Here is a 230,686-nt window from a genome sequence, read left to right as displayed (position 1 = left end):
GTAGTTCATCGTGATCAGCACGCCGGCCAGGGCCGCCATCGCTGCACCGATGATGAACACATAGGAAATCACCCGGTCGGTGTTGATCCCCAGGATCGAGGCCATCTTGCGGTCTTGCTGGGTGGCGCGGCACATGCGGCCGAGCTTGGTGTACTTGATCACGTAGGTCAGCAGGCCCATCCCGACGAACGCCGCGACGAGAATGAAGATCTTGGTGTAGGTCAGCTGGACGAAGCCCGAGCCGACGTCGATGCGCCAGGCGCCGGTGAGCAGCGTCGGAACACCCTGTTGACGGGCGCCCTGGCTGATCTGCGCATAGTTTTGCAGGATCAGGGAGATACCGATGGCGCTGATCAGCGGTGCCAGTCGGGTGGAGTTGCGCAGTGGTTTGTAGGCGATGCGTTCGATGACCCAGCCATACACCCCCGTGACGACGATGGTGAAGACCAGTGTGCCGAGCATCAGCAGCGGGAAGGATTCGATACCGAAGTAAGCCAGCAGAGCCAGACTGATTGCCGCGAGGTAAGCGGAAATCATGTAAACCTCGCCGTGGGCGAAGTTGATCATGCCGATGATGCCGTAGACCATTGTGTAGCCGATGGCGATCAGGCCATAGACCGACCCGAGGGTCAGGCCGTTGACCAGTTGCTGAAGGAAAATACCATCCATAACGCAATCTCACGCAGTGAGAACCTGCACACCCGGAGGCGCGCGGTTCTTCTAGGAAAAATACAGATTTACGTCGGAGCAATGTCAGCCACGACCGGGCTGCCCCCACAGAAGTTCTGTGGAGGTCAGCCGATCGCGTCAGCCCTTACTTCTGTTTTTCCAGCTGGTGATATTTGCCGGTCGCGTCCCACTGGTAGACCACGTAGTCGGAGACTTTCAGGTCGCCCTTGGCGTCCCAGGTCTTCTCGCCCATCACGGTTTTCACAGGGTTGGCTTTCAGCCATTTGGCAGCGTCTTCGCCCTTGTTGGACTTGGCGCCATTGAAGCCGGCGGCCAGGGCCTGGATCGAGGCGTAGGCGTACAGGGTGTAGCCTTCAGGCTCGGTGCCGGCCTTGCGGAAGGCATCCACGACAGTCTTGCTTTCCGGCAGCAGGCGCGGGTCGGCGCCGAAGGTCATCAGCACGCCGTCGACGTATTGCGGGCCGCCGGCGGTGGTCACCAGTTCGTCGGTCACGATGCCGTCGTCAGACATGAACTTCACGTCTTTCAGGCCTTCGGTACGCAGTTGCTTGACCAGTGGACCGGCTTCCGGGTGCAGGCCGCCGAAATAGACCACGTCGGCACCGGCCGCGCGGATCTTGGTGACCACGGCGCTGAAGTCTTTCTCGCCACGGGTCAGGCCTTCGTACAGCACCGGCTTCACGCCGCGTTTTTCCAGCTGAGCCTTGGTCGCATCGGCCAGGCCCTGACCGTAGGTGTCCTTGTCGTGCAGCACGGCCACTTTCTTGCCCTTGAGCACGTCGACAATGTAGTCGCCGGCGACGATGCCTTGCTGGTCGTCACGCCCGCACATACGGAACATGGCGCTCAGGCCGCGCTCGGTCACCTGCGGGTTGGTGGAACCCGGCGTGATCGCGATGATGCCGGCTTCGTCGTAGATCTCCGACGCAGGAATGGTGGAGGACGAGCAGAAGTGGCCAACCACACCGGCGACTTTCTGGTTGGTGAGATCCTTGGCGACCGTGACTGCCTGTTTCGGTTCGCAGGCGTCATCGCCTTTGACCAGGACGATTTTCTCCCCGTTGACGCCGCCCGCCGCGTTGACCGCATCGGCCGCCGCTTGTGCCCCCTTCATGTACTGCTCGCCAAATGCCGCGTTGGCGCCAGTCATAGGGCCCGCTACACCGATTTTCACATCAGCTTGTGCAAACGCAGAAACACCCAGCGCAGTAGCCACTGCGAGGGCCAGAAAGCCTTTCTTGTAAAACGTCTGGGACATGAGGTGGTGCTCCAAGGTTTTTTTTAGTTGGCACTGCGACTTCACTGGATTGCTCAGAGCAAGGGCCGTGCCATCGGTTTTTTATTCTTCAAAAAGTCGCTGCTTTCTTGTTATTTCGACTGTTTCGTTCCCATTTTCATTGGGCGTGCAACCGTCTAAACCGCGGAAGGTGAAACCATTTGTTTTTTCAGGCGCAACCCGCACGCGCCATCATTGCAACCGCGGCGACAAACGACGTGCAACCAGCCTGTAACAGCCCGCGTCACCGAACTGCACACTGCTGGTGCGGGACTGCTACAACCCGCACCATTACAGGCTAGTCGCTACGTCGAAAAGCGCCGCTTCACGCAACATATTTCAACACTCAAATGACAATGCGCAGGCACTGGCCCGCGTGATACAGCGAGAACCCGGCCTCGTACAGGCAACTGCGCAAGCCCACGCCTGCCAGGGGCTGCATCGGTGCAAAGGGAATCGGCAATGCTTGAGGATTTCCGTTACACAGGTAATCGGCGAAGGCCTTTCCGACCACGGTTCCGGTGGTCACGCCACGACCGTTGTAACCGGTGACGGCCACCAGTCCGGGCGCAGGTTCGAACAGGCGCATCAAGTGATCGGGAGTAAAAGCGATGCGCCCGGTCCAGGTGCATTCCCACTCCACGGGTTTGAGTTTGGGGAAGTAATGCTGCTGCACCCGGTCGGCCCAGGCCTTGAGAAACCAGGTGGGTTTCTGATTGCCGTTACCGAGGCTGCCCAGCAAAAGACGCCCGTCCTTGTCGCGGCGGATACTGCTCAGCACCTGGCGGGTATCCCACGAGCCCTGTCCGCCCGGCAGAATTTCCTGTGCAGCATCTTCGGTAAGCGGTACCGAAGCGACCTGATAGTAGTAACCAGGGAAGAAATTGCGTTTGAGTTCGGTCCAGTCGCCTTCGGTGTAGGCGTTGGAGGCGATCACCACCTGCTCGGCAAGCACCGAGCCCTGCTCGGTCTGCACCGACCATTGCTGGCCCTGGCGTTCAAGGCGCGAGACCGGGGAGTGATCGAACATCTGTCCGCCAAGACTGATGACCGCGTTGGCCAGCCCCGTGACATAAGCCATCGGATTGAGTGTACCGGCGCGCCGGTCGAGCAGCGCAGCGGCGATCTTTTGCGTACCGGTCGCCTGCTCACAGGCCTTGCCGGTCAGCAGTTCGACCGGCGCCCCCCGGCGCTTCCACTGTTCTTCGCGACTGCGCAGGTCTGCCTCACCCTTGGCGTTGTGCGCCATGTGCAGGGTGCCTTCGCGGCGCAACTGGCAATCGATGTTGTATTTATCCACAAGGCTGAACACCAGCGCCGGCGCCGCACCCAGCATGCGGTTGAGCTGACTGCCGACCGTCTCGCCGAAGCCGGCCTCAATCTCGTCCGGCGGGATCCACATCCCGGCATTGACCAGTCCGACGTTGCGCCCGGAGCCGCCATGCCCGGCGCGATGGGCTTCGAGCACGCAGACGCTTTTGCCCTTTTCCAACAGATGCAGCGCCGCCGACAGCCCGGTAAACCCGGCGCCGATCACGCAGACATCAACCTTGACCTCGCCCCTGAGCGCCGTGTTATCCGGTCGTTGCGGCGTGAGTTTTTCCCACAGACATTCTTCGCGTAACGGCATTGCCAGACTCCAACAGAAACCTGCCAAACACACTTAAAAGATCATTCCCACGAGTGCGTGGGAATGATCGATAGCTTTGAGAAAACTGTCAGTCGAACGTGATGCCCTGCGCCAGCGGCAACTCCAGCGAGTAGTTCACGGTGTTGGTCTGCCGGCGCATGTAGGCGCGCCACGCATCCGAACCGGACTCACGACCGCCACCCGTTTCCTTCTCGCCACCGAACGCACCGCCGATTTCCGCGCCGCTCGGGCCGATGTTGACGTTGGCGATGCCGCAGTCACTGCCGACCGCCGACATGAATTTCTCGGCCTCGCGCACATCGGTAGTGAAGATGCACGACGACAGGCCTTGCGGCACGGCGTTGTTCAGGCGCAGCGCCTCATCGAAATCGCTGTAGCCGACCACGTACAGGATCGGTGCGAAGGTTTCGCTGCACACCACGTCGCTCTGCTCCGGCATTTCAACGATGGCCGGCGACACGTAGTAGGCGTTGGGGAATTGGTCTTCCAGCTGGCGCTTGCCACCGAACACCCGGCCGCCCTCGCTCAGCGCTTGTTCCAGCGCGTCCTGCATGTTTTCGAAGCTGTGCTTGTCGATCAGCGGGCCGATCAGGTTGCCTTCCAGCGGATGGCCGATACGGACTTTGGAGTACGCGGCTTTCAGGCGGGTGACGATTTCTTCTTTCACCGATTCATGGGCGATCAGGCGACGCAACGTGGTGCAACGCTGACCGGCGGTGCCGACGGCGCTGAACAGGATGGCGCGCACAGCCATGTCCAGATCGGCGCTCGGGCCGAGGATCATTGCGTTGTTGCCGCCCAGTTCAAGGATGCTGCGGGCGAAGCGCGCGGCGACTTTCGGCGCCACTTCGCGGCCCATGCGGGTGCTGCCGGTGGCGCTGATCAGCGCCACACGCGGGTCATCCACCAGTGCTTCGCCGGCATCGCGACCACCGATGATCACCTGGCTCAGGTGCGCCGGGGCATCGCCGAAGTTCTTCAGTACCCGTTCAAACAACGCCTGACAGGCCAGGGCGGTCAGTGGGGTTTTCTCCGACGGCTTCCACACCACCGGGTTGCCACAGACCAGCGCCAGCGTGGTGTTCCACGCCCACACCGCGACCGGGAAGTTGAACGCACTGATCACGCCGACCACGCCCAACGGGTGCCAGGTTTCACGCATGTGGTGGCCAGGGCGCTCGGAAGCGATGGTCAAGCCGTACAATTGGCGGGACAGACCAACGGCGAAGTCGCAGATGTCGATCATCTCCTGCACTTCACCGAGGCCTTCCTGGGTGATCTTGCCTGCTTCCCACGACACCAGCTCGCCGAGGTCGGCCTTGTATTCACGCAGCACTTCACCGAACTGACGCACCAGTTCGCCGCGACGCGGGGCCGGCACCTTGCGCCATTGTTCGAACGCATGATCTGCGCGACTGATGTGCTGCTCGACTTCGGCCGGGCCTTCCCAGTTCACGGCGCCGATGCGGCTGCCGTCGATGGGCGAATGCACCGGCACTTTGCCGTTCTGGTACAGGGCCGGGTTCACACCAAGACGATCAAGCAATGCGGCAACCATGGGTCACTCCTCAAGCAAAAAACTGAATGTGTGCGGTCGCGTTTTCACGACCGGGAAGGCCTTTAGTTGTAGCTTCAGGAAGGCCGTGCAACAAACGACCTTTACGCGAGATATCATTCCGTTTATTCATGCTGCGCAGAAAGACAAGAAAAGGATTGCCCATGCTGAACAAACGCCACTTGCCGTCGATCACCGCGCTGCAGTGCTTCGAGGCCGTGACCCGGCACCTGAGTTTCACCCGGGCCGCCGAGGAACTGAACCTGACCCAGAGCGCCGTCAGCAAGCAGGTGGCGCAACTTGAAGAACTGTTACAGCACTTGCTGTTCCGTCGGGTCCGCCGCCGTTTGCAGATGACCCCGGCCGGCGATCTGTATCTGGTGGAAGTCAGAAAAATCCTGACCCAGGTCGAGATGTCGACCCATTACCTGCGCTCCTACGGCGGCGAGACCGAAGTCCTGCGAGTCTCCACGCCCTCGACCTTCGGCGCCCGCTGGCTGGTGCCGCGCCTCAAGGGCTGGCGCCTGCGTCATCCGTCGATTCATCTGGACCTGTGCAACGAACAGGAAGCCGATGACTTGCTGCAAGGTCGCAGCGACCTGGCGTTCTATTTCGGCCAGGGTTCACGCCCCGGCACCGAGTGCCTGAAGTTGTTCGGCGAAGAGCTGGTTCCCGTGTGCGCACCGGGCAGCCTGCCGGACACGCCGTTGACTGATCCAACGCAACTCACCGATCTGGTGCTGCTGCAGAATGCTTCGCGCCCGCAAGCGTGGCACGACTGGTTCGACAGCCAGGGCTACCAGACCGAACACAGCTACCACGGCCCGCGTTTCGAAACCTTTTATATGTGCATTCGCGCCGCCCAGGTCGGCTGCGGTGTTGCCCTATTGCCGAGGTTCCTGGTGGAAGAGGAATTGGCCGACGGCAAACTGGTCATTCCCTGGCAGCATGCAATGCCCAGCACTGACGCGTATTACCTGGCCTACCCGGAACACGCGGCGGAAGTGCCCAAGGTGCGGGATTTCGTGAGGTGGATGCTGGAGCAGATCGGCAGTCCTGACGCGGTCTGAGGGCCGCTGCCGAGATAAAAATCGCTGGCAATCCACACCCCGGATATGCGCCACTAGCGCCATTGATTGATACCGCGCCAACGCGCGGCCCGCCTGGAGACCCCGTTATGAGCGAGAGTGTGTTTGCCGATCGCATCGTGCAGAACCTGCTCGACACCGACTTCTACAAACTGACGATGATGCAGGCGGTGCTGCACAACTACCCCAACGTCGAAGTCGAATGGGAGTTTCGTTGCCGTAACAGTGAGGATCTGCGTCCGTATCTGGCGGAGATCCGCTTCCAGGTCGAGCGTCTGGCCGAGCTGAGCCTGAGCGCCGATCAGTTGAGCTTTCTCGAGCGCATCTCGTTCCTCAAGCCGGATTTCCTGCGTTTCCTCGGTCTGTTCCGTTTCAACCTGCGCTACCTGCACACCGGCATCGAGAACGGCGAGCTGTTCATCCGCCTGCGCGGGCCGTGGTTGCATGTGATTCTGTTTGAAGTGCCGTTGTTGGCGATCGTCAGTGAAGTGCGCAACCGCTATCGCTACCGCGAAACGCTGCTGGAACAGGCCCGCGAACAGCTTTACCGCAAGTTCGACTGGCTGACGGCCAATGCTTCGGCCGAAGAACTGTCGCAGTTGCAGGTCGCGGATTTCGGCACACGTCGCAGGTTTTCCTACCGCGTGCAGGAAGAAGTGGTGAATGTGCTCAAGCACGACTTCCCAGGACGCTTCGTTGGCACCAGCAACGTGCACCTGTCCCGTGAGCTGGACATGAAACCACTGGGCACCATGGCCCACGAGTGGATCATGGCGCACCAGCAACTCGGCCCGCGACTGATCGACAGCCAGATTGCCGCCCTCGATTGCTGGGTTCGCGAATATCGCGGCTTGCTGGGGATCGCGCTGACCGACTGCATCACCACCGATGCCTTCCTCGGCGATTTCGATCTGTTCTTCGCCAAGCTTTTCGACGGCCTGCGCCACGACTCCGGGGACCCGGTATTGTGGGGCGAAAAGTGCATCGCGCATTACCATAAGCTCGGCATTGACCCGATGAGCAAGACCCTGGTGTTCTCCGACAGCCTGACGCTGCCCAAGTCGCTGGAGATCTTCCGGGCACTGCGGGGGCGGATCAATGTCAGCTTCGGCATCGGCACCAACCTCACCTGTGACATTCCGGGTGTCGAGCCGATGAGCATCGTGCTTAAAATGACCGCCTGCAACGGCCAACCGGTGGCGAAGATCTCCGATGAGCCGGGCAAGACCCACTGCAAAGACCCGAATTTCGTCGCCTATTTGCGACACGTTTTCCAGGTTCCTGCCGTTTCCAGCCTTTCTAGCAAGGAGTGAATTCATGCAAGCCGTACAGCGTGAGATTGCTGAACAGCTCAACGTTCAGCCGCCGTTCGCCGATTACCAGGCCCTCGAAGCGGAAGTCGCCCGACGCATCACCTTCATCCAGGATTGCCTGACCAGTTCCGGGCTCAAGACCCTGGTGCTGGGCATCAGCGGCGGCGTGGACTCGCTGACCGCGGGCCTTTTGGCCCAGCGCGCCATGCGTGAACTGCGCGAGCGCACCGGTGACGAGGCCTACAAGTTCATCGCCGTGCGCCTGCCGTACGACGTGCAGTTCGATGAACACGACGCCCAGGCCTCGGTGGACTTCATCGCCCCGGACGAGCGCCACACCGTCAACATCGGCCCGGCAGTGAAATCCCTCGCCAACGAAGTCGCAGCCTTCGAAGGCAAGCACGCGGTGTCGGTGGATTTCGTGCTCGGCAACACCAAGGCGCGGATGCGTATGGTCGCCCAGTACACCATTGCCGGCGCGGCCCATGGCCTGGTGATCGGCACCGATCACGCGGCGGAAGCGGTGATGGGTTTCTTCACCAAGTTCGGTGACGGCGCCTGCGACCTGGCCCCGCTCAGCGGTCTGGTGAAGAACCAGGTCCGGGCCATCGCCCGCAGCTTCGGCGCACCGGAATCACTGGTGGAAAAAGTGCCGACCGCGGATCTGGAAGACCTGTCGCCGGGCAAGCCGGACGAGGCCTCCCACGGCGTGACCTACGCCGAGATCGACGCGTTCCTGCACGGCGAGCCGGTGCGTCAGGAAGCGTTTGACATCATCGTTAGCACTTACAAGAAGACGCATCACAAGCGCGTAATGCCGTTTGCGCCGTGATCCCTGAGTGAATGAAAAAGCCCGCTGAACGTTACTCAGTGGGCTGTACCCCCTCCGTCATCTCCTGCCATTTTGGAGTTTATTCATGATCCTAGGTCAAGGTAATGCTATAGATTACTGATTCAGCACCACCGGGGAGATTTAAAGCGAAGAAATCATAAGTTTCAGGCGGGCGTCCAGGCACTAAGGCGCTGAAAGCCCCCGTTGGATCGACCTTAGCCCTAGCGAAGCCATCAAAGTTTCGAGCATTGTAGATAAATACGCTTTGACCTATCGGCGTCATGCCTAAAACAGTCAAATCGCCGGCTTCGGTAACACCTCCGCTTTCGATTAGCTCACCCTTGCTGTTGAGAATTTTGTCAATGCGAAGTTCATTATTCGTTGAAATCGCACCCCCAGGCCTCGCCCAAGTCCCCCAACCTGATGTCTCTTTAGTGTTCATGAAAAGCTCCAATGTGAGATATACGCCAAGCCCTCTTGACGCATTAGCATTTGGCTTGCGCTCAAAATCTTCGTCTACTGTCAGAACTTACAGGTGAGTGTGCGTTTCCGACCAATGGGCTAAACAAGCGAAGCCAAATGGTGAACGCCGCATTTGGGCAAAATGAATATCACAGACGCAAAAACGCCGCAGCAATCGCTCGCTGCGGCGTTCTTCAATGACTAAGCCGCTTTACTACTTCAGAGTCACGGTGCCTTTCATCATCGAGATGTGGCCCGGGAACGAGCAGAAGAAGCCGTACTTCTCGTCAGCCTTGAGCTTGGACACGTCGATGGTCAGCGAGTCGGTTTCCTTGGCGCCGATGATCTTGGTGTGAGCGATGACGCGCTCGTCACCGTCCTTCAGGTAGTTCTTGTCGATGCCGGCGGCCAGGCCGTCGGTGGCGATCGGCTGCATGTCGGCTTCTTTGCTGATCACCAGGTTATGGCCCATGACGTTCTTCGGCAGGCTGCCGGAGTGGGTCAGCTCGACGGTGAAGGTCTTGCAGCTCTTGTCGATTTCGATGGCCTTGGTGTTGAAGGACATCTGGTCGGTGGAATCAACGGTGGTTTTGCACTCGGCAGCCATCAATTGGCTGCTGGCCAGCGCCAGCAGGGATACCGCAACAACTTTGGAAAACATGGTGAATCTCCAAGGCAGGGTTAACAAAAACACGAATGGTTGGAAGACTGCCTGAAATCTTCGCAAGTTCCTATGACTTGAGTCAAAAATTGTATACAACTTTCAGGCTATGACACTCATCGAAACAATCTAACAGCCAGACGATTGGCCGGGCCGTATCTTCAGGGCTCAACACTCATCTGGAGTATCCGTCATGTCCTTCAACAGCCTGTTGTGCAGTCTGCTCGCCGCCTACGCCTGTGGTGCCAGCGGCACCTATGAAACCCCGAAACGCGAAGTCTAGCCCTTGGATCAAGGCGTGCCAGCCATTACCCTGTGACCGATTGACCCAGGAGGAAGGCATGTCTCTCACATCCGTTTGTGTATTTTGCGGTGCCAACGCCGGCACCACCCCGGCGTACACCGAAGCCGCCATCGCCCTCGGCACAGCTCTCGCCAAGCGTAAGCTGACGCTGGTCTACGGCGGTGGCGCCGTCGGCCTGATGGGGATTGTCGCCGACGCGGCGCTGGCGGCCGGTGGCGAAGTGATCGGTATCATTCCGCAGAGCCTGATGGACAAGGAAATCGGTCACAAAAGCCTGACCCGCCTGGAAGTGGTCGATGGCATGCACGCCCGCAAGGCGCGGATGGCCGAACTCAGCGATGCGTTCATCGCCCTGCCCGGCGGCCTCGGCACCCTTGAAGAGCTGTTCGAAGTCTGGACCTGGGGCCAGCTCGGCTACCACGGCAAGCCGCTGGGCCTGCTGGAAGTGAACGGTTTCTACAGCAAACTCACTGCATTTCTCGATCACATCGTCGGCGAAGGCTTCGTTCGCGCACCGCACCGTGACATGCTGCAAGTGAGTGAATCGCCGCAATCGTTGCTCGATGCCCTCGACCGGTGGCAGCCGACCGTCACGCCAAAGTGGGTCGACCAGAAACCCGGTTAACCCCCGAGCACCGATACAGGGCAGAATACGCGCCGCTCAACCTCACCTTCGACCCAAGAGGATCGCCCATGGCCAAACCCAATTACTCCTTCGCCAAGCGTCAACGTGACCTGGCCAAGGAACAGAAGAAAGAGGAAAAGCTTCAGCGCAAGAAACAGATGGCTGAAGAAGCGGCACTGAACCCTGACGGTGAAGTGGCGACCGATGATGATGTTGATGCACCGAAAGACCCGGCGCCCGACGCCTGAGTAACACCGCAGGACCAATGAACGCAAAACCGGCAGGAACGGGTTACTCCGCTCCTGCCGTGTTCTTCATTACTCATTCAGTGGCATCACCGTGACCCGGACCTCGGGATCATGGCTCCCCCCTCCCAGAATCACCCCGCGCAACGGCGACACATCGGAGAAATCCCGGCCCCAGGCCAGGGTGATGTGCTCCAGAGCCGGTTGCACATTGTTGGTCGGATCGAAATCCACCCAGCCGAGCACCGGGCAAAACACCGAAACCCACGCATGGGATGCATCAGCACCGATCAATCGCGGTTGTCCCGGTGGCGGCCGTGTCAGCAGATAACCGCTGATGTAGCGCGCCGCCAATCCTCGGGAACGCACGCAGGCCAGCATCAGGTGGGCGAAGTCCTGACAGACCCCGCGCCGCCGCTCCAGCACCTCGACCAGCGGCGTCGCGACCTGCGTGGCCTCGGCATCGAAGGTGAATTCGTCGAAGATCTTTTCCATCAACGCCTGCACGCCCAGAAGCAACGGTCGCCCGGGTGGAAAACAGCTTTCGGAGAACTCGACGAAGCTGCGCTTCAAGTGAACGTAGGGTGACTGAAACCGGTAACGACAGGCCTCCAGCAATTCGGCGGGCAACGGCTGACTGCTGTAGGTCAGCGCATTACGGGTCAGCTCCCAGGCCGGCGACAGATTGAAATCCAGCGCCGGTCGCGCCAGCACCTCGACCGTCAGCCGTGCGTTGACCTGCAATTCATCGTGAGGCCGTTCGAACGCCAGGCGCGTCAGCGGATTGCCGAACACATCCTGCTCGTCACGACGCGTGGTCGGATCCGGGCTGATCAGCAATTGCTGTTCGGTGCAGCGCTGCCAGGTGCATTCGCGAGGCCACAGGTGCGCGAGCTGCTGCGCCAGCGAGACCGGGCTGTCGTAGTGATAGCAGGTGTCGTGAAGGATCTGGTAGTGGGCATTCATCAGACGGATACCGTGCGCTGGCTGACATCATCGACATGGGCGAAATGGCGCAGGGCCAGACGATCGGAGACCTGGCCGCTGGCGTCGGCAACGTCTTGAAGCAGATCCGCCAGACCGTCGAGGGCGGCACGCACGCTGGATTCGCCGAACAATGGATTTTCCAGACACCCCAGATCGAAGCGCGCCAGACGCCCGACCAGTTCTGGCAACCCGGCCTCCCTCGGCACACCAAAATCATCGTTCAGCCGCTTGAGGGTGCGCGTCACCAGTTTCAACTGGAACAACACTGCATGGGGGTTCTGCTCGTCCAGCAGCAACAGGTCGAGCACCGGAATCAACTGCGCCACCGCCAGATAACGCGAGCGATAGGTGATGCTGCTGTTGCCCAGTTCCAGCAACCACTCAAGCCCCGCTTGATCGAATGCGCCGACGCCACGCAGGAAACCGGCGAGACTGCTGCTGAGGAATTGCAGGCGTTCGATCCGCCGGCCGATCATCAGGAAGCGCCAGCCTTCATCGCGGGTCATGTCGTCGAGGGCAAACCCGGACAGCGCCGCCAGCGACATCACCAGCCGGTTGAGAAAATCCAGCAGCTCGCCGAAATCCGGCTCGTCGGTGTCCAGTTCCGTCGCTTCGCGCTGCAATTCCACCAGCGCCTGCCAGTTCTCCCGCGAGAGCTTGCCGCGCACCTGCGACGCCGCCCACTGCAAGCGTTGCAGGTTGGAGCGCAGGCTGAACGACCAGTCCTCGCCAAGCAAAGCCGCGAGCAAGCGCTCCGGTAGCTCGCCTTCGTCCGGCAGCAGCATCAGCCGCTCGCCGAGCGCCACGGCAGCCTGCAGGGCCTGCGGGTCATCACCATCGACGTAGCGCGCCAGCATGATCCGCAACAGCCGCGCGCTGTCGTCGCAGCGTTCGCAGTAACGGCCGAACCAGAACAGGTTTTCCACCACCCGCGACGGCAGGTACGGATCACGGCGTACCAGATCGTGCACGCCGATATTGCGCTGGGTCTTCCATTGCTCACCGCTTGGCGGCCGGTTGCCCAGCACCCAGGTGTCCTTGCTCGCGCCACCGCGCTGCATCGACACCACTTCGGCATCGGCCTCGGCCGCCACCCGGGTCAGGCCGCCTGGCAACACCCGATAACCGTCATGACTGGCCACCGCATACATGCGCATGCCGATGGCTCGCGGTTGCAACTGGCCGCCCTCGGGCTGCCAGATCGGCGCATGGGACAGTTGCGCAAGTTCTTGCGCGACATAGGCATAAGGCCGGGCCTGCATGCGCTCGGCGAGACTCTGGCGCTGTTTTTCGCTCAGATCACGCCCGAAAACGGGCGCAAAACTCTGGGACGGAAAGGCCGGTTTGATCAGCAGCTCTGGCAATTTCTCCAACGCCTGGGCCAGCACCGGCGCCTCTCCACACCACCAGGTAGCGATGGAAGGCAGGATCAGTTCCTCACCGAACAGGTATTGATTGATCTTCGGCAAAAAGCCCAGCAGCCCCGGCGACTCCAGCACGCCGCTGCCCAGCGCATTGGCCACCAGCACCCGGCCCTGACGCACGGCCTCAAGCAACCCGGGAACGCCCAGCGCCGAATCCGTACGCAGTTCCAGCGGATCGCAGAAGTCATCGTCGAGCCGGCGCATGATCGCGTGCACCCGGCGCAGACCGCTGAGGGTTTTCAGGTAGACCGTGGCATCACGCACCGTCAGATCACCGCCCTCCACCAGCGGATAGCCGAGCTGGCGCGCCAGATAAAGATGTTCGAAATAGCTCTCGTTGAAACGCCCCGGGGTCAGCAATACCACCAGCGGCGCGTCATCGTCGCAGGGTGCCTGACGGGCCAGGGTTTCCTGCAAGGTGCGGAAGAAACCAGCCAGGTGCTGCACCTTCAGATCCCGATACAACTCGGGGAAGGCGCGGGACACGATGGTGCGGTTTTCCAGCGCATAACCGGCCCCCGATGGCGCCTGGGTACGATCCGCAGTCACCCACCAGCGGCCGTCCGGCGTTCGCGCCAGATCCACGGCATACAGATGCAGAAAGGCCCCGTCCGGGGGCGCAATGCCCTGACAGGGCCAGAGGAAGTTGTTGTGGCCGAACACCAGCTCCGCCGGTAGCAAGCCTTCGCGAATCAACTGTTGCGGGCCATACAGGTCCGCCAGCACCGCATTGAGCAGCCGCGCGCGCTGGGCGATCCCGGCCGACAGATGTTGCCACTCATCGTCAGCGATCACATGGGGCAGCAGATCCAGCTCCCACGGACGATCCGCGCCTTTGGGGTCGGCGTAGACGTTGTAGGTGACACCGTTTTCCTGAATCTGCCGTGTCAGCAATGCCTGACGCTGCACCAGTTGCGCCGGGGTGCTGCGCTGCAATTGGTCGAACAGCCGCTGCCAGTGCGGACGCACCGCGCCGCTGTCGTCAAGCAGTTCGTGATAGGTGCCCGCCGTAAGCGGGTAGCGGTCAAGCAGGTCAGGCATGGAAAGCTCGGCAGCCGGCAAGGTTCGGTCAGACTAACGCAGGCACATGACGCCCGGATATACGAAAAATCCGGGGGTCGTGTACGAATCAAAAGCGTCGTAAATCGAGTGTCATCGGGAACTCGTCTGAGATAGTCAGATTCGGTATAGGAAGTTTCCCCGGCGTGTGTCCGATGCGGAAGAAACGCGCCATGCGTCGGCTCTCCGCTTCGTTGGCATTGACCGGCAACGTCTCGTAATTGCGCCCGCCCGGATGGGCGACGTGGTACTGGCAGCCGCCCAGCGAGCGCTGCATCCAGGTGTCGAGCAGGTCGAACACCAGCGGCGCGTGCACCGGGATCGTCGGTTGCAGGCAGTTGGCCGGTTGCCAGGCACGGAAACGCACACCGGCGACAAACTCGCCGACCCGCCCGGTCGGTTGCAGCGGTACCGGAATGCCATTGCAGGTCAGCAGATAACGCTGCGGCGGCAGCCCCGTGAGCTTGACCTGCAGACGCTCCAGCGATGAATCGACGTAACGCACCGTGCCACCCGCCGCGCCCTCCTCGCCCAGCACATGCCAGGGTTCAAGGGCCTGGCGCAATTCCAGCTCGATGCCGTTGACCGCATAATCGCCCACTTTGGGAAAGCGAAACTCCAGATGCGCCGCAAACCATTCGGCGCGTAGTGGATAACCGGCATTGTTGAGTTCGACAATGACGTCGGCAAAGTCCTGTTCGATGAAATGAGGCAACAGGAAACGGTCATGCAACTCGGTGCCCCAGCGCGCCAGTTTCGGCGGTACATAGGGCTCGCGCCAGAACCGCGCCACCAGTGCCCGCAGCAACAGCTGCTGAGCCAGGCTCATGCGTGCATGGGGCGGCATTTCGAATGCACGCAACTCCAGCAGACCGAGACGCCCGGTAGCGCCATCCGGTGAATACAGCTTGTCGATGCAGAACTCGGCGCGGTGGGTGTTGCCGGTGACGTCGATCAGCAGATTGCGCAGCAAGCGGTCCACCAGCCATGGCGGGCATTCTTCTCCCGGTGCCGGCATCTGCGCGAAAGCGATTTCCAGCTCATACAGCGTATCGTTGCGCGCTTCATCGACTCGCGGCGCCTGAGAAGTTGGGCCGATAAACAGACCGGAAAACAGGTAGGACAGCGAAGGATGGTTATGCCAGTAGCTGATCAGGCTGCGCAGCAGATCCGGGCGGCGCAGGAACGGGGAGTCCGTCGGCGTCGCCCCGCCGAGCACGAAATGGTTGCCGCCACCGGTGCCGGTGTGCCGGCCGTCGATCATGAATTTCTCGGTGGACAGCCGGGTCTGGCGCGCCTCCTCGTACAGGAACTCCGTGCGCTCGACCAACTCATCCCAGGTCGCGGACGGCTGGACGTTGACCTCGATCACACCGGGATCCGGCGTAATGCGGAAGTTGCTCAGACGCGGATCGCTCGGCGGCTCGTAGCCTTCCAGCAGCACCGGACAGTGCAATTCCTCGGAAGTGGCTTCGATGGCGGCCACCAGTTCCAGATAGTCCTCGACTCGCTCCAGCGGCGGCATGAACAGATACAACCGTCCTTCGCGGGCCTCGGCGCAGAATGCAGTGCGGGTGAGCCAGTCGGCGGACTCGTCGATCTTCGGCACCCGTTCGTCCGCCGCAGCCGGCGCGTCGTGTCGATTGAGTTGATTGGTGCCGGGCAGTTCGGGGAAGTCCTGATTTGGGTCGCTCGGATGAATGAACGGATACTCCGCCGCTTTCACCCAGGGCTGCGAGCCCAGCGGCAGGCGATAGCCGAGCGGTGAATCCCCCGGCACCAATCGGCAATGCTCGTCACGCAAATACCAGCGCCCGCTCTGCCATTGATCGCCCTTGGCGGTGCGCGCCAGTGGCAGCACCTGACCGATGACCTTGTCCAGCCCCTGACTGAACACCTTGCGCAGGCGCGCACGTTCCAGCGGCTCCTCCAGACGCGAGTCTGCGGCGCTGACGTTGCTCGGCAACGCCCCCTCGCGCCAGAGGTAGTAGAAATTGTCTTCGTAGGCCGGGAACACAAAGCGTGTCGGCAGTTTCAGCCGTTCGGCGACACTCGCCAGAAAACGCCCGGCCAGTTCGGCCGTGGCGCCGTAATCCTGCTGCTCGTCGGCAATCAGCGCACTGTTGTGCCAGATTGGCACACCGTCGCGACGCCAGTAGCAATTCAGCGACCAGCGCGGCAGTTGCTCGCCCGGATACCACTTGCCCTGGCCGAAATGCACCAGTCCCTTGGGCGCGTAGTGCTTGCGCATGCGCTGGAACAGTTCGGCGGAGAGTCGGCGCTTGTCCGGGCCCAGCGCGGCGGTGTTCCATTCGGCGCCGTCGGGGTCATCGATGGACACGAAAGTCGGTTCGCCGCCCATGGTCAGGCGCACATCGCCTTCCAGCAGGTCGGCATCGATCTGCCGGCCCAGCGTCTGGATCGCCAGCCATTGCTCATCGGTGTAAGGCTTGGTGACCCGAGGCGCTTCCCAGATCCGCTCAACCGACATTTCGTGGCTGAACTCACATTCGCAAGGCTCCACCAGACCACTGATCGGCGCCGCCGAGGACGGATCGGGACTGCAGGCCAACGGGATATGCCCTTCCCCGGCGAACAGCCCCGATGTCGCATCGAGACCGATCCAGCCGGCACCGGGCAGATAAACCTCGCACCACGCGTGCAGATCGGTGAAGTCCACTTCGGTGCCGGACGGGCCATCGAGGCTTTTCACGTCCGCCGTGAGTTGAATCAGGTAACCGGAGACGAAACGCGCCGCCAGTCCAAGGTTGCGCAGCAGTTGCACCAGCAGCCACGCCGAATCGCGGCAGGAGCCGGAGGCGTGGTCGAGGGTGTGCTCCGGGGTCTGCACGCCCGGCTCCATGCGAATCAGGTAATTGATGTCCTCACTCAGGCGTTGGTTAAGCGCCACGAGGAAGTCCACTGTCGGCAGCGGCGCGCGGTCGATGGCGTCCAGATAGGCTTTGAATTTCGGCGTCAGCGGCAGGGTTTCGAGGTACGGCGCCAGCTCCTTGCGTTCATCGGCGGCGTAGGCGAAGGGGATTTTCTCGGCGTAGGGCTCGAGGAAAAAGTCGAACGGGTTGAACACCGCCATCTCGGCCAGCAGATCGACCTCGATCCGCAGCTCCGCGGTTTTCTCGGGGAACACCAGTCGTGCAAGGTAGTTACCCTGAGGATCCTGCTGCCAGTTGATGAAGTGCTGCTCGGGCGAGACTTTCAGTGAATAAGACAGGATCCGCGTGCGGCTGTGGGCAGCCGGACGCAGACGGACGATCTGCGGGCCGAGTTCGACAGCGCGGTCGTAGCGGTAATGCGTGACGTGATGCAATGCGACATGAATCGACACGGCGTGCCTCCTGCGAGCCCAAGCGTATTCAAAAGCGCGCAAGACTTATGCCATGAAGAGGCTTGGGCGCTTTCCCGGAATGCTCAGGGCAGTACAGCACCAAAATCGGGCGACGCGGTGAAATGCTTTGGCACAGTTGCACGCAAATGTTGCGAGGCACAACGCAAAACGCCAACCCGAAGGTTGGCGTTCTGTTCACTCAAGTGCGTTTCAGCGCGGTACGACCGGCTTGCGTGCCGGTTTCGGCCCTTTGCCTTTCGCGGCTTCCTTGCGCTCCTTGGCGGCCTGCTGATTGCGGGCGAATGCCGCGGCCTTGGCCTGTTCACGCTTGTCCCAAGGATTGCCGCCGTCGCTGGCGCGGGGTGGCAGACCGTTGTGCTGGGTGAGAATCTTGGTGGTCTTCTCTTTCACGTCCTTCGCCACTTTATGGCTGCCGGCCGGCGTCGAGTTCTTGCGACGGGCACTCTGGTAGCTGTCGGTGGCCGGCTGGTGCAGCGGAATCAACTGGTGCTTGCCAGGCCCGATCAGGTCGGCGCGGCCCATGCGGATCAGCGCTTCACGCAGCATCGGCCAGCCTTTCGGGTCGTGATAACGCAGGAACGCCTTGTGCAGACGACGCTGCTCTTCGCTCTTGACGATGGTCACGCCGTCGCTCTTGTAGGTGACCTTGCGCAGCGGGTTCTTGCCCGAGTGGTACATCGCGGTGGCGGTGGCCATCGGCGACGGATAGAACGCCTGCACCTGGTCGGCCCGGAAGCCGTTGCCCTTGAGCCACAGGGCCAGGTTCATCATGTCTTCGTCGGTGGTGCCCGGGTGCGCGGCGATGAAGTACGGAATCAGGTACTGCTCTTTCCCGGCTTCCTTGGTGTACTTCTCGAACATGCGCTTGAAGCGATCGTAGGTACCGATCCCCGGCTTCATCATCTGGTTGAGCGGACCTTCCTCGGTATGCTCAGGGGCGATCTTCAGGTAACCGCCGACATGGTGGGTCACCAGCTCCTTGACGTACTCCGGCGACTCGACCGCGAGGTCGTAACGCAGGCCGGAGGCGATCAGGATCTTCTTCACACCCGGCAACGCACGGGCGCTGCGATACAGCTGAATCAGCGACGAGTGGTCAGTGTTCAGGTTCGGGCAGATGCCCGGGAACACGCAGGACGGCTTGCGGCACGCGGATTCGATTTCCGGGCTCTTGCAGGCAATGCGGTACATGTTCGCGGTCGGGCCGCCGAGGTCGGAAATAACGCCGGTGAAACCCGGCACCTTGTCGCGGATCTCTTCGATTTCGCGAATGATCGACTCTTCGGAACGGTTCTGGATGATCCGGCCTTCGTGCTCGGTGATCGAGCAGAAGGTGCAGCCGCCGAAGCAGCCACGCATGATGTTCACCGAGAAGCGGATCATGTCGTAGGCCGGGATCTTTTCCTTGCCGTACGCAGGATGCGGAACACGTGCGTAAGGCATGCCGAACACGTAGTCCATTTCTTCAGTGGTCATCGGAATCGGCGGCGGGTTGAACCAGACGTCGATCTCGCCATGCTTCTGCACCAGCGCACGGGCATTGCCCGGGTTGGTTTCCAGGTGCAGCACGCGGTTGGCGTGGGCGTACAGGACCGGGTCGTTACGCACCTTTTCCATCGACGGCAGGCGGATCACGGTCTTGTCGCGGGTCATTTTCGGGCTGGCCAGAATCTGTACGACCTTGGCTTCCTGCGGATCTTCAACCGGACCTTTCTCTTGCTCGATTGCGCAAGCCTGAGTGTCCTGGGTGTTGACGTACGGGTTGATGATCTTGTCGATCTTGCCCGGACGGTCGATGCGCGTGGAATCGACTTCGTACCAGCCCGCCGGCGTGTCGCGACGGATGAACGCAGTGCCGCGCACATCGGTGATGTCTTCGATCTTGTGACCGTAGGACAGACGCTGGGCGACTTCGACAATCGCCCGCTCGGCGTTGCCATACAGCAGGATGTCGGCGCTGGCATCGATCAGGATCGAGTTGCGCACGCGATCCTGCCAGTAGTCGTAGTGGGCGATGCGGCGCAGGGAAGCCTCAATGCCACCGAGCACGATCGGCACGTGCTTGTAGGCTTCCTTGCAGCGCTGGCTGTAGACCAGGCTCGCGCGATCCGGACGCTTGCCGGCCATGCCACCCGGGGTGTAGGCGTCGTCGGAACGGATTTTCTTGTCCGCCGTGTAGCGGTTGATCATCGAGTCCATGTTGCCGGCCGCGACGCCGAAGAACAGGTTCGGCTCGCCGAGCTTCATGAAGTCGTCTTTGGACTGCCAGTTCGGCTGCGCAATGATTCCGACGCGGAAGCCCTGGGACTCCAGCAGCCGGCCGATGATCGCCATGCCGAACGACGGGTGATCGACGTAGGCATCACCCGTAACGATGATGATGTCGCAGGAATCCCAGCCGAGCTGATCCATCTCCTCCCTGCTCATGGGCAGGAACGGCGCTGGCCCGAAACATTCGGCCCAGTATTTTGGATAGTCAAATAACGGCTTGGCTGCTTGCATGTCGATGACCGGTGTTGAGGTGCAAAATCGCGGGCGCGGAATATAGCACAAAAAATGACCAATTCCGACGGCTGTGGTCGGAAATATCAGGGGCTGTCGGACGAGGACGGACTTACTCGTCGTCGTCGAAGTTATAGCTGCCCGGCGCGAGGTTTTCGAAGCGCGTGTACTTGCCGATGAAGGCCAGGCGGATAAAGCCGATCGGGCCGTTCCGCTGTTTGCCGATGATGATTTCGGCGATGCCTTTGTGCTCGGTTTCCGGGTGATACACCTCGTCCCGGTACACGAACATGATGACGTCGGCGTCCTGCTCGATCGCTCCGGATTCCCGCAAGTCGGAGTTCACCGGACGCTTGTTGGGACGTTGTTCCAGGGAACGGTTGAGCTGCGACAGGGCAACCACCGGGCAGTTGAATTCCTTGGCCAGGGCTTTCAGGGATCGGGAGATCTCGGAAATCTCGTTGGTCCGGTTATCACCGCTGGAGCCGGGGATCTGCATCAGCTGCAGGTAGTCGATCATGATCAGGGCGATGTCGCCGTGCTCGCGCACCAGACGCCGGGTCCGGGCACGCATCTCCGACGGGCTGATGCCGGCGGTGTCGTCGATGAACAGCTTGCGATCGTTGAGCAGATTGACCGCCGAGGTCAGGCGCGGCCAGTCGTCGTCTTCCAGTTGGCCGGAACGCACCTTGGTCTGGTCGATGCGGCCGAGGGACGACAGCATACGCATGATCAGCGATTCGCCTGGCATCTCGAGGGAGTACACCAGCACTACCTTGTCGCTGCGCAACACGGCGTTTTCCACCAGGTTCATCGCGAAAGTCGTCTTACCCATCGACGGACGGCCGGCGACGATGATCAAGTCGGCCGGTTGCAGGCCGCTGGTCTTCTCGTCGAGGTCGGTGTAGCCGGTGGACAGGCCGGTGATCGAGTCGGCGGTGTTGAACAATGTGTCGATGCGGTCGATGGCTTTGGTCAACAGGTCATTCACACCCACCGGGCCGCCGGTTTTTGGCCGAGCCTCGGCAATCGCGAAAATCTGCCGTTCGGCTTCGTCGAGGATTTCCTCGGCGGTGCGACCCTCAGGGTTGAAAGCGCTATCGGCAATTTCGGTGCTGATGCCGATCAACTGACGCAACGTCGCACGCTGGCGAACGATCTGCGCATAGGCCTTGATGTTGGCGACGGACGGCGTGTTTTTCGCCAGTTCGCCGAGGTAACCCAGGCCGCCGACTTGCGAGGTCTGACCTTCCTTGTCCAGTTGCTCGGCAAGGGTCACGACGTCGATCGGCGAGTTCTGATCGGCCAGTTTGGCGATCGCACGGAAAATCAGACGGTGGTCATGCCGGTAGAAATCGCCGTCGGAGACTTGATCGAGCACGCGTTCCCAGGCGTTGTTGTCCAGCATCAGACCACCGAGCACGGCCTGTTCGGCCTCGATGGAGTGCGGCGGCACCTTCAGGGCAGCGGTTTGCAGATCGTATTGCTCGGGAGCGGAGATTTCGTTCATGGCCACTGTTTATTCAGGAAAAGCAGGATTGCAGAAAGACAAAGGGCACGACCTGTAAACAGGATCGTGCCCGATGTTAACCGTCTGACGGGCAAGCCGCCAGCCGATCAGGTGTTGCTTAAGCTGCTACCACGACAACGCGTACGGTGGCTTCAACTTCGGCGTGCAGGTGCACAGCCACGTCGAATTCACCCACGTTGCGGATGGTGCCGTTCGGCAGACGAACTTCGCTTTTCGCCACTTCAACGCCGGAGGCGGTCAGTGCGTCAGCGATGTCGTGAGTACCGATCGAACCGAACAGCTTGCCTTCGTCGCCAGCGGTGGCAGTGATGGTCACTTCCAGCTCGGCCAGTTGGGCAGCACGGCTTTCAGCCGATGCTTTACGGTCGGCAGCGGCTTTTTCCAGCTCAGCACGACGCTCTTCGAACGCAGCCAGGTTGGCAGCGGTCGCAGCGGTGGCTTTGCCGAAAGGCAGCAGGTAGTTACGGCCGTAACCGGCCTTAACGTTTACTTTGTCGCCCAGGTTGCCCAGGTTGGCGATTTTTTCCAGAAGGATCAGTTGCATGTGGAAATCCTCTTAACTTTTAACCTTCACCGTTCGCGTTATCGGTGTCTTTCGACACGTGACGACCGCGAAAATCAATCAGGCTGTCGACAATGGCCAAGACCACAAGCAACGGACCGAGCAAGTGCATGAAAGGCACGAGCGTCACGTATATCCCCACCAGCCAGAAACCGGCCAACCGCTTCTGCGCCACCAGCCCGTGAACCAAGGCCAGACCTGCGAAGAACAACGGCACGCTGCACAACGGCAACAGGACCAAGGCATGCAGACCGAAGAACGGTGCCACACACATGACGGCCAGAAGCGACAGCGCAACGCTTTTCGGCAGTCGGATGGCGCGAAACTCGCGACCGAAACCGCCGGGGTTATACAACAACGCCTGCCAGTAGCGCCCAAGAATCAGGCACAGCACGCTAAAAACCTGCAACGACACCGCTGTCGAAATGATCGACAGTGGGACCGCCAATGCAGTGAGAATTGCCTTCTGGTCTGCCGAGAACTTCTCGTAGACCTCACCCATCGCCAGCGGCAAGACTTGTTCAAACGTCTGCGCCAGAGTCTCGGTGAAGGAACTGAATACAGTCCCCAGGCTCACGGCAATCAACAATCCCACGGCCACGCTGACCAGCAGCGCGCGATTCCAGGTGTGGCCGGCGCGTAAAACCAGCGCCAGACCGCAGGTCCCAAGCAGCACAATCAGTGCCGTCGGGTCTTTCAGGTAGTGCCAGCTCACTAACGCTGACAACACTCCCACACCCAGGACGCTCAAGGCGTCCGAACCGCGCCGCAGGAGCACAAGGCAACCTGCGGCGGCACTCAACCAGAACAACAGCGGCAGTGCCGCAGATCCGGCCACGACCAGCGTGGCCTGCATACGCCCCCGCATGATGAATTCAGCTAAGGCACGCATGCATTCGATCCCTTACTTACTTGTCGACTACCCGGTCTCAGCGGCCGTGGCTGTCGGTGTAGGCCAGCAGGGCCAGGAAGCGGGCGCGCTTGATAGCGGTGGCCAGCTGACGCTGATAACGAGCTTTGGTACCGGTGATGCGGCTTGGAACGATTTTGCCGGTCTCGGATACGTAGGCTTTCAGAGTGTTGAGATCTTTGTAGTCGATCTCCTTCACGTCTTCAGCGGTGAAGCGGCAGAATTTACGACGACGGAAGAAACGTGCCATTTGATAGGCTCCTTAAAAGGTCCGTGGATTACTCGTCAGCGTTATCGCTGTTGTCGCTGTCGCTATCGCTGTCATCGCCATCGGCGCTGCCATCGTGCTCAGGACGCTCGCGACGCTCACGGCGCTCACTGCGGTTTTCTTCAGCCTTGAGCATCTCGGACTGGCCGGTAACGGCTTCGTCGCGACGGATGACCAGGTTACGGATCACTGCATCGTTGTAGCGGAAGTTGTCTTCCAGCTCGGCCAGAGCCTTGCCAGTGCACTCAACGTTCAGCATCACGTAGTGAGCCTTGTGAACATTGTTGATTGCGTAGGCCAGTTGACGACGGCCCCAGTCTTCCAGACGGTGGATTTTGCCGCCGTCTTCTTCGATCAGCTTGGTGTAACGCTCAACCATGCCGCCGACTTGCTCGCTCTGGTCAGGGTGGACCAGAAAGATGATTTCGTAATGACGCATGAATGCTCCTTACGGGTTGTAGCCTGCCGCTCAAAAACGGTCAGACAAGGAGTGAATGACACTTATGGACTTGCCGGCGTGGGGCACATGCGTGCCTGCCGTCACAGCAAGGGGCGCAATTGTAGAGAAGGGATAGAAGAGGTGCAAGGCAATTGGTGATTATTTGAACAGTCACACTTTCTGCCACACCAGAAAACACTGTGGGAGCGAGCCTGCTCGCGATGGCGGCTTAACATCCAACAATGATGCTGATGTAACTCCGCTTCGCGAGCAGGCTCGCCCCCACATTTATGACAGCGTGAAGCTTAAGCCTTTTTGGCTGCAGCCTTGGCCTTGGCACCGCGCTGGCGCTGGGCCTCGAACAGGCACACACCCGTCGCAACCGACACGTTGAGACTGCTGACGCTACCGGCCATCGGCAAATGCACCAGGTAATCGCAATGCTCGCGGGTCAGGCGACGCATGCCTTTGCCTTCGGCGCCCATGATCAGAATGGTCGGGCCGGTCAGGTCCTGGTCGTAGATGCTGACCTCGGCCTCTCCCGCCGTGCCGACAATCCACAGACCGCGTTGCTGAAGCTTTTCCAGGGTGCGCGCAAGGTTGGTCACGGCCACCAGCGGAATCACTTCCGCCGCGCCGCAGGCCACTTTACGTACGACAGGCGTCAGGGTGGCCGATTTGTCTTTCGGCACGATGACCGCCAACGCACCGGCAGCGTCCGCCGAACGCAGGCAAGCGCCGAGGTTATGCGGATCGGTCACGCCGTCGAGCACCAACAGCAGCGGCGCGCCTTCGGTGCGGTCGAGCAGCTCGTCGAGCATCGCCTCGCCCCAGACCTGGCTCGGACTGACGTCCGCCACCACGCCCTGGTGCACACCTTCGACCCAGGCGTCCATTTCGCGGCGCTCGGCCTGACCGATCTGAACGCGGTTTTCGTTGGCCAGCTCGATCAGCGTCTGCACCCGTGGATCGTTGCGGCTTTCAGCCAGCCAGATCTGTTTGACGCGTTTAGGGTGGTGACGCAGCAACGCTTCTACCGCGTGAACGCCGTAGATTTTTTCCAACTGACTCATGACTTCGCCTTCGGTTTACGTGCCCCGCCGCTTTTGGCTGGAGCGGAACCCGCTTTTGGCGGGCCCTTGCGGTGTTTGCTCGGTTTGCCTGGCTTGCTGCCGGAGGCCTTTTCAGGCGCCGACCGTCCGGCCTTTCCCCCGGACGCCGCTTTACCACCGTTTTTGGCGTCGGCCAGCAAGGCCTTCTTCATTTCACGGCTTTTGCGCAGCTCGGCGTTTTTCGCCACGGCATCGCTCGGGCGATAAGCCTCGGCCACCTTTTCCTTCGCCGGACGACGGCTGGAGGTTTTTGCCGGAGCCTTTTCTTCCACAGCCTTGGCCGCTGGAGCAGCGGTTTCGGTGCCACTCTTCTTGCGGCCGATTGGCGCGCTGATGGTTTTTTCGGCCATCTCGAAGTCGATCTTGCGCTCGTCGAGATCGACGCGCATGACCCGTACTTCAACGGTATCGCCAAGACGGAAGCTGCGACCGGTGCGCTCACCCGCGAGGCGGTGATGCACAGGGTCGAAGTGATAGTAATCGCCCGGCAGCGCCGTCACGTGCACCAGACCTTCGACGTAGATATCGGTCAGTTCGACGAACAGGCCGAAACCGGTCACGGCAGTGATCACGCCCGGGAACGATTCGCCCACGCGGTCTTTCATGAACTCGCACTTGAGCCAGTTCACCACGTCGCGGGTCGCTTCGTCGGCACGGCGCTCGCTCATCGAGCACTGCTCGCCGAGTTGCTCCAGCGCCGCCTCGTCGTACGGATAGATGCGCGCCTTCGGAATAGTCATCGCGCCGGCACGGCGAACGTGCGGGGTGTCCTGTTTCGAATGAATCACGCTGCGGATCGCACGATGCGTGAGCAGGTCCGGGTAACGACGGATCGGCGAAGTGAAGTGGGTATACGCTTCGTAATTCAGGCCGAAGTGGCCTTCGTTCTGGGCGCTGTACACCGCCTGGCTCAGGGAGCGCAGCATCACGGTCTGGATCAGGTGGAAATCCGGACGGTCCTTGATGCTGGCCAGCAGGGCCTGATAGTCCTTCGGCGTCGGGCCGTCCTTGCCTTTGTGCAGGGACAGGCCGAGTTCGCCGAGGAACGCGCGCAGTTTTTCCAGACGCTCCGGCGGCGGGCCGTCGTGGACGCGGTACAGTGCAGGGATTTCGTGCTTTTTCAGGAACTCGGCAGTGGCCACGTTGGCCGCCAGCATGCATTCCTCGATCAGCTTGTGGGCGTCGTTACGGGTGGTCGGACGGATTTCGGCAATCTTGCGCTCGGAACCGAAGATGATCCGGGTTTCCTGCGTTTCGAAATCGATCGCGCCACGGACGTGACGGGCGGCCAGCAATACCTTGTACAGCGCATAGAGCTGCTTCAGGTGCGGCAGGACGTCGGTGTATTCACCGCGCAGCTTGCGCGCTTCGGTGGCTTTCGGCGTTTCCAGCATCGCGCTGACCTTGTTGTAGGTCAGACGGGCGTGGGAGTGGATCACCGCTTCATAGAAGCAGTAGTCGGTCATTTCGCCGGATTTGGAGATGGTCATCTCGCAAACCATGGCCAGACGATCGACGTGCGGGTTCAGCGAGCACAGGCCGTTGGAGAGCTGCTCCGGCAGCATCGGCACCACGCGCTCAGGGAAGTACACCGAGTTGCCGCGCACCTGGGCTTCGTTGTCCAGGGCCGAACCGATCTTCACGTAGCTGGAAACGTCGGCAATCGCCACGTACAACTTCCAGCCGCCGGAGAACAGGCGCAGCTTGCCTGGCTTGGATTCGCAGTAGACCGCGTCGTCGAAGTCGCGGGCATCTTCACCGTCGATGGTGACGAACGGCAGATGGCGCAAGTCGACGCGTTTCTCTTTGTCTTTTTCTTCGACTTCCGGCTTGAGCTTGCCGGCTTCCTTCAGAACGGCTTCAGGCCAGACGTGCGGAATGTCGTAGGTGCGCAGGGCGACATCGATTTCCATGCCCGGCGCCATGTAATTACCGACGACTTCGACCACGTCACCTTGCGGCTGGAAGCGCGGAGTCGGCCAGTGAGTGATTTTCACCTCGACGAACTGACCGATCTGGGCATTGGCGTTGCGCCCCGGGGTCACCAGCACTTCCTGCTGGATCTTCGGGTTGTCCGCGACGACGAAGCCGATGCCGCCTTCTTCGAAATAACGGCCGACGATGCTTTCGTGGGCACGGGACACCACTTCGACGATCACGCCTTCGCGGCGACCGCGACGATCCAGGCCGGAAACGCGGGCCAGGGCACGGTCGCCGTCGAACACCAGACGCATTTGCGCCGGGCTCATGAACAGGTCGTCGGAGCCGTCATCCGGCACCAGGAAGCCGAAGCCGTCGCGGTGACCGCTGATGCGGCCGAGGATCAGATCGAGCTTGTCCACCGGCGCATATGTGCCACGGCGGGTGTAGATCAGTTGAGCGTCGCGCTCCATGGCGCGCAGGCGGCGGCGCAGGGCTTCGATCTGGTCTTCTGTGGTCAGACCAAACTCTTCGACCAGTTGCTCGCGGGCAGCAGGCGAACCCCGATCAGCAAGGTGCTGAAGGATCAGTTCGCGGCTGGGAATAGGGTTTTCATATTTTTCCGCTTCACGAGCGGCCTCGGGATCGAGGGACTGCCAATCGGCCATTAGAGAGTTTTCACCTTGTCTATATGCGGGTTAGTTTGGCATAGGCGCCATCAAACGGGAAATTTCCGACTCTATAAGGCGCGTCTGGAGCCTTGTATCGACGTCTGAAAGGCGTTTTGAACACCACTGGTAAAAAAAACCATTTTTTTTGCTGGCAGGGGTTTACAGTTAAAAAGGCGCTCCGTATAGTGCGCGCCATCGACGACGTACAGACGCTGTCGAGATGCCCAGGTGGTGAAATTGGTAGACACGCCAGCTTCAGGTGCTGGTGACCTTACGGTCGTGGAAGTTCGAGTCTTCTCCTGGGCACCAATTTCGAGTTTGAGACTAAATCAGTTTCAAGACTCACACAAAAACCCGCGAAAGCGGGTTTTTTGCATTCTACGTCCCGCCTTTTTTTCTGAAATTGATTTATTAAAATCAAATCAGGGGTTTACAGATCAAAAGGCGCTCCGTATAGTGCGCCACATCAACAGCGGCAACGCTGAAGATGAAGCCCAGATGGTGAAATTGGTAGACACGCCAGCTTCAGGTGCTGGTGACCTTACGGTCGTGGAAGTTCGAGTCTTCTTCTGGGCACCAATTCGAATTCAAGGTCACGATCTTGAATCTCACAAAAACCCGCGAAAGCGGGTTTTTGCGTTTCTGGCTTCCTGAAAACTCAAGCCGCCCTACCAAACCCTTATCCTGCTCGCAAGGAGCATTTGAGAAACGATATCGTTTATCATTGTTGCAAGTTTTTGCAATGCGACAGTGAGGAACCCTGCGAATGATGTTTCGAAATACCCTGCGCCGCGGCTTGACCTTCACCCTGCTCGGCCTGGCACTCGCCACTCCCCTCACCCAGGCTGCCGATACGGTTTCCCTGACTCTCTACAACGGTCAACACAAGGAAGTCGGCGACGCGATCGCCAAGGCTTTCGAAGCCAAGACCGGTATTCACGTCAATGTGCGCAAGGGCAGCAGTAACCAGCTCGCCAGCCAGATCATCGAAGAAGGCGACCGCTCCCCCGCCGACGTCATCTACACCGAAGAATCCCCGCCATTGAACAACCTCGGCGAACTCGGCCTGCTGGCCAAGACCGACGATGCCACTCTGGCCGTCCTGCCGAAAAAATACGTCGCCGGCAATGGCACCTGGATCGGCGTCACCGCACGGGTTCGTGTAGTCGCCTTCAACCCGAAGCTGGTTGATGAGAAAGACCTGCCCAAATCGGTACTGGATTTCGCCGATCCGCAGTGGCAAGGCAAGGTCGGCTTCGTCCCGACCAGCGGCGCGTTCCAGGAACAGGCTGTGGCCATTATCAAGAAGCACGGTCGCGACGCCGCCGAAGAATGGCTGAGCGGCCTGCGCGCCTTCGGCAAGACCTACAGCAACAACATGGTTGCCCTCAAGGCGGTGGAAAACGGCGAAGTCGCCACCGTACTGGTGAACAACTACTACTGGTTCGCCCTGCAACGGGAGAAAGGCAAGCTTGACTCCAAACTGCATTACTTCACCGGCGGCGACGTTGGCGGCCTGATCACCGTATCCAGCGCAGCCGTGCTGAAATCCAGCAAACATCCAAAAGAAGCCCAGCAATTTCTCGCCTACATGGCCAGCGAAGAAGGCCAGCGCGTGATCACACAGACCACCGCCGAATACCCGCTGCACAAAGGCATGGAATCGGATCGCGGCCTCAAGCCGTTCAGCGAGCTGGAAGCACCGGACGTTACTCCCGCCGACCTCGGAAATGCCGAAGAAGCGCTGGATCTGGAACGCGAAGTTGGCCTGAACTGATGACCGCCTCGTTATCCGCCCCCGCTGCACGCGGGGGTTACGTGCCACGGCGCAAGCGGCCGTCGATCTGGCTGGTGCTGCCGGTGTTGCTGCTGGTGGTCATGAGCCTGTTGCCGCTGGCCTATGTCGGGCTCAAAGCCTGGCAGGCCGGCTGGAGCGAAGCGCTGCACTTGCTGTGGCGCCCGTATGTGTTCGGCTTGCTGCGCAATACGCTGGCGCTGATGGTCGGCGTAACCGTGACTTGCGGCGTGATCGGCCTGTCGCTGGCGTGGTTGCTGGAGCGCAGCAACCTGCCGGGGCGGCGTCTGTGGGGCGTGATTTTGTGTTTGCCGTTTGCGGTACCGGCATTCGTCAGCAGCTTTACCTGGGTTTCGCTCAGCGCGCAGTTCGAAGGACTCGGCGGGGCGATCCTGGTGATGAGCCTGTCGAAGTACCCACTGATCTTTCTGCCCGTGGCCGCCACGCTGCGCAATCTTGATCCTTCTCTTGAGGAGTCGGCTCGCACCCTGGGACAGAATCGCCGGGGCGTGTTTTTCCGCGTGACCTTGCCACTGCTCTGGCCTTCGCTGCTGGCCGGTTCGTTGCTGATCGCTTTGCACATGCTCGTGGAGTTCGGTGCACTGTCGATCATTGGCCTGCAAACCTTTACCACCGCGATCTATCAGCAATTCGAACTGGAATTCAGCAATGCCAACGCGGCGATGCTGTCGGCAGTGTTGCTGGCGCTGTGCTTGATGCTGTTGTGGCTGGAGCTGCGCGTGCGCGGCAAGGGTCGTCATGTGCGTACAGGCCAGGGCGCGGCGCGTCGGGCTGAACAAGTGCGACTCGGGCCTTGGGCAATCGCCGGTCAGTTGTACTGCCTGATGCTGGCGATTGTCGGCAGCGGGATTCCACTGGGCATGCTGGCTTACTGGCTCGCCGTGGGATCGTCAGCGGCCTTCCCGGTTGCGGCAATCACCGAAGCATTGCTGTCGTCGCTTGCGCTGTCGCTGGGTGGCGCGGGATTGTGTCTGGTGCTGGCGGTGCCGGTCGGATTGCTGGTGGTGCGCTACAAGGGCCAACTGGCGATCTGGGCCGAGCGCCTGCCCTATCTGTTGCACGCCCTGCCGGGATTGGTGATTGCGTTGACGCTGGTTTACTTCGCCCTGCATTACGTGCCGGCGCTGTACCAGACTTCGGCATTGTTGCTGATCGCTTATGCGCTGCTGTTTCTGCCACTGGCCCAGGCGCCGATCCGCACAGCATTGAACAAGGCAGCGCCGCAGCTGGAAGAGGCCGCACGCACGCTGGGCGCCTCGTCGTTCACGGCGTTCTGCCGAGTGACCCTGCCGATCATCTTCCCGGCCCTGGGCGCAGCCTTTGCGCTGGTATTTCTGGATGCCATGAAGGAACTGACGGCGACACTGCTGTTGAGTCCGACCGGGCTCAACACATTGGCCACCGAGGTGTGGGCACACACCGCGAACGTCGAGTTTGCCGCGGCAGCGCCTTATGCGGCGTTGTTGATTGTGGTGTCGGGCTTGCCCGTCTACCTGCTGACGACCCGGATGTATTTGAGCCGATAAAAAAATCGCAGCCGAAGCTGCGATTTTTTGCCCGCGATATCAGGCCCGGAACTGCCCCAGGCTGGCCTTGAGCTGCGCCGCCAGCCCATCCAGCACCTTGCCGCTGGCCGTGGTCTCGACCACCGCCTGAGCGGCTTTCTCCGCCTGGGCATGAATCGTCTCGACCCGACCGCGCACGGCCTGTGCGCCCTGAGCCTGATGCGCCGCCGCCTGAGTCGCCAGACCAATCGCCGCATGCACCTGCTCGACCGAGGCCTGCACCGACTGCTGCAACCGTGCACTGTCACGCAACACCAGCAAACCTTCGCTGGCCTGACGCCCGGCCTGACCGATCGCCTCAACCGCCTCACGAGCGCCCTGCTGCAAGGCCACGATGTGCGCCTGAATGTCGCCGGTGGAGCTTTGGGTCTTGCTCGCCAGCGCCCGGACTTCGTCCGCCACCACTGCAAAACCGCGACCGGTCTCCCCGGCCCGGGCCGCCTCAATAGCCGCGTTGAGCGCCAGCAGGTTGGTCTGCTCGGCGATGCCGTGAATAACGGTCAGCACCACTTCGATCTGCTCACTCTGCTGCGCCAGCCGTTCGATGACTTTCGACCCGGTATCGACCTGCCCCGCCAGCGCCTCGATCAGGCTGCCAACCTTCGCCGAGGTGCGAGTGTTCTCATCAGTGGCCTGACGAATATCTACAACCTGCTTCAGCGCTGCCTGCATCGCATCGCTTTCCGATTGCGCTTCGTCGGCCATTTGCGACAGGGCCCGCAGACTCTCGGCCACTTCATCGCGCTGCATTCCGGCCGCCGCATCGGCACCGGCGTTGCGCAGGGTCATGGCGCCGATTTCCACGCCGGTGCGCTGGGCCACATCCCCGGCCTCGCGCACGATCGGCTGCAACTTATCCACAAAGCGGTTGACTGCCGAAGCCATGTCCCCGATTTCGTCCTTGCTGTTGATCTGCACCCGCTTGGTCAGGTCGCCCTCGCCTGCTGCCAGATCGTCCATGGCGGCATTGAGCATCTTCAAGCGGTTGACAACACGATGGCCGAGCACCACCGCCAATAGCAACAGCACGCCGGCACCGACCAGCGCCAGGCTCATGCCGATGCGCCAGCGCAGCGTCGCGGCGGCTTCCTGTACGGTGCTGGTGGTGTTGGCCTTCATCTCGGTGGCGGTGGACTGCGCCGATTGCAGGCGCGCGCGCATGGCGGTGGCACTGTCGGCAGCCGCGCCCTTGAGGCTGTCGCCGACCAGTTGATCGCTGCTGGCAATCAACGCCGTGAAGCGCTGATCGAGCGCCGCCAGATCGGTTTCAACCGAGGCGGTGGAAACGCCCATCAGCACCTTGCCGATTTCCACGCCATTGGGGTTGATCGAGGCTTCGAGGTAGTAGACCGACGGATCGTTCTTCGCCGCATCCAGCACTTTATCCAGCGCCCGCTCACCCTGGCCTTTTTCCAAAAGGGCCTTGTTGATCGGGTTTTCGCGGTTGAGGTAGCGGGTCAGATGCTGGCCGGTAGCGTCGTCATACACCACGAACAGCACGTTGGGATTGCGCTGGGCCCGTCGGGCGAACTCGGACAGGGTCGGCACGTCGCTGTCCCACATGGCGCGAGGCGCCACCGAGGCCAGCAGCTGTGCCATGTCATTGGCCGAATCCTTCAAGTCTTTTTCCAAAGTCGCACGCAGCTGCGCCTGCTCTTCCTTCAGACGCGAGGAAAGACCGGCAGTAAGACGCTGACGGGTACTTGAGGAGAGGTTGTCGAGGCTCGACGTGACTTCACGCCCGGCCTGCTCCAGTTCACCCGACAACTTCTGGCTGTCGGCGCCCAGGCGAGTGCCGAGATCGGCTTCCAGCGCAGTGACGGTGCTCCGCGTCAGGGCGACGGCCACCAATACTTGCACCAAAAGGGCGATACCAAGGGTAACGAACACGGGCCGCAACAAACGGCTTTGTAACAGTGAGAGAACGGCCGACACTGTGAATCCCTCTACTTCTGACACCATTAAATTGATGGCACTCTTGTAGACAGATTCACAGCAAAGGTCATGCCGTCCAACAGGCATAAACGACAAAGGCCCCGATGAAGGGGCCTTTGTGTTTTTACATCAACGAGTTATCAAGCGAACGGATGACGCAGAACGATGGTTTCGTTGCGGTCCGGCCCCGTCGAAATAATGTCGATCGGCGCGCCGATCAACTCTTCAACGCGTTTGATGTAGGCACGAGCGTTGGTCGGCAGCTCTTCCAGGGTTTTGGCACCCACGGTCGATTCGGTCCAGCCCGGCACTTCTTCGTACACAGGCTGCAGGCCCACATAGCTGTCAGCGTCAGTCGGCGCAACAGCGTTGCCCTGCGCGTCTTTGTAGCCGGTGCAGATGTTGATGGTTTCCAGACCGTCGAGTACGTCCAGCTTGGTCAGGCAGATGCCCGAAATGCTGTTCACATCGATAGCGCGACGCAGGATAACGGCGTCAAACCAGCCGCAACGGCGGGCACGGCCGGTGGTCGCACCGAACTCGTGACCTTGTTTGGCCAGGTGTGCGCCCACTTCGTCGAACAGCTCAGTCGGGAATGGACCCGAACCTACGCGAGTGGTGTAAGCCTTGGTGATGCCCAGAATGTAGTCCAGGAACATCGGGCCAACGCCCGAACCGGTCGCCACGCCACCGGCGGTGGTGTTGGAGCTGGTCACGTACGGATAGGTGCCATGGTCGATGTCGAGCAACGAACCCTGGGCGCCTTCGAACATGATGTCTTTGCCGGCGCGACGCAGGTCGTGCAGCTCGGCAGTGACGTCCAGCATCAGCGGCTTGAGCAGCTCGGCGTATTCCTTGCACTCGGCCAGAGTTTTTTCGAACTCGATGGCAGGCTCTTTGTAGTAACCGACCAGCATGAAGTTGTGGTAGTCCACCAGTTCACGCAGCTTGTCTTCGAAGCGCGGCATGTTGAGCAGGTCGCCAACGCGCAGGCCACGACGTGCAACCTTGTCTTCGTACGCCGGGCCGATGCCGCGACCGGTGGTGCCGATCTTCAGCTCGCCACGGGCCTTTTCACGGGCCTGGTCCAGCGCCACGTGGAAGGACAGGATCAGCGGGCAGGACGGGCTGATACGCAGGCGCTCGCGCACCGGTACGCCTTTCTCTTCCAGCTTGGTGATCTCGCGCAGCAGGGCGTCGGGGGCAACCACCACGCCGTTGCCGATCAGGCACTGCACGCCTTCGCGCAGCACGCCCGACGGGATCAGGTGCAGGACGGTCTTTTCACCGTCGATCACCAGTGTGTGGCCAGCGTTGTGACCACCTTGGTAGCGCACTACGGCGGCAGCATGTTCGGTCAGCAGATCAACGATCTTGCCTTTGCCCTCATCACCCCATTGGGTGCCCAGGACTACGACATTCTTACCCATAACACTTGTCCTCATTCGCGCAAACTTGGTGCCGGCGGTGGCCGGCAGGAAAACTCAAGAAGCCAGTGGCGATACTTGCCAAAGCCCGTTCTGCTGGATCAATTGCCGGTCGCAGTCCGCATCACGGGCGGCGGCCAAAGGTTGTCCAGGCAATGCCTGAACGACACGCTGACCCTCACTGCGCAACTGGCAAACCTGCTGCCAGAGTGCCGCATCCGTACTGTCAGGCATCCAGATACCGCCAGACGGTAGCTCGATCTCAGCACGCCCCAGGGTCACCAGGGTTTTCAAATCGGTGGAAAAACCGGTTGCCGGACGGGCACGACCGAAGTCAGCGCCGATGTCGTCATAGCGACCGCCCTGAGCGATGGACTGGCCAACACCCGGTACGAACACCGCGAACACCACACCGGTGTGGTAGTGGTAACCACGCAACTCGCCCAGATCGAAGTACAGCGGCAGCTCCGGGAAGCGCACCGACAGACGCTCGGCAATCGCCAGCAAATCTTCCAGCGCCGCCAGTACCGGCGCCGGCGCATTGGCCAGACGCTCACGGGCAGCGCTCAATACTTCACGGCCGCCGCACAGGTCGACCAGCGCTCGCAGCATGCCGGACAGATCGGCCGGCAGACCTTCGGTCAGGGTAATGACCTCATCGATGGCCTTGCGTTGCAACGCATCGAACAGCTGCTGCTCGACTTCACCCGAGAGACCGGCCGCCTGGGCCAGACCCCGGTAGATGCCGACATGCCCCAGATCCATGTGCACGTCCGGCACATCGGCCAGTTGCAGCATGGCCAGCATCAGGCTGATGACTTCAACGTCGCTGCTCGGGCTGGCATCGCCGTACAACTCGGCGCCCAACTGGATCGGGCTGCGCGAAGACGACAAGGCACGCGGCTGGGCATGCAGCACGCTGCCGGCATAGCACAGACGGCTCGGGCCTTCGCGACGCAGGGTGTGCGCATCGATGCGCGCCACTTGCGGCGTGATGTCGGCACGGAAACCCATCTGCCGGCCCGATTGCGGGTCGATGACCTTGAAGGTACGCAGATCCAGGTCCTGGCCCGCGCCGGTCAGCAGGGATTCCAGGTACTCGATATGGGGAGTCACGACAAACTCGTAACCCCAGCTCTGGAACAGATCCAACACCTGACGACGCGCGACTTCAATGCGCGCCGCTTCCGGTGGCAGTACTTCTTCGATGCCATCTGGCAGCAGCCAGCGGTCTACCGTTGCCATTACGCCATTCCCCTTAGATCCGGGCGGCCAGCCCGAGGGCGAGCCTTGAGTGAAGCAGAAAATGACCGGCCCGTTCAAAACGCGCGCGCATGAACGACGCGGCGAAAGGCCTGTTACCGGCTTCGCCCATCACTTTCCTCGAAAAACTGTCGGGCCATTCAACCCGATCTTCTGCAACAAAAACAGCAATCAAACGTGCAGACGCAAAAAAGCCGGGAATTTCCCGGCTGCCGCATCATACACACGTTTTCCGAAAGGATCACCCCGCCCGAGGTTTTAGCCGCCGGGCGGAATGATTCAGGTCAACGTCGTATCAAGGCTTGGACTTTTCCAGGTAACGGAAGAAGTCGCTGCTTGGGTCGAGGACCATGACGTCGGATTTGTTCGCGAAGCTTTCACGGTAGGCACGCAGGCTACGGTAGAAACCGTAGAACTCCTGATCCTGACCGTAAGCCTTGGAGTAGATCGCAGCGGCCTGGGCATCACCGTCACCGCGAATCTCTTCGGATTCACGATAGGCTTCAGCCAGCAGCACGCGGCGTTGACGATCAGCGTCGGCACGGATGCCCTCAGCCAGCTCGTTACCCTTGGCGCGGTGCTCGCGAGCTTCACGCTCACGCTCGGTGCTCATACGTTCGAACACGCTGCGGTTCACTTCCTTCGGCAGGTCGATGGCCTTGACCCGGACATCGACCACTTCGATACCCAGCTCTTTTTCCGCCATCTTGTTCAGCGACGCCGTGATGTCGGCCATCAGCGCATCGCGCTCACCGGACACCACTTCGTGCAGGGTGCGTTTACCGAACTGGTCACGCAGGCCCGATTCCAGACGACGGGACAGACGCTCGTCGGCGATCTGCTTGAGGCCGGAAGTCGCGGTGTAGAAGCGCTCGGCATCTTTCACGCGCCACTTGGCGTAGGCATCGACCATCACGGCTTTCTTTTCCAGCGTCAGGAAGCGTTGTGTCGGTGCATCCAGCGTCATCAGACGTGCGTCGAATTTACGCACCTGGTTAACGTAAGGCACTTTCACATGCAGACCCGGCTGAACATCGGCCTGAACCACGCGACCGAACTGCAGCAGCACCGCACGCTCGGTCTGAGCCACGATGTAGAAGCAGTTCCAGCCAACCAGTACCACGACAACGCCAACGATCAGGGCGATCAGCGATTTATTGCTCATCAGCGGGTCTCCCTTGTACGTGTCTGCGGCAGGTCAGTGACATGCGGCACGACATCCGTGTTGTTGCTGGCGGCGGCTGAACCGGTGACCGGTGCACTGCTGCCCGAGCTGTTCTGAATCATCTTGTCCAGCGGCAGGTAAAGCAGGTTGCTCTGGCCGTTCTTGTTGCCGGTCACAAGCACCTTGCTGGTGCTGCTGAAGACTTCCTGCATGGTGTCCAGGTACAGACGCTGACGAGTGACCTCGGGCGCCTTGCGATACTCGGCAACCAGCTTGGTGAAGCGATCGGCCTCACCCTTGGCGCGGGAGACCGTTTCGTCGCGGTAGCCGTTGGCATCTTCGAGGATGCGCTGGGCCTGACCACGGGCTTCCGGCACCACACCATTGGCGTAGGTTTCAGCCTGATTGCGCGAACGCTGCTCGTCTTCACGGGCGCGGATCACGTCATCGAAGGCTTCCTGCACTTCACGCGGTGCCGCTGCGCTCTGTACGTTGACCTGGGTGACAGTGATACCGGTGCGATAGGTATCGAGGAAACGTTGCAGACGTTCCTTGATCTCGCTGGCCATCAACTCACGACCTTCGGTCAGCACCTGATCCATCGCGGTGGAACCCACCACATGGCGCAGCGCACTGTCGGTCGCGTGTTGCAGGCTGATTTCCGGCTGGTCGACGTTCAGCACGAAGTCCTGCAGGTTGCTGATCTTGTACTGCACGGTCAGCGGCACTTCGACGATGTTCTCGTCTTCGGTCAGCATCTGGCCCTGCTTGGTGTAGGCACGCTCACGCGTGACGTTTTCCATGTACTTCTTGTCGATCGGCGGGAAGTAGATGTTCAGGCCCGGGCCGACGGTCTCGTAGTACTTGCCGAAGCGCAGCACCACAGCCTGCTCTTGCTCGTCCACCACGTACACCGCGCTGTACAGCCACACGGCCGCCAGCACGACGAGGCCGATGCCGAGCAGGCCGCCGAAGCCGCCACTCTTGCCCGAACCACCGCCATCATCACCGCGTTTCTTACCACCACCGAACAACCCGTTCAGGCTTTCCTGCAGCTTTCGGAAGGCCTCGTCGAGATCTGGTGGTCCCTTGCGGTCGCCGTTATTGCGGCGCTTGCCACCCCAAGGATCCTGATTGTTCGAGTTGCCACCCGGCTCATTCCAAGCCATAGCGCTCTCCATCTGATAAAGCAAAGACGCACCCACGGCGCGCCGACCAATGCTACAGAATGCCTGCCGTTGCGGCACAACCGCTTTTTCAGGCTTTTATTGCAAAGTGTGTTGCTCGATGAACTCCGTCGGCACAACGCCTTCACGACTGACCAGTCGATTGAGCTCCGAGCGCGGCAATCGAATGGCCAGCAAGCTGACACCTTCTTCGTCGTATTCTTCTTTCTGTACCGCGCCCAGCTCGAAGAACTGTGCACGCAGACGCGCAAACCGCTGGGGCAGACGCAAGGTTCCGACAAACAAATCACTGCCCAGCAATTCGGCAATGGCTTGCTCAAGCAATTCCAGACCAGTGCCATCACGCGCCGACAACCAGACCCGTTGAGGCTTGCCGTTTTCGTCGCGCTGGATTTGTGGCTCAACGCCTTCAAGCAAATCGAGTTTGTTATAGACCTCGAGGATCGGCAAGTCCTGGGCACCAATCTCGCCCAGCACCACCATCACCTGCTCGATCTGCAACATGCGATCCGGTTCGGCCGCATCGATCACGTGCAACAGCAGATCGGAATTGCTCGACTCTTCGAGCGTAGACCGAAATGCCTCGACCAGCTTGTGCGGCAGATGGCGAATGAAACCCACGGTGTCAGCCAGGACGATCGGCCCCAGGTCGTCCAGTTCCAGACGGCGCAGGGTAGGATCCAGCGTGGCGAACAGCTGGTCCGCCGCGTAGACCTCGGATTTCGTCACGTTATTGAACAACGTGGATTTGCCGGCGTTGGTATAGCCCACCAGAGATACGGTAGGGATATCCGCACGTGAACGGCCGCGACGCGACTGCTCGCGCTGACTGCGCACTTTTTCCAGCCGGCCCTTGATCTGGCGCAGGCGAACCCGCAGCAGGCGTCGGTCGGTTTCGAGCTGGGTTTCACCCGGGCCGCGCATGCCGATACCGCCACCCTGACGCTCAAGGTGAGTCCAGCCGCGAACAAGCCGGGTGCTCATGTGGTCAAGCTGGGCCAGTTCGACCTGGAGCTTGCCTTCATGGGTACGGGCGCGCTGGGCGAAAATATCGAGAATCAGACCGGTACGGTCGATCACGCGACACTCGAAGACACGTTCGAGGTTACGTTCCTGACTGGGCGTAAGGGTGTGATTGAAGATCACCAGATCGGCTTCTTCGGCGTGTACCAGGTCGCGAAGTTCCTCGACCTTGCCGCTGCCGATCAGGTATTTGGCGGTTGGCCGATGACGCGGTACGTTAAAAAACGCAACGGTCTCGGCGCCTGCCGAATTTGCCAGTTCCTGAAACTCCTGCGGATCTTCGCGCGCCTCAGGGTCCTGTCCATCCAAGTGAACGAGGATGACTCGCTCACCACCACCGTGGCGCTCAAAGAACAAAGGAGACTCCTATCAGGCGTTACCTGGCTCAGCGTCACCTGCTTCGGATTCGGTTGCGCTTGGCAGACGAATTGGACGAACCGGCACGACTGTAGAGATAGCGTGTTTGTAAACCATCTGGCTGACGGTGTTTTTCAGCAGGATAACGAACTGGTCGAACGACTCGATCGTGCCTTGCAGTTTGATACCGTTGACCAGGTAGATGGAAACCCCAACTTTCTCTTTACGTAAAGTATTCAAGTAAGGGTCTTGTAGCGAATGCCCTTTTGACATGTGCCGCACTCCTTTAAGGATTCAATATAAAAAATAGGTAATCAGATGGCTTTTGCCGCCACACCCCCAAGGATAGACGGCAATTGCAAGGACTCAGCTCAATATGGAGATGGTCCCAAGGTATTTCAAGGCGCGTGGCAGATTGTCGCAATCCAGACTGTCGAGCCAGTGTAAATCGTCCCAGCTGCGCAGCCAGGTAAACTGGCGTTTGGCCAATTGGCGCGTAGCAATGATGCCCCGCTCCTGCATTTCGGCCGACGTCAGTTTGCCATCCAGGTAATCCCAGACTTGGCGGTAGCCTACCGCACGTATAGACGGCAACCCGGCATGCAGGTCACTTCTATTACGCAGGGCTACGACCTCGTCGATGAATCCCTGTTCCAGCATATTTGTGAATCTTTGTTTAATGCGGTCGTGCAGTACCTGACGATTTGCCGGAGCAATGGCCAAGTTCGCGACAGTATAGGGCAATTGTTGCAGTCCCGATGCCGCAGCTTGGGTACTTTGTTCAGATTGTTTCAGCCGCAGTTCAGTCATGCTCTGACCGCTGACCCGATAGACTTCCAGCGCACGACTCAGCCGTTGTGGATCGTTCGGGTGAATGCGTGCCGCCGACTCCGGATCAATTACCGCCAGTTGATCATGCAGGGCTTGCCAGCCAAGGCGTGCAGCCTCTTCTTCAATCTGCGCGCGTACTTCGGGATCCGCCGCCGGCATATCCGCCAGACCTTCGACCAACGCCTTGTAATAGAGCATCGTGCCGCCCACCAGCAGCGGGATTTTTCCGCGTGCGGTGATTTCGGCCATAGCCTGCAAGGCATCACGGCGGAAATCGGCCGCCGAATAGCTCTCGGCCGGGTCGAGAATGTCGATCAGCCGGTGAGGATGTTCAGCCAGCAGTTCTTTCGAAGGTTTGGCCGTGCCAATGTCCATGCCGCGATAGACCAGCGCCGAATCGACACTGATCAGCTCGCACGGCAGCACCTTGGTCAGCTCGATGGCCAGATCGGTCTTGCCCGCAGCGGTCGGGCCCATCAGGAAAATCGCTGGAGGAAGCTGACTCATCAACGACCGCGCAGGAACAGTTTGTCCAGATCGTCCAGGCCCAGTTGGGTCCAGGTCGGTCGGCCATGGTTGCATTGACCGCTGCGCTCGGTGTTTTCCATGTCGCGCAGCAGACCGTTCATTTCCGGCAAGGCCAGGCGGCGGTTGGCGCGGATCGCGCCGTGGCAGGCCATGGTACCGAGCAGTTCATTCAGGTGCGCCTGGATCCGGTCGCTGGTGCCGTACTCCATCAGGTCCGACAGCACGTCGCCCACCAGGCGGTTGGCTTCGGCCTGTTTGAGCAGGGCCGGAATCTGACGGATCGCCAGGGTTTCCGGGCCCAGACGCTGCAATTCGAAACCGAGACGCTGGAACCACGCCGCATGCTCTTCAGCGCAATCCGCCTCGCGCTGACTGACCGCCAGCGACTCCGGCACCAGCAACGGTTGGCCGCTCAAACCTTCGCTGGCCATGGCGATCTTCAGGCGCTCATACATGATCCGTTCGTGAGCGGCGTGCATGTCCACCAAAACCAGGCCATGGGCATTCTCGGACAGAATGTAGATGCCCTTGAGCTGCGCCAGTGCGTAACCCAGTGGAGGAATATCTTCCTGACCGGCCGGCAACGCGTTGGCATTTGCCTCGGGCAGCGGCGCGAAAAACTCGCGATACGCTGCCTGAGCCTCGGCAGCCGGGACGGCAGGTTGCGGACGTGGCGTGTATTGATACTGATAGGCGCCGCCAGTGCTCGCGCCCGACGAGGTATTGAACGCCGGTTGTGCCTGCGGCTGCTCCAGCAGCGCATTGGCGGCCAGGCGCATCTCGCCCTGCGGCCCGAACTCGCCGGCCTCGAGACCGGTTGGCCGCACGACCGCGGTGGTGACCGAGCCGGCAAGCTGATCTTCCGGTCGTACATCGCCCAGCGCACGGTGCAGCGTGCCATAAAGGAAGTCATGCACCATGCGCCCATCACGGAAGCGCACTTCGTGTTTGGTGGGGTGCACGTTGACGTCGACCGCTGCCGGATCGACCTCGAAAAACAGCGCGAATGTCGGATGCCGGCCGTTGAACAGCACATCGCGATAGGCCTGACGCACCGCGTGAGCCACCAGTTTGTCGCGCACCGCACGGCCGTTGACGAAGAAATACTGCAAATCCGCCTGGCTGCGGTTGAACGTCGGCAGACCGACCCAGCCCCACAGGTGCAAGCCATTGCGCTCGATCTCGATCGGCAGCGCCTGCTCCAGGAAGCCCGAACCGCAGATCGCCGCCACACGCCGGGCGCGGGCTGCGTCATCGTGGGCTTCGTGCAGGCTGAGGATGGTCTTGCCGTTGTGGCGCAAATGGAACGCCACATCGAAACGCGCCAGCGCCAGACGCTTGATCACTTCTTGCAGGTGATCGAATTCGGTTTTTTCAGTCTTGAGGAATTTGCGCCGTGCCGGGGTGTTGAAAAACAGATCACGAACTTCCACCGAGGTGCCGACCGGATGGGCAGCCGGCTGCACGCGGGGTGCCATGTCGCGACCTTCGGTCTCGACCTGCCAGGCCTGATCGGCGTCGCGGGTGCGGGAGGTCAGGGTCAGGCGTGCCACAGAGCTGATCGAGGCCAGTGCCTCGCCCCGGAAACCCAGGCTCATCACCTGTTCGAGGTCTTCAAGGTTGCGGATCTTGCTGGTGGCGTGACGGGCCAGCGCCAGCGGCAGGTCATCGGCGGAAATGCCGCTGCCATCATCGCGCACTCGCAGCAGTTTGACACCGCCCTGCTCGACATCGACGTCGATGCGCCTGGCACCGGAGTCGAGGCTGTTTTCCAGCAACTCCTTGATCACCGAAGCCGGACGCTCGACCACCTCGCCGGCGGCGATCTGGTTCGCCAGCCGTGGGCTGAGCAGTTCGATGCGCGCTGCGTTCAGAACCTGATTCATTCTTTGGACGCCAGTTCGGTGCCCGGAATGGTCAAGTGCTGACCGACCTTCAGCTCATCGCTGCTGAGGTTATTGGCACTGCGCAGGGTCGCTGCCGATACCTGATAACGCACGGCAATCATCGCCAGGGTCTCACCTGGGCTGACCCGATGATCACGCGGCCCCTGAGCGATCTTGCCCGAATCACGCAGCCAGGCAATGTAAGTGCCCGGTGGCGGGTTCTGCTGGAAGAACTGGCGCACGCCGCTGCTGATCGAACGCGCCAGCGCCTGCTGGTGGCTCGAGGCCGAGAGCTTGTTCGCTTCGTTGGCGTTGGAGATAAAGCCGGTTTCCACCAGGATCGAAGGAATGTCCGGCGACTTCAGCACCATGAACCCGGCCTGTTCCACGCGCTGCTTGTGCAACGGCGTGACGCGACCGATGTTGGTCAGGACTTTCTGGCCGACGTTGAGGCTGGAGGTCAGCGAGGCGGTCATCGACAGGTCGAGCAGAACGCCGGCGAGCATGCGGTCCTTGTCGTCGAGGCTGACGTTGCCGGCACCACCGATCAGGTCGGAACGGTTTTCACTGTCGGCCAGCCAACGAGCGGTCTCCGAAGTGGCACCACGATCAGACAGGGCGAACACCGAAGCCCCGAAAGCCGCCGCAGACGGCGCAGCGTCGGCGTGGATCGAGACGAACAGGTCGGCGCCTTTCTTGCGGGCGATTTCGGTACGGCCACGCAACGGGATGAAGTAGTCGCCGGTACGGGTCAGTTCGGCGCGGAAGCCTTTCATGCCGTTGACTTGACGCTGCAACTCACGGGCGATCTGCAGCACCACGTCTTTCTCGCGCTGACCGCGTGAGCCGGATGCACCCGGGTCTTCGCCGCCGTGACCGGCGTCGATCACCACAATGATGTCGCGCTTGCCGGCCGGGGCCGGAGGCAGCTTGATCGCAGGTTCTGCCGGGGTTACCGGGACTGCCGGAACAGTGGCGACCGTCGGTGCCGGCGCAGGTGTTGGCGGCGGCGCGGCATCGGCCGGGTTATCGAACAGGTCGACCACCAGACGGTTGCCATACTGCGCATTCGGCGCCAGCGAGAAGCTTTTCGGGGTGACGGCTTTCTTCAGGTCGATGACCACCCGCAGGTCGGTCGGCGTGCGCTGGGCCGAGCGCATGGCGGTGATCGGCGTGTTGGCGGTGGAGACTTTCAATGGCGCGCCAAGGGTGGCGCCATTGATGTCGATGACCAGCCGGTCCGGCGCTGTAAGGGTGAAGACGCTGTGCTGCACCGGACCGGTCAGATCGAACACCAGACGCGTGTTGTCCGGCGCCCGCCACAGACGCACGCTGTTGACCTTCGTCTCGGCCACAGCGTTGACGGTTACTGCCATCAACATCAGTCCAGCGGCAGCCACCAACGCGCGAAAGCGCATACCTAACCCCATCATTTAATTGGATTCCAATGCCAAAGCGGCACACCAGGCCTCGCCACGCGAGCCCTGGGACAAAATAGTCAGCGAACGCCCGCTGTCTTGCGGGCTAATGGTAATGGTCAGGTCAGGCTTTGGCAAAAAGCCTGCACCTTTATCGGGCCACTCGATCAGGCACAGGGCGTCGTCTTCGAAATAGTCGCGGATGCCGAGGAACTCCAGCTCCTCCGGATCGACCAGGCGATACAGATCGAAGTGGAAGGCGCGGATGTCACCGATCTCGTAGGGCTCAACCAGCGTGAAGGTCGGACTTTTCACTGCACCGACGTGGCCAAGCCCGCGAATGATACCTCGCGACAGCGTGGTTTTACCCATGCCGAGGTTGCCTTGAAGGAAGATCAGGCCATGCCCCCCGGTCACGCGGGCGATCCGTGCGCCAAAGTCGCTCATCGCCTGTTCATCGGCCAGGTACAGGGTTACTTCAGACACGGTGCATGCTCCTCCAACAACTGACGAATGGCTGGAATCAGATCACTGGCCGCCAGCCCACGGCCGAATTTACCTTGTTGTGCCCCGGCGTTGGCGTGCAGCCAGACGGCCAGGCAAGCCGCGTCGAACGCATTCATGCCCTGAGCCAGCAACGCGCCGAGCAGACCGGCCAGCACATCACCGAGACCCGCAGTGGCCATCGCCGGATGGCCTTGATGACACAACGCCAGACGCCCGTCAGGATGAGCGATCAGACTGCCAGCGCCCTTGAGCACCACCACCGCTGTATATTTTTTGCTCAACGCCAGTACAGCCGCAGGACGATCGGCCTGTACCTCGGCGGTGCTGATCCCCAGCAAACGCGCCGCTTCACCCGGATGCGGCGTGATCACGCAATCCCTGGGCAAACTGGCGAAGCCGGAGGCCAGCAGATTCAATGCATCGGCATCCCACACCTGCGGCAGCGATACATTGGCGGCGACCGACAGCAGCGCCCTGCCCCAACTCGCCTGTCCAAGCCCCGGACCGACCACCAATACGGACACCTTTTCCAGCAGCGTCATCAGTTGATTGGCCGACGAGGTGCCCAACGCCATGGCTTCCGGCACCCGGTTCAACGCTGCCGGAACGTGTTCCGGGCGGGTCGCCAGCGACACCATCCCCGCCCCGCTACGCAAGGCGCTTTCGGTACTAAGCAGAATCGCCCCGCCAAAACCGTGATCGCCACCGATCAACAGGACATGGCCGAAACGCCCCTTGTGCGCAGCCGGTGCACGGGCAGGCAGGCGCGGCAGATTACCGGCATCGAGTCGGCGAGCGGCGACGGCAATGTCACTGTAAGTTTCGGCCGTCGCTTGCAGATCGTTGAACAGCAGGTTGCCGACATGGTCCGCCGCGTCCCCGGTAAACAGGCCAAGCTTGAGTCCGATGAAGGTCACCGTGAGATCGGCACACACCGCCTGCCCCAGCACATGGCCGGTATCGGCACACAAACCGGAAGGGATATCGACCGCCACCACCGGCAGACCGCTGGCATTGATGGCTGCGATGGCAGACGCATACGGCTCGCGCACATCACCGCTCAGACCAGTGCCAAGCAACGCGTCGACAAGAATTCCGCGCAATTCACTGGAAACATTCCAAGCAGCAATCGCAACGCCTTCAGCCACTGCTTCGGCATGCGCCAGGGCCGCATCACCCTGCAAACGTTGCGGATCGCCGACAGCCAGCACCTGCACCGCCCACCCCGCACGCCGGGCCAGAGCAGCCACCAGATAACCATCGCCAGCGTTGTTGCCGTGCCCGGCCAGCACGGTCAATTCGCTCGCCGAAGGCCATTGGCGCACCAGTGCACGCCAGGTGGCATGGGCGGCACGCTGCATCAATTCGAAGCCCGGCGTGCCGGCGGCAATCAGCCGTGCGTCGAGGGCCCGCACCTGCGCGGCGCGGTACAGCGCGTCGGGTAATTGATCTTTAGTGTGCGGCATGCGTCTTCGGGCTCCGATGTCTGGCAGAATTATACGCACCTCAGCTCCGGTTTCTCTCGCCTCATGTCCGCCATCACCACAGATCTTCCCGCCCTCGCCCAATCCATCAAGGACTGGGGCCGCGAGCTGGGCTTCCAGCAAGTCGGCATCAGCGGTCTGGACCTGGCCGAGCACGAGCAGCACCTGCAACGCTGGCTCGAGGCCGGCTACCACGGTGAAATGGATTACATGGGCGCCCACGGCAGCAAACGCTCGCACCCCGAGGAGCTGGTGCCGGGCACCTTGCGCGTGGTGTCCCTGCGCATGGACTATCTGCCGGGCGACACGCAAATGGCGCAATTGCTGGCGAAACCGGAAAAAGCCTACATCTCGCGTTATGCCTTGGGCCGCGATTATCACAAGTTGATCCGTAAACGCGTTCAACAACTGGCAGACAAGATTCAGTCCGAAATCGGCCCGTTCGGCTTCCGCGCCTTCGTCGACAGCGCCCCGGTGCTGGAAAAAGCCATCGCCGAACAGGCCGGGCTGGGCTGGATCGGCAAAAACACCCTGGTGCTGAACCGCAAGGCTGGCAGTTACTTCTTTCTCAGCGAACTGTTCGTCGACCTGCCGCTGCCAGTGGATGAACCCCACAGCACCGAACATTGCGGACGCTGCACCGCGTGTCTCGACATCTGCCCGACCAACGCCTTCGTCGGCCCATATGTGCTGGACGCGCGGCGCTGCATTTCCTACCTGACCATCGAACTGAAGAACGCGATCCCCGAAGACCTGCGACCGCTGATCGGCAACCGGGTGTTCGGTTGCGACGACTGTCAGATCTGCTGCCCGTGGAACCGCTTCGCCCGCCCGTCCGGCGAAAGCGACTTCAAGCCACGGCACAATCTGGACAACGCCGAGCTGGCGGAGCTGTTCTTGTGGGATGAAGACAAATTCCTCAGCAGCACCGAAGGTTCGCCGCTGCGCCGCGCGGGATACGAGCGCTGGCTACGCAATCTGGCGGTGGGGTTGGGAAATGCGCCATCGAGCATTCCAGTGCTGGAAGCACTCAAGGCACGACGCGATTACCCGTCAGAGCTGGTGCGCGAACATGTGGAATGGGCGCTGAAACAACACGCCGACCGTCAATGCTCGTCGTTATAAACGAACTTCGGCATTTCCCAATGGAAGCGAATCGCCAACAGGCGCAATAGAAAACCACCGAACAGAGTAATCAAAATCGCCTGCTCGCTCGGCACGTTAAGGAACAGGCACAGCATGTAGCACCAAGCGGCGGCGAACGAGACGCTGGCGTAGAGTTCGCGGCGGAAGATCAGCGGGATGTCGTTGCAGAAGATGTCGCGCAGGATGCCGCCGAACACCCCGGTGATCACGCCGCTGACCGAGGCCACCAGCATGCCGTGGCCCATTTCCAGAGCGGTCATGCAGCCGATCAGGGTGAACGCCACCAGACCGACCGCATCGAGCACCAGAAACAGCGAGCGCAGATGGCGCATCCAGCGTGCCGTGAACACCGTGATCATCGCTGCGACCGTGGTCAGCACCAGGTATTCCGGGTGTTTGACCCAGGTCAGCGGATAATGCCCGAGCAGCACGTCGCGCACCGAACCGCCACCCAATGCCGTGACGCAGGCAATCAACACCACGCCGAACCAGTCCATGCCGCGACGGCCCGCAGAGAGGGCGCCGGTCATGGCTTCGGCAGTAATGGCGACGAGGTAGAGCATCAGCAACATGGTGGCGATCCTGGCAGGAAGGCGCGCAGTCTACTCACTTCGTCGGGGCACCAAAAGAGGGCGCCTCGGCGTGGGTCGCCGATCTCAGAACTTGATGAAATGCTTGCGGTAGTGCTGCAGCTCGGCGATGGACTCGCGGATGTCATCCAGTGCCAGGTGAGTGCTGCCCTTCTTGAAGCTGTCGCGCACGTCCGGCGCCCAGCGCGCGGCCAGTTCCTTGAGGGTGGAGACGTCAAGGTTGCGGTAGTGGAAGTAGCTTTCCAGCGACTTCATGTGGGTATAAAGGAAGCGGCGATCCTGGCAGATGCTGTTGCCGCAGATCGGCGACTTGCCCTTCGGTACCCACTTCTCGAGGAAAGCGATGGTTTCGGCTTCTGCCTCGGCCATGCTCACGCGGCTTTCACGTACGCGCTGGGTCAGGCCGGAGTTGCCGTGGGTGCGGGTGTTCCACTCGTCCATGCGGGCGAGGACTTCGTCGCTGTGATGGATGGCGATCACCGGGCCTTCGGCCAGAGTGTTCAGGTCACTGTCGGTGACGATGGTGGCCATTTCGATGATGACGTCGTTTTCCGGATCCAGACCGGTCATTTCCAGGTCGATCCAGATCAGGTTCTGCGGGTTTTGCATATTTCGGCTCCTAGGCAATGCTGCGCAGTTTAGCCTAGGGCGGTGCCCGGGCGTGCTAAACTCGCGGCCGTTTTACCTAATCGCTGTATTCTTCAGACGGAACACCCATGGCCAAACGCCAACTCAATCGTCGTCAAAACTGGCGCATCGAAAAGATTCAGGGCGAGCGCGCCGCCCGCGCCGCCAAACGCGAGTCCTCGGCTGTCGAGGCGCTCGAAGGCGGCGACCTGGGCCCGGAACAGCACGGCCTGGTGATCGCTCACTTCGGTGTGCAGGTCGAGGTCGAGGCCGTTGACGGCGAACTGGCCGGCCAGGTCTTCCGTTGCCACTTGCGGGCCAACCTGCCAGCGCTGGTGACCGGTGACCGTGTGGTCTGGCGCGCCGGCAACCAGGGCATCGGCGTGATCGTCGCGCAACTGCCGCGCACCACCGAGCTGTGCCGCCCGGACAGCCGAGGCCAGCTCAAACCGGTGGCCGCCAACGTCGACATGATCGTCATCGTCTTCGCCCCGCTGCCCGAGCCCCATGCGAACCTGATCGACCGTTACCTGGTCGCGGCCGAACACGCCGGCATCCGCCCCTTGCTGCTGCTGAACAAATTCGACCTGATCGACGAACAGAACGCCCCGGCGCTGAACGCACTTCTGGCGGTGTATCGCACCCTGGGTTATCCGGTACTGGAAGTGTCGGCGCACCACGGCAACGGCATGGAGCAATTGCAGAAACAGCTCGACGGACGCATCAGCGTGTTCGTTGGTCAGTCCGGTGTCGGCAAGTCCTCGCTGGTCAACAGCCTGCTGCCGGACGTCGAAACCCGAGTCGGCCCGCTGTCCGAATGGTCCGGCCAGGGTACTCACACCACGACCACTGCACGGCTGTTCCACTTCCCCGGTGGCGGTGAACTGATCGACTCCCCGGGCATCCGCGAATTCGGCCTGGGCCACGTCAGCCGTGCCGATGTCGAGGCGGGGTTCATCGAATTCGACGACCTGCTCGGCACCTGCCGCTTTCGCGACTGCAAGCATGATCGCGAACCAGGCTGCGCCCTGCTCAAGGCCCTTGAAGACGGACGCATCCAGCAGCAGCGGATGAACAGCTACCGCTCGATCATCGCCAGCCTGCCGGAAAACGGTTACTAAGTAGCCAGACACAAAAAAGCCGCGATCATCTCGCGGCTTTTTTGTGGGTCACTGCTTCGGCGCGGGCGCCGGTGCAGTGGCCGGTGCAGCAGGCGCCGGGGCTGGCGCCGGGGCTGGCGCCGCGCTGCCCGGCTCGGCCGGTTTCGGCAGCGGATCGTCGAACAGGTTCAGTCGTTCGCGCAACTCATGGGCCGGTACCGGCTGCTGATCCGCCGGCAAGGCGTTCGGGTCGACCGGGGCGGCCGGCGCCGCGCCGTTCTGACCTTGATCTGCCGGTTTCGACGGGTCGGCGCCTTGCGCACCTTCGATGGCGGCCTGCGCCTTCTTGGTCAGCACCACGATGTCGATACGGCGGTTGACCGGGTTGAACGGGTTCTCCTTGTCGAACAGCGCCGACGAGGCGTAACCCACCACACGTGCCACTTGCGAGTCCGGGTAACTGCCCGCCACCAGAGCACGCCGGGCGGCGTTGGCGCGGTTGGCCGAAAGCTCCCAGTTACCGAAATCACCAGTGCCGGTGTACGGCTTGGCATCGGTATGACCGCTGATGCTGATCTTGTTCGGCACCGCTTTGATGGTGTCGGCCATGGCCAGCAGGATGTCTTCGAAGTACGGTTTCAGGCGTGCAGAACCAGAGTCGAACATCGGCCGGTTCTCGGCATCCATGATCTGGATGCGCAAGCCGTTCGGCGTGATCTCGAACAGAATCTGATCCTTGAACTTCTGCAGTTGCGGGTTCTCGTCGACCTTGTTCTGCAGTTCCTGCAGCAACAGTTCCAGACGTTCCTTCTCGACCTGCTCGGCCATGCCTTCAACCTGATCGGTGTCGACCGTGACCTTGTCCGGTTGCGGCTGAGACTTCACTTCAGGGTTGAGGGTGTTTTCCGGCGCCAGGGTCGGCGTGCCGCCCAGGTCGATGATGTACGGCGTACCGCTCTCGGAGAAGCCGACCGGATCCTTGAAGTAGCCGGCGATGGCGATCTTCTGTTCCGGCGTTGCGGTGGACAGCAGCCACAACACCAGGAAGAACGCCATCATCGCCGTCGCGAAGTCGGCAAAGGCGATCTTCCACGCCCCGCCGTGATGCCCGCCACCGTAGCGCTTGACGCGCTTGATGATTATCGGCTGGTTATTTTCCATGACTTAGCGACCGCGAACCGCTTGTTCCAGCTCGGCGAAGCTAGGACGGTGAGCCGGGTACAGAACCTTGCGCCCGAATTCCACGGCCAGCGACGGCGGCATCCCGGAAGCCGAAGCCACCAGCGAAGCCTTGATGGCTTCATAGACGTTGAGCTCTTCCTTGGCATCGTGGGCCAGGGAATGCGCCAGCGGGCCGAAGAAGCCGTAGGCCGCCAAGATACCGAAGAAGGTACCGACCAGTGCTGCACCCACGTGCAGACCGATGGATTTCTGATCGCCCTCGCCCAGGGACGCCATCGTCACCACGATACCCAGTACCGCCGCGACGATACCGAAACCTGGCATGCCGTCGGCAATGCCGTTGACCGCGTGGGAAGGATGCTCCAGTTCTTCCTTGAGGCTGTACAACTCCATGTCGAACAGGCCTTCGAGTTCGTGCGGCGCCATGTTGCCGGACGACATGATGCGCAGGTAATCGCAGATGAACGCGGTCATGCGTTCGTCTTTCAGCACCGCCGGGTACTTGGCGAAGATCGGACTCGCAGCGGCATCTTCGATGTCGCCTTCGATGGCCATCATGCCTTCACGGCGGCTCTTGTTGAGGATCTCGTAGATCAGGCCCAGCACTTCCAGATAGAACGTGTGGCTGAAACGCGAGCTGAACATGCTCAGGGATTTCTTGAGCACATGCATCGTCATGTAACCGGGGTTGGCCTGGAGGAATGCTCCGAGTGCCGCACCACCGATGATCATCACCTCGAAAGGCTGGATCAGGGCGGCAATCTTGCCGTGGGAAAGCACGTATCCGCCGAGCACGCTCGCGAATACGACGATGATGCCGATAATTTTAGCCATAGGTAGAAAGTACTTACTTAAGTCGGGTTCAAGGTCATATTCGGAAGTTAAAAAATCTCTTCTTCTACTTATCGGCAAAACTGCGCCAGACTATAGCCAGTTCAGGCGAAAAGCCAATTTAGCCCATGCCGGGCGCGTCTACAGTCAGTGAAGATCTCGTCCAGACATGGCTAATGAAACGAACGTCCCACACGCAAGACCGACCACACTCGATGGCTGGGTGAAGCTGCTCGACGGCGTGCGCCTGCCGGTGCCGCAAGAGGCCCATGACAAGGTCTGCCGGGCGATCCGCGACAATCGCAGCTCGTTGCGCGACATTGCCGACCTGATGCAGGACAGCCCGGCGCTGGCCCTGAGCATCATCCGCGAAGCCAACCGCCATACCCTAGGCAGCCTGACCGCACCGGTAGAAAACCTTGAGGTGGCGATCAATCGCCTGGGCCTGGCCCGCACCGAAGAACTGCTGGCACGCCTGCCCGCCGAACCGCAGGCGCAAATTCCCCAGTCCCTGCGCCAGATACAGATGATCAGCCAGCACGCCACGCAGCAGGCCAACGGTTTTTTTGCCAGCCGCCTGGCGCGGCTGTGGCAGGACATTCACTGGGGCAGCCTGTTGTTTCTTTCGCCGCTGTGGCCGTTGGCGATGAGCTTTCCCAAACTGCTCGAAGAGTGGGAAGTTCGGGTCATTCACAAGGGCGAATCGGCCCGCGACGTGGAAAAACAATTGTTCGGCGTGCGCCTGCTGAAGATCGGTGCGGCACTGGTGGAAGCCTGGCACCTGCCGATCTGGGTGCAGCAGGGTTACCGCCTGCTGCTTACTGAACAGCGTGAACTGGTCAAGGTCCTGCGCATCGCTCGCGATGTCGATCATCCGCTGCGTCAGCAGAATCGTCTGGATGACGACCCGACCCTGCGCAACTGGCTCAATCAGCCGGCCAACACCGTGCTGCTGGCCAACGGCCTGGCGCTGTCGGCGCAACAGGCCTGGGACAGTCCGCACAGCAAGCGCTGGCAGTACCTGACCAGCCTCTATCTGCAAATCCCGATGGACGAAGTGCAGCAGCAGTTGCACCAGCAGGCCGCCAACAGTGCGCGTCGGCATTCGATGCCGGATCTGTGGCACCCGGCGGTTTCCCTGCTGTGGCCGTGGGGCACCCATCGCCTGCCGGCCGGCCTGTTGCCTGCCGCTGCACCCAATGCCGAAGACCTGGCCAAGTGGCGCCGGCAATGCACCGAACTGCTGGCCGAGCCAAGCCGTTTCACCAACGCCATGCACTTGACCATTGCCGCCCGCGACGCGCTGGTGGCCAGCGGCATGCGCCGGGTGATGATCCTGATGGCCGACCGCACCCAGTCCAATCTGCGGGTGCATCAGATTTCCGGTTTGCCGAAGGAAGCCGCTGCGCTCAATTTCGTCGTCAGCCAAAGCACCGTGCTGCAACGCCTGCTCGCGCAGCAGGCACAGGTGCGGATCACTCCGGAGAACAACGCCCAGTTTTCCGCCCTGCTGCCGCCGTCCCTGCGTACGCTGTTCCGTGGCGAAAACCTGCTTCTGCGCTCGCTGGTCCATAACGGCCGGGTGATCATGATCGTGGTCACCGACCAAGGTGGCGGACCGTTCGCCGACATCACCGTGCAAGCCTTTGGCAAAACCGCGCAGTGCATCGAGAAAGCCCTGCACAGCTTTAGCCAGCGCGGCCAATGACAGCTACAATCCTTCCCCTTTGTGCTCTGGAGACCTCACATGTCTGACTTCTCTGGCCTGGCGCTGGTGATCGAGCCGAGCGACCTGCTCCCGCGCCTCGATGCCCGCAATCTGATTCTGGTGGATCTGACCAGTGCCGCCCGCTATGCCGAGGGTCACATTCCCGGCGCACGCTTCGTCGATCCGAAGCGCACCCAGCTGGGCCAGGCACCGGCCCCGGGCCTGCTGCCGACAAAGGAAAAACTCGAAGAGCTGTTCGGTGAACTGGGCCACAACAAGGACGCGGTCTACGTGGTCTATGACGACGAAGGCGGCGGCTGGGCCGGACGCTTCATCTGGCTGCTCGACGTAATCGGTCACGACAAGTACCACTACCTCGACGGCGGCCTGCCGGCGTGGCTGGCGGAAGGTTCGCCGATGTCGATCCAGGTCCCTCCTGCGGTCGGCGGCCCGGTGTCCCTGACCCTGCACGATGAACCGACCGCCACCCGCGAATACCTGCAAAGCCGCCTCGGTGCTGCTGATCTGGCGATCTGGGATGCTCGCGGACCGCTGGAATACTCCGGCGAGAAAGTGCTGGCGGCCAAGGGTGGACACATCCCCGGCGCAGTCAACTTCGAATGGACGGCAGGCATGGATCAGGCGCGCCAGCTGCGCATCCGTACCGACATGCCGCAGATCCTCGAAAACCTCGGGATCACCAAGGACAAAGAAATCATCACTCACTGCCAGACCCATCACCGGTCCGGTTTCACTTATCTGGTGGCCAAGGCTCTCGGTTATCCGCGGGTCAAGGGCTACGCCGGTTCCTGGGGCGAATGGGGCAACCACCCCGACACCCCCGTCGAGCTTTAAGGATTTTTAAGGACAGTCATGAAAGAGCGTTTGTTTATCATCAGCCAATACCTGCTGCCGCATCACTTGCTGTCGCGCCTGGCCGGCTGCATTGCCGAGTGCCGTGTGCGCTGGTTCAAGAATGCCTTCACCACCTGGTTCGCCAAGCGTTATCAGGTCGACATGTCCCAGGCGCTGGTTGAAGACGTCACCGCTTACGAGCACTTCAACGCCTTCTTCACCCGTGCGCTGAAAGACGGCGCACGCCCTCTGGATCAGACCCCGGGCGCGATCCTCAGCCCAGCCGACGGTGCGATCAGCCAGCTCGGCCCGATCGAGCACGGCCGCATCTTCCAGGCCAAGGGCCACAGCTTCAGCGTGCTGGAACTGCTGGGCGGCGATGCAGCCAATGCCGCGCCGTTCATGGGCGGCGAGTTCGCCACCGTTTACCTGTCGCCGAAGGACTACCACCGCGTGCACATGCCGCTGGCCGGCACTCTGCGCGAGATGGTCTACATCCCGGGCCGGATTTTCTCGGTCAACCAGACCACCGCTGAAAACGTCCCTGAGCTGTTCGCCCGCAACGAGCGTGTGGCGTGCATCTTCGACACCGAGCGCGGGCCGATGGCCGTGGTGCTGGTGGGCGCGATGATCGTGGCTTCGATTGAAACCGTGTGGGCCGGGCTGGTGACGCCGCCGAAGCGTGAGCTGAAAACCTTCCGCTACGACGAAGCCGCCCGTGCACCGATTCATCTGGAAAAAGGTGCGGAACTGGGCCGCTTCAAGCTGGGTTCGACCGCGATCGTGCTGTTCGGGCCGGATCAGGTGAAATGGGTTGAAGAACTGAAGGCCGGCTCGCCGGTACAGATGGGTCAGGCCCTGGCACTGTCGAACGCCTGAACCTGCTGATCCGCCCCTGCGCACGTCTGCGAAGGGGCGGACACGACCTGAACGGCGCCGTTACTCTATCTGTCCACGGAAGCCGATCGGCCCTTCGTTGGCGTAGGTGTTGGTGCCGCTGAGGTTTTTCCCGCCGTCACTCGAGGTGACATTCAACGCGATAACGTTCTGGTTATCCCGACCGCCGATCACCCATTTGCCACCCGGATGCCATGGGGCATCGTTGCCACCCCACTGGTTCTCGACGTTGTACTGGTTCTGGCCAGTGCGCTGAGCCTTGAAGCCAATAGGACCTTCGCCGGCGTAGGTCATGGTGCCGGTGAAGCTTTTGCCGCCATCGCCGGACTTGATGTCGATGGCGACGACTTTCTGGTTGTCCCGCGCGCCCAGAACCCAGGTTCCACCCGGATGCCAAGGTGCCGAACTACCGCCCCATTGGTTTGCCACTGCGTATTTAGACATGAACCTCATCTCCTTGAAGTTTTTCAGAGACCTGCCCGACGTTGGCGGCAAGCCATGCAACCGTGCGTTTCCGATCGCACGCCAGAGAGCCTAGTAGCGCCTGCCGAAATGGCACCAGGCCAGCAGACCAACGGTAAAAAAGCCCGACAAGCGCCTGCGAAACGGACCACAACTGCTAGAGTTTTGGCATTGCCCTATTCGCCGCCGGAGCTGGTCACGGCATGAGTGAGCCTCGATTCCAACCCCGACTGAGCGCGCCAACGCCAACGCAGTTGCGCCTGTCTTTCTGTGAAGCGACCCCGCGCGATCTCAAGCGCTGGATTGCCGGCCTGCCGAAAGCCAACATCGGAGAAACCGCACGCCAGCTCTATCAGAGCCTCGGCGAACTCAACCAATTGCTGACGCCCAGCGACAACCGTCTACACCTGCTGGAGTTGCTGCGGCCCGAGGTGTACTTCGTCTGCCAGCACCTTGAGCGACACTTTCTGCATCAGGCGATCATGCTCGACGAGCGCTCACGCAAGATCAGCAACCTGTGCCAAGCGCTGCAAAGCCAACTGGCCATCGGTTACAAACAGATCGTTCTGCGGATCGCCCCCAAATACTCAAAAGACCGGGCCGCCCTGCTGAGCGAGGCGCTGCAACGCGCCACCCACGTACTGAAAGGCCAACTGGTGCGCGCCACGCAGCTTTACAGCCCGGCGCCGGAACAGTTGTGGTTTGAGTTGCACCAGTTATTTCGCTGTGCCTGCGACTTGCAGTTGCAACACCGTCGGGTCCGTGACGATCTGGCCAGCCTCGCCGGCGAACTCAGCGTCGAACAGACCTATATCGCCGCCCTGTTGCTGGGCAGCGCCCGCTGCAATCAGCTGCGGCAGAATCCGATCGCCCAACTCGCGCAGGTGCTTGAACCCTGGAGCGCCTGGCTGAAACTGCATCCCGGTGCCTCGGGTGAAGGGCTGTTCGCGATTTCTGCGGAGATCGACGCCGGTCCGCGCTATCGCAGCAAATTTCGCAGCGAACAACAGCCCGGCCTGCTCGGCTTCGATCCGCAACCGCTGGTGAATGCCATCGAGGCTCACCTGCTGCACAAGGACACTTCGACGCCGCTGCCGGTGCCGGCCGGCCTGACACTCGACACCCTGCAACACCTGCACGCCACCTGGGGCGAGGCCGCCGAGCGTAGCTTCCAGCGCACCGTCGGCCAGGGCAACCTGACCGTATGTGTGGGCATGAGCGCCCTGCACTTCTATCTGGGTGGCGAACGCACCTTCAGCGAACTGCTCAAGCATCCCGGTACACGCGCCGCAAACTTCAGCCAAGCGGTGGTTCAAGGTGAAAAGGACAGCTGGAGCCAGGCCTTCGATGCCGCTCCGCAGAGCAAAACCGACGAATTCCTGCCCTATGAGGAAATCCGCTACGAACCGTTGGCCGACGACGAAGGCGACGCTGACAGCCCGCCGCATTACCCGACCTATGCCTTGCCGGTCATCAACCACAGTCCGGGCGGTTACTGCCTGGCATGGCCAAAAGAGGTGCCTGCCGAATTGCAGACCGGGGAAATGGTCGGCATCCAGGACACCACGAATCAGGGCTGGAGCATTGCCGTGGTGCGCTGGATCCGTCAGGTGCGCGGTGCCGGGACACAAATGGGTATCAAGCTGGTAGCGCCACACGCCCAGCCCTGCGGCCTGCAACTGGTGCGCACCCGGGACGATCACAGCCATTACCTGCGAGGTTTGCTGTTGCCGGAAATCAGCGCCATTGACTTGCCCGCAACGCTATTGGCGCCACGGCTGCCGTTTCAGGAAGGCAGCAAAGTCATGATCAACACCCTGGGCGAAGAACACCGCGCCGGGCTGGATCGGCGGGTGGCGAGCACACACAGTTTCAATCAGTTCGCTTACCGCTCATTGGAGACCGCGCAGAATGGCGGGAGCGAGGAGGATTTCGACTCATTGTGGAAATCCCTTTGAACAAGGATCGCAGCCCAAGGCTGCGATCCTGTGCAAGGGTTCAGAGCTGCCCGTCGCGGTCCCGGAAACCCAGCAGATAAAGCACACCATCCAGACCGAGAGTCGAGATCGCCTGCTTCGCCGACTGCTTGACCAGCGGCTTGGCGCGGAACGCCACGCCCAGACCGGCAATCGCCAGCATCGGCAGGTCGTTGGCGCCGTCGCCCACGGCAATGGTCTGTTCCAGGCGCAAACCTTCTTTTTCAGCCAGTTGTTTCAGCAGATCGGCCTTGCGCTGGGCATCGACGATCGGCTCGATCGCAACGCCAGTGCACTTGCCGTCGACCACTTCCAGTTCGTTGGCGAACACGTAGTCGATACCGAGCTTGGCCTGAAGTTGCTTGGCGAAGTAAGTGAAGCCGCCGGACAGGATCGCGGTCTTGTAGCCCAGACGCTTGAGCTCGGCGAACAGGGTTTCGGCGCCTTCGGTCAGGCGCAGGGAGGCACCGATCGAATCCAGCACGCTGACATCCAGGCCCTTGAGCAGCGCCAGACGTTCCTTGAAGCTCGCGCGGAAATCCAGCTCGCCGGCCATCGCCCGCTCGGTGATTTCCGACACCTGGTCGCCCACACCGGCGACCTTGGCCAACTCGTCGATGACTTCGGCTTCGATCAGGGTCGAGTCCATGTCGAACACCGCCAGGCGACGGTTGCGACGGAACAGCGAATCTTCCTGGAACGCGATGTCGACGTTCAGCTCCTGGGCAACGCTGAGAAACTCGGCGCGCAAGGCCTGCGGGTCGGCAGCTTCGCCGCGCACGGAGAACTCGATGCAACCCTTGCCCTTGTCCGCCGGCGTGTCCAGCGGCATGCGACCCGACAAGCGGTCGATATGGTCGATGTTCAAGCCATATTTGGCGGTGATCGAACTCACGGCCTGCAACTGGCCGGCGGTGACTTTGCGGGTCAGCAGGGTAACGATGTGGCGTTTTTTGCCCTGATTGCCCACCCATTGCTGGTAATCGTCTTCGGATACCGGAGTGAAGCGCACCTGCTGGTCGAGCTCATAGCCCTTGAACAGGATGTCCTTCAGCACCGACTTGCCTTGCTCGGAGTCGGGGATTTCCACGAGGATGCCGAACGACAGCATGTCGTGGATCACGGCCTGACCGATATCGAGGATGTTTACACCACCCTGTGCCAGAACACCGGTAATGGCCGCCGTCAGACCGGGACGGTCGACTCCCGTGATGTTAATCAGGACGATTTCGCGCAACGCGCACCCCCGCAACTGGAAAAAAACCGCATTCTACCCACTTTCAGTGACCATCGGGCACCGCCAGCGCTTTGCCGGTCTAGGGCCTGTCGCTATACTGCGCGTCAACTTCACGGACAAAAGAGCCGAGCTCAGTGAACCGGCCCACGCCAGTTAAAACCGATAACTTCTTCCTGCTGATCTTCCGTGCACTGCGCCACCGCCGTGTACCGATTGCATTGCGCATCGCCAGCCATAACGTGATCCTGGTCGCCCTGGCCCTGGTGATCTATGCCTGCGTGATGGGCTTGCAGTTCAAGCAGGCCATGCACGAGCAGGCCGATGCGCTGGGCGAAAGCCTGACCACGCAGACCGCCACCTCCGCGACCGAGCTGCTGGTGTCCAACGACATCCTCAGCCTCAACGTGCTGCTCAACAACCTGACCAAGAACAAGCTGGTGGCCCACGCCGCCATCTACAGCGTGGACAACCGCATCCTCGCCGAGTCCGGTCAGCGGCCCAAGCACAGCCTGCTGGGCGAAGCCGAGGGCATGTACGAGAGCAAGATCACCTTCCAGGACGTGACTGCCGGGCAACTGCGCATCAGCCTGGACATGGACCAGTTCCAGCAGCCGATGACCATCAGCCTGCAGAGCATGGGCATTCTGAGTGCGATCCTGCTGGCGCTGTCTCTGGCCCTGAGCCTGCGTCTGGGCCGGCACATCTCCACGCCGTTGCTGCAATTGCGCGTGTGGCTGCGCCGGATCGACGAATACACGCCGGGGATCGAGCGTCAGGACGAGATCGGCGACCTGGCCCGTCAACTGCACGCCAGTTACGCTCCCGAGCCGACCATTCCCGAGCCTGAGCCGGAACCCGAGTTCGAGGATGACGACATCGAGCCGGAATTCGAAGTGCGCAACCTGCGTGACCCGAGCTTTGACGAGAGCCGCCCCATGGCCGCGCAGAAGCCTGCACCGCGCCATGTGGTCAGCACCGTTGAAGACGACGATGACGAAGACCCGTTTGCCGATCTGCGTGACGAATCGCTGAACGGAGCCGCGCAACCTGCCGTTCGCAAGCCAACCCCGAGCGTGCCGCAACACTCGGCGGTGCTGGCAGTGCAGCTGGGTTCGCAAGAACAACTGCGCCGCTTGCCACGGGCACGTCTGGAAGAGTTGCAGGAGCGCTATCGCGACTGCCTGGAGCAGGCGGCTTCGCTGTATCAGGGTGAAATCGAAACCCTGAACGACGGCAGCACGCTGATGCTGTTCCACACCGAAGATAGCGGTGACGACTACCTGACCAACGCCATCTGCTGTGGCGAGCTGCTGCGAGCGCTCGGGCACCAGTTGCAGATAGAAGTCGCCGACAGCGGCATCACCCTGCAACTGCAGCTGGGCCTGACCCTCGGCGACGAGCTGTTCGGCCTGAGCCAGATCGACCTGCTGCTGACCGACTCCGCCCAGGACGCCCTGGCTCTGTCGCAACACAGCCGCAACCTGCTGCTGGTGGAACGCAAGATCGGTGATGACGCGCTGATTCGCCAGCGTGCGCGGATCCGGCCGATTGCCAGTCCTGAAGGCGCCTGCTGCGTGGAGCGGTTGATGGAGCCTTATCCGTCGATGCTTGAGCGGCAGCTGGCGCGGATGCATGAGCGCCGGGCCTGAGGCCTTGCCCTCGATGTAAAGAAGCCCGCAGATGAGTGATTGTCTGCGGGCTTTTTTGTGCGTGGTGCTATTGAGATATCACCCGTCTTCAAACAGCCCCTCACCCTGCGGGCAGTCCGACGTTTCGGAAGGGCTGGGGTGAGGGGCTTTTCGAATCCGGCACCAATGCATGTTTTACCAACGCCCAGAAACGACAAAGCCCGCACCAGGCGGGCTCTGTCCTGACTCGTTCCAGCCTCAGAAGCGGAACACTTCCATATCGGTACGAATCGGCGAAGCCATCGGGATCTTCGGCTGCTTCTCGGCTTCCGCCGCCGGCGCGGCCGGTTTCGGTGCCGGTTTGCGCGGTGCTTCGGCAACCGGTGGCTGGTTGGCCAATGGTTTGAGCGCGACCGACAGTTGCTCGGCCAGGCGCTGCAACAGGATACCCTGGGCCTGAACCTGCGAAGCCGTGCCGCCACTGTGCAGTTCTTGCAGATGAACGATGCGGTTGTCCCGCACCTGACCACGACGGTCGATCAGGCGCCACTGCGCGTCGAGAATCGCCGGTTGCTTGGCACCGGAGTCCAGACGCGTGATGGTCAACAGCACCTGCACATCCGGGGTGAACCCGGCGGTGGCCGGTGCCAGCACTACGCGTTGACTGTCCAGATGACCGGCAACCTGACGCAGCAGCAATTGATCGATATCCGACGAAAGGCTGCCAGCCCAGCGGCCATCGACCGCTGCCTGCAGGCTGCCGTCCGGCTGACGCTGCAACAGGGTTTCACGTTGCAGGTAATCAGCAACGATCACAGGGCCAAGTAAAACTGCCATGCCCGCGCTTTGCGCAGGCTGAGCCGGACTTCCGCTGTCCAGCTGATACAGCGACACCGGCTGGTGAACGCTGCAACCCGCCAGGCCAAGAACGCCGGCGAGCAGGAAAATAAGGGGGCGCAGAGAAGTCATCATCCCGTCCAGGTGGCCGCCACAAGGCTGACCACAGTGAAAATACTCAAAAATATGAAGAACGCTCGGCCACGCCGGCGCTTGGAAAGGCCATATCATCCGTGAATATGCGTTCCGACTCCAGCGCCAAAGCGCCGATCTACGGGTTAAATCGTAGATCGGGCGCTCTAGAGAGCCGTTCTCAGTCATTTTCCCCGAAGGAGAAAAGAGTGCGAACGTTTCCTGGCCGCTTAATTGAGGTTTTCAACGAGCAGCGCATCCACTCGCTGGAAGCCCCGTGGCAGTTTATTGCCACGGCGACCACGTTCACCCTTGTAGTGTTCGAGGTCGTCGGCTTTCAGCGACAAGGTACGTTTTCCGGCCTGCAGCACCAGCGTGGCGCCTTCCGGAAGAACGGCGATGTCCGTGACATATTCTTCGCGACTGGCCACTCGTTCACCGGAAATGCCGATGATCTTGTTGCCTTTGCCCTTCCCTAATTGTGGCAGATCGCTGATTTTGAAGATCAGCAGGCGACCCTCGGTCGTCACCGAAGCCAGCCAGTTCTGCTCACGGTCGGCCACTGGGCGCGGCGCGATCACCTTGGCGTTGTTCGGGAGGCTCAACAGGGCCTTGCCGGCCTTGTTCTTGGCTTGCAGGTCTTCACCCTTGACCACAAAACCGTAGCCGGCGTCAGAGGCGATAACGTACAGCGCATCGTCTTCCGGCATCAGCACGCATTCGAACGTGGCGCCAGGCGGCGGCGTCAGACGACCGGTCAACGGCTCGCCCTGGCCCCGTGCCGACGGCAACGTGTGCGCGGCGACCGAGTAACTGCGACCGGTGGAGTCGATGACCACGGCTGACTGGTTGGAACGCCCCGCCGCCGAAGTCTTGAAGCCGTCGCCGGCCTTGTACGACAGGCCGGTGGCGTCGATCTCGTGGCCTTTGGCCGAACGAATCCAGCCTTTTTCCGACAGCACTACAGTCACTTTTTCGTTCGGCAGCAGATCGTGTTCGGTCAGAGCCTTGGCTTCAGCGCGTTCGACGATTGGCGACCGACGGTCATCGCCGTAGGTTTCGGCGTCTTTCAACAGCTCGCTGCGAACCAGCTTCTTCAACTTGGCTTCACTGCTCAGCAGCGCTTGCAGCTTGGCTTGTTCCTTGAGCAGTTCGTCCTGTTCGTCGCGCAGTTTCATCTCTTCCAGTCGCGCCAACTGACGCAGACGGGTGTCGAGGATGTAATCGGCCTGGATCTCGCTGAGGGCGAAGCGCTCGATCAGTTTGGCTTTCGGCTGATCCTCGGTACGGATGATGTGGATCACTTCATCCAGGTTGAGGTAAGCGATCAGCAAACCATCCAACAGGTGCAGACGACGCTCGACCTTGTCGAGGCGGAATTGCAGGCGGCGACGCACGGTCAGCACGCGGAATTCCAGCCACTCCACCAGCAGCGCCCGGAGGTTTTTCAGCTGCGGCTTGCCGTCCAGACCGATGATGTTGACGTTGACCCGGTAGGTCGACTCCAGCTCGGTGCTGGCGAACAGGTGCTGCATCAGCGCTTCATGATCGACGCGGCTGTTGACCGGGATGATCACGATGCGGCACGGGTTTTCGTGGTCAGATTCGTCACGCAGGTCGGCGATCTGCGGCGCTTTCGACGGTTTGGCCTGCATCAGCGCGGCGATCTGCTCCAGCACCTTGGCCCCGGAGACCTGGTGCGGCAGCGCGGTGACGATGATGTCGCCGTCCTCGACGTGGTACACGGCGCGCATGCGCACCGAGCCCTTGCCGGTTTCGTACATTTTCAGCAGGTCGGCGCGCGGGGTGATGATTTCCGCTTCGGTCGGGTAATCCGGGCCCTGAATGTGTTCGCAGAGCTGTTCGACCGTGGCTTTCGGCTCATCGAGCAGGCGCACGCAGGCGGTGGCGACTTCGCGCAGGTTGTGCGGAGGCACGTCGGTGGCCATGCCCACGGCGATACCGGTGGTGCCGTTGAGCAGGATGTTCGGAAGGCGCGCAGGGAGAACCAACGGTTCCTGCAGAGTGCCGTCGAAGTTCGGGCCCCAGTCTGCGGTGCCCTGGCCCAGTTCGCTGAGCAGCACTTCGGAGTAACGCGACAGCCGCGCTTCGGTGTATCGCATGGCGGCGAAGGATTTCGGATCATCCGGCGCACCCCAGTTACCCTGGCCGTCCACCAGCGTGTAGCGATAGCTGAACGGCTGGGCCATCAGCACCATCGCTTCGTAGCACGCCGAGTCGCCGTGGGGGTGGAACTTGCCGAGCACGTCGCCGACGGTACGCGCCGACTTCTTGTGCTTGGAATCGGCGTCCAGCCCCAATTCGCTCATGGCGTAGACGATACGCCGCTGTACCGGTTTCAGACCGTCGCCGATATGCGGCAGGGCACGGTCCATGATCACGTACATGGAGTAGTTGAGGTAGGCATTTTCGGTGAAGTCAGCCAGCGACCGGCGTTCTACACCGTCCAGGCTGAGATCAAGGGAGTCGCTCATGCGGGCCTCATCGGTTCGTTGTCTGGCGCAGCAGCATGGTGCCACCGCGCTGGGTAAATTCAAGTTTGTTCAGGGCGCTCATGCCGAGCAGCACCTGATCGCCATGCAGACCGGGCGCCACCAGTGCGCGGACGTCCCGCAACACGATGTCGCCCAATTGCAGGCGGTCGATACGGGTGCGATAGCCCTGGCTCAGGCCATTGGCCGTGCTCAGGGTCACACCGAAACCCTCTTCCAGCCTCAGGTCTTTCGCGACCTCGGCCGGGATTGCCACATCGGTCGCACCGGTGTCGAGCATGAACTCCACCGGCCGGCCGTTGATCCGTCCGCTGGCGACGAAATGCCCCTGGGCGTTACCCGCCAGTTTCACTTCGATCACGCCGCCCACCTGCTCCGAACTGACCACCACGTTGGGATTGCGCTGGCGGTCTTCCCACTGGCCGAAAAACCGCGTGGCCAGAAACAGCGCCGCGCACCAGGCCAGAATCATCAACACCCGCCCGGCGCGTTTGCCCGGTGGCTGCTGGCTCAAGGCTTGGCACTCCAGCCACCCTCGGGGGCGGCGAAACGCCAGACGATCGGGCGGACTTCACCATCGGCACGAGGGCCGAAGTTGTTGTCGACGCCGATCCAGGCACCGTCGGCGTCAATCACCAACGCCTCTTCGAGCCCGAAGTTCTGGGCGTAGCGACGGTTGCCCTGCAACAGTTCATCGGCATACGACCAGCAGCGCTCGACCTTGGCCGTCTGCGGATCGCGGCGGCAGATCTGGTAGGCGTTGCGCTCAAGGGTGAACAGCTTGCCGTTGAACAATGACAGGTCGGAAAAATCCCGATTGACCGGCCTGGCCTTGGGAAACTGCGGCGGCTGCATTTCCATCCCGCCTTCACTCAGCAGCACGCAACGACCGTCACAATCCCACACCGTCTGTTGGCGCTTGATCAGCAACAAGCCACGGTTTTGCCGTTCGGCGGCCAACCACATCTGATCGCCTGCCGGATTGATCGCCAGGCCTTCGAAGATCGCATTGAATTGCAGCAGCATGCCGCTGGCCCGCGCCTCGCGGACCATCATCGGCGAAATCTTCAGCCACGATGACGGCCCCTGCGGTGGAACTTGCAATACGGCTGCATGGCCTTCGCTGACAATGTAGCGATTGCCGGTGCTGTCGCAGGTGATCCCTTCGAAATCCAGATCACCGCCACGAACGAACGACGCCGCCCAGGTCCGCGACTTGATGCCCCACGGCAAACCACTGTCGGGGACTGGCGGCGGATCGATGCGCACCGCAGTTGCCTGCCAGACGGGATCGCGGGTATCGAGACGATAGATCTGATCATCGTCACGATCCGAAACGGTCCACAGGTCGTTGCCGCACATTGCCAGCCCCGAGAGATTGCCGCCGCGCATGCCTTCGACCGGATGCTCGGAGAGCACGCGCAGTTCCTGCACGGGCTCGGCCGACACCGTCATCGAGCCCAGCAGCAACGCACCCGCCAAGGCCCAGCCAAACCGCATCAGGCCAGCACCTCGGCAAGGTTGCCTTTGGATTCGAGCCAGGACTTGCGGTCGCCGGCGCGTTTCTTCGCCAGCAGCATGTCCATCATTTCCGAGGTCTGGGCGAAGTCTTCGCCGAGGGTCAGTTGCACCAGGCGTCGGGTGTTCGGGTCCATGGTGGTTTCACGCAGCTGTGGCGGGTTCATTTCACCCAGGCCTTTGAATCGGGTGACCTGCGGTTTGCCACGTTTCTTCTCGGCCACCAGACGGTCGAGGATCCCGTCGCGCTCGGCTTCATCGAGGGCGTAGTAGATCTCTTTGCCCAGGTCGATGCGGTACAGCGGCGGCATCGCCACGTAGACGTGACCGGCATCCACCAGCGGGCGGAAATGCTGGACGAACAAGGCGCAAAGTAAGGTGGCAATGTGCAGTCCGTCGGAGTCGGCGTCGGCGAGGATGCAGATCTTGCCGTAGCGCAGCTGGCTCATGTCCTCGGCGCCGGGATCGACACCGATGGCTACCGCGATGTTGTGCACTTCCTGGCTGGCCAGCACTTCGCTGCCGTCGACTTCCCAGGTGTTGAGGATCTTGCCGCGCAACGGCAGGATCGCTTGGAATTCCTTGTCCCGCGCCTGCTTGGCCGAACCGCCGGCGGAATCACCTTCCACCAGGAACAGCTCGGAACGCATCGGGTCCTGCCCGGCGCAATCCGCCAGTTTGCCAGGCAACGCCGGCCCCTGGGTGATGCGCTTGCGCTCGACTTTCTTGCTGGCCTTCAGGCGACGGCCAGCGTTGCTGATTGCCAGCTCCGCCAACGCCAGACCGGTTTCCGGGTTGGCATTGAGCCACAGGCTGAACGCATCCTTGACCACGCCGGAAACAAACGCCGCCGCTTCACGGGACGACAGACGCTCCTTGGTCTGGCCGGAGAATTGCGGTTCCTGCATCTTCATCGACAGCACGAAGGCGATGCGTTCCCAGACGTCTTCCGGCGCCAGCTTCACGCCGCGCGGTAACAGGCTGCGGAACTCGCAGAATTCACGCATCGCGTCGAGCAAGCCCTGACGCAGACCGTTGACGTGGGTGCCGCCCTGCTCCGTCGGGATCAGGTTGACGTAGCTTTCGGTGACCGAGGTGCCGCCTTCCGGCAGCCAAAGCAGGGCCCATTCGACCGCTTCCTTGGTCCCGGCCAGGTTGCCGCAGAACGGCGCGTCCGGCAGACGCTCGAATTCACTGACCGCGTCTACCAGGTAGGAGCGCAGGCCATCTTCGTAATGCCACTCGACCTTTTCGCCGGTGCCTTTGTCTTCGAAACTGATCAGCAGCCCCGGGCACAGCACGGCCTTGGCCTTGAGCACGTGTTTAAGGCGGCTGATGGAGAATTTTGGCGAATCGAAGTATTTCGGGTCCGGCGCAAAGTACACGCTGGTCCCGGTATTGCGCTTGCCGACGGTGCCGATCACTTGCAGATCGGTGGCTTTGAAGCCGTCGGCGAAGGTCATCTCGTATTCGTTGCCGTCACGCTTGACCCGCACCCGCACCTGGGTCGACAAGGCGTTGACCACGGAAATACCCACCCCGTGCAGACCGCCGGAAAACTGGTAGTTCTTGTTGGAAAACTTGCCGCCCGCATGGAGCTTGGTGAGGATGAGCTCAACGCCCGACACACCCTCTTCCGGGTGGATGTCGACCGGCATGCCACGACCGTCGTCGCAGACTTCCAGCGAGTGGTCGGCGTGGAGGATGACCTGGATTGACTTGGCGTGGCCGGCCAGGGCTTCGTCGACGCTGTTGTCGATGACTTCCTGGGCGAGGTGGTTCGGCCGACTGGTGTCGGTGTACATGCCGGGGCGTTTGCGCACCGGGTCGAGGCCCGAGAGGACTTCGATGGCGTCGGCGTTATAGGAGCTAGCGCTGGGAGTGGCCATAAGGTCTCGTCGTCAGTGTTCGGTGAATAAGGAATTAATGGGGCAACCGCTCACAGCGCGGTGAAATCGATTGCCTGAAACAAATCGGCGCCAATGCCGGCAAAACTCAGCAACGCCGGCAATTGCCCGGCAAACCCCTGGAAACCATGGTCGCCGCCGGCCTGAATGCGCAAGGCACAGGCCCGGTAATACTGCTGGGCATGGCGATAGTCCAGCGTTTCGTCCCCGGTCTGCAACCACACCTGATACCGCTGCGAATCCTGCGGCGCCGGCACTTCCAGTTCGGCCAGGGCCGTTACGTGGTCGTGGGTCAATTCCCAGGTTTCGTCGGTGTACAGGTTCTTCTGCGTCCCCAGGTATCCGTCGAACATCCGGTGCGGACTGACGGCCGGGTTGACCAGCAGGGCTTTCAGGCCATGGCGCTCGGCCAGGTGAGTCGCATAGTAGCCGCCGAGCGAGCTTCCCACCAGCAAGGGCCGGCCGAGTTCGGCGATTGCCTGCTCCAGCTGACCGATGGCTTCACGCGGGTGGTGATGCAGCGCCGGAACACGCAGTTGATCGCTCAAACCCAGCAGCTCCATCACCTCGACCAGCTGACAGGCCTTCTTCGAGGCCGGCGCGCTGTTGAAACCGTGGATATAGAGGATCGAACCGGACATTTGAGCTCCCTGGGTGTCGGCTAAAGAAAGCGGAGTTTACAGGGAGTCGAGGGTCGTTGGGCCAGCACCCGAGGAAATCAGCGCCGCGCCCCTGAATCAGTAGCCGTTGGAGCCGTAATCGACCGTGAACTGGAAATCGGTGACACGCTCCACGCCCGTCTCGATCCGCCCGTCCGGCAGCAACCGCAACCAGCGATAGCCCGGCGCCTGCTCTCCGACCTTGAAATCCTCGCTGCCCGGCTCGAACTGAATGCAGGTCGACGGCGAAGCGATCAGCCGCACGCCATTGCGCTCGCGGTCGATCTCCTGATGCACATGCCCCCACAACACGGCCCGGGCCTGCGGGAAGCGATCAAGCACGTCAAAGAACGCTTCGGGATTGCGCAAGCCGATCGGCTCCATCCATGCACAACCGATCGACACCGGGTGATGGTGGAAACACACCAGGTGATGCCGATCCGGCGCCTCGCTCAACGAGCGGGCCAGCAATTGCAGTTGGTCATCCTGCAAATACCCCGGCACCGAACCCGGCACCGCCGAGTCGAGCAGGGTCACGCGCCAGTTGCCGACATCCACCACCGATTCCAGCAGCGCGCTCTGCACCGCCGCCATTTGCATGATCTGCGGTTCGTCGTGATTGCCAGGGATCCAGCGCGCGGGGGCATCGATCTGCGCCGTCATCTGACGAAATTGCTGGTAGGACTCCAGCGTGCCGTCCTGGGACAGATCACCGCTGGCGACGATCAGGTCGATCTGCGGCTGCTGTTCGAGCACCAGTTCGATGACTTTTTGCAGGCTCTCGCGAGTTTTCATGCCTAACAGCGCACCGTCCGCCTCGGCGAACAGATGACTGTCGGACAGTTGCACCAGCAACGCCGCATCGGCAATGGTCAGAGTCGATACGCTCGGCAAGGCGTTCTCCCAGGGCTGGACGCCGGGTCGGAAAGGTTCGCAATTATGCTGGGGGAAGTCCCCGGGAAGAAACCGCCGAACCGGACGCAGTTCACAACTTGCCGCTGTAATAGAAACTATCGAACGGCGGCGTACTCGTGACCGCAGGCCAGGCAATGACTCAGCCACTCCCCGAGGAACAGATTGAGCTGGGCCTTTTCGTCCGGCTGGTGCATGGCCGCATTGGGGTAAGGATAGACGCCGCGAAAGCGTCGCGCATGTTCGGCGCTGATGACTTCGGCCATGCGCGCGTCGTGATAGACCTGCACTTCCAGTTGCGGCACCGGCAGCCATGGCAGGCTGTGTTCCTGACGCACTTGCAGGGTCGTGGTGTACGGGCAGGTCTGCAACACTTCGATGGCCAGCACTCCGAGCATCTGGTCGCCCTGGGTCACGGCGATACGCCGTGCTTCGGGGTCGCGGCGCATGTCCGGCAACAGTCGCATCAGGCGCGCGTAGTTGGCCTCGCAGGCGGCTTGCAGGCCCACAAGGTCGACACGATAACGATCGCGCAGTTTGTTTACGACCATAGCCCCCTCACTTCGGCGCGATTGAGCGCCAGCCACTGCAAGGCAATGATGCCCGGTGCATTGGCAATCCGACCGTCGCGTACGGCCTGCAGCGCATCCTCGAATGCCCAGACCGTGACGCGGATATCTTCTGCCTCTTCCTCCAGCCCATGCAGGCCGCCAACGCCTTCGGTGCTGCAACGCCCCAGATACAAATGCACGAACTCGTTGCTGCCCCCCGGCGACGGGAAATATTGCATCATCGGCCACAAAGCCTTGATGTCGAGTCCAGCTTCCTCCTGCGCTTCGCGGCGAGCAACTTCTTCCGGCACCTCTTCCTTGTCGATCAGACCGGCGACCAGCTCGACCAGCCAGGGATTGGCGGTCTTGCCCATGGCGCCGACGCGAAACTGCTCGATCAGCACCACTTCATCGCGCTGCGGATCGTAAGGCAGCAGGCACACGGCGTCGTGTCGCACGAACACTTCACGGTCGATTTCGCGGCTCATGCCACCCGCGAACAATTCATGGCGCAAATGCACACGGTCGAGCTTGTAGAAGCCCTTGTAGCATTGTTCGCGGCGCACGATATCGATGGCGGCGGGAGTGGCTTTGGCAAGATCGGTCATGGGCATCCTCGTTTACTGCAATTCCAATACGAGGCTGCGTTTTTTGTGACGGGCAACCTCGACTTCGCGCCATCCTAACGCGCCCGCGATGTTTGATGCAGCCCCTTTACCGTCAGCGGGATGGACGGTGGAGGCGAAACCCACTCTAATTAGCTTAGTGGCGAACTGACCGCTTCGTAGAGAGTCGAAGCGGTAACTTTTTGCCTTCCCCTGTTTCAGAAAGGACGCCCATGTCGCTTTTCAAAATCGCCTCCGTGGCGGCCATCGCCCTGACCCTGGGCGCCTGTGCCAGCCTGTTCCAGCCCAACTACCGCACGCCGCTGGAAGCCACCCGCGACGCCTCGGAAACCCTGAAACCCGGTTGCTCCAACCCGGACTGCCCGCTGGTGAACATCGACACCCTGCACTTCCCGGCCGAGCCTGCGCTGGACGGCATCATCGAAAAACGCCTGCTGCAATTCACCCGCACCGAGCCGAACGCACCGGTGGCGCCAACCCTGGCGGCCTATCGCGAGCAGTTCCTGCGCACGGCCGGCCCGCGCAACAGCAGCTATTTGCAGGCGAAAGTACGCGAGCAGCATGACGGTCTGGTGATTGTCGAAGTGTCGAGCTACCTGGACACCGGCGGCGCCCATGGTACGCCGGGCCGTGGTTTCATCAACTATTCGCGCCAGCAGCACAAAGTGCTGAGCCTGTCGGACATGTTGGTGCCGGGGCAGGAGGAAGCGTTCTGGAAGGCTGCGCAAGTGGCGCATAACAGCTGGCTGATCAGCACCAAGCTCGATCAGGAACCGGAATATGTGAAGAACTGGCCGTTCGTCAAAACCCCGCACGTGGCGCTGACTTACGGCGGCGTGATCCTCAAGTACGACGTGACCACCATCGCGCCTTATGCGCTGGGCCACGTCGAACTGAAGATCCCTTACCCGCGCCTGAACGGTATCATCAAGCCCGAGCTGTTTCCCGGCCGTAACTGAAGGCCCGGCCCAGCACGAGTTGCAGCAGCCCTGCCAGGACCAGCGCCGGCAGGGTTGCGCCGACATCCGGATACAGATTGGCCAGCAGGTGATAGGTGCTGATGCCACCCAGCCAGGCCAACAGCGCCGGCCAGCGCAATGCGGCCGAAGCGACCTGGCCACTGCGCTTGCGCAGGATGAAGTGATCCACCAGCACCACGCCGAACAGCGGCGCGAATACCGAGCCGATCAGCAGCAGGAAATTCTGGTACTGCGCCAAAGGCGCGAGCAGCGCGATCAGGGTGCAGATCACACCGATGGCCAAGGCCAGATGCTCGACTTTCAGACGTAGCAGAATCCCGCTGGACACCGCCGCCGAGTGAATGTCGGCAAAGGCGTTTTCCGACTCGTCCAGCAGAATCAGCAACAGCGGAATCCCGAGGCCTGCACCGGCCAGTGCCAGCAGCAGCGCGTTGACTTCACCGCTCGGCGCGAAGGCCAGGGTATAGGCGCCCCCCAGGCTCATCAGCCAGAAGTTGCCGATGAAAAAACCGGTCGCCGTACCGCCGAACACATTCTTCGCCTTCTTGCCGAAACGCGAGTAGTCGGCAATAAGCGGCAGCCACGACAGCGGCATCGCGATGGCAATGTCGAAGCCCACGGCGAACGGCATCGAACCATCCCCGGCCTGTGCCCACAAGGCGCTCAGATCAGCCTTGGCGAACAGGTTCCAGGTCAGCCAGATGCACGCGGCCAAAATCAACCAGATGCCCCATTTGCGCAGGATCTTGCGCACGAATGTCAGCGGACCGCTGACGGCGAGCAGCGTCGCCAGTGCACCGAAGCACAACGTCCACAACATCGGGCTGGCCCACAGCGAACCTTCGCTGAACGCGCGGGTGCCGAGCAGGCTGGCGGCGTCGCGCATGACGATGATTTCGAACGCCCCCCAACCGATCAGTTGCAGCAGGTTGAGCAGCGCCGGCAAGCTCGCGCCCTGGCGGCCGAGGCTGAGTTTCAGCGCGGCCATCGACGACAGGCCGGTGTCACTGCCGATCACGCCAACAGCGGCCAACAGCAGGACGCCGACCAGGGTGCCGAGGAAGATCGCCAGCAGTGATCCCGACAGGCCCAGCCCCGGCGCCAGCAATGCACCGGTCTGCAAAACCATCAGGCCGATGCCGAGGGAAAACCACAGGGAAAACAGATCACGACCGCCGAATACACGCTTGTCGGCGGGCACGGCGAGGTCGGGAGAATAAGTACCGGGTTGAATGCTCAAGGGTGTTATCTCAGAGGGACATTTGTTGTTTTTCGATCGTCATCGCGGCGGCGCGAACGCCGCCGGAATCAGGTCAGATCAAACCTTCTTGTACAGCTGACTGCCTTCCTTCCTGAACCGCTCGGCCTGTTCCGCCAGACCCTGGGCGACGTCCACGTCGACCGCGTCGATCCGCTGGTTGGCCGCGTATTCGCGGACTTCCTGAGTGATCTTCATCGAGCAGAATTTCGGCCCGCACATCGAACAGAAATGCGCGACCTTCGCCGAGTCCTTCGGCAGGGTTTCATCGTGATACGAACGGGCGGTGTCCGGGTCCAGACCGAGGTTGAACTGGTCTTCCCAACGGAATTCGAACCGCGCCTTGCTCAAGGCGTTGTCGCGGATCTGTGCGCCGGGATGCCCCTTGGCCAGGTCCGCTGCGTGGGCGGCGATCTTGTAGGTGATGATCCCGGTCTTCACGTCATCCTTGTTGGGCAGGCCCAGGTGTTCCTTCGGCGTCACGTAGCAGAGCATCGCGCAACCGAACCAGCCGATCATCGCCGCACCGATACCCGAGGTGATGTGGTCATAACCCGGTGCGATGTCGGTGGTCAGCGGGCCGAGGGTGTAGAACGGCGCCTCGTCGCAGCACTCCAGCTGCTTGTCCATGTTCTCTTTGATCAACTGCATCGGCACGTGGCCCGGGCCTTCGATCATGCACTGCACGTCGTGCTTCCAGGCGATCTTGGTCAGCTCGCCGAGGGTTTCCAGTTCGCCGAACTGCGCTTCGTCGTTGGCGTCGGCAATCGAGCCCGGACGCAGGCCGTCGCCCAGCGAAAAGCTGACGTCGTAGGCCTTCATGATTTCGCAGATTTCGTCGAAGTGGGTATAGAGGAAGTTCTCTTTGTGGTGCGCCAGGCACCACTTGGCCATGATCGAACCACCACGGGAAACGATGCCGGTCACGCGCTTGGCGGTCAGCGGCACGTAGCGAAGCAGCACGCCGGCGTGGATGGTGAAGTAGTCGACGCCCTGCTCCGCCTGTTCGATCAGCGTGTCGCGGAACAGCTCCCAGGTCAGGTCTTCAGCGACGCCGTTAACTTTTTCCAGTGCCTGATAAATCGGCACGGTGCCGATCGGCACTGGCGAGTTACGGATGATCCACTCGCGGGTTTCGTGAATGTGCTTGCCGGTGGACAAGTCCATGACAGTGTCCGAACCCCAGCGAATGCCCCAGGTCAGTTTCGCCACTTCTTCTTCGATGGACGAACCCAGCGCACTGTTGCCGATGTTGCCGTTGATCTTCACCAGGAAATTGCGGCCGATGATCATCGGTTCCAGTTCGACGTGGTTGATGTTGGCCGGGATGATCGCGCGGCCACGGGCGATTTCTTCACGCACGAATTCAGGAGTGATTTCTTTCGGGATGCTCGCGCCAAAACTGTGGCCGGCGTGTTGCTGGTTCAGCAGGCCGGCAGCCCGGGCCTCTTGCAGCTTCATGTTTTCGCGGATGGCGACGTATTCCATCTCGGCGGTGATGATGCCTTGGCGGGCGTAGTGCATCTGGCTGACATTGGCCCCGGCCTTGGCGCGGCGCGGGTTGTTGACGTGGGCGAAGCGCAGCTTGGTCAGCTCCGGATCGGCCAAGCGTTCCTGACCGAAATTCGAACTCAGGCCTGGCAGACGCTCGGTGTCGCCACGGTCTTCGATCCACGCCGAACGCACATCGCCCAGACCTTTGCGTACGTCGATCACCACGTTCGGATCGGTGTACGGGCCTGAGGTGTCGTAGACGGTAACGGGCGCGTTGATTTCGCCGCCGAAGTCGGTCGGGGTCACATCGAGGGTGATTTCGCGCATCGGCACGCGGATGTCCGGGCGGGAGCCCTGAACGTAGACTTTTTGCGAACGGGTGAACGGTTGAACCGACTGCTCGTCGACCTTGGCCGAGTCACTCAGGTTGATCGCGTTTTTAGATTTTGTAGTCATCACGGGCTCTCCAGACAGCATCCAGGCAGTGGATTGTCGGAGCAGAACCTGAAAGGCACGGACGCACCAGGACTGGTGCTGTGCATCGTCGTCGAGCGTTCGATTGTCGAACAATTTCCCGGACGAAGCACAAGAGGACTCGCCGGGTGACGAGAAATCTTGTTCCCTACGCAGGCGCTAACCTGATCAGGTTCAACGGGATCCGAAATTATTCGATCTCAGCCTCATAGCAAGGCACCCCGACAAGAACCCGGCCAGTCTAGACACAACCGGCAAAGAACGCCAACACCGTGGCAAACACCATGATGAATGGCGCAATTGCGGGTGTTTGCAGGATTGTGACCGGCTCAATGCGCAACTACACTCGCCTTGCCCCGCTGCGCCTTGACGCTACGGGGCTTGCGCCTTACCTTTGGCGCCCGGATTATTTCCATAATATTTTGCTAGGGATCGCCTCATGCTGCGCAAACTCTCACTGGCTGTTGCCGTGTCTTGTGCGTCCAACGCAATGGTCTGGGCAGCAGAAGCGCCCTTGTCGACCAAGACCGATCTGGTCAGCGTCTATCAGGAAGCGGTCGACAACAACGCCGATCTGGCCGCCGCCCGCGCCCAGTACGGTGCCCAGAAAGAAGTCGTGCCACAGGCCCGCGCCGGGCTGCTACCGAACCTCTCCGGCGGTGCCGAAACCGCCGCCGTGCGCACCTCGATCGACCAGCCCTCGGCCATCGCCAACCGCAGCGCGCATTCCTATCAGGCGACGCTGGCGCAGCCGCTGTTCCGCGCCGATCGCTGGTTCCAGTACCAGGCTGCCAAGGACGTCAACGAGCAGGCCGCGCTACAACTCTCGGCCACCGAGCAGAACCTGATCCTGCAATCGGCCGAAAGCTATTTCAACGTGCTGCGCAGCCAGGACAACCTGGCCTCGACCAAGGCTGAAGAAGCGGCGTTCAAGCGCCAGCTCGACCAGTCCAACGAGCGCTTCGACGTGGGCCTGTCGGACAAGACAGACGTGCTGCAATCGCAAGCCAGTTACGACACCGCCCGGGCCAACCGGATCGTCGCCCAGCGTCAGGTCGATGATGCGTTCGAAGCGCTGATCACCCTGACCAACCGCCAGTACAACTCGATTCAGGGCATTGTCCACACCCTGCCGATCCTGCCGCCAGCGCCGAACGACGCCAAGGCCTGGGTCGACACTGCCGCGAAACAGAACCTCAATCTGCTGGCCAGCAACTTTGCGGTGAGTTCCGCCGAACAGACCTTGAAACAGCGCAAGGCCGGCCACCTGCCGACCCTCGACGCCGTGGCCAAATACGAAAAAGGCGACAACGACGCTCTCGGCTTCTCCAACCCGAGCGCCTTCGGCACGCCGTATCACGGCAACGTCGAACAGAGCACCGTGGGCCTGCAACTGAACATCCCGATCTACAGCGGCGGGCTGACCAGCTCCCAGGTGCGCCAGTCTTACGCGCAACTGGATCAGAGCGAGCAGCAGCGCGAAAGCCTGCGCCGGCAGATCGTGGAAAACACCCGCAACCTGCACCGCGCGGTGAACACCGACGTCGAACAGGTGCAGGCGCGCCGGCAGTCGATCATCTCCAACCAGAGCGCGGTGGAAGCCACGGAAATCGGTTATCAGGTAGGTACGCGCAACATCGTCGACGTGCTCGACGCCCAGCGTCAGCTCTACACCTCGGTGCGCAACTACAACAACACCCGCTACGACTACATCCTCGACAACCTGCGCCTGAAGCAGGCGGCGGGGACGTTGAACCCGGGTGACCTGCAGGACCTGACCCGTTATCTGAAAGCCGACTACAACCCGGACAAGGACTTCCTGCCGCCGGATCTGGCCAAGGCCGCCGAAGCCCAGCTCAAGGCCCGGCCTTAAACAAAAACGCAGCCCTGAGGCTGCGTTTTTTATGGGCGGTCGATCAGCCTTCCCAGTCCATCAAGCAAGCGCTGCAACGCGCCCTGATTGCGACGCATCACGCTCAGCCCGGCTTCCGCCATGCGCTGCGCATCCCGTGGCAATTCGAACAACCGCTGCACTTCTGTCGCCAGACCTTCGGCGTCATCCACTTCGGCCAAGGCTCCGGCGCTGCGCAGTTGGGCGGCGATATCGAGGAAGTTGAACAGGTGCGGGCCGCTGATCACCGGTTTTGCCAGCGCTGCCGGTTCAAGAAGGTTGTGGCCGCCGTTGGGCACCAGGCTGCCGCCGACGAATGCGCTGTCGGCCAGAGCATAGAGAAACAGCAACTCGCCCATGGTGTCGCCGAGCAGCACCGAGGTTGTGGCATCGACGTTGGCGCCGGTCGAACGACGCACCGTGGCGAAACCTTCTCGCTGGCACAGTTCGAACACCGAGTTGAAACGTTCAGGATGGCGAGGCACCAGAATCAGCAACGCATCGGGATGGTTGGCCAGCAAGCGGCGATGGGCATTGAGCACCACCTCGTCTTCGCCTTCATGGGTGCTGGCGGCGATCCACACCGGACGCTCCTGCGCCTGCCATTGGCCGCGCAGTTCAGCGGCGCGTTGCAACAGCTGCGGGTCGATGGTCAGGTCGAACTTGATCGAGCCGGTGACTTCGACCGTCTCCGGGCGCGCACCGAGATCGCGGAAGCGCCGGGCTTCGGCTTCGGTCTGCACGGCGAACAGGCTCATCTCGGCGAGCATCGGCGCAGTCAGCTTGCTGAACCGACCGTAACCTTTGGCCGAACGCTCGGACAGGCGTCCGTTGGCCAGCGCCACCGGAATCCCGCGCTTGGCGCATTGGTGAATGTGGTTGGGCCAGAGTTCGGTTTCCATGATCACCGCCAGTTTCGGCTGCACGCGGTCGAGAAAACGCGCCGCGGCGCAGGGCAAATCGTAAGGCAGGTAGCAATGCTGGATGCGCGACTCGTTGGCGAACAGCGCATGGATACGTTCCGAACCGGTTGGCGTCATGCAGGTCACGGTGATCGGAAGCGTCGGATAACGTTGCAGCAGTGCGCGGATCATCGGCGCGGCGGCGATGCTTTCGCCCACCGACACGGCGTGAACCCAGATACCACCGGGTTGCAAGGTCGGCATGCCGTAGGAGAAACGTTCGCCAATCCGCTTGGCATACGCCGGCGCCTTGCGCGAGCGCAGCCACAGCCGAATCGCCACCAATGGCAGCCCCAGGTAAAACAGCGCGGTGTAGAGAGTTCTATTCATGGCGGCGGAGTTTATCGGCTTTTACCGCCGATCGCCCGCAGGTGTATGGCAAATCGCTCCGCCAGCCAACGCGCCGCCGGCCCCAGCGGTTCGTCGCGGCGCCAGACCAGCTCCACCACCAGCGCCGGCGGTGTCCATTCGCTGTCGAGTTCCACCATCAGGCCTTGATATGCCGAGTACTGCACCACGTGGCGCGGCAGCCAGGCCCAGCCGAGATCGCGAACCAGCCATTCAGCCATCACGTAGAAACTGTCGGCGCGCCACACCTGAGGGCTGGCCGGTTCACTGCCGGGGTAGACGCTGGTCTGGGTCGACATCAGCAGTTGCCGATGTTGCGCAAGCTGCTGGCAGTTGACCCGGGACTGCGCCGCCAGCGGATGATTGACGCCGCAGACCGTGACCATTTCCACGCTGCCCAGCACCCGGCGTTCCAGCGCTTCGGGGATTTCATCGTGATAGAACAGCAGCCCGAGATCGGCCCGGCGCTCCACCAGTTTGCGCGAAACCTCGCCCTGGGCCGCGCTGGTCAGTTGCACCTCCAGACTTGGAAACTGCTCGGCCAACGCACCGAAGCTTTCCACCAGTGCCTGATAAGGCATCGCCTCATCCTGGGCCACCCGTAATTGCGCCTCCTGACCGCGCAACATTGCCATGGCCCGGCCGTTCAGGCGCTCGCACTGACGCAGCACTTCTCGCGCCTCTTCGAGCAAGGCTGCACCCGCTTCGGTAAGACTCGGCTGACGACCGCTGCTACGCTCGAACAGACTGACACCGAGATCGTCCTCCAACATGGCAATCGCGCTGCTGATCGCCGACTGCGCCTTGCGTTGCTCGCGCGCCACGGCGGAGAACGAGCGCTGTTCGGCGACCGCGACGAAGACGCGTAACTGATCCAGATTCCATTGCATGCTCATCGGCCAACCCATCTCATATACAGATAGGTAATGACTTTACCCCATCCGGGTAGTCACTAGAATGCCGCCTCAGAAAGCAACGCTTCACACGAGGATTTGAACATGAACGCCTACGTCTATCTGGCCATCGCCATTTGCGCCGAAGTGATCGCCACCGTTTCGATGAAAGCCGTCAAGGGCATCAGCACGCCTCTGCCCTTGGTGCTGGTCATCGTCGGCTACGCCATCGCGTTCTGGATGCTGACGCTGGTGGTGCGCAGCGTGCCGGTGGGCGTGGCCTACGCGGTGTGGGCCGGTATGGGCATCGTGATGGTCAGCGTCGCCGCGCTGTTCATCTATGGGCAAAAGCTGGACGTGCCGGCGATGCTCGGTATGGCGCTGATCGTGCTCGGCGTGGTGGTGATCCAGCTGTTCTCGAAAACGGCCGGGCACTGATAAGCCGATCCAGATTTCTGTGGGAGCCAGTGTGCTCCCACAGTGGCGGGTACCTTCCCTCTGTTGATCATCGACAAATCCCCTTTTCCCCGAGTCTGTATACTGCGCCCTCGTCTTGAACACTGAGGTCGTTGCATGCCATCTCCCATTTCCACCGACGTGCTGATTGTCGGCGCTGGCGTCGCCGGTCTCTGGCTGAACGCGCGCCTGCGTCGCCAGGGTTTCTCGACCGTGCTGGTGGAAAGCGCCAGCCTCGGCGGCGGGCAGAGTGTGAAGTCCCAGGGCATCATCCACGGCGGCGCCAAGTACGCGCTGCACGGTGCGCTGACTGGTGCCTCGGAAGCCATCGCCGACATGCCGCGCCGCTGGCGTGAAGCCCTGGCCGGCAACGGCGAACTGAACCTGAGCGGCGTGCGCCTGCTGTCCGAAGCCCATTACCTGTGGTCACCGGGCACCCTGGCCGGCAACCTCACCAGTTTTTTCGCCAGCAAAGCGGTGCGCGGCCGGGTCGATCAGGTCAAGGGCGATCAATTGCCACCAGCCTTGCAAGACAAACGCTTCAAGGGCAAGGTCTACCGCCTCGCCGAACTGGTGGTCGACGTACCGAGCGTGATCCAGCGTCTTGCCGACCTCGCCGGTGACGGCTTGCTGGCCGGCCAGAACATCGAGCCGCTGCTGGAAAGCGGCGTGCTGGTCGGCCTGAAGGTCGACGGTCGTGAGATCCGCGCCCAGCGCATCGTGCTCAGCGCCGGTGCCGGTACCGCAGCGTTGCTGGAAGCTCTCGGCCTGACCCATCCGGCCATGCAACGCCGGCCGCTGCACATGATCATCGCCAAGGGCCCAGGACTGAAGCCGCTGTACGCTCACTGCCTCGGTGGCGGCACCAAGCCGCGCATCACCGTAACCACTCACCCGGCCGCTGACGGCCAGTGGGTCTGGTATCTGGGCGGCGACATTGCCGAATCCGAAGGCGTGGCCCGTGAGCCGGCCGAGCAGATCGCCACTGCACAAAAGGAAATCGCACAGTTGTTGCCGTGGATCGACCTGAGCAACGTGCAATGGGCGACCCTGCGCGTCGACCGCGCCGAACCGCTGCAAACCGGCCTGACTCGCCCGGACAACGCGTTCCTCGCCGAGGAAGGTCGCCTGCTGGTCGGCTGGCCAACCAAACTCGCCCTGGCGCCGGACTTCGCTGACAGGGTGATTGCGTCCCTGGCACGCGATGGCATCCAGCCGGGCCACCCGGCTCCGCTGCCCGAGCTGCCGAAACCACCGATGGGCGTTCCGGCCTGGGAGCAACTGCTGCCATGAGCCTGCCGACCCTGCACGATCTGCATCGCCCGTTGGGAAGTCTCGGCCTGCTGGTTTCCCCACTGGGCCTGGGCACCGTCAAGCTTGGCCGCGACCAGGGCGTGAAATACCCCAACGGTTTTCAGATCCCCGACGACGACGCCGCGCGGATGCTGCTCAAGCAGGCGCGGGAGCTGGGGATCAACCTGATCGACACCGCGCCGGCCTATGGCCGCAGCGAAGAACGCCTCGGCCCGTTGTTGCGTGGCGAGCGTCAGGACTGGGTGATCGTCAGCAAGGTCGGCGAAGAGTTTGTCGATGGCCAGTCGACTCACAACTTCAGCGCCGCCCACACGCGGATGTCGGTGGAGCGCAGCCTGCAACGTCTTGAAACCGATTTTATCGACCTGGTGCTGGTGCACTCCGACGGCAACGACCTGGCGATCCTCAACGACAGCGAAGTCTACGCAACCCTCGCGGCGCTCAAGGCCGAGGGCAAGATTCGTGGCTTCGGTTTCTCCGGCAAAACCGTCGACGGTGGACTCAAAGCGCTGGAGCAAGGCGACTGCGCGATGGTCACCTACAATCTGAACGAACAAAAAGAGAAGGCGGTCATTGACTATGCTGCTGCCCACGGCAAAGCCATTCTGGTGAAAAAAGCTCTGGCCAGCGGTCACGTGTGCCTGAGTCCCGGCGTGGATCCGGTGCGCGCCAGCTTCGAGTTGTTGTTCGCCCAGCCCGGCGTGGCCAGTGCCATCGTCGGGACAATCAATCCGCTGCACCTCGCCCATAACGTTGCGACCGTTGCCCAGGTCCTTCGTGGTCACTGACGCCGCCCCGCGGCCTTAAGCAGGAGCCGACATGCCGCGTACGCTCATCAGAAAGAACCCGAGCAACTTCAAGACGCTGCCGCTGTTCGTCGAAGCGACGCCCGAAGGCCTGACCTATCAGAGCGTCGGCATGCCGCTGAATTTCGCCCAGACTTTGCAACGGCGCAAACCGGTCAGCGTGGCTGACGCCGAGCGCTTTGCGCTGGAGCTGGCCAACCTTGGTGTTTCGGTACGTCTGACCCTGCACTGGCAGAATCGCGATTATTGGGTGCTGGTGCGCCAGCGTCGGCAGGATCGCGGCGACGTCGTGCTCAAGCTGATTTCCGGCTACGTGCCGGCCCATGAACTGAACATTCCGCTGCACACGGCGATCCAGGAGATTGCCGAAGAATGCCTGCTGGAAACCCCGGAAGGCTGGCTCGGCGGGCGCTTCAACGACACCTGGCTGCCGGCGCCGTACGCCTCGGCGCTGCATTATCGCGAGGCCCTGCCCTTTCGCCTGACACCGTTGTCCGGCTCGGCACGGCCAGTGCGCTGCGCCAATCTGCAATTGCTCGAACGGCCACGGGCCTACGTGCACTTGCCGACCGCGTCCCTGCAATTGATTTACGACCTGCGCCTCGACGTGCCCAAGGAAGCCAAGAGCCTGAGTCTGTTCCATGTCGATGAACGGCTGGAAGGCGATCAACTGGTTGCCCGGCTCGACCGCAAACGCCCCGATCTGTACTTGATGCCATTGCAGGATGGCGAACCGCTCCCTGAGCTGTATACGCTGAAGAAAGGTCAGTTATACCCGGCGGGCACTCGCGGCCTGTATCTGGCCGAGAGTTTCGCCCGACAGGACGGCTGGCTTGTACGAGATGAACGGATTCGCTGGAAGGACTGGCTGCGCCAACAGGGTTTGACGCCGCCACCCAAGGACACGGGGCTGACGCGATTGCGCGGCAAGGCGAAACAACTTCTGAAGAAGATCGTACCGCGCAAGAAAGTGAACTCCTGAACGGCAAAAGACCGCGTCTGCGAGTGACCCCAGAAAGTCAATCGCAGACGCGGTCTTTATGTTTGCATCACTCGGACTTGCGGATTTTTTCCACAATCGCGGTGGTCGAGCTGTTTTCCACCAGCCCCAACACCTTCACGGTGCCGCCATAGGCTTTGACGATGTCGGCGCCGACAACCTGGTCGATGCCATAGTCACCGCCCTTCACCAATACGTCCGGCTTGACCTCGCGCAGCAGGTTTTCCGGGGTGCCTTCGGCGAAGCTGATAACCCAGTCCACCGCACCGAGACCGGCGAGAACCGCCATGCGCCGATCGACGCTGTTGATCGGCCGGCCCGGGCCTTTCAGGCGGCTGACCGAAGCATCGTCGTTGATCGCGACGATCAGACGATCGCCTTGCGCCCGCGCCTGCTCGAGGTAGGTCACGTGCCCGGCGTGGAGGATGTCGAAGCAGCCGTTGGTGAACACGATCCGCTCGTTGTGTGCACGGGCATCGGCCACCGCCAGCAGCAGTTGCTCAAGACCCAGCACGCCACGTTCGGAACCTTCCTCGCGCTGAATGGCGCGACGCAGTTCCGGGGCGCTGATCGCCGCCGTACCCAGTTTGCCGACCACGATGCCCGCCGCCAGGTTGGCCAGCGCCACCGCGTGCGGCAGTTCTTCACCAGCGGCAATCGCGGCCGCCAGGGTGGAAATCACCGTGTCGCCGGCACCGGTCACGTCGAACACTTCACGGGCCCGGGCCGGCAGGTGCAGCGCCGGATGATCCGGACGCAGCAAGGTCATGCCGTGCTCGCCGCGAGTCACCAGCAGTGCGCCGAGCTCAAGGTCGTGCATCAGTTTCGCGCCCTTGCCCACCAGTTCGTGCTCGTCGACGCAACCGCCGACGATGGCTTCGAACTCGCTGAGATTCGGGGTGATCAGGCTCGCGCCACGGTAGATCGAAAAATCCTTGCCCTTCGGATCGGCCAGCACCGGAATGCCTTTGGCACGGGCGGCCTGGATCAGCGCCTGATGGTTTTTCAGGGCACCTTTGCCGTAGTCGGACAGCACCAGCACCTTGATGCCTTCCAGCAGGTCGTCGACCTGGGAGGCGAGCGCGAGGGCGTCGGTGGCGAACGGTTCTTCGAAGTCGATACGCAGCAATTGCTGGTGCCGGCTCATGACCCGCAGCTTGACGATGGTCGGCTGGTGCGCGATGCGCTGGAACAAGGCACGCACGCCCGCCCCCTTGAGACTGTTGCTCAGGCTGTCGGCGGCCTCGTCGTCACCGGTCACACCGACCAGCGACGCCGGCGCACCCAGCGCGGCAATGTTCAAGGCAACGTTGGCGGCACCGCCCGGGCGATCTTCAATTTGCTCGACCTTTACAACCGGAACCGGCGCCTCAGGGGAAATCCGTGAGGTACCACCATGCCAGTAACGGTCGAGCATGACATCGCCGACCACCAAGACAGGGGCTTGATCGAATCGCGGCATGGACAACTTCATGGAGCAACCCACATACAAAATGAACAGGGGCGCGATATTAACACAGGGTTGGCAAAGGCTTGTGCGGTGGCTGCAACAGGATGAAACGACAGGGTTTTTTGCTCATTTTTTGCACAGAAACGACGCCAGTCGATGGCAGGCATCGGCCAGTTCGACCTCATCGGTATCGATCCGGCACTCGGCCGTCAGCGGCGCCTCGTACGGACTGTCGATCCCGGTGAAGTCCTTGATCCGCCCTTCCCGCGCCGCCCGATACAAACCCTTCGGGTCGCGTCGCGCGCAGACCTCCAGCGAGGTGCTGACATGCACTTCAATAAAATCCCCTTCGGCAAACAACCGGCGCGCCGTATCCCGCTCGGCACGAAACGGTGAAATGGCGGCCACGATCACGATCAACCCGGCGTCCACCATCAACCGCGCCACTTCGGCGGTGCGCCGGATATTCTCGCGCCGGCAAGCCTCGGTCATCCCCAGATCGCGGCAAAGACCGCTGCGCAAGTTGTCGCCATCGAGCAGGAACGTATGCAGCCCGAACTGATGCAAATGCAACTCCAGGGCGTTGGCCAGCGTCGATTTGCCGGCCCCGGACAACCCGGTCAGCCACAGGCAGCGCGGTTGCTGCGACTTCTGCTCGGCCCGGGCCTGGGCGGGAAGAGCCAAGGCATAGGGGCGGATGGCCGGAGGTGGCAGGGAAACCGAAAGTGCTTCATTCATAGCCGAGCATCTCGTAGTCACGTTCATAGACTCGCCGTACCAGGCGCCGCGTGCGCTGCGTGCAAAAATCACGTGCCGGCAACGGACGCCGTTGCCGGGAAACGTTGACGTGCTGCAATTGACTCGTCAGTCCCAGGTGCTCGCACACCAGGCGAAAATCTCGCTCCAGATGCTCCTGATAGCCGACGAAGTCCAGCGCCAGGCGACCCAGCGAATCGGTAAGAAAGTCGGTTTGCGCGGCAAAGTGCAATTGTCGCGAAATGGTGTCGGCATGCAGCCAGCGCGCAACAAAATCGTTGAAGTCGCGGTAATGCCTGACCATTTGCTGCGCTGCGTGATCACGCTCGCTCAGTTCGTTGCCGCGCAGAAAGGCAAATGCCGAATAGGCACGTTCCAGCGGATCACGCACGAAAGCAAACTTGTATGCAGCGGCAAACTGCGCGGGAAACTGCTCTTCATACCAGTACAACGGCAGATGGCCGGGGCGCCAGCCGTCGAACATCGCGGCACACACACTGCTGCCAGCGCATTTGGGTACATGAATGAACAGACAGGAACGCTGCGCAAAAGCCTTGGGAAAGCTCAGGTTGGCTGACATCGACTTGTTCACCACTTGCCGGTCGACCACCGACAGGCGCCCAAGCAGAAAAGCCCGCTGCGGCTTGGGCAGCAGTTTCCACAGATAGCGTTGCAGCATGAGAGTACCCGCGCGACGGGGATAACCCCTTCGTTGGAAGTCAAAATTCGTTCAGGAACCTTAACAAGCGCGATGCCGGGTTTTATGCAGGTTTGGTCAAGAAGGGTAAAGATCCGGATACAAATGGCCGGGCGCATTGCGCGCCCGGCGTTCACAACGCGGGATCAGGCGATGTCTTCGGCCGGTGCGTCGAGGCCCATGGCGTTCAGGCGCGCGTAGTAGCCGTTCTGCGCCAGCAGTTCGTCATGAGTACCGCGCTCGACGATCCGGCCCTGATCCATGACCAGAATCAAGTCAGCCTTCTCGATAGTCGACAGCCGGTGAGCGATAACCAGCGTGGTGCGCCCCTTCATCACCTGGTCCAGCGCCGCCTGAATATGCCGCTCGGATTCGGTGTCGAGTGCCGAGGTAGCCTCGTCGAGAATCAGCAACGGCGCGTTCTTGAGCAAGGCTCGGGCGATCGCCAGACGCTGACGCTGACCGCCGGAAAGCAGCACGCCGTTCTCGCCGACCTGGGTGTCCAGGCCTTCAGGCAACTGCGCAATGAAATCCATCGCGTACGCATCACGCGCAGCTTTCTCGATGTCTTCACGCGGAGCCCCAGCGAGGTCGCCGTAGGCAATGTTGTTGGCCACGGTGTCGCTGAACAGGGTGACGTGCTGGGTGACCTGGGCGATGTGGCGGCGCAGGTTGAGCAACTTGTACTGCTCGACTTCTACACCGTCGATCAGGATTTCGCCCTTGTCGTGGTGATAGAAACGCGGAATCAGGTTGGCCAGCGTCGACTTGCCGCTGCCGGAACGCCCCACCAGCGCCACCATCTGCCCCGGTTCGGCCGAGAAGCTGATGTTGTCGAGTACCTGACGTTCGGTGCCCGGGTAGGTGAAGCTCAGGTTGCGCACCTCGAGACGACCGGTAACCGAATCGCGCTCGACCGTGCCGGTATCGACTTCCGGCTCGACATCCAGTTGCTCGAAAATGCTTTCGGCACCGGCAACGCCTTTCTGGATGGTCGAACTGACTTCGGACAACTGGCGAATCGGTTTGGGCAGCAGGCCAGCCAGGGTGATGTAGGCCACCATGTCACCCGCCGAGGCATCACCGCGCAGGAACAGCACCAGGAACATCAGCACTGCCATGGCGGTGTAGATCACCAGTTGCAGCATCGGCGTGTAAATGGCGCCGGTGCGGGTCATTCGCAGTTGTTTGTCGGTATTGCTCTGGCTGGCATTGAGGAAGCGTTTCTCTTCGTAGGCTTCGCCGCCGAAGCTGCGCACTACGCGATAGCCCTGGATGGTTTCCGACGCAACGTGGGTCACGTCGCCCATGGCCAGCTGGATCTTCTTGCTTTGCTTGCGGAATTTCTTGCTCGCGGTACGCACCATCACGGCGATCAGCGGCAGGATCGCGACCATCACCAGCGTCAGCTTCCAGTTCATGAACAGCAAGGAGGCGAACAGGAAGATCACCGTCATGCCTTCACGGATTACGACCTTGATCGCATCTGTTGCCGCCCCCGTGACCATGGTCACGTTGAAGGTGATACGCGAAATCAGATGACCGGAGTTATGCTTGTCGAAATATCGGTTCGGCAGCACCAGCAAGTTGTTGAACAGCTGCACCCGTAGATCGTGGACCAGGCCCAGAGAAACCTTGGCCAGGAAATAGTTGCCCAGATAGGACCCCAGGCCCTGCCACGCAGCGATCAGGATGATCAGCAGCGGTACGGCCTGCAAAAGCTGCAGATCGCGCAGGTAAGGCACAGTGGGAAACAGCACGGCCTCGGGATTGGACAGACCGTCGACGAAATACTTGAGAATGTAACCGAGCATCGGCTGGGTCGATGCGAAAATCAGAAAACCAACAATGCTGATCAGAAACAGACTGACATACGGCCGGACGTAGCCGAGCAGGCGGAAGTAGATTTTCAAGCTCGAAGGGCTTGCGGCGGGACTGGAGTCGGTCATATCACGCGAAAGTAGATAAAAAGGACGCTGACTTTAGCACAGCTTCTTCAGGGTTCTGGCAATCGGGCAAAGGCTGTTATTGTTAGACGTCTTTTTCAGCATCAAATTGCCATCAACGAAATGGCCGATCAACTTCAGGATTGAATCTCAGAGCATGCAACTTCGCGGTTTCAGCAGTACGTCCAGTCGAATCTTCGACTTCATCAGCCTGTGGATACTTCCCGTCGGCTACTTCCTGCTCCTGTGCGCGCTGTTCTTCCTGCCGGGTCGCAGCCTGCACCACAAACTGTTTTATGGTTTGTTCAGCATTCCGGCGTTGATTGCACTGTGCCTGCGTCCACGCGAGTTCAAGGAAATGCTGCGCGAACCGTTGATTCTCGCGTTACTTGTGTTCGTCGCCTGGGCGCTGCTCAGCCTATGCTGGGGGCCGCACGACGAGTCGGTCAGCGGAATGCTCAAGCCTCCCCTGCATACCCTGCTGCTGTTCGTCGGTTGTTATCTGCTGGTGCGCTACCGCGCGGACATTCTTTCGCCATTGCTCTTCGTTGCCGCCGTGGTTGCGCTGATTGCTACGACCTGTTTCCTCATACCCTTCGTCCATCATTACGATCCCAACGCGCGCCTGATCGGCGGCGGAGCATTCGACAACCCGCTGCTCAGCTCCCATCTATTCGGATTTTTCTGTGCCTATTGGCTCAGTATCAGCATGTCGTGCAGGCATGCCCGTCTGCTCTGGCTCAGTATGCCGGCGATGCTGATCATGTTCGCGGCGGTAATCGCGACCGGTTCCAGAACGCCGCTGGTCGCCTTGACCATGGCGGCTTGCTGGCTGGCCTTCATCTGCTGGAATCGCCGTTCGCTGGTAATGCTGGGGGCGTTAGCCACGGTCGGCATCACCGTGGCCACCCTGTTTTCGAAGATGATCACCGAGCGCGGCGACTCCTACCGTTTCGAAATCTGGCAGATCGCCCTGCAAAGAATTTCCGAGCATCCCTGGATCGGCCATGGCTATGGTGCCGATCTGGCGATTGACCCGGGAGTCGGCTACAACTTTCAGGAGCCGCACAGTTTTGTTCTGGGCGTGCTTTATTACGTCGGCATACTGGGCTTGCTGCCGTGGCTTTTCTTCCTGCTCTGGGGCTTGCTGAGCAGCTGGCGCCAGCGCGTTCAGCCGTTGTTGATCATCGCGTCCACCTGGCTGATATTCGGTATCGGCGCGGGACTGACAGAAGGCGGCGGCATCATTTCTCGGCCCAAGGAACACTGGTTCCTGCTATGGATTCCACTGGCACTGATTGCCGCCCTTATCATCAATCAGCGCGCTCGACGCTTACTGACAGTCCCGGTGCGGAAGCTGTCGACCTCCGACCTGCAGCAGCTCGGCGCCGATGCGCAGGTGATTGAAGAAGATGGCCTGGGACCGAAGGTGCTGCGTCTGAGCGATGGCAGCTTCCTCAAGCTGTTCCGTCCTCGTCGCTGGTACACCTCTGGCAACTTCAATCCTTATTCCGAACGTTTCGCCATCAACAGCGAACAATTGCGCCGCATGGGCATCCCGACCCCACAAGTGCTGAATCTGTATCGCCTCGACGACGGCAGCAGCGCGGTGCATTACGCCCCGTTGCCGGGCCATACCTTGCGCCAGGTGCTCCAGGGCATCACGGCACCGGCTGTGCGGCAGGCGCTGGTCGAGCGTTTCGGCAAATTCATGGCCCGACTGCATGAACAGGGCGTTTACTTCCGCTCGCTGCATCTTGGCAACGTGCTGGTATTGGAAGATGGAGAGTTCGGACTGATTGATCTGGCGGACCTGCGCGTCTACCCTTCGCCCCTGAGCCTCTCGCTGCGCCAACGTAATCTGCGACACATGCAACGCTACACCGTCGACAAACGCTGGCTGTTCGAAGATCACCTCGACGCGTTGCTCCAGGGATACGCCATGACGGCGTCCAAATCCGCAGTAGACAATCTGCACAAGCAAGTGCTGGCCGGCAACATTGCGGCCCGGGTTCATTGATGATCGAAACCAATCCTCTTATTGCGCCGGCCGCCTATCTGCTGGCCATCGTGACCGCTGCACTGCTGTTGCGCGCAGTCCCGAAGATAGCTCGCCACCTCCAGCACTCCGGTGAAAGCCGCTACGCGAGCATTGACGGCTTACGGGGTTATCTGGCCTTCGGCGTGTTCGTGCATCACTCGGTCATTACCTGGATATTTCTGCGTACGGGGGTGATCGACTTCCCGCCGAATCCCTTCTACTCGATGCTGGGTCAAGGCAGCGTAGCGCTGTTTTTCATGATCACCGGGTTTCTGTTCTGGGGCCGTCTGTTGGCTCAGGGTCGGTCGTTCGACTGGATGGCCTTCGGCGTCTCACGAGTGTTTCGCCTGTACCCGCTGTATTTGCCGTTGATGCTGATAGTGTTCGTCACGGTGTTCCATCTGCAGGACTGGGAGCTGAAGGTGTCCGCTTTGGAGCTGTTCAAGCAGAGCGCAGCCTGGCTGACGTTTGACCGGCCCGACGTCAATCTGTACCCGCACACCGGCATGCTGATATCCAACGTCACCTGGACACTGGCCTACGAAGTGTTTTTCTATCTGGCGCTGCCGCTGGCCGCCATGGTGTTCATCTTCCCGGGCAACTGGCGCCAGGTAGTGCTGTGCCTGATCGGGATTTATGCGCTGTATCAACTGGTTGGCTGGGAGCACTCGCTCAAGAAACACTTCCTGGTCAGTTTCCTCGGCGGGATCGCCGCCGCGTATTGGGTGCGTCGTCCGCAGTTGGTGGCCTGGAGCAAAACGCCCGTGGCCGGGGTGATCGCCCTGCTGGCATTGACCATTGCCTTCACCGCATTCAGCCGGGCATTCAAGACGCCACCGTTGTTCCTGCTATCACTGTTCTTCGTGATCGTGGCTTCGGGCAACACCCTGTTCGGCGCCCTCAAACCGCGCAGCATTCGTTGGCTGGGAGAAATCAGCTACAGCACCTACCTGCTGCATGGTTTCGTGCTCTGGCTGATGGTTCAGCGCCTGCCGCTGGCCCTGAACCTCGATGCTCGCGAGGCTTGGGTCTTCCTGCCACTGATGGCGGTGTGCACCTGTCTGCTGATTGTGATCAGCAGCGCGACGTTTCTGTACATCGAGCAGCCTGGCATGAACGCCGGCAAGAAGGTTGTGCATTGGATTCGCCAGCGTCAGCAAGGTAACAAGCGCCTGGCGGAAAAAGCCGCTCGCTGACCGCGAGCGGCCAGGGACTCAGTCCTTTTCCAGCGGCGAAAACAGCAACCGGCCCAGACCGCGCCAGGTTTTCTTGTTCCAGGCCTTGAACGGAATCTGTGCCAGCAGCTCCCGCGCCAGTTTACGATCGCGGTTGGCGGTTTTCAGGAACATCGAATTGAGTGACTTGTAGCGCACCTCATCGTACAGCGGATGATCGCTGAACAACGCATAGGTGCGCAGGATGTTTTCGATCATGAAGCGGTGGTTCTTGTACGAGTTCGTGGCGTGTTTGCGATAGCGCGCCATCACTACGTTCAGGCCGTCGATGAAGTACCCGGCGCGGGTGACTTTCAGCTCGATGTACAGATCCTCAAGACGAATCGTCGGATCGAACCCACCGACCTTGTCCAGTGCTTCACGGCGAATCATAAGCGTCGGTGCCGGCGGATACGGCTTGCGCTCCAGGAACATGTCATCGAAATCCAGACGACGGAATGGCACGTCCCGGCGCTGACGCTTTTCCGGGTAGAGGTTGCCGTCGGCGTCCATCAACTCGATGTTGCCGGCACAAATGCCGACTTCCGGTTTGCCGTCCATGTACGCGACCTGGGTGGCGATACGGTCCGGGTACATGATGTCGTCGGAGCCGAACGGTACGATCAGGCTGCCTTTGGCCCGCGCAATCGCGCCGTTGAGCGTGTTGGTCAGGCCCTGGTTCTGCTGCACCCGGAAATCGAAGCCGTGCTGTTCCTGCAAGGCCTTGATGCGCGCGACGCTGTCGTCCTTCGAGCCGTCGTCGACCACCAGCAGCTCAATGTTCTTGTAGCTCTGGTTGATAACGCTGAGGATGCTTTCCTCGATGTACGGTCCGTGGTTGTAGGACGCGATGATGACGGTGACGATGGGTTGCGCATCGCTCAGGGCGGCGACCTCACTCATGGCTGTTCCTTGCGGGCCTGCGCCAGGCCGGAGTCAATCAGGTTCAGGTATTCCTGGCGGAAGACCTCGATGTCGTGTTGTTCCTGCAAATAGCGGTAAGCCTGCTCACCCTTGGCCTTGAGCTCGTCATCCGACAGCCCGAGGTAGGTGTCCAGCGCCGCGACCAGGCTCGTCACGTCCTTGGGAGTAATCGACAGGCCGCCGGCACCTTCGATCAGCGGCAACATGGCCGGCACGTTCGAAGCGATCACCGGCAAGTGTCCGCTCATGCCTTCCAGCAGGGCCAGGCCCAGGCCTTCGGCCAGCGACGGCATGGTCCAGATATCGAACGCACGCACGTACTGCAGGGCGTTTTCCTTGAAGCCCAGTAGGTGGGCACGACCGCTCAGGCCCAATTGCTCGATCTCGGCGGCCAGCGGCGCCTGCAGGCGTCCGGCACCGATGATTGCCAGTTGGGTGTTCGGGTATTTGTCTTTCAGTTGGGCGAAAGCCTGCAACAGATAAGTGTGGCCCTTGACCGACACCAGCCGCCCCAGCGCACCGATCAGACGCACATTCGGGTCGATGCCCAGCAGCTCGCGGGCACGCTCGCGGCTGTGCTGCAAGCCTTCGGCCTGTTCGATGTCGATGGCGTTGGTGATCGCGCAGGTATTCTGGTCGGTAAAACCGCAATCGCAGTCCAGCAGGTACTGTTTGACCGCCGGCGACACGCCGACGAAACGCCAGTGCCGGTCAATCAGGCGCTGAGTCTGACGACGACGGTAGAAGCGGTCGTACTCGCCGAAACCGTGGGAAATGCCGATGCACAACGGCACTTTCAACCAGCGGTTGAGGGTCAGCATCATGTTCACCGGTTTGAAGCGGTTGCAGATCACCACGTCGAACTTTTCCCGGCGGCAGAACTTGTACAGCTGCCACATCGCCCGCAGGCGCATGCCTTTGAGGGACTTGTCGGAGAACTCGAAATACACCGAACGGTCGGCCCGGCTGACGGCTTCACCCGGCCCGGGCTTGCCGCGCAGGAATGCCGCCGTCACCTCATAACGATCCGTCGGCAGGGCCTTGACGATCTGTTCGGCGAGGTCGGCGAAATCATGGGATTTGACGTTGTAGTCGGGTTGCAGCTGCAGAACCTTTGCGCGTTGACTCATGACTCTCCCCGTTGCGAACCCGTCGCGCCTGTTTCGCTTTGCTTCAGCACCCAGAACAACTCCTGGCGCCTGACCGCTTTGCGGAAAAATTCGTTCTCGCCGTAGACCGACGGCGCCCGACCGGCCAGCAGTCGCTGAAACAGTCGGCGCAGGCGCCGCTTGAACGGCGCCGGTGGCTGCAGGTCATGCATCATGCCCAGCGCCATGGCCTTGTCCCGTTGCAGTTCGATCGGCAGCGGCAGGCACAGCGGCTGCATCGCCACGTTTGCATCGAAAGTCGGCGGCAAGGCGATGCCCTGCCCGCTGTCGCCCATCGGCCAGCGATCGTTGTCGTGCAAGTGGTTGGCGTAACCGAGCAGGGTCGGTTGGTAATCGAGACCGCGCAAGGCTTCCAGCACCGCCTCTTGGGCGCAGATATGGTCGGGATGCGGATCCAGCGTCGGATGCGGCAACACGATCACATCCGGGCGCGCACGGGACAGCACGTCACGCAGGTCGGCCAGCAGATTGTTCCAGGTCGGCGCGCCGTCGGCATCGCCAGGCAGGGCAAACGGATTCAGCTGACGAAAAATTCGCGTGTCGTTCAAATCGGCTTCCCGCGAGCCCACCGGTTGATTCGGCGTCGCTTTCATCGCAGACAATTGCAGGCAAAAATACCCGAGCTGCACGCAATGTTCCTGCGGCACACCGGCCCAGCGCGGCACGGCGAGGCTGTCCCAGGCACGCAAGCGCCCCTTGAGTCGCGATGCCTCGACCTTGTTCAGGCCCATCTGTTGATAGTGTTCGGCTTCGATCTCGCCAGCGGTCAGGGTGACGATCCAGGCCTCATCGGCCTGACTGTACAAACCGTAAGCGGCCAGTTCGGCATCATCGGCGTGCGGCGCGATCACCATCACCCGCTGACGGCGGTAGTCCGGCTGTTCCATGGCCCATAGCACCGGCTCGCCGGTCACCCGGCAGAAACGTCCGCGCAGACGCAACAGACCTTGAGACAAGGTCTGCGCCTGACCGCTGAGGTTCAGATAACGCAGGCCGTTGACGCCGCGTTCGAAGGTCTGTGCATCCGGATTCGCACTGCCCGCAAGCTCCACGCGTGGATCGAAGAAACGTCCCAGCCAGGTGCTTTTGACCCTCACGGCGAGGATCAGCGTGGCGTCGTCCACCAGCATCACACCCTCGTCGAGGCGCAATTGCTCACCGCTCAAATGCGTTTTCGGCTGCGGTGTGAACGGCGGAAAGCTGTATTGGTAATCGTCTTTCGGCGAATAGAACAAGTGGTCGGCAAACCACGCTTCGTGAGCGATCCAGCCAATCACCGCCAGCACCAGCGGCAGCCACCAGGCCACCAGCACGCCGAGGGCGATCAACACGATCAGTGCGATCAACAGGCTGACACGTTTATTGCGCCGGTGACGCTTGAGCAGTTGCTGTTTGCGGCTCATGGGCTGACTCATACGGTGAAGACCGGCACAGGATTGCACCAGCGATCCTTGTATTCACGGTCGGCACGACCGAAGGAAAAGCGCAGTGGCTTGTCGAGTGCCCGAGCGTGCTCCCAAGCACTTTGCGTATTGAGAAAACTCAGAACGCTGCCGGGGCTGAATTCACGGGTTTCGGGGTCGACACCGCCGTTGATGTACTCGACGCTGATCCACTCCGGCGCTTCGACGCGATACACCAGTTGAATGGCGATCGGCGCATCGTTGAGGAAAATTACCGAGCCGATCAACAGCTCGCGCAACAACTCAATGACTTCGGCCATGCGTGCCGCGCCAGTGGCCGGGAAACCCCAGCGACGCTGGAACAGATCGCAATAAATCGCCGCCAGTTCGGCGCTCGAGAAGTCGCTGACCGGCCGCACCACCCCGCCCGCCTCTTCCAGCAGGCGCAGTTCGCGGCGCTGGTTGTAGCGAAACTTCTTCGACAGTTCTTCCGGGGTACGGGCCATGGCCAGTTGTTCGGTCTGCAACTTGAGGCCGCTGAAGCGGTTCTCGTTGAGCGCCGACAGGTAGCGCCCGCGATGACGCAGCGGGGCCTGGGCATCGGCGGCGGCCGGCAGGATCAGTTCGGCGTTGCCGAGATCGAACAAGCCTTTCTTGCCATTTCGCTTGAGCACGTCCTTGGACAAGGCCAGGTCCCGGCCCCAGGTCGGGATCGCCGCTTTGACTTCGCCCTGCTGCTCCCAGGCCAGATAACGCACCGGAATGCCCGCCAGATTCGCCAGACGTTCGACAACGATTGGATGAGTCGCGACGCTGCCGCCAAAACGCTGCCAGGCCTGTGCATAAGTTGAGGCGTCAACGGGCGACCAGCCACGTTCGCGCCAGCCTTGAAATCGGTTGAGCATCAGCCCCTCGGTGCCAGATCGGTAACTTGCGGCAAATGCCAGAAGGTGTCGCGTACGGCGCGGTCGGAGAAGCGCTCGCGCAGGCGATCGAACATCATCTCGGCGCATTGACGGCGTTGCTGCTCGTCCATGCCGGCCAGATGCTTCAGGCCCTGGGCCAGATGCTCGGCGTCACCCAGCGGGAACAGAATGCCCACGCCTTCGACCACTTCCTTCGCCCCGCCGCACGCCGTGGCCAGCAACGGCACACCAGCGGCCATGGCCTCCAGCAGCACCATGCCGAACGGTTCGTGGTCGGAACTCAGGGCAAACACATCGAATGCACGGAAATAATTGCGCGCGTCCGGCACCTGACCGAGAAACAGCACGCGATCACCGACACCCAGTTCGCGGGCCAGCGCCTTCAGATCATCCTCAAGTCGACCCTTGCCGAGAATCACCAGCTGGCTGTTGGCCGGCAGACCGGGCAGCGCCGCGGCAAAACCGTGCAGCAGCGTGGCCTGATCCTTGTCCGGGTGCAGGCGACCGACGTTGCCGACGATGAATGCATCCGCTGCGAGACCAAGGATCTCACGGGCTTCACGAGCGGACACCTGGCTCATCTGCAACGCCGAAACATCGATGCGGTTGTAGAGGGTCTGGATACGCGTCGCCGGCCATTTCGGCAGGCAGCGGCGCATGTCGTCGCGCACCGCGTCAGACACACCGAGCAGGCTCAGACGTTTGCGGAAAATATGCGCAAACAGTTTGCGCGAGCCGCGTTTGTAATCGCCAAACGCGTGGTGCACGCCAATCACCGGCAGCGAAGTGCCGAGCAAGGCGATGTAGATCGGCTTGAAGCGATGGGCGATGCAGAAACTGAAATTGCGTGAAGCGGCGATCTTGCGCAGATCGCCGATGGCGCCCAGCTTCAGGCCACGAATGGCCTTGGAGCTGTATTCCATGAACAACACTTCGTCGGAGGCGCAGGCCGCGGCCACCTGGCTATCGGCCGCCCCGGTCAGAAAGACCGTGGTGACCCGATAACCGGTGCCCGCAAACAGGCTGGCGTACTGCCGCGCGCAGTCGAGGAACGGCCCGTCATAGCCGTGACAGAACTGCAGCACATGGCGTTCAGCCGAGCGTGTCATAAGCGTTTGCGCCTTCTTTGACCACCAGGATGTCTTCCATGATCAGGTACTGCAGATCGGAGCCGAAGAACATGTTCAGGGCGTCGGTCGGCGAGCAGATCATCGGTTCACCACGGCGGTTGAGCGAGGTGTTCAGGGACACGCCGTTGCCGGTCAGTACTTCCAGCGCCTTCATCATGTCGTAGTAGCGCGGATTGTATTCGCGCTTGAGCACCTGGGCTCGGGACGTGCCGTCTTCGTGGACGACTTCCGGCACGCGGGTCTTCCACTCTTCCGCCACTTCGAAGGTGAAGGTCATGAACGGCGCCGGGTGATCGATCTTGATCATCTGTGGTGCAACGGTGTCGAGCATCGACGGGCAGAAAGGCCTCCAGCGCTCGCGGAACTTGATCTGGTGGTTGATGCGGTCAGCCACGCCAGCCACGCTCGGGCAGCCGATGATCGAACGACCACCCAGCGCACGCGGACCGAACTCCATGCGGCCCTGGAACCAGGCCACCGGGTTGCCATCGACCATGATTTTGGCGATCTGCTCCGGCATGTTGTCGAGCTTGCGCCAGGTCGGCTTGTTCTCGTGACGGGCGCACGCAGCGATCACGTCTTCGTTGCTGTACGACGGGCCGAGGTAGACGTGTTCCATCTTCTCGACCGGCACGCCACGGGCGTTGGACACATAGGCCGCTGCACCGACTGCGGTACCGGCATCGCCGGATGCAGGCTGCACGAACAGCTCTTTGACGTCGTCGCGGGCGATGATTTTCTGGTTGAGCTTGACGTTCAACGCACAGCCACCGGCGTAGGCCAGTTTGCCGGTTTCCTTGAGCACGTCGCCCAGGTAGTAGTCGATCATCTGCAGCGCAATTTTTTCAAACAGCGCTTGAATGCTGGCCGCGTAGTGGATGTACGGCTCGTCGGCGATATCGCCTTCGCGCTTAGGACCCAGCCACTCGATCAGCTTCGGCGAGAAGTAGTAACCCTTGCCCTTCTCTTTATAACGACGCAGGCCGATCACGTTGGCGTAGTCGGTGTTGATCACCAGTTCGCCGTTTTCGAAGGAAGCCAGGCGCGAGAAATCGTATTTGCTGGCGTCGCCGTACGGCGCCATGCCCATGACCTTGAACTCGCCGTCCAGCATGTCGAAACCGAGGAACTCGGTGATCGCGCCGTACAGGCCGCCGAGGGAGTCCGGATCGAAGAACTCCTTGATCTTGTGGATCTTGCCGTTTTCGCCGTAGCCGAAGAAGGTCGTGGCGTACTCACCCTTGCCGTCGATGCCGAGGATCGCGGTTTTCTCTTTGAAACCCGAGCAGTGGTAAGCACTGGAAGCGTGGGCCAGGTGGTGCTCGACCGGCTCGATCTTGATTTTCTTCGGATCGAAGCCCAGTTGCTCCAGGCACCAGACGATCTTGTTGCGATAGCGCTTGTAGCGACGGTTGCCCATCAGGATCGCGTCGAGTGCGCGGTCCGGGGCGTACCAGTAGCGCTTGGCGTACTGCCAGCGGGCCTTGCCGAAAATGCTGATCGGGGCGAACGGAATCGCCACCACGTCAACGTCGGACGGCTTGATGCCAGCCTGCTCCAGGCAGAACTTCGCCGATTCGTAGGGCATGCGGTTCTTTGCATGTTTATCGCGTACGAAGCGCTCTTCCTCAGCCGCCGCGACCAGCTTGCCGTCGATGTACAAGGCTGCTGAAGGATCATGGCTAAGGGCGCCGGACAGGCCAAGAATCGTCAATGCCACAGGGGTCTAGCCTCTTTAGTCTGCATTCAGGCGCGATGCGCCTTGAAAAATGATGTGCCCTCGCACCGGGCGAGAGACAGCTAAAGGGCGGGATTATAGCTTAAAAGCGCCGACAAACCTCTAGCGGAACTGGCCGGCCAACGCGTTGACGCATCAGAAGCTTCAACTTAGACTCCCCTGCAAATGGACTGGGAGATCCCGGTCGGCGTTGATGCCTCGGTGAGATCACCGGGGCTTTTCGTTTTCTGGAAGCCGCAAAAGTTTTAAAAGCCTCACCCACGACTGGGCCGCCAATAAACACTGATATTCCCGTCCACCGCCTGACGATAGATCGTATAAGGCAGGCAAGCGGTGTCGAATACTCCGGAAAGAGTCATGTCGAGCAGGACGACTGGCACCAGAATGCCGGTGGGGTCGGGCGGCGCGTGCAGCAGGCAGAAGTCGTGGGCCAGGCCACTGTAGATACGCGGAATGGATTGGCAGTAGGTCTTCTGTTTGCGCAGGCCGCGCGTGGCGTCTTCGTCGTCCTGCAACACCGTGACCGCGGTGCCGCAGCCAGATAGAGCCAGTGAAAATGCGCCGATGGTAATAGCCGTTTTGATGGTCATGGTTTGCCCTCCGGGAACGTCGGGGCAAACTAGCATCGGGGCTTTATGCGGGGCAGTTCACGGGTTCCGGGAAAGCCGTAGGACAAATCACAAGGATTTGTCGCCACCTGCCTTACCCGAATTTTATTGCGGAAACTTCTTACCGACTTGCGAAAGAAATCACGCAGCGCCCAATGCATCCTTCGGCAAACGCTGATCAATCACCCGATACAACGCACTGTTCTCAGGCCAGTTGCGCATGAACCGCGCGCGATCCCGAGCATAGGCCGGAGCAAAGCTGCCCGCCGAGCCGTGCTGGCACATCGAATCCAGATCGATCAGCGCCCAGCGATCCTCATGCCAGAACAGGTTGTGGCCCTTGAAGTCGCCATGACTGATGCGTTCGGCAATCAACCGCGCAAACAACTGATCCAGCGCCTGCAACTCGGCTTCCGGCGCCTCGCCGCTTTCAACATACGGCGAAAAACGCTCGATGATGTCCGGCCCGGCCAGATACTCGGTGATCAGGTACGCTTTGCTGCGCAGCCAGAAAAACCGCGTTTCCAGCACCGCCAGCGGTTTGGGCGTGGCGATACCAAGGAATGCCAGACGATTGCCTTCACGCCACGAATGCCAGGCACGGCTCGGGCGCCAGAAGCGCTTGAGCCAATGGGCAAAATTCTTGATGTTGTAACGTTTGATCACCAGCGGACGCCCAGCGACTTCGACCTTGCCGACGCTGGCCGCGCCGCCGGTCTTGTACAGGTGGCCCTGATCAAGCAAAGCATCGGCCTGCTCCAGCACCGGCAGCATCGCGGGCTCTTCTTCGCGACGGATCGACCGCAGACCGAAAGCCCCACGCCGCACGCTGAACAACGTGCATTCACGACCGACCTTGATCAGGAAGTCCTTCAAGCGCCAGGCGCGCACCTTGTCGATCTGCTTCTGCAATGCCTCCAGCGGCAGCGCATGCTCGCTGTTGCTCAGCAGGTAATACACCAGCAACTCTTCGGTGAAGGGCTCGAGCGACTTGGGCAACTGGGCGAAAAACACCCCGAGGTTTTCCAGCACTTTCTGCCGGGACAATGGCTGACCGACGTTTTCCGCGCAGATGCCGGCGCCATCGATCAGATACAACTGACCGCCGTGACGCAGCAGGTTGTCCAGGTGCAGGTCTTCCTGCCACAGGCCTTTGCCGTGCAATTGGCCAATGGCGCCGAGGGCCTCGGCCAGTACCGACGATTGCTCGTCGGCCAACACCGGCAAGGATTCGACCTTGCTCCAGGCATCGCCCAGGCTTTCAGCGCCTTCAAGGAACTCGAACAACAACCAGCCGCCCTCGCCGTCCTTCAGGCCATCGGCCAGCAGTAACGGAGTGGTCATGCCCTGGGCGGCGAGCAGTTTCACGCCTTCCAGTTCACGCTGAAAATGCCGTGCAGCCTTGCTGCCGACCAGCAACTTGGCCAGCACCGGGCGACCGCGCCACACACCGGCACCGACGTAGCGCTGCCCTGGCAACACCCGCAACAGGCTGAGCAATTGCAGATCGGCCGGCCCCGCCGCATCGGCCAGCGAAACCGTCAGCGGCAGATTCGGCGTACGTCCGGCGTTTTTCAGGTCGGACAGTTGCATCAGCGCGTCTCCTTGCGACTGCGCCGCGCGGTCAGCCGGGTGACCCAGCTGTCGACCAGCGAGCTGTCGACCGACTGATCGAGATACGCCGCCAGCAACTCGCGCAACTGGGCATCAGTCCACTCCGGAGCACGACGCAGCAGCGGCTCCAGGTCCTTGACCCGATCCCGCTGACCGAACAGCAGAGGGCGAGTCTTTTCCAGATCGATCAGTTGCGCCTGATAACCGGCGCCTTCGGCCCGCAGGAAAATATGCTTCGGATAGAAGCAGCCATGCACCTGACGCACGCCGTGCAGGAGCCGCGCCAGTTGACCGCAGGCCTTGAGAATCGCCGATTGCTGCGTAACTTCGAGGCTCGACCAGCGCTGCAGCAGCGAATCCAGATCATCCCAACCATCGAGGGCGCGGGTCAGCAGGATCGCGCGCACTTCGCCGTTGACCTTGCGCTGACCGAAAAACGCCGCCTGCAATGCCGGAATACCGAGCTGGTTGTAACGGCTGATATTGCGAAATTCCCGGGCAAACGTCGGCTCGCCGAACGGCGCATGCAAGGTACGGGTCAGGTAATTGCTCTGGCGCTTGAGGTAATAGCCGTGGCCTTCGAGTTCGAGGCGGAACACACTGCTCCAGCCGCCACCGTCGGTGTTCGGCTCATCCACCGCTTCGAGCTGCTTGGCCCACAGCGCGTTGAACGTGCCGAGACCGTGGTGCTCCAGCAGCGCACGGTCTTCAGCGGCGAGAAAATCAGTCATTCGCGTCCCTCGAAAAATCTCACCACGTGACGAATCCGTTTCTTGTCGGCGGCATTGAGCCGGTCACGCTGGCGGTATTGCAGGTAGAAGCGCAATCGCTGGGTGTTCGACAGGTGATATTTGGCAACCTTGTCAAGACAGGCCAGATCCTTGGTAATCCGGTACTTGAGCCAGAAACCGCGCCAGAAATCGCCGTTCGGGCAGTCGATGAGAAACAGCTGCGCCTGATCGTCGATCAGCAGGTTGCGCCATTTCAGATCGTTATGGGTAAAGCGATGATCGTGCATCGTCCGGGTATAGACGGCCAGTTGCCGGCTGATGCCGTCGACCCAGCTGTGATTGCGCAGCTTGGGATCGTTGCGTTCGGCCAGTGCCGAGAGGTCCTCGGTACGTGGCAGCTCGCGGGTAATCATCGCCCCGCGATCGTAGGCCATGCCGTTGCGCTCCAGGCCCCAGGCCACCACTTCGGCGGTCGGGATGCCCCACTTGGCGAAACGCTTGAGGTTCTGCCACTCCATCTTCACCCGCGGCTTGCCGATGTAGCGGCGCAAGCCCTTGCCGGCGCCGGAGTAGCGTTTGACGTAATAGTTGACGCCGTTGCGCTGCACACGGATGACTTCGGACAGCGGATCGCGGGTCAGGCGCTCGCCTTCCAGCGCGAATACCGCTTCAAGACTGCCAAAATCCGCTGCGAGGTCGCTGTAGCCGGGTTCAAGATTCCAACCCGCCATCAGAGCGCATCCCCGTATCGCTGCTTGCGCTCATAAAGCTTGTTGGCCTTGCCTTCGAGCCAGCTCAGCAACGACGCCTCCTCAGCCAGGATCTGGCGCAGCGGTTGCTGGAAGTAACCTTTGAGAAAGCGCAGTTTGTCGCGACGGGTCAGGCCGATGTCCAGCGCGGAAAAATACAGCGCCGCCAGATCCTTGTTGCGCCAGCGCTGAGAAATCGCCGGGCGGGTCTGGGCACGGTGCAGGTCGATCACCGAGAGTTTGAAATCTTCCGGGGTCACCGGTTTGTCGGTGTGCAGCAGGAAGTGGCAGATGTAGCAGTCGCGGTGGTTGACCCCCGCGCGGTGCATCATGCCCGTCATACGTGCGACTTCGGCGATCAGCGCGCGTTTGAGTTTCGGCTGCGGCGGTTGCTTGACCCAGTCGATGCTGAAGTCTTCGAGACTGATGGTCGGTGCCAGCTCTTCGGTGACGATGAACGAATGCTGATCCGCCGGGTTGCTGCCCTTCTCGCCGTACGCGACGGCGGTCATGGTCGGCACACCGACTTCCTGCAAGCGCTGGATAGCCTTCCATTCCTGACCCGCACCGAGCACCGGAAGCTTGGCGGTCAGCAGGTTCTTGAAAATCTCACCCCAGCCGATGCCACGGTGGATCTTGACGAAAAATCCGTTGCCGTCGACTTCCGTGCGCAAAGTCCTGCGGGCTTCCAGCTCGCGGTACACCTCGCCCTGCAAGCCCTCGACCTCCGCGAACGCATCGCGGCCAGCCCAGAGGCTCTTGAACGGTTCAGCCAGCATCAACTTCATTTAAGCGTGCTCCGCCAGAATCACATCGGCCGCGTGCTGCGGCATGCTGTAGAGGTCGGCCGTCTCGGCGAAAGCCAGACCGTTGCGGCTCCAGGCCGCCCGTGCAGCGTCGTCGTTCAACATGTCGGTCAGGTACTGCGTCAATTGCGCCTGATCGAACGGTTCGTCCAGCACGCGCCCGGCATCGGCCTCGGCAATGTAATGGGCGTAGCCGCAGACCGCGCTGACCAGCACCGGCAATCCTGCGACCAGTGCTTCAAGCAGCACCGTACCGGTGTTTTCGTTGTACGCCGGGTGGATCAACAGATCGGCGCCGAGCAAAAAGCGCGGGATATCACTGCGCCCCTTGAGGAACGTTACGTTGTCGCCCAGGCCCAGCGTCGCACTCTGCATCTGGAACAATTTGGGGTCATCCTGGCCGATTACAAACAGCCGGGTGCGTTTCTTCAGCTCGGCGGGTAACGCGGCCAGCGCTTTCAGGCTGCGATCGACGCCCTTGGTCTTGAACCCGGAACCGATCTGCACCAGCAGCAGCTCGTCGTCCTTCAGGTTGAATTCGGCGCGGAAGCCGGCGCGAATCTCGTCGGCATCCGCCGGACGGCGACGGTCCTGGGCGATGCCCGGCGGCAGCAGGTGGAAGCGTTCCAGCGGCGTGTCGTAATGCTTGATGAACAGCGGCTGCTGCACTTCGGAAATCATCAGCACTTCGGTCTTCGCGTCTTTGGCGAACACCGCGCGCTCGTACTCGGCGAAGTGGCGGTAGCGGCCCCAGCGGCGATACAGGGAATTGCGCAGGTTCTGCGCCTTGTCTTCGAAGCAGCCGTCGGCGGCGTAGTAGACGTCCAGCCCCGGCATCTTGTTGAAACCGATCAGGCGGTCCACAGGGCGCTTGGCCAGGTCCGCTTCCATCCACGCGCTGAGCTTTTCATTGCGCCGGTGATTGAAGAACGCCTTGACCGGCGCCACCAGCACTTCGAAACCGGGCGGCACGTCGCCTTCCCAGATCAGGGTGTAGACGCGGATCTGGTGTCCGCGCTTCTGGCATTCGAGGGCGATGCGCATGAAATCGCGCTGCAAGCCGCCGAACGGGAAATATTTGTACAGGACAAAAGCCAATTGCATCAGCGCAGCTCCTCAGCCATCAACAACGTGCTCAGTCGGCTGGCAACACGCTCGGGATTCAGACGCGTGAAGCACAGGGGCCACTCGCGTTTCAGGTCAAACTGACGGGCATCCTGCGCGGTCGGTTGATACGTACATTTCTTTTGCAGGCACGGCGCGCACGGGAAATCGCTGCCGAGGTGAATCTGCAGCTTGCCGTAGGCGCCGGTCAGGCCCGGATTGGTCGGGCCGAACAGGGAAATCGTCGGCACATCCAGTGCCGCAGCGAGATGGCCGAGACCGGTGTCCACCGCAACGCACGCCTGGGCGCCGGCCAGCACCTTACCGACTCCGGCCAGGTTCAGTTTCGGCAGCACTTCGGCATGCTTGAAGCCGGCAGCGATGCGCTCGGCCCGGGCCTTCTCCAGCGGGTTGCCCCACGGCAGCCTGATCCCGACACCGAGGTAGCCGACCCGCTCGGTCAGCTCACGCCAATAGCTTTCCGGCCAGTGTTTGGTGTCCCAAGTGGTGCCGTGGAGGAAGACTACGTAAGCATTCTTGCGCGGCAGTTCGACCAGACGCTCGACGTTGAGGCCGTAATCACCGAGGCCTTTGGGCAAGTCGTAACCCAAGGCGATAGCGAACAATTGGCGTACGCGCTCAACGGCGTGCTGACCACGGGCCACCGCCAGTTTGCGATCATAAAAACGCGCGGCGATCGGCTCACGGGCCGAGCCCTTGTCGAGACCGGCCACCGGGGCTTTGACGTAACGAGTCAGCCAGGCGCTTTTCAGCAGGCCTTGCGCGTCGATTACCAGGTCATACTTGTTCGCCCGAACGGATTGTTTGAAGCGTTTCCACTCGCCGCTGGTGATGGTTTTCCAGAGATTCTTGCGCCAGCGACGGATCGCCACCGGAATCACCTTGCCCACGGCCGGGTGCCAGGTCGGGATTTCGGCAAAGCCTTCTTCCACCACCCAGTCGAATTTGATCCCGGGAATCGCCCGGGCCGCGTCGGTCAGCGCCGGCAACGCATGAATCACGTCGCCCAGCGATGAGGTCTTGATCAGCAATACCCGCAAGTTAATGAACCTCGACCACGGAGCCCTGCAAACGCTGCAAGGCATCGTTGACCGCGTCCGGCATCAGCTGGCGCAGGCAGTTGTAATGGCCGAAACGGCAGGTGCGGTCGAAGCACGGGCTGCAATCGAGGCCCAGACGGACGATTTCCACATGTTCGGCCAACGGCGGGGTGAAACCCGGCGAAGTCGAACCGTAGACCGCCACCAACGGACGGTTCAGCGCCGCCGCGACGTGCATCAGACCGGAATCGTTGGAGACTACAGAATCTGCGCAGGACATCAGGTCGATGGCTTCGGCCAGCGAAGTACCGCCACTGAGGTTCACGGACTCTTCGCGCAGGCCCGGTATCAACCGCGCACGGATATCTTCGCCGACCGCGTGATCGTTCTTCGAGCCGAACAGCCAGACCTGCCAGCCTTCGCGAATCCGCGCTTCGGCGACCTTGGCGTAATGCTCGGACGGCCAGCGTTTGGCTTCACCGAACTCGGCACCGGGGCACAACACCAGTACCGGGCGATCGAGGGTCAGGCCGAACTTGGCCAATGCGGCCTCGCGGGTGACCGGGTCGATCTGCAGGCTCGGGCGCGGATAGGGTTTCGGCAGCTCGGCGTTCGGCTCATAGGCCAAAGCCATGAAGCGCTCGATCATCAGCGGATAACGCTCTTTGTCCAGCGTGCGCACGTCATTGAGCAGGCCATAACGGAATTCGCCACGCCAGCCGGTGCGTTTCGGGATGCCGGCGAAGAACGGCACCAGCGCCGACTTCAGCGAGTTCGGCAGCAGGATCGCCTGGTCATACTGGCCGGCCAGGGATTTGCCGATCCGCCGGCGGGTCGCCAGCTCCAGCGCGCCGTGGCCGAGCGGGAAGCTCAAAGCCTTGCGCACTTCGGGCATGCGCTCAAGGATCGGCCGGCTCCACTCGGGGGCCAGCACGTCGATTTCGCACTGCGGGTGGCGTTGCTTGAGACACTGAAAGAGTGTCTGCGCCATCACCATGTCACCGACCCAACTGGGCCCAACAATCAGAATATTCATGTGGTTTCCATAAACGAACCGGGGAGGCCTTACGCCTCCCCGTCTCGAGAATCAGCTTAGCCCCAGCTCTCGCCAGATCCGCATCACCTGCCGCCGTTCGTCCGCGAACTGGTCGCCCGGTATCACTCCGGCGTCCTTCTGCAAGGCCTGCCGGTGGGCGGCGGAACGATAGGCCTTGTAGGCCTCGCGCAACAGGCTGGCGTCTTCAACGGGCATCAGCCCTTCGTGTTCCAGCTCTTCCAGAATGCGGATATTGTCCGTCCAGCGCAGCAGCGGCGGGTGGCTTTGCGACCACGCCAGGGCTGCGTATTGCACCATAAATTCAATATCGACGATACCTCCGGCGTCCTGCTTGAGGTCGAACGGCGCCGTGGCGTCGAAGGCATTCGCCCCGGTACCGGCAGCGGTGCTCTTGCTGCCGAGGTTATCGCGCATCTTGGCGCGCATCTCGCTCACTTCCTGTTGCAGCTTCGCCAAATCCCGCGCCTTGCCCAGCACCTGAGCCCGTACTTTCTCGAACGCCTGGCCGACATCCTGACTGCCCACCAGCACACGCGCCCGCACCAGAGCCTGATGCTCCCACGTCCAGGCTTCATTTTCTTGATAGCGGGCAAATGCCCCCAACGAACTGACCAACAGCCCCGACGCACCGGACGGTCGCAGGCGCATGTCCACTTCGTACAACTGACCGGAGTTGGTCTGCGCCGTCAGCAAGTGGATGATCCGCTGGCCGAGTCGGGTGAAGAACTGTGTGCCATCGATGGGCTTCGGCCCATCGGTTTCGGCCTGCTGGTCGCCATCGTGGATGAACACCAGATCCAGATCCGAACCATGCCCCAACTCGATCCCGCCGACTTTCCCATAACCGACAATGATGAAGCCGGGATCGCACAGCGTGCCATCGGTACGCAGCGGCGTGCCGTACTTGGCCACGGTCTGGCGCCAGGCCAGGGCCAGCACTTGCTCCAGAATCGCCTCGGCCAGCCAGGTCAGGTAATCGCTGACTTTCATCAACGGCAGACTGCCGGCGATTTCCGAGGCGGCGACGCGCAAGCGGTGCGCCAGTTTGAAATGACGCAGGGCTTCCATCTGTTGTTCGAGGTCGTCTTCCGGAATCCGGGTCAGGCGCTCGCGCAATTCGGCGGCCAACTCCGGCGCCAGCGGCGGCTTGAACAGGCGACCTTCGTTGAGCAATTCATCAAGCAGCAATGGGAAACGGGTGATCTGCTCGGCGACCCATGGGCTGGCGGCGCACAGGGTCAGCAAGCGACGCAGCGCGCCGGGGTTTTCCGTCAGCAACACTAAATAAGCCGAACGCCGGGCCACCGCCTCGACCAGTGGCAGGACCCGCTCAAGCACCAGATCCGGGTTGTCATGCTCCACCGCCTGGGCGAGCAGGCGCGGAATAAAGGCGTCGAGGCGTTCGCGCCCCAGACGCTGCATCGCCCGCAGCTGCGGACTGCTGCGCAGACCGGCCAGCGCCTTCAAGGCTTTGGCGGCATCGGCGAAACCGCCCTCTTCCAACTGACGGCAAGCAGCTTCTTCGTCCTGCGCCTCTTCCCACAGTGGCAGCCATTCGCCGCCGACCACCACTTCGCAATCGGCGCCCTCTTCTTCATCAGGGTCAGCGATCACTTGCGCAAAGTGCCAGGCCACCCGGCCACGCCAGAACATCAGTTTTTCATGGAAGGCATCCCAGTCGGCGAAACCGAGCATGAAGGCGATGCGCGCCTGATCCTGTGCAGTGTCCGGCAGCATCTGGGTCTGGCGGTCAGCAATCGCCTGGATCGCGTGTTCGGTGTAGCGCAGGAATTCGTAACCTTCACGCAACTCGCTGATCACTGCCGGCGGCAGGTAACCCTGCCCTTCCAGCGTGCCCAGCACCTTTAATAGAGGGCGCTGTTGCAGGCTCAGATCGCGACCGCCGTGGATCAGCTGAAAGGCCTGGGCGATGAACTCGACTTCACGAATGCCACCGGAGCCCAGCTTGATGTTGTCGGCCATGCCTTTGCGCCGGACTTCCTGCTGGATCAGCTGTTTCATGGTGCGCAGCGCTTCAATCGCCGAGAAGTCCAGATAGCGCCGGTAAACGAACGGCCGCAGCATGTCGAGCAACTGCGCGCCCGCCACCTGATCACCGGCGACGACCCGCGCCTTGATCATCGCGTAGCGTTCCCAGTCGCGGCCCTGATCCTGGTAATACTGCTCCAGCGCATTGAAGCTCAGCACCAGCGCGCCGGACGATCCGTACGGGCGCAGGCGCATGTCGACGCGGAACACGAAGCCGTCGACGGTCATCGGGTCGAGAGCCTTGATCAGGCGCTGACCGAGGCGGATGAAGAATTCCTGGTTATCCAGCGCGCGTTTCACGCCGACGGTTTCGCCACCCTCGGGGTAGGCGAAGATCAGGTCGATGTCCGAAGACAGGTTCAGCTCGACCGCGCCGAGCTTGCCCATGCCGAGGATGACCATTTGCTGCGGTTCGCCGCTGCGCCGGCCGGTGGGCGTGCCGAATTGCTGGCAATGGCGGCTGTACAGCCATTGATAGGCCTGGTCGATGCTGGCGTCGGCCATATCGGAAAGGTCGCGGCAGGTCTGCACCAGATCGGCCTGGCGGGTCAGGTCGCGCCAGATGATCCGCACCTGATGCCGGGCGCGTTGACGACGCAGGACACGGCCCAGCTCGTCTTCTGTTTGTGCAACGCTCACCGCAGCGGCGATCTGCCCGCACAATTCGCCGGGGGCAAACGGCCGGTCGAGTTCGCCGGACTGCACCAGCGACAGCAACATCAAAGGGTCACGAACACTCTGTTCAATCACAAAATCGCTGGCGCCAGTGACGCGGGCGAACTGCGCCCAGCGCTCCGGGGTCCAGGTGGAGAAGCCGTGATCGTCTTCAAGCTGAGCGACGGCCGTACGGAACGACTGCTCTGATCGGCTGACCAACGGCAGGAGAACGGCGGGCAGTTCGGCAAGCGCGGGCAGGGTCATGGTCTATCCTTGATCGGCGTGTAAATGGCCGCATGTAGTGATGATTGAAAAACCGCTACGCGAAGGACTGTCGAACAAAAGTGAGAAATAGCTGAAATTTCTTTTTCTTTGGCAGCCGGCATCAAACTTTCACCTTTTTTGGATGGCTAAAGACCAACCTTAACGATTATTCTCACAACGCAGTCGGAGGCCACAAGCCTTTCATCTGTAGTTTTACTACTCGTCTATACATTCGAAAGGCTGAAATGCCGGATGATTTGTAGTAAAACTACACGCCGCCGGAACAACCTGTCGGCAATCCAAGAATTTTAAATCGTCTGCCCACAAGGCCAGTCGCAAACTCAGGCAACCGATTCTGGAAGCCTTTCCGCCCTGGAGCAAGCCATGCAAGACCTCGATCCCGTCGAAACCCAGGAATGGCTGGACGCCCTGGAATCGGTTCTCGACAAAGAAGGCGAAGACCGTGCTCACTATCTGATGACCCGTATGGGCGAACTCGCGACCCGCAGCGGCTCGCAACTGCCTTACGCCATCACCACGCCTTACCGCAACACCATCCCAGTTACCCACGAAGCACGCATGCCTGGCGACCTGTTCATGGAACGCCGCATTCGCTCGTTGGTACGCTGGAACGCGATGGCCATGGTAATGCGTACGAACCTGAAAGATTCTGACCTGGGCGGTCACATCTCCAGCTTCGCCTCCAGCGCGACCCTGTACGACATCGGTTTCAACTACTTCTTCCAGGCCCCGACCGACGAACACGGCGGCGACCTGATCTACTTCCAGGGTCACACCTCGCCAGGCGTCTACGCCCGTGCGTTCATGGAAGGCCGCATTTCCGAAGACCAGATGAACAACTTCCGCCAGGAAGTCGACGGTCAGGGCCTGTCGTCCTATCCGCACCCTTGGCTGATGCCTGACTTCTGGCAGTTCCCGACCGTTTCGATGGGTCTGGGCCCGATCCAGGCGATCTACCAGGCACGCTTCATGAAGTACCTGGAACACCGCGGTTTCATCCAGCCGGGCAAACAGAAAGTCTGGTGCTTCCTGGGCGACGGCGAGTGCGACGAGCCGGAATCCCTGGGCGCAATCTCCCTGGCCGGCCGCGAGAAGCTGGACAACCTGATCTTCGTCATCAACTGCAACCTGCAGCGCCTCGACGGCCCGGTTCGCGGCAACGGCAAGATCATCCAGGAACTCGAAGGCGTGTTCCGCGGTGCTCAGTGGAACGTGACCAAAGTCATCTGGGGCCGTTTCTGGGACCCACTGCTGGCCAAGGACGTCGACGGCATCCTGCAACGTCGCATGGACGAAGTCATCGACGGCGAGTACCAGAACTACAAAGCCAAAGACGGCGCGTTCGTGCGTGAACACTTCTTCAACACGCCTGAACTCAAGGCGATGGTTGCCGACCTGTCCGACGACGAGATCTGGAAACTCAACCGTGGCGGCCACGACCCGTACAAGGTCTACGCGGCGTACCACGAAGCGGTCAACCACAAAGAACAACCGACCGTCATCCTGGCCAAGACCATCAAGGGTTACGGTACCGGTGCGGGCGAAGCGAAGAACACCGCGCACAACACCAAGAAAGTCGACGTCGACAGCCTGAAGCTGTTCCGCGACCGCTTCGACATCCCGGTGAAAGACGAAGAGCTGGAAAACCTGCCGTTCTTCAAGCCGGAGCCAAACAGCGCCGAAGCCCGTTACCTGGCCGAGCGCCGCGCCGCACTGGGCGGTTTCGTGCCTCAGCGTCGTGCACAGAGCTTCAGCGTACCGACTCCGGATCTGGATACCCTCAAGGCAATCCTCGACGGTTCGGGCGACCGTGAAATTTCCACCACCATGGCGTTCGTGCGGATCCTCGCGCAACTGGTCAAGGACAAGGAAATCGGCCCGCGCATCGTTCCGATCATCCCGGACGAAGCCCGTACCTTCGGTATGGAAGGCATGTTCCGTCAGCTGGGCATCTACTCGTCCGTCGGCCAGCTCTACGAGCCAGTCGATAAAGACCAGGTGATGTTCTACAAGGAAGACCAGAAAGGTCAGATCCTTGAAGAAGGCATCAACGAAGCAGGCGCCATGAGCTCCTTCATCGCGGCCGGTACTTCGTACTCCAGCCACAACCAGCCAATGCTGCCGTTCTACATCTTCTACTCGATGTTCGGCTTCCAGCGTATCGGCGACCTGGCCTGGGCTGCCGGCGACAGCCGTACCCGTGGCTTCCTGATCGGCGGCACCGCCGGCCGTACCACCCTGAACGGTGAAGGCCTGCAGCACGAAGACGGTCACAGCCACCTGCTGGCTGCCACCATCCCGAACTGCCGCACCTACGATCCGACCTACGGCTACGAGCTGGCGGTGATCATTCAGGACGGCATGAAGAAGATGACCGAAGAGCAACAGGACATCTTCTATTACATCACCGTGATGAACGAGTCCTACCAGCAGCCAGCCATGCCGGCCGGTGCCGAAGAAGGCATCAAGAAAGGCATGTACCTGCTGGAAGAAGACACCCGCGAAGCGGCGCACCACGTACAGCTGATGGGCTCCGGCACCATCCTGCGTGAAGTCCGTGAAGCGGCGAAGATCCTGCGTGAAGAGTTCAACATCGGCGCCGATGTGTGGAGCGTCACCAGCTTCAACGAACTGCGTCGCGACGGCCTGGCCGTAGAGCGCAGCAACCGTCTGAAACCAGGCCAGAAGCCTAAGCGCAGCTACGTCGAAGAGTGCCTGAGCGGCCGTAAGGGTCCGGTCATCGCCTCCACCGACTACATGAAACTGTTCGCCGAGCAGATCCGTCAGTGGGTACCGTCCAAGGAATTCAAAGTCCTGGGCACCGACGGTTTCGGCCGCAGCGACAGCCGCAAGAAACTGCGTCATTTCTTCGAAGTCGACCGTCATTTCGTGGTGTTGGCAGCCCTGGAAGCACTGGCTGACCGTGGCGATATCGAACCTAAAGTCGTGGCCGAGGCCATCACCAAGTTCGGCATCGACCCGGAAAAACGCAACCCACTGGACTGCTGAGGAGAAACTCTGTGAGCGAACTCATTCGCGTACCTGACATCGGCAGCGGTGAAGGTGAAGTAATCGAACTGTTTGTGAAGGTCGGCGACCGTATCGAAGCCGACCAAAGCATCCTGACCCTGGAATCGGACAAGGCCAGCATGGAAGTGCCGGCCCCGAAAGCCGGCGTCATCAAGAGCCTGAAAGTGAAGCTGGGCGATCGCCTGAAAGAAGGCGACGAACTGCTGGAGCTGGAAGTCGAGGGCGCCGCGCAAGCGGCCCCAGCGCCTGCCGCTGCGCCGGCTGCAAAAGCTGAAGCCAAACCGGCTGCCGCTCCTGCTGCTGCCGCGCCAGTCGCTGCCCCAGCTGCCGCTTCGGTTCAGCAAGTGCACGTGCCGGACATCGGTTCGTCGGGCAAGGCCCAGATCATCGAGATTCAGGTCAAGGTTGGCGACACCGTCGAGGCTGATCAGTCGCTGATCACTCTGGAATCCGACAAGGCGAGCATGGAAATCCCGTCGCCTGCCGCTGGCGTGGTCAAGGCCATCAGCGTCAAGTTGAACGACGAAGTCGGCACTGGTGACCTGATCCTGGATCTGGAAGTGGCGGGTGCTGCTGCCCCTGCTGCTGCCGCTCCGGCCCAGGCGTCTCCAGCCGCTGCCGCTGCGCCGGCTCCGGCCGCTGCACCTGCCGCACCGGTTGCCGACAGCGTTCAGGACATCCACGTGCCGGACATCGGCTCGGCCGGCAAGGCCAAGATCATCGAGGTGCTGGTCAAGGCTGGCGACAGCGTTGAAGCCGACCAGTCGCTGATCACCCTGGAATCCGACAAGGCGAGCATGGAAATCCCATCGCCTGCCGCTGGCGTGGTGGAAAGCATTTCCATCAAGCTGGATGACGAAGTCGGCACCGGCGACCTGATCCTCAAGCTGAAAGTCAAAGGCGCCGCTCCGGCTGCTGCCCCGGCTCCAGCTGCCGCTGTTGCTCCGAGCGCTCCGGCGCCAGCCGCTGCTGCTCCGGCTGCCGCCCCGGTTGCTGCTCCAGCCAAGCCTGGTGCGAAAGTTCACGCCGGCCCTGCCGTGCGTCAACTGGCTCGCGAGTTCGGCGTCGAGCTGAGCGCTGTCGGTGCCAGCGGTCCGCACGGTCGCATCCTGAAAGAAGACGTGCAGACTTACGTCAAAGCCATGATGCAAAAGGCCAAGGAAGCGCCGGCCGCTGCTGCTGGCGCAACCGGTGGCGCGGGCATCCCGCCGATTCCGGTCGTCGACTTCAGCCGCTTCGGCGAAATCGAAGAAGTGCCGATGACCCGCCTGATGCAGGTCGGCGCCGCCAACCTGCACCGCAGCTGGCTGAACGTGCCGCACGTGACGCAATTCGACTCAGCGGATATCACCGAGCTGGAAGCGTTCCGCAACGCACAAAAAGCTGTCGCAGAGAAGGCCGGCGTCAAGCTGACCATTCTGCCGCTGCTGCTCAAGTCCTGCGCACACCTGCTCAAGGAACTGCCGGACTTCAACAGCTCGCTGGCTCCAAGCGGCAAAGCGATCATCCGCAAGAAATACGTGAACATCGGCTTCGCCGTCGACACCCCGGATGGCCTGCTGGTACCGGTCATCAAGAACGTCGACCAGAAGAGCCTGCTGCAACTGGCCGCCGAGGCAGCTTCCCTGGCTGAAAAAGCCCGGACCAAGAAGCTCTCGTCGGACGAGATGCAAGGCGCCTGCTTCACCATTTCCAGCCTCGGCCACATTGGCGGCACCGGCTTCACGCCGATCGTCAACGCGCCGGAAGTGGCGATCCTCGGTGTTTCCAAGGCAACCATCCAGCCAGTCTGGGACGGCAAAGCCTTCCAGCCGAAACTGATGCTGCCGCTGTCGCTGTCCTACGATCACCGTGTGATCAACGGCGCCGCTGCTGCACGCTTCACCAAGCGTCTGAGCGATCTGCTGGCGGACATCCGCACCATCCTGCTGTAAAGCGCTCGGCCCTCCGGCAACGGAGGGCCGACTGCGTTCCACGTTTTCGAGCGCCACACGCTCGTACCTCAACCCCGTCAGTTTGGCGGGGCTTTTTTTTGCCTGAAATAGCAGAGGCCTGCACTTTTCCCACAACTTGCGCTGATATAAGCCACGACTTAAGTCCACTTCCTGTCGACATTTTTTAGCAGCAGACAACTAATCTTGGCGCACCAAAGTCAACCAATCCAAGTTGGAAACTTTATTCCTGATTAACTTTTATTCGAATGGATTCGAACATGCTTAAGCCTACTGTCGGCCCGATTATTGGTCACACTACAACTAGTCAGGCAAGAATCTTTGTGCGCGGCGACTTTCAAAGTAACGCTGCGGCATTTACCGGCATTCGTTACCGGACAACCGATTCAAAAAAATGGTCAAAAGGACTATTTATCAAACTTGATGCCAGTCGTGACCAGTCCGGCGTTCTCATGCTCGACAACTTGAGCGCCGACACCGACTACGAATACCAGACCGGCTGGTTCAGTCCCATGAGCCCGACTCATACGATTGAAAGCGTGGCGGAACTGCCATTGCAATGGCCACGGGAAATCTATCGCTTTCGCACCCGTAGCAGCCAGCCTCTGCAACCGCGGGCCTACATCCTAGGCTCCTGCCGTTACTTGCGACTGACCGCCGGTATCCCCGTGCTGCCACAACTGGGTGACCGGATCTTCGCCTCGATCAGCCAACTGATCGAGGGGACACAACCACCAGTCAGTGCAATCATGATGAGCGGTGACCAGATCTACGCCGATGATTTGAACCTGATTGCACCGGACCGCGAATATAACGAGATCATTGCAAAGTATCGCGCAGCCTTTTCCCAACCCAATATCCAACGACTGATGTCAGGCACTTCTACCTACATGATTCTCGACGACCATGAAATAGAAGATAACTGGCCGGTGAATGTCGACACATCCGGCGAAGTACTGTTTAGCAATGCAATGGCGGCTTACGAAATCTATCAGGCCAGTCACAGCCCGGCCTGCTCGCTCACAACTAACGATCAAGCAGATCATTCTTCGTTGAAGCACTACTGGTATCAATTCAGCGATGGAGATATCGAATGGTTTGTGACCGATAGCCGAACCCGTCGCAACTTATCCAGCGAAAACCGCTGCATCCTGGATGAAGAACAGGAACAGGCCTTGTGCAAGTGGCTGATCGAAAGCCTTGCACGGGTCAAGTTCGTGGTCACCAGCGTCATGTTTTACCCGGATCGCAGAATGAACGGCGTGGATGCCTGGATGGGCTTCCCGGAACAGCGATTGCGCCTGCTGGAAACCATCCGCCTGCATCGGATCAGGAACGTCGTATTCATCTCCGGGGACGTGCATGGCTCGCTGACATCCCGCCTGACCCAGAGCGACGATCCTGACTTCGAAGTGAACACCATCGTGTCCTCGCCTTTGAGCAACAGCAAACTGTTGCCCTATGCCACGGCATCGACGTTCATTCTCGATCAGCCGCTGGCTCGCACAGACACGGGAGAATATCGGCATACGCTGACCAGCCAGGTCGTCAGTCAGGACAATTTTGCCCACATGGTGGTCGAGGCCGAACACATCCGGGTCAACTACCACGACCGGGATGGCAAACACTTGCAATCAATCGACATTCCACTGCGCTGAATGGAAAAATGCCGCCGCTCCGGACGTCAGAAGGCTCTGGAACGGCGCTCTCAGCGCGCCACTGCATTACTTTCCAGCGCCCGCTGGAGAAATGTCCGGTGCAGCCGACATATTCTTATAGCACTTGGCCTTCATGTCTCTTGTCAGTCGGTGCCGCAATGATGCAACCTTGCCGCAGGCAACAGTAAAGAGGGCGAGAGCCCGGCGCGTTCAGCAAATTTCCAAGCGAGTTCCCTTCATGAAGAGCCAACCCGATGCCGCCAGCCGTATGGTGGCCGAGGTAGTGACGCAGTTGCCTGTGCCCTCGCGGCTCGGCATGCTGCGTTTCGAGCGCCTGAATGAAGCCAGCTGGGCGATGCTGTTTCTCGATCCCAATTGTGAACGCCAGTTCGGCCAGCCTGCCGTCGAACTCTGCGCGTTGGTCGGTTCACCCTACGCCAGCCTGATGGAGCCCGAAGCGCGCTATCAGCTGCACGATGCGATCCAGCAACAACTGCGTGACAGTCCGCATTATCTGGTGCGTTATACCCTGCACACCGCCGCCGGTGCGCTGAGCATTCTTGAACTCGGTGAAGCCTACAAACAGCACAACCGCCACTTGCTGCGCGGTTATCTGCTGGCGGTCGACGACGTGTTCGACGAGGCGCCGACGCTGCCGTCCGTCGACCTGGAAACCCAGAACTCGCGCCTGCAAATTGCCCTTGAGCTCAATCAGCGTGCCCAGCAGGAACAACTGCAACATCTGGAGCGGGTGCGCGCCCAGCAGGATCTGATCCTGTTGCTGGCCCGCCAGCGCTACAGCAGCCAGAACTCCCTGCAAGAAGCCGCCGAGCTGATCACCCGCTGCGCCTGCGATATCTATGAAATTGACTGCGCCAGCCTGTGGAACCTCGAAGGCCAGAAACTGGTGCCGATCTCGGCCTATCACCGCGCCACCCAGGAATACATCCTGCCGAAGGTGATCGACGTCAGCGGCTTCCCCGATTACATGGACGCATTGCACGGCAGCCGCGCCATCGACGCGCACAACGCGATGCGCGACCCGCGCACCCGGGAAATGGCCGAGGCCCTGCGCCCGCGCGACGTCAACGCCATGCTCGACGCCAGCATCCGCGTCGACGGCCAGGTGGTCGGCGTGCTGTGCCTGGAGCAGACCGGCGTGACACGCGCCTGGCAGTCCGACGAGATCGCCTTTGCCGGTGAACTCGCTGACCAGTTCGCCCAGGTCATCAACAATCACAACCGCCGCACCGCTACCAGCGCTCTGCACCTGTTCCAGCGCGCGGTCGAGCAAAGTGCAAACGCCTTTTTGCTGGTCAATTGCGACGGCGTGGTCGAGTACGTCAACCCGAGCTTCACCGCGATCACCCAGTACACCACCGAGGAAGTCCACGGCCAGCGCCTGTCGGAACTGCCGGCCCTGGAAAACCTGAGCGAGCTGCTGTTCGACGCGCCCTCGGCGCTGGCCAAGAGCAACAGCTGGCAGGGTGAATTCAAGAGTCGCCGCAAAAACCTCGAACCCTACTGGGGCCAGTTGTCGATCTCCAAGGTCTACGGCGACAACCGTGAGCTGACGCATTACATCGGCATCTACGAAGACATCACCCAGACCAAACTGGCGCAGCAGCGCATCGAGCGCCTGGCCTACACCGACAACCTGACCAACCTCGGCAACCGCCCTGCATTTATCCGCAATCTGGATGAACGCTTCGCCCGAGACAGCGATACCCCGATCAGCCTGCTGCTGGTGGACATCGACAACTTCAAGCGGATCAACGACAGCCTCGGCCACCAGACCGGCGACAAACTGTTGATCAGCCTGGCCCGGCGCCTGCGTAACAGCCTGAGCCCGAGCGGCAGCCTGGCGCGATTCGCCAGTAACGAATTCGCGGTGTTGCTCGACAACACCGACCTCGAAGCCGGTCAACGGATCGCCAGCCAATTGCTGCTGACCCTCGACAAACCGATGTTCGTCGACAACCAGTTGATCAGCGTCACCGGCTCCGTGGGCCTGGCCTGCGCGCCGCTGCACGGCCGCGACCCGCAGACCCTGATGCGCAACGCCGGCCTCGCCCTGCACAAAGCCAAGGCCAACGGCAAACATCAGGTGCAGGTGTTCACCGAGGCACTGAACGCCGAGGCCAGCTACAAACTGTTCGTCGAGAACAACCTGCGCCGCGCCCTGACCCAGAACGAACTGGATGTTTTCTACCAGCCGAAGCTGTGCCTGCGCAGCGGCCGATTGCTGGGCATGGAAGCGCTGCTGCGCTGGAACCACCCGGAGCGCGGCATGATTCGCCCGGACCAGTTCATCAGCGTGGCCGAGGAAACCGGCCTGATCATTCCGATCGGCAAGTGGATCGCCCGCCAGGCCTGCCGCATGAGCAAGGCGCTGACCGCCGCCGGGATGGGCAACCTGCAAGTGGCGATCAACCTGTCGCCCAAGCAGTTCTCCGACCCGGATCTGGTGGCCTCCATCGCCAACATCCTCAAGGAAGAAGCACTGCCGGCCAATCTGCTGGAACTGGAGCTGACCGAAGGCCTACTGCTGGAAGCCACCGAAGACACCCACTTGCAACTCGATCAGCTCAAGCGCCTGGGACTGACCCTGGCCATGGACGACTTCGGCACCGGTTACTCGTCGCTCAGCTACCTGAAAAAATTCCCGATCGACATCATCAAGATCGATCGCAGCTTCATCCACGAAATCCCGGACAACCAGGACGACATGGAAATCACCTCCGCCGTGATCGCCATGGCCCACAACCTGAAACTCAAGGTCGTGGCCGAAGGCATCGAGACCGCCGAACAACTGGCATTCCTGCGCCGGCACCGCTGCGACGTCGGCCAGGGCTACCTGTTCGACCGGCCGATTCCGGGCGGCGAGCTGATCCAGGCGCTCAAGCGCTACCCGCGCGGCCCTCTCCCTCTGTAAACATCAACCGCAGTACCCGCACATTTTGACTAGTGATTAACTGGGCATCATTGGGCACACTGGCGGTCTGTGTATTGACATCCCATCCTGACTGAGAGGAACGATCATGGTTCTGCGCTCGGAAATTCTGGTGAACAAAAACGTGCTACCGACTAAAGAACAAGCTCTGCCCGGCCGCGAAACCCCGATGGCCCTGCCTGAAAAACACTTTGTTTTCACCGAGACGCCGTTGCTGGGCCCGTTCTTTCAGGACGTCGACTTCGCGATTTTCGGTCTGGGTTGCTTCTGGGGTGCGGAACGCCGCTTCTGGCAGCGTGAAGGTGTGGTCAGCACCGTGGTCGGCTACGCCGGCGGTTACACGCCGAACCCGACCTACGAAGAAGTCTGCTCGGGCCTGACCGGCCACGCTGAAGTGGTGCTGGTGGTGTATGACAAGGCCAAGGTCAGCTACGAAGAACTGCTGGCGATGTTCTGGGAATTGCACAACCCGACCCAGGGCATGCGTCAGGGCAATGACATCGGCACCCAGTACCGTTCGGTGATTTACGCGACCCACCCGGAGCAACTGGATGCGGCGCTGAAGAGCAAGGCCGTTTATCAGGCTGAGCTGTCGAAGGCGGGGCTGGGTGAAATCAGCACCGAGATTGAACAGGCCCCGACCGTTTACTTCGCCGAGACCTATCACCAGCAGTACCTGGCGAAAAATCCGGAAGGCTACTGCGGGATTGGCGGCACGGGCGTTTGCATGCCGCCGAGTCTGGCGGGTAACTAAGCCCGCCCTGATCGCTCCCGCGCTTGGCGTGGGAGCGATTGACGGTCGATCAGCTCTCGGCGATCAACCAATCCATCTGCCATCCACCCTGGGTTTGCCCAAGTTTCTTGGACAGCCACGGCAGCAGCTCACGCAATTCTTCCTCCAGCCCCCACGGCGGATTGGCAATCGCCAGGCCAGAGCCGTTCAGGCTGTTCGGCGTGTCCAGCGGATGCACCAGCAACTCGACCCGCAGCAACTTTGGCGCACCGGTGCCGGCCAGATCCAGATAGAAACGACGCAGCGCGCGCTGATCCTTCACCGGATACCAGATGGCCGCCACGGTTTGGCGCATCCGCGAGATCGCCTCTTTCAAGGACGCCGCGCAACGCTGCATCTCGTCGAGTTTCTCGAACGGCGGGTCGATCAGCATCACAGCGCGCTTCTCGGCCACCGGCAGCAACGCCCGCGCCACATGCCAGCCCTCGCCCAGATGCACGGCCACACGACGGTCGCCCTTCATGTTGTCCTTGAGCAGCACGCCGTCTTCCGGATGCTTCTCGTTGAGCAGCACACGATCCTGGGAACGGGTCAGACGCCGCGCCAGCTCCGGCGAACCCGGGTAGTAGCGCAACTGGCCATCCGGGTTCATCTCGTGCAGCACGTTCATGTAGTCAGCGGTCAGCGCCGGCAGGTCCGGCTGATCCCACAAGCGCGCGATGCCTTCCAGGTACTCGCCGGTACGGTTGGCCTGATCGCCCTGCAGGTCATACAGACCGATGCCGGCGTGGCTGTCGAGATAGGCAAACGGCTGCTCCTTGCGCGACATCAGGGCGATGAGGCGGGTCAAGGTCAGGTGTTTGAACACATCGGCGTGATTGCCGGCATGGAAGGCGTGACGATAATTCATGGCTGCTCCTGCGAGGGCCGTGAAGTTTACCTTTTACCGGGCGGCAAGTCAGGGGTTGGGGGCTGAGTGGGTGTTCCCGGCGTTACACTGGCCGCAACCACCTGACAGGAAGTCTGAAAATCATGTACCGCCGGATCATTTTTTTCCTGTGTCTGCTTGGTTCCTGGCACGCCTTCGCTGATGAAAAACACACCGAACAAGCACGCCAGAATCTAAAGAACTACGGTTTGAGCCACTGCATCCTGGCGCCATTCAAAGAACAGTCTGCACTGGAAAAAGACATCGGATTGTCTGCCGGAGCCTACTCGTTCATGGGCAAAGGCCTGCACACCGTTGTTCAGAATGAGGACACACTGGAAGTCGTGCACGATCCTTACAAAGAAACCGAAAACTACGTACTCGCTGCCTACGATCAGACATCCTCGGCCAACCAGCTCTCAAATCGGAAAGCTGTGTTTTACGCATGCCTTGAGGTTTACAACTCCCAGGCTTTCGACAGCTTCATCAAGACCCAGGACGCTTACGTCTCGGAATGATCACCCAACGGCAGAGGCTACATTCGGGCGCTCCTTTGAGTTCGCTGTTTTGGCGAGGGAGTTTGCAGGGACTGTCAGGCCTGTGTACGTAGGCGCTTGCCAATCACATCCAAGACATCACAGCCGTCGCGCAACGGAATCACGCAGAGCTGGGCGAAGTCGCTGAGGATGACCGAGTCGCACTCGACCGAGCCGCGCATGCACATGTTTTCCAGGACCTGGATCACGGCGCGGATGCGGTAGTTGGCGGCGTCCATCAGGATGTCGAGCGGGGCGTGGGTGTCGATGAACAGGGTGGGCATGTCGTTGCAGTTGCTGGTCAGCGCCATGAGGCGGTTGTCGGGGTGAGGGATGAAGGGTTCGTAGGGTGGATCGGGTTTTAACGTCGACATATTTTTGCACCTCGGCAGGTCAAGTGAAGCTGCCAACGACCTTCCTACAGGTTTGGGTGGCAGCTGTACGCGAGAGTAGGAAGCTGAGGAACCCACCAAACTCAGCCACGCCGAAGCGTTCCCGCGCACAGCCGCCGCGAACAATGTCATGGGCACATTCAAGTGCCGCAATCGAAGGGCAGAGCTGATGCACGGTGAGTTTTCCAAGGGTTCCTACGCCCTGTCACCACTCCCGCAGTGACAGCCAAAAGACTATCCCCGCACCACCGCGCCCACCAGTTCACGCAAACCGCCGCAACTCGCAGGAAACGTCCGAAGCCCTTGCCCGGAAATATCACTCTGACTCGTCCCGCAAGTAGTCCAGCAATGCCGAAGCCGACGATTCCTCCGACGCCGAAACCGCAAAAAACCTGACAACCTTGCAGCGCAAGACATCAGCGGGAAACGCCTCGAACAACACCGGCTGCTCCTCGCTCAACCACTGCAAGGCGTTGTTGATCCGGGCATCACCGCCGAATTGCGCCAACAGCTTTTCCGGCACTGACCACCAAGGAAACTCCCGACCCGAGACCCGCGCCCTGCCCCCGATCCCGACGGCCTGACCGTTGATCAAGCCTCGCGTGAGAATCGGCAGCAATTGCCCGGCATCCACCTCGGACGACTCAAGGATTGGCAACAAAAACCGCCCATCCCAAAACCGCAAGAACACCGCTTTCCCGTCCGGCATCAGCACCTGAGTCAAACTGCGAAAGTGCTCGACCACCGCCTCAAGCCCCGCCGAAGAGACCGCCAGCCAGCCCCAGTCGCGATACTCCGTGGTCGCCACCCAATCCAGAAACTCACTGCCCGCGTCGACGATTCCCACATAGGGCATCACCGCATCCCACTCGGCATAGATCGTTTCCGCCCAGACCGGTGTCGGTATCTGCGCATTCCACGGCCAGGCTTTCAGCGGGTCCACCGCACTGGCACAACTGAAAACCGCGAACAACTGCTCCGATGGTTTCAGCGGCTCATCCTTCAACCATTGATCAGGCTGCACAGACACCGTCCTTACAGCGCTCGCATTCTTCGCAGAACGGTGCGTCTCCTTTAAGGCTCATGATTTGCGCAGCAGTCAGAATCGCTGCCGGTGCTGCCATCAGCTTTTCCGGCAAGCCCGGCACTGTCGGCGCGGCGCTCATCGCCGCCATCGGCGCACCACCCACCACAATCGGTACGCTGCTGAAGATCCCGCCGGGGCCGATGTTGATCCATTGCCCGCCCGCCTGGATCGTCGCGCTCGCCCCGCCGTCGATCACCACCTGCTGGCCGGCGCTGACATGAAATTGCGCACTGGCGTTGATCGCCTGATTGCTCACCCGAATGTGCCGATCACCGGTCACCGTGAGGTGGTCATCCTGCTTCACCTCGGTCTGCCGCTGGCCGTGGGTGATGCGCTGCTCATCGGCCTTCAGTTCATGCTTGGCGAGACCGGTCACAACGACACTGCGCTGGTTGTCGACCTGCACCTGCTGATCATTCAACACATGCTGCGTCCAGTTTCGCTGGGCGCGCAGGTAGATTTCCTCTGCGCCCTTGCGATCCTCGATGCGCAATTCGTTGTAACCGCCGCCGCCCGGACTGCTCTGGCTGCGGAAGATGCTGCGGGTCTTGTCGGCTGGTAGATCCAGCGGTATCAGCGTCGCCGCGTTTGGCAGGCAGCCCATGACCAACGGTTTGTCGGCGTCGGAATCGATGAACCCCACCAGCACTTCCATACCGACCCGTGGAATCAGCACGCTGCCGTAACGGTCATGAGCCCAGCCGCTGGCGACCCGCAGCCAACAGCTGGAATGCTCGTTGAGTTCGCCGTCGCGATCCCAGGCCAGTTGCACCTTGACCCGGCCGTACTCGTCGCAATGGATTTCACTGTCTTTCGGGCCGGTGACCACGGCCGGTTGATAACCGAGCATCCGTGGCTTTTCCGGGCCTATCGGTGGGCGGAAGAACACATCCCACGGCGTGGCGAGAAAGGTATTACGGTAACCCTGGAATTCATCGCCATCGCTGGTGACCGATTCCTCCAGCACTTGCGGCTGTCGTCCATGGTGCTCGACAGCAGTCAGCAGCCAGAGATCATTCAAATCCTGGCGCGGATGCTCGGTCAGCTGCAGGAAATGTCCACTGACGAGGGCGGATTGATCGCTGTGGCCCTCGGCCTGACGATAGTCGGCCACATGTCGTTCAAGGGTGCGCTGGGCCAGCTGCTTTCCGGTTTCACGCTCGGTGAACTGGCCGGGAAAGTGGTAATCCTCCAGCACCGGGCGCTGTTCGCTCTCGGCGCGACTTTGCAGCGACAGCCGGGGTTTGCTGAAGTCGTAATCACGCCGTGTGACCACGCTGGTACGAGTCTCAACGCGGAAGGTGAAACGCTTGATCGCCGGTGCCGCCGCTGCCATGCCGCTACCCGGCAGGTACAGCGTCGGCTCGGCCAGACGCGGGAACACGGTCTGATCATCGCCGAACACCAACAGATGTCCATCCGGGCTGTGATGAAAGTGGAAATGAATGCCGACCTCGGCACACAGGCGCTGAATGAACGCCAGATCGCTCTCGGCGTACTGCACGCAATATTCACGGGGCGGGTAATCGCTGCCGAGGCGAAACTCGAAAGCATCGCGCAGGATCGCGTGATCCTTGAGGATCTGCGTCACGATCTGCGGCACGCTTTGTTGCTGGAAGATGCGCTGATTGATCCGGTGACCGAGATAGGCCAGACGCGGAACGAGGCTGACGTGATAGCAGGTCAGACGCTTGCCGGAATCCCCCTGCCCGACCCGATAGATCTGACCATGGATACCGGAACCGTCCTCGTCAAAACCCAGAAACGCCTGACAGTGCAGCAGGCTTTCAAGGTCCAGATCCGGCCGTTCGCTGACCAGCTCCAGGTCGAAGCGAAAGGGTTGGCTGATGGCTTCCTTGCCCGTGAACTCAAGGACTTTGAGATCAAACCGGGCGCCTTCGACGGTCAACGTGAAACGCGGTTGATTGGCAGGCGCGAACATCCGATGTCTCTCTGCAGATTGAGGGCGGGCGATTCTGCATGAGGGGCAAGGGGTGCAGGATGGGTGACCGGAAAATCAGATTTTCCCTACTTGAAACTTCGATCTCCCCTTCAAGAATCGGCGTATTCGACTACAGACTTTTCCTTCAGAAAAATCGCAGGCAATAAAAAACGGCCCATTTCCTATAGGAAACGGGCCGTTTTTTTGTGAGCCTCAGCTCATTTCCATCACTTGTTCAGATGGAAGTCCTTCTCGGCCGCTTCAAAGCGCTGAACCATGCCAGTGCTTGGCTGGCCCATCAGGCTGACCAGGTAGATGGCCAGGCTGGCGAAGATGAAGCCCGGGATGATTTCGTACAGGCCCAGCACTTCGAAGTGCTTCCACACGATCACAGTGATCGCGCCGACCAGGATGCCGGCCAGTGCGCCGTCGCGGGTCATCTTTTTCCAGATCACCGAGATCAGCACGACCGGACCGAAGGCAGCGCCGAAACCGGCCCAGGCGTAGGACACCAGACCCAGCACGCGGTTGTCCGGGTTGGCAGCCATCGCGATGGCGATCAGTGCAACCAGCAACACCATGGCGCGGCCGACCCATACCAGCTCGACTTGCGAGGCGGATTTACGCAGGAAGGTCTTGTAGAAGTCTTCGGTCAGGGCGCTCGAGCACACCAGCAACTGGCAGCTCAGGGTACTCATCACGGCAGCCAGAATCGCCGACAGCAGGACACCGGCAATCCAAGGGTTGAACAGCAGCTTGGCCAGCTCGATGAACACACGTTCGTGGTTTTCGCTCACTGGCATTGCCACATCCGGATTGGCCGAGAAGTAGGCGATACCGAAGAAGCCCACGGCCACGGTGCCGCCCAGGCACAGGATCATCCAGGTCATCGAGATGCGACGGGCGTTGGCGATGGATTTCACCGAGTCAGCGGCCATGAAGCGCGCCAGGATGTGCGGCTGGCCGAAGTAGCCCAGACCCCAGCCCATCAGCGAGATGATGCCGATGAAAGTGGTGCCCTTGAGCATGTCGAAGTTGCTCGGGTCGTTGGCTTCGATGGCCAGGAACGTGGTGTCGACGCCGCCGGTGGCCAGCAGAACGATGACCGGAGTCAGGATCAGGGCGAAGATCATCAGGGTGGCTTGTACAGTGTCGGTCCAGCTCACCGCGAGGAAACCGCCGACGAAGGTGTAGGCAATCGTCGCCGCAGCACCGGCCCACAGCGCCGTCTCGTAGGACATGCCGAAGGTGCTTTCGAACAGACGGGCGCCGGCAACGATGCCGGAAGCACAGTAGATGGTGAAGAACACCAGAATCACTACTGCCGAAATGATCCGCAGCAGACCGCTTTTGTCTTCGAAACGGCTGGCGAAGTAGTCCGGCAGAGTCAGGGCATCGCCGTTGTGTTCGGTTTGAACACGCAGACGGCCGGCGACGAACAGCCAGTTCAGGTAGGCACCGACGATCAGGCCGATGGCGATCCAGCTTTCGGAAAGACCGGACATGTAGATGGCGCCCGGCAGGCCCATCAGCAACCAGCCGCTCATGTCGGAAGCGCCGGCGGACAATGCGGTCACCACGCTGCCCAGGCTGCGTCCGCCCAGAATGTAGTCGGAAAGGTTGTTGGTGGAGCGATAGGCCATGAAGCCGATCAGCACCATTGCTGCGATGTAGATCACGAACGTGATCAGGGTTGGATTGCTTGCGCTCATTACGTACGTGCCCTGGCTTTGTTTTTATGTAGCGGCGGCGGTTGCACCGTTTGCAGACTGACGTCTGACAGACGATTCGCACGGCCACGCATTTATGACCAATGTTTCCCCAGGAAAGCCATTGGCCGGTAAACCGGGTTGTCCCGGTTGCACCTTGGGCGCGAATCCTATGCAACAAAGCAAAACAGGTGCAACCAGTTTCTTGAGAATTAGTTGCACCTACGTCGTTTTTTTGCCTGTAAACCGCCGATTTTGCACTGTTGCGGCGCAGTGACACCCCGCCATCTGCCTTGAAAGCACCTATCTAGAGCGGTCATCGCGAAGCTGAAATTTATTCCTGACAAGTTGCCGAATATTCCGACAAAAAAAGGGTTGCACCCGGTTGCACCTCTTTCGGCTCGCGGCTAATCTTGCCGCCAGCTGTTGTCGCGCAACTGCGGCACCCATGAGGATAAAAATATGGCTACCACCACCCTTGGGGTCAAACTCGATGACCCGACCCGCGAGCGCCTGAAGGCCGCCGCAACCTCGATTGATCGCACGCCGCACTGGCTGATCAAGCAGGCAATTTTCAATTACCTGGAAAAACTCGAGGGTGGTGCAACCCTGACCGAGCTGAACGGTTTGACCGCCAAGGACGCCGACGACGCGGGCGAAGTCCACACCGATCACGCTCATCAATGTTTCCTCGAATTCGCCGAAAGCATCCTGCCGCAATCGGTGCTGCGCGCCTCGATCACCGCCGCTTACCGTCGCCCTGAGCCGGAAGTGGTGCCGATGCTGATCGAGCAGGCTCGCCTGCCGGCGCCGATGGCCGAAGCCACCAACAAACTCGCTGCAACCATCGCGGAAAAACTGCGTAACCAGAAGAGTGCCGGCGGTCGTGCAGGCATTGTTCAGGGTCTGCTGCAGGAATTTTCCCTGTCGTCCCAGGAAGGCGTGGCGCTGATGTGCCTGGCCGAAGCGCTGCTGCGTATCCCGGACAAGGGCACTCGCGATGCACTGATCCGCGACAAGATCAGCACCGGCAACTGGCAGCCGCACTTGGGCAACAGCCCTTCGCTGTTCGTCAATGCGGCGACCTGGGGTCTGCTGCTGACCGGCAAACTGGTCTCCACTCACAACGAAGCCGGCCTGACTTCGTCCCTGAGCCGCATCATTGGCAAGAGCGGCGAGCCGATGATCCGCAAGGGCGTCGACATGGCCATGCGCCTGATGGGCGAGCAGTTCGTGACCGGCGAAACCATCGCCGAAGCCTTGGCCAATGCGAGCAAGTTCGAAGCCAAGGGCTTCCGTTATTCCTACGACATGCTCGGTGAAGCAGCGCTGACCGAACACGACGCCCAGAAGTACCTGGCCTCGTACGAACAAGCCATTCACTCGATCGGTAAAGCGTCCCACGGCCGTGGGATTTATGAAGGTCCGGGCATCTCGATCAAACTGTCGGCCCTGCACCCGCGCTACAGCCGTGCGCAGTACGAGCGCGTGATGGACGAGCTGTACCCGCGCCTGCTGTCGCTGACCCTGCTGGCCAAGCAATACGACATCGGTCTGAACATCGACGCCGAAGAAGCCGACCGCCTGGAGCTGTCGCTGGATCTGCTCGAGCGCCTGTGCTTCGAACCGCAACTGACCGGCTGGAACGGCATCGGTTTTGTGATCCAGGCCTACCAGAAGCGTTGCCCATACGTGATTGACTACGTGATCGACCTGGCTCGCCGCAGCCGTCATCGCCTGATGATCCGCCTGGTGAAAGGCGCGTACTGGGACAGCGAAATCAAGCGCGCCCAGGTCGAAGGCCTGGAAGGCTATCCGGTGTACACCCGCAAGGTGTACACCGACGTTTCCTACATCGCCTGCGCCCGCAAACTGCTGTCGGTACCGGAAGTCATCTACCCGCAGTTCGCCACGCACAACGCCCACACCCTGTCGGCGATTTATCACATTGCCGGTCAGAACTATTACCCGGGTCAGTACGAATTCCAGTGCCTGCACGGCATGGGCGAACCTTTGTACGAGCAGGTTGTAGGCAAGGTTTCCGAAGGCAAGCTGAACCGTCCGTGCCGCGTGTACGCTCCGGTCGGCACCCACGAAACCCTGCTGGCGTACCTCGTACGTCGTCTGCTGGAAAACGGCGCCAACACCTCGTTCGTCAACCGTATCGCCGACCAGTCGATTTCGATCCAGGAACTGGTGGCCGATCCAGTTGCGCAAATCGAGCAGATGGCGACCGTGGAAGGTGGTTTCGGCCTGCCGCACCCGCGCATTCCGCTGCCGCGAGACCTTTATGGTTCCGAGCGCGCCAACTCCAGCGGCATCGACATGGCCAACGAACACCGTCTGGCATCGCTGTCCTGCGCCCTGCTGGCGACCGCGCACAACGACTGGAAAGCCGCGCCGATGCTCGGTTGCACCTCCAGCAACGAAGCGCCGGCCCCGGTGCTGAACCCGTCCGATCTGCGTGACGTGGTCGGCCACGTGCAGGAAGCCACGGTCGAAGACGTCGACAACGCCATTCAATGCGCCCTGAACGCCGCACCGATCTGGCAGGCCACCCCGCCCGCCGAACGTGCGGCGATTCTGGAACGTGCCGCTGACCTGATGGAAGGCGAGATCCAGCCGCTGATGGGCCTGCTGGCTCGCGAAGCCGGCAAGACCTTCGCCAACGCCATCGCCGAAGTCCGCGAAGCCGTCGACTTCCTGCGTTACTACGCGGTGCAGGCGCGCAACGATTTCAGCAACGACGCTCACCGCCCACTGGGTCCGGTGGTGTGCATCAGCCCGTGGAACTTCCCGCTGGCCATCTTCAGCGGTCAGGTTGCCGCCGCACTGGCCGCCGGTAACCCGGTGCTGGCCAAACCGGCCGAACAGACTCCGCTGGTCGCCGCACAAGCCGTACGCTTGCTGCTCGAAGCCGGGATTCCGGAAGGCGTGCTGCAACTGCTGCCGGGTCGCGGCGAAACTGTCGGTGCCGGTCTGGTGGGCGATGAGCGCGTCAAGGGCGTGATGTTCACCGGTTCCACCGAAGTAGCCCGCCTGTTGCAACGCAACATCGCCGGTCGCCTCGACAACCAGGGCCGTCCAATCCCGCTGATCGCCGAAACCGGTGGCCAGAACGCTATGATCGTCGATTCTTCGGCACTGACCGAACAAGTAGTGATCGATGTGGTGTCGTCGGCCTTCGACAGCGCCGGTCAGCGTTGCTCGGCCCTGCGCGTCCTGTGCCTGCAGGAAGATTCCGCTGATCGCGTCATCGAAATGCTTAAAGGTGCGATGGCTGAAAGCCGTCTCGGCAACCCGGAGCGTCTGTCCGTGGACATCGGCCCGGTGATCGACGCCGAAGCCAAGGCCGGCATCGAGAAGCACATCCAGAGCATGCGCGACAAAGGTCGCAACGTGTACCAGGTGGCGATCGCCGATGCCGAGGAAGTCAAACGCGGCACCTTCGTCATGCCGACCCTGATCGAACTGGAAAGCTTCGACGAGCTGCAACGCGAGATCTTCGGCCCGGTGCTGCACGTGGTGCGCTACAAGCGTAAAGAGATCGACCAGTTGATCGCCCAGATCAACGCCTCCGGTTACGGCCTGACCCTCGGCGTGCACACCCGCATCGACGAGACCATCGCCAAGGTGATCGACAACGTCAACGCCGGTAACGTCTACGTCAACCGCAACATCGTCGGTGCCGTGGTCGGCGTTCAGCCGTTCGGTGGCGAAGGCCTGTCGGGTACGGGTCCGAAGGCCGGTGGTCCGTTGTACCTGTACCGCCTGCTGTCGACGCGTCCTACCGACGCCATCGAACAATCCTTCGCACGCGGTGATGCGGCCGTGGCACCGGACGTTCGTCTGCGCGACGCCCTGAGTAAACCGCTGGTTGCCCTGAAAGCCTGGGCCGACAGCAACAAGTTCGCCGATTTGAGCACGCTGTGCGTTCAATACTCGGCGCAATCGCAAAGCGGCATCACCCGCGTGCTGGCCGGCCCGACCGGCGAGAAGAACAGCTACGCGATCCTGCCGCGCGAGCACGTGTTGTGCCTGGCGGACATCGAAGGTGATCTGCTGACCCAACTGGCGGCGGTACTGGCGGTGGGCGGTTCGGCGGTCTGGCCGGAATCCGACGCCAACAAGGCATTGTTCGCACGCCTGCCGAAGGAGATTCAGGCGCGGATAAAACTGGTTTCCGACTGGAACAAGGACGACGTGGTGTTCGATGCAGTTCTGCATCACGGCCATTCCGACCAGTTGCGTGCGGTCTGCCAGCAGATCGCCAAGCGTACCGGCGCCATCGTCGGGGTTCAGGGCCTGTCCCAGGGCGAGACCAACATTGCGCTGGAGCGCCTGGTGATCGAGCGCGCGTTGAGCGTCAACACCGCAGCAGCGGGTGGTAACGCCAGCCTGATGACCATCGGTTAATCGCCGACTCTGTCAGCAGCATAAAAAATGGGCGCCCTCACCGGCGCCCATTTTTTTGGCCTCTCCATCACCGTTATCAATCTTCCTGTTCAGCCTTTATTCGCACGCCTAGACTCGGCCCATTCCAAAAAAAGGTAGGCCGCCATGTCCGAGACGCTGCTCAGTTCCCGCAATCTGGCTTTCGAGCTGTACGAAGTCCTCGATGCCGAGGGCCTGACCCGGCGCGAGCGGTTTGCCGAGCACAACCGCGAAACCTTCGATGCCGCCATCGGCACGGCGCGCAACATCGCCGAGAAGTACTTCGCACCGCACAATCGCAAGGGCGACGAGAACGAGCCGCGCTACGAGAACGGTCAGGCGATTCTGATTCCCGAAGTGAAACCGGCGGTGGATGCCTTCCTCGAAGCCGGATTCCTCAACGCTGCGCGCAGTTTCGACGCTGGCGGCATGCAACTGCCTACATTGTTGTCCCAGGCCTGCTTCGCTCACTTTCAGTCGGCCAACGCCGCTTCGACCTCCTATCCGTTCCTGACCATGGGCGCGGCCAATCTGATCGAAAGTTTCGGCACCGAGGAGCAGAAGCAACGCTTCCTGCAACCGATGATCGATGGCCGTTTCTTCGGCACCATGGCCCTGACCGAGCCCCATGCCGGCTCGTCGCTGTCGGATATTCGCACCCGTGCAGAGCCTGCGTCCGACGGCACTTATCACCTCAAGGGCAACAAGATCTTCATCTCCGGCGGCGATCACCCGCTCTCGGAAAACATCGTGCACATGGTGCTGGCCAAACTGCCGGACGCGCCAGCCGGGGTGAAGGGCATTTCGCTGTTCATCGTGCCCAAGTTTCTGGTCAACGATGACGGCAGTCTGGGCAAGCGCAACGACGTGCTGCTGGCCGGGCTGTTCCACAAGATGGGCTGGCGCGGAACGACGTCCACGGCGCTGAACTTCGGCGATAGCGGCGAGTGTGTCGGCTATCTGGTGGGCAAGCCGCATCACGGTTTGAGCTACATGTTCCAGATGATGAACGAGGCGCGGATCGGCGTCGGCATGGGCGCGGTGATGCTTGGTTATGCCGGCTATTTGTACTCGCTGGAATACGCTCGCGAACGTCCACAGGGCCGAGTGCCGGACAGCAAGGACCCGACGACGGCGCCGGTGGCAATCATTCAGCACGCCGATGTCAGACGCATGCTGCTGACGCAGAAATCCTACGTCGAAGGTGCGTTCGATCTCGGCCTGTATGCGGCGCGACTGTTCGATGACACCACCACACTGGAAACCGAAGCCGAGCGCAAGCAAGCTCACGAGCTACTGGATTTGCTGACACCGATCGTCAAATCCTGGCCATCGGAGTTCTGCCTGAAGGCCAACGAACTGGCGATCCAGATTCTCGGCGGCCACGGTTACACCCGCGAATACCCGGTGGAGCAGTACTACCGCGACAACCGCCTGAACCCGATCCACGAAGGCACCCACGGCATTCAGTCGCTGGACTTGCTGGGACGCAAACTCGCGCAGAACGGTGGCGCCGGGCTCAAGCAACTGATGCGCCTGATCGCCGACACCGCCGAACGCGCGGTGGCGTATGAATCGTTGACCGCACTGCGTGAACCGCTGGAGAAACTGGTCGCGCGTCTGCAGACCGTGACCATTGGCCTGCTGACTGACCTGGCCCAGGGCAAGGTCAACAGCAGCCTGGCGAATTCGGCGCTGTACCTGAAAGTGTTCGGGCATGCAGTGATCGGCTGGCGCTGGCTGGAACAGGCGATTCGCGCCGAGGAAGGGTTGGCCAAGGGCAATGTGGCGGACGCCGACTTCTATAAGGGCAAGTTGCAGGCGGCGCGATATTTTCTGACATGGGAAGTGCCGGGGTGCCAGCATGAGCTGACGTTGCTGGAGACGCGGGATGATACGTGTCTGGCAATGCAGGATGCGTGGTTCTGATACCTTAGCGATCGTTCCCACGCTCCGCGTGGGAACGATCAGCGCCTCTACAGGGAACGATCAGTCAGCTCAGTTTGAACCCACCCATCTGCCGCGCCAGATCATCCGCCAACCGCTGCAACATCTGACAATCCTCACGACAAGCGCGAACCTCCCCCGCCGTGGCCCGCGCCAGATCGGAAATCCCCTGCACATTGCGATTGATCTCTTCGGTCACCGCCGACTGCTCTTCAGTCGCCGTCGCGACTTGATGGTTCATGTCGCTGATGCGTTCGACCTGCCCGGTAATCGCGGTCAGTGACGCCCCGGTACGCTGACTCGATTCAACGCCGGTTCCCGTCGCGGCCTGGCCGGTGCGCATCGATGACACCGCATTCTCCGCACCCTGCTTGAGGCTGCCGATCATCTGCTGAATCTCGTCGGTAGACGCCTGAGTGCGGCGCGCCAGCGTCCGCACTTCATCGGCCACCACCGCAAAACCACGCCCCATATCGCCGGCCCGCGCCGCCTCGATCGCCGCGTTCAACGCCAACAGATTGGTCTGTTCGGACACCCCGCGAATCACCGCCAGTACCTGATCGATCGACGCCACCTGATGCGCCAGCTCACCCACTGCCCCGGCCGCGACGCCGATTTCATCAGACATGCTTTCTATATGGCGAATCGACCCGCCGACCACTTCCCGCGCCTGCATCGCTTCATCGCGAGCGGTTTGCGAGGCGAGCGCCGCATTACCGGCGTTCTGGGCGATCTCCTGCACGGTCAGGCCCATTTCGTGGACGGCGGTGGCGACCATGTCGGTCATTTCCTGCTGGCGACCGGAGCGCTCGGCGGTGTTATCCACAACCCTGGCAACCTGACCGACGGCGACGCGCAGACGCTCGCTGGTGGTCAGCACTTCGCCGATCATCCCGCGCTGGCTGTCGAGGAAACGGTTGAAGCCACGGGCAAGGTCGCCCAGTTCATCGGCGCGACTGGAATCTAACCGATGGGTCAAATCTCCACCACCGCTACCGATTGCTACCAGTGCGGCTGTTACCTGACGAATCGGGCGCACCAATCCCTGGGCCAGCCAGATCACCAGTACCAGGCAAACCAGCGCCACCGCCAGACCGATACCGCTACTCATCCACATCGCCCGCCGGGCTTCGGCGTAGATCTGCGACTGTGGCACTTCGGCCACCAGCGTCCAGCCGAGATCGCGCAAAGGCAGGCTGAAGGCGAGGAAGTCTTCGCCGTCGCGCTGGAAGCTGCTGTTGGTCGCCACTTTATGGCCCATGACCGCTTGCGCCGCATTGGCGCCGATCTGCTCCGTGAGGGTGCGTTTGCCGCTGAACTGCGCCTCGGGATGGACCTGGATCAAACCGTCGGAACGCACAAGATAGACCTTCCCGCGCTCGCCGAAGCTGAAGTTGTGAATCAGCTCGGACAGCTCTTTCATGCTCAATCCAAGCCCCGCCACGCCGACCACTTTGCCGGCCTGCTCGACTTTCAAATCGATGAACAGCGCCAACTCTCCAGTGGCCCCGTCATTGTCGATGTTCAGGGTTCGGGGCTGATTGCTGTCGAGGAAAGAATAAAACCACGCATCGGCCGGTTTGGATCGACTAAGGGTGCGATCCAGGCCTTTTTCGGTGATGTAGTGATTGGATTCCGTGCCGATGATCAGCGCGGTAAACGCCTTGTGTTCGGCGCGGATGCCTTCCAGATATTGCGCGAAGCCTGCCGTTTTAGCGGAATCTTCGCCATTGGCCAGCCAATCGCGGACCATCGTGTTGCTGGCGATGTCTTTGGCGGCGGTGAGGGGCTGAACGAGGATTCGTTCGATGTCGTTGCGCGTCGCTTCGATGCTCGACGGCAACGCCTGTTCGACCAGATAGCTCTGGGCGAGGCGGTTGACCACCAGGGTATAAATGCCAACCACGATCAGGATGCTGACCAGCAGGGCGGTGCCCATGCCGAGGATCAACTGCCATTGAATACTGCGACGCCAGAACTGCATGGAGCACCCCCAAAGAATAAGAGGCTGAAACACTGCAACAGCCGTGCCGATTGTATACAGCGCAATCGACAATCTTATTCTTTGGTTGTGCGCAACCCCATCAACCCTGATTGATGGTCTTGGCGATAGTCTCGACCGTGGCGCTGACTTGCTCTTGGTAACGTTCGAGTTCCTGCTGGTGCTGCTTTTTCATTTCAATCTGCTGCGAGCACAGATTCATCGCCGCCAGCACCAGCAGGCGGTCGCCGATCAGCGTCGGGTATTTGCGTTTGGTGTCGGCCAGTGCGGCCTTGAGCATCAATGCGGCGTCCAGCAGGGTCTGTTCTTCCCCGGCCGGTGCCTTGATCGAATAGTCCTCCCCGAGAATGGAGATGACTTTTACCCCTGCTGTGCCGTGGTTCATGCGCTGACAGGACCTGCATTGACGCGATCAACCAGGGCCTGGATGCGTGCGGCGGTGGCGCCGTGCTTTTCTTCCTGTTCCATCAGGCTCAGTTGCAGGCTCTCGTTTTCATCCTTGGCCTGGGCCAGTTCCGTGGACAGGGTCTGGTTGGTTTCCGACAGGGTCTGGTTCTGTTGCACCAGATCGCTGACGAGCTGTTCCAATTGGCTGAGGGATGCTTCCAACATTTTGATCTTCCAGGGCTTTTTCAAAGGGCGCGTACGATAAAGAAAAGTCGTCGTGGATGCCAGGATTAAACCGGCGCAAGGCCTTGATTTTCCTGGCAGTCGACCATTCCTGCGAGTGTTAGAGACTGTGATCTGCCGATCTGGTTCCTGCACTTCGTCGCCCGCCCCCTTATGCGACAAATACGCGCACCGCCTCAAGACTTTAGTCGTATGACCGATAAGTCATCCAACAGCAGTCTCAGCCCGCATGGATGCGGCCCTTCCTCGGTATCCGCCACATGTCTCTTCGCAATATGAATATCGCCCCCCGGGCGTTCACCGGTTTCGCCCTGATCGGCGGCCTGATGCTGATCCTCGGTGTGTTCGCCCTGAACCAGATGAGCAAGATCCGCGGCGCCGCCGAAAACATCACCACCACCAGCGTGCCGAGCATCAAGAACCTCGACGAGTTCACCCAGTTGACCCTGCGTCTGCGGGTGCTGTCGTACCGCTTGCTGGTGAACCGTGAGCCGGACGTCCAGCAGAAAACCGTCGAGCTGCTGGAAATGCGCAACCAGCAGATCCGCAAGGCCCAGACCGACTACGAGCCGCTGATCGGCAGCCCGCAGGAACGTGCGGCCTACGATCAATACGTGCAGTTGCTGGGCCAGTACCGCCAGATCGAAGACCGGATGAAAACCCTGTCGCGCAACAACCAGGTGGATGAGCTGCGCAACCTGCTGAACACCGAATTGCTGAACAACTCCGAAGCAATGAACACCGTGCTCAACCGCCTGATGCAGATCAACGGCGAGCAGATCAGCCAGACCAACCAGCAAGCCGCCGAGCAGTTTTCTTCGGCCTTCAATCTGGTGGTGACACTGCTGGTGATCGCGACCGGCCTTACCTTCCTCTTTGCCTGGCTACTGACCCTGAGCATCACCAAGCCGATCTCGAAAGCACTGGATGCCGCGGAAACCATCGCCGAAGGCAACCTGACCCAGCCGATCCACGTTGACGGCACCGACGAAGCCGGGCGCCTGCTGGCGGCCATGGCCAAGATGCAGTCGAAGCTGCGCGACACCCTGCAGCGAATTTCCGGCTCGGCCACACAACTGGCGTCCGCTGCCGAAGAGCTGAACAGCGTCACCGACGAAAGCGCCCGTGGCCTGACCCAGCAGAACAACGAAATCGAACAGGCCGCCACGGCAGTCAACGAGATGACCAGCGCCGTGGAAGAGGTCGCACGCAACGCCGTCAGCACCTCGGAAGCCTCGAAGAACGCCACCACCTCCGCCGGCGACGGCCGCGATCTGGTGCAGGAAACTGTCAGCGCCATCGAACGCATGAGCGCCGACGTGCAGAGCACTGCGACCCTGATTGGCGATCTGGCCAACGAATCCCGCGACATCGGCAAAGTGCTGGACGTGATCCGTGGTCTGGCCGATCAGACCAACCTGTTGGCGCTCAACGCCGCTATCGAAGCAGCCCGTGCCGGTGAAGCCGGTCGTGGTTTTGCCGTGGTGGCCGACGAAGTCCGTGCTTTGGCGCACCGCACCCAGCAGTCGACCAGCGAAATCGAACGCATGATCGGCAGCATCCAGAGCGGCACCGAACACGCGGTGGATTCGATGCGCAACAGCACCGAACGCGCCGAATCGACCCTGAACATCGCCCGTGGCGCCGGCCTGTCGCTGGACACCATCAACACCGCCATCGTCGAGATCAACGAGCGCAACCTGGTGATCGCCAGCGCTGCCGAAGAACAGGCGCAGGTAGCGCGGGAAGTGGACCGCAACCTGGTGAACATCCGCGATCTGTCGGTGCAATCGGCAACCGGCGCGAATCAGACCAGTGCGGCGAGCAACGAGCTGTCGCGCCTGGCGCTGGATCTGAACAATATGGTTGGGCGGTTCAGCCTGTAACCTTCCACATGGCTGATCGTTCCCACGCCTGTGGGAACGATCTTGCACTCCGCGCAAAAACCTTTTTGACAGCATCACATTTCAACAGGTTAGAATCGCTGGCACGCAGACTGCATGGTCAGTTTGTGCCCGTCTTTCCGCTTCTGGAGTACTGCCTTTGAATGCGACGACCATCAACAGCCTGTTCTTGATCGGCGCGTTGCTGGTAGGTGCGAGCATTCTTGTCAGTTCCCTTTCGTCGCGTCTCGGCATCCCGATTCTGGTGATCATCCTCGCGGTCGGCATGACTGCCGGGGTCGATGGCGGCGGCATCATTTTCGATAACTACCCGACGGCCTATCTGGTCGGCAACCTCGCACTCGCGGTGATTCTGCTCGACGGCGGCTTGCGCACCCGGGTGTCGAGTTTCCGCGTGGCCCTGTGGCCGGCCTTGTCGCTGGCCACGGTCGGCGTCCTTATCACCACCGGCCTCACCGGCATGGCTGCCGCGTGGCTGTTCGACCTGAATCTGATTCAGGGCCTTCTGATCGGCGCCATCGTCGGTTCCACAGACGCCGCGGCGGTGTTCTCGCTACTCGGCGGCAAGGGCCTGAACGAGCGGGTGACCGCCAGTCTGGAAATCGAATCCGGCAGCAACGACCCGATGGCGGTGTTCCTCACCGTGACCCTGATCGACATGCTCGCCAGCGGCCAGACCGGCCTGCACTGGAACCTGCTGACCCACCTGATCCGCGAGTTCGGTATCGGTGGCGTGATCGGCCTCGGCGGCGGCTGGCTGATGCTGCAACTGGTCAACCGGATCAACCTCGCCACCGGCCTCTATCCGATCCTGGTGATAGCTGGCGGTCTGGTGGTGTTTGCCCTGACCAACGCCCTGCATGGCAGCGGCTTCCTCGCCGTGTACCTGTGCGGCCTGGTGATCGGCAACCGTCCGGTGCGCAGCCGCCACGGCATCCTGCACATGCTCGATGGCATGGCGTGGCTGGCGCAGATCGGCATGTTCCTGGTGCTGGGTTTGCTGGTCACTCCGCATGACTTGCTGCCGATCGCGTTGCCGGCCCTGGGTCTGGCGCTGTGGATGATTCTGTTCGCGCGGCCGCTGTCGGTGGTGGTCGGGTTGCTGCCGTTCAAGGCATTCCATGGTCGCGAAAAGGCCTTCATTTCCTGGGTCGGCCTGCGTGGCGCGGTACCGATCATTCTGGCGGTGTTCCCGCTGATGGCCGGCCTGCCGAATGCGCAGTTGTACTTCAACCTAGCGTTCTTCATCGTGCTGGTGTCGCTGCTGGTGCAGGGCACGAGCCTGCCGTGGGTGGCCAGACTGCTCAAGGTAACGGTCCCGCCGGAGCCCGCGCCGATCTCCCGCTCGGCACTGGAAGTGCACATCACCAGCGAGTGGGAACTGTTCGTTTACAAGCTCGGTGCGGAGAAATGGTGCATCGGTTCCCCCCTGCGCGAGCTGAAAATGCCCGAAGGCACCCGTATCGCCGCCCTGTTTCGCGGTCAGCAACTGCTCCATCCGTCGGGTAGTACGGTGCTGGAAGTCGATGATTTGCTGTGTGTTATCGGCCATGAACACAACCTGCCGGCCCTTGGAAAACTGTTCAGCCAGGCGCCGCAACGAGGCCTCGACCTGCGCTTCTTCGGCGACTTCGTACTCGAAGGAGACGCCCAGCTCAAAGCGGTTGCGGCCCTCTACGGCCTGTCGGCCGAGGGCATCGATCCGGACATGACCCTGGGCCACTTCATCGCCCAGAAAGTCGGCGGTGCACCGATCGTTGGCGACCAGGTGGAATGGAACAACACCCACTGGACGGTGGCGGTCATGGACGGGAACAAGATCGCCAAAGTGGGCGTCAGATTCCCCGAAGGAAGTCGCCCGGGGCCCGGGCTCTTCCTCTAAACTGCCTCCACTCTCACTTGCTTGACCGGTCTCTATGCCTACCCTGCGCTCCTTTTTCCTCGCGGCCCTGCTGGGCCTGAGTCTCACTGTCGGCCCGCTGCAGGCCGCAGAACCGCCGTCCAGCGAAGCCGTGCAGGCAAACCTGGACAAGCTCACCGACAGCAAACTGCCCGAGGCCGACAAAAAGACCCTGCAAACGCTCCTGCAAAACACGCTGAACCAGCTCAACAACCGGCGTGACTACGATCAGAAGCTGATTGACCTCAAGCAGCAACTGGCCACAGCGCCGAAACAGACCATCGAGAACACCCGCGAACTGGCACGCCTCAAGGCCACGGCCGTGGTACCGGTAGCGCAGCGCTTCACCAAAGAAAACATCCAGCAACTGGAGCAGATACTCACCGAGCGCTCGACCCAGCAAAGCGACCTGCAAAAAGCCCTGGCCGACGCCAACAGCCTGATCATCACCGCCCAGACCCGTCCGGAGCGCGCCCAGGCAGAAATCGCCAGCAGCCAGACACGCATCCAGCAGATCAACAGCATCCTCAAGACCGGCAAGGACAGCGGCAAGACCCTGAGCGCCGAGCAACGCGACCTGCTCAACGCCGAGCTGGCAGCACTCAATGCACTGATCCCGTTGCGCCGCCAGGAACTGGCCGGCAACAACCAGTTGCAGGATCTGGGCAACAGCCAGCATGACCTGCTCACGGAAAAATCCGACCGGCTGGACCACGAGATTCAGGAACTGCAGACCCTGATCAACCAGAAGCGTCTGACCCTGTCTCAGGAAACCGTGACGCAGCAGTCGATCGAGGCTCAGAAGTCCGGCAGCAGCACCCTGCTCGCCACTGAAAGCGCGGCCAATCTCAAACTCTCCGACTACTTGCTCAAAAGCACCGACCGCCTCAACGAGCTGACCCAGCAGAACTTGCAGACCAAGCAACAACTGGACAGCGTGACCCAGAGCGATTCGGCCCTCGACGAGCAGATCAACGTGCTCAAGGGCAGCCTGCTGCTGTCGAAAATTCTCTATAAACAAAAGCAGGCGCTGCCACGCCTCAAAGTCGACCGAGACCTGGCGGACCAGATCGCCGACATTCGCCTGTACCAGTTCGAAATCAACCAACAGCGCGAACAGTTGAGCAATCCGGCGACTTACGTCGACAACCTGCTGTCCACCCAGCCGCCGGAGCAAGTCACACCACAACTGCGCAAGAGTCTGCTGGAGCTGGCCAACACCCGTGTCGATCTGCTGGAGCGGCTGAGTCGCGAATTGAGCGCGATGCTCAATGAATCGATCACCCTGCAACTGAACCAGAAGCAACTGCTGAGCACCGCGCAAAGCCTGCGCGCGACCCTCGACGAACAGATGTTCTGGATTCCCAGCAACAAGCCGCTGGACTCAGAGTGGCTGCGCGGTGTGCCGGAGCGCCTGAAACGCCAGATCGACACCCTGCCGCTGGCCTCCAGCCTCAGCGAACTGACCGACGGTCTGACCCAGCGCCCGCTGTTGTTCCTGCCACTGGCGCTGCTGATCGGCGCCTTGCTGTGGCGGCGCAAGCAGCTGTATGCACGCCTGAACAAGGTTCACCAGGACATCGGCCACTTCAAGCGCGACAGCCAGTGGCACACGCCGCAGGCGATCCTGATCAACATCCTGCTGGCGATGCCGGTGGCGCTGGGCCTCGCCTTGTGCGGGCTGGCGCTGCAGATCGACGCCCGAGGACAGAACGCCAACATGGGCGCCGCCCTGCTGCAAATGGGCCAGGCGTGGCTGGTGTTCTACACCGCTTATCGGATCCTTGCGCCGGGCGGTGTGGCTGAACTGCACTTCCGCTGGGAGAAGCCGCAGGTTGAATTCCTCCAGGGCTGGGTGCGGCGTCTCGGCCTGGTGGTCATGGCTCTCGTGGCGGTGGTGGCAGTCGCCGAGCTGCAACCGGCGGCGCTGGCCGATGACGTCATCGGCATGCCGGTGGTGCTGACTTGCTACGCGCTGATGGCGTGGTTGCTCAGTCGCCTGCTGATCAGTAGCCCGACCCACGAAAACGCCTCGCTGTTCCGCAAGGCCGTGGGGATCATGTTCACCCTGCTGCCCATCGCGCTGTTTGTCGCGGTGTGCTTCGGCTACTACTACACCGCGCTGAAACTCAGCGACCGTTTGATCAACACGCTGTACCTGCTGATGTTCTGGCTGGTGATCGAGGCGACTTTCGTCCGTGGTCTGGCGGTTGCGGCTCGGCGTCTGGCCTACCAGCGCGCCCTGGCCAAACGTCAGGCAGCCAAAGAAGCCGGCGACGGCGAAGCGGTGATCGAAGAACCGACCCTCGACATCGAGAAGGTCAACGAACAGTCCCTGCGCCTGATACGCCTGGCCCTGCTCGGCGGTTTCATCGCCGCGCTGTACTGGGTCTGGGCCGACCTGATCACGGTGTTCTCGTACCTCGACAACATCACCCTCTACGAATACACCAGCGGCACCGGCGCCAACATGAGCATGGTGCCGATCAGCATCGGCGACATGCTCGGCGCGCTGATCATCATCGGCATTACCTTTGCGCTCGCACGCAACCTGCCAGGCCTGCTTGAAGTATTCGTGCTGTCGAAACTCAATCTGGCCCAGGGCAGCGCCTACGCGACTACCACGTTGTTGTCCTACGTGATCGCCGGGGTCGGTTTCGTCTCGACCCTGTCGACCCTCGGCGTGAGCTGGGACAAGTTGCAATGGCTGGTGGCGGCACTGTCGGTCGGCCTCGGTTTCGGCATGCAGGAGATCTTCGCGAATTTCATCTCCGGCATCATGATCCTGTTCGAACGCCCGGTACGGATCGGCGACACCATCACCATTGGCAATCTGTCGGGCACCGTGAGCAAGATCCGCATCCGCGCCACGACCATTACCGACTTCGACCGCAAGGACATCATTGTCCCGAACAAGACGTTCATCACCGGGCAACTGATCAACTGGTCGCTGACCGACACCATTACCCGGGTGACGCTGAAACTCGGCGTGGATTACGGTTCCGATCTGGATCTGGTCAAGGAACTGCTGCTCAAGGCCGCCCGGGAAAACCCGCGCGTACTCAAAGAACCCGAGCCGCACGTGTACTTCCTCAACTTCGGCGAAAGCACTCTCGATCATGAGCTGCGTATGCATGTGCGCGACCTCGGTGATCGCAACCCGGTGATCGACGAGGTCAACCGCTTCATCAACCGCGAGTTCAAGAAACAGCACATCAACATCTCGTTCCGGCAGATGGAGGTGTACCTGAAGAACCTCCACGGTCAGGAGTACAAACTGGTGCCGGTCGAAGACGACAGCAAAACCACCGTACCCGTCAGCGACGAGCAAAAACCGCTGCAAGAGCCGCCGCCCGCCAAACTCGACTAACCCGACCATTCCCAGCAGAATGCTCGGACATTCTGCTGGAGCCGGCCCTTGAAAGCCCTCGACGAACTGACCTTCGATAACTGCTTCGCCCGCCTGGGCGACGCGTTCTCGGCCCATGTGCTGCCCGAACCGATTGACAATCCGCGACTGGTGGTTGCCAGCCCGGCGGCCCTGGCGCTGCTGGATCTGGAACCGGCGACGGCCAACACCCAGGAGTTCGCTGAACTGTTCGGCGGGCACAAGTTGTGGGCCGATGCGGAGCCGCGGGCGATGGTCTATTCCGGGCATCAGTTCGGCGGCTACACCCCGCAACTGGGCGATGGTCGCGGGCTGCTGCTGGGCGAGGTCTACAACGCCGCTGGCGAGCACTGGGACTTGCACCTCAAGGGCGCCGGGCAGACACCGTTTTCGCGCATGGGCGATGGTCGTGCCGTGCTGCGTTCGTCGATCCGTGAATTTCTCGCATCCGAAGCGCTGTATGCGCTGAACATCCCGTCTTCACGTGCCGCGTGCGTGATCGGTTCCGATACCCCGGTCTGGCGCGAAAAGCAGGAACGCGCCGCAATGGTGCTGCGCCTGGCGCCAAGCCACATCCGCTTCGGCCATTTCGAATATTTCTATTACACCAAGCGTCCCGAGCAGCAGAAGTTGCTCGCCGAACACGTGTTGGCGATGCACTTCCCCGAGTGCCTGGAACAGCCGGAACCGTACCTGGCGATGTTCCGCGAAATCGTCGAGCGCAACGCCGAACTGATCGCCAAGTGGCAGGCCTACGGTTTCTGCCACGGGGTGATGAACACCGACAACATGTCGATCCTCGGCATCACCTTCGACTTCGGCCCGTTCGCTTTTCTAGATGACTTCGACGCGAACTTCATCTGCAACCACTCTGATGATCAGGGTCGTTACTCGTTCAGCAATCAGGTGCCCGTCGGCCAGTGGAACCTCAGCGCCCTGGCCCAGGCCCTGACGCCGTTCATCAGCGTCGAAGCCTTGCGCGAAACCCTTGGCCTGTACCTGCCACTGTTCCAGGCGCACTACCTCGACCTGATGCGCCGCCGTTTAGGCCTCACCACGGCCGAGGACGACGACCAGCAATTGCTGGAGCAACTGCTGCAACTGATGCAGAACAGCGGCGTCGACTACACGCTGTTTTTCCGTCATCTGGGCGAAGAATCCGCAGACCAGGCGGTTGCCCGGTTGCGCGATGACTTTGTGGATATCCGAGGTTTCGATGCCTGGGGCGAGCGCTATGTCGACCGTGTCGCACGCGATGGCGCCACCGATCAGGAACAGCGCCGCGCGCGGATGCACGCGGTGAACCCGCTGTACATCCTGCGCAATTACCTGGCGCAGAAGGCGATTGATGCTGCCGAGCAAGGCGACTACTCAGAAGTGCGTCGTCTGCATGCGGTGTTGAGCAATCCATTCGAGGAACAGCCTGGAATGGAAAGCTATGCGGAACGGCCGCCGGAGTGGGGCAAGCATCTGGAGATCAGTTGTTCATCGTGAGTGCGACGACTTGAACCTTGATAATCGATCCGTACGGCTCCAGATCAGCCGTACGATCACACTCTTTTCATCGAGCCCGACATGACCGACCCACTCCTCATCCCCTGCCCCTCCTGCAACGGCCTCAACCGCATTCCCGCCGAGCGCCTCGGCGACCACCCGAAATGCGGGCGCTGCAAGTCCGAGGTGCTGTTGAACAAGCCGTTCGAACTCACGCAAAGCGATTACGCCAGCCAGATCAAGGGCGATCTGCCGTTGCTGGTGGACGTGTGGGCGGACTGGTGCGGGCCGTGCAAGTCGTTTGCGCCGGTGTTCGAGCAGGCGGCGGCGCAACTGGCGGGCAAATGCCGGCTGGCCAAGCTGGACAGTGAAGCCAATCAGCAGTTGTCGGCGCAGTTGGGGATTCGCTCGATTCCGAGCCTGATTCTGTTCAAAAACGGTCGTGAGGTGGCGCGGCAGAGCGGGGCGTTTCCGCTGCCGCAACTGATGGCGTGGCTGCGCAGCCAAGGCATCTGACACACCATCAGCCATGTGGGAGCTTGCTCCCACATGGTTTTTTTCAGGCGTCTTCGAGCAGGTTGTGCAGCTCGACGAACTGCTGCGTCAGCTTGTGCCGCGGGTCGAGGTGGATCAGCGGTGTGCTGGCCTGGTGCGATTCGCGCATGCGTACCGAGCTGGCAAGGTACACCGGCAGCACCGGCAACCCTTCGGCGATCAATTCGTCGAGCATCTGCTGTGGCAGGCTGGCCCGGGCCTGGAACTGATTGACCACAATGCCTTCGACTTCCAGGCCTTCGTTGTGGTCGTCCTTCAACTCTTCGATCTCCGACATCAGCCCGTACAGCGCCTGACGGGAAAAGCTGTCGCAATCGAAGGGAATCAGCACACGATCAGCGGCAATCAGCGCGGATACCGCATAAAAGTTCAAGGCTGGCGGGGTATCGAGGTAGATGCGGTCGTATTCGCCGTCCAGCTCTTCCAGCAACTTACGCAGCTTGTTGATCTTGTGCTTGGCCTCGAGCTTGGGCTGCAGGTCGGCCAGTTCCGCCGTAGCGGTGATGATGTGCAGATTGTCGAACGGGGTTTCGTAGATATCCGCCTGGTTCTTCTTCGAAAACGGGCCCGAAGACAGGGTCTGCTTGAAGAAGTCGGCGATGCCCATCGGAATGTCATTACCGGTGAGCCCGGTCAGGTACTGAGTGGAGTTGGCCTGGGCATCGAGGTCTACCAACAGCGTGCGATAACCCTCGCTGGCGCTGACCGCCGCCAGATTGCAGGCGATGCTGGATTTGCCCACGCCACCTTTCTGATTGAACACCACGCGCCGCATGACAAAACCTCCGTGTATCAAAGAATGACCGAGTGTAGTAGTGCCCGGCCCCGCTTCGCTACCTTCGCGGACACGGACTACAGGGTCAGGCGCAAATATCTCAATAGTCACGGCGCAAATGCTGCCTTCGACCGCCGATATGCCCGACAGACAATCCCTTCACAATCCGGATAATGGCCAAATGATATTTTTTGCCATGTACCCTTTGGTCCATTTCAGAGCGCAAAATGTAACCAGCATTTGCTACACACTCGTCGCACCGGGATAATGCGCGCCACCCGGCGCCAAGCACCACGCCACTTTCGGCAAGGTCAGCTCCTCTGTGGCTTTGGCAGAACCGCGTCAAAAACAGCCCGCAGGGGCGGGATGAATGTCCGTGATCAACTTCAACATCGCCCAATGGCGCGCCTGGGCTCCCGGGCTCGACAGCGTGGACGCCTGGCAAGCCTGGAGCCGACAGCCGATCGTGCTCCCGAGCAGCGATGCCGCGCCCGATGTGTCGTTCCTTCCCGCGATGCAGCGCCGCCGACTCAGCCGCCTGGCGCGGATGGCCTTCAGTGTCGGCTGGCCACTGGCCGACGGTCGGGAAAACCTGCCACTGGTGTTTGTGTCCCGCCACGGTGAAACCCCGCGTACGTTCGACATCCTCAGCGACCTGGCCAACGAGCAACCGCTTTCACCGACCCAATTCAGCCTCTCCGTGCACAACGCAATTATCGGCCTGTGGTCGATCATGCGCGGCGAAACCAGCGAAATGACGGCCCTCGCCGCCGCTGGCGACGGCCTCGAACACGGCGTGCTGGAAGCCGCCGCCCTGCTGGACGAAGGTGCTCCAGCGGTACTGTTGGTGATCACCGAAGAACAACCGCCCGCCGCCTATTCGGCGTGGATCGATGACGTGCCGTTTCCGTATGCGGTCGGCTTGCTGCTGACCCCCGGTACCGACTGGCGGCTGACCCTGAACAGCGCCCCCGAAGCACTGTCCAAAGCGCAATGGCCCCACGCGCTGCACCTGCTGCAAACCCTGCTCGGCCAGCAAACCCTTTGCCAACATGCCTGGAAAAATCGTGTATGGACCTGGCAACGCAACCCGTGACCGAAAAAAACCGCGACGCCTACTACTGGCGTCTGCTGGCCACCGCCACCAGCTTCGCCCTGTTCGGGCTGGGCGGGCTGTGCCTGCGCCTGTTGGTTTTTCCGCTGCTGGGCTGCCTGCCGGGCGACGCTAAAACCCATCGCGAGCGGGCGCGGCAGACCGTCAGTCGACTGTTCTGGTTTTTCGTCCGGTTCATGGCCCGCACCGGCGTGTTGACCTATGACATCCAGGGCGCCGAACGCCTCGGCCGGCCGGGACAGATGATCATCGCCAACCACCCGTCTTTGATCGATGTGGTGTTCCTGATCGGCCTGGTGCGCCACGCCAATTGCGTGGTGAAGAAAAGCCTGTGGGAAAACCCTTTCACCCGCGGCCCGCTGCGCAGCACCGAATACATCAGCAACGACGGCAGCATGGAAATGCTCGATGCCGCCGCCGGCGCATTGCAGGATGGCCAGACCCTGATCATTTTCCCGGAAGGCACGCGTACTCAGCCCGGCCAGGCCCCGGCCTTTCATCGGGGGGCAGCGGCCATCGCGCTGCGCGGTGCGAAAATCCTGACTCCGGTCATCATCAAGGTCAGCCCGACCACTTTGACCAAGGCCGAGCCGTGGTATCGCATCCCGAGCCGCCGTGTTCACTTCAGTTTTCGCGTCGGGGCCGATATAGACCCACAGACCTTTACCGCACAAGGCCCTGCACCGCAGGCCTCGCGCAAGCTCAACGACTTTCTGCACCATTTTTTTATCAAGGAGCTCGCCGAAGATGAGCGATCTGCACCGTGAGATAAAACTGCTGATCATCGACGCCCTGGGCCTCGAAGACATCAGCGTCGACGACATCGGCGACGACCAGACGCTGTTCGGCGAGGGCCTGGGCCTGGATTCCGTCGACGCCCTGGAGCTTGGCCTGGCGATCCAGAAAAAGTACGGCATCAAGATCGACGCCGACGCCAAGGACACCCGCAACCATTTCACCAACGTGGCGAGCCTTGCGGCGTTCGTCACGGCAAAACAGGCAGCTTGAGACCGGACCATGCAAACTCGTGACGACATCTTCAACACCCTGCGCGATGCCCTGGTCGAGCTGTTCGAACTGGACCCGGCCCGTGTGAGCCTGGAATCGAACCTGTATCAGGATCTGGAAATCGACAGCATCGACGCCGTCGACCTGATCGACCACATCAAGCGCCAGACCGGCAAGAAAATCGCCGCCGAGGAATTCAAGTCGGTGCGCACCGTCGGCGACGTGGTCGAGGCGGTCTACCGTCTGGTTCAACCGGCCGCATGAGCCGATTGATCGGCCTCGGCCTGCTGCTTGCGGGCCTGTTGTATCCCTTTGCGGTGTATTTCGGCATGGAGCACTTTGCGCCGTGGCAGTTCGGCCTGCTGCTGGGCAGCCTGTGGCTGGCCCGCGCGCTGACCGGCGAGCGCAAGCCCGGCAGCCTGTGGATGGCTTGCGTGGCGATCATTTTCTGCCTGCTGCTGGCGCTGTTCGACAGCCCTCTGTTACTGCGCTGGTACCCGGTGCTGATCAGCGGCTTCATGTTGATACTGTTCAGCCTGAGCCTGAAATATGGCCCGCCGATGGTCGAGCGTATGGCGCGAATTCGCGAGCCGCAACTGCCGCCCGAAGCGATCCGCTACACCCGCCAGGTCACCGTGGCCTGGAGCGTGTTCTTTTTCTGTAACGGCTTGTGCGCGGCCCTGCTGACCCTTTGGGCGCCGCTGCACTGGTGGATGTTGTACACCGGCCTGATCTCTTACGGATTGATCGGCCTGATGTTTGCCATTGAATGGCTGATACGACAACGGGTAAGAGGTCACCCATGAACTGGATAAAACTTGAGCAGCTGTTGCTCAAGGATCTGCCGCAGCGCGCCGTCACCGTCGCGCCGGCACTCGATCACGCACAACTTCGCGAACAGGCCCTGAGCCTGGCGGCCGGCCTGCAAGCCAAAGGTGTGCAGCGAATCGCCGTACATCTGGAAGATGCCGTAGCACTGGCCGTCACCCTGCTCGGTGCCTGGCGTGCCGGCGTCAGCGTATTGCTGCCTTCGGATCTGCAAGCGCAGACCCGCCAGCGCTGGTCGCAAGAGGTCGACCTGTGGCTGACCGATCACGCAGACGACACGCAACTGAGCGATTTGCAGCACACCGCACTGACGGGTGCCGAACTGGATCTCGACCAGTGCCGCCTGAGCCTGTGCACCTCCGGCTCCAGCGGCGAGCCCAAACGCATCGACAAATCCCTGCGACAACTGGCCAACGAAGTCCAAGCCCTGGAGCAACTGTGGGGCGCGGATCTCGGCGAGGCCTGCATCATCGGCAGCGTCGCTACCCAACACATTTACGGCCTGTTGTTCCGTGTGTTGTGGCCACTGTGTGCCGGGCGCCCATTCCTGCGCAAACAACTGGCCTTTCCCGAAGACATGCAGCGCGCCAGCCGCGAACACCCGGCCTTCGCCTGGGTGGCCAGCCCGGCGCTGCTCAAACGCATGGGCGACAACCTCGACTGGCCGGCCCTGAGCGCCGTGCGCCGGGTGTTTTCCTCCGGCGGCGCGCTGCCGGCAGATGCTGCGCAGAGACTGCACCAGCGCTTGCAGCAGTGGCCGACGGAAATTCTCGGCAGCTCGGAGACCGGCGGCATCGCCTGGCGTCAGGGCCGACAGCTGTGGCAACCGTTCGCCGGTGTCGAGCTGAGCCAGGACGGCGACGGCGCACTGCTGATCGCGTCACCGTACCTGCCCGCCGGACATGTCGAACACACGGCGGATGCCGCACGCATCGAAGCCGATGGTCGCTTCGAACTGCTCGGGCGGCTGGACCGGATCGTCAAACTGGAAGAAAAGCGTATCTCCCTGCCGATGCTGGAACAGGCCCTGGTCGCCCACGACTGGGTCGCCGAAGCGCGGCTCGGTGTGGTTCAGGAAAACCGTGCGTCTCTCGGCGCCTTGCTGGTGCTCAGCGAATCAGGCCTGTTTGCCTTGCGCGAACACGGCCGCCGCAGCCTCACCGAAACCCTGCGCCGTCACCTCGGCGAACATTGCGAAGCCCTCGCCCTGCCCCGGCGCTGGCGCTTGCTGCGACAACTGCCGCTGAACCCTCAGGGCAAGTTGCCTCAGGCCGACGTCGAAGCGCTGCTGCTGGCACCGCGCCCGAAGGCTCCGGAGGTTCTGGAACAGACCGAAACCGAGGGCGAATGGAGCCTGCAACTGAGCGTGCCTCCAGACCTTGCCTACTTCAGCGGTCACTTCCCCAAGGCCCCGGTGTTGCCTGGCGTGGTGCAGGTCGAGTGGGCGCTGAACCTTGGTCGCCAACTGTTGAACCTGTCCGGCGCGTTCGTCGGCATGGAAGTGCTGAAGTTCCAGCAACTGGTGCGCCCTGGTGATGAAGTCCAGCTGCACCTGCGTTTCGACCCCGAACGCGGCAAGCTGTATTTCGCCTACCGCAACGACACCGCGACCTGCTCCAGCGGGCGGATTCTGTTGGGGACAGACGATGCATAACCCTTGCGCAGTCATCCCGGTCTACAACCACGAAACCGCGATTGCCACCGTAATCGATGCCCTGCTCGCCCAAGGCTTGCCATGCATTCTGGTGGACGACGCCAGCAGCAAATCCTGCGCAGCCGTGCTGGATGTTCTGGCCGAACGCGAGCGGGTGTATCTGGTACGCCTCACCACCAATCAGGGCAAGGGCGGCGCGGTGATGACCGGACTGCGTGAAGCCGCACGACTGGGCTTCACTCATGCCTTGCAGGTCGATGCCGACGGTCAGCACGACTTGCAGGACGTCAGCCGCTTCATCGAAGAATCCCGCGCCCATCCGCGTGCGCTGATCTGCGGTTATCCGCTGTACGACGCCAGCGTCCCCAAGGGGCGCCTGTACGCCCGTTACCTGACTCACGTGATGGTGTGGATCAACACCCTGTCGCTGCAGATCCGCGATTCGATGTGCGGTTTACGCGTTTATCCGCTGGAACCGACCCTGGCGCTGATCGACTCGGCGCGAATCGGCAAGCGCATGGATTTCGACTCGGACATTCTCGTGCGCCTGTCTTGGCGCAACCAGCCGATGCGCTGGTTGCAAACCCGTGTGCACTACCCGCTGGACGGCGTTTCGCACTTTCGGATGTTCCACGACAACCTGTTGATTTCGAGCATGCACACACGCCTGTTCTTCGGCATGTTGCTGCGCTCGCCCGTGATCCTCTGGCGACGGTGGCGCGCATGACGGTCGAAACCGACAAGAAGCACTGGGCCGACCGCGAAGAGCGCGGCAGTTTCCTGCTGATGAAGTTCACCGCGTTCGCCGCCAAGGTCCTTGGCCGGCGTCTGCTGAGCCCGTTGTTGTACGGCATCGTCCTGTACTTTTTCCTGTTCGGCCGCACAGCCCGGCGCAGTGCCTGGCAGTATCAGCAACGCCTCGCCGACTGGAGCGGCCACCACGAGTTGCGTCCGAGCCTGTGGCGCGTGTTCGGCCAGTTCATGGCGTTCGCCGATTCGTTGCTCGACAAGCTCGATGTGTGGAACCGCAAGCTGCGCATCGAGCAGATCGAAATCATCGACCCGGCGCTACTGCGCAATCAGTTGCGTGGCAGTCGCGGGCAAATGCTGGTGGGCGCGCACCTGGGCAACCTCGAAGTGTGCCGGGCGCTGGCGGAGATCGGCGAAAAGGTCACCATGAATGTGCTGGTGCACACCAAGCACGCCGAACAATTCAATCGCCTGCTGGGCGAGGCCGGTGCGACCAATCTGCGACTGATCCAGGTCAGCGAGCTGGACCCGGTAATCATGCTGCAACTGCACGAACGCCTGGAACGCGGCGAATGGCTGGCGATTGCCGGCGACCGCGTGCCGCTGCATGGCGGGCGCAGCGTGACCGTGGACTTTCTCGGCCATCCGGCGAGATTCCCGCAAGGCCCGTGGCTGCTGGCCGGCCTGCTGAAATGCCCGGTCAATCTGCTGATGTGCCTCAAGCAACCTGACGGACACTATCGCCTGACCCTCGAGCCGTTCACCGAGGTCGTGACCTGGACCCGCCGCGACCGCGAACAGGTCATTCATCAGTGGGCGACCCGCTACGCCGAACGCCTGAGTCACTATTGCCTGGAAGCCCCCAAGCAATGGTTCAACTTTTACCCTTTCTGGAAGACCGATGACGACGCCAACCCATGAGCCGGTAACCTTCGGCGAACGCCCTTTGCGCATCGAAGACGTGCTGGCCCTGGCCAACCGTCAGGCGCCCGTGCAGCTGCAGAGCGACGCCGACTACCGCGAACGCATCGCCAAAGGTGCGCGGTTCCTCGATTCGCTGCTGGACAAGGAAGGCGTGATCTACGGTGTGACCACCGGTTACGGCGACTCCTGCGTGGTGGCGGTGCCGCTGCATCACGTCGAAGCGCTGCCGCAGCACTTGTACACCTTCCACGGTTGCGGGCTGGGCAAACTGCTCGACACCCAGGCCACCCGTGCGGTGCTGGCGGCGCGTTTGCAGTCGCTGTGCCACGGCGTGTCCGGAGTGCGCATCGAACTGCTGGAACGCCTGCATGCCTTCCTCGAATACGACATCCTGCCGCTGATCCCCGAAGAGGGTTCGGTGGGCGCCAGCGGCGATCTGACGCCGCTGTCCTACGTTGCCGCGACCCTGTCCGGCGAGCGTGAAGTGATGTTCCGTGGCGAACGCCGCCAGTCCGCCGACGTACACCGCGAACTGGGCTGGACCCCGCTGGTATTGCGCCCGAAAGAAGCGCTGGCACTGATGAACGGCACCGCCGTGATGACCGGCCTCGCCTGCCTGGCTTACGCCCGCGCCGACTACCTGCTGCAACTGGCCACCCGCATCACCGCGCTGAACGTGGTGGCGCTGCAAGGCAATCCGGAACACTTCGACGAGCGCCTGTTCGCCGCCAAGCCGCATCCGGGCCAGATGCAGGTTGCCGCGTGGCTGCGCAAGGATCTGGCGATCGACGCACCGACCGCGCCGCTGCATCGCCTGCAAGATCGCTACTCGCTGCGTTGCGCACCGCACGTGCTCGGCGTGCTGGCCGACAGCCTGAACTGGCTGCGCTCGTTCATTGAGACCGAACTCAACAGCGCCAACGACAACCCGATCATCGATGCGGAAGCCGAGCGCGTGCTGCACGGCGGGCATTTCTACGGCGGGCATATCGCGTTCGCCATGGACAGCCTGAAAAACCTCGTGGCCAACGTCGCCGACCTGCTCGACCGGCAACTCGCGCTGCTGGTGGATGAACGTTACAACCACGGTTTGCCGAGCAACCTGTCCGGCGCCAGCGCCGACCGGGCGATGCTCAACCACGGTTTCAAGGCTGTGCAGATCGGCGCCAGCGCCTGGACTGCCGAAGCCCTGAAAAACACCATGCCGGCCAGCGTCTTCTCGCGCTCCACCGAATGCCATAACCAGGACAAGGTGAGCATGGGCACCATCGCCGCCCGCGACGCCATTCGCGTGCTGGAGCTGACCGAACAGGTGGCCGCCGCCACACTGCTGGCGGCCAATCAGGGCGTGTGGCTGCGTGGCCGTGATGAAGACGCGCGCCCACTGCCACCGTCCCTGGCGGCGATGCACGAAGAGCTGGCCAAAGACTTCCCGCCGGTGATCGAAGACCGTGCTCTGGAAGGCGAACTGCGCCTGTGTCTGCAACGTATCGCCGAGCAACACTGGAGGCTGCATGCGTAGCGCCGGAGTGCTTCACGCCGATACGGAAATCCTCGTGCCGTTCTTTGACGTCGACACCATGCACGTCGTCTGGCACGGCCATTACGTGAAATACCTGGAAGTGGCGCGCTGCGCGCTGCTCGACAAGATCGGCCACAACTACAACCAGATGGTCGATTCGGGCTACGCCTGGCCAGTGATCGACCTGCAATTGCGCTACGTGCGCGGCGCGGTGTTCGGTCAGCGGCTGAACGTGCGCGCCAGCCTGGTGGAATGGGAAAATCGCCTGAAGATTCACTACCTGATCACCGACGCCCAGACCGGCGAGCGCCTGACTCGCGCCAGCTCGGTGCAGGTCGCTGTCGAGGTGAGCAGCCGCGAGATGCAACTGGCGTCGCCGAAAGTCTTCACCGATGCCGTGGAAAGGATGCTGCGATGAATGTGTTTGTGAAATTCCTTGGGGCCCTGGCGCTGTTGACGCTGTCGTCGCTGACCAACGCCTTCGACCTGCAACAGTTGAGCGATCAACTGGCGAAACCGGACGTGATCCACGGCCAGTTCATCCAGGAAAAGCACCTGCGCGCCCTGCCCCAGCCGCTGATCAGCAAGGGCAGCTTCGTGCTGGCGAAAAACCACGGCCTGCTCTGGCTGCTGAAAACTCCGCTGCAACAGGATTACCGCATCAGCGGCAAAGGCATCGCCCGTCGTGACGTCAGCGGTTGGCAACTGTTGCCCGGCAAGAGCGCCGGCGCCGAACAGAACCGTCTGTTCCTCGCCGTGCTGCAAGGCGACAGCAGCGGTCTGCAACGGGATTTCGAACTGGCCCTGAGCGGCGATGCACAGCAATGGCATCTGACACTGACCCCGCGTTCGGTGCTGCTCAAGCAGGTTTTCAACCAGATCAACATCACCGGCGGCACGTTGGTGAACACCATCGAACTGCTGGAAACCCAGGGCGACAGCACTGTACTGCGCATGCAGGACAGCACCGCCGGCCAACCGTTGAGCGACGCGGAGCAACATGACTTTGCCGAGTGAACGCAGGCTGCCCTGGCTGTTCCTGATCCTGTTGCTGGCCGTCGTCGCACTGGGCGCCTGGCAGTGGCGCGACGGCGCACCGCTGTCGGCGAACCTGATGGAACTGGTGCCCGGCACTCACCCGGACGCGATCGAGCAGCGTGCCGAACAACGCATGCAGGAACCGCTCAACCGGGAAATGCTGGTGCTGGTCGGTCACACGGATCGCCAGCAAGCCGTCGCCATGGCCCAGACTTTGGGCGAGCAATGGCAGGCCAGCGGACTGTTCGAAAAGGTCCAGTGGAACCTGCAAGCCGATCTGCCCGCCCTGCGCACGCAACTGTTGCAAGGGCGACTGGCGATGCTCTCGGCGGATGATCGACAACTGCTGATCGAACACCCGGATGCCTTCACCCAGCAACGGGTGCAGGCGCTGTTCGATCCGTTCACCGGTTTCAGTCTGGTGCCGAGCCAGGACGACTGGCTGGGCCTGACTGGCCGTATCCAGAACAGCCAGCCGCAACACGGGGCGGTGCAACTGGACATCGGCAGCGGCGCGTTGATCGCCGATGCTGACGGCAAGAGCTGGGTGCTGCTGCGGGCACGTACCACCGGCAACGCCTTCGACATGAACCTGCCGCTCCAAGTCGCCGCGCTGCTGCAACACAGCCGCGAGCAAGCGGCGAAATCCGATGTACAACTGCTGGCCGCCAGCGGACTGCTCTACGCGGCCGACGGCCAACAGCAAGCGACCCGGGAAATTTCCTGGGTCGGCGGCGGCGCGACACTCGGCATTCTGTTGCTGCTGTTGCTCGCCTTCCGCCGCTGGCGGGTGTTGCTGGCGTTCATTCCGGTGCTGGTGGGCATGCTGTTCGGGGCAGTGGCCTGCGTGGCGCTGTTCGGGCACCTGCATGTCATGACGTTGGTGCTCGGCTCGAGCCTGATCGGTGTCGCGGTGGATTACCCGTTGCACTATCTGTCCAAGAGCTGGAGCCTCAAGCCCTGGCGCAGCTGGCCGGCGCTGCGCCTGACCGTCTCGGGCCTGACCCTGAGCCTGATCACCAGCGCCATCGGTTATCTGGCGCTGGCCTGGACGCCGTTCCCTGCCCTGACCCAAATTGCCGTGTTCTCCGCCGCTGGCCTGCTCGGCGCTTACCTGTCGGCGGTGTGCCTGCTGCCGGCGCTGTTGAGCAACGTCGAATTACGCCCGGCGCAATGGCCGTTGCGGCTGGCCGAACGCATGGTCAACCTTCGGAAAACCCTGCTGGAACACGTGCGCACACCGATTCTGTTCGCCCTGCTGATCGCCTTCTGCGCCGGCGGGCTGGTGCAACTACAGACCAAGAACGACATCCGCCAGTGGGTCGGCGCACCGCAGCATCTGACCGACGAGGCGCAGGCCATCGCCCGCATCACCGGCTATCAACCGACCAGCCAGTTCTTCCTGGTACGAGCAGAAAATCAGGAGCAACTGCTGGAACGTCAGGCCGCGTTGAGTGAGCGACTGGAGCAACTGGTCAACCTCGACAAGTTGCAGGGTTTTCTGGCGCTCAACCAACTGGTCAGCTCGCCGAGCCAGCAACAGCAGGTTCGCGAGGCGCTGAACAAGTTGCCGCAATTCTGGCAGCCGCTGCTTGAAGTCGGCGTACCGCTCGCAGCCCTGCAAACCGAACTGACACAGTTGCAGTCCCTGCCCGCCGAAGACATCGACACCGCGCTCAGCGGCCCGCTCGGCGAGCCCTACCGCACCTTGTGGCTCGGCCCGGTCGAGGGCGGTGTGGCGGCGATGGTCAGCCTGCAAGGCCTGAACAACCCGGCGCTGCTGCGGGTGCAGGCACTGGACCTGCCCGGTGTGGAGCTGGTGGATCGCCTCGGTGACCTTAACCGGGTGTTTGCCGAAACCCAGATCAGCGCCGCCGAACTGAAACTCGCCTCCTGCGTGCTGATCGTGCTGGTGCTGATTCTGCCGTTCGGTCTCGGCGGTGCATTGCGCATCGTTTCCCTGCCGCTGCTCGCCGCGCTGTGCAGTCTGGCCAGCCTCGGCTGGCTCGGTCAGCCGCTGACCCTGTTCAGCCTGTTCGGTCTGTTGCTGGTGACGGCGATCAGCGTCGATTACGCAATCCTGATGCGCGAGCAGGTCGGCGGCGCAGCCGTCAGTCTGCTCGGCACTTTGCTGGCGGCGCTGACGACCTGGCTGTCATTCGGCCTGCTGGCGGTGTCGAGTACACCGGCGGTGAGCAACTTCGGGTTGTCGGTAAGCCTCGGGCTGGCCTTCAGCTTCATGCTGGCGCCGTGGGCCGGGCGTCATGTCCATGCCGCAACAGTCGCGGAGCCGGCAACATGATGGTCGAAGTCTTCTGGGTCATGGCCCTGGCACTGTTCGCCGTGGCCACCCGTGTCGGTCGACATTTCGGGTTGATTCCGATTGTCAGCCAGTTGCTGCTGGCCAGCTTCATCCTGCCGCTGTTGATGTATTTCTGGATCGAACCGGGCTGGCAGCTCAGTGGCGCCGACCTGATTGCACCGGACTGGTTGAAAAACCTCTACAGCCTGAGTTTTGCGCTGTTGCTCGGGCACATTCTCAGCGACGTAATCGACCTGCGTCTGGACCGCCAGAGCGTGAAAATCGCCGTGCCGAGTTTCGCCGTGCCGTTCGCCTGCGGACTCGCAACGGCGTATTGGCTGCTGCCGGCGCAACCATGGATCAACTCGCTGGCGATCGGTCTGGTGTTCGCGATCACCGCGATCCCGGTGCTGTATCTATACCTGCGCCACATCGACTATCCGCCCGCCGCGACCCGGCGCCTGGTACAGACTGCGATCCTGATCGACCTGACCTGCTGGACCCTGTTCGGCCTCGCCCAGGGCAGCCTGCACCTGAGCAGCCTGTTGCTGCCGCTGGGACTGGCCTGCGTACCGTTGCTGCTGCGGGTGTTCGCAATCCGCCGGCCGCTGACTTACAGCCTGGGGTTCTTTGTGCTGCTGGTGCTGGCCGAACACTACAAGCTCAATGCGCTGATTTTCGGCATCGGCTATTTGCTGTGCATGGCCGTGCTGAAAGTGCCGCTGGTGCTGCCGTTGCCGGCACGCTGGATGAATCGTTTGCAGACCTGGATCGCGATTCCGCTGATCCTCACCTTTGGCATTGTGCAGATCGATGTGCACAGCGCCCTCGCCAGCCTCGGCGCTGTGCAATGGGCAGCACTGCTGCTGTTGCCGATCGCCAGCAAACTGCTCGGTAACTGGCTGGGCCTCGGCTGGGCCGGTGCGTCGTTCGAAGGCGCCAGCCGCTGGCGCGAGAGCGTGCTGCTGAACATTCGCGGTTTGAGCGAAATCGTCTTTCTCAACTTGCTGTTGCAACAACAGCTCATCAGCCCGGCGTTGTACTTTGCGCTGATGCTGATGGGACTGATTGCGACGCTGCTGCCGGCCTTCATCGGCCTGCACCGTGCGTCTCTGAACCCTATTACCGTACCCAGGAGCTCGCGTGCCAATCGTTGAAACGGAATCCCGTCAGGTCGTGATCATCGGCGCCGGCCCGTCCGGCGCCATTGCCGCTGCGTTGCTCAAGCGCAAGGGGCACGACGTGCTGGTCATCGAGCGCCAGCATTTTCCGCGGTTTTCCATCGGCGAAAGCCTGCTCAGTCATTGCCTGGATTTCGTCGAAGAAGCGGGAATGCTCGACGCCGTGAACGCCGCCGGATTCCAGCGCAAGACCGGCGCCGCATTTGCGTGGGGCGAGCGCTATAGCGCGTTCGATTTCGGCGATACATTCACTGGCGGCAAACCGACCACCTTCCAGGTACAACGCGCCGACTTCGACAAACTGCTGGCCGATCAAGCAGCGCTGCAAGGTGTGGAAATCCGTTATGGCGACGCCATTGTCAGCGTCGACTTCGAGCGTCCGCGTCCGCAACTCGATGTGCGTCGCGAAAACGGCAGCGAGTACCGTGTCGAGGCCGGTTTCGTCCTCGATGCCAGCGGCTACGGCCGCGTACTGTCTCGCTTGCTGGACCTGGAGGCTCCATCGAATTTCCCGGTGCGCCAGGCCGTGTTCACCCACGTCGAAGATCACATCGACCACCCGGCCTTCGACCGCGAAAAAATCCTCGTCACAACCCATCCGCAGCATCGCGACATCTGGTTCTGGACGATCCCGTTCAGCAACGGTCGCTGCTCGGTCGGCGTCGTTGCTGCCGCTGAACATTTCAACGGTCGCGATACCGATTTCGACGCTTGCCTGCGCGGGTTCATCGCCGAAACGCCAAGCCTGGCCAAGGTATTGAACAACGCCGTTTGGGATACCCCGGCGCGCACCCTTGGCGGTTACGCGGCCAACGTCAAAACCCTGCACGGCCCCGGCTTTGCGCTGCTGGGCAACGCGGCGGAATTTCTCGACCCGGTGTTCTCCTCCGGCGTAACCATCGCCATGCGTTCGGCGAGCATGGCCGCCGGCGTATTGCACCGGCAGTTGCAGGGCGAAACCGTGGACTGGCAAAGCGAGTTCGCCGAACCCTTGAAACGCGGCGTCGACACCTTCCGCGCCTACGTCGAGGGCTGGTACGCCGGCACTTTCCAGGACGTGATTTTCCATGAGCAGGCCTCCCCGGACATCCGTCGCATGATCTGCTCGATCCTCGCCGGTTACGCCTGGGACGAACGCAACCCGTTCGTCAGCGAAGCGCGCCGTCGGCTGAAGATGATTTCCGAACTCTGTGCAAAGGACGACACATGAATTACTTGAGCGACAGCTACGTCGAGGAAACCCGGTTCGGCTTCTGGTTCCTGCGCAGCCACACCTGGCAGCACCATGTATTGCGCGTGGCGATCAACGATTTGCGCGGCTTGTTCAGCGAGTCGCTGCCGGCCAACCCGGTGCTGCTGGATGCCGGATGCGGTCAGGGCAAATCCTTCGGCCACTTGCGCCAGACCTTCGCCCCACAGCGTTTGATCGGCGTCGATGCCGACCCGCACAGCCTGGAATTGAGCGCCGCAGAAGCCGCGCGCCAGGGCTTCGCCGTCGAGCTGATCGGCAGCGACTGCGCAACTTTGAATGTCCCGGATGCGAGCGTCGATCTGCTGTTCTGTCACCAGACCTTTCATCATCTGGTGGAACAGGAAAAGGCCCTGGCCGAGTTCTACCGGGTGCTCAAACCGGGCGGTTATCTGCTGTTCGCCGAGTCCACCGAGGCTTACATTGATACGTGGGTCATCCGTTGGCTGTTCCGCCATCCGATGCACGTGCAAAAGAGTGCGGCGCAGTATCTGGAAATGATTCGCCAGCAGGGATTCGAGTTCGGCGAGCGGAATGTTTCCTACCCGTACCTGTGGTGGAGCCGCTCAAAGGATTTTGGTCTGCTGGAACGTTTTGGCCTGCGCAAGCCGAAACCGTTTGGCCAGCGTGAAGAAACCCTGGTCAATGTCGTGGCGCGCAAACCGCTGGAAGAGGCCGTCTGATGTTGCGTGTTCTGATGCTCGCCTGCGCCTTGCTGCTGAGCGCTTGCGCCAGCCAGGCGCCGTTGCCTGTGGATAACCCGACGCTGCCCCTTCCGCTGCAATTGCACATCGAGCGCCAGCAAGCCGAACAGCGTCAGGACTGGTTGCTGGTGATCCAGCGCGAGGGCCCGGGCATTCGCTGGTCGATGATGGACCCGCTCGGCATCCCCCAGGCCCGTCAGCAACTGATCGACGGACGCTGGCAGGCTGACGGCCTGCTGCCGCCGAATCCGGAGGCCCGGGAGTTGTTCGCAGCACTGTTGTTCGCCCTGACGCCTGCCGGCGAGCTGTCGCGCAACTACCCCACCGCGCAGCAACACGGCGGGCAACGCACCTTGCCGGCACATTGGGACATCCGTTATGCACAACCGTTGAGCTTCGAATTGAACCTGCCCCAAGGCCCGCAGTATCGGGTTTCTCCCTTAGGTGAATCGACGCCATGACCGCCTACCTCAACGCCCTCGGCGTGATCTGCGCCCTGGGCCGTGACAAGCAAGAGATCGCACGCAAACTGTTCGCCGGCGATTGCTCGGGCATGCGCCACGAGTCAGGCTGGGTACCGGATCGCGAGTTGCCGGTGGCCGCGGTGCACGGTGATCTGGCACCGATTCCGCCACAGCTGGCGGCACACAAGAGCCGCAACAATCAGTTGCTGCTGGAAGCCGCGCTGCAGATTCGCACCCACATCGACGCCGCCATTCAGGCCTACGGCCCGGATCGAATTGGCGTGGTGCTTGGCACCAGCACCTCGGGTATCGACGAGGCCAGCCAGGGTCTGGCGCATTACGTTCGCAACCAACAGTTCCCGGACGATTACGACTACCGACAACAGGAACTCGGCGCCCCGGCGACTTTCCTTGCCGACTGGCTGCAACTGAGCGGCCCGACCTACGTGATTTCCACCGCATGCACCTCCAGCGCCAGGGCCTTGATGAGCGCACGGCGCCTGTTGGATCTGGGGCTGTGCGATGCGGTGTTGTGCGGCGGAGTCGACAGCCTGTGCAAGCTGACCCTCAACGGATTCTCGTCGCTGGAAGCGGTATCCGGCGAGCGCTGCAATCCGTTCTCGGCCAACCGAAACGGCATCAACATCGGCGAAGCGGCAGTGCTGTTCGTCATGAGCAAACAGCGCGGCGACGGCCCGGCCATTGCCCTGCTGGGCGCCGGCGCCAGCTCCGATGCACACCATATTTCCGCACCGGAACCGTCCGGCCGTGGCGCGTTGCAAGCCATGCAACAGGCACTGGGTCGCGCGCAGCTGCAAACCACGCAAATCAGTTATCTGAACCTGCACGGCACCGCCACCCAGCACAACGACGCCATGGAAAGCCTGGCCGTTTCCACCCTGTTCCCGCAGGGCGTGGCCTGCTCCTCGACCAAACCGATGACCGGCCACACCCTCGGTGCTGCCGGTGCGCTGGAAGCCGCGTTCTGCTGGTTGAGTTTGAGTGCCGACAACCCCGACCACGCCTTGCCGCCGCATGTCTGGGACGGCAAGGCCGATCCCGACCTGCCAGCGCTGAAGTGGGTGACCGCGAGCGAGCGCCTGGCGTCCATTGCACCCCGCTACCTGATGAGCAACTCGTTTGCCTTCGGTGGCAATAACGTCAGCCTGATTATCGGAGACGCCCCATGAATGACTGGCCGCTCGCCGAATTGCTGCCCCACGCTGGCGACATGATTCTGATCGACCGGATCCTCAGCTTCGACGACGAGCAGATCCACACCACCCTGACGGTCAAACCCGACGGCCTGTTCAACCTACCCGACGGCAGTCTGCCGGCGTGGGTCGGCGTCGAGCTGATGGCGCAGAGTGTTGCCGCGTTCGCTGGTTGCCATGCCCGGCAGAAAGGCAATGCGGTGGAGTTGGGCTTTCTGCTTGGCACCCGCAAGTTTGAATGCAATGTCGAGGCGTTTCCGGTCGGCTGTGAACTGACCATCCACGGCATCCGCTCGCTGGAAGACGACAATGGCATGGGTGTGTTCGAATGCCACATCAATGCGCCCGGCATCGAAGCCAGCGCCCGGCTGAACGTGTTCCGCCCGCCGCATGCGGCGCAATATCTTGAACAATTGAAGGAGTCGAACGATGACTGAATCCGTACTGGTCACCGGCTCCAGCCGTGGCATCGGCCGCGCCATCGCCCTGCGCCTGGCCCAGGCCGGCCACGATATCGTCCTGCATTGCCGCAGCGGCGTGGCCGAAGCGCAAGCGGTGAAAGCCGAAGTCGAAGCGCTGGGTCGCACCGCGCGCATCCTGCAATTCGACGTGGCGGATCGCGAAACCTGCAAGGCCATCCTCGAAGCCGACGTCGAAGCTCACGGCGCCTATTACGGCGTAGTGCTGAACGCCGGCCTGACCCGCGACGGCGCGTTTCCGGCCTTGAGCGATGACGATTGGGACGTCGTATTGCGTACCAACCTCGACGGTTTCTACAACGTCCTGCACCCGGTGATGATGCCGATGATCCGCCGCCGCGCGGCCGGTCGCATTGTTTGCATCACCTCGGTCTCGGGACTGATCGGCAACCGTGGCCAGGTCAACTACAGCGCTTCCAAGGCTGGCGTGATCGGTGCCGCAAAGGCGTTGGCGATCGAACTGGCCAAGCGCAAAATTACAGTCAACTGTGTCGCGCCGGGCCTGATCGACACGGCCATGCTCGACGAAAACGTGCCGGTGGAAGAGCTGATGAAAATGATCCCGGCACAACGCATGGGCACCCCTGAAGAGGTGGCCGGTGCGGTGAATTTCCTGATGTCGGCGGAAGCGTCGTACATCACCCGCCAGGTCCTGGCGGTCAACGGAGGCTTGTGCTGATGAAGCGCGTTGTCGTCACCGGCATGGCCGGCATCACCTCGCTGGGCAGCGACTGGGACACCATCGCCGGCAACTTCGCGGCCAACCGCAGCGGCATCCGCCGGATGGACGAGTGGGATCGTTTCAGCGAACTCAACACCCGACTGGCCGGGCCGATCGATGATTTTCTGGTGCCGGAGCACTGGACCCGCAAGCAATTGCGCAGCATGGGTCGGGTCTCGCGGCTGGCAGTCGGCGCAGCCGAAAAAGCGTTGGCCGATGCCGGCCTGCTCGGCGACGAATCGATCAAGGACGGACGCATGGGCGTGGCCTGCGGCTCGTCCACCGGCAGCACCGACGAGATCAAGGCGTTCGGCAACATGCTGCTGAATTCCGTGGCCGAAGGCCTGAACGCCAACTCTTACGTGCGGATGATGCCGCACACCACGGCGGCGAACATCAGCATCTTCTTCGGCCTCACCGGCCGCCTGATCCCGACCTCCAGCGCCTGCACCAGCGGCAGCCAGGGCATCGGCTACGCCTACGAGGCGATCAAGTTCGGTCGCTTGCCGCTGATGCTCGCCGGCGGCGCCGAAGAACTGTGCCCGACCGAGGCCATGGTGTTCGACGCGCTGTACGCCACCAGCCTGAAAAACGATGCGCCGCAAACCTCGCCACGCCCCTACGACAAGGGCCGCGACGGACTGGTGATCGGCGAAGGCGGCGGCATGCTGGTGCTCGAAGAACTCGAACATGCCCTCGCTCGCGGTGCGCATATTCACGCCGAAGTCGTCGGCTTCGGCAGCAACGCCGACGGCCAGCACACCACCCGTCCGGAACAAGTCACCATGCGCCGTGCGATGGAGCTGGCACTGGATGACGCCGGCCTCACGCCTGACGCCATCGGTTACGTGAACGGTCACGGCACGGCCACCGAGCAGGGCGATATCGCCGAGACTCTGGCTACCAGCAGCCTGTTCGGTGAACACATGCCGATCAGCTCGCAGAAAAGCTTCCTCGGCCACACCCTGGGTGCCTGTGGCGCACTGGAATCATGGTTCAGCATCGAAATGCTCAACCGTGACCTGTACGTGCACACGTTCAACCTCGACGAGGTCGACCCGCACTGCGGCAAGCTCGATTACCTGCGTGGTGAATTCCGCCAGATGCACCACGACTACGTGATGAACAACAACTTCGCGTTTGGTGGGGTCAACACCTCGCTGATTTTCCGCCGCTGGACGCAACCGAATTAATCCAGGTCAAGGAGACCTCCATGCGTTTTAACCAACTCGCTGCCACCCTGCTCATCTGTACCTTGCCGGCCGTCAGCCAGGCCCGTGATACGGCGGTCTATCTGCCATTCGACAAAGCGGTTGCAGAGGCAACCCGCACCGGCAAGATCGACGGCAGCGTGAAGTTCTATCTGGCGGGCAACGCCCCGGCCGGCAAAGTCAGCGTCGTCAGCCCCGGCGCGGTGACCAACAAGAAGACCAACGCCTTCAACAAGTCCGACCAGGAAGCCTGCGAGTGGGTCGTGCAATCGGCGATCATCAGCCTGCACCAGGCGGCGAAAAACGCCGGCGCCAATGCCGTGACCAACATCGTCAGCTTCTACAAGAGCAACGAGCGCAAGGACACGAAAAACTACGAATGCCACGCCGGCGCGATCATGGCCGGTGTAGCGTTGAAGGGGGATCTGGCGACGGTTCAGTAACGGCCAGAACGACAAAGGGCGCCTTCCGGCGCCCTTTCAGTTCAAATCATGGGCTTGCGTGCAACTTCAGGCCCAGCGCTTTCATGACTTTGAGGATCGTTCCAAACTCGGGATTTACCTCGCCTGACAGTGCGCGATAAAGACTTTCCCGTGACAGCCCTGCATCGCGCGCGACCTGGGTCATGCCACGCGCCCGAGCGATAGTGCCAAGTGCCTTGGCAATAAAAGCCGGGTCGGCACCCGCCTCCTCCATACAGGCGTCCAGATAGTTGGCCATGTCCTCTTCTGTCTTGAGGTACTCGGCTGAGTCCCAACGAGTGAATTGTTCGGTCATGGGTTTTGATCCTGCCAGGATTCCGCGATGAGCCTGGCTTGCTTGATGTCTCGAGATCAGCTGTAGCCACTGAGCTACACCCTCTACATAGACTTCTCTCTTTCCGATACACGGCGTCTACACTCGTCATACCCGTAATTTGCTGCGCATTACGTCAAGGAGATGACCATGCAAGCTAAAGCCCTGATCGCCGCCGCCCTTTTCAGCCTGCTCCCCAGCGCCAGCCACGCCACCAATCTGATGTACATGCCGTTCGAAACCGTGCTGTCGGATGCGATTCGGGCCGGGCGGCTGGATGGCAGTGTGAAGTTTTACCTGATCGGCAATGGACCTCAGGGGACTCAGCGGATGTTGCAACGCGGTGTGGTCAGCGACCTGAAGACCAACGGCTTCAACAAGAGCGATCACGACTCGTGCGAGTGGGTGCTGCAATCGAACCTGATTGCCCTGCAGGCTCGGGCCAAGCGTGTCGGGGCCAATGCGGTGACCAATATCGTCAGCTACTACGACCAGCACGTACGCAAGGATCTGAACACATACGAATGTCGCGCCGGGGTGTTTGTGACGCGTGTGGCGTTGAAGGGGGATCTGGTGCGGCTGCCCTGATCAACCGGCTTCAACCTTGCGCGTGAGCAACTCGACGAATGCCTTGGCCATCGGTGATTTCTGGTCCTTGCGCTGCACCAGCCACACGGCCGAAATCGCTTCAGGGTCGAGCAAGGGTCGATAAACCACGCCATCGATGCGCATCCGCTGATAGGACGCCGGCAGCACCGACACGCCCAAACCCGCCGCTACCAGACCGATGATGGTCATGGCTTCGCCCGCCTCCTGCGCAAAATGCGGACTGAATCCGGCATCTCGGGCCAGGTTGATAAGTTGCGAGTACAAACCACTGCCGTAGCTGCGCGGAAAAAACACAAACGGTTCGAGGGCCAGTGCCGAGAGGAACAGCCCCTCTTCAGAGCCCTGCGCCAGCGGATGTTTGGAGCTGAGCACGGCCACCAGCGGCTCGCGCATCAGTTCGACCACGCTGAGCGAATCCGGCAAACCCAGCGGCCGCATGATGCCGACCTCGATCGACTCGTCCACCAGTGCATCTGCCACCTGAGTGCTGCTCATCTCCCGCAGGTTCAGATGCACGGCCGGGAAGCGTTGGCGAAACGAGAAGATCGCCTGGGGTATGGTCGAGTTGAATGGCGCCGACGAGGTGAAGCCGATCTTCAGTTCACCCAGCTCGCCGAGTTGCGCGCGGCGGGCCACGTCGGCTGCTTTATCGACTTGCGCGAGCACCAGCCGCGCTTCCTCCAGAAACAGTCGCCCGGCCTCACTGAGCTCGACCCGACGATTGGTACGCTCGAAAAGCCGCGCGCCGACTTCTTGTTCCAGCGCCTGAATCTGCTGGCTCAGCGGTGGCTGGGAGATACCCAGCACCTGTGCGGCGCGGCCAAAGTGCAGTTCTTCGGCCACGGCGATGAAGTAGCGCAGATGACGCAATTCCATGAACACTCCATTAGGTCGTGAAAGCTATCAAACAGGTCGAACAATATATTGGATAGAAACATTAGCCAGCTATATGATTTTTTCACTGCCTGCCTGCCCGCGCCCTCCGAGGTCTGATGTGAAAACCGCCGTCGCTCCACTGGCCCATGAAGTCCCGCCCGCTGCGGCGGACGATGTACTGACCGAACTGCAAGAGATCTACATCGAGAAAGGCACACCCGCGTTCATGCGCACGGTGCTCGCGCTGTTCAGCGGCGGCTTCGCGACCTTCGCCCTGCTGTACTGCGTGCAGCCGATGATGCCTCTGCTGTCCCACGAATATTCGATCAATGCGGCACAGAGCAGCCTGATCCTGTCGGTGGCCACCGGCATGCTGGCGTTCGGTCTGCTGATCACTGGCCCGATTTCCGATCGGGTCGGACGCAAACCGGTGATGGTTGCCGCACTGTTTGCCGCTGCGTTGTGCACTATCGCCAGTTCGATGATGCCGAGCTGGCACGGCGTGCTGATCATGCGTGCGCTGATCGGGTTGTCGCTGAGTGGTCTGGCGGCGGTGGCAATGACGTACCTGAGCGAGGAAATCCACCCGCAGCACATCGGTCTGGCGATGGGCCTGTACATCGGCGGCAACGCGATTGGCGGAATGAGCGGGCGGTTGATCACTGGCGTATTGATCGACTTCGTCAGCTGGCACACGGCGATGATGGTGATCGGCGGTCTGGCGCTGATCGCGGCGGCGGTGTTCTGGAAAATCCTGCCGGAGTCGCGCAACTTCCGCTCCCGCTCGTTGCATCCGCGCAGCCTGCTCGACGGCTTCACCATGCACTTTCGCGATGCCGGTCTGCCATTGCTGTTCCTTGAGGCGTTCGTGCTGATGGGCGCGTTCGTCACGTTGTTCAACTACATCGGCTACCGTCTGCTGGCCGAGCCTTATCACTTGGATCAGGTGTTTGTCGGGCTGTTGTCGGTGGTGTACCTGTCAGGCATCTACAGCTCGGCGAAAATCGGTTCGCTGGCCGACAAACTGGGCCGCCGCAAAGTGCTGTGGGCCATCATCGCCCTGATGTTCGCCGGCCTCGCCCTGACAATGTTCACACCGCTGCCACTGGTGATCATCGGCATGCTGATCTTCACCTTCGGCTTCTTCGGCGCCCACTCGGTGGCCAGCAGCTGGATCGGCCGCCGGGCGCTCAAGGCCAAGGGGCAGGCGTCGTCACTGTACCTGTTCAGTTATTACGCCGGGTCGAGTATTGCCGGGACGGCAGGCGGAGTGTTCTGGCACCTTGGCGGCTGGAACGGGATTGGTTTGTTCATCGGCGCGCTGTTGCTGGTGGCGCTGTTGGTGGCGTTGAAGCTTGCGAAGTTGCCGCCGCTGGGCGGCGTCAAAGCCTGATTCACGCCCATAAAAAACGCCCGGCATAAGCCGGGCGTTTTTTATGGGGCAAAGATCACTCGTGATACTGCGCCGACAACTCGTGCACCGCTCGCAGGAACGCGCCCGCGTGTTCCGGGTCGACTTCAGGCGTGATGCCGTGACCGAGGTTGAACACGTGACCGCTGCCCTTGCCGTAGCTGGCGAGGATGCGCCCGACTTCGGTGCGGATCGCTTCGGGTTTGGCGTACAGCACGGTAGGGTCCATGTTGCCTTGCAGCGCAACCTTGTCGCCAACGCGGGCGCGGGCGTTGCCGATGTCGCAGGTCCAGTCCAGACCCAGCGCATCGGCGCCAGCGTCGGCGATGCTTTCCAGCCACAGGCCACCGTTCTTGGTGAAGAGGATCACCGGCACTTTGCGACCATCGTGCTCGCGGATCAGGCCGCTGACGATTTTCTTCATGTAGGCCAGGGAGAATTCCTGATAGGCCGCCGCCGACAGGTTGCCGCCCCAGGTATCGAAGATCTGCACCGCTTGCGCACCGGCCTGAATCTGGCCGTTGAGGTACGACGTCACCGACTGCGCCAGCTTGTCCAGTAGCAGGTGCATGGCTTGCGGGTTGTCGTAGAGCATCGCCTTGGTCTTGCGGAAGTCTTTCGACGAGCCGCCTTCGACCATGTAGGTAGCGAGGGTCCACGGGCTGCCGGAGAAACCGATCAGCGGCACACGGCCGTTCAGTTCGCGGCGGATGGTGCTGACCGCGTCCATCACGTAGCCGAGGTCTTTGTGCGGATCGGGGATCGGCAGGGCTTCGATGTCGGCCAGGGTGCTGACGACTTTCTTGAAACGCGGACCTTCACCGGTCTCGAAGTACAGGCCCTGGCCCATGGCATCGGGAATGGTGAGGATGTCGGAGAACAGGATCGCCGCGTCCAGTTGCGGGTAGCGGTCGAGAGGTTGCAGCGTGACTTCGCAGGCGAATTCCGGATTCATGCACAGGCTCATGAAATCACCGGCCTGAGCGCGGCTCGCGCGGTATTCCGGCAGGTAGCGGCCGGCCTGGCGCATCATCCACACAGGGGTGACGTCTACGGGTTGCTTGAGCAGGGCGCGGAGGAAACGGTCGTTCTTCAGGGCAGTCATGTCGGCATCCGGAAAAAAAGTGCGGGCATTTTCTCAGAGCGCGACGCAAAAGGCACGGATGCAGGTCAGCCTTTTGTCTATCGGGTCAATTTGTCGCAATGATTTCGCGGACTTCAGCAACACCCTGAAAACAATGTGGGAGCTGGCAAGCCAGCTCCCACAGGTATTGCGGTGCAGTTTCGAGCAGGGTTTAGACGCCCAGGTAGTCGAGGATCCCTTCCGCCGCATTGCGGCCTTCGAAGATCGCCGTCACCACCAAGTCGGAACCGCGCACCATGTCGCCACCGGCGAAGATTTTCGGGTTGCTGGTCTGGTGCTTGTACTGACCTTGCTCAGGCGCAACGACGCGGCCCTGGCTGTCGGTCTGGATCTCGAACTGCTCGAACCACGGCGCCGGGCTCGGACGGAAACCAAACGCGATGACCACGGCGTCGGCCGGGATGATCTCTTCGGAGCCCGGGATCGGCTCGGGGCTGCGACGGCCACGGGCATCCGGTTCGCCGAGACGGGTCTCGACCACTTTCACGCCTTCGACCTTGTCTTCGCCGACGATGGCAATCGGCTGGCGGTTGTAGAGGAATTTCACGCCTTCTTCCTTGGCGTTCTTCACCTCTTTGCGCGAGCCGGGCATGTTCGCTTCGTCACGACGATAGGCGCAGGTCACCGACTTGGCGCCCTGGCGGATCGACGTGCGGTTGCAGTCCATCGCCGTGTCGCCGCCACCCAGCACCACAACCTTCTTGCCTTTCATGTCGACGAAATCTTCCGGCGACTTTTCAAAGCCCAGGTTGCGGTTGACGTTGGCGATCAGGAAGTCCAGCGCGTCATAAACGCCCGGCAGGTCTTCACCGGCAAAACCGCCCTTCATGTAGGTGTAGGTGCCCATGCCCATGAACACGGCATCGTATTCGGCGAGCAGTTGCTCCATGGTCACGTCCTTGCCGACCTCGGTGTTGAGGCGGAATTCGATACCCATGCCGGTGAAGACTTCGCGGCGATTGCTCAGCACGGTCTTCTCCAGCTTGAACTCGGGGATGCCGAAGGTCAGCAGACCACCGATTTCCGGGTTCTTGTCGAACACCACCGGGGTCACACCGCCGCGCACCAATACGTCGGCACAACCGAGGCCCGCCGGGCCCGCACCGATGATCGCGACACGCTTGCCGGTCGGCTTGACCTTGGACATGTCCGGGCGCCAGCCCATGGCGAACGCGGTGTCAGTGATGTACTTCTCGACCGAACCGATGGTCACCGCGCCAAAGCCGTCGTTAAGGGTGCACGCACCCTCGCACAGACGATCCTGCGGGCACACCCGGCCGCAGACTTCCGGCAGGGTGTTGGTCTGGTGCGACAGCTCGGCGGCCTGGAGGATGTTGCCCTCGGCCACCAGCTTCAACCAGTTCGGAATGAAGTTGTGCACCGGGCACTTCCATTCGCAATACGGGTTGCCGCAACCCAGGCAGCGGTGAGCCTGGTCGGCCGACTGCTGGGGTTTGAACGGTTCGTAGATTTCCACGAACTCTTTCTTGCGTTGACGCAACAGTTTCTTCTTCGGATCCTTGCGCCCGACATCGATGAACTGGAAGTCGTTATTCAGACGTTCAGCCATTGTTAAAACCTCATCAAACTCTTCAGGCGCATATCACTGCGGGTTGGCACGGGTGCTGGAAAGCAACGACTTCAGGTTGGCAGCCTTCGGCTTGACCAGCCAGAAACGACGCAGGTAGTCATCGAGGTTCTCGGCGAGTTCACGACCCCACTCGCTGTCGGTTTCCGCGACGTACTCGTTCAGCACGTTTTGCAGGTGGCTGCGATAGGCTTCCATCGCCTCGCCGCTGATCCGCTGGATTTCCACCAGTTCGTGGTTGACCCGGTCAACGAAGGTGTTGTCCTGGTCGAGCACGTAGGCGAAACCGCCGGTCATGCCAGAGCCGAAGTTGTAACCGGTCTTGCCCAGGACGCAGACGAAACCACCGGTCATGTACTCGCAGCAGTGATCGCCAGTGCCTTCCACGACGGTGTGGGCACCGGAGTTACGCACGGCGAAACGCTCGCCCGCGGTGCCGGCGGCGAACAGCTTGCCGCCGGTGGCGCCGTACAGGCAGGTGTTGCCGATGATGGCGCTGTTTTGAGTCTGATAAACGCTGCCCTTCGGCGGCACGATGACCAATTTGCCGCCGGTCATGCCTTTGCCGACGTAGTCATTGGCATCGCCTTCCAGATACAGGTTCAAGCCGCCGGCGTTCCACACGCCGAAGCTCTGGCCCGCAGTGCCCTTGAAGCGGAAGGTGATCGGCGCCTTGGCCATGCCCTGATTGCCATGCTTGCGCGCGATTTCGCCGGAGATCCGTGCGCCGATTGAACGGTCGCAGTTGCAGATATCCAGATCGAACTCGGCGCCGCTGAGGTCGTTGATCGCCGACGTCGCCATCTCGACCATTTTCTCGGCCAGCAGGCCCTGGTCGAATGGCGGGTTGCGCTCGACGCCGCAGAACTGCGGTTTGTCCGCCGGGATGTGATCGCTGCCCAGCAGCGGTGTCAGGTCCAGGTGATGTTGCTTGGCGGTCTGGCCTTCGAGGACTTCCAGCAGATCGGTGCGGCCGATCAGCTCTTCGAGGGAGCGCACGCCGAGCTTGGCCAGCCACTCACGGGTTTCTTCGGCGACGTAGGTGAAGAAGTTCACCACCATGTCGACGGTACCGATGTAGTGATCCTTGCGCAGCTTCTCGTTCTGGGTCGCGACGCCGGTGGCGCAGTTGTTCAGGTGGCAGATACGCAGGTATTTGCAGCCCAGCGCGATCATCGGCGCGGTGCCGAAGCCGAAGCTTTCGGCGCCGAGGATGGCCGCCTTGATCACGTCAAGGCCGGTTTTCAGGCCACCGTCGGTCTGCACCCGGACCTTGCCGCGCAGGTCGTTGCCGCGCAGGGTCTGGTGGGTTTCGGCCAGGCCGAGTTCCCACGGGGCGCCGGCGTACTTGATCGAAGTCAGCGGCGAGGCACCGGTACCGCCGTCGTAGCCGGAGATGGTGATCAAGTCCGCATAGGCCTTGGCCACACCGGCGGCGATGGTGCCGACGCCCGCTTCAGCCACCAGCTTCACCGAAACCAGCGCCTTCGGGTTGACCTGTTTCAGGTCAAAGATCAGCTGCGACAAGTCTTCGATGGAATAGATGTCGTGGTGCGGCGGCGGCGAAATCAGGGTCACGCCCGGCACTGCGTAACGCAGCTTGGCGATCAGCCCGTTCACTTTACCGCCCGGCAGTTGCCCGCCCTCGCCCGGCTTCGCGCCCTGGGCGACCTTGATCTGCAGCACCTCGGCGTTGACCAGGTATTCCGGCGTCACGCCGAAACGGCCAGTCGCGACCTGTTTGATTTTCGAACTCTTGATGGTGCCGTAGCGCGCCGGGTCTTCACCGCCTTCGCCAGAGTTGGAACGCGCACCGAGGCGGTTCATGGCTTCGGCCAGGGCTTCGTGAGCCTCCGGCGACAGGGCGCCCAGCGAGATACCGGCGGAGTCAAAGCGCTTGAGCACCGATTCCAGCGGCTCGACTTCGCTGATGTCCAGCGGCGTGTCGAGTGTCTTGACCTTGAACAGGTCGCGGATCATCGACACCGGACGGTTGTCCACCAGCGAGGTGTATTCCTTGAACTTCGCGTAGTCGCCCTGCTGCACGGCGGCTTGCAGGGTGTTGACCACGTCCGGGTTGTACGCGTGGTATTCGCCACCGTGGACGAACTTCAGCAGACCGCCCTGCTGGATCGGCTTGCGCGGACTCCAGGCTTCGGTGGCCAGTGCTTTCTGTTCAGCTTCGATGTCGACGAAACGCGCACCCTTGATGCGGCTCGGCACGCCACGGAAGCTCAGGTTGCAGACTTCCTCGGACAGACCGATGGCTTCGAACAGCTGAGCACCACGATAGGAGGCAATGGTCGAGATGCCCATCTTCGACAGGATCTTCAACAGACCTTTGGTGATGCCTTTGCGGTAGTTCTTGAACACCTCGTAGAGATCGCCCAGCACTTCACCGGTACGGATCAGGTCGCCCAGCACTTCGTACGCGAGGAACGGATAGACTGCCGAGGCGCCGAAGCCGATCAGCACCGCAAAGTGATGCGGGTCGCGGGCAGTCGCGGTTTCAACGAGGATGTTGGAATCGCAGCGCAGGCCTTTTTCGGTCAGACGGTGGTGCACCGCGCCGGTGGCCAGCGAGGCGTGGATCGGCAGTTTGCCCGGCGCGATATGGCGGTCGCTCAGGACGATCTGGGTACGACCGGCACGCACGGCTTCTTCAGCCTGATCGGCCACGTTGCGGATCGCCGCTTCGAGGCCGACGCTTTCGTCGTAGTTGAGGTCGATGATCTGCCGCTCGAAACCCGGGCGGTCGAGGTTCATCAGCGAGCGCCACTTGGCCGGCGAGATCACTGGCGAGCTGAGGATCACGCGCGAAGCGTGCTCCGGCGATTCCTGGAAGATGTTGCGCTCGGCACCGAGGCAGATTTCCAGCGACATCACGATCGCTTCGCGCAGCGGGTCGATCGGCGGGTTGGTCACTTGCGCGAACTGCTGGCGGAAATAGTCGTACGGCGTGCGCACACGCTGGGACAGCACGGCCATCGGCGTGTCGTCGCCCATCGAGCCAACGGCCTCGTAGCCTTGCTCGCCGAGCGGACGCAGTACCTGATCGCGCTCTTCGAACGTGACCTGATACATCTTCATGTATTGCTTGAGCTGATCGACGTCGTAGAAAGCCGAACCGTGATCGTTGTCTTCCATGGTCGCCTGGATGCGCAGGGCATTCTTGCGCAGCCATTGCTTGTACGGATGACGGGATTTCAGACGGTTGTCGATCGCATCGGTGTCGAGGATCTGACCGGTTTCGGTGTCCACAGCGAGGATCTGGCCAGGACCGACACGGCCCTTGGCGATCACGTCCTGCGGCTGGTAGTTCCAGACGCCGATTTCCGAAGCGACGGTGATGAAACCGTTGGTGGTGGTAACCCAGCGCGCCGGACGCAGACCGTTACGGTCGAGCAGGCACACCGCGTAGCGACCATCGGTCATTACCACGCCGGCCGGGCCGTCCCACGGCTCCATGTGCATCGAGTTGTACTCGTAGAACGCACGCAGATCCGGGTCCATGGTCTCGACGTTCTGCCACGCTGGCGGAATGATCATCCGCACGCCACGGAACAGGTCGATGCCACCGGTGACCATCAGTTCGAGCATGTTGTCCATGCTCGAGGAGTCGGAACCGACACGGTTCACCAGCGGGCCGAGTTCTTCCAGATCCATCAGATCGTTGGTGAACTTGGTGCGGCGGGCCTGGGCCCAGTTGCGGTTGCCGGTGATGGTGTTGATCTCGCCGTTGTGGGCGAGGAAGCGGAAAGGCTGGGCCAGCGGCCATTTCGGCAGGGTGTTGGTGGAGAAGCGCTGGTGGAACACGCAGATCGCGGTTTGCAGGCGCTGGTCACCGAGGTCCGGATAGAACGCGGCCAGGTCGGCCGGCATCATCAGGCCTTTATAGATGATGGTCTTGTGGGAAAAGCTGCAGATGTAGTGGTCGGTGTCAGCGGCGTTGGCCACCGACGAACGACGACGGGCGCTGAACAGCTTGACCGCCATGTCCTGATCGCTCAGGCCTTCGCCACCGATGTACACCTGCTCGATCTGCGGCAGGCGCTCAAGGGCGAGGCGGCCGAGGACGCTGGTATCGATGGGCACTTTGCGCCAGCCGATCAGTTGCAGGCCTTCAGCGAGGATCTCGCGGTTCATGTTCTCGCGAGCGACCTCGGCTTTGGCCGGGTCCTGATTGAAGAAGACCATGCCCACGGCATATTGCTTGGGCAGCTCGACGCTGAATGCTTCCTGGGCAATCGCACGCAGGAAGGCGTCGGGCTTTTGAATCAGCAGACCGCAACCGTCACCGGTCTTGCCGTCGGCATTAATCCCACCGCGGTGGGTCATGCAGGTCAGGGCCTCGATGGCCGTTTGCAAAAGGGTATGACTGGGTTCGCCCTGCATATGGGCTATCAGGCCGAAACCGCAGTTATCCTTGAATTCATCTGGTTGGTACAGACCTGCTTTCATAGACACTTTCTCACCAGGCTGCCTCTTTTCGAGGCAAATTTCTTTTCAATTCAACCACTTGCATCTCGCGCCGAACGTGCGCCGGCTTAGCGGGGGCAAAAGGGTGGTCATTGTACACAGCGACACAGAGGCTCACAAATTTGACGACGAAATGTCGCAAACTCATGTCGCATTTGTGAAAGGTTTAAAGCGATCTGCTGTGCTAGTCAAAACTTTTTTAATTTTGACCGCAACGACTCAAAGACTACTGTGACGCAGACACCACAAGGCACGCGACCCGTAAGGGCGGCGCGCACTTGTAGAAATTTTGAGGTGCTTGGAGAGGCAGCCTGGGTAAGGCCGCCGAATCTTCAGCGAGTTGTTGCCAGTTCCTGTTGGACGCTGGCGACAGTGCGAGGCCAAGGTTTACCAGCCTGAACCTTCGCTGGCAAGGCCTTGATGGCAGAAACGGCCGCATCACGATTGGCAAAGCTGCCATAGGTGATCACGTAGAGCGGCTTGCCGTTGAGGACTTTCTTGAAATAACGGTACTCGCCGCCCTGCTCCTTGACGAAGCTTTGCGCAGCCGCTTCGGAGCTGGTGCCGAGGATCTGCACCACGTAGTTGCCCGGGGCTTGACCGGCATACCAGTTGCCACCGGCGGCCTTGGCGACGGTGACCGGCTTCTCGGTGGCTTTCTCGGCCGGTTTGGCCGCAGCGACAGGCTTGGCAGGCGCCGGAGCTGGCTTGGCGACTGGCGCAGCCGGAGCAGGCGCTGGCTTGGCCGTGGCAACCTGAGTCGGTGCCGGCGTCGGTTTGGCCGCCGGGACCGGAACCGGCGTTGGCGCAGGACCGGCAGGCACGCCGGCCGGTGGCGCGGTGGTCGTCACGGTCGGCGGTGTATTGCTCGAGCCTTCCAGCGGTACGCCGTCGTCACCTTCGGTGATCCCGCCGGCCGCTTCGGCCAATGGCTTGCGCATGACCGGTTGCGAATTGCCGACCAGCGGCAACGGCATCGGCTGGGTGTTACCGGCGAACTCCACGTTCGGCGCGCCACCCTGGCCCAATGGCAGCTGTGCCTGTTCGTTGGCCGGTGCGCCGGTGGTCGGCGCCTTGTTGCGACCGGGCATCAGCCAGGCGGCAGCGACCGCCACCACGACGACGGCGGAAATCGCCAATACGTGTTTCTTCGGCATGTTGAACCCCATACTTGGACGCTTGACCGCAGAGCGGCTGGCAATCATGACTTCGATCAGAGCATCGCGAGCGACCTGGTTGATGTTGCCCGGCCAACCCTCGGAGCTTTCGTGAATATCAGAGATCTGATCCGCGGTGAAAAGTTCGACACCCCGGCCCGCACCTTCTAGCCGCTGGTCGAGATATTCGCGGGTTTCTTCTTCTGTGTACGGCTGCAATTCGATGACGTGGAAGCGCTCTTCTTCAAGGTGCAGCGCCTCAAGCTGGGCAATCAGCGACGACTCACCGAACAGGAACACATGCGGTCGGCCTTCCGGTGCGCCGGCACCCAAAGCCATCAAGGCTTCGAGGGCGGACTCGTCGAGCTGCTCGGCATCGTCCACCAGCAGATAGACCTCCTGGCCGGTCAGCGCCAGCTGTACGACCTGATCGAGGATCGCACCGACTTCGGCCTGGGCCACGTCCAGCGCCTGGGCAACCTGACGCAGCACACCGGCGGCATCGCCAGCGCCACGGGCGGAAACTACAACACTTTGAACCGACTGCTTGTTGGTGCTCGCCACCAGCGCCTGACGCAGCAACGTCTTTCCGCTGCCTTGAGGGCCGGTGACCACCAGCAGCAACTGGCTATAACGCGCCAGGTGGTGCAGTTGACCCAGCACCGGTTTGCGCTGGGCCGGGAAGAATTTGAAGCCCGGGACCCGTGGAGCAAAAGGGTCATGACTTAACTGGAAATGGCCGAGGAACGCCTCGTCGGCATGCAAACTAGTCATCGGAATCTTATTAACCTTTAAGCTGAGCCAGAGCGCGGTAATCCGCTCCCAGCGTGGCCTGTAGAACCTCTTTCGGATAATCGTCGGTCACTACCGCTTCGCCCATCCGGCGCAGCAGCACCAGGCGCAGACGACCGTCGATCACTTTTTTGTCAATTGCCATGTGTTCAAGAAAATCGGCTTCGGTCATCTCTTCAGGCGGAACCACCGGCAGGCCGGCGCGCTGGAACAGACGAATGCCGCGATCGCGCTCCTGCTCGCTGATCCAGCCGAGGCGCGCGGACATTTCCATCGCCATTACCGTGCCAGCAGCGACCGCTTCACCGTGCAACCAGACACCATAGCCCATGTGGGTTTCGATGGCGTGGCCGAAGGTGTGGCCGAGGTTGAGCGTGGCGCGTACACCGGTTTCTTTCTCATCGGCGCCGACCACCGCAGCCTTGGCCGCGCAGGAGCGCTCGATGGCATAGGTCAGGGCTTCCTGATCCAGCGCGCGCAGGGCATCAACGTTGTCTTCGAGCCAGGTCAGAAACGGCTCGTCGCAGATCAGGCCGTACTTGATGACCTCCGCCAGGCCCGCGGACAACTCACGCGCTGGCAGGGTTTTCAGGGACGCCGTATCGATCAGCACCACGTTCGGCTGATAGAACGCGCCGACCATGTTCTTGCCCAGCGGATGGTTGATGCCGGTCTTGCCGCCCACCGACGAATCGACCTGGGACAGCAGCGTGGTAGGGATTTGGATGAAATCGACGCCGCGCTGGTAGCAGGCGGCCGCAAAGCCGGCCATGTCGCCGATCACACCGCCACCGAGGGCGATCACCGTGGTGCGGCGGTCGTGACGAGCGGTCAGCAGACCGTCGAAGATCAGTTGCAGGGTTTCCCAGTTCTTGAAGGCTTCGCCGTCCGGCAGCACCACGGAAACTACCGAAAACTGCGAAAGACTGCGGGTCAGACGCTCGAGATAGAGCGGCGCAACGGTCTCGTTGGAGATGATTGCCACTTGCCGCCCGTGAATGTGCGGAGCCAGCAATTCAGGCTGATCCAACAGTCCTTCGCCAATATGAATCGGGTAGCTGCGCTCGCCTAGATCGACCTTGAGTGTCTGCATGTGTCCCCACGTGAAGATGGAAGCAGGCGTCCTGCCTTGAATTATCGGATGTCCCCGGTCTTGAAAGGTGTGACGCCGCTTGCGTGCGATCCGCCACAACCCTCGACAGGACGCCGAGGATAGCGCATTTCGGGCGACGCTTTAACGGGGTGGAAGTTGCGCCAGACGGTCAAGAATGTCGAGCACCACCATGCGTGGCGGCCGCTCGTCGGTTTCCACCACCAGATCGGCGATTTCCCGATAAAGCGGATCGCGGATCGCCAGCAGGTCGCGCAGGGTTTTCTCGGGATTGGCCGTGCGCAGCAGCGGGCGATTGCGGTCGCGGGAAGTCCGGCCGACCTGCTGTTCGACAGAGGCGTGCAGATACACCACCCGCCCGCCCTCATGCAGGGCCTTGCGGTTGGCGTCGCGCATCACCGCGCCGCCGCCCGTCGCCAGCACTACGCCGTCGAACGCGCACAGCTCGGCGATCATCGCCTGCTCACGATCACGAAAACCGGGCTCGCCTTCCTTGTCGAAGATCCACGGGATATTGGCGCCCGTACGCAGTTCAATTTCCTTGTCGGAATCCTTGAACGGCAGGCGCAGCTCTTTGGCCAGTAATCGGCCGATGGTGCTTTTTCCAGCCCCCATCGGTCCTACAAGAATCAAATTTCGCACAGAATCAACGACTCACAGCAATCGCCTGGTTATTCATGATACGCGGAGTGAGGAATACCAGCAGCTCGGATTTTTTCTCCGAAACTACATCACGCCGGAAAAGGCGGCCAAGATACGGCACATCGCCAAGAAATGGCACCTTATCTACGACCTTGCTTTGAGTATTTGAGAAAACCCCGCCAATCACGATGGTCTCGCCGTCGTTCACAAGTACCTTGGCATTGACCTCGTTTTTCTTGATCGGCGGTACATCCTGCACTTTGTTCAGGTAGTCCGGTTCGTCCTTGGTGACCTTCACCTCCATGATGATGCGATTGTCCGGGGTGATCTGCGGCGTGACCTCCAGCGACAGCGAGGCCTCCTTGAACGACACCGATGTAGCGCCGCTGGAGCTGGCTTCCTGATACGGAATCTCGGTGCCCTTGAGGATCTTCGCGGTCTCCTTGTCGGAGGTGACCACCTTGGGCTGCGAGACGATCTCCCCGTTGCCGGTCTTCTCCATCGCCGTCAGCTCAAGGTCCAGCAAGACGTTGTCGGTGATGAACGCAATGCCGATCCCGGAGGTGTTGTTGACTGTACCCATGTCGACGAACGGCGAGTTGGTGCTGGTGCTGCCCGGCGTACCAATGGTGGTCGACGAGCCGTTGCTGACCCCGGAGGTATTCCAATTGCCCTTGTTCTGGATCGATCCGCCCCAGCGAACGCCCAGGCTCTTGTCGTAATCGACGTTGGCCTCGACGATCCGTGCCTCGATCATCACCTGACGCACCGGGATATCCAGTTGCGCCACGATCCGCCGCAGCTCGTCGAGACGATCCTGGGTCTGGTAGGCGATGATGTTGTTGGTGCGCTCATCGACGGTGATCGAACCCCGTTCGTCGACTTTGGCCTCGGCGCTGGTGACCGACTGGAACAACTTGGCGATATCCGCGGCCTTGGCGTAGTTCACTTGCAACAGTTCACGGCGCAGCGGCGCCAGCTCGGCGATCTGCTTCTGCGACTCCAGTTCCTGCCGTTCGCGGGCGGCGATTTCATCCGCCGGCGCCACCAGCAACACGTTGCCGACCTTGCGCTTGTCCAGGCCTTTGGTCTTGAGCACTAGATCCAGCGCCTGATCCCACGGCACGTTTTGCAGACGCAGGGTGATTCCGCCCTGCACCGTGTCGCTGGCGACCAGATTGAGGTTGGTGAAATCGGCGATCAGTTGCAGCACCGAACGCACATCGATGTCCTGGAAATTCAGCGAAAGCTTTTCGCCGCTATAAGTGTTGCGGTCAGCATTGCGCTTTTGCAGGTCATCGACGGTCAACGACCGGATGCTCACGGTCAGCTTGTTGTCGGTCTGGTAAGTGGAATAGTCGAACGTGCCGCTGGGCTCGACGGTGATGGTCGCTCGATCACCGCTGACACCAGCATTGACGAACTGCACCGGGGTGGCGAAATCCTTGACGTCGAGACGCACCCGCAACGGTTCGGGCAGTTGGGTGCGAGCGAAATTGAGAATGATCTTGCCGTCATGTTCCTGGATGTCCGGCGCGATGGTCGGGTCGGACAGGTCGATGACGACATTGCCCTCGCCCGCCGTGCCGCGCTGGAAGTCCACGCCTCGGATGGCCCTGGCGGTCGGCGCGAACGTCCGGACCGGTGCCGCCACCGGTGTCGCACGTGGAGCCTTGGTGGCAGGTCGCGGCGCGGTGACTTTGGAACCTTGCCCGACCACCACGAACAACGTATTCCCCTCGACCCGGGTGTCATACGGCGCCAGTTGCGTCAGATTGATGATCAACCGGGTACGGTCGTTGGCCTCGACCACTGTGGCAGTGCGCGCATTACCGCTACCGAGGTCACGAGTCTTGCTCGCGAGCTGGCTGACCACTCCCGGCAGATCCAGAGCGATCCGCGCCGGCGAATCGGTGGTGTAGCCCTTGGGCTGTGGCGGTGGGCCGTCGAACGATAGCTTCAACTCGACGCGATCGCCCGGCAGCGCCGCCACGTCCAGCGTCTTCAGATTTGCCGCTTGAACCATCGGCGACAGCAGCGCTATCCATAGCGAAAAACCGAGGGTGGAGAAAATCCTGTTCATTGTTCGACTTCCACTATGAGTGCTCTTTCAAAGGAATGGTGCGCGGCCGCTCCAGCCAGGCGCCTTCGCCATCGGGAACGATTTCGACCACATCGACCTGGGTGGCACTGATCGCGACGATGCGCCCGTCGTTGCGCCCCAGGTAATCGCCGACTTTCAGCCGATGCACCCCACCCGCTCCGCGCAGCAGCGCAAAGGAGCCGGAGGCATTGGCGATCGTGCCGACCATCTCGAATTGCTCGATGTTGAAACCTTCGAGGTATTGCTTGACCCGTGTCGGATCCGGCTTGACGTTGCGCGAGCCGTGCTGCTGCCCGGCCAGATCGACCCGCACCTGACGCGAGAACGGGCTGCGCAGGCTGGCGGCGCTATAGGTGAACGTCTGGTAGGAACGAAAGGTCGGCGTCGGCTCGATCTTGCCCGGCGGCCGCAGGCGCACTTCATTCATGTAAGCGTCGAGATCGCTGAAGTCGTTGCCGCCGCAACCGCTCAAGCCCAGCGTCAAGGTCGACAATAGAAGGAAACGGATCGGGCTCATTTTTGCAGCCCCTTGTCGTTGTAACGGTACGTCTTGGCGAGGATGCTCATGCGCAACTTCGTCCCGCCTTCCGGGTTGGCCGGTGCCAGCTCGAAGTCGTGCAGCGTCACGATCCGCGGCAACCCGGCCACACCGCTGACGAAAGTGGCGAGGTCGTGATAGGCACCCGTGACGGTGATCTGGATCGGCAATTCGATGTAGAACTGCTGCGTCACCTCCGGCAACAGCTTGATCTCCTCGAATTCAAGACCGCTGCCCAGACCGGTGCGCGTGATGTCTTCCAGCAGCCCCGGCACTTCGGTGTCGCTGGGCAATTGCCGCAGCAGGACGCCAAACGAGTTCTCCATTTCCTTCATCTGCTGGGTGTACAGCTCGAGATTGGCCGCCAGGTGCGCCTTGCTGGAGAACTGCTCCTTGAGCGTGGCTTCCTCTGTACGCTTGAGCTCAAGCTGGTTTTCCATGTCGCTGACGAAAAAGTTGTAGCCCAGGGCCAGCACCAGAATCATCAATAGCGCCCCGGCCAGGCCTTTCACGGCCGGCGGCCAGGAGCCGATGTTGCTGGTATCCAGGTCGTTGAAGTCGATATTGCGCAGGCTGGCCAGCCATTCGGACGGTTTCATTGGTCGTCCTCCAGGTTTTTCGGCCGGGTCTGATGGACGGTCAACTGGAACACGTTGGCCTGATCCAGCTGCCCCGCCGTGGTTGCCTTGACCTCGTTCAGGGTCGGCGCATCGAACCAGTCGGACGCCTCAAGATTGCGCATCAGGTCGGAGACCCGGTTGTTCGATTCCGCCGCACCACTGATCGACAGGGTCTTGCCGACCATCTTCACGCTGGTGAAATAGACGCCGTCGGGCAGGGTGCGCGCCAGCTGATCGAAAATTCTCCCGCTGACCTGCCGGTTGGCCTGCAGGTCCTGGATGATGCGCATCCGCTCCACCAACTGCTGGCGACGCGCCTTGAGCTCGCTGATCTGCTGGATCCGCTCATCCACCACGGCGATCTGCTTGCCGATGTAATCGTTGCGCACCTGCTGCCGCTCAATGGCGGTACTGAAAACCTCAGCAGCAATAAAGACTGCGCCGACCGAGCCGACCACTACGCCGGTCAGGGTCAGCAGGAAGCGTTTGCGTCGTTCTTCGCGGCGCTCCTCACGCCAGGGTAAAAGGTTGATCCGCGCCATCAGTCGAAACTCCTGAGCGCGAGCCCACAGGCAATCATCAGGGCCGGCGCATCACTGGCCAGGGCCCCGGCATTGACTTTGCTGCTCAAGGCCATGTCGAAAAACGGATTGGCAACCTGGGTCGGCGTCCCCAGGCGTTCTTCGATCAGCCGGTCCAGCCCGGGCACCGACGCCGTGCCGCCGGCCAGCAAAATATGGTCGACCGCGTTGTACTGGCCGGAAGCGAAGAAAAACTGCAAGGAGCGTGAGACCTGCTGCACCAGCGCCTCGCGAAACGGCTGCAGGACCTCGCTGACGTAATCGTCCGGCAGACCGCCCTGCTTCTTGGCCAGCCCGGCCTGCTCAATGGTCAGGCCATAACGGCGCTGGATTTCCTCGGTCAGCTGGCGCCCGCCAAAGAGTTGCTCGCGGGTATAGATGATCCGGCCGTTGTGCAGGACGCTGAGGGTGGTCATGGTGGCGCCGATATCGACCACCGCAACGGTCAAGCGCTCCTGGGAAGCCGCCAGTTGCGTGGCCAGCAGGCCGAACGAGCGCTCAAGCGCATAGGCCTCGACATCCACCACCCGCGCAGTCAGGCCGGCGAGGGCCAGTGCAGCCTCACGGACTTCGACGTTTTCCTTGCGACAGGCGGCCAGCAGCACGTTGACCCGCTCGGGATTGCGCGGCGAGATACCCTGGACTTCGAAGTCGATGGCGACCTCGTCCAACGGATAGGGAATGTATTGGTCGGCCTCGATCTTGAGCTGGTTTTCCAGTTCGTCGTCGGACAGCCCGGCGTCCATTTCGATGACCTTGGTGATCACCGCCGAACCGGCCACCGCCACCGCCACGCTCTTGAGCCCGGTGCGCGCCTTGACCAGCACCCGGGACAGGGCGTGCCCGACGCCTTCGAGTTCGGCGATGTTTTTCTCGACCACGGCGTTGGCCGGCAACGGCTCCACCGCGTACGCCTCGACCCGGTAGCGCTCACCCTGACGGCTCAGCTCCAGCAGCTTCACCGAAGTGGAACTGATGTCGATCCCCAGTAACGTATTGGTCTTTTTGTTGAAGAGTCCTAGCACTACCAATTCCCTATGACTTTCCGTGAGTTACGGACTCTGTAATGCGCATTGCGTTCCCTCGCCCCGTCTTGACAGAAGCGCAAATGACGCCCCCAGCGGAAAAGTGCTTATAATGCCCAGCGATTTTTTCCGCTTTTTACTGCCGGCGCGGGCCGTTCTGTGTGTTTCCGGAACCCTGTCGCCCAATTCATTCTTTGCCCTGGATGTCCAAAAGCCTTGATTCGTCTGCTGAAATTCTTCGGTTGGTCCATCGTCGCCGTTTTCTGCGGACTGCTTTTAGGTCTCAGCGGCGCGTTTCTTTACCTTAGTCCGGGTTTGCCATCTGTGGAGGCGCTGAGAAGCATTCAGTTGCAGATTCCCCTCCGGGTGTACAGCAGCGACAACAAGTTGATCGCAGAATTTGGCGAAATGCGCCGCACACCGATCCGTTTCGCCGACATTCCCCCCAATTTCATCAATGCGTTACTAAGTGCTGAAGACGACAACTTCGCCAACCACTATGGCGTCGATCCGAGCAGCCTGATGCGTGCCGCGACCCAACTGGTCAAGAGCGGGCACATCCAGTCCGGCGGCAGCACCATCACCATGCAGGTGGCGAAGAACTTCTTCCTGACCAGCGAACGCAGCTTCTCGCGCAAGACCACAGAAATCCTCCTGGCCCTGCAGATCGAACGGCAGCTGACCAAGGACGAGATCCTTGAGCTGTACGTGAACAAGATTTATCTGGGCAACCGCGCCTATGGCATCGAGGCGGCGGCGCAGGTGTATTACGGCAAGTCGATCCGCGAGGTCAGCCTGGCGCAGATGGCGATGATCGCCGGCCTGCCGAAGGCCCCTTCGCGCTTCAACCCGCTGGCCAACCCGGCGCGCAGCAAGGAGCGTCGCGACTGGATCCTCGGGCGCATGTACAAGCTCGGCAAGATCACCGAAGCCGACTACACCGCTGCCATCAACGAGCCGCTGAACGCCAGCTACCACGTGCCGACCCCGGAAGTGAACGCGCCGTACATCGCCGAGATGGCCCGCGCCGAAATGGTCGGCCGCTATGGCAGCGACGCCTATACCGAAGGTTTCCGCGTCACCACCACGGTGCCGAGCAACCTGCAGGAAATGGCCAACACCGCGCTGCACGAAGGCCTGATGACCTACGACCAGCGTCACGGCTACCGTGGCCCTGAATCGCGCCTGCCGGGCAAGACCCGTGAAGCCTGGGCCGTCGAGCTTACCAAGCAACGCACCATCAGCAGTCTCGAGCCGGCCATCGTCACCCAGGTCGACAAGAACGGCCTGCAAGTGCTGACCCGGACCGGTGAAGAGCACGTGGCGTGGGACACCATGAAATGGGCCCGTCCGTTCCTCAATACCAACAGCATGGGCGCCGCACCGCGTCAGCCATCGGATGTCGCGCAGGTCGGCGACCTGGTGCGCGTACAGCGCCAGCCGAACAATTCGCTGAAGTTCAGCCAGATTCCGCAGGCCCAGGGTGCGTTGGTGTCGCTGGATCCGCAGAACGGCGCGATCCGTTCGCTGGTCGGCGGTTTCGCCTTCGAGCAGAGCAACTACAACCGCGCGACGCAGGCCAAGCGTCAGCCGGGCTCGAGCTTCAAGCCATTCGTCTACAGTGCCGCGCTGGATAACGGCTACACCGCCGCCACGCTGGTCAACGACGCGCCGATCGTGTTCGTCGACGAGTATCTGGACAAGGTCTGGCGCCCGAAGAACGACACCAACACCTTCCTCGGCCCGATCCGTCTGCGTGAAGCGCTGTACAAGTCGCGCAACCTGGTTTCGATCCGCCTGCTGCAGGCGATGGGCGTAGGCAAGACCATCGACTACATCACCCGCTTCGGTTTCAACAAGCAGGATCTGCCGCCAAACCTGTCCCTGGCGCTGGGCACCGCGACCCTGACCCCGATGGAAATCGCCACCGGCTGGAGCACCTTCGCCAACGGTGGTTACAAGATCACCCCGTACATCATCGACAAGATCGAAAGCCGCAATGGCGACACATTGTTCGTCGCCAACCCGCCGACCGTGCCACAGGGCGGCGCGGCTACCGACGGCATCGCGGCACCGGCGACTCAATCGATCACCGTCGGTGCAGCACCGGTTCCGGGTGAAGCACCGAGCGCTGCAGCGGTGCCGCAAGTGCCGGCAGTCGCCGAGCGCATCGTCGATGGCCGCACCACCTACATCCTCAACAGCATGCTGCAGGACGTAATCAAGCTCGGCACCGGTCGTCGTGCGCTGGCCATGGGCCGCAGCGATATCGCGGGCAAAACCGGTACCACCAACGAATCCAAGGATGCGTGGTTCTCCGGTTACAACGCCGATTACGTGACCACGGTCTGGACCGGTTTCGACCAACCGGAAAGCCTCGGTCGCCGGGAGTTCGGCGGCACCGTGGCGCTGCCGATCTGGATGAACTACATGAGCGCCGCGCTCAAGGACAAGCCGCCGCATGTCCAGCCGGAGCCGGAAGGCATCCTCAGCCTGCGGGTAGACCCGGTCAGCGGCCGCGCAGCCTCCCCGAGCACGGCAGGCGCCTACTTCGAACTGTTCAAGGCCGAAGACACGCCGCCGTCGGTCAACGAGATCGGCAATGGGACAGCGCCGGGTAGTCCGCTGCCCGCGGATGAACAGGCGCCGATCGATTTGTTCTGATCCTGATCCGCTAAAAAGCCCCGCCTTCGTGAGAAGTGCGGGGCTTTTTTTATTGCCTTCAGGATCGGTGCCGGACGAACAGGCCACACTCGACACAAAAACCTCAGGAACAAAAAAGCCCCGACTCTCACGAGCCGGGGCTTTCACTTGAAGCGTTACAACGACTTAGCCGTTGAACACGTCATCCACGCTTTTCAGCGGGTAGTTCTTCGGATACGGCAGGGTCGCTACGCCGGTCTCGATCGCGGCCTTGGCCACGGCGTCGGAGATCACGGTGATCAGGCGCTTGTCCATTGGCTTCGGAATGATGTACTCACGACCGAATTCCAGGGAGATACCGCCGTAGGCGTCGCAGACTTCCTGTGGAACCGGCAGCTTGGCCAGTTCGCGCAGAGCGTTGGCGGCAGCGATCTTCATTTCTTCGTTGATGCGCTTGGCGCGAACGTCCAGGGCACCGCGGAAGATGAACGGGAAGCCCAGCACGTTGTTGACCTGGTTCGGGTAGTCCGAACGGCCGGTGGCCATGATCACGTCGTTGCGTGTGGCGTGAGCCAGTTCCGGGGAGATTTCCGGATCCGGGTTGGAGCAGGCGAAGACGATCGGGTTGGCCGCCATGCGCTTGAGTTGCTCGGCGCTCAGCAGGTTCGGGCCCGACAGGCCGACGAATACGTCAGCGCCTTCGATGGCGTCGTCCAGGGTGCGCTTCTCGGTAGCGTGAGCAAACACAGCCTTGTACTGGTTCAGGTCGTCACGGCCAGCGTGGATCACGCCGGTACGGTCGATCATGAAGATGTTCTCGACCTTGGCGCCCATGCTCACCAGCAATTTCATGCAGGAGATGGCGGCAGCGCCGGCGCCCAGGCAGACGATCTTGGCTTCGCCGAGGGTTTTGCCAGCGATTTCCAGAGCGTTGATCATGCCCGCAGCGGTCACGATCGCGGTGCCGTGCTGGTCATCGTGGAACACCGGAATGTCGCACTGCTCGATCAGAGCGCGTTCGATCTCAAAGCACTCAGGCGCCTTGATGTCTTCCAGGTTGATGCCACCGAAGGTGATGGAAATGCGTTTTACGGTGTCGATGAAGGCTTGCGGGCTTTCGGAGTCGACTTCGATGTCGAATACGTCGATGCCGGCGAAGCGCTTGAACAGCACGCCTTTACCTTCCATCACTGGCTTGGAAGCCAATGGGCCGAGGTTACCCAGGCCCAGAATCGCGGTGCCATCGGAAATGACTGCAACCAGGTTGCCCTTGCCGGTGTACTTGTAGGCCAGTTCAGGATCGCGGGCGATCTCGCGCACTGGTTCAGCTACGCCGGGGCTGTAGGCCAGCGACAGGTCGCGGGCGGTAGCAGTGGCCTTGGTGAGCTCGACACTCAGCTTTCCTGGACGAGGATTGGCGTGATATTCGAGAGCGGCAGTTTTCAGATCAGACATTTTGGCATTCCGCTTTTTACTGTTGGACAGACTGGTCAGCGAGGATACGCGCCTCGCAAAGTCCCCACAAGACTGCCCGGTCACCCCTGTCAAGCGCCCTGCCCTACGACTTTGGGCCAAGAGCCACGGCGCACAAGGGTTAGACTGTTCACAATCGACAGAAAAAATGTCTACAACTTTTTCTTCAGCGGGACGATTGCAACATTGAAGAATCGGTCAGCGGCAACAGCCAACGGACCTGACCGGATTTCAATCCGCCCCGTCGTGAACGGTCGACCACCCAGCCCCGGGCTTCGATTTGCTTGCCCTTCAACGCTTGCAGGGAACTGACATCGAAGCGCTCCAGCAGATTGGGTGCAACGCGCAGTACAAGCTTGTCCTGCAACTCGATCCAGATTCCGCCACGATTGCGCTGAACCTTGCTCACACGCCCGCTGACGATGGCGAAACCCGAGCGTTCGATCTGCTCCGCTTTCAGTACAGGCGAGCGCTTCCAAAGGCCAAGCCCGGCCTGCCGCGCGCTACGTTCGGCGGCTTGCTGACAATCGACAAGATCGACATTCGGCGCCACCGCGACCCGGAAACCGAGGCCATCGGCGAGCATTTGCGCTTCGAGACTGGCGCCGCTGACGCTGTAGAGATGGGCGAGCGTACGCCCGTAATGGTCTTTTTCCTGCGCGCCGAGGCGCAAACCGACTCGTCCGCCACTGTCAGCTACCAAGGCTTCCAGGCGTTTGCGCGCCGCCACGGCAAACGGCTCGTCGCCGCGACCCTGCTTGCCCAATTCAGGCGTGTTGAGACCGATCAGGCGTACGCTGCGACCGTCACTCAGGCGCACCGTGTCGCCATCGACAACCCGCTGCACCACCACGCTGGACAGACCCGAGGGCGCCGGACAAAAGGCCTGGGCAGCGGACAGCCAAATCGCGGACACAAAAAAGGCGCCCACAAGGGACGCCTTTTTCATCAGACCGGAAAAGCCGCTGAGGTTTTCCAGAATGAGAGGCCTTAGGCCTTTTTCGCGCCGAAAGCACCGAAACGGTCGGCGAACTTCTGAACGCGACCACCGGTGTCCAGAGTCTTCTGCTTACCGGTGTAGAACGGGTGGCACTCGTTGCAAACGTCGATCGCCAGGGCTTTGCCGAAGGTCGAACGGGTTTCGAACTTGTTGCCGCAGCTGCAAGTTACTGCAACTTCTGGGTAATTCGGGTGGATATCGGCTTTCATGGTGTTTTCCTCAGCTGGCGTGCCGCCATCCAACACGATTGTTGAATACCGCACGTAATTAGGCCGCGGATTCTACCAGACCTTTTCAATCACGCAAGCTGTCACCGAGACCGACCGTCTGCTAGGCTCCCGCCCTTCTTCACCGCCCCGCCTATGAGAATCCTCCGCGTGCCCGACGCCATTCTGCGCCTCGCCCTGCCTTCGCCCCTGCGCCGCCTGTTCGACTATCGGGCCCCGGCCGGTGTGCTGCGTTCGCAGTTGCAACCGGGCATGCGGCTGCGGGTGCCGTTCGGTCGGCGGGAAATGATCGGGATTCTGGTGGAAGTCACTGACACCAGTGAAGTGCCGGTGGAGAAGCTCAAACCGGCGCTGGCCCTGCTCGACGCCACCGCACCGTTGCCGCCGGCACTGTTCAAGCTGTGCCTGTGGACGGCTCAGTATTATCAGCACAGCCTCGGCGACACCTTGAGTTGGGCATTACCGGTATTGCTGCGCCAGGGCGAACTGGCGGAAGCCCGCCAGGAACGTTTCTGGTCCGCCGCCCCCGGCGCCAGCCTCGACGACCCGCGCATCGCCCGCGCCCCGCGCCAGCGTGAAGCCCTTGCGACTTTGGCCCAGCACCCTCACGGCGTCGCCCATCAGTTGCTAAGCAAACTGATGCTGAACAAGGACAGCCTCGATCTGCTGCTGGCCAAAGATCTGGTACAAGTCGAAGTACGTCGCCACGCCCCCGGCGCACGCCACGAGCACTGGCTGGCCCAGCCGGAGCTGCCGCTCAACTGCGAACAGCGCGCCGCTTATGAAGCGATTCGCGCCGGTTTCGACAGTTATCACGCGTTCCTGCTGGCCGGAGTCACCGGCAGCGGCAAGACCGAAGTCTATCTACAACTGATCCGCGAAACCCTCGAGGCCGGCAAACAGGCGCTGGTACTGATCCCCGAGATCAACCTCGGTCCGCAGACCCTGGCCCGCTTCGAACAACGTTTCAATGCGCGCATCGCCCTACTGCACTCGGCCGTCAACGACCGCGATCGCCTCGATGCCTGGCTCGCTGCCCGGGATGGCGAGGCCGACATTATTATCGGCACCCGCTCGGCACTGTTCACCCCGATGAAAAATCCGGGGCTGATCATCATCGACGAAGAACACGACGGTTCCTATAAACAGCAGGAAGGCCTGCGCTACCACGCACGGGATCTGGCACTGGTGCGCGCGCGTCAGGAAAACATCCCGATCGTGCTCGGTTCCGCGACGCCATCCCTGGAAAGCCTGCACAACGCCTATACCGGCCGGTACGGACTCCTGCGCCTGAATGAACGGGCCGGCGGCGCCAAACAGCCACGGTTCCTGCGTCTGGACGTAAAAAGCCGTCCGCTGGACAGCGGCATTTCCGGGCCGATGCAGCAAGCCATCGGCCAGACCCTCGCCGCCGGCCAGCAGGTGCTGGTGTTCCTCAACCGCCGAGGGTTTGCCCCGACCCTGCTGTGCCACGATTGCGGCTGGATGTCCGAGTGCCAGCGCTGCGATGCGCGGATGACCGTGCACCAGCGCTACGGCGAGCTGCGCTGCCACCACTGCGGTTACGTCGAGCGTGTGCCGCGCCAGTGCCCGAAGTGCAACAAGGTCGATCTGCGGCCGGTGGGCGCCGGCACCGAGCGGGCCGAGGAACGGCTGGCGATTCTGTTCCCGGACTATCCGGTGCTGCGCGTCGACCGTGACAGCACCTCGCGCAAAGACGCGATGAATCAGTTGTTCGCCACGATCCAGAAAGGCCAGCCGTGCATTCTGGTCGGCACCCAGATGTTGGCCAAGGGTCACCACTTTCCCCGGGTCACCCTGGTGTCGATCCTCGATGCCGACGGCGGGCTGTTTTCCGGCGACTTCCGCGCCAGCGAGCGCATGGCGCAGTTGATCGTGCAGGTTGCCGGGCGCGCCGGGCGGGCGGAAGAACCGGGCAAGGTGATCATTCAGACGCACCTGGCCGACCATCCTCTATTGGTGCAACTGACCGAGCAGGGTTACTTCGCCTTTGCCGAACAGGCCCTGAGCGAGCGTCGCGCCGCCGGCCTGCCGCCGTTCGCCCATCTGGCGCTGCTGCGCGCCGAAGCACACAAGCCGGGGCAGGCTGAAGGCTTTCTCGATGAGGCGTGCAGTGAGGCCGAGCGCTTGCTGGCCGAACAGAACCTGAGCGGTATCGAACTGCTGGGACCAGTGCCGGCGCCGATGGAACGTCGGGCCGGACGCTTCCGCGCGCAGCTGCTTTTGCAGGCCACGGCCCGGGCGCCGCTGCACCGGTTGCTGTCGAGCTGGCTGCTGGCGCTGGAGCAGATGCCAAGCGGCCGGGCGGTGCGCTGGTCGCTGGATGTCGATCCGGTGGATCTGTACTGACCGGGAAAAACCGGTCGAATTGTCACCACACATCCACATCCTGCCTGCTAAGGTTGGCAAGCCCGTCTTCGCAACGGATAATGCCCAGTTTTTCCACCCGCGCATCGATGCGCCGCCGCGCTTGCGGTCGAAAGAGAAGACCATGAAAGACACCATTCGCCAGCTGATCCAACAAGCCCTCACCCAACTCGTCAACGAAGGTGTGTTGCCTGAAGGCCTGACGCCGGCGATCCAGGTGGAAAACGCTCGGGACAAGACCCACGGCGATTTTGCCAGCAACATCGCCATGATGCTGGCCAAGCCTGCGGGCATGAAGCCGCGTGACCTGGCGGAAAAAATCATCGCCGCCCTGCCGGCTGACGAGAACGTCACCAAGGCCGAAATCGCCGGCCCCGGCTTCATCAATTTCTTCCAGAACACTCAGGCGCTGGCCTCGCGCCTCGACGCCGCACTGGCCGACGCTCACGTTGGCGTGCGCAAGGCGGGTCCGGCGCAACGCACCGTGGTCGACCTGTCGGCACCGAACCTGGCCAAAGAGATGCACGTCGGTCACTTGCGCTCGACCATCATCGGCGACGGCGTTGCCCGGGTGCTCGAATTCCTCGGCGACACCGTGATCCGTCAGAACCACGTCGGCGACTGGGGCACCCAGTTCGGCATGCTGATGGCGTATCTGCAGGAAAACCCGATCACCAGCGACGAACTGTCGGACCTGGAAAACTTCTACCGCGCCGCCAAGCAGCGCTTCGACGAGTCCCCGGAGTTCGCCGACCGCGCCCGCGGCCTGGTGGTCAAGCTGCAGGCCGGCGATGCCGAATGCCTGGCGCTGTGGACCAAGTTCAAGGACATCTCGCTGTCGCACTGCCAGAAGATCTACGAACTGCTCAACGTCAAACTGACCATGGCCGACGTGATGGGCGAAAGCGCTTACAACGACGACCTGATCAATGTGGTCAACGACCTGAAAGCCGCCGGCATGCTGGTTGAAAGCAACGGCGCCCAGTGCGTGTTCCTCGACGAATTCAAGAACGCCGAAGGCGAGCCGCTGCCGGTGATCATCGTCAAGGCCGACGGCGGCTACCTGTACGCCACCACCGACCTGGCAGCTGTGCGCTATCGCAGCGGCAAACTGAAGGCCGACCGTGCGCTGTACTTCGTCGACCAGCGTCAGGCCCTGCACTTCCAGCAAGTGTTCGCCGTGGCGCGCAAGGCCGGTTTCGTGACCCATCCGATGGAAATGGAGCACATGGGCTTCGGCACCATGAACGGCGCCGACGGCCGTCCGTTCAAGACCCGTGACGGCGGCACCGTGAAGCTGATCGATCTGCTGACCGAGGCTCAGGAACGCGCCTACACCCTGGTGAAGGACAAGAATCCGGAACTGGCCGAAGACGAACTGCGCAGCATCGCCAAGGTCGTTGGCATCGGCGCGGTGAAGTACGCCGACCTGTCCAAGCACCGCACCAGCGACTACAGCTTCAACTTCGACCTGATGCTCAACTTCGAAGGCAATACCGCGCCGTACCTGCTGTACGCCTACACCCGTGTGGCCGGCGTGTTCCGCAAACTGGGCAAGGATTTCAGCGAAGTCGACGGCCAGATCGTCCTCGAAGCGGCGCACGAGCAGGAACTGGCGGCCAAACTGGCGCAGTTCGGTGAAGTGCTGAACAACGTTGCGGAAAAGGGTACGCCACACACTCTGTGCACCTACCTGTACGACGTGGCCGGCCTGTTCTCCAGCTTTTACGAGAACTGCCCGATCCTCGCCGCCGACACCCCGGCACAAATGCAAAGCCGTCTGCGCCTTGCCGCGCTGACCGGCCGTACCCTCAAGCAAGGCCTGGAACTGCTCGGCCTGGAAACCCTGGAGCGTATGTAAGTTGGCTGCCAAGAAAAAACCTGCACCCAAACGTGGCGCCAGCCGTTACCAAGCTCCAGCGAAGCAGCCGATTCCGGGCTGGCTGTGGATGGCCATCGGCCTGACGGTCGGTGCGTTCATCGTGTTCCTGATGAAACTGGAGCCGGGCAAGGGCAGCGACACGGTCAAGCGCGAGAAGGTCGAACAACAGCAACAACAGAAAGCCACCAAGATCGCCGAGGCCAACAAGACCCCGCCGAGCCCGACGCAACCGGTGAAGCCGAAGTACGACTTCTACACCCTGCTGCCGGAATCGGAAGTGATCGTGCCGCCTGACGCCGTGCCGGAGAAAACCCTGCCGACGCCACAGGTGCCGGCGATCCCGACTACGCCGGTGACTCCGGCGGAAGCGGCGAAGATCGACACCGCACGCGCCCAGGCTGCACTGGCCGGGATCACCCCACCGCCAGCGCCTCCGGTGACCAAGGCTGCGCCGGTGACCAAGTTCTTCCTCCAGGCCGGCTCGTTCCGAAAAGAGGCTGATGCCGACAAGGTCCGCGCGCAGATCATTCTGCTCGGCCAGGCGGTCGCGGTTGAATCCGGGACAGTGAAGGATGAAACCTGGTATCGCGTACTGGTCGGCCCGTTCAGCAACCGCGAACAACTGACCACTGCCCAGAAACAACTGGCGGGCGCAGGTTTCAGCAACCTGTTGTTACAACAACGCCAGAGCCGCTGATTCCCCTCGAATGATCCTTCCCGCGCTCTGCGTGGGGAGGATCAGCGCAACAACACCGCTCGTCCCCTCTCCCTCCCCGCAGTTGAAATCCTCTCCACTACCCCCATATGAATGGGCATAAGGCATTTTCGCCCCGCAGTGTGGAGACTCTTCCCTTGACCACCATCGTTTCAGTCCGCCGCCACGGCAAAGTCGTCATGGGCGGCGACGGCCAGGTTTCTCTAGGCAACACCGTGATGAAAGGCAACGCGAAGAAAGTTCGTCGCCTGTACCACGGCCAGGTCATCGCCGGTTTCGCCGGTGCCACCGCCGACGCCTTTACCCTGTTCGAACGTTTCGAAGGCCAGCTCGAGAAACATCAGGGCCACCTGATCCGCGCCGCCGTCGAACTCGCCAAGGAATGGCGTACCGACCGCTCCCTGAGCCGCCTCGAAGCGATGCTCGCGGTCGCCAACAAGGACGCCTCCCTGATCATCACCGGCAACGGTGACGTGGTCGAACCGGAAAACGGCCTGATCGCCATGGGTTCCGGTGGCGGTTACGCCCAGGCCGCTGCCAGCGCGCTGCTGAAAAAGACCGATCTGTCGGCCCGCGAAATCGTCGAGACCGCTCTCGGGATCGCCGCCGACATCTGTGTATTCACCAACCACACTCAGACCATTGAGGAGCAGGATCTCGCTGAAGAAGCCTGAGTCGGCCCTGTGCCACGGCTTGCTTCTGCTTGAGGACCGTCAATTATTATGTCCATGACTCCCCGCGAAATCGTCCACGAACTCAACCGCCATATCATCGGCCAGGACGATGCCAAGCGTGCCGTCGCGATTGCCCTGCGCAACCGCTGGCGCCGCATGCAGCTGCCTGAAGAGCTGCGCGTTGAAGTGACCCCGAAGAACATCCTGATGATCGGCCCGACCGGTGTCGGTAAAACCGAAATCGCCCGTCGCCTGGCCAAACTGGCCAACGCGCCATTCATCAAGGTCGAAGCGACCAAGTTCACCGAAGTCGGCTACGTCGGCCGTGACGTCGAATCGATCATCCGCGATCTGGCCGATGCCGCGATCAAGATGCTGCGCGAGCAGGAAATGACCCGCGTTCGCCACCGCGCCGAAGACGCTGCCGAGGATCGTATCCTCGACGCTCTGCTGCCGCCGGCACGCATGGGTTTCAGCAACGAAGACGCACCGACCCAGGACTCCAACACCCGCCAGCTGTTCCGCAAGCGCCTGCGCGAAGGTCAGCTGGATGACAAGGAAATCGAGATCGAAGTCGCCGAGATGGCCGGCATCGAAATCGCCACGCCTCCGGGCATGGAAGAAATGACCAACCAGCTGCAGTCCCTGTTCGCCAACATGGGCAAGGGCAAGAAAAAGTCTCGCAAGCTCAAGGTCAAGGAAGCACTGAAACTGGTGCGCGATGAAGAAGCCGGTCGCCTGGTCAACGAAGAAGAGTTGAAGGCCAAGGCCCTGGAAGCGGTCGAGCAGCACGGTATCGTGTTCATCGACGAAATCGACAAGGTCGCCAAGCGCGGCAATGTCGGCGGCGCCGATGTGTCCCGTGAAGGCGTGCAGCGTGACCTGCTGCCACTGATCGAAGGCTGCACCGTCAACACCAAGCTGGGCATGGTCAAGACCGACCACATTCTGTTCATCGCTTCCGGTGCGTTCCACCTGAGCAAGCCGAGCGACCTGGTACCGGAGCTGCAAGGCCGTCTGCCGATTCGCGTCGAACTCAAGGCCCTGAGCCCTGAAGACTTCGAACGTATCCTCAGCGAACCGCACGCCTCGCTCACCGAGCAATACTGCGCGCTGCTGAAGACCGAAGGCCTGAACATCCAGTTCCAGCCTGAAGGCATCAAGCGTCTGGCGGAGATCGCCTGGCAGGTCAACGAGAAGACCGAGAACATCGGTGCCCGTCGCCTGCACACGCTGCTCGAGCGCCTGCTGGAAGAGGTGTCGTTCAGTGCCGGTGATCTGGCCAGCGCCCATGACGACAAGGCGATCCTGATCGACGCCGAGTACGTCAACAGCCACCTGGGTGAATTGGCGCAGAACGAAGATCTGTCCCGTTATATCCTGTAAGCCATACTTACAGTGGTCGTGAAACTGTGGGAGCCATCGGCTCCCACAATTTTTTCCACCTGACGGAACGCCGGCGATGACCCAACTCCCCACCGACATCAAACTGCACAAAGCCTCGAAAACCCTGTCGCTCAAATACGCGTCCGGCGAGGAATACACCCTGCCCGCCGAATTCCTGCGCGTGCACTCCCCTTCCGCCGAGGTCCAGGGCCACGGCAAACCGATCCTGCAATTCGGCAAACTGCACGTCGGCCTGACCAAGGTAGAACCGGCCGGTCAGTACGCACTGAAACTGACCTTCGACGACGGTCACGACAGCGGTCTGTTCACCTGGGATTACCTGTACGAGCTGGGGCGACGTTATGACGCACTCTGGGCGGATTATCTGGCCGAACTCAAAGCCGCCGGCAAAACCCGCGACCCGGATCAGTCCGTCGTCAAGCTGATGCTCTAGTCCGCGCCTCGGACTGTTTAGAGGGCATTTTCTAGATTCATCTGTTTGAATGCTCCGCTAAAGCGGCCCGGGATCGGCTGCTTGCGAAAAAAATTAAACTCGGGTAACCAATGGAGCTGGCAAGTTCCCTGCAGTGCTCTACGACTGTAAAGCAGCTATGCAGAATCAACGGTCACCCGAGCAGTAGTACCTGGCATTGGCTGTGGAACTGCACAGCAGAAACCGGGTACTCGTCTCAGGACAATGGAGCGTCGTAGATGAGTAACAAGAATAACGATGATTTGAAGTACCAAGCCTCGGAAAACACCCTGGGGCTGAATCCTGTCGTTGGGCTTCGCGGAAAGGATCTGCTGGCCTCTGCTCGAATGGTGCTGACCCAGGCCATCAAACAACCGATCCATAGCGTCAAACACGTCACTCATTTCGGCATCGAACTGAAGAACGTGCTGTTCGGCAAATCAGAACTGCAACCGGCAAGCGATGACCGTCGCTTTGTCGACCCGGCGTGGAGTCAGAACCCGCTGTACAAACGTTATCTGCAAACTTATCTGGCATGGCGCAAGGAACTCCATGCCTGGATCGACGACAGCAGCCTCTCGCCCAAGGACATCGCGCGCGGCCACTTCGTGATCAACCTGATGACCGAAGCCATGGCGCCGACCAACAGCATGGCCAACCCGGCGGCGGTCAAACGCTTCTTCGAGACCGGCGGCAAGAGCCTGCTCGACGGTCTCTCGCATCTGGCCAAGGATCTGGTGCACAACGGCGGCATGCCGAGCCAGGTCAACATGGGCGCGTTCGAGGTCGGCAAGAGCCTGGGCGTGACGGAAGGCGCGGTGGTGTTTCGCAATGACGTGCTGGAGCTGATCCAGTACAAGCCGATCACCGAGCAGGTGCACGAGCGCCCGCTGCTGGTGGTGCCGCCGCAGATCAACAAGTTCTACGTCTTCGACCTGAGCCCGGACAAGAGCCTGGCGCGCTTCTGCCTGCGCAACAATGTGCAGACCTTCATCGTCAGCTGGCGCAACCCGACCAAGGAACAGCGCGAGTGGGGCCTCTCGACCTACATCGAAGCCCTGAAGGAAGCGGTCGACGTGGTCACCGCGATCACCGGCAGCAAGGACGTCAACATGCTCGGCGCCTGCTCCGGCGGCATCACCTGCACCGCCCTGCTCGGCCACTATGCCGCGACGGGTGAAAACAAGGTCAATGCCCTAACCCTGCTGGTCAGCGTGCTCGACACCACCCTGGACAGTGACGTCGCCTTGTTCGTCGACGAGCAGACCCTGGAGATGGCCAAGCGTCATTCGTATCAGGCCGGTGTGCTGGAAGGCAAAGACATGGCCAAGGTCTTTGCCTGGATGCGCCCCAACGATTTGATCTGGAATTATTGGGTCAACAACTACCTGCTCGGCAACGAGCCGCCGGTGTTCGACATCCTGTTCTGGAACAACGACACCACCCGGTTGCCGGCCGCGTTCCACGGCGACCTGATCGAGATGTTCAAAAACAACCCACTGACCCGCCCCGATGCACTGGAAGTGTGCGGCACGCCGATCGACCTCAAGAAAGTCACGGCCGACATCTTCTCGCTGGCCGGCACCAACGACCACATCACCCCGTGGAAGTCCTGCTACAAGTCGGCTCAACTGTTTGGTGGCAAGGTGGAGTTCGTGCTGTCCAGCAGCGGGCATATCCAGAGCATTCTGAACCCGCCGGGCAACCCGAAATCGCGCTACATGACCAGCGACGAAATGACCGCCAATGCCGATGACTGGCAGGAAAACTCGACCAAGCATGCCGATTCCTGGTGGCTGCACTGGCAGGCGTGGCAGGCGGCGCGATCGGGCGAACTGAAAAAGGCACCGACGAAGCTGGGCAACAAGGCATTCCCGGCAGGCGAGGCCTCACCGGGCACTTACGTACACGAGCGGTAACCGAGACACCTCACTCCCTGCGGGGAGTGAGGTGAACACTGAGATTGCGACCCACAGGGCCCTGAAGCATGCCGCAACCGTTCATCTTTCGTACCGTCGAGCTGGATGGCCAGACCATCCGGACCGCCGTACGCCCCGGCAAGCCTCACTTGACGCCCTTGCTGATTTTCAACGGCATCGGCGCCAACCTGGAGCTGGTGTTTCCTTTTGTCGCGGCGCTGGATCCGGACCTGGAAGTGATCGCCTTCGACGTGCCCGGTGTCGGGGGGTCTTCGACGCCGAGACGGCCGTATCGCTTTCCGGGACTGGCCAAGCTCACAGCACGGATGCTCGACTACCTCGACTACGGACAGGTCAATGTGATTGGTGTGTCCTGGGGTGGCGCGCTGGCACAGCAGTTCGCCTATGACTATCCCGAGCGCTGCAAGAAGCTGGTACTGGCAGCGACGGCGGCGGGTGCGGTGATGGTGCCGGGCAAGCCGAAGGTGCTGTGGATGATGGCCAGTCCACGGCGCTACATCCAGCCGTCCCATGTGATCCGCATCGCCCCGATGATCTACGGCGGCTCGTTCCGTCGCGACCCGACGCTCGCTGCCAGCCATGCGGCCAAGGTGCGTTCGGCGGGCAAGCTCGGCTACTACTGGCAACTGTTCGCGGGCCTTGGCTGGACCAGCATTCACTGGCTGCACAAGATCCATCAGCCGACCCTGGTGCTGGCCGGTGACGACGATCCGCTGATCCCGCTGATCAACATGCGCATGCTGGCCTGGCGGATTCCCAACGCCCAGTTGCACATCATCGATGATGGTCATCTGTTCCTGATCACCCGGGCCGAAGCAGTGGCACCGATCATCATGAAGTTCCTCCAGGAGGAACGTCTTCGCGCAGTGATGCACCCCCACCCGACACCGCTGGGCGGATAACCGGCCCGGTCCGGTTTTCTGGACAGCTCCTTGCAGAGCTTTTCAACGTGCGTGGCAGGACGCCGCGCAGGCAACAAGCCGCAACAGCGTCTATGGTGTTCTGGTTCGGTGTGTTTGTTTTTGACCTGAAGACGAAGGAGTGTTGAGTCATGCGCGACAAACCAGCGACGGGCGTAGTGCCCAGTCCTGCCGTGTTCATCAATGCACAGAGTGCAATGACCGGCCTGCGTGGCCGCGATCTGATTTCGACGTTGCGCAGCGTCGCCGCCCATGGCCTGCGCAACCCGATCCACAGCGCGAAACACGCATTGAAACTCGGCGGCGCGCTCGGACGCGTGCTGCTCGGTGAAACCCTGCATCCGACCAACCCCAATGACAGCCGATTCGCCGATCCGGCCTGGAGCCTCAATCCGTTCTATCGCCGAAGCCTGCAGGCCTATCTGAGCTGGCAGAAACAGGTGAAGAGCTGGATCGACGAAAGCAGCATGAGCGATGACGATCGCGCCCGTGCGCACTTCGCTTTCTCCCTGATCAACGACGCCGTGGCGCCCTCCAACACGTTGCTCAATCCGCTGGCGATCAAGGAGCTGTTCAACTCCGGCGGCCACAGTCTGGTGCGTGGCCTGAGTCATCTGTTCGATGACCTGCTGCACAACGACGGCCTGCCGCGCCAGGTGACCAAACAAGCTTTCGAAGTCGGCAAGACTGTCGCCACTACCACCGGTTCGGTGGTGTTTCGCAATGAACTGCTCGAGCTGATCCAGTACAAGCCGATGAGCGAAAAGCAGTATTCGAAACCGCTGCTGGTGGTGCCGCCGCAAATCAACAAGTACTACATTTTCGACCTGAGCCCGAGCAACAGTTTCGTCCAGTACGCCCTGAAGAACAGCTTGCAGACCTTCATGATCAGTTGGCGCAATCCGGACGTTCGTCATCGCGAATGGGGCCTGTCGACCTACGTCGAGGCCGTGGAAGAAGCAATGAACATCTGCCGCGCGATCACCGGTGCCCGCGAGGTCAACCTGATGGGTGCCTGCGCCGGCGGGCTGACCATCGCTGCGCTGCAGGGGCACTTGCAGGCCAAGCGACAGTTGCGGCGGGTCTCCAGCGCGACCTATCTGGTGAGCCTGCTCGACAGTCAGATCGACTCTCCAGCCACTTTGTTCGCCGATGAACAGACCCTCGAAGCGGCCAAGCGCCGCTCCTATCAGAAAGGCGTGCTGGACGGTCGCGACATGGCCAAGGTGTTCGCCTGGATGCGCCCCAACGATCTGATCTGGAGCTACTTCGTCAACAACTACCTGCTGGGCAAGGAGCCGCCAGCGTTCGACATCCTCTACTGGAACAACGACAGCACCCGCCTGCCCGCCGCGTTTCACGGTGATCTGCTGGACTTCTTCAAGCACAACCCGCTGATTCATTCGGGCGGCCTGGAAGTCTGCGGCACGCCGATCGACCTGCAGAAAGTCACGGTCGACAGTTTTAGCGTGGCCGGCATGAACGACCACATCACGCCATGGGACGCGGTGTATCGCTCGACCCTGCTGCTGGGTGGGGAGCGGCGCTTCGTGCTGTCCAATAGCGGCCACGTCCAGAGCATTCTCAACCCGCCGAGCAACCCCAAGGCCAACTACGTCGAAAACGGCAAGATGAGCAGCGACCCGCGCGCCTGGTACTACGACGCGAAAAAGGTCGACGGCAGTTGGTGGCCGCAGTGGCTGGAATGGGTCCAGCAGCGCTCCGGCACCCTGCGCGAAACCCAGATGGCCCTTGGCAACGCGAACTATCCACCGATGGAGGCGGCGCCCGGCACTTACGTGCGCGTGCGCTGACCGGCCCCAACCGCCCATTAAGAAGACTGGATGAAAACAAGCGAACGGATCCTCGAATGTGCCCTGCAGTTGTTCAACGAGAAGGGCGAGCCGAACGTCTCCACTATGGAGGTTGCCAACGAAATGGGGATAAGCCCGGGCAACCTCTACTACCACTTCCACGGCAAGGAGCCGCTGATTCTCGGGCTGTTCGAGCGTTTCCAGAACGAGCTGGCGCCACTGCTCGACCCACCTGCGGATGTCGAACTGGCACCGGAGGATTACTGGCTGTTCCTGCACCTGATCGTCGAACGGCTGGCGCAGTACCGGTTCCTGTTCCAGGACCTGTCGAACCTGGCCGGACGCCTGCCGAAACTCGCCAAGGGCATCCGCAACTTTCTCAACGTCCTGAAGCGCACGCTGGCGTCACTGCTGGCGCGGTTGAAGGCCTCGGGACAGTTGATCAGTGACACCCAGGCGCTGGGGCAACTGGTGGAGCAGATCACCATGACCTTGCTGTTCTCGCTGGACTATCAGCGGATTCTCGATCGCGAGGGCGAGGTACGGCTGGTGGTTTACCAGATCATGATGCTGGTGGCGCCGCACCTGTTGCCGCCGGTGAAGGTGGCGACGGAGCGGATGGCGCTACAATACCTCGAAGATCACGAGTGACCGCACAAACAAAAACGCCCGACCTTCAGAGGCCGGGCGTTTTCTTGTGCCCTGAAAATCAGGACTGACTGGTCGGCGTCGACGGCGTCGATGCAACAGTCGAAACTGGCGCCGGGGTTGGAGCCGAGGCGGAGTTCGACGTGCTGGCCAGTGCTTGCGGTGTGGTCACCGGTTTTGGTGCAGCAGCTTTCGGCGCAGCGGCTTTCGGCGCGGCCGTTTTTTTCACTGCCGGTTTTTTCGCCGCAGCCGGTTTGGCGGCAGGCTTGGCAGCGGGTTTGGCGGCAGCGGTTTTCGCTGCTGGCTTGGCCGCTGGTTTTGCAGCAGGTTTTGTAGCAGGTTTGGCGGCGGCCTTGGCGGCAACCGGTTTGGCCGCGGCTTTCGCTGCTGGCTTGGCTGCTGCAGTTTTGGCCGCTGGTTTTGCTGCAGGTTTCGCGGCAGCCTTAGTCAACGGTTTGGCAGCAGGTTTTGCCGCCGGTTTGGCTGCTGCGGTTTTGGCCGCGACAGGCTGAGCTTTCAGGCCGGTGAGTTTTTCGATCTGTTTGGTCAGGGTATCGACCTTCTTGTGCAGATCCTTCACCTCGTTGCGGCTCGGTACGCCCAGGCGCGAGATCGCACTGTTCAGACGCTTGTCGAAAGCCCCTTCCAGTTGATCCCAGGTGCCCAGAGCGCGATCTTTCACGCCGCTGATGCGCGATTTTGCCGAGCTTGCAGAATCCTTGGCAGCATCGACTTTCTTGCCGACTGCAGCCTTGGTGAGCTTCTCGGCTTTCTCGCCGTCTTTGACCAATGTATCGAAGAGCTTGCTGCCGTCAGTGTCGATCTTCGAGTACACGCCTAAACCAGCCAGCCAGATCTTGCGGGAATAGTCTTCGACTTTTCCGATCCACGAGCTGCCTTCTTTATCGGTGTTCTTTTTACCAGCCATCCCGTTCTCCTTAAGATTTACGCGCGACGCGTTCGAGCAATGCCGTCAGCTCATCGAGCTTAGCAGAGAGTGCCTCAACGTCATGTTTAGACGGAATGCCGATACGATTCAAGGCACTGGCGACACGCGTGTCGAACGCCTTCTCAACCTTGTCGAGCTGAACTTCGACGCGGCCTTTGAAAGAGCTGACTTCGTGCTTGGCTTCATCGATCTCGGCGTTGGCCGCTTCGAGTTTTTCGGTGACGGCTTTTTTGCCTTTCTTTTCAACAGTTTGACCAGCCTTGATCAACTCCTGAAAGTACTCGCTGCCCTCCTGACCGACCTTGGTGTAGGCACCCAGGCCTGCCAGCCAGATCTTGCGGGCATAGGATTTGACGTCGCTCAAAGCAGAAGTCGAGGCGTCGATTTTTTTCTTCAAAATAACTTTGGCCATGGTGCACCTCACGCGCAGAAGGTTTGAGGAACTGCCCGGACGTGTGTCGGGCTCAGGCACAAAGTAGGGAGAAAAATTAGAAACGGCACCCTAACAACTGACATAAAAGGCAGGTGCACCACACAGAAAAAGGGGAGCCCGAAGCTCCCCCTCTGTTCTTTTCAGACCAGCGCCTTGTCCAGCGCTTTCTCGATCTCGGCTTTGATCATGCCGCTCATGGCCGACATCATCAGGCCCAGTTCCACGTCGACCCGGATCGAATTCTCGGCCACATGCACCGCGCCCTTCACACCCGAACGCTTGAGGTTCAGGGTATCGCCCGACCACTGCGGCTCAAGGCCATATTGATCGGACAGTTTCTGCGCCAGTTTGTCGGCTTTCTCGCGGGCAACTTCCTTGCCCAGGCTGTGGGCACGCTCAACACTGATATGGGCCATTGAATGACTCCTGCTTTTTGAATGGGGCTATGAATGCCTGCAACGAATCTTGACCGCCACTGCGGCAAATCGTCCCGAAGGTTGCCCATCTTACCTTTAGCCACTCCAAGACAAAGCATGGCTTGGGGATTAGAATGTCGCGCATTCTCTTTTGGTGACAGCGATATGACTGATCAGCGCAAAGGCAGCGATGCCGAACCCACCACTCACTTCGGCTTCAAAAACGTTCCGGAAAGCCAGAAAGCGGAAAAAGTCGCTGAGGTGTTCCACTCCGTGGCCGCCAAGTACGACCTGATGAACGACCTTCTGTCGGGCGGCATGCACCGTCTGTGGAAGCGCTTCGCAATCGAACTGTCGGGCGTGCGCGCCGGCAACCGCGTGCTGGACATCGCCGGCGGCACCGGCGACCTGACCAAGAAATTCTCGCACCTGGTCGGCCCGACCGGTCAGGTCGTTCTCGCGGACATCAACGAATCCATGCTCAAGGTCGGTCGTGACCGCCTGCTGGATGTCGGTGTTTCGGGCAACGTCGAGTTCGTCCAGGCCGACGCGGAAAAACTGCCGTTCCCGGACAACCATTTCGACTGTGTGACCATCGCCTTCGGCCTGCGCAACGTGACGCATAAAGAGGACGCCCTGCGTTCGATGCTGCGCGTGCTCAAGCCCGGCGGTCGCCTGCTGGTGCTGGAATTCTCCAAGCCGACCAACGCGCTGATGTCCAAGGCCTATGACGCCTACTCGTTCGCCTTCATGCCGCTGATGGGCAAGCTGATCACCAACGACTCGGAAAGCTATCGCTACCTGGCCGAATCGATCCGCATGCACCCGAATCAGGAAACCCTGAAGTCGATGATGGTTGATGCCGGTTTCGACCGCGTGACCTATCACAACATGACCGCAGGCATCGTCGCCCTGCACCGCGGCATCAAACCCTGATGCTGCTGACCGGGCTGCTCGCCAGCGTCGAACTCGGCCTCAACCGTGTGCTGCGTCTCGACAGCACGGCGCTGCCAAGACTGGCGCACCTGACCGGCAAAGTGATTGCCGTGGATTGCCGCAGCCCGGCGCTGCAACTGTTCATCCTGCCGAGCGACGAAGGCCTGATGCTGGCATCCCACTGGGAAACCGGCGTCGACTGCACCCTGCGCGCCCCGGCCTCGAGCCTGGTGAAACTGGCCCTGAGCAAGGACAAGACCGCGGTGCTGCACGCACCGGAAGTCGAACTCGACGGCGACAGCGGCGTGCTGCTGGAGCTGGCGGGAGTCCTGCAGGATCTGGAGCTGGACTGGGAGTACGAACTCTCGCGCTGGCTGGGACCGGTCGCCACGCAACTGATCGGCGGTCACCTGCGCAGCCGCGCCCGCTGGTATCAACAAGGATTTGCCAGCCTCAACCAGAATCTCGCCGAATACCTGGCCGAAGAATCGCGCACCCTCGTCGGGCAGCGCGAAGCCGAAGCCCGCTTCAGCGAACTGGACCGGATCAAACTCGATCTGGAACGTCTCGAGGCGCGCTTCGAGCGCCTTTCCCGATCCCTCGACCCAAGCGATAACGCATGAAGCTGCTCGCCGTCCGCCGTCTGTTGCGCATCCAGCGCGTCGTGATCCGCTACCGCCTCGATGATCTGCTGTTCGATCTGCCCTTGCCTTGGTTCCTGCTGGCGCTGCGCTATGTACTGCCGTGGCGCTGGTTCCCGCGCAAGCCGCTGGACCTCAGCCGTGGTGCACGCCTGCGCCTGGCCTTGCAGGATCTGGGGCCGATCTTCATCAAGTTCGGGCAGATCCTCTCGACCCGCCGCGACCTGCTGCCGGAAGACATCGCCGATGAGCTGATGTTGTTGCAGGACCGCGTGCCGCCGTTCGATTCGCAGCTGTCGGTCAAACTGATCGAAGAGCAACTGGGCAAGAAGATCAGCGAAGTGTTCAGCCGCTTCGACGTCGAACCACTGGCCTCGGCCTCGGTGGCGCAGGTACACGCCGCACAACTGAAGACCGGTGAAGAAGTGGTGGTCAAGGTGATCCGTCCGGGCCTGAAACCGGTGATCGCCCAGGACCTTGCGTGGCTGTTCATCCTCGCCCGCGCGGCCGAAAAGGTCTCCGCCGACGCCCGCCTGCTGCACCCGGTGGACGTGGTCAGCGACTACGAAAAAACCATCTACGACGAACTCGATTTGCTGCGCGAGGCGGCCAACGCCAGCCAGTTGAAGCGTAACTTCGAAGGCTCGCCGCTGCTCTACGTGCCACAGGTCTACTGGGACTGGTGCCGGCCGAAAGTGCTGGTAATGGAGCGCATCTACGGGATTCAGGTGACGGATCTGGCGACCCTCGCCGACCAGCGCACCGACATGAAAATGCTTGCCGAACGTGGCGTGGAGATCTTCTTCACCCAGGTGTTCCGCGACAGTTTTTTCCACGCCGACATGCACCCGGGCAACATCTTCGTCAGCACCGTCAACCCGTGGAGCCCGCAGTACATCGCGATCGACTGCGGTATCGTCGGCAGCCTGACCCCGGAAGACCAGGATTACCTGGCGCGTAACCTGTTCGCCTTCTTCAAGCGCGACTACCGCCGCGTGGCGCAATTGCACATCGATTCGGGCTGGGTGCCGGCAGAAACCAAACTCAACGAATTCGAAGCGGCGATCCGTACCGTGTGCGAACCGATCTTCGAAAAACCGTTAAAAGATATTTCATTTGGCCAGGTGCTGATGCGCCTGTTCCAGACCGCGCGCCGTTTCAATATGGAAGTGCAGCCGCAACTCGTGTTGCTGCAAAAGACCTTGTTGAACATCGAAGGCCTGGGCCGTCAGCTGTACCCGGATCTGGATCTGTGGAACACCGCGCAGCCGTTCCTCGAACGCTGGATGCGCGAGCGTGTCAGCCCGAAAGCCTTGATCGGCAACGTGCAGAGCCAGTTCGAACAACTGCCGCACCTGGCCAACATGGCCCGCGACCTGCTCGAGCGCATGTCCCAGCCCCACGCCAACGACCCACCGCCGCCATGGAAAAAGCGCAAGGACGACTGGTTCCTGCGCCTGCTCGGCAGCGCCCATCTGGCGGGCGGCACGATCCTCGCCGCCGGTGGCCCGCTGAATGAACTGGGGCATTGGCCTGCCGGGATCATGGTGGCAGTCGGCTTGTATCTGGTCGTTCGCCGATAGCCAGTTCCGTGATCGGCTGGCACACTGTTTCAACGCCTGAACCCGACTATTGAAGTGTGGGTTCGCTGTCGGAGTCGAAGATGAAAAACTGGCTGGACGAGATCAAGTGGGACGCCGATGGCCTGGTGCCGGCGATTGCCCAGGATCACAAGACCGGACGCGTGCTGATGATGGCCTGGATGAACCGCGAAGCCCTGGAGCTGACTGCGGCGGAAAACCGTGCCATCTATTGGTCACGTTCCCGTGGCAAGCTGTGGCGCAAGGGCGAAGAGTCCGGCCACGTACAGACGCTGCATGAAATGCGTCTGGACTGCGACGCCGACGTGATCATCCTGATGGTCGAACAGATTGGCGACATCGCTTGCCATACCGGCCGTCAGAGCTGCTTCTACCGCGTATTCGAAAACGGCGACTGGAAAACGGTCGACCCGGTCCTGAAAGACCCGCACGCAATCTATTCCGCAGGACACAAACATGAGTGACACCCTGACCCGCCTCGCTCAGGTGCTGGAAGAGCGCAAGGGCGCTGCTGCCGACAGCTCATATGTAGCTAGTCTGTATCACAAGGGCCTGAACAAGATTCTGGAAAAGGTCGGCGAAGAGTCGGTCGAAACGATCATTGCCGCCAAGGACGCCGCCGTCAGCGGTGACTGCAGCGACGTGATCTACGAGACCGCCGACCTGTGGTTCCACAGCATGGTCATGCTCGCCCAGCTGGGGCAGCATCCGCAGGCTGTACTCGACGAACTGGATCGTCGCTTCGGCCTGTCCGGACACGTCGAGAAAGCCTCGCGTCCGTCCGCCTGAACAACTTTTAGAGAGGAACAGCAACATGGGCATTTTTGACTGGAAACACTGGATCGTCATTCTGGTTGTCGTGGTGCTGGTGTTCGGCACCAAGAAACTGAAAAACCTCGGCACCGACGTCGGCGAGTCGATCAAGGGCTTTCGCAAGGCCATGAACGACGACGAGAAACCGGCCGAACCGACCGTCACGCCTGCGCAACCGGTACCGCCGGTTCAGCCGCAAGCCACCGCTCAGGCCAACCCGCCGCACACCATCGACGTGCAGGCGCAGAAAGTCGAAGAGCCGATCCGCAAAGACGTGTGAGCACTGACTAATGTTTGGTATCAGCTTCTCTGAACTGCTGCTCGTCGGCCTCGTTGCCCTGCTGGTGCTGGGCCCCGAGCGTTTGCCGGGTGCTGCACGCACCGCCGGCCTGTGGGTCGGACGGCTGAAGCGCAGCTTCAACGCGATCAAACAGGAAGTTGAACGTGAAATCGGTGCCGACGAAATCCGTCGGCAACTGCACAACGAACACATCCTGTCGCTGGAGCAGGAGGCGCGGAAAATCTTCACGCCACCGGTTCAGCAGGAGCCGACGCCAGTGCAGCCGGCGGCAGACCAGACGCCAACACCGCCTGTCGCAGAGCAAACGATTCATGCACCGGCGAGCGTCGAACACGTCTCTGCCGCAGCCGCTGAAACTGCCCCGGTCATGAAACCGATCGAACCCGTTGCTCCAGCCGCCGGGCCAACCACGCCGGCCCCTCACGACCCTACACTGCCGCCGCGAGCCCCATGAGCGATCTCCCCGAAAACGACCAGCACATGCCGCTGGTTTCGCACCTCACCGAGTTGCGCACCCGCCTGCTGCGTTGCGTCGCGGCGATCTTTATCATCTTCGCCGGGCTGTTCGCCTTCACCCAGCAGATCTACACCTTCGTCTCGACGCCGCTGCGCCAGTACCTGCCGGCCGGCGCGACGATGATCGCCACCGACGTGTCGTCGCCGTTCCTGACGCCGCTGAAATTGACGATGATGGTGTCGCTGTTCCTGGCGATCCCGGTGATCCTGCATCAGATCTGGGGCTTCATCGCACCGGGCCTGTACAAGCACGAGAAGCGTGTCGCGGTGCCGTTGCTGATTTCCAGCATCCTGCTGTTCTACACCGGCATGGCGTTCGCCTACTTCTTCGTGTTCCCGCTGATCTTCAAGTTCTTCGCCTCGGCCACCCCGGCCGGCGTGGAAATGATGACCGACATCACCAGCTACCTCGATTTCGTCATGACGCTGTTCTTCGCCTTCGGCGTGGCGTTCGAAATCCCGGTGGCCGTGGTGCTGCTGGTGTGGATCGGCGTGGTCGACGTCAAATACCTGAAGAAGATCCGCCCGTACGTGATCATCGGCTGCTTCGTGGTCGGCATGATCCTGACCCCGCCGGACATCTTCTCCCAGACCCTGCTGGCCGTACCGATGTGGATGCTGTTTGAAGTCGGCATCCTGTTCGGCAGCCTGGTCAGCAAGCGCGAGCGCCCGGACGAAACCGTCGACGACCACAACGACCAGCCGCCAGCGACCCAGCCATGAACCTGCTGTTGCTCGAAGAGGCCGATTTCATTGCGGCCGACCGCGTCGTGCTGCGTGATCGGCGCCTGACCCACATGCAGGAAGTCCATCGCTCGGAAGTCGGCGACAGCCTGCGGGTCGGGCGCATCAACGGGTTGATGGGCTCGGCCGAGCTGCTGCGCCTGGAAGCGGGCGAAGCCGAACTGCGGGTCACACTCGATCAGCCACCGCCGGCCAAGTTGCCGCTGACCCTGGTACTCGCCCTGCCACGCCCGAAGATGCTGCGTCGGGTGTTCCAGACCGTGGCGACCATGGGCGTGTCGAAGGTGATTCTGGTCAACAGCTATCGCGTCGAGAAGAGTTTCTGGCAGACGCCGTTTCTCGAGCCGGAAGCGATTCGCGAGAATCTGATCCTCGGCCTCGAGCAGGCCCGCGATACTGTGCTTCCGGAAATCATTATCGAGAAGCGCTTCAAGCCATTCGTCGAAGATCGCCTGCCGGCCATCACCGACGGCACCCTCGGCCTGGTCGGTCATCCGGGCAACTTCCCGCCCTGCCCGCGAGCCCTGAGCGAACCGGTGACCCTGGCCATCGGCCCCGAGGGTGGCTGGATTCCGTACGAGATCGACTTGCTGGCCAAGTCCGGCCTGCAACCGGTGCAACTCGGCGATCGCATCCTGCGCGTCGAAACCGCCGTCACTGCCCTGCTCGCCCGCCTGTTCTGAACCGCTCTGGCGCCATTCGGCGCCAGACAAATTGCGTTACAGATTGCCATCATCCAGCCGATACAGTCTCCATAAGTCCAATTAGTGGTCCGAGGGGAGTCGTCGCATGTACCGTTGGTTAGCCGAGAATCTTGGAAACGTCAGCGTCAAACGCAAGCTGGGCATCGGTTTCGGCCTGGTGCTGCTGCTGACGCTGTTGATCACCTTCACCGGCTGGACCGGCATGAGCGGCATCATCAGCCGCGGTGACAAACTCGGCTTCATCTCCAGCCTCAACGAGCTGACCAAGGACCTGCGTTTGGCGCGTCTGGACTATGAAATGCGTCGTGGCGAACAAGGCCCTGGCGCGGTCAACGACCTGCTCGGCAAACTCGACAGCGGCCTGCAAACCGCTCGCAGCCTGATCGAGCAACCGTCGGACGCGGCGAAAGTCGATCAACAACTGGCGGCCGTCGCCGAGTACAAACGCGCCTTCGCCGACATGGTGCAGGCCGGCGCCAACCGCGAAGATGCCCGCAGCAAGCTCGGCGCCACCGCTGACAACGCCGTGGCCAAGGTCGCCGAAGTCGAGAAATCCATGCTGCAAGGCGACAGCGTTGCCCAGTTCAACGCGGTGATCGACCTCAGCAAGCTGATTCAGCAGGCACGCTTCCAGGTGCGCGGATACACCTACAGTGCCAAGGCCGAGGCCGAACAACCGGCCCTCGACGCCATCGACAACGCCCTTAAAAACCTCGAGACCCTGCCGGCCAAACTGCCGGAACAGCACATCGCCAACCTGCAACAGGCTACCGAGTCGCTGAAAGCCTATCGCGCCGCCGTCAGCCAGTTCCGTGATTCGCAGGTTGCCAGCGCCAAGGCCCTTGCCCGCATGTCGACCCAAGGCGACCTGTTGATGGACATCAGCAAGAAGCTCACCGACTCCCAGACCATCGTCCGTGACACCGATGCCGCCAGCGCCAAGAACCAGTTGCTGATCGCCACCCTGCTGGCCGTGGCCTTCGGCCTGCTCGCCGCCTGGGCGATCACCCGGCAGATCATCATCCCGCTGGAGCAGACCCTGAAAGTCGCCGAGCGCGTGGCCGCTGGTGACCTGACCCACAACCTGATCTCCCAGCGTCGCGACGAACTCGGCCAGTTGCAGCGTTCGATGCAGAGCATGACCCAGGGTCTGCGCGAACTGATCGGTGGCATCAGCGACGGCGTCACCCAGATCGCCAGCGCCGCCGAAGAACTGTCGGCCGTGACCGAGCAGACCAGCGCCGGTGTGAACAATCAGAAGATCGAGACCGATCAGGTCGCCACCGCCATGAACGAAATGGCTGCCACCGTGCAGGAAGTCGCGCGCAACGCCGAGGAAGCTTCGGAAGCAGCCGTCGCCGCTGACCAACAGGCCCGCGAAGGCGACAAAGTGGTCGGCGAAGCCATTGCCCAGATCGAACGTCTGGCTGCCGAAGTCGGCCATTCCACCGAGGCCATGGGCGAGCTCAAGCGCGAAAGCGACAAGATCGGCAGCGTGCTCGACGTGATCAAGTCCGTGGCTCAACAAACCAACCTGCTGGCCCTCAACGCCGCGATCGAGGCCGCCCGTGCCGGTGAAGCCGGACGTGGTTTTGCGGTGGTTGCCGATGAAGTTCGCAGCCTGGCCCAACGCACCCAGAAGTCCACCGAAGAAATCGAAGAGCTGATCGTCGGCCTCCAGAACGGCACCCAGCAAGTGGCAACGATCATGGACAACAGCCGCACCCTGACCGACAGCAGCGTCGAGCTGACCCGTCGTGCCGGTGGTTCGCTGGAAAGCATCACCCGCACCGTCTCGGCGATTCAGGCGATGAACCAGCAAATCGCCGCGGCGGCCGAGCAGCAAAGTGCCGTGGCCGAGGAGATCAACCGTAGCGTGTTGAACGTGCGGGATGTATCGGACCAGACGTCGGCGGCGAGTGAAGAGACGGCGGCGTCCAGCGTCGAGCTGGCGCGCCTGGGCACTCACCTGCAAACGCTGGTGGGGCGGTTCAAGGTGTAAACCGCGCAAACAAAAAAATCGCAGCCATTGGCTGCGATTTTTTTTGTCCTGCGTTTAGAGGACTTGCCGCAAAAACGCCTGGGCTCGCGGATCCTTCGGTGCATCGAAGAACGCCGCCGGCGAGGCGTCTTCCAGCAGTTTGCCGTGATCGAAGAACAACACCCGATCCGCCACTTCCCGGGCAAAGCCCATTTCGTGGGTCACGCAGACCATGGTCATGCCTTCCACGGCCAGGTTTTTCATCACGTCCAGCACTTCACCGACCATTTCCGGGTCGAGGGCCGAGGTCGGCTCGTCGAACAGCATGACCTTCGGGTCCATCGCCAGAGCCCGGGCAATCGCCACGCGCTGTTGCTGACCGCCGGACAGACGCGAAGGGTATTCGCGGGCCTTCTGGGCGATGCCGACCTTTTCCAGCAACGCCAGGGCCTTGGCCTCGCTTTCCTTCTGGCCGCGCTTGCGCACGACTTTCTGCGCCAGACAGAGGTTTTCCAGCACGGTCATGTGCGGGAACAGATTGAAATGCTGGAACACCATGCCGACTTCGCGGCGGTAGGCGTTGACGTCGGTTTTCGGGTCGGCCAGTTGCAGACCGTCGATGCTCACCGAACCGGAATCGAATTCCTCCAGACCATTGAGGCAACGCAGGAAGGTCGACTTGCCGGAACCGGACGGACCGAGCACCACCAGCACTTCGCCCTTGGCCACGTTGGTGCTGACGCGATCCACCGCACGCACCACCTGACCCCGGGTGTCGAAGACTTTTACCAGATCGCGGACTTCAATCACTTTGCGCGAGCCTCCGCTCAAGCCGGCTGGCGATTTTCGACAGCGGCAGGTTGATCAACAGGTACAGGCCGGCCACGCAGAACAGGATTTCGAACGGCGAAAACGAGGTGGTGATGACTTCACGGCCGCTTTTCAGCAGCTCGGTAATCGCAATCACCGACACCAGCGAGGTGTCTTTCACCAGACTGATGAACTGCCCGGCCAGCGGCGGCAGCACGCGTTTGAACGCCTGCGGCAACACCACATGGCGCATCGACTGTCCAGCACTCAGACCCAGCGAACGCGCCGCTTCGTTCTGGCCACGGGCAATCGACTGCACGCCGGAACGGATGATTTCTGCCACGTAGGCGCCGGTGAACAGCGACAGCGCGGCGATCCCGGCGAACTCCCGGGACAGGTTCATCACCGTGCCGATGAAGAAGTAGAAAATGAAGATCTGCACCAGCAGCGGCGTGCCGCGCACCAGTTCGACATAGATCGTCGACAGGTCGCGCAGGGTCGGGTTGCTCGACAAGCGGCACAGCCCGGTCGCCAGACCGATCAACAGACCCAGCACGCCGGACACCACCGACAGCCAAAGCGTCGTCCACAGGCCCCACAGCAGCGGCCCCGCCGCCCAATGCCGGGTTACACCCACGACGTCACCTTCGGCCACATCATCGCCCTGAGCGAATTGCAGGCTGTTTTCATCGACGGTCAGGTGCTGCTCGTCACCGGCACCGTTACGCAGGGTGACCTGCGCGCTGCCGCCCTTGCGCACCAGTTCGCTGACGGTGGAAATGTCGGTGGCGCGCTGGGTTTCCTCGGCCTGATAGGCGAAGTACTGCGGCACGCGGTTCCAGCGCCATTCGTAGGACATCAGCGACGTGGCGTAATACAGCGCGCCAGCCAGGCCGACCAGCACCAGCACGGTCAGCGCGTGCCAGGGCCATTGGGCTTTTTTCTGTTTCATGGGTTTAGCGAAATCCGAAAGTTGTGTCGCCGGGGAAGCCGCTATCGCGAGCAGGCTCGCTCCCACAGGGAAACGCATTCCAATGTGGAAGCCCGCCTGCTGGCGATGGGCGCGACGCGGTCAGTCCGACCAGCGCTTATTCCATGTCCTTGAGCCACTCGGTGCTCTTGAACCACTTGTCATGGATGCGATCGTAGGTGCCGTCTTCGTGGATCTGGTGCAGGAAGTTGTTGATGAAGTTGAGGCTGTCGTAGTCACCCTTCTTCAGACCGAAGGCCAGCGGCTCGTAGGTGAACGGCTTGTCGAGGAACACCAGCTTGCCGGCGCCGACCTTGTTCACCGCGACCACGTTGTACGGCGCGTCGTAGATGAAAGCGTCAGCCTTGCCGTTGACCACGTCGAGCACGGCTTCCTGCTCGTTGTCGTAGCCGTGGTACTTGGCCTTGGCGATCAGCTTCTTGGCGACCATTTCACCGGTGGTGCCGAGCTTGGAGGTGATGCGGTAGTCGGCGGTGTTCAGGTCTTTATAGGACTTGATGGTGCCTTCCAGCTCCTTGCGGATCAGCAGGGTCTGGCCGACCACGATGAACGGTTCGCTGAAGTTCAGGCGCAGGTTGCGTTCCTGGGTCAGTGTCATGCCGCTGCCGATCATGTCGAACTTGTCGGTCATCAGCGCCGGGATGATGCCGTCGTAACCGGTCGAAACCAGCTCCAGCTTGACGCCCATGGCCTTGGACATGGCTTTGAGGATGTCGACTTCGAAACCGATGATCTCGCCGCGCTTGTTGGTCATCTCGAATGGCATGTAGGTCGGGTCCATGCCGACTTTCAATGTGCCGCGCTTGACCGCATCATCGATTGCGCCGGCCTGCGCCGCATTGACTGCAACCAGTGCCGTGACGCCGACCAGCAGCATCGACAGATACTTCTTCATCTTCAAGTCCCCAAAACCATTGCGTTTGCGGCGCGAAAACCGACAGAGGTGGACAAGATTGTCCGGGTGCGCCAATTCGGGGACGGATGCTAACGCACTCGATTTTTTGCACAAGGTTTAATGGACGATTTGTTTAACAATCAAGGGCCGGGCTGAGGGGCTTCTTTATCGAGAACAAAAAAAACCCCGCTTTCGCGGGGTTCTTCATCAGGCCGGTTGCGCCTGCAAGCTCACAGGCTTGAGCGGCAGCAGCGGCGCATGGGGATCGGCTTTCACCGAGGCCCGCCAGGCGTCCAGCCACTCGGCGTGACCTTCGGCCCACACCTGCTCGTGCAGGCGGGCCAGGGCGACCGGGTCGCTCAGCAGTTGCAGGCGATCATGGTTATTCAGCCCGGCCGGGCCGACCTTGATCGCGTGACGCACACGTTCCTGACGCAGCCATTCGATCGGCTCGGCCTCACCGTGACGCGAGGTCGCCAGTGAGCACGCCAGGGCGTTCTGCTGCGGATCGACCACGGCGCGGATGAAGCCGTCGTTCAGCGCGTGCCAGCGGTTTTCGTGGGTGTACTGATCGGTGGCCAGCAGTGCCTGTGGCGGATTGTATTCCTCGGGGATGAGGAACAGGCTCTCGTCGCGGGATTTGAGGCCCAGGCCCACACGGCTGGAAATCACCGACACCGGAATCGACAGCATCAATGAGCCGACGATCGGCACCAGCCACCACAGGAAGCTCGGGTTCAGCCAGATCACCAGCAGCGCCCAGAAGAAGCCCAGCAGGGTCTGCGGACCGTGACGCTTGACCGCTTCACTCCATGGCGTGGAGTCGTCATCACGCTGCGGCGAGTTCCAGGTCGCGGCCCAGCCGAGGAACGCGGCGAGGACGAAACGGGTGTGGAAAATCATTCGCACCGGCGCCAGCAGCATGGAGAACAGCATCTCCAGCAGCATCGACAGGGTCACCTTGAACTTGCCGCCGAACTCTTTCGCGCCCTTGGCCCAGATCAGGATGATGCTCAACAGTTTCGGCAGGAACAACAGCACGATGGTCGTCGAGAACAGCGCGATCGCCTTGTCCGGGTGCCATTGTGGCCACAGCGGATAGAGCTGGCGCGGTTCGAGGAAGTACTGCGGCTCCATCAGGGTGTTCACCGCCAGCAGCGCGGTAGACAGTACCAGGAAGAAGAACCACAACGGCGCCGACAGGTAAGACATCACGCCAGTCAGGAACACCGCACGGTGCACCGGGTGCATGCCTTTTACCAGGAACAGGCGGAAGTTCATCAGGTTGCCGTGGCACCAGCGACGGTCACGCTTGAGCTCGTCGAGCAGGTTCGGCGGCAGTTCTTCGTAACTGCCCGGCAGGTCGTAGGCAATCCACACGCCCCAGCCGGCACGGCGCATCAGCGCGGCTTCAACGAAGTCGTGAGAGAGGATCGCACCAGAGAACGCACCCTTGCCCGGCAACGGCGCCAAGGCGCAGTGGTCGATGAACGGCTTCATGCGGATGATCGCGTTGTGACCCCAGTAGTGGGATTCGCCCAACTGCCAGAAGTGCAGGCCGGCGGTGAACAGCGGGCCGTAAACGCGAGTGGCGAACTGCTGCATGCGTGCATACAGCGTGTCCATGCCCGAAGCGCGCGGCGCGGTCTGGATGATACCGGCGTCCGGAGTCGCCTCCATCAGGCGCACCAGACTGGTCAGGCACTCGCCGCTCATCACCGAGTCGGCGTCGAGCACGACCATGTACTTGTAGTCACCACCCCAGCGACGGCAGAAGTCGTCGAGGTTGCCGCTCTTGCGTTTGACGCGACGGCGACGGCGGCGATAGAAGATCTTGCCGAAGCCCTTGGCTTCACGGCAGACATCCAGCCAGGCCTGCTGCTCGGCAACGCAGATATCGGTGTCGTTACTGTCACTGAGGACGAAGAAGTCGAAACGGTCCAGATCACCGGTCGCCGCGACCGACTCGAAGGTCGCGCGCAGACCGGCGAACACCCGAGGCACGTCTTCGTTGCAGATCGGCATCACCAACGCGGTGCGCGCATCTTTCGGAATCGGCTCGTTGCCAGCGCTTTTACCGGAGATCCGGTATTTATCGTGACCGGTGAGCAACTCGAGGAAGCCCATCAGCGCGGTCCAGAAACCCGCTGACACCCAGCAGAACAGAATCCCGAACATGATCAGGATGCTGGTCTGCAGCGCATACGGCAGCACTTGCGTGGCGGTCTGCAGCAGCGGTTGATGCAGGACTTCTTCCAGATCGACGAACGACCAGCCCTGGTACGGCATGATGCCTTTCATGTACCAGCCGGCGACGATGGTCTGGCCGAGCATCAGGATCAGCAGGATGTAGCGACGGATCGAACCGACGGTGCGCCAGCGGGCGGCCGGCAGCACGTTCTGGTCTTTCGGCGGCTGCGGCGGGTTGGTCCGGCCGGTCAGCCGACGCCAGCCACGCACCAGAATGTTGGTGCGCCAAGGCTCCGGCACGACTTTGGTCCGACGGATCGGCGGCGTGGCCTTGAGGCTGACCCGGCCGCTGGCGTCGAGCACCAGCATTTCCGCGTCTTCCAGCTCTTCGGCAGTGCTCAGGGTCAGGCGCTTGCCCACCGAAGCCTGGGCGGCTTCGGTCGGCGCGTCGAACGTCGAGGACGACAGGCGTTGATGCAATTCGCTGAAGGACTGGCAGCCCGCGAGTTCCGCGCGCTGCTCGTCGGTCATCGGCAGATGCGCCAGATACTCGGACAGAGTCTCTGGCTGTACTTGAGAGTTACTCATCGGCAGGCAACTGATAGCTCCAGGTCTCGGTCAGGACTTCTTCAGTCGAGGCCGATTCCGGTGTGGCTGGGGCCGCGTCCGCAGCGGCTGGCTGCTTGGCGTCTTTGTTGGCCTTGTCCTTGGCGTCTGTCGCTGGCTTGGCGTCGGCCTGTTTGGCTTCGGCGGCCTTGGCTTCCTTGTCGGCTTTTTCCTGTTGCTTGGCGGCGACCTTGTCGGCCTTGGCAACCGAGGAGTTGGAGGCCGGCAGCGAGGTCTTGGCCAGATCGGCAGGTACGATGTTCTGCACCAGTGCCGCGCGCATCTCGGTCGACTTGCTCGCGTCCTTGATCTTCATCCGCAGGGTCAGGCGCCAGCCCTTGGTTTCAGGGTTGTAGCGCACGCTGTTCTCGACCAGTTCGGCGTTGTCGCCGACGCTGACCTGGCTGCGCACGTCCGCATCCGGGGCCAGGGCCGCCAGGGACGGGCCTTCGAAATCGACCAGATAGGCCACGCTGCCATCCGGCTGACGGATCAGGTTCGACTGCTTGACGTCACCGGTCGAACGCAGGGTCTGCTTGACCCAGGCACTGTCCGGCGCGTGAATCGCCGCTTCGTCCATGGTCCAGTGCATGCGGTACGCGAAGTCCAGCGGCTGGCCTGGCTCCGGCAGTTTTTCCGGGTTCCAGAACGCAACGATGTTGTCGTTGGTTTCGTCGGCGGTCGGGATCTCGACCAGATCGACGGTGCCTTTACCCCAGTCACCCTTCGGCTCGATCCAAGCGCTTGGACGCTTGTCGTAGCGGTCGTCGAGGTCTTCGTAGTGGCTGAAGTCACGGCCACGTTGCAGCAGACCGAAACCACGCGGGTTTTCGACGCTGAACTGGCTCACGGCCAGATGTTTAGGGTTGTTCAGAGGACGCCAGATCCACTCGCCATTGCCGGCATGGATCGACAGACCGCTGGAGTCGTGCAGTTCGCGGCGGTAGTTGAGCACTTTCGACGGCTGGTTGGCACCGAACAGGAACATGCTGGTCAGCGGCGCGACGCCGAGCTTGCCAACTTTGTCACGCAGGTACATCTGGCCTTTGACGTCGACGATGGTGTCGCTGCCCGGACGCAGGATCAGACGGTAGGCGCCGGTGGCGCGCGGCGAATCAAGCAGGGCGAAGATCACCAGGTGCTTGTCACCCGGCTTCGGCTGCTGAATCCAGAACTCGCGAAAACGCGGGAATTCTTCGCCGGACGGCAGAGCGGTGTCGATGGCCAGGCCACGGGCCGACAAACCGTAGGTGTGCCCCTTGCCGACGACACGGAAGTAGCTCGCGCCCAGCATGGTCATGATTTCGTCTTGCTTGTCAGCCTTGTTGATCGGGTACAGCACACGGAAACCGGCATAGCCCAGTTGTTCGGTGGCCTTTGGATCGAACTGCAGATCGCCGAAATCGAAACGGCTCGGATCGTACTTGATCTCTTCGACGGTGTTCGCAGTGATTTCGTTGATTTTCACCGGCGTATCGAAGTGCATGCCCTGATGATAGAAGGACAGCTTGAACGGGTTCTTCTGGTCGGCCCATTCGGCTTTTTCGGTGCGGAAACGAATCTTCTGGTAGTCCGCGAATTTCATGTCACGGAATTCGTTCGGCAGGTTGCTGCGCGGGGCTTCGAATTTCTGCCCGGCCAGCTCTTTGGCCTTGGCCGACACATCGTCAAGATTGAATGCCCAAAGCTGGCCGGCGCTGAGCAGGCAGAGCACTGCCGAGCCCGCTACCAGAGCGCTGCGCAAGCGTTTGGCAGACAATTTTGCTGCATTACAGGGACTAACAATCACGAGCAACCCTCGCCGAAAACAGATCAATAAACCAACGGCCAGATGAAGTGCCTGTGAGGTTTTCGGTACAAAAATACCGGCCTTGCAGGGCACCCTTGCCAAGTTGGCGAGCATTGTTCCGACTCCGCTGGGGCAAAATGATTCCCCAATCGGATCCGGACAAGTCTCTACCTAAGTCAAAATGGACCAACGAACGCTGATCCCCGTAGCGCGCGATTATCTAGTAGCCCGCGTGACAACGCATCAGGGGTAACAAAGTATTTATCGCGAAAATTCCCTGTTTTCAGTCGAAAAGCCCTTAAAAACTTGTTTCAAGCGCTTTCATGTCTGTAACAGGAAGGTTACCGGGCCATCGTTGACCAGGTGCACCTGCATATCCGCGCCGAATCTACCTGATGCCACAGTGCCATGCATCTGTTTCGCTTTGCTTAATAGATAGTCGAACAATTCCTCGCCCAGCGCCGGAGGGGCGGCGGTCGAGAAACTCGGACGCAGCCCGCTTTTGGTGTCGGCAGCCAGGGTGAACTGAGAGACCAGCAGCAGCCCGCCGCCCACATCCGCCAAAGACAGATTCATCTTGCCCTCGGCGTCACTGAATACTCGATAGTTAAGCAGCTTATGCAGAAGTTTGTCGGCGCTGGCCTGCGTGTCGTCGGGTTCGACCGCCACCAGCACCAGCAAACCCTGATCGACGCTGCCGACCACCTCCCCCGCCACTTCGACCCGCGCGCCTTTCACGCGCTGCAAAAGCCCCTTCATGCTTCTTCGGGCGGCAGATCGAGCAGGCGCCGGGCCATTTTGCTGGCGGCGCGTACCAGCGCGTCGGTGATACCCGGTTCGGAGGCGGCGTGGCCCGCATCGCGGATCACCTGCAGCTCGCTGTTCGGCCAGGCCTGATGCAGCTCCCACGCGTTGTCGAGCGGGCAGATCACGTCGTAGCGACCGTGGATGATCACGCCCGGCAAATGAGCAATCTTGCCCATGTCACGAATCAGCTGGTTCGGTTCGAGGAAGGCGTTATTGGTGAAGTAGTGGCACTCGATCCGCGCAATCGACAAGGCACGCTGCGGCTCGGAGAAACGGTCGACCACCAGCGGGTTCGGGCGCAGGGTCGCGGTGCGTCCTTCCCAGGTCGACCAGGCCTTGGCGGCATGCATCTGGGCGATCTGATCGTTGCCGGTCAGGCGTTTGTGGAAAGCGCTGAGCAGGTCGTCGCGCTCATCCAGCGGGATCGGCGCGAGGTAGTCCTGCCAGTAATCGGGGAACAGACGGCTGGCACCGGCCTGGTAGAACCATTCGATTTCCTGCGGGCGGCAGAGAAAGATCCCACGCAGGATCAGACCATGGACGCGCTCCGGGTGGGTCTGCGCGTAAGCCAGCGCCAGGGTCGAACCCCAGGAGCCGCCGAACAGCACCCATTTATCGATGCCCAGGTGTTTGCGAATGCGCTCGAGGTCTTCGACCAGATCCCAGGTGGTGTTGTTTTCCAGGCTGGCGTGGGGGGTGGAGCGTCCGCAGCCACGCTGGTCGAAGGTGACGATGCGATACAGGTTCGGATCGAAGTAGCGACGGCTCTGAGCATCGCACCCGGCACCGGGACCACCGTGAATGAACACCACCGGCAAACCTTCCGGTGAACCGCTTTCGTCGACGTACAGCGTATGGGTGTCGTCGACGGCCAGATCGTGCCGTGCGTGAGGTTTGATCTGCGGAAACAAAGTCTGCATTGCGCGCTCCGTAAGGGGTCGAGGTCATCCCTGGGGGGACTTCTATTATTCTGCCGTCCGGCATCATAAACCCGATTTACGTCAATGAGCATGCCCGCACGCTGTCACATTTTGTCAGCCATGAACCCCAGCAGGTTTTCGTAGAGGCGATCGACTTCGGCGACCTGATGCCGCGCCCGCAGGCAGCCGTGCACCAGCCCTTCGCCGTAATACAGCGTGGCCTCGCCCCCGGCGGCAGACAGTCGTTCGGCGTAGCGCACACCTTCGTCGCGCAACGGATCGAACTGCGCCACAGCGATCCAGGCCGGGGGCAATCCGCTGAAGTCATCGGCGAGCAGCGGCATGGCCCAGGCATTCGGTTTTGGCGTGCCGCGCAGGTACAACGCGTGATAACAATCCACGTCGCTGCTGGAGAGTAACGGCGCATCGGCGCATTCGCTGCGTGACGGCAGATGCTCGTCACCGCCCAGTCCGGGATAGATCAGCACTTGGGCACTGGGCAACGGCTCGCCGGCATCGCGCAGAGCCAGACACAACGCAGCGGTGAGATTGCCGCCGGCACTGTCGCCGGCCACCAGCATCCGCTCGGGCTCGAAGCCGAACGATCCGCTGCGCAGGGCACGCCAGACACTCAGGCAGTCGTCGAACCCGGCGGGAAACGGATGCTCCGGCGCCAGCCGGTAATCCACCGCCACCACCATCGCCCCCAGCATCATGGCCAGTTCGCAGCAGATGAAGTCGTGGGAATCCAGTCCGCCGACTACCCAACCGCCACCGTGCAGATACACCACGCAGGGCGGTGACACCACGGGTGGGCGATAGGCGCGAACCGGCACCGCCCCCAACCGAAAGTCTTCCACCTCAAGCCCTGCCGGCCGCGGCGGGGTGAACGCCCGGCACATCTCGTCATAGCCCCGGCGCAACCCGGCCAAGCTGCTGTCATCACTGGCGAAGCGTTCGGTTCTGGCGACAAACGCCGCCATCGCCGGAGAAAGTGGATAAGTGCTCATCAGTTTTTCAGGCTGGCCTGAACCGTGGCCACGCCGTCCTTGCCATCAAAACTGCTGACACCCGCCAGCCAGCGCTGCAAATCTTCCGGATGCTCGCGCAGCCAGTTCTTCGCCACTTCCTGCGGTGTCTTGCGCTCCATGATCGGTACCATCAACTGACTTTCCTGAGCGGCGGTGAAGGTCAGGTTCTCCAGCAGTCGATGGACGTTCGGGCAGCGCTCGGCGTAATCCGGCGAAGTGACGGTCGATACGGTGGCAGCACCTTCGTTCGGGCCGTAGACGTCTTCGCTGCCGGTCAGGTAGGTAATTTTCATGTTGATGTTCATCGGATGCGGCGTCCAGCCGACGAACACCACGAATTCCTTGCGGTTCACCGCCCGTTGCACGGCGGCGAGCATTCCGGCCTCACCGGATTCGATGATCTTGAAATCCTTCAGACCGAAATGGTTGGTTTCAATCATGGTCTTGATCGTGGTGTTGGCGCCGCTGCCGGGTTCGATGCCGTAGATCTTGCCGCCGAGCTGATCCTTGAATTTCGCGATGTCGCCAAAGGTTTTCAGCCCTGCCGCTGCGACGTAGTCCGGCACTGCCAGGGTTGCCTGGGCATCGGCCAGGCTTGGCTTGTCCATCACTTTGACTTGATTGGCAGCGAGGAACGGCGCGATGTTCTTGTCCATCGCCGGTTTCCAGTAGCCGAGGAAGATATCGAGGCGCTTGTCGCGGATGCCGGCGAAGATGATTTGCTGCACGGCGCTGGTCTGCTTGCTTTCATAACCGAGGCCATTGAGCAGCACATCGGCCATGCCGCTGGTGGCGATCACGTCGGTCCAGTTGACCACGCCCATGCGCACGGTTTTGCAGGAAGCATCGTCGGAAGCCATGGCGCCGGCGCTGAGCAGCGCACTGCCGGTGAGGATTAACGCACAACGAGTGAACAGTTTTTTCATGTGGGATCGTCTCGTGCGGCAGCGGTTTATTGTTCGGATCGGTGTCTTCTTGCACCGTGGCCGAAACATTACGCAGCAGGCGAAACGGAAAAGCGACCTGTGGCGACCGGGATTTGCACGGTGGCGACTGTTTGGCTGCGCCCCCGATGCAGCTCGTTCCCACGCAGAGCGTGGGAACGTTCACAGCTGACTCAGTTGTAGTGGTTTTTGCCCCAGGCCAGCAGCCCTTGCAGCAGCTCTTTCAACACCACCCGCGTCGGCTCCGCCAGATCGGCGCGGTAGCGGAACGGTTCGAACTCTTCCATATACGTGCACTGGCCCAGCTCCAGTTGCACGGCGTGGATGTTTTCGGCCGGGTTGCCGTAGTGACGGGTGATGTGGCCGCCCTTGAAGCGTCCGTTCAGCACATGGCTGTAATCGCCGTGGCGGGCGCAGATCGCTTCCAGTTGCGTGGCCAGTTGAGGATCGCAACTGGCGCCGTTGAAGGTGCCGAGGTTGAAGTCCGGCAGCTTGCCGTCGAACAGGTGCGGGATCACCGAACGGATCGAGTGCGCATCGAACAACAGTGCGTAACCGAACTCGGCCTTCAGCCGCGCCAGTTCTTCCTGCAGGGTGCGGTGGTACGGCGTCCAGATCTGCTCCAGATAGGTCGCGCGTTCTTCTTTCGACGGTTCCTTGCCTTCCTTGAACAACGGAATGCCATCGAACAGCGTCGCCGGGTACAGCCCGGTGGTGGCGCCGGCATACAACGGCTTGTCGTCGGACGGCCGGTTCAGATCAATGACGAACCGCGAGTACTCGGCCGCCAGGGTGCTGGCGCCCAGTTCGGCCGCAAAGTCGTAGAGCTGAGGAATGTGCCAGTCGGTGTCTGGCAGGCTTTTCGCGTCCGGGATCAACCCGGCCTCGACCGCAGGCGTCAGGCGTACACCGGCGTGAGGCATGCTGATCAGCAACGGCACGCGACCTTGTTTGAAGTTCAGAACCTTATCCACAACCACTCTCCTACAGACTTGATTCAACGCCGTGACGCACGACGCGTTTGTCCAGTTCACCGCCCAGCCAGTACGCCAGGTCCGCCGGCCGGTCGATCTGCCAGGCGACGAAATCCGCGACCTTGCCGACTTCCAACGAACCGTGGGTATCGGCCATGCCCAGGGCTTGCGCCGCATGAATCGTGGCGCCAGCCAGGGCTTCTTCCGGGGTCATGCGGAAGCAGGTGCAGGCCATGTTCAGCATCAGGCGCAACGACAGCGCCGGCGACGTGCCGGGGTTGAGGTCGCTGGCGATGGCGATTTTCACCTTGTGCTTGCGCAGGGCTTCCATCGGCGGTAACTGGGTTTCACGCAGGAAGTAGAACGCGCCCGGCAACAACACCGCGACTGTGTCGGACCTGGCCATGGCAATGGCGTCGTCTTCATCCATGAACTCCAGGTGATCGGCGGACAACGCGTGATAGCGCGCGGCCAGACTGGAGCCGTGCAACGACGACAATTGCTCGGCGTGCAGCTTCACCGGCAGACCGAGTTTTTGCGCGGTGACGAACACCCGCTCGACCTGCTCCGGGGAGAACGCCAGGTATTCGCAGAAGGCATCCACCGCATCCACCAGCCCTTCGGCAGCCAGCGCAGGCAGCATCTCGGCGCAGATGTGATCGATGTAATCGTCAGCGCGGTCCTTGTATTCCGGCGGCAACGCATGGGCGGCCAGACAGGTGCTGCGCACGCTGATCGGCAGCTCGGCGGCGAGGCGACGGATGACCCGCAGGATCTTGCGTTCGCTGGCCAGATCGAGGCCGTAGCCGGACTTCATTTCGACCGTGGTCACGCCATCGCGCATCAGGCTTTTCAGGCGTTTGGCGGCGCTGGCGAACAGCTCGTCTTCCGAGGCTTCGCGGGTGGCGCGCACGGTGCTGGCGATGCCGCCACCGGCTGCGGCGATCTCGGCGTAGCTGACGCCTTGCAGGCGTTTCTCGAACTCACCGCTGCGGTTACCGCCGAACACGGTGTGAGTGTGGCAGTCGATCAGGCCGGGGGTGACCCACGCGCCTTGCAGATCGTTGACCGCCGGGTATTCGCCGGACGGCAATTGAGTGCGCGGGCCGATCCACTCAATGTGTGCACCGGACGTCACGATGGCCGCATCCTCGATGATCGAGTAGACGCCTTGCGCCATGGTTGCGACGTGGCAGTGTTGCCAGAGGGTTTTCATCCCAGGTCCTCGTCTTGCGATCGTTCCCACGTCGAGGCGTCGAACCGTCTGCGTGGGAACGATCAGTGGATAGGGTTAAAGGCTCGGCAGCAGTTTCGCCGGAACCAGTTCAGTCAGAATGCGCGAAGCCAACAGCTCGCTCGCCGCATTGATGTCCGGCGCGAAGAAGCGGTCCTTCTCGTAGAACGGCACTTCGCGACGCAAAATGCCCCGGGCCTTTTCCAGTTTGGTCGAGGTCTTCAGGCCGTTGCGCAGGTCCAGCCCCTGCACCGCCGCCAGCCATTCCACCGCAAGAATCCCGCGAGTGTTCTCGGCCATTTCCCACAGACGCTTGCCGGCAGCCGGGGCCATCGACACGTGGTCTTCCTGGTTGGCGGAAGTCGGCAGGCTGTCCACCGAGTGCGGATGAGCCAGTGCCTTGTTCTCGCTGGCGAGGGCCGCAGCGGTCACCTGAGCAATCATGAAACCGGAGTTCACACCACCATTGGCCACCAGGAACGGCGGCAGTTGCGACATGTGCTTGTCCATCATCAGCGAGATGCGACGCTCGCTCAGGGAGCCGATTTCGGCGATGGCCAACGCCATGTTGTCAGCGGCCATGGCCACCGGCTCGGCGTGGAAGTTGCCGCCGGAAATCACGTCGCCTTCGGCCGCAAACACCAACGGGTTGTCGGAGACGGCATTGGCTTCGACCACCAGCACTTCAGCGGCCTGACGGAACTGGGTCAGGCACGCACCCATGACTTGCGGCTGGCAGCGCAGCGAGTACGGGTCCTGAACCTTTTCGCAGTTCTGGTGCGAGTCGGAGACTTCGCTGCGCTCGCCAAGCAGATCGCGGTAGGCAGCGGCGGTGTCGATCTGGCCCTTCTGGCCACGGGCGGCGTGGATGCGCGCATCGAATGGCGAGCGCGAACCCAATACTGCTTCAACTGTAAGACCACCCAGCGCCAGTGCACCGGCAAACAGGTCTTCGCCTTCGAACAGACCGCGCAGGGCGAATGCGGTGGAAACCTGAGTACCGTTGAGCAGCGCCAGCCCTTCTTTCGCAGCCAGCGTCAGCGGCGTCAGACCGGCGACCTTCAGCGCCTCGGTCGCTTCCATCCACTCGCCCTTGTAGCGCGCCTTGCCCTCGCCCAGCAGCACCAGCGACATGTGCGCCAATGGCGCGAGGTCGCCGGATGCACCGACCGAACCTTTCAACGGAATGTGTGGGTAAACCTCGGCGTTGATCAGGGCGATCAGCGCATCGATCACCACGCGACGGATGCCGGAGAAACCACGGCTCAGGCTGTTGACCTTGAGCACCATGATCAGGCGCACCAGCTCATCGCTGATCGGCTGGCCGACTCCGGCAGCGTGGGACAGCACCAGCGAACGCTGGAGGTTTTCCAGGTCTTCGCTGGCGATGCGGGTCGAGGCCAGCAGGCCGAAACCGGTGTTGATGCCGTAGGCGGTGCGGTTCTCGGCGAGGATCTGCTCGACGCAGGCGACGCTGGCTTCGATCTGGGCCGAGGCGCTGTTGTCGAGGGTCAGCCGGACCGGGTTCTGGTAGACATCACGCAGTTGGGCCAGGCTCAGTTGGCCGGGGATCAGGTTCAGCGCAGTCATTTAAATGCTCCTTTTGAGAGTTTGTTATGAACTACCAGTCGCTCCGGAGCATTCCGTTATCCGTCGCTTCTCGTCTTTTGGACGATCCACGCCTTGGCACGCTGGCATGGGTAATTGTCAGTGCAAATTCGGCAGTACGTGGTGCAGCAATTCCGAATCTTTCAACACGCTCGCGGCAGCGGCGATATCCGGCGCCAGCCAGCGGTCCTGATCGTAGGCCGGGACCTTTTCGCGCAACAGTCGCCAGGCGGTATCGGTGCCCGCGCCGAAGCGCTGTTCCTTGAGAAATTCAAACGCCTGAGCCGCCAGCAAGTACTCGATGGCGAGGATCTGCGTGCAGTTTTCCAGTGCTCGATGCAGCTTCAGCGCGGCGTTGGTGCCCATGCTCAGGTGGTCTTCCTGCAGACCGGAAGTGACGTAGTTGTCCAGCACCGCCGGTTGCGCCAACTGGCGGTTTTCCGCGCACAGCGACGCGGCGACGTATTGCACGATCATCATCCCGGAGTTCACCCCCGGATTGGCCACCAGAAAGGCCGGCAGACCGCTGACATGCGGGTTGATCAAACGGTCCAGACGCCGCTCGGCAATCGAGCCGATTTCGGCCATGGCAATCGCCAGCAGATCCGCTGCCAGCGCCACCGACTGTCCGTGCGGGTTGGCCTGGGACATGACCCGGAACTCGTCCGGTGTACCCAGCAGCAACGGGTTGTCGGTGCAGCCGTTGAGTTCGGTTTCGATCTGTTTGATCGCGTGTTGCAGTTGATCGCGCGCGGCGCCATGCACCTGCGGGATCGAGCGGATGCTCAGCGCATCCTGAGTGCGAATGCCTTTGCTCGACGCAATCACTTCACTGCCATCGAGCAGCGCCCGCAGATTGACGCCGACCTGTTGCATGCCCGGGTGCGGTTTGAGCGCGATGATTTCGGCGTCGAATGCGGCGATCTGGCCGCGTTGCGCTTCGAAACTCATGGCACCGACCACGTCAGCCCATTGCACCAGACGCGTGGCATCGGCAATCGCCAGGCAACCGAGACCGGTCATGCAAGGCGTGCCGTTGACCAGGCACAAACCGTCCTTCGCCCCAAGTTGCACCGGTTGCAGGCCTTCTTCGGCCAGCGCCTGCTGCGCGGAAATCACTTGCCCGCGATAGCTGACATTGCCCACGCCCAGCAGCGCGATACCGATGTGCGCCATGTGTGTCAGGTAACCCACCGAACCCTGGGACGGCACTTGCGGGGTGATGCCGCGATTGAGCAGCGCCAGCAGTGCTTCGACCACTTGCCGATGAATCCCGGATTTTCCGTGGCTGTAGTTGCGGATTGCGGCGCACATGATGGCGCGGGTCTGCTCGTCGGCCAGCACCGGACCGACGCCGCAGGCGTGGCTGAGCAAGGTGTTGCGCGACAACTGGCTGAGCTGTTCGCCCTGCAGCGAGACGTTGGACAGACCTCCCAGTCCGGTGTTGACGCCATAGGCGCGCTCGCCGCTGGCGACGATGCGCCGGACGATGCCCTGAGCATTTTCGATGCGCGCCCAGGTGTGGGCCGACAGCTCGAGTTGCGCGCCGTGACGGGCTACCGCGACCACATCCTGCCAACGCATCGGAGCGTCGGCGATAACGATTTTTTCAGCCTGGGACATCTAAAACCTCTTTAACCTGATCGTCACGAAATGCATTCCCACGCAGACGGTTCGACGTCTCGACGTGGGAACGAACCTCAAACCACTGCCGCCCGCCGCTGCACGAAGCGGTCGACATACTCGTCCGCCGGCGAATGCAGGATCTCTTTCGGCGTACCGACCTGAATCAGGCGGCCGTCCTTGAGGATCGCGATGCGGTTGCCGATGCGCACGGCCTCGTCGAGGTCGTGGGTGATGAAGACGATGGTCTTGTGCAGGGTCTTTTGCAGCTCCAGCAACTGATCCTGCATCTCGGCGCGGATCAGCGGGTCGAGGGCGCTGAACGCCTCGTCCATCAGGATGATGTCGGTGTCCGCCGCCAGCGCGCGGGCCAGGCCGACACGCTGGCGCATGCCGCCGGAGAGCTGGTGCGGGTATTTGTTTTCGTAGCCCTTGAGGCCCACGGTGTTGATCCAGTGCAGCGCGCGCTCGGCGCACAGTTGCTTGCTCTCACCGCGCACTTTCAGGCCATAGGCGACGTTGTCGAGCACGGTCTTGTGGGGCAGCAGGCCGAAGCTCTGGAACACCATGCTGATCTTGTGCCGGCGAAATTCGCGCAGGGCTTCCATGTCGTATTGCAGAATGTCCACGCCGTCCACCAGGATCGCGCCGCTGGTCGGGTCGATCAGGCGGTTGAAGTGGCGTACCAGCGTGGATTTGCCGGAACCGGACAGGCCCATGATCACGAAGATCTCCCCGGTGCCGATGCTCAGGGACAGGTCGTTGACCCCGACCACGCAACCGGTCTCGTTCAGCACCTGCTCCTTGGTCTTGCCCTGGCCGACCATGGCCAGCGCGTCCTTGGAACGGTTGCCGAAAATCTTGAAGACGTTTTTGACTTCGATCTTGCTCACGGTTGCGTTGCTCATTTGCTCACCTCATGCCGTGGCCGACCATACGCCTGGGTAATGCGGTCGATGACCACTGCGAGAATCACGATCGCCAGACCGGCTTCAAGGCCGCGTCCGACGTTGAGGGTCTGGATGCCCACCAGCACATCTTCACCCAGGCCACGGGCACCGATCATCGAGGCGATCACCACCATCGACAGGGCCATCATGGTGGTCTGGTTGATCCCCGCCATGATGCTCGGCAGGGCCAGCGGCAGTTGCACGCCGAACAGTTGCTGCCAGCGGTTGGCGCCGAAAGCGTTGATGGCTTCCATCACTTCACCGTCGACCTGACGGATACCCAGATCGGTCAGGCGGATCAGCGGTGGCGCGGCGTAAATCACAGTGGCGAAAATCGCCGGCACCTTGCCCAGGCCGAACAGCATCAGCACCGGAATCAGGTACACGAAGCTGGGCATGGTCTGCATGATGTCGAGCAGCGGCATCAGGAACGAACGCAGGCGGTTGCTGCGGGCCGAGAGGATCCCCAGCGGCACACCGATCAGCACCGAGATGACCGTGGCGACCATCATCAGCGCCAGCGTCTGCATGAGCTTGTCCCACAGGCCAACGGCGCCGACCAGGAACAGCAGACCAACGATCACGGCGGTGGTCACGACCTTGCGCGTGGCGTGCCAGGCAACGCCCGCGACGATGGCCAGCATCAGCCACCACGGCGCGGCGCGCAGCAGGCCTTCAAGGTTGACGATGGCCCACAGCAGGGTGTCGGAGATATGGCGGAACACGTCACCGTAGTTGGTGACCAGTGCATCGACCCAACCGTTGACCCAGTCGGCGATGGAAAACGTAAAGCGTTCGGGAAACATAAGAGACTCTCAATCAAGGGGTTGCGATCAAGCGTCCGACTGCCGTTGCCGGCAGCCGGTGAAGCTCGACCTACAAGGCCGCGTCGATTTTCTTGGCTGCGTCGTCGCTCACCCATGCGTGCCAGACTTCAGGATGTTCCTTGAGGAAGATTTTCGCCAGCTTCGGCGACTCGATCCGCTCCTTGGTCATGCGACCCAGGTTCTGGTTCAGCAGGTCGATCGGCAGGTTGACCTTTTCCAGCACGGCCACCAGCTCCGGGGCTTCCTCGTGGAAGGTCTTGGACAGGCCGACCTTGATGGTCACGCGCTTGTCGACGCCCGGTTTCTCTTCCAGTTTGACCGCGTCGATCTGACCCATCAGCGGGGTTGGCGACCAGTAGTAGAACAGGATCGGCTCGCCGCGCTTGTAGCTCGACAGCACCGCCGCATCCAGCGCCGGGCCGGTGCCCGGACGGAAGTTGGTGTAGCTGTTCTCCAGGCCGTAGCTTTTCAGCATTTCGCTGTTGTCCAGCTCGCAGGTCCAGCCGGCCGGGCAGTTGTAGAAGCGGCCCTTGGACGGCTCTTCGGCGTCCTTGAAGATTGCCGAGTATTTGCCCAGATCAGCGATGTTTTTCAGGTCCGGCGCCTTGGCTTCGATCTTGCGTTTGGCATCGCCTTCAATCACATAGCGCGGCACGTACCAACCTTCCACAGCACCGACGACAGGCGCGCCGACACCGACGACCTTGCCGGCCTTCTCGGCCTTGTTCCAGACCTCGCTGCGGCCGACCCACTCTTCGGCGAACACTTGAATATCGTTACTGCTCAGGGCGTTTTCCATGGTGATGGAGTTGCCTGGCAGGCTGTCGGTCTTGCAGTCGTAACCTTTCTCCAGCACGACCTGAAGCACGTCGGTCAGCAACATCGCGCTTTCCCAGTTCAGGCCGGCAAATTTCACCGGTTTGCCGGATTCGCACCAACCGGCGGCCTGGGTGGCGCCGGCACTGGCCAGCAGGCCCATGGACAGCAATGTGGTCAGCAGGGTCTTGTTCGATTTCATTGTTGTGACGCTCCTAATCATGAATTGGCTTACGGCAGTTCAAGAGGCATCCAGCCCTGTCCACGTCCAAATCAGGCCTGCGCCGCAGCGCGACCGGCCCCGCTTGCTTCAGGTTGTACAACGCTGTTCTGCTCAACCGGCAGAATCAGTTGATCGGGCACGCTGCCGTGCCATTTCTTTGCGCACACGTAGTAAAGCGCGGCGGGCAACACCAGACCGATGATCCACGAGATATCCACATCACCCAGCGCGGCCACCAGCGGACCGGTGTAGAACTTGGTGGAAATGAACGGCAGCTGCACCAGCACACCGAACACATAGACGCTGATCCCCAGGAGGTTCCAGCGACCGTATCGACCGTTCGGATCGGCCAGCGCCGGGACGTCGTAGTGCTCACGGGTAATGCGGTAGTAGTCCACGAGGTTGATCGCGCTCCACGGCGTGAAGAACGCCAGCAGGAACAGGATGAAAGACTTGAACGCCCCGAGGAACGAGTGCTGGCCGAGCAAGGCGATCAGGGTCGCGGCACCGACGATCACCAGCACGAACACCAGGCGCTGCAGGCGGGTGACTGTCAGGTGGCCACGGAAGCCACTGATGATGGTCGCGATGCACATGAAGCTGCCGTAGGAGTTCAGGGTGGAGATGGTCACCTTGCCGAACGCGATGCTGAAATACAGCAGCGCCGCGGTGGCACCGGTGCCGCCCAGACCGACGATGTAGGCCACTTCATGACCGGCGAACTGGCCGTTGGCCGAAGCCGCCGCGAACACGCCGAGGATCATCGCCACCTGCGCGCCGATCACCGAGCCGGCGCCGGCAGCAAAGAAGGTTTTCACCGAGGAAACCTTGCTCGGCAGGTAACGCGAATAGTCCGCCACGTACGGGCCGAAGGCGATCTGCCAGGACGCTGCCAGCGACACCGCCAGCAGGAAGCTGCTCCAGCTGAAGTGACGAATTTGCAGAAGTGCGCCGACGTCCACCTGACTTATCAGACGGCTGAACAGGTACACGAACGCAATCACGCCAATGGCACTGGCGATACGGCCGATCCAGTGGATCACCCGATAGCCGAGCACCGTGACCACCACGATGACGCTGGCGAAAAGCAGGATACCGACGGTGTCGCTGACCCCGAACAACTGGCCCAGCGCCTGACCCGACAGCACGGTGCCGGTCGCGGTGAAGCCGAGGTACATCAGGCACACCAGCACGATCGGAATCGCTGCACCATAAACCCCGAACTGCACACGGCTGGAGATCATCTGCGGCAGGCCCAGCTTCGGCCCCTGCGCCGCGTGCAGCGCCATGACGCCGCCGCCCAGCAGTTGACCGATCAACAGACCGATCAGCGACCAGAACACATCACCGCCCAGCACGACGGCCAGGGCCCCAGTGACAATCGCGGTGATTTGCAGGTTGGCACCCATCCACAGGGTGAACTGACTGAATAGACGACCGTGTCTTTCCGCTTCCGGGATGTAGTCGATCGAACGCCTTTCGATCAACGGTTTACTGCCTGCACGATCGGTGTTGCCCGCCATGATTCAACCTCTGTGGATTGTTCTGGGTTTTGTTGCTGTATTGGCTTGAGCGGGAGCGAGCGCGCTCGCTCCCGCCGTTTTTTATTTGCCGGTGATCATCGGCAGGTTCAGCCCTTGCTCCTTGGCACAGTCGATGGCGATCTGGTAACCGGCATCGGCGTGGCGCATCACGCCAGTGCCCGGGTCGTTGTGC

192 protein-coding genes, 2 tRNA genes, 2 pseudogenes and 1 riboswitch (1 of these 197 cut by a window edge) are annotated in these 230,686 nt (G+C 61.4%); of the genes and pseudogenes, 83 read left to right on the top strand and 113 right to left on the bottom strand.

The genetic code is table 11. The annotated features are described in order from the left end of the window. The 4 genes from CAF87_RS19655 to CAF87_RS19640 all read right to left on the bottom strand — a co-directional run. Positions 1–669: the 5' portion of a branched-chain amino acid ABC transporter permease gene (locus CAF87_RS19655; protein ID WP_007950661.1), read on the bottom strand. Its footprint begins 246 nt before the window's first position; 669 of the gene's 915 nt are visible here — the first part of the coding sequence; it begins with the start codon at positions 667–669; its stop codon lies off the left edge, out of view. A gap of 145 nt (positions 670–814) precedes the next feature. Further along, complete coding sequence (locus CAF87_RS19650; RefSeq protein WP_085711176.1) at positions 815–1,948, bottom strand: ABC transporter substrate-binding protein; 1,134 nt, start codon at positions 1,946–1,948, stop codon at positions 815–817. A 364-nt stretch (positions 1,949–2,312) separates the two neighbouring features. Continuing rightward, on the bottom strand, positions 2,313–3,596 hold the full coding sequence (locus CAF87_RS19645; protein ID WP_085732682.1) for an FAD-binding oxidoreductase: 1,284 nt from the start codon (positions 3,594–3,596) through the stop codon (positions 2,313–2,315). A gap of 88 nt (positions 3,597–3,684) precedes the next feature. Further along, the gene (locus CAF87_RS19640; protein WP_085732681.1) at positions 3,685–5,175 is read right to left on the bottom strand and encodes an aldehyde dehydrogenase family protein; all 1,491 of its coding nucleotides are present in this window, start codon (positions 5,173–5,175) and stop codon (positions 3,685–3,687) included. Between the two features lie 161 nt (positions 5,176–5,336). On the opposite strand from CAF87_RS19640, the gene CAF87_RS19635 reads away from it, so the two are divergent. From CAF87_RS19635 to nadE, 3 genes are all read left to right on the top strand, one after another. Further along, positions 5,337–6,242 carry a LysR family transcriptional regulator gene (locus tag CAF87_RS19635; protein ID WP_085732680.1) on the top strand — a complete coding sequence of 302 codons (906 nt, stop codon included), beginning with the start codon at positions 5,337–5,339 and terminating at the stop codon, positions 6,240–6,242. Positions 6,243–6,349: 107 nt separating this feature from the next. Next, a complete protein-coding gene (gene pncB, locus CAF87_RS19630) occupies positions 6,350–7,573 on the top strand; it encodes a nicotinate phosphoribosyltransferase (protein ID WP_085648080.1) in 1,224 nt (407 codons plus the stop codon). Positions 7,574–7,577: 4 nt separating this feature from the next. Continuing rightward, positions 7,578–8,405: an ammonia-dependent NAD(+) synthetase gene (gene nadE, locus CAF87_RS19625; RefSeq protein ID WP_085732679.1), complete on the top strand. Its 828-nt coding sequence runs from the start codon at positions 7,578–7,580 to the stop codon at positions 8,403–8,405. Positions 8,406–8,496: 91 nt separating this feature from the next. Here the strand turns inward: nadE and CAF87_RS19620 are convergent, their stop codons facing one another. After that, positions 8,497–8,847, bottom strand: a complete 351-nt coding sequence (locus CAF87_RS19620) for a hypothetical protein (RefSeq protein ID WP_085732678.1) — start codon at positions 8,845–8,847, stop codon at positions 8,497–8,499. A gap of 234 nt (positions 8,848–9,081) precedes the next feature. Next, complete coding sequence (gene azu, locus CAF87_RS19615) at positions 9,082–9,528, bottom strand: azurin (RefSeq protein ID WP_007950684.1); 447 nt, start codon at positions 9,526–9,528, stop codon at positions 9,082–9,084. A gap of 341 nt (positions 9,529–9,869) precedes the next feature. Here azu and CAF87_RS19610 point away from each other — a divergent pair, with 341 nt between their 5' ends. After that, positions 9,870–10,457, top strand: a complete 588-nt coding sequence (locus CAF87_RS19610; RefSeq protein ID WP_085732677.1) for a TIGR00730 family Rossman fold protein — start codon at positions 9,870–9,872, stop codon at positions 10,455–10,457. A 68-nt stretch (positions 10,458–10,525) separates the two neighbouring features. Then, the gene (locus tag CAF87_RS19605) at positions 10,526–10,705 is read left to right on the top strand and encodes a hypothetical protein (protein ID WP_085732676.1); all 180 of its coding nucleotides are present in this window, start codon (positions 10,526–10,528) and stop codon (positions 10,703–10,705) included. 69 nt (positions 10,706–10,774) lie between these two features. Here the strand turns inward: CAF87_RS19605 and CAF87_RS19600 are convergent, their stop codons facing one another. The 11 genes from CAF87_RS19600 to rnr form a co-directional block, all read right to left on the bottom strand. Beyond that, positions 10,775–11,668 carry a transglutaminase family protein gene (locus CAF87_RS19600; RefSeq protein ID WP_085732675.1) on the bottom strand — a complete coding sequence of 298 codons (894 nt, stop codon included), beginning with the start codon at positions 11,666–11,668 and terminating at the stop codon, positions 10,775–10,777. Further along, the gene (locus tag CAF87_RS19595) at positions 11,668–14,154 is read right to left on the bottom strand and encodes a circularly permuted type 2 ATP-grasp protein (protein ID WP_085732674.1); all 2,487 of its coding nucleotides are present in this window, start codon (positions 14,152–14,154) and stop codon (positions 11,668–11,670) included. The genes CAF87_RS19600 and CAF87_RS19595 overlap by 1 nt, the downstream gene beginning before the upstream one ends. 88 nt (positions 14,155–14,242) lie before the next feature. Further along, a complete protein-coding gene (locus CAF87_RS19590) occupies positions 14,243–17,518 on the bottom strand; it encodes a DUF2126 domain-containing protein (RefSeq protein ID WP_085732673.1) in 3,276 nt (1,091 codons plus the stop codon). Between the two features lie 210 nt (positions 17,519–17,728). Beyond that, on the bottom strand, positions 17,729–20,041 hold the full coding sequence (locus tag CAF87_RS19585) for a YgiQ family radical SAM protein (protein ID WP_085732672.1): 2,313 nt from the start codon (positions 20,039–20,041) through the stop codon (positions 17,729–17,731). A gap of 112 nt (positions 20,042–20,153) precedes the next feature. Next, positions 20,154–21,551, bottom strand: a complete 1,398-nt coding sequence (gene dnaB / locus CAF87_RS19580; RefSeq protein WP_085732671.1) for a replicative DNA helicase — start codon at positions 21,549–21,551, stop codon at positions 20,154–20,156. 118 nt (positions 21,552–21,669) lie between these two features. Further along, a complete protein-coding gene (gene rplI / locus CAF87_RS19575; protein ID WP_003186385.1) occupies positions 21,670–22,116 on the bottom strand; it encodes a 50S ribosomal protein L9 in 447 nt (148 codons plus the stop codon). 19 nt (positions 22,117–22,135) lie between these two features. Next, complete coding sequence (locus tag CAF87_RS19570; protein WP_085732670.1) at positions 22,136–23,026, bottom strand: hypothetical protein; 891 nt, start codon at positions 23,024–23,026, stop codon at positions 22,136–22,138. A 37-nt stretch (positions 23,027–23,063) separates the two neighbouring features. After that, positions 23,064–23,294: a 30S ribosomal protein S18 gene (gene rpsR, locus CAF87_RS19565; protein ID WP_002551829.1), complete on the bottom strand. Its 231-nt coding sequence runs from the start codon at positions 23,292–23,294 to the stop codon at positions 23,064–23,066. 28 nt (positions 23,295–23,322) lie between these two features. Then, on the bottom strand, positions 23,323–23,751 hold the full coding sequence (gene rpsF, locus CAF87_RS19560) for a 30S ribosomal protein S6 (protein ID WP_007950702.1): 429 nt from the start codon (positions 23,749–23,751) through the stop codon (positions 23,323–23,325). A 305-nt stretch (positions 23,752–24,056) separates the two neighbouring features. Further along, positions 24,057–24,824, bottom strand: coding sequence for a 23S rRNA (guanosine(2251)-2'-O)-methyltransferase RlmB (gene rlmB, locus CAF87_RS19555; protein WP_007950704.1), 768 nt, complete (start codon positions 24,822–24,824; stop codon positions 24,057–24,059). Further along, on the bottom strand, positions 24,821–27,451 hold the full coding sequence (gene rnr / locus CAF87_RS19550) for a ribonuclease R (RefSeq protein WP_085732669.1): 2,631 nt from the start codon (positions 27,449–27,451) through the stop codon (positions 24,821–24,823). The genes rlmB and rnr overlap by 4 nt, the downstream gene beginning before the upstream one ends. Before the next feature lie 225 nt (positions 27,452–27,676). Between rnr and CAF87_RS19545 the strand changes: the two genes are divergently transcribed. The 4 genes from CAF87_RS19545 to CAF87_RS19530 all read left to right on the top strand — a co-directional run bounded on the left by CAF87_RS19545 (position 27,677) and on the right by CAF87_RS19530 (position 30,796). Beyond that, positions 27,677–27,763 (top strand) — tRNA-Leu (locus CAF87_RS19545). Positions 27,764–27,946: 183 nt separating this feature from the next. Beyond that, positions 27,947–28,033, top strand: a tRNA-Leu gene (locus CAF87_RS19540). 187 nt (positions 28,034–28,220) lie between these two features. Then, complete coding sequence (locus CAF87_RS19535; protein WP_085732668.1) at positions 28,221–29,231, top strand: extracellular solute-binding protein; 1,011 nt, start codon at positions 28,221–28,223, stop codon at positions 29,229–29,231. Beyond that, complete coding sequence (locus CAF87_RS19530) at positions 29,231–30,796, top strand: iron ABC transporter permease (protein WP_085732667.1); 1,566 nt, start codon at positions 29,231–29,233, stop codon at positions 30,794–30,796. Before CAF87_RS19535 ends, CAF87_RS19530 begins: the two co-directional genes overlap by 1 nt. A gap of 39 nt (positions 30,797–30,835) precedes the next feature. On the opposite strand, the gene CAF87_RS19525 is transcribed toward CAF87_RS19530, so the two are convergent. The 12 genes from CAF87_RS19525 to CAF87_RS19470 all read right to left on the bottom strand — a co-directional run bounded on the left by CAF87_RS19525 (position 30,836) and on the right by CAF87_RS19470 (position 45,828). After that, positions 30,836–32,770 (bottom strand): methyl-accepting chemotaxis protein, encoded by a 1,935-nt coding sequence (locus CAF87_RS19525; protein ID WP_085732666.1) that lies wholly within the window; start codon positions 32,768–32,770, stop codon positions 30,836–30,838. 140 nt (positions 32,771–32,910) lie between these two features. Beyond that, positions 32,911–34,200, bottom strand: a complete 1,290-nt coding sequence (locus CAF87_RS19520) for an adenylosuccinate synthase (protein WP_085732665.1) — start codon at positions 34,198–34,200, stop codon at positions 32,911–32,913. 54 nt (positions 34,201–34,254) lie between these two features. Continuing rightward, positions 34,255–35,442 (bottom strand): ATP phosphoribosyltransferase regulatory subunit, encoded by a 1,188-nt coding sequence (locus CAF87_RS19515; protein ID WP_011332186.1) that lies wholly within the window; start codon positions 35,440–35,442, stop codon positions 34,255–34,257. Between the two features lie 313 nt (positions 35,443–35,755). Further along, positions 35,756–36,625 carry a protease modulator HflC gene (gene hflC / locus CAF87_RS19510; protein ID WP_027611416.1) on the bottom strand — a complete coding sequence of 290 codons (870 nt, stop codon included), beginning with the start codon at positions 36,623–36,625 and terminating at the stop codon, positions 35,756–35,758. Next, the gene (gene hflK, locus CAF87_RS19505) at positions 36,625–37,794 is read right to left on the bottom strand and encodes an FtsH protease activity modulator HflK (protein ID WP_085732664.1); all 1,170 of its coding nucleotides are present in this window, start codon (positions 37,792–37,794) and stop codon (positions 36,625–36,627) included. The genes hflC and hflK overlap by 1 nt, the downstream gene beginning before the upstream one ends. Positions 37,795–37,890: 96 nt before the next feature. Next, positions 37,891–39,192 carry a ribosome rescue GTPase HflX gene (hflX, locus tag CAF87_RS19500; RefSeq protein WP_064379099.1) on the bottom strand — a complete coding sequence of 434 codons (1,302 nt, stop codon included), beginning with the start codon at positions 39,190–39,192 and terminating at the stop codon, positions 37,891–37,893. 12 nt (positions 39,193–39,204) lie between these two features. Then, positions 39,205–39,465, bottom strand: a complete 261-nt coding sequence (hfq, locus tag CAF87_RS19495; RefSeq protein ID WP_007902656.1) for an RNA chaperone Hfq — start codon at positions 39,463–39,465, stop codon at positions 39,205–39,207. 93 nt (positions 39,466–39,558) lie between these two features. Beyond that, positions 39,559–40,530, bottom strand: coding sequence for a tRNA (adenosine(37)-N6)-dimethylallyltransferase MiaA (gene miaA, locus CAF87_RS19490; protein ID WP_085732663.1), 972 nt, complete (start codon positions 40,528–40,530; stop codon positions 39,559–39,561). After that, positions 40,530–42,437, bottom strand: coding sequence for a DNA mismatch repair endonuclease MutL (gene mutL / locus CAF87_RS19485; protein WP_085732662.1), 1,908 nt, complete (start codon positions 42,435–42,437; stop codon positions 40,530–40,532). Before mutL ends, miaA begins: the two co-directional genes overlap by 1 nt. After that, complete coding sequence (locus CAF87_RS19480; protein ID WP_371320912.1) at positions 42,434–43,819, bottom strand: N-acetylmuramoyl-L-alanine amidase; 1,386 nt, start codon at positions 43,817–43,819, stop codon at positions 42,434–42,436. Before CAF87_RS19480 ends, mutL begins: the two co-directional genes overlap by 4 nt. A gap of 51 nt (positions 43,820–43,870) precedes the next feature. Continuing rightward, the gene (tsaE, locus tag CAF87_RS19475) at positions 43,871–44,341 is read right to left on the bottom strand and encodes a tRNA (adenosine(37)-N6)-threonylcarbamoyltransferase complex ATPase subunit type 1 TsaE (RefSeq protein ID WP_085732661.1); all 471 of its coding nucleotides are present in this window, start codon (positions 44,339–44,341) and stop codon (positions 43,871–43,873) included. Then, a complete protein-coding gene (locus CAF87_RS19470) occupies positions 44,329–45,828 on the bottom strand; it encodes an NAD(P)H-hydrate dehydratase (RefSeq protein ID WP_085732660.1) in 1,500 nt (499 codons plus the stop codon). Before CAF87_RS19470 ends, tsaE begins: the two co-directional genes overlap by 13 nt. Positions 45,829–45,891: 63 nt before the next feature. Here CAF87_RS19470 and queG point away from each other — a divergent pair, with 63 nt between their 5' ends. Then, on the top strand, positions 45,892–46,971 hold the full coding sequence (queG, locus tag CAF87_RS19465) for a tRNA epoxyqueuosine(34) reductase QueG (protein WP_085732659.1): 1,080 nt from the start codon (positions 45,892–45,894) through the stop codon (positions 46,969–46,971). Here queG and CAF87_RS19460 read toward each other — a convergent pair. Beyond that, positions 46,953–47,564 carry a trimeric intracellular cation channel family protein gene (locus tag CAF87_RS19460; RefSeq protein ID WP_064593093.1) on the bottom strand — a complete coding sequence of 204 codons (612 nt, stop codon included), beginning with the start codon at positions 47,562–47,564 and terminating at the stop codon, positions 46,953–46,955. The two genes, queG and CAF87_RS19460, sit on opposite strands and share 19 nt — an antisense overlap. An 84-nt stretch (positions 47,565–47,648) precedes the next feature. Then, positions 47,649–48,191: an oligoribonuclease gene (gene orn / locus CAF87_RS19455; protein ID WP_065258764.1), complete on the bottom strand. Its 543-nt coding sequence runs from the start codon at positions 48,189–48,191 to the stop codon at positions 47,649–47,651. Positions 48,192–48,298: 107 nt separating this feature from the next. Between orn and rsgA the strand changes: the two genes are divergently transcribed. Beyond that, positions 48,299–49,330 (top strand): small ribosomal subunit biogenesis GTPase RsgA, encoded by a 1,032-nt coding sequence (rsgA, locus tag CAF87_RS19450; RefSeq protein WP_085732658.1) that lies wholly within the window; start codon positions 48,299–48,301, stop codon positions 49,328–49,330. Between the two features lie 48 nt (positions 49,331–49,378). Here rsgA and motB read toward each other — a convergent pair whose 3' ends face one another. Together motB and motA are read right to left on the bottom strand one after the other, a co-directional pair. Continuing rightward, on the bottom strand, positions 49,379–50,470 hold the full coding sequence (gene motB, locus CAF87_RS19445) for a flagellar motor protein MotB (RefSeq protein ID WP_085732657.1): 1,092 nt from the start codon (positions 50,468–50,470) through the stop codon (positions 49,379–49,381). A gap of 3 nt (positions 50,471–50,473) precedes the next feature. Further along, the gene (motA, locus tag CAF87_RS19440) at positions 50,474–51,325 is read right to left on the bottom strand and encodes a flagellar motor stator protein MotA (RefSeq protein ID WP_085732656.1); all 852 of its coding nucleotides are present in this window, start codon (positions 51,323–51,325) and stop codon (positions 50,474–50,476) included. Between the two features lie 166 nt (positions 51,326–51,491). On the opposite strand from motA, the gene CAF87_RS19435 reads away from it, so the two are divergent. Genes CAF87_RS19435 through asd form a run of 3 tightly spaced genes read left to right on the top strand, consistent with a single transcriptional unit; the run spans position 51,492 to position 54,764 of the window. Next, positions 51,492–53,030: an HDOD domain-containing protein gene (locus CAF87_RS19435; protein WP_085732655.1), complete on the top strand. Its 1,539-nt coding sequence runs from the start codon at positions 51,492–51,494 to the stop codon at positions 53,028–53,030. A 39-nt stretch (positions 53,031–53,069) separates the two neighbouring features. Continuing rightward, positions 53,070–53,885: a thiosulfate sulfurtransferase gene (gene rhdA, locus CAF87_RS19430; RefSeq protein ID WP_085732654.1), complete on the top strand. Its 816-nt coding sequence runs from the start codon at positions 53,070–53,072 to the stop codon at positions 53,883–53,885. 18 nt (positions 53,886–53,903) lie between these two features. Beyond that, positions 53,904–54,764 carry an archaetidylserine decarboxylase gene (gene asd / locus CAF87_RS19425; RefSeq protein WP_065258758.1) on the top strand — a complete coding sequence of 287 codons (861 nt, stop codon included), beginning with the start codon at positions 53,904–53,906 and terminating at the stop codon, positions 54,762–54,764. 60 nt (positions 54,765–54,824) lie between these two features. Here the strand turns inward: asd and CAF87_RS19420 are convergent, their stop codons facing one another. Beyond that, on the bottom strand, positions 54,825–55,226 hold the full coding sequence (locus CAF87_RS19420; protein ID WP_085732653.1) for a lectin OAA: 402 nt from the start codon (positions 55,224–55,226) through the stop codon (positions 54,825–54,827). Positions 55,227–55,447: 221 nt separating this feature from the next. Here CAF87_RS19420 and CAF87_RS19415 point away from each other — a divergent pair, with 221 nt between their 5' ends. Next, positions 55,448–57,202 (top strand): molecular chaperone, encoded by a 1,755-nt coding sequence (locus tag CAF87_RS19415; protein ID WP_085732652.1) that lies wholly within the window; start codon positions 55,448–55,450, stop codon positions 57,200–57,202. A 40-nt stretch (positions 57,203–57,242) separates the two neighbouring features. On the opposite strand, the gene serB is transcribed toward CAF87_RS19415, so the two are convergent. Further along, positions 57,243–58,457, bottom strand: coding sequence for a phosphoserine phosphatase SerB (serB, locus tag CAF87_RS19410; protein ID WP_085732651.1), 1,215 nt, complete (start codon positions 58,455–58,457; stop codon positions 57,243–57,245). 134 nt (positions 58,458–58,591) lie between these two features. On the opposite strand from serB, the gene CAF87_RS19405 reads away from it, so the two are divergent. After that, a complete protein-coding gene (locus CAF87_RS19405) occupies positions 58,592–60,106 on the top strand; it encodes an AhpA/YtjB family protein (protein ID WP_085732650.1) in 1,515 nt (504 codons plus the stop codon). Between the two features lie 237 nt (positions 60,107–60,343). On the opposite strand, the gene CAF87_RS19400 is transcribed toward CAF87_RS19405, so the two are convergent. The 9 genes from CAF87_RS19400 to CAF87_RS19360 form a co-directional block, all read right to left on the bottom strand. Then, entirely contained in the window at positions 60,344–61,054 is a 711-nt protein-coding gene (locus tag CAF87_RS19400; protein WP_085685228.1) for a membrane integrity-associated transporter subunit PqiC, read from the bottom strand. A 230-nt stretch (positions 61,055–61,284) separates the two neighbouring features. Beyond that, positions 61,285–63,549 (bottom strand): DNA topoisomerase IV subunit A, encoded by a 2,265-nt coding sequence (gene parC / locus CAF87_RS19395; protein WP_085732649.1) that lies wholly within the window; start codon positions 63,547–63,549, stop codon positions 61,285–61,287. A gap of 7 nt (positions 63,550–63,556) precedes the next feature. Continuing rightward, on the bottom strand, positions 63,557–64,081 hold the full coding sequence (locus CAF87_RS19390) for a TIGR02281 family clan AA aspartic protease (protein ID WP_085732648.1): 525 nt from the start codon (positions 64,079–64,081) through the stop codon (positions 63,557–63,559). Continuing rightward, a complete protein-coding gene (locus tag CAF87_RS19385) occupies positions 64,078–65,067 on the bottom strand; it encodes an esterase-like activity of phytase family protein (RefSeq protein WP_085732647.1) in 990 nt (329 codons plus the stop codon). Before CAF87_RS19385 ends, CAF87_RS19390 begins: the two co-directional genes overlap by 4 nt. After that, the gene (gene parE, locus CAF87_RS19380) at positions 65,067–66,974 is read right to left on the bottom strand and encodes a DNA topoisomerase IV subunit B (RefSeq protein ID WP_085711139.1); all 1,908 of its coding nucleotides are present in this window, start codon (positions 66,972–66,974) and stop codon (positions 65,067–65,069) included. The genes CAF87_RS19385 and parE overlap by 1 nt, the downstream gene beginning before the upstream one ends. A gap of 50 nt (positions 66,975–67,024) precedes the next feature. Further along, positions 67,025–67,633 (bottom strand): YqiA/YcfP family alpha/beta fold hydrolase, encoded by a 609-nt coding sequence (locus CAF87_RS19375; protein WP_085732646.1) that lies wholly within the window; start codon positions 67,631–67,633, stop codon positions 67,025–67,027. 96 nt (positions 67,634–67,729) lie between these two features. Then, on the bottom strand, positions 67,730–68,545 hold the full coding sequence (cpdA, locus tag CAF87_RS19370) for a 3',5'-cyclic-AMP phosphodiesterase (protein ID WP_085732645.1): 816 nt from the start codon (positions 68,543–68,545) through the stop codon (positions 67,730–67,732). 116 nt (positions 68,546–68,661) lie between these two features. Further along, a complete protein-coding gene (locus tag CAF87_RS19365) occupies positions 68,662–69,114 on the bottom strand; it encodes a DUF1249 domain-containing protein (protein WP_085732644.1) in 453 nt (150 codons plus the stop codon). After that, on the bottom strand, positions 69,105–69,722 hold the full coding sequence (locus tag CAF87_RS19360) for an NUDIX domain-containing protein (RefSeq protein WP_085732643.1): 618 nt from the start codon (positions 69,720–69,722) through the stop codon (positions 69,105–69,107). The genes CAF87_RS19365 and CAF87_RS19360 overlap by 10 nt, the downstream gene beginning before the upstream one ends. 230 nt (positions 69,723–69,952) lie before the next feature. On the opposite strand from CAF87_RS19360, the gene CAF87_RS19355 reads away from it, so the two are divergent. Continuing rightward, positions 69,953–70,699: an RsiV family protein gene (locus CAF87_RS19355; protein WP_085732642.1), complete on the top strand. Its 747-nt coding sequence runs from the start codon at positions 69,953–69,955 to the stop codon at positions 70,697–70,699. On the opposite strand, the gene cytX is transcribed toward CAF87_RS19355, so the two are convergent. Together cytX and thiC are read right to left on the bottom strand one after the other, a co-directional pair. Further along, entirely contained in the window at positions 70,668–71,960 is a 1,293-nt protein-coding gene (gene cytX, locus CAF87_RS19350; protein WP_085732641.1) for a putative hydroxymethylpyrimidine transporter CytX, read from the bottom strand. The genes CAF87_RS19355 and cytX overlap by 32 nt on opposite strands. 78 nt (positions 71,961–72,038) lie before the next feature. Then, positions 72,039–73,928 (bottom strand): phosphomethylpyrimidine synthase ThiC, encoded by a 1,890-nt coding sequence (gene thiC / locus CAF87_RS19345; RefSeq protein ID WP_085732640.1) that lies wholly within the window; start codon positions 73,926–73,928, stop codon positions 72,039–72,041. A 146-nt stretch (positions 73,929–74,074) separates the two neighbouring features. Then, a riboswitch (TPP riboswitch) is annotated at positions 74,075–74,180 on the bottom strand. A 205-nt stretch (positions 74,181–74,385) separates the two neighbouring features. Between thiC and CAF87_RS19340 the strand changes: the two genes are divergently transcribed. Then, positions 74,386–75,819: a TolC family outer membrane protein gene (locus CAF87_RS19340; protein ID WP_085732639.1), complete on the top strand. Its 1,434-nt coding sequence runs from the start codon at positions 74,386–74,388 to the stop codon at positions 75,817–75,819. A gap of 29 nt (positions 75,820–75,848) precedes the next feature. Here CAF87_RS19340 and waaA read toward each other — a convergent pair whose 3' ends face one another. Continuing rightward, complete coding sequence (gene waaA / locus CAF87_RS19335) at positions 75,849–77,129, bottom strand: lipid IV(A) 3-deoxy-D-manno-octulosonic acid transferase (RefSeq protein ID WP_085732638.1); 1,281 nt, start codon at positions 77,127–77,129, stop codon at positions 75,849–75,851. Between the two features lie 11 nt (positions 77,130–77,140). Next, positions 77,141–78,043, bottom strand: a complete 903-nt coding sequence (locus CAF87_RS19330; RefSeq protein ID WP_085732794.1) for a LysR family transcriptional regulator — start codon at positions 78,041–78,043, stop codon at positions 77,141–77,143. Between the two features lie 102 nt (positions 78,044–78,145). Here CAF87_RS19330 and CAF87_RS19325 point away from each other — a divergent pair, with 102 nt between their 5' ends. The 4 genes from CAF87_RS19325 (at position 78,146) to CAF87_RS19310 (ending at position 81,598) form a co-directional block, all read left to right on the top strand. After that, a complete protein-coding gene (locus CAF87_RS19325; RefSeq protein ID WP_085732637.1) occupies positions 78,146–78,478 on the top strand; it encodes a multidrug efflux SMR transporter in 333 nt (110 codons plus the stop codon). A 135-nt stretch (positions 78,479–78,613) separates the two neighbouring features. Next, on the top strand, positions 78,614–79,789 hold the full coding sequence (locus tag CAF87_RS19320; protein WP_085732636.1) for an FAD-binding oxidoreductase: 1,176 nt from the start codon (positions 78,614–78,616) through the stop codon (positions 79,787–79,789). Next, a complete protein-coding gene (locus tag CAF87_RS19315; protein WP_085732635.1) occupies positions 79,786–80,598 on the top strand; it encodes an aldo/keto reductase in 813 nt (270 codons plus the stop codon). The genes CAF87_RS19320 and CAF87_RS19315 overlap by 4 nt, the downstream gene beginning before the upstream one ends. A 31-nt stretch (positions 80,599–80,629) precedes the next feature. Further along, positions 80,630–81,598: a metal ABC transporter ATPase gene (locus CAF87_RS19310; RefSeq protein WP_085732634.1), complete on the top strand. Its 969-nt coding sequence runs from the start codon at positions 80,630–80,632 to the stop codon at positions 81,596–81,598. A 67-nt stretch (positions 81,599–81,665) separates the two neighbouring features. On the opposite strand, the gene hldE is transcribed toward CAF87_RS19310, so the two are convergent. The 4 genes from hldE to msbA all read right to left on the bottom strand — a co-directional run bounded on the left by hldE (position 81,666) and on the right by msbA (position 86,468). Next, the gene (gene hldE / locus CAF87_RS19305; RefSeq protein ID WP_085732633.1) at positions 81,666–83,090 is read right to left on the bottom strand and encodes a bifunctional D-glycero-beta-D-manno-heptose-7-phosphate kinase/D-glycero-beta-D-manno-heptose 1-phosphate adenylyltransferase HldE; all 1,425 of its coding nucleotides are present in this window, start codon (positions 83,088–83,090) and stop codon (positions 81,666–81,668) included. 102 nt (positions 83,091–83,192) lie between these two features. Continuing rightward, positions 83,193–83,804, bottom strand: a complete 612-nt coding sequence (gene cysC / locus CAF87_RS19300; RefSeq protein WP_085732632.1) for an adenylyl-sulfate kinase — start codon at positions 83,802–83,804, stop codon at positions 83,193–83,195. Beyond that, positions 83,797–84,501: a sulfotransferase family 2 domain-containing protein gene (locus CAF87_RS19295; RefSeq protein WP_085732631.1), complete on the bottom strand. Its 705-nt coding sequence runs from the start codon at positions 84,499–84,501 to the stop codon at positions 83,797–83,799. Before CAF87_RS19295 ends, cysC begins: the two co-directional genes overlap by 8 nt. Positions 84,502–84,665: 164 nt before the next feature. After that, positions 84,666–86,468, bottom strand: a complete 1,803-nt coding sequence (gene msbA, locus CAF87_RS19290; RefSeq protein ID WP_085732630.1) for a lipid A export permease/ATP-binding protein MsbA — start codon at positions 86,466–86,468, stop codon at positions 84,666–84,668. Positions 86,469–86,622: 154 nt separating this feature from the next. On the opposite strand from msbA, the gene CAF87_RS19285 reads away from it, so the two are divergent. Both CAF87_RS19285 and CAF87_RS19280 read left to right on the top strand, forming a co-directional pair. Beyond that, on the top strand, positions 86,623–88,485 hold the full coding sequence (locus CAF87_RS19285; RefSeq protein WP_085732629.1) for a bifunctional O-antigen ligase/aminoglycoside phosphotransferase family protein: 1,863 nt from the start codon (positions 86,623–86,625) through the stop codon (positions 88,483–88,485). Continuing rightward, complete coding sequence (locus CAF87_RS19280) at positions 88,485–89,702, top strand: acyltransferase (RefSeq protein ID WP_085732628.1); 1,218 nt, start codon at positions 88,485–88,487, stop codon at positions 89,700–89,702. Before CAF87_RS19285 ends, CAF87_RS19280 begins: the two co-directional genes overlap by 1 nt. A gap of 18 nt (positions 89,703–89,720) precedes the next feature. Here CAF87_RS19280 and CAF87_RS19275 read toward each other — a convergent pair whose 3' ends face one another. The 15 genes from CAF87_RS19275 to glnE all read right to left on the bottom strand — a co-directional run bounded on the left by CAF87_RS19275 (position 89,721) and on the right by glnE (position 107,710). Further along, positions 89,721–90,605: a glycosyltransferase gene (locus tag CAF87_RS19275; RefSeq protein WP_085732793.1), complete on the bottom strand. Its 885-nt coding sequence runs from the start codon at positions 90,603–90,605 to the stop codon at positions 89,721–89,723. Between the two features lie 14 nt (positions 90,606–90,619). Then, a complete protein-coding gene (locus tag CAF87_RS19270) occupies positions 90,620–91,774 on the bottom strand; it encodes a glycosyltransferase family 4 protein (RefSeq protein WP_085732627.1) in 1,155 nt (384 codons plus the stop codon). Continuing rightward, on the bottom strand, positions 91,771–93,216 hold the full coding sequence (locus CAF87_RS19265; RefSeq protein ID WP_085732792.1) for a PIG-L deacetylase family protein: 1,446 nt from the start codon (positions 93,214–93,216) through the stop codon (positions 91,771–91,773). Before CAF87_RS19265 ends, CAF87_RS19270 begins: the two co-directional genes overlap by 4 nt. 8 nt (positions 93,217–93,224) lie before the next feature. Next, a complete protein-coding gene (locus CAF87_RS19260) occupies positions 93,225–94,121 on the bottom strand; it encodes an antimicrobial resistance protein Mig-14 (protein ID WP_085732626.1) in 897 nt (298 codons plus the stop codon). Then, positions 94,121–95,251, bottom strand: a complete 1,131-nt coding sequence (locus CAF87_RS19255; protein WP_085732625.1) for a glycosyltransferase — start codon at positions 95,249–95,251, stop codon at positions 94,121–94,123. Before CAF87_RS19255 ends, CAF87_RS19260 begins: the two co-directional genes overlap by 1 nt. Further along, the gene (locus CAF87_RS19250; RefSeq protein ID WP_007952261.1) at positions 95,235–96,992 is read right to left on the bottom strand and encodes a carbamoyltransferase; all 1,758 of its coding nucleotides are present in this window, start codon (positions 96,990–96,992) and stop codon (positions 95,235–95,237) included. The genes CAF87_RS19255 and CAF87_RS19250 overlap by 17 nt, the downstream gene beginning before the upstream one ends. 272 nt (positions 96,993–97,264) lie before the next feature. Then, positions 97,265–97,600, bottom strand: a complete 336-nt coding sequence (locus CAF87_RS19245; RefSeq protein WP_085732624.1) for a YceK/YidQ family lipoprotein — start codon at positions 97,598–97,600, stop codon at positions 97,265–97,267. Positions 97,601–97,759: 159 nt separating this feature from the next. Further along, a complete protein-coding gene (locus tag CAF87_RS19240) occupies positions 97,760–99,211 on the bottom strand; it encodes a lipopolysaccharide kinase InaA family protein (protein WP_085732623.1) in 1,452 nt (483 codons plus the stop codon). Continuing rightward, on the bottom strand, positions 99,211–99,963 hold the full coding sequence (locus CAF87_RS19235; protein WP_085732622.1) for a lipopolysaccharide kinase InaA family protein: 753 nt from the start codon (positions 99,961–99,963) through the stop codon (positions 99,211–99,213). Before CAF87_RS19235 ends, CAF87_RS19240 begins: the two co-directional genes overlap by 1 nt. Next, positions 99,960–100,694 (bottom strand): lipopolysaccharide kinase InaA family protein, encoded by a 735-nt coding sequence (locus tag CAF87_RS19230; protein ID WP_085732621.1) that lies wholly within the window; start codon positions 100,692–100,694, stop codon positions 99,960–99,962. Before CAF87_RS19230 ends, CAF87_RS19235 begins: the two co-directional genes overlap by 4 nt. Beyond that, on the bottom strand, positions 100,694–101,500 hold the full coding sequence (gene rfaP, locus CAF87_RS19225) for a lipopolysaccharide core heptose(I) kinase RfaP (RefSeq protein WP_085732620.1): 807 nt from the start codon (positions 101,498–101,500) through the stop codon (positions 100,694–100,696). The genes CAF87_RS19230 and rfaP overlap by 1 nt, the downstream gene beginning before the upstream one ends. Continuing rightward, the gene (locus CAF87_RS19220) at positions 101,501–102,622 is read right to left on the bottom strand and encodes a glycosyltransferase family 4 protein (protein WP_007952285.1); all 1,122 of its coding nucleotides are present in this window, start codon (positions 102,620–102,622) and stop codon (positions 101,501–101,503) included. It lies immediately after the preceding gene. Next, positions 102,622–103,683 carry a lipopolysaccharide heptosyltransferase I gene (gene waaC, locus CAF87_RS19215; RefSeq protein ID WP_085732619.1) on the bottom strand — a complete coding sequence of 354 codons (1,062 nt, stop codon included), beginning with the start codon at positions 103,681–103,683 and terminating at the stop codon, positions 102,622–102,624. Before waaC ends, CAF87_RS19220 begins: the two co-directional genes overlap by 1 nt. A gap of 1 nt (position 103,684) precedes the next feature. Beyond that, entirely contained in the window at positions 103,685–104,719 is a 1,035-nt protein-coding gene (waaF, locus tag CAF87_RS19210; protein ID WP_039766536.1) for a lipopolysaccharide heptosyltransferase II, read from the bottom strand. A 51-nt stretch (positions 104,720–104,770) separates the two neighbouring features. Next, a complete protein-coding gene (gene glnE, locus CAF87_RS19205; protein WP_085732618.1) occupies positions 104,771–107,710 on the bottom strand; it encodes a bifunctional [glutamate--ammonia ligase]-adenylyl-L-tyrosine phosphorylase/[glutamate--ammonia-ligase] adenylyltransferase in 2,940 nt (979 codons plus the stop codon). Positions 107,711–108,094: 384 nt separating this feature from the next. On the opposite strand from glnE, the gene aceE reads away from it, so the two are divergent. From aceE to msrA, 5 genes are all read left to right on the top strand, one after another. Then, complete coding sequence (aceE, locus tag CAF87_RS19200) at positions 108,095–110,740, top strand: pyruvate dehydrogenase (acetyl-transferring), homodimeric type (RefSeq protein WP_085732617.1); 2,646 nt, start codon at positions 108,095–108,097, stop codon at positions 110,738–110,740. An 11-nt stretch (positions 110,741–110,751) separates the two neighbouring features. Then, the gene (gene aceF, locus CAF87_RS19195; RefSeq protein WP_085732616.1) at positions 110,752–112,695 is read left to right on the top strand and encodes a dihydrolipoyllysine-residue acetyltransferase; all 1,944 of its coding nucleotides are present in this window, start codon (positions 110,752–110,754) and stop codon (positions 112,693–112,695) included. A 278-nt stretch (positions 112,696–112,973) separates the two neighbouring features. Next, positions 112,974–114,371, top strand: a complete 1,398-nt coding sequence (locus CAF87_RS19190) for an alkaline phosphatase D family protein (RefSeq protein WP_085732615.1) — start codon at positions 112,974–112,976, stop codon at positions 114,369–114,371. Between the two features lie 238 nt (positions 114,372–114,609). Beyond that, on the top strand, positions 114,610–117,306 hold the full coding sequence (locus CAF87_RS19185) for a bifunctional diguanylate cyclase/phosphodiesterase (protein WP_085732614.1): 2,697 nt from the start codon (positions 114,610–114,612) through the stop codon (positions 117,304–117,306). A 106-nt stretch (positions 117,307–117,412) separates the two neighbouring features. Next, on the top strand, positions 117,413–118,078 hold the full coding sequence (gene msrA, locus CAF87_RS19180) for a peptide-methionine (S)-S-oxide reductase MsrA (protein ID WP_085732613.1): 666 nt from the start codon (positions 117,413–117,415) through the stop codon (positions 118,076–118,078). 49 nt (positions 118,079–118,127) lie between these two features. Here msrA and CAF87_RS19175 read toward each other — a convergent pair whose 3' ends face one another. Beyond that, on the bottom strand, positions 118,128–118,967 hold the full coding sequence (locus tag CAF87_RS19175) for a 23S rRNA (adenine(2030)-N(6))-methyltransferase RlmJ (RefSeq protein ID WP_085732612.1): 840 nt from the start codon (positions 118,965–118,967) through the stop codon (positions 118,128–118,130). A 122-nt stretch (positions 118,968–119,089) separates the two neighbouring features. Here CAF87_RS19175 and CAF87_RS19170 point away from each other — a divergent pair, with 122 nt between their 5' ends. Then, positions 119,090–119,503 (top strand): hypothetical protein, encoded by a 414-nt coding sequence (locus CAF87_RS19170; RefSeq protein WP_085732611.1) that lies wholly within the window; start codon positions 119,090–119,092, stop codon positions 119,501–119,503. A gap of 74 nt (positions 119,504–119,577) precedes the next feature. Here CAF87_RS19170 and CAF87_RS19165 read toward each other — a convergent pair whose 3' ends face one another. The 4 genes from CAF87_RS19165 to putP form a co-directional block, all read right to left on the bottom strand. Further along, positions 119,578–119,895 carry a hypothetical protein gene (locus CAF87_RS19165; RefSeq protein ID WP_085732610.1) on the bottom strand — a complete coding sequence of 106 codons (318 nt, stop codon included), beginning with the start codon at positions 119,893–119,895 and terminating at the stop codon, positions 119,578–119,580. A 334-nt stretch (positions 119,896–120,229) separates the two neighbouring features. Next, complete coding sequence (locus tag CAF87_RS19160; protein ID WP_085732609.1) at positions 120,230–120,937, bottom strand: DUF4123 domain-containing protein; 708 nt, start codon at positions 120,935–120,937, stop codon at positions 120,230–120,232. Beyond that, the gene (locus tag CAF87_RS19155; protein WP_085732608.1) at positions 120,927–122,942 is read right to left on the bottom strand and encodes a type VI secretion system tip protein VgrG; all 2,016 of its coding nucleotides are present in this window, start codon (positions 122,940–122,942) and stop codon (positions 120,927–120,929) included. The genes CAF87_RS19160 and CAF87_RS19155 overlap by 11 nt, the downstream gene beginning before the upstream one ends. A 227-nt stretch (positions 122,943–123,169) precedes the next feature. Further along, positions 123,170–124,654 carry a sodium/proline symporter PutP gene (gene putP, locus CAF87_RS19150; RefSeq protein ID WP_085732607.1) on the bottom strand — a complete coding sequence of 495 codons (1,485 nt, stop codon included), beginning with the start codon at positions 124,652–124,654 and terminating at the stop codon, positions 123,170–123,172. A 459-nt stretch (positions 124,655–125,113) separates the two neighbouring features. Between putP and putA the strand changes: the two genes are divergently transcribed. Then, complete coding sequence (gene putA / locus CAF87_RS19145; RefSeq protein ID WP_085732606.1) at positions 125,114–129,067, top strand: trifunctional transcriptional regulator/proline dehydrogenase/L-glutamate gamma-semialdehyde dehydrogenase; 3,954 nt, start codon at positions 125,114–125,116, stop codon at positions 129,065–129,067. 144 nt (positions 129,068–129,211) lie between these two features. Beyond that, positions 129,212–131,014: an acyl-CoA dehydrogenase gene (locus CAF87_RS19140; RefSeq protein WP_085732605.1), complete on the top strand. Its 1,803-nt coding sequence runs from the start codon at positions 129,212–129,214 to the stop codon at positions 131,012–131,014. A 64-nt stretch (positions 131,015–131,078) separates the two neighbouring features. On the opposite strand, the gene CAF87_RS19135 is transcribed toward CAF87_RS19140, so the two are convergent. The 3 genes from CAF87_RS19135 to CAF87_RS19125 all read right to left on the bottom strand — a co-directional run bounded on the left by CAF87_RS19135 (position 131,079) and on the right by CAF87_RS19125 (position 133,646). Continuing rightward, positions 131,079–133,016 (bottom strand): methyl-accepting chemotaxis protein, encoded by a 1,938-nt coding sequence (locus tag CAF87_RS19135; RefSeq protein WP_085732604.1) that lies wholly within the window; start codon positions 133,014–133,016, stop codon positions 131,079–131,081. Between the two features lie 100 nt (positions 133,017–133,116). After that, a complete protein-coding gene (locus CAF87_RS19130; RefSeq protein ID WP_011332115.1) occupies positions 133,117–133,419 on the bottom strand; it encodes a cell division protein ZapA in 303 nt (100 codons plus the stop codon). Beyond that, the gene (locus CAF87_RS19125; RefSeq protein ID WP_007952320.1) at positions 133,416–133,646 is read right to left on the bottom strand and encodes a hypothetical protein; all 231 of its coding nucleotides are present in this window, start codon (positions 133,644–133,646) and stop codon (positions 133,416–133,418) included. The genes CAF87_RS19130 and CAF87_RS19125 overlap by 4 nt, the downstream gene beginning before the upstream one ends. Positions 133,647–133,897: 251 nt before the next feature. On the opposite strand from CAF87_RS19125, the pseudogene CAF87_RS29720 reads away from it, so the two are divergent. The 6 genes and pseudogenes from CAF87_RS29720 to trxC form a co-directional block, all read left to right on the top strand. Continuing rightward, a pseudogene (locus CAF87_RS29720) lies at positions 133,898–134,647 on the top strand (MCP four helix bundle domain-containing protein); the annotation flags it as partial. A 30-nt stretch (positions 134,648–134,677) separates the two neighbouring features. Beyond that, complete coding sequence (locus tag CAF87_RS29715) at positions 134,678–135,550, top strand: methyl-accepting chemotaxis protein (protein ID WP_371850982.1); 873 nt, start codon at positions 134,678–134,680, stop codon at positions 135,548–135,550. A gap of 157 nt (positions 135,551–135,707) precedes the next feature. Then, positions 135,708–137,450 carry a potassium/proton antiporter gene (locus tag CAF87_RS19115; RefSeq protein ID WP_085732602.1) on the top strand — a complete coding sequence of 581 codons (1,743 nt, stop codon included), beginning with the start codon at positions 135,708–135,710 and terminating at the stop codon, positions 137,448–137,450. Positions 137,451–137,484: 34 nt separating this feature from the next. Further along, positions 137,485–140,838, top strand: a complete 3,354-nt coding sequence (gene mscK / locus CAF87_RS19110) for a mechanosensitive channel MscK (RefSeq protein WP_085732601.1) — start codon at positions 137,485–137,487, stop codon at positions 140,836–140,838. Between the two features lie 48 nt (positions 140,839–140,886). Next, the gene (selO, locus tag CAF87_RS19105) at positions 140,887–142,350 is read left to right on the top strand and encodes a protein adenylyltransferase SelO (RefSeq protein WP_085732600.1); all 1,464 of its coding nucleotides are present in this window, start codon (positions 140,887–140,889) and stop codon (positions 142,348–142,350) included. Positions 142,351–142,431: 81 nt separating this feature from the next. Beyond that, entirely contained in the window at positions 142,432–142,866 is a 435-nt protein-coding gene (gene trxC / locus CAF87_RS19100; protein ID WP_085732599.1) for a thioredoxin TrxC, read from the top strand. Between the two features lie 43 nt (positions 142,867–142,909). Here trxC and CAF87_RS19095 read toward each other — a convergent pair whose 3' ends face one another. Continuing rightward, positions 142,910–143,680: a ParA family protein gene (locus CAF87_RS19095; RefSeq protein WP_085732598.1), complete on the bottom strand. Its 771-nt coding sequence runs from the start codon at positions 143,678–143,680 to the stop codon at positions 142,910–142,912. Positions 143,681–144,050: 370 nt separating this feature from the next. On the opposite strand from CAF87_RS19095, the gene CAF87_RS19090 reads away from it, so the two are divergent. The 21 genes from CAF87_RS19090 to CAF87_RS18990 are packed head-to-tail and all read left to right on the top strand — an operon-like array spanning position 144,051 to position 162,486. Further along, positions 144,051–144,776, top strand: a complete 726-nt coding sequence (locus CAF87_RS19090) for a beta-ketoacyl synthase chain length factor (protein ID WP_085732597.1) — start codon at positions 144,051–144,053, stop codon at positions 144,774–144,776. After that, positions 144,752–145,561 (top strand): 1-acyl-sn-glycerol-3-phosphate acyltransferase, encoded by an 810-nt coding sequence (locus tag CAF87_RS19085; protein WP_085732596.1) that lies wholly within the window; start codon positions 144,752–144,754, stop codon positions 145,559–145,561. Before CAF87_RS19090 ends, CAF87_RS19085 begins: the two co-directional genes overlap by 25 nt. Continuing rightward, positions 145,542–145,802 carry a phosphopantetheine-binding protein gene (locus tag CAF87_RS19080; RefSeq protein ID WP_085711082.1) on the top strand — a complete coding sequence of 87 codons (261 nt, stop codon included), beginning with the start codon at positions 145,542–145,544 and terminating at the stop codon, positions 145,800–145,802. The genes CAF87_RS19085 and CAF87_RS19080 overlap by 20 nt, the downstream gene beginning before the upstream one ends. A 9-nt stretch (positions 145,803–145,811) precedes the next feature. After that, on the top strand, positions 145,812–146,066 hold the full coding sequence (locus CAF87_RS19075) for an acyl carrier protein (RefSeq protein ID WP_007909503.1): 255 nt from the start codon (positions 145,812–145,814) through the stop codon (positions 146,064–146,066). Next, the gene (locus CAF87_RS19070; protein ID WP_085732595.1) at positions 146,063–146,608 is read left to right on the top strand and encodes a hypothetical protein; all 546 of its coding nucleotides are present in this window, start codon (positions 146,063–146,065) and stop codon (positions 146,606–146,608) included. The genes CAF87_RS19075 and CAF87_RS19070 overlap by 4 nt, the downstream gene beginning before the upstream one ends. Next, a complete protein-coding gene (locus CAF87_RS19065; protein ID WP_085732594.1) occupies positions 146,605–148,284 on the top strand; it encodes an acyl-CoA synthetase family protein in 1,680 nt (559 codons plus the stop codon). Before CAF87_RS19070 ends, CAF87_RS19065 begins: the two co-directional genes overlap by 4 nt. Beyond that, the gene (locus tag CAF87_RS19060) at positions 148,277–149,011 is read left to right on the top strand and encodes a glycosyltransferase family 2 protein (protein ID WP_085732593.1); all 735 of its coding nucleotides are present in this window, start codon (positions 148,277–148,279) and stop codon (positions 149,009–149,011) included. Before CAF87_RS19065 ends, CAF87_RS19060 begins: the two co-directional genes overlap by 8 nt. After that, positions 149,008–149,955: a glycosyl transferase gene (locus CAF87_RS19055; protein ID WP_085732592.1), complete on the top strand. Its 948-nt coding sequence runs from the start codon at positions 149,008–149,010 to the stop codon at positions 149,953–149,955. Before CAF87_RS19060 ends, CAF87_RS19055 begins: the two co-directional genes overlap by 4 nt. After that, complete coding sequence (hutH, locus tag CAF87_RS19050; protein WP_085732591.1) at positions 149,936–151,480, top strand: histidine ammonia-lyase; 1,545 nt, start codon at positions 149,936–149,938, stop codon at positions 151,478–151,480. Before CAF87_RS19055 ends, hutH (CAF87_RS19050) begins: the two co-directional genes overlap by 20 nt. Then, positions 151,473–151,898: a thioesterase family protein gene (locus CAF87_RS19045; protein ID WP_011332100.1), complete on the top strand. Its 426-nt coding sequence runs from the start codon at positions 151,473–151,475 to the stop codon at positions 151,896–151,898. The genes hutH (CAF87_RS19050) and CAF87_RS19045 overlap by 8 nt, the downstream gene beginning before the upstream one ends. Then, entirely contained in the window at positions 151,895–152,497 is a 603-nt protein-coding gene (locus tag CAF87_RS19040) for an outer membrane lipoprotein carrier protein LolA (protein WP_085732590.1), read from the top strand. Before CAF87_RS19045 ends, CAF87_RS19040 begins: the two co-directional genes overlap by 4 nt. Next, the gene (locus CAF87_RS19035; protein ID WP_085732589.1) at positions 152,481–154,820 is read left to right on the top strand and encodes an MMPL family transporter; all 2,340 of its coding nucleotides are present in this window, start codon (positions 152,481–152,483) and stop codon (positions 154,818–154,820) included. The genes CAF87_RS19040 and CAF87_RS19035 overlap by 17 nt, the downstream gene beginning before the upstream one ends. Beyond that, positions 154,817–155,977, top strand: coding sequence for a sodium:proton antiporter (locus tag CAF87_RS19030; RefSeq protein WP_085732588.1), 1,161 nt, complete (start codon positions 154,817–154,819; stop codon positions 155,975–155,977). The genes CAF87_RS19035 and CAF87_RS19030 overlap by 4 nt, the downstream gene beginning before the upstream one ends. Beyond that, entirely contained in the window at positions 155,964–157,211 is a 1,248-nt protein-coding gene (locus CAF87_RS19025; RefSeq protein ID WP_085732587.1) for an NAD(P)/FAD-dependent oxidoreductase, read from the top strand. Before CAF87_RS19030 ends, CAF87_RS19025 begins: the two co-directional genes overlap by 14 nt. Continuing rightward, the gene (locus CAF87_RS19020; protein WP_085732586.1) at positions 157,208–157,933 is read left to right on the top strand and encodes a class I SAM-dependent methyltransferase; all 726 of its coding nucleotides are present in this window, start codon (positions 157,208–157,210) and stop codon (positions 157,931–157,933) included. The genes CAF87_RS19025 and CAF87_RS19020 overlap by 4 nt, the downstream gene beginning before the upstream one ends. Continuing rightward, positions 157,933–158,415: a hypothetical protein gene (locus CAF87_RS19015; protein ID WP_085732585.1), complete on the top strand. Its 483-nt coding sequence runs from the start codon at positions 157,933–157,935 to the stop codon at positions 158,413–158,415. Before CAF87_RS19020 ends, CAF87_RS19015 begins: the two co-directional genes overlap by 1 nt. Continuing rightward, positions 158,412–159,608 (top strand): beta-ketoacyl-[acyl-carrier-protein] synthase family protein, encoded by a 1,197-nt coding sequence (locus CAF87_RS19010; RefSeq protein ID WP_085732584.1) that lies wholly within the window; start codon positions 158,412–158,414, stop codon positions 159,606–159,608. Before CAF87_RS19015 ends, CAF87_RS19010 begins: the two co-directional genes overlap by 4 nt. Beyond that, a complete protein-coding gene (locus CAF87_RS19005; RefSeq protein ID WP_085732583.1) occupies positions 159,605–160,069 on the top strand; it encodes a hotdog family protein in 465 nt (154 codons plus the stop codon). Before CAF87_RS19010 ends, CAF87_RS19005 begins: the two co-directional genes overlap by 4 nt. Beyond that, positions 160,062–160,790 carry a 3-oxoacyl-ACP reductase FabG gene (fabG, locus tag CAF87_RS19000; RefSeq protein WP_085732582.1) on the top strand — a complete coding sequence of 243 codons (729 nt, stop codon included), beginning with the start codon at positions 160,062–160,064 and terminating at the stop codon, positions 160,788–160,790. The genes CAF87_RS19005 and fabG overlap by 8 nt, the downstream gene beginning before the upstream one ends. After that, positions 160,790–162,025 carry a beta-ketoacyl-ACP synthase gene (locus tag CAF87_RS18995; protein ID WP_085732581.1) on the top strand — a complete coding sequence of 412 codons (1,236 nt, stop codon included), beginning with the start codon at positions 160,790–160,792 and terminating at the stop codon, positions 162,023–162,025. The genes fabG and CAF87_RS18995 overlap by 1 nt, the downstream gene beginning before the upstream one ends. A 20-nt stretch (positions 162,026–162,045) precedes the next feature. Next, positions 162,046–162,486 (top strand): excinuclease, encoded by a 441-nt coding sequence (locus CAF87_RS18990; protein ID WP_085732580.1) that lies wholly within the window; start codon positions 162,046–162,048, stop codon positions 162,484–162,486. A gap of 46 nt (positions 162,487–162,532) precedes the next feature. Here CAF87_RS18990 and CAF87_RS18985 read toward each other — a convergent pair whose 3' ends face one another. Further along, on the bottom strand, positions 162,533–162,820 hold the full coding sequence (locus CAF87_RS18985; RefSeq protein ID WP_085732579.1) for an addiction module antidote protein: 288 nt from the start codon (positions 162,818–162,820) through the stop codon (positions 162,533–162,535). A 168-nt stretch (positions 162,821–162,988) separates the two neighbouring features. Between CAF87_RS18985 and CAF87_RS18980 the strand changes: the two genes are divergently transcribed. Next, positions 162,989–163,426, top strand: a complete 438-nt coding sequence (locus CAF87_RS18980; protein ID WP_085732578.1) for an excinuclease — start codon at positions 162,989–162,991, stop codon at positions 163,424–163,426. Here the strand turns inward: CAF87_RS18980 and CAF87_RS18975 are convergent, their stop codons facing one another. Further along, positions 163,427–164,323, bottom strand: coding sequence for a LysR family transcriptional regulator (locus tag CAF87_RS18975; RefSeq protein ID WP_085701104.1), 897 nt, complete (start codon positions 164,321–164,323; stop codon positions 163,427–163,429). It lies immediately after the preceding gene. 118 nt (positions 164,324–164,441) lie between these two features. Between CAF87_RS18975 and CAF87_RS18970 the strand changes: the two genes are divergently transcribed. Further along, entirely contained in the window at positions 164,442–165,716 is a 1,275-nt protein-coding gene (locus tag CAF87_RS18970; protein ID WP_085732577.1) for an MFS transporter, read from the top strand. Positions 165,717–165,771: 55 nt separating this feature from the next. Here CAF87_RS18970 and hemE read toward each other — a convergent pair whose 3' ends face one another. From hemE to CAF87_RS18910, 11 genes are all read right to left on the bottom strand, one after another. Continuing rightward, positions 165,772–166,839, bottom strand: coding sequence for a uroporphyrinogen decarboxylase (gene hemE, locus CAF87_RS18965; RefSeq protein ID WP_007952372.1), 1,068 nt, complete (start codon positions 166,837–166,839; stop codon positions 165,772–165,774). A gap of 190 nt (positions 166,840–167,029) precedes the next feature. Next, positions 167,030–168,448, bottom strand: a complete 1,419-nt coding sequence (locus tag CAF87_RS18960; protein WP_007909438.1) for an FAD-dependent oxidoreductase — start codon at positions 168,446–168,448, stop codon at positions 167,030–167,032. Positions 168,449–168,481: 33 nt separating this feature from the next. Then, a complete protein-coding gene (gltB, locus tag CAF87_RS18955) occupies positions 168,482–172,927 on the bottom strand; it encodes a glutamate synthase large subunit (RefSeq protein WP_085732576.1) in 4,446 nt (1,481 codons plus the stop codon). Between the two features lie 350 nt (positions 172,928–173,277). Continuing rightward, the gene (locus CAF87_RS18945; RefSeq protein WP_085732575.1) at positions 173,278–174,876 is read right to left on the bottom strand and encodes an AAA family ATPase; all 1,599 of its coding nucleotides are present in this window, start codon (positions 174,874–174,876) and stop codon (positions 173,278–173,280) included. A gap of 10 nt (positions 174,877–174,886) precedes the next feature. Continuing rightward, on the bottom strand, positions 174,887–175,987 hold the full coding sequence (gene aroB, locus CAF87_RS18940; RefSeq protein WP_085732574.1) for a 3-dehydroquinate synthase: 1,101 nt from the start codon (positions 175,985–175,987) through the stop codon (positions 174,887–174,889). Between the two features lie 141 nt (positions 175,988–176,128). Next, positions 176,129–176,647 (bottom strand): shikimate kinase AroK, encoded by a 519-nt coding sequence (aroK, locus tag CAF87_RS18935; RefSeq protein ID WP_011332081.1) that lies wholly within the window; start codon positions 176,645–176,647, stop codon positions 176,129–176,131. 4 nt (positions 176,648–176,651) lie between these two features. Continuing rightward, positions 176,652–178,730, bottom strand: a complete 2,079-nt coding sequence (gene pilQ, locus CAF87_RS18930) for a type IV pilus secretin PilQ (RefSeq protein ID WP_085732573.1) — start codon at positions 178,728–178,730, stop codon at positions 176,652–176,654. 13 nt (positions 178,731–178,743) lie between these two features. Beyond that, the gene (locus tag CAF87_RS18925) at positions 178,744–179,268 is read right to left on the bottom strand and encodes a pilus assembly protein PilP (RefSeq protein WP_085732572.1); all 525 of its coding nucleotides are present in this window, start codon (positions 179,266–179,268) and stop codon (positions 178,744–178,746) included. Beyond that, positions 179,265–179,888, bottom strand: a complete 624-nt coding sequence (gene pilO, locus CAF87_RS18920) for a type 4a pilus biogenesis protein PilO (protein ID WP_085732571.1) — start codon at positions 179,886–179,888, stop codon at positions 179,265–179,267. Before pilO ends, CAF87_RS18925 begins: the two co-directional genes overlap by 4 nt. Further along, positions 179,885–180,451: a PilN domain-containing protein gene (locus CAF87_RS18915; protein WP_085732570.1), complete on the bottom strand. Its 567-nt coding sequence runs from the start codon at positions 180,449–180,451 to the stop codon at positions 179,885–179,887. Before CAF87_RS18915 ends, pilO begins: the two co-directional genes overlap by 4 nt. After that, positions 180,451–181,515 carry a pilus assembly protein PilM gene (locus tag CAF87_RS18910; protein ID WP_085732569.1) on the bottom strand — a complete coding sequence of 355 codons (1,065 nt, stop codon included), beginning with the start codon at positions 181,513–181,515 and terminating at the stop codon, positions 180,451–180,453. The genes CAF87_RS18915 and CAF87_RS18910 overlap by 1 nt, the downstream gene beginning before the upstream one ends. 216 nt (positions 181,516–181,731) lie before the next feature. On the opposite strand from CAF87_RS18910, the gene CAF87_RS18905 reads away from it, so the two are divergent. Continuing rightward, entirely contained in the window at positions 181,732–184,179 is a 2,448-nt protein-coding gene (locus CAF87_RS18905; protein ID WP_085732568.1) for a penicillin-binding protein 1A, read from the top strand. 165 nt (positions 184,180–184,344) lie between these two features. Here the strand turns inward: CAF87_RS18905 and CAF87_RS18900 are convergent, their stop codons facing one another. The 3 genes from CAF87_RS18900 to rpmE form a co-directional block, all read right to left on the bottom strand. Continuing rightward, positions 184,345–185,613: a malic enzyme-like NAD(P)-binding protein gene (locus tag CAF87_RS18900; protein ID WP_085711053.1), complete on the bottom strand. Its 1,269-nt coding sequence runs from the start codon at positions 185,611–185,613 to the stop codon at positions 184,345–184,347. A gap of 184 nt (positions 185,614–185,797) precedes the next feature. Further along, positions 185,798–186,580 carry a thermonuclease family protein gene (locus tag CAF87_RS18895; RefSeq protein WP_085732567.1) on the bottom strand — a complete coding sequence of 261 codons (783 nt, stop codon included), beginning with the start codon at positions 186,578–186,580 and terminating at the stop codon, positions 185,798–185,800. Positions 186,581–186,621: 41 nt separating this feature from the next. Continuing rightward, the gene (rpmE, locus tag CAF87_RS18890) at positions 186,622–186,840 is read right to left on the bottom strand and encodes a 50S ribosomal protein L31 (RefSeq protein ID WP_007952398.1); all 219 of its coding nucleotides are present in this window, start codon (positions 186,838–186,840) and stop codon (positions 186,622–186,624) included. A gap of 168 nt (positions 186,841–187,008) precedes the next feature. On the opposite strand from rpmE, the gene CAF87_RS18885 reads away from it, so the two are divergent. The 10 genes from CAF87_RS18885 (at position 187,009) to CAF87_RS18840 (ending at position 199,700) form a co-directional block, all read left to right on the top strand. Next, positions 187,009–189,228, top strand: a complete 2,220-nt coding sequence (locus tag CAF87_RS18885) for a primosomal protein N' (RefSeq protein WP_085732566.1) — start codon at positions 187,009–187,011, stop codon at positions 189,226–189,228. Between the two features lie 142 nt (positions 189,229–189,370). Further along, the gene (argS, locus tag CAF87_RS18880; RefSeq protein ID WP_085732565.1) at positions 189,371–191,107 is read left to right on the top strand and encodes an arginine--tRNA ligase; all 1,737 of its coding nucleotides are present in this window, start codon (positions 189,371–189,373) and stop codon (positions 191,105–191,107) included. Between the two features lies 1 nt (position 191,108). Beyond that, a complete protein-coding gene (locus CAF87_RS18875; protein ID WP_085732564.1) occupies positions 191,109–191,825 on the top strand; it encodes an SPOR domain-containing protein in 717 nt (238 codons plus the stop codon). A 155-nt stretch (positions 191,826–191,980) separates the two neighbouring features. Beyond that, complete coding sequence (gene hslV / locus CAF87_RS18870) at positions 191,981–192,517, top strand: ATP-dependent protease subunit HslV (protein WP_003220875.1); 537 nt, start codon at positions 191,981–191,983, stop codon at positions 192,515–192,517. A gap of 48 nt (positions 192,518–192,565) precedes the next feature. Next, the gene (hslU, locus tag CAF87_RS18865) at positions 192,566–193,903 is read left to right on the top strand and encodes an ATP-dependent protease ATPase subunit HslU (RefSeq protein ID WP_085732563.1); all 1,338 of its coding nucleotides are present in this window, start codon (positions 192,566–192,568) and stop codon (positions 193,901–193,903) included. A gap of 76 nt (positions 193,904–193,979) precedes the next feature. Beyond that, positions 193,980–194,357 carry a gamma-butyrobetaine hydroxylase-like domain-containing protein gene (locus CAF87_RS18860; protein ID WP_085698107.1) on the top strand — a complete coding sequence of 126 codons (378 nt, stop codon included), beginning with the start codon at positions 193,980–193,982 and terminating at the stop codon, positions 194,355–194,357. A gap of 257 nt (positions 194,358–194,614) precedes the next feature. Then, positions 194,615–196,294 (top strand): class II poly(R)-hydroxyalkanoic acid synthase, encoded by a 1,680-nt coding sequence (gene phaC / locus CAF87_RS18855; RefSeq protein ID WP_085732562.1) that lies wholly within the window; start codon positions 194,615–194,617, stop codon positions 196,292–196,294. A gap of 68 nt (positions 196,295–196,362) precedes the next feature. Beyond that, on the top strand, positions 196,363–197,217 hold the full coding sequence (gene phaZ, locus CAF87_RS18850; protein ID WP_085732561.1) for a poly(3-hydroxyalkanoate) depolymerase: 855 nt from the start codon (positions 196,363–196,365) through the stop codon (positions 197,215–197,217). A gap of 149 nt (positions 197,218–197,366) precedes the next feature. Then, positions 197,367–199,049: a class II poly(R)-hydroxyalkanoic acid synthase gene (gene phaC / locus CAF87_RS18845; RefSeq protein ID WP_085732560.1), complete on the top strand. Its 1,683-nt coding sequence runs from the start codon at positions 197,367–197,369 to the stop codon at positions 199,047–199,049. A 30-nt stretch (positions 199,050–199,079) separates the two neighbouring features. Further along, a complete protein-coding gene (locus CAF87_RS18840) occupies positions 199,080–199,700 on the top strand; it encodes a TetR/AcrR family transcriptional regulator (RefSeq protein WP_085732559.1) in 621 nt (206 codons plus the stop codon). Between the two features lie 58 nt (positions 199,701–199,758). Here CAF87_RS18840 and CAF87_RS18835 read toward each other — a convergent pair whose 3' ends face one another. From CAF87_RS18835 to CAF87_RS18825, 3 genes are all read right to left on the bottom strand, one after another. Then, entirely contained in the window at positions 199,759–200,625 is an 867-nt protein-coding gene (locus CAF87_RS18835) for a phasin family protein (protein ID WP_085732558.1), read from the bottom strand. Positions 200,626–200,635: 10 nt separating this feature from the next. Then, on the bottom strand, positions 200,636–201,058 hold the full coding sequence (locus CAF87_RS18830) for a phasin family protein (RefSeq protein ID WP_085732557.1): 423 nt from the start codon (positions 201,056–201,058) through the stop codon (positions 200,636–200,638). A gap of 161 nt (positions 201,059–201,219) precedes the next feature. After that, complete coding sequence (locus tag CAF87_RS18825) at positions 201,220–201,495, bottom strand: polyhydroxyalkanoic acid system family protein (RefSeq protein ID WP_085732556.1); 276 nt, start codon at positions 201,493–201,495, stop codon at positions 201,220–201,222. A gap of 165 nt (positions 201,496–201,660) precedes the next feature. Here CAF87_RS18825 and ubiE point away from each other — a divergent pair, with 165 nt between their 5' ends. From ubiE to CAF87_RS29705, 11 genes and pseudogenes are all read left to right on the top strand, one after another. Continuing rightward, complete coding sequence (gene ubiE, locus CAF87_RS18820) at positions 201,661–202,431, top strand: bifunctional demethylmenaquinone methyltransferase/2-methoxy-6-polyprenyl-1,4-benzoquinol methylase UbiE (protein WP_007952418.1); 771 nt, start codon at positions 201,661–201,663, stop codon at positions 202,429–202,431. Next, entirely contained in the window at positions 202,431–203,054 is a 624-nt protein-coding gene (locus tag CAF87_RS18815; protein WP_085732555.1) for an SCP2 domain-containing protein, read from the top strand. Before ubiE ends, CAF87_RS18815 begins: the two co-directional genes overlap by 1 nt. Further along, positions 203,051–204,655 carry a ubiquinone biosynthesis regulatory protein kinase UbiB gene (gene ubiB / locus CAF87_RS18810; protein ID WP_085683997.1) on the top strand — a complete coding sequence of 535 codons (1,605 nt, stop codon included), beginning with the start codon at positions 203,051–203,053 and terminating at the stop codon, positions 204,653–204,655. Before CAF87_RS18815 ends, ubiB begins: the two co-directional genes overlap by 4 nt. A gap of 80 nt (positions 204,656–204,735) precedes the next feature. Further along, a complete protein-coding gene (gene hisI / locus CAF87_RS18805; protein ID WP_007909357.1) occupies positions 204,736–205,137 on the top strand; it encodes a phosphoribosyl-AMP cyclohydrolase in 402 nt (133 codons plus the stop codon). Continuing rightward, positions 205,130–205,462 carry a phosphoribosyl-ATP diphosphatase gene (locus CAF87_RS18800; protein ID WP_007952422.1) on the top strand — a complete coding sequence of 111 codons (333 nt, stop codon included), beginning with the start codon at positions 205,130–205,132 and terminating at the stop codon, positions 205,460–205,462. Before hisI ends, CAF87_RS18800 begins: the two co-directional genes overlap by 8 nt. Before the next feature lie 25 nt (positions 205,463–205,487). Further along, positions 205,488–205,766 (top strand): twin-arginine translocase TatA/TatE family subunit, encoded by a 279-nt coding sequence (locus CAF87_RS18795; protein WP_085732554.1) that lies wholly within the window; start codon positions 205,488–205,490, stop codon positions 205,764–205,766. Between the two features lie 10 nt (positions 205,767–205,776). Beyond that, positions 205,777–206,241: a Sec-independent protein translocase protein TatB gene (gene tatB, locus CAF87_RS18790; RefSeq protein ID WP_085732553.1), complete on the top strand. Its 465-nt coding sequence runs from the start codon at positions 205,777–205,779 to the stop codon at positions 206,239–206,241. Beyond that, positions 206,238–207,026, top strand: a complete 789-nt coding sequence (gene tatC / locus CAF87_RS18785) for a twin-arginine translocase subunit TatC (RefSeq protein ID WP_065261773.1) — start codon at positions 206,238–206,240, stop codon at positions 207,024–207,026. The genes tatB and tatC overlap by 4 nt, the downstream gene beginning before the upstream one ends. Beyond that, the gene (locus CAF87_RS18780; protein ID WP_085732552.1) at positions 207,023–207,730 is read left to right on the top strand and encodes a 16S rRNA (uracil(1498)-N(3))-methyltransferase; all 708 of its coding nucleotides are present in this window, start codon (positions 207,023–207,025) and stop codon (positions 207,728–207,730) included. Before tatC ends, CAF87_RS18780 begins: the two co-directional genes overlap by 4 nt. 106 nt (positions 207,731–207,836) lie before the next feature. Further along, a pseudogene (locus CAF87_RS29710) lies at positions 207,837–208,898 on the top strand (methyl-accepting chemotaxis protein); the annotation flags it as partial. After that, entirely contained in the window at positions 208,881–209,753 is an 873-nt protein-coding gene (locus CAF87_RS29705) for a methyl-accepting chemotaxis protein (RefSeq protein ID WP_371850981.1), read from the top strand. The pseudogene CAF87_RS29710 and the gene CAF87_RS29705, both read left to right, overlap by 18 nt. Positions 209,754–209,807: 54 nt before the next feature. On the opposite strand, the gene CAF87_RS18770 is transcribed toward CAF87_RS29705, so the two are convergent. The 18 genes from CAF87_RS18770 to CAF87_RS29550 form a co-directional block, all read right to left on the bottom strand. Continuing rightward, the gene (locus CAF87_RS18770; protein ID WP_085732550.1) at positions 209,808–210,542 is read right to left on the bottom strand and encodes an amino acid ABC transporter ATP-binding protein; all 735 of its coding nucleotides are present in this window, start codon (positions 210,540–210,542) and stop codon (positions 209,808–209,810) included. Further along, positions 210,535–211,494, bottom strand: coding sequence for an amino acid ABC transporter permease (locus CAF87_RS18765; protein WP_085732549.1), 960 nt, complete (start codon positions 211,492–211,494; stop codon positions 210,535–210,537). Before CAF87_RS18765 ends, CAF87_RS18770 begins: the two co-directional genes overlap by 8 nt. 136 nt (positions 211,495–211,630) lie before the next feature. After that, positions 211,631–212,428 carry a transporter substrate-binding domain-containing protein gene (locus tag CAF87_RS18760; protein WP_065260936.1) on the bottom strand — a complete coding sequence of 266 codons (798 nt, stop codon included), beginning with the start codon at positions 212,426–212,428 and terminating at the stop codon, positions 211,631–211,633. A 207-nt stretch (positions 212,429–212,635) separates the two neighbouring features. Then, on the bottom strand, positions 212,636–215,206 hold the full coding sequence (gene mdoH / locus CAF87_RS18755) for a glucans biosynthesis glucosyltransferase MdoH (RefSeq protein ID WP_085732548.1): 2,571 nt from the start codon (positions 215,204–215,206) through the stop codon (positions 212,636–212,638). Continuing rightward, the gene (locus tag CAF87_RS18750; protein WP_085732791.1) at positions 215,199–217,013 is read right to left on the bottom strand and encodes a glucan biosynthesis protein G; all 1,815 of its coding nucleotides are present in this window, start codon (positions 217,011–217,013) and stop codon (positions 215,199–215,201) included. Before CAF87_RS18750 ends, mdoH begins: the two co-directional genes overlap by 8 nt. 321 nt (positions 217,014–217,334) lie before the next feature. Continuing rightward, positions 217,335–217,772 (bottom strand): D-aminoacyl-tRNA deacylase, encoded by a 438-nt coding sequence (gene dtd, locus CAF87_RS18745; RefSeq protein WP_065260939.1) that lies wholly within the window; start codon positions 217,770–217,772, stop codon positions 217,335–217,337. Next, entirely contained in the window at positions 217,769–218,740 is a 972-nt protein-coding gene (gene pip, locus CAF87_RS18740; RefSeq protein ID WP_007952436.1) for a prolyl aminopeptidase, read from the bottom strand. The genes dtd and pip overlap by 4 nt, the downstream gene beginning before the upstream one ends. A 104-nt stretch (positions 218,741–218,844) precedes the next feature. Beyond that, positions 218,845–219,750 carry an alpha/beta hydrolase gene (locus tag CAF87_RS18735; RefSeq protein WP_085732547.1) on the bottom strand — a complete coding sequence of 302 codons (906 nt, stop codon included), beginning with the start codon at positions 219,748–219,750 and terminating at the stop codon, positions 218,845–218,847. Next, positions 219,750–220,697, bottom strand: coding sequence for a choline ABC transporter substrate-binding protein (locus CAF87_RS18730; RefSeq protein WP_085732546.1), 948 nt, complete (start codon positions 220,695–220,697; stop codon positions 219,750–219,752). The genes CAF87_RS18735 and CAF87_RS18730 overlap by 1 nt, the downstream gene beginning before the upstream one ends. Positions 220,698–220,888: 191 nt before the next feature. Beyond that, entirely contained in the window at positions 220,889–221,689 is an 801-nt protein-coding gene (hutG, locus tag CAF87_RS18725) for an N-formylglutamate deformylase (protein ID WP_085732545.1), read from the bottom strand. Between the two features lie 10 nt (positions 221,690–221,699). Then, the gene (hutI, locus tag CAF87_RS18720; RefSeq protein ID WP_085732544.1) at positions 221,700–222,905 is read right to left on the bottom strand and encodes an imidazolonepropionase; all 1,206 of its coding nucleotides are present in this window, start codon (positions 222,903–222,905) and stop codon (positions 221,700–221,702) included. A 75-nt stretch (positions 222,906–222,980) separates the two neighbouring features. Further along, entirely contained in the window at positions 222,981–224,513 is a 1,533-nt protein-coding gene (hutH, locus tag CAF87_RS18715; protein WP_085732543.1) for a histidine ammonia-lyase, read from the bottom strand. Positions 224,514–224,630: 117 nt separating this feature from the next. Continuing rightward, positions 224,631–226,154 carry a histidine ammonia-lyase gene (hutH, locus tag CAF87_RS18710; RefSeq protein WP_085732542.1) on the bottom strand — a complete coding sequence of 508 codons (1,524 nt, stop codon included), beginning with the start codon at positions 226,152–226,154 and terminating at the stop codon, positions 224,631–224,633. 77 nt (positions 226,155–226,231) lie between these two features. Next, on the bottom strand, positions 226,232–227,062 hold the full coding sequence (locus tag CAF87_RS18705; protein WP_085732541.1) for a glycine betaine/L-proline ABC transporter ATP-binding protein: 831 nt from the start codon (positions 227,060–227,062) through the stop codon (positions 226,232–226,234). Continuing rightward, a complete protein-coding gene (locus CAF87_RS18700) occupies positions 227,059–227,910 on the bottom strand; it encodes a proline/glycine betaine ABC transporter permease (RefSeq protein WP_085711027.1) in 852 nt (283 codons plus the stop codon). The genes CAF87_RS18705 and CAF87_RS18700 overlap by 4 nt, the downstream gene beginning before the upstream one ends. 70 nt (positions 227,911–227,980) lie before the next feature. Beyond that, positions 227,981–228,949 (bottom strand): ABC transporter substrate-binding protein, encoded by a 969-nt coding sequence (locus CAF87_RS18695; protein WP_085732540.1) that lies wholly within the window; start codon positions 228,947–228,949, stop codon positions 227,981–227,983. 71 nt (positions 228,950–229,020) lie between these two features. After that, complete coding sequence (locus tag CAF87_RS18690) at positions 229,021–230,493, bottom strand: cytosine permease (RefSeq protein WP_085732539.1); 1,473 nt, start codon at positions 230,491–230,493, stop codon at positions 229,021–229,023. Between the two features lie 81 nt (positions 230,494–230,574). Beyond that, positions 230,575–230,686: hypothetical protein (locus CAF87_RS29550; RefSeq protein WP_256576035.1), on the bottom strand; the 112-nt coding region annotated here is incomplete at its 5' end.

It is taken from the genome of Pseudomonas sp. R38(2017), assembly GCF_002112395.1.
Lineage (GTDB): Bacteria > Pseudomonadota > Gammaproteobacteria > Pseudomonadales > Pseudomonadaceae > Aquipseudomonas.
This window is presented reverse-complemented; position numbering and strand designations above follow the sequence as displayed.

Bases quoted from the DNA above. Each gene is read 5' to 3' on its own strand.
- CAF87_RS19080 (WP_085711082.1), top strand. From the start codon at position 145,542: ATGAGCGATCTGCACCGTGAGATAAAACTGCTGATCATCGACGCCCTG.
- CAF87_RS19520 (WP_085732665.1), bottom strand. From the start codon at position 34,200: ATGGGTAAGAATGTCGTAGTCCTGGGCACCCAATGGGGTGATGAGGGC.
- CAF87_RS18695 (WP_085732540.1), bottom strand. From the start codon at position 228,949: ATGAAATCGAACAAGACCCTGCTGACCACATTGCTGTCCATGGGCCTG.
- rplI (WP_003186385.1), bottom strand. From the start codon at position 22,116: ATGCAACTGATCCTTCTGGAAAAAATCGCCAACCTGGGCAACCTGGGC.
- CAF87_RS19170 (WP_085732611.1), top strand. From the start codon at position 119,090: ATGTACCGCCGGATCATTTTTTTCCTGTGTCTGCTTGGTTCCTGGCAC.
- msbA (WP_085732630.1), bottom strand. From the start codon at position 86,468: ATGACCGACTCCAGTCCCGCCGCAAGCCCTTCGAGCTTGAAAATCTAC.
- dnaB (WP_085732671.1), bottom strand. From the start codon at position 21,551: ATGAACGAAATCTCCGCTCCCGAGCAATACGATCTGCAAACCGCTGCC.
- CAF87_RS18730 (WP_085732546.1), bottom strand. From the start codon at position 220,697: ATGAAAAAACTGTTCACTCGTTGTGCGTTAATCCTCACCGGCAGTGCG.
- thiC (WP_085732640.1), bottom strand. From the start codon at position 73,928: ATGACTACAAAATCTAAAAACGCGATCAACCTGAGTGACTCGGCCAAG.
- trxC (WP_085732599.1), top strand. From the start codon at position 142,432: ATGACCGACCCACTCCTCATCCCCTGCCCCTCCTGCAACGGCCTCAAC.
- pilO (WP_085732571.1), bottom strand. From the start codon at position 179,888: ATGAAACCGTCCGAATGGCTGGCCAGCCTGCGCAATATCGACTTCAAC.
- CAF87_RS18795 (WP_085732554.1), top strand. From the start codon at position 205,488: ATGGGCATTTTTGACTGGAAACACTGGATCGTCATTCTGGTTGTCGTG.
- putA (WP_085732606.1), top strand. From the start codon at position 125,114: ATGGCTACCACCACCCTTGGGGTCAAACTCGATGACCCGACCCGCGAG.
- pncB (WP_085648080.1), top strand. From the start codon at position 6,350: ATGAGCGAGAGTGTGTTTGCCGATCGCATCGTGCAGAACCTGCTCGAC.
- aroB (WP_085732574.1), bottom strand. From the start codon at position 175,987: ATGCAGACACTCAAGGTCGATCTAGGCGAGCGCAGCTACCCGATTCAT.
- CAF87_RS18980 (WP_085732578.1), top strand. From the start codon at position 162,989: ATGCAAGCTAAAGCCCTGATCGCCGCCGCCCTTTTCAGCCTGCTCCCC.
- CAF87_RS19515 (WP_011332186.1), bottom strand. From the start codon at position 35,442: ATGGCAACGGTAGACCGCTGGCTGCTGCCAGATGGCATCGAAGAAGTA.
- hutI (WP_085732544.1), bottom strand. From the start codon at position 222,905: ATGAAAACCCTCTGGCAACACTGCCACGTCGCAACCATGGCGCAAGGC.
- rpsR (WP_002551829.1), bottom strand. From the start codon at position 23,294: ATGGCACGTTTCTTCCGTCGTCGTAAATTCTGCCGCTTCACCGCTGAA.
- CAF87_RS19435 (WP_085732655.1), top strand. From the start codon at position 51,492: ATGGCTAATGAAACGAACGTCCCACACGCAAGACCGACCACACTCGAT.
- hfq (WP_007902656.1), bottom strand. From the start codon at position 39,465: ATGTCAAAAGGGCATTCGCTACAAGACCCTTACTTGAATACTTTACGT.
- rpsF (WP_007950702.1), bottom strand. From the start codon at position 23,751: ATGCGTCATTACGAAATCATCTTTCTGGTCCACCCTGACCAGAGCGAG.
- rpmE (WP_007952398.1), bottom strand. From the start codon at position 186,840: ATGAAAGCCGATATCCACCCGAATTACCCAGAAGTTGCAGTAACTTGC.
- CAF87_RS19285 (WP_085732629.1), top strand. From the start codon at position 86,623: ATGCAACTTCGCGGTTTCAGCAGTACGTCCAGTCGAATCTTCGACTTC.
- hutH (WP_085732591.1), top strand. From the start codon at position 149,936: ATGACGACGCCAACCCATGAGCCGGTAACCTTCGGCGAACGCCCTTTG.
- pilQ (WP_085732573.1), bottom strand. From the start codon at position 178,730: ATGAACAGGATTTTCTCCACCCTCGGTTTTTCGCTATGGATAGCGCTG.
- CAF87_RS19125 (WP_007952320.1), bottom strand. From the start codon at position 133,646: ATGTTGGAAGCATCCCTCAGCCAATTGGAACAGCTCGTCAGCGATCTG.
- CAF87_RS18780 (WP_085732552.1), top strand. From the start codon at position 207,023: ATGAACCTGCTGTTGCTCGAAGAGGCCGATTTCATTGCGGCCGACCGC.
- CAF87_RS18825 (WP_085732556.1), bottom strand. From the start codon at position 201,495: ATGGCCCATATCAGTGTTGAGCGTGCCCACAGCCTGGGCAAGGAAGTT.
- CAF87_RS18690 (WP_085732539.1), bottom strand. From the start codon at position 230,493: ATGGCGGGCAACACCGATCGTGCAGGCAGTAAACCGTTGATCGAAAGG.
- CAF87_RS19095 (WP_085732598.1), bottom strand. From the start codon at position 143,680: ATGCGGCGCGTGGTGTTCAATCAGAAAGGTGGCGTGGGCAAATCCAGC.
- CAF87_RS29715 (WP_371850982.1), top strand. From the start codon at position 134,678: ATGGCCAAGATGCAGTCGAAGCTGCGCGACACCCTGCAGCGAATTTCC.
- parC (WP_085732649.1), bottom strand. From the start codon at position 63,549: ATGAGCGACTCCCTTGATCTCAGCCTGGACGGTGTAGAACGCCGGTCG.
- CAF87_RS19325 (WP_085732637.1), top strand. From the start codon at position 78,146: ATGAACGCCTACGTCTATCTGGCCATCGCCATTTGCGCCGAAGTGATC.
- CAF87_RS19385 (WP_085732647.1), bottom strand. From the start codon at position 65,067: ATGCGGTTTGGCTGGGCCTTGGCGGGTGCGTTGCTGCTGGGCTCGATG.
- fabG (WP_085732582.1), top strand. From the start codon at position 160,062: ATGACTGAATCCGTACTGGTCACCGGCTCCAGCCGTGGCATCGGCCGC.
- CAF87_RS19415 (WP_085732652.1), top strand. From the start codon at position 55,448: ATGAGTGAGCCTCGATTCCAACCCCGACTGAGCGCGCCAACGCCAACG.
- tatC (WP_065261773.1), top strand. From the start codon at position 206,238: ATGAGCGATCTCCCCGAAAACGACCAGCACATGCCGCTGGTTTCGCAC.
- CAF87_RS18990 (WP_085732580.1), top strand. From the start codon at position 162,046: ATGCGTTTTAACCAACTCGCTGCCACCCTGCTCATCTGTACCTTGCCG.
- CAF87_RS19005 (WP_085732583.1), top strand. From the start codon at position 159,605: ATGAATGACTGGCCGCTCGCCGAATTGCTGCCCCACGCTGGCGACATG.
- CAF87_RS18705 (WP_085732541.1), bottom strand. From the start codon at position 227,062: ATGAGCAACGCAACCGTGAGCAAGATCGAAGTCAAAAACGTCTTCAAG.
- CAF87_RS19060 (WP_085732593.1), top strand. From the start codon at position 148,277: ATGCATAACCCTTGCGCAGTCATCCCGGTCTACAACCACGAAACCGCG.
- CAF87_RS19530 (WP_085732667.1), top strand. From the start codon at position 29,231: ATGACCGCCTCGTTATCCGCCCCCGCTGCACGCGGGGGTTACGTGCCA.
- gltB (WP_085732576.1), bottom strand. From the start codon at position 172,927: ATGAAAGCAGGTCTGTACCAACCAGATGAATTCAAGGATAACTGCGGT.
- msrA (WP_085732613.1), top strand. From the start codon at position 117,413: ATGGTTCTGCGCTCGGAAATTCTGGTGAACAAAAACGTGCTACCGACT.
- CAF87_RS19140 (WP_085732605.1), top strand. From the start codon at position 129,212: ATGTCCGAGACGCTGCTCAGTTCCCGCAATCTGGCTTTCGAGCTGTAC.
- CAF87_RS19185 (WP_085732614.1), top strand. From the start codon at position 114,610: ATGAAGAGCCAACCCGATGCCGCCAGCCGTATGGTGGCCGAGGTAGTG.
- CAF87_RS19330 (WP_085732794.1), bottom strand. From the start codon at position 78,043: ATGAGCATGCAATGGAATCTGGATCAGTTACGCGTCTTCGTCGCGGTC.
- phaC (WP_085732562.1), top strand. From the start codon at position 194,615: ATGAGTAACAAGAATAACGATGATTTGAAGTACCAAGCCTCGGAAAAC.
- CAF87_RS19135 (WP_085732604.1), bottom strand. From the start codon at position 133,016: ATGCAGTTCTGGCGTCGCAGTATTCAATGGCAGTTGATCCTCGGCATG.
- CAF87_RS19280 (WP_085732628.1), top strand. From the start codon at position 88,485: ATGATCGAAACCAATCCTCTTATTGCGCCGGCCGCCTATCTGCTGGCC.
- CAF87_RS19270 (WP_085732627.1), bottom strand. From the start codon at position 91,774: ATGAGTCAACGCGCAAAGGTTCTGCAGCTGCAACCCGACTACAACGTC.
- CAF87_RS19365 (WP_085732644.1), bottom strand. From the start codon at position 69,114: ATGGTCGTAAACAAACTGCGCGATCGTTATCGTGTCGACCTTGTGGGC.
- rlmB (WP_007950704.1), bottom strand. From the start codon at position 24,824: ATGAGTCAGTTGGAAAAAATCTACGGCGTTCACGCGGTAGAAGCGTTG.
- CAF87_RS19315 (WP_085732635.1), top strand. From the start codon at position 79,786: ATGAGCCTGCCGACCCTGCACGATCTGCATCGCCCGTTGGGAAGTCTC.
- CAF87_RS19020 (WP_085732586.1), top strand. From the start codon at position 157,208: ATGAATTACTTGAGCGACAGCTACGTCGAGGAAACCCGGTTCGGCTTC.
- CAF87_RS19645 (WP_085732682.1), bottom strand. From the start codon at position 3,596: ATGCCGTTACGCGAAGAATGTCTGTGGGAAAAACTCACGCCGCAACGA.
- CAF87_RS19470 (WP_085732660.1), bottom strand. From the start codon at position 45,828: ATGCCGCACACTAAAGATCAATTACCCGACGCGCTGTACCGCGCCGCG.
- CAF87_RS19650 (WP_085711176.1), bottom strand. From the start codon at position 1,948: ATGTCCCAGACGTTTTACAAGAAAGGCTTTCTGGCCCTCGCAGTGGCT.
- miaA (WP_085732663.1), bottom strand. From the start codon at position 40,530: ATGAGTCAGCTTCCTCCAGCGATTTTCCTGATGGGCCCGACCGCTGCG.
- CAF87_RS19320 (WP_085732636.1), top strand. From the start codon at position 78,614: ATGCCATCTCCCATTTCCACCGACGTGCTGATTGTCGGCGCTGGCGTC.
- CAF87_RS19310 (WP_085732634.1), top strand. From the start codon at position 80,630: ATGCCGCGTACGCTCATCAGAAAGAACCCGAGCAACTTCAAGACGCTG.
- hslU (WP_085732563.1), top strand. From the start codon at position 192,566: ATGTCCATGACTCCCCGCGAAATCGTCCACGAACTCAACCGCCATATC.
- dtd (WP_065260939.1), bottom strand. From the start codon at position 217,772: ATGAAGGGGCTTTTGCAGCGCGTGAAAGGCGCGCGGGTCGAAGTGGCG.
- CAF87_RS18915 (WP_085732570.1), bottom strand. From the start codon at position 180,451: ATGGCGCGGATCAACCTTTTACCCTGGCGTGAGGAGCGCCGCGAAGAA.
- CAF87_RS19075 (WP_007909503.1), top strand. From the start codon at position 145,812: ATGCAAACTCGTGACGACATCTTCAACACCCTGCGCGATGCCCTGGTC.
- CAF87_RS18995 (WP_085732581.1), top strand. From the start codon at position 160,790: ATGAAGCGCGTTGTCGTCACCGGCATGGCCGGCATCACCTCGCTGGGC.
- phaC (WP_085732560.1), top strand. From the start codon at position 197,367: ATGCGCGACAAACCAGCGACGGGCGTAGTGCCCAGTCCTGCCGTGTTC.
- CAF87_RS19585 (WP_085732672.1), bottom strand. From the start codon at position 20,041: ATGCAAGCAGCCAAGCCGTTATTTGACTATCCAAAATACTGGGCCGAA.
- CAF87_RS18960 (WP_007909438.1), bottom strand. From the start codon at position 168,448: ATGGCTGAACGTCTGAATAACGACTTCCAGTTCATCGATGTCGGGCGC.
- CAF87_RS19045 (WP_011332100.1), top strand. From the start codon at position 151,473: ATGCGTAGCGCCGGAGTGCTTCACGCCGATACGGAAATCCTCGTGCCG.
- CAF87_RS18895 (WP_085732567.1), bottom strand. From the start codon at position 186,580: ATGAAAAAGGCGTCCCTTGTGGGCGCCTTTTTTGTGTCCGCGATTTGG.
- CAF87_RS19620 (WP_085732678.1), bottom strand. From the start codon at position 8,847: ATGAACACTAAAGAGACATCAGGTTGGGGGACTTGGGCGAGGCCTGGG.
- CAF87_RS19255 (WP_085732625.1), bottom strand. From the start codon at position 95,251: ATGACACGCTCGGCTGAACGCCATGTGCTGCAGTTCTGTCACGGCTAT.
- CAF87_RS18830 (WP_085732557.1), bottom strand. From the start codon at position 201,058: ATGGCCAAAGTTATTTTGAAGAAAAAAATCGACGCCTCGACTTCTGCT.
- hflC (WP_027611416.1), bottom strand. From the start codon at position 36,625: ATGAGCAATAAATCGCTGATCGCCCTGATCGTTGGCGTTGTCGTGGTA.
- CAF87_RS19635 (WP_085732680.1), top strand. From the start codon at position 5,337: ATGCTGAACAAACGCCACTTGCCGTCGATCACCGCGCTGCAGTGCTTC.
- hutH (WP_085732542.1), bottom strand. From the start codon at position 226,154: ATGTCCCAGGCTGAAAAAATCGTTATCGCCGACGCTCCGATGCGTTGG.
- CAF87_RS19220 (WP_007952285.1), bottom strand. From the start codon at position 102,622: ATGCAATTGGCTTTTGTCCTGTACAAATATTTCCCGTTCGGCGGCTTG.
- mscK (WP_085732601.1), top strand. From the start codon at position 137,485: ATGCCTACCCTGCGCTCCTTTTTCCTCGCGGCCCTGCTGGGCCTGAGT.
- azu (WP_007950684.1), bottom strand. From the start codon at position 9,528: ATGTTTTCCAAAGTTGTTGCGGTATCCCTGCTGGCGCTGGCCAGCAGC.
- rfaP (WP_085732620.1), bottom strand. From the start codon at position 101,500: ATGAAGTTGATGCTGGCTGAACCGTTCAAGAGCCTCTGGGCTGGCCGC.
- mdoH (WP_085732548.1), bottom strand. From the start codon at position 215,206: ATGAGTAACTCTCAAGTACAGCCAGAGACTCTGTCCGAGTATCTGGCG.
- CAF87_RS18700 (WP_085711027.1), bottom strand. From the start codon at position 227,910: ATGTTTCCCGAACGCTTTACGTTTTCCATCGCCGACTGGGTCAACGGT.
- hemE (WP_007952372.1), bottom strand. From the start codon at position 166,839: ATGACTGCCCTGAAGAACGACCGTTTCCTCCGCGCCCTGCTCAAGCAA.
- CAF87_RS19130 (WP_011332115.1), bottom strand. From the start codon at position 133,419: ATGAACCACGGCACAGCAGGGGTAAAAGTCATCTCCATTCTCGGGGAG.
- CAF87_RS19360 (WP_085732643.1), bottom strand. From the start codon at position 69,722: ATGACCGATCTTGCCAAAGCCACTCCCGCCGCCATCGATATCGTGCGC.
- CAF87_RS19340 (WP_085732639.1), top strand. From the start codon at position 74,386: ATGCTGCGCAAACTCTCACTGGCTGTTGCCGTGTCTTGTGCGTCCAAC.
- nadE (WP_085732679.1), top strand. From the start codon at position 7,578: ATGCAAGCCGTACAGCGTGAGATTGCTGAACAGCTCAACGTTCAGCCG.
- CAF87_RS19190 (WP_085732615.1), top strand. From the start codon at position 112,974: ATGCTTAAGCCTACTGTCGGCCCGATTATTGGTCACACTACAACTAGT.
- CAF87_RS18860 (WP_085698107.1), top strand. From the start codon at position 193,980: ATGACCCAACTCCCCACCGACATCAAACTGCACAAAGCCTCGAAAACC.
- CAF87_RS19165 (WP_085732610.1), bottom strand. From the start codon at position 119,895: ATGTCGACGTTAAAACCCGATCCACCCTACGAACCCTTCATCCCTCAC.
- pip (WP_007952436.1), bottom strand. From the start codon at position 218,740: ATGCAGACTTTGTTTCCGCAGATCAAACCTCACGCACGGCACGATCTG.
- CAF87_RS18760 (WP_065260936.1), bottom strand. From the start codon at position 212,428: ATGAAGAAGTATCTGTCGATGCTGCTGGTCGGCGTCACGGCACTGGTT.
- CAF87_RS19055 (WP_085732592.1), top strand. From the start codon at position 149,008: ATGACGGTCGAAACCGACAAGAAGCACTGGGCCGACCGCGAAGAGCGC.
- CAF87_RS19595 (WP_085732674.1), bottom strand. From the start codon at position 14,154: ATGCCTGACCTGCTTGACCGCTACCCGCTTACGGCGGGCACCTATCAC.
- CAF87_RS19260 (WP_085732626.1), bottom strand. From the start codon at position 94,121: ATGCTCAACCGATTTCAAGGCTGGCGCGAACGTGGCTGGTCGCCCGTT.
- CAF87_RS19035 (WP_085732589.1), top strand. From the start codon at position 152,481: ATGACTTTGCCGAGTGAACGCAGGCTGCCCTGGCTGTTCCTGATCCTG.
- CAF87_RS19010 (WP_085732584.1), top strand. From the start codon at position 158,412: ATGACCGCCTACCTCAACGCCCTCGGCGTGATCTGCGCCCTGGGCCGT.
- cysC (WP_085732632.1), bottom strand. From the start codon at position 83,804: ATGAATGAAGCACTTTCGGTTTCCCTGCCACCTCCGGCCATCCGCCCC.
- motB (WP_085732657.1), bottom strand. From the start codon at position 50,470: ATGGAAAATAACCAGCCGATAATCATCAAGCGCGTCAAGCGCTACGGT.
- motA (WP_085732656.1), bottom strand. From the start codon at position 51,325: ATGGCTAAAATTATCGGCATCATCGTCGTATTCGCGAGCGTGCTCGGC.
- CAF87_RS19295 (WP_085732631.1), bottom strand. From the start codon at position 84,501: ATGCTGCAACGCTATCTGTGGAAACTGCTGCCCAAGCCGCAGCGGGCT.
- rsgA (WP_085732658.1), top strand. From the start codon at position 48,299: ATGGCCAAACGCCAACTCAATCGTCGTCAAAACTGGCGCATCGAAAAG.
- CAF87_RS18735 (WP_085732547.1), bottom strand. From the start codon at position 219,750: ATGAGCACTTATCCACTTTCTCCGGCGATGGCGGCGTTTGTCGCCAGA.
- CAF87_RS18800 (WP_007952422.1), top strand. From the start codon at position 205,130: ATGAGTGACACCCTGACCCGCCTCGCTCAGGTGCTGGAAGAGCGCAAG.
- glnE (WP_085732618.1), bottom strand. From the start codon at position 107,710: ATGACCCTGCCCGCGCTTGCCGAACTGCCCGCCGTTCTCCTGCCGTTG.
- CAF87_RS19015 (WP_085732585.1), top strand. From the start codon at position 157,933: ATGTTGCGTGTTCTGATGCTCGCCTGCGCCTTGCTGCTGAGCGCTTGC.
- tatB (WP_085732553.1), top strand. From the start codon at position 205,777: ATGTTTGGTATCAGCTTCTCTGAACTGCTGCTCGTCGGCCTCGTTGCC.
- CAF87_RS18925 (WP_085732572.1), bottom strand. From the start codon at position 179,268: ATGAGCCCGATCCGTTTCCTTCTATTGTCGACCTTGACGCTGGGCTTG.
- CAF87_RS19265 (WP_085732792.1), bottom strand. From the start codon at position 93,216: ATGAGCCGCAAACAGCAACTGCTCAAGCGTCACCGGCGCAATAAACGT.
- rnr (WP_085732669.1), bottom strand. From the start codon at position 27,451: ATGGCCGATTGGCAGTCCCTCGATCCCGAGGCCGCTCGTGAAGCGGAA.
- parE (WP_085711139.1), bottom strand. From the start codon at position 66,974: ATGGCCACTCCCAGCGCTAGCTCCTATAACGCCGACGCCATCGAAGTC.
- CAF87_RS19065 (WP_085732594.1), top strand. From the start codon at position 146,605: ATGAACTGGATAAAACTTGAGCAGCTGTTGCTCAAGGATCTGCCGCAG.
- hldE (WP_085732633.1), bottom strand. From the start codon at position 83,090: ATGAAGTTGTCCATGCCGCGATTCGATCAAGCCCCTGTCTTGGTGGTC.
- hflK (WP_085732664.1), bottom strand. From the start codon at position 37,794: ATGGCTTGGAATGAGCCGGGTGGCAACTCGAACAATCAGGATCCTTGG.
- CAF87_RS19245 (WP_085732624.1), bottom strand. From the start codon at position 97,600: ATGACCATCAAAACGGCTATTACCATCGGCGCATTTTCACTGGCTCTA.
- CAF87_RS19090 (WP_085732597.1), top strand. From the start codon at position 144,051: ATGTCCGTGATCAACTTCAACATCGCCCAATGGCGCGCCTGGGCTCCC.
- CAF87_RS18835 (WP_085732558.1), bottom strand. From the start codon at position 200,625: ATGGCTGGTAAAAAGAACACCGATAAAGAAGGCAGCTCGTGGATCGGA.
- CAF87_RS19040 (WP_085732590.1), top strand. From the start codon at position 151,895: ATGAATGTGTTTGTGAAATTCCTTGGGGCCCTGGCGCTGTTGACGCTG.
- hisI (WP_007909357.1), top strand. From the start codon at position 204,736: ATGAAAAACTGGCTGGACGAGATCAAGTGGGACGCCGATGGCCTGGTG.
- CAF87_RS19420 (WP_085732653.1), bottom strand. From the start codon at position 55,226: ATGTCTAAATACGCAGTGGCAAACCAATGGGGCGGTAGTTCGGCACCT.
- CAF87_RS19235 (WP_085732622.1), bottom strand. From the start codon at position 99,963: ATGACTGATTTTCTCGCCGCTGAAGACCGTGCGCTGCTGGAGCACCAC.
- CAF87_RS19070 (WP_085732595.1), top strand. From the start codon at position 146,063: ATGAGCCGATTGATCGGCCTCGGCCTGCTGCTTGCGGGCCTGTTGTAT.
- CAF87_RS18815 (WP_085732555.1), top strand. From the start codon at position 202,431: ATGCTGCTGACCGGGCTGCTCGCCAGCGTCGAACTCGGCCTCAACCGT.
- CAF87_RS18975 (WP_085701104.1), bottom strand. From the start codon at position 164,323: ATGGAATTGCGTCATCTGCGCTACTTCATCGCCGTGGCCGAAGAACTG.
- CAF87_RS19600 (WP_085732675.1), bottom strand. From the start codon at position 11,668: ATGAATGCCCACTACCAGATCCTTCACGACACCTGCTATCACTACGAC.
- queG (WP_085732659.1), top strand. From the start codon at position 45,892: ATGTCCGCCATCACCACAGATCTTCCCGCCCTCGCCCAATCCATCAAG.
- CAF87_RS19175 (WP_085732612.1), bottom strand. From the start codon at position 118,967: ATGAATTATCGTCACGCCTTCCATGCCGGCAATCACGCCGATGTGTTC.
- aceE (WP_085732617.1), top strand. From the start codon at position 108,095: ATGCAAGACCTCGATCCCGTCGAAACCCAGGAATGGCTGGACGCCCTG.
- CAF87_RS18765 (WP_085732549.1), bottom strand. From the start codon at position 211,494: ATGAAACAGAAAAAAGCCCAATGGCCCTGGCACGCGCTGACCGTGCTG.
- CAF87_RS19480 (WP_371320912.1), bottom strand. From the start codon at position 43,819: ATGTTGATGGCAGTAACCGTCAACGCTGTGGCCGAGACGAAGGTCAAC.
- CAF87_RS19570 (WP_085732670.1), bottom strand. From the start codon at position 23,026: ATGCGTGCCTTAGCTGAATTCATCATGCGGGGGCGTATGCAGGCCACG.
- ubiE (WP_007952418.1), top strand. From the start codon at position 201,661: ATGACTGATCAGCGCAAAGGCAGCGATGCCGAACCCACCACTCACTTC.
- CAF87_RS29705 (WP_371850981.1), top strand. From the start codon at position 208,881: ATGCAGAGCATGACCCAGGGTCTGCGCGAACTGATCGGTGGCATCAGC.
- CAF87_RS19030 (WP_085732588.1), top strand. From the start codon at position 154,817: ATGATGGTCGAAGTCTTCTGGGTCATGGCCCTGGCACTGTTCGCCGTG.
- CAF87_RS19230 (WP_085732621.1), bottom strand. From the start codon at position 100,694: ATGGCGGGTTGGAATCTTGAACCCGGCTACAGCGACCTCGCAGCGGAT.
- putP (WP_085732607.1), bottom strand. From the start codon at position 124,654: ATGAGCGCAAGCAATCCAACCCTGATCACGTTCGTGATCTACATCGCA.
- rhdA (WP_085732654.1), top strand. From the start codon at position 53,070: ATGTCTGACTTCTCTGGCCTGGCGCTGGTGATCGAGCCGAGCGACCTG.
- CAF87_RS18900 (WP_085711053.1), bottom strand. From the start codon at position 185,613: ATGTCTGATCTGAAAACTGCCGCTCTCGAATATCACGCCAATCCTCGT.
- CAF87_RS19085 (WP_085732596.1), top strand. From the start codon at position 144,752: ATGGACCTGGCAACGCAACCCGTGACCGAAAAAAACCGCGACGCCTAC.
- CAF87_RS19610 (WP_085732677.1), top strand. From the start codon at position 9,870: ATGTCTCTCACATCCGTTTGTGTATTTTGCGGTGCCAACGCCGGCACC.
- asd (WP_065258758.1), top strand. From the start codon at position 53,904: ATGAAAGAGCGTTTGTTTATCATCAGCCAATACCTGCTGCCGCATCAC.
- ubiB (WP_085683997.1), top strand. From the start codon at position 203,051: ATGAAGCTGCTCGCCGTCCGCCGTCTGTTGCGCATCCAGCGCGTCGTG.
- CAF87_RS19605 (WP_085732676.1), top strand. From the start codon at position 10,526: ATGGCCAAACCCAATTACTCCTTCGCCAAGCGTCAACGTGACCTGGCC.
- CAF87_RS19460 (WP_064593093.1), bottom strand. From the start codon at position 47,564: ATGTTGCTGATGCTCTACCTCGTCGCCATTACTGCCGAAGCCATGACC.
- CAF87_RS19375 (WP_085732646.1), bottom strand. From the start codon at position 67,633: ATGTCCGGTTCGATCCTCTATATCCACGGTTTCAACAGCGCGCCGGCC.
- phaZ (WP_085732561.1), top strand. From the start codon at position 196,363: ATGCCGCAACCGTTCATCTTTCGTACCGTCGAGCTGGATGGCCAGACC.
- CAF87_RS18985 (WP_085732579.1), bottom strand. From the start codon at position 162,820: ATGACCGAACAATTCACTCGTTGGGACTCAGCCGAGTACCTCAAGACA.
- hutH (WP_085732543.1), bottom strand. From the start codon at position 224,513: ATGACTGCGCTGAACCTGATCCCCGGCCAACTGAGCCTGGCCCAACTG.
- CAF87_RS19640 (WP_085732681.1), bottom strand. From the start codon at position 5,175: ATGGTTGCCGCATTGCTTGATCGTCTTGGTGTGAACCCGGCCCTGTAC.
- waaF (WP_039766536.1), bottom strand. From the start codon at position 104,719: ATGAATATTCTGATTGTTGGGCCCAGTTGGGTCGGTGACATGGTGATG.
- argS (WP_085732565.1), top strand. From the start codon at position 189,371: ATGAAAGACACCATTCGCCAGCTGATCCAACAAGCCCTCACCCAACTC.
- CAF87_RS19155 (WP_085732608.1), bottom strand. From the start codon at position 122,942: ATGTTCGCGCCTGCCAATCAACCGCGTTTCACGTTGACCGTCGAAGGC.
- mutL (WP_085732662.1), bottom strand. From the start codon at position 42,437: ATGAATCAGGTTCTGAACGCAGCGCGCATCGAACTGCTCAGCCCACGG.
- waaA (WP_085732638.1), bottom strand. From the start codon at position 77,129: ATGAATAGAACTCTCTACACCGCGCTGTTTTACCTGGGGCTGCCATTG.
- orn (WP_065258764.1), bottom strand. From the start codon at position 48,191: ATGCAAAACCCGCAGAACCTGATCTGGATCGACCTGGAAATGACCGGT.
- CAF87_RS18945 (WP_085732575.1), bottom strand. From the start codon at position 174,876: ATGACTAGTTTGCATGCCGACGAGGCGTTCCTCGGCCATTTCCAGTTA.
- CAF87_RS19240 (WP_085732623.1), bottom strand. From the start codon at position 99,211: ATGCAACTGTCCGACCTGAAAAACGCCGGACGTACGCCGAATCTGCCG.
- CAF87_RS18840 (WP_085732559.1), top strand. From the start codon at position 199,080: ATGAAAACAAGCGAACGGATCCTCGAATGTGCCCTGCAGTTGTTCAAC.
- CAF87_RS19400 (WP_085685228.1), bottom strand. From the start codon at position 61,054: ATGACTTCTCTGCGCCCCCTTATTTTCCTGCTCGCCGGCGTTCTTGGC.
- CAF87_RS19535 (WP_085732668.1), top strand. From the start codon at position 28,221: ATGATGTTTCGAAATACCCTGCGCCGCGGCTTGACCTTCACCCTGCTC.
- CAF87_RS19355 (WP_085732642.1), top strand. From the start codon at position 69,953: ATGTCGCTTTTCAAAATCGCCTCCGTGGCGGCCATCGCCCTGACCCTG.